Origin of the sequence: Streptomyces sp. NPDC002463, from assembly GCF_042889835.1 — a bacterium.
Lineage (GTDB): Bacteria > Actinomycetota > Actinomycetes > Streptomycetales > Streptomycetaceae > Streptomyces > Streptomyces nymphaeiformis.
Window position 1 is genome coordinate 1 of the sequence record NZ_JBIARL010000005.1, and the last position, 228,595, is coordinate 228,595.

Annotated in this window: 195 protein-coding genes, 6 tRNA genes and 1 pseudogene (1 of these 202 cut by a window edge); 129 read left to right on the top strand and 73 right to left on the bottom strand. The window is 72.3% G+C overall.

Annotated elements, in window-relative coordinates; genetic code table 11:
* The 8 genes from ACFYX3_RS12190 to ACFYX3_RS12225 all read right to left on the bottom strand — a co-directional run.
* On the bottom strand, positions 1 to 599 hold a 599-nt coding region (locus tag ACFYX3_RS12190), incomplete at its 3' end, for a chorismate synthase (protein WP_389011592.1).
* Positions 596 to 1,801: an FAD-dependent monooxygenase gene (locus ACFYX3_RS12195; protein ID WP_389011595.1), complete on the bottom strand. Its 1,206-nt coding sequence runs from the start codon at positions 1,799 to 1,801 to the stop codon at positions 596 to 598. The genes ACFYX3_RS12190 and ACFYX3_RS12195, both read right to left, overlap by 4 nt.
* Before the next feature lie 20 nt (positions 1,802 to 1,821).
* On the bottom strand, positions 1,822 to 3,105 hold the full coding sequence (aroA, locus tag ACFYX3_RS12200) for a 3-phosphoshikimate 1-carboxyvinyltransferase (RefSeq protein ID WP_389011598.1): 1,284 nt from the start codon (positions 3,103 to 3,105) through the stop codon (positions 1,822 to 1,824).
* Positions 3,102 to 5,207, bottom strand: coding sequence for a transketolase (gene tkt, locus ACFYX3_RS12205; protein ID WP_389011601.1), 2,106 nt, complete (start codon positions 5,205 to 5,207; stop codon positions 3,102 to 3,104). Before tkt ends, aroA begins: the two co-directional genes overlap by 4 nt.
* Positions 5,208 to 5,333: 126 nt before the next feature.
* Positions 5,334 to 5,846, bottom strand: coding sequence for a shikimate kinase (locus tag ACFYX3_RS12210; RefSeq protein WP_389011604.1), 513 nt, complete (start codon positions 5,844 to 5,846; stop codon positions 5,334 to 5,336).
* Positions 5,825 to 7,732, bottom strand: a complete 1,908-nt coding sequence (locus ACFYX3_RS12215) for an anthranilate synthase family protein (RefSeq protein ID WP_389011607.1) — start codon at positions 7,730 to 7,732, stop codon at positions 5,825 to 5,827. Before ACFYX3_RS12215 ends, ACFYX3_RS12210 begins: the two co-directional genes overlap by 22 nt.
* The gene (locus ACFYX3_RS12220) at positions 7,729 to 8,388 is read right to left on the bottom strand and encodes an isochorismatase family protein (protein ID WP_389011610.1); all 660 of its coding nucleotides are present in this window, start codon (positions 8,386 to 8,388) and stop codon (positions 7,729 to 7,731) included. The genes ACFYX3_RS12215 and ACFYX3_RS12220 overlap by 4 nt, the downstream gene beginning before the upstream one ends.
* 53 nt (positions 8,389 to 8,441) lie before the next feature.
* Entirely contained in the window at positions 8,442 to 9,614 is a 1,173-nt protein-coding gene (locus ACFYX3_RS12225) for a 3-deoxy-7-phosphoheptulonate synthase (protein ID WP_389011613.1), read from the bottom strand.
* A 257-nt stretch (positions 9,615 to 9,871) separates the two neighbouring features.
* Between ACFYX3_RS12225 and ACFYX3_RS12230 the strand changes: the two genes are divergently transcribed.
* The 7 genes from ACFYX3_RS12230 to ACFYX3_RS12260 all read left to right on the top strand — a co-directional run bounded on the left by ACFYX3_RS12230 (position 9,872) and on the right by ACFYX3_RS12260 (position 15,387).
* Positions 9,872 to 10,360 (top strand): PhzA/PhzB family protein, encoded by a 489-nt coding sequence (locus ACFYX3_RS12230; RefSeq protein WP_389011616.1) that lies wholly within the window; start codon positions 9,872 to 9,874, stop codon positions 10,358 to 10,360.
* A 31-nt stretch (positions 10,361 to 10,391) separates the two neighbouring features.
* Positions 10,392 to 10,727: a hypothetical protein gene (locus tag ACFYX3_RS12235; RefSeq protein ID WP_376590382.1), complete on the top strand. Its 336-nt coding sequence runs from the start codon at positions 10,392 to 10,394 to the stop codon at positions 10,725 to 10,727.
* A gap of 66 nt (positions 10,728 to 10,793) precedes the next feature.
* On the top strand, positions 10,794 to 11,627 hold the full coding sequence (locus ACFYX3_RS12240; protein WP_389011620.1) for a PhzF family phenazine biosynthesis protein: 834 nt from the start codon (positions 10,794 to 10,796) through the stop codon (positions 11,625 to 11,627).
* A gap of 15 nt (positions 11,628 to 11,642) precedes the next feature.
* Positions 11,643 to 12,311, top strand: coding sequence for a phenazine biosynthesis FMN-dependent oxidase PhzG (gene phzG / locus ACFYX3_RS12245; RefSeq protein WP_382658543.1), 669 nt, complete (start codon positions 11,643 to 11,645; stop codon positions 12,309 to 12,311).
* A gap of 14 nt (positions 12,312 to 12,325) precedes the next feature.
* The gene (locus tag ACFYX3_RS12250; protein WP_389011624.1) at positions 12,326 to 13,594 is read left to right on the top strand and encodes a flavin-dependent oxidoreductase; all 1,269 of its coding nucleotides are present in this window, start codon (positions 12,326 to 12,328) and stop codon (positions 13,592 to 13,594) included.
* Positions 13,591 to 13,935 carry a nuclear transport factor 2 family protein gene (locus ACFYX3_RS12255; RefSeq protein ID WP_389011627.1) on the top strand — a complete coding sequence of 115 codons (345 nt, stop codon included), beginning with the start codon at positions 13,591 to 13,593 and terminating at the stop codon, positions 13,933 to 13,935. The genes ACFYX3_RS12250 and ACFYX3_RS12255 overlap by 4 nt, the downstream gene beginning before the upstream one ends.
* 285 nt (positions 13,936 to 14,220) lie before the next feature.
* Positions 14,221 to 15,387: an IS701 family transposase gene (locus ACFYX3_RS12260; RefSeq protein ID WP_389011630.1), complete on the top strand. Its 1,167-nt coding sequence runs from the start codon at positions 14,221 to 14,223 to the stop codon at positions 15,385 to 15,387.
* Here ACFYX3_RS12260 and ACFYX3_RS12265 read toward each other — a convergent pair.
* Positions 15,363 to 17,315: a helix-turn-helix domain-containing protein gene (locus tag ACFYX3_RS12265; RefSeq protein ID WP_376620926.1), complete on the bottom strand. Its 1,953-nt coding sequence runs from the start codon at positions 17,313 to 17,315 to the stop codon at positions 15,363 to 15,365. The two genes, ACFYX3_RS12260 and ACFYX3_RS12265, sit on opposite strands and share 25 nt — an antisense overlap.
* Before the next feature lie 313 nt (positions 17,316 to 17,628).
* Between ACFYX3_RS12265 and ACFYX3_RS12270 the strand changes: the two genes are divergently transcribed.
* Complete coding sequence (locus ACFYX3_RS12270; protein ID WP_389011633.1) at positions 17,629 to 18,294, top strand: 50S ribosomal protein L11 methyltransferase; 666 nt, start codon at positions 17,629 to 17,631, stop codon at positions 18,292 to 18,294.
* Positions 18,295 to 18,358: 64 nt separating this feature from the next.
* Positions 18,359 to 20,455 (top strand): aminodeoxychorismate synthase component I, encoded by a 2,097-nt coding sequence (gene pabB / locus ACFYX3_RS12275; RefSeq protein ID WP_389011635.1) that lies wholly within the window; start codon positions 18,359 to 18,361, stop codon positions 20,453 to 20,455.
* An 11-nt stretch (positions 20,456 to 20,466) separates the two neighbouring features.
* Here pabB and ACFYX3_RS12280 read toward each other — a convergent pair whose 3' ends face one another.
* Complete coding sequence (locus tag ACFYX3_RS12280; protein WP_389011638.1) at positions 20,467 to 21,417, bottom strand: helix-turn-helix transcriptional regulator; 951 nt, start codon at positions 21,415 to 21,417, stop codon at positions 20,467 to 20,469.
* 103 nt (positions 21,418 to 21,520) lie between these two features.
* On the opposite strand from ACFYX3_RS12280, the gene ACFYX3_RS12285 reads away from it, so the two are divergent.
* Both ACFYX3_RS12285 and aroB read left to right on the top strand, forming a co-directional pair.
* The gene (locus ACFYX3_RS12285) at positions 21,521 to 22,987 is read left to right on the top strand and encodes an MFS transporter (RefSeq protein WP_389011641.1); all 1,467 of its coding nucleotides are present in this window, start codon (positions 21,521 to 21,523) and stop codon (positions 22,985 to 22,987) included.
* A 35-nt stretch (positions 22,988 to 23,022) separates the two neighbouring features.
* Complete coding sequence (aroB, locus tag ACFYX3_RS12290) at positions 23,023 to 24,123, top strand: 3-dehydroquinate synthase (protein ID WP_389011644.1); 1,101 nt, start codon at positions 23,023 to 23,025, stop codon at positions 24,121 to 24,123.
* 159 nt (positions 24,124 to 24,282) lie between these two features.
* Here the strand turns inward: aroB and ACFYX3_RS12295 are convergent, their stop codons facing one another.
* The 3 genes from ACFYX3_RS12295 to ACFYX3_RS12305 form a co-directional block, all read right to left on the bottom strand.
* On the bottom strand, positions 24,283 to 24,810 hold the full coding sequence (locus ACFYX3_RS12295; protein ID WP_389011646.1) for a DUF5994 family protein: 528 nt from the start codon (positions 24,808 to 24,810) through the stop codon (positions 24,283 to 24,285).
* A gap of 189 nt (positions 24,811 to 24,999) precedes the next feature.
* Positions 25,000 to 26,205 (bottom strand): PP2C family protein-serine/threonine phosphatase, encoded by a 1,206-nt coding sequence (locus tag ACFYX3_RS12300; RefSeq protein WP_389011648.1) that lies wholly within the window; start codon positions 26,203 to 26,205, stop codon positions 25,000 to 25,002.
* A 163-nt stretch (positions 26,206 to 26,368) separates the two neighbouring features.
* The gene (locus ACFYX3_RS12305) at positions 26,369 to 26,635 is read right to left on the bottom strand and encodes a hypothetical protein (protein ID WP_389011651.1); all 267 of its coding nucleotides are present in this window, start codon (positions 26,633 to 26,635) and stop codon (positions 26,369 to 26,371) included.
* Positions 26,636 to 26,899: 264 nt separating this feature from the next.
* Here ACFYX3_RS12305 and ACFYX3_RS12310 point away from each other — a divergent pair, with 264 nt between their 5' ends.
* Positions 26,900 to 27,730 carry a hypothetical protein gene (locus ACFYX3_RS12310; RefSeq protein ID WP_389011654.1) on the top strand — a complete coding sequence of 277 codons (831 nt, stop codon included), beginning with the start codon at positions 26,900 to 26,902 and terminating at the stop codon, positions 27,728 to 27,730.
* A 171-nt stretch (positions 27,731 to 27,901) separates the two neighbouring features.
* Here the strand turns inward: ACFYX3_RS12310 and ACFYX3_RS12315 are convergent, their stop codons facing one another.
* The 3 genes from ACFYX3_RS12315 to ACFYX3_RS12325 form a co-directional block, all read right to left on the bottom strand.
* Positions 27,902 to 28,174 carry a hypothetical protein gene (locus ACFYX3_RS12315; RefSeq protein WP_389011657.1) on the bottom strand — a complete coding sequence of 91 codons (273 nt, stop codon included), beginning with the start codon at positions 28,172 to 28,174 and terminating at the stop codon, positions 27,902 to 27,904.
* Between the two features lie 94 nt (positions 28,175 to 28,268).
* A complete protein-coding gene (locus ACFYX3_RS12320; RefSeq protein WP_389011660.1) occupies positions 28,269 to 28,478 on the bottom strand; it encodes a hypothetical protein in 210 nt (69 codons plus the stop codon).
* 4 nt (positions 28,479 to 28,482) lie between these two features.
* Complete coding sequence (locus tag ACFYX3_RS12325; protein ID WP_389011663.1) at positions 28,483 to 29,037, bottom strand: DUF5994 family protein; 555 nt, start codon at positions 29,035 to 29,037, stop codon at positions 28,483 to 28,485.
* Positions 29,038 to 29,319: 282 nt separating this feature from the next.
* Here ACFYX3_RS12325 and ACFYX3_RS12330 point away from each other — a divergent pair, with 282 nt between their 5' ends.
* Genes ACFYX3_RS12330 through ACFYX3_RS12340 form a run of 3 tightly spaced genes read left to right on the top strand, consistent with a single transcriptional unit; the run spans position 29,320 to position 30,365 of the window.
* Positions 29,320 to 29,814, top strand: coding sequence for a DUF5994 family protein (locus ACFYX3_RS12330; protein WP_389011666.1), 495 nt, complete (start codon positions 29,320 to 29,322; stop codon positions 29,812 to 29,814).
* Positions 29,811 to 30,167: a PRC-barrel domain-containing protein gene (locus ACFYX3_RS12335; RefSeq protein WP_389011669.1), complete on the top strand. Its 357-nt coding sequence runs from the start codon at positions 29,811 to 29,813 to the stop codon at positions 30,165 to 30,167. Before ACFYX3_RS12330 ends, ACFYX3_RS12335 begins: the two co-directional genes overlap by 4 nt.
* 27 nt (positions 30,168 to 30,194) lie before the next feature.
* Complete coding sequence (locus tag ACFYX3_RS12340; protein ID WP_389011672.1) at positions 30,195 to 30,365, top strand: hypothetical protein; 171 nt, start codon at positions 30,195 to 30,197, stop codon at positions 30,363 to 30,365.
* Between the two features lie 20 nt (positions 30,366 to 30,385).
* Here ACFYX3_RS12340 and ACFYX3_RS12345 read toward each other — a convergent pair whose 3' ends face one another.
* From ACFYX3_RS12345 to ACFYX3_RS12375, 7 genes are all read right to left on the bottom strand, one after another.
* Positions 30,386 to 30,724 carry a MerR family transcriptional regulator gene (locus ACFYX3_RS12345; RefSeq protein ID WP_389011675.1) on the bottom strand — a complete coding sequence of 113 codons (339 nt, stop codon included), beginning with the start codon at positions 30,722 to 30,724 and terminating at the stop codon, positions 30,386 to 30,388.
* A 358-nt stretch (positions 30,725 to 31,082) separates the two neighbouring features.
* Positions 31,083 to 31,379, bottom strand: coding sequence for an SCO5918 family protein (locus ACFYX3_RS12350; RefSeq protein WP_389011678.1), 297 nt, complete (start codon positions 31,377 to 31,379; stop codon positions 31,083 to 31,085).
* A gap of 82 nt (positions 31,380 to 31,461) precedes the next feature.
* Positions 31,462 to 31,752, bottom strand: a complete 291-nt coding sequence (locus ACFYX3_RS12355; protein WP_389011681.1) for a CBS domain-containing protein — start codon at positions 31,750 to 31,752, stop codon at positions 31,462 to 31,464.
* A 515-nt stretch (positions 31,753 to 32,267) separates the two neighbouring features.
* Complete coding sequence (locus ACFYX3_RS12360; RefSeq protein WP_389011684.1) at positions 32,268 to 32,471, bottom strand: cold-shock protein; 204 nt, start codon at positions 32,469 to 32,471, stop codon at positions 32,268 to 32,270.
* 430 nt (positions 32,472 to 32,901) lie between these two features.
* Positions 32,902 to 33,753: an aldo/keto reductase gene (locus ACFYX3_RS12365; protein ID WP_389011687.1), complete on the bottom strand. Its 852-nt coding sequence runs from the start codon at positions 33,751 to 33,753 to the stop codon at positions 32,902 to 32,904.
* 38 nt (positions 33,754 to 33,791) lie between these two features.
* Positions 33,792 to 34,820: an alcohol dehydrogenase catalytic domain-containing protein gene (locus tag ACFYX3_RS12370; RefSeq protein WP_389011690.1), complete on the bottom strand. Its 1,029-nt coding sequence runs from the start codon at positions 34,818 to 34,820 to the stop codon at positions 33,792 to 33,794.
* 42 nt (positions 34,821 to 34,862) lie between these two features.
* A complete protein-coding gene (locus tag ACFYX3_RS12375) occupies positions 34,863 to 35,840 on the bottom strand; it encodes an aldo/keto reductase (RefSeq protein ID WP_389011692.1) in 978 nt (325 codons plus the stop codon).
* 216 nt (positions 35,841 to 36,056) lie between these two features.
* On the opposite strand from ACFYX3_RS12375, the gene ACFYX3_RS12380 reads away from it, so the two are divergent.
* Positions 36,057 to 36,965 carry a helix-turn-helix transcriptional regulator gene (locus ACFYX3_RS12380; RefSeq protein ID WP_389011694.1) on the top strand — a complete coding sequence of 303 codons (909 nt, stop codon included), beginning with the start codon at positions 36,057 to 36,059 and terminating at the stop codon, positions 36,963 to 36,965.
* A gap of 518 nt (positions 36,966 to 37,483) precedes the next feature.
* On the opposite strand, the gene ACFYX3_RS12385 is transcribed toward ACFYX3_RS12380, so the two are convergent.
* Positions 37,484 to 37,556: transfer RNA gene (locus ACFYX3_RS12385), tRNA-Arg, on the bottom strand.
* Between the two features lie 301 nt (positions 37,557 to 37,857).
* Here ACFYX3_RS12385 and ACFYX3_RS12390 point away from each other — a divergent pair.
* The 9 genes from ACFYX3_RS12390 (at position 37,858) to ACFYX3_RS12430 (ending at position 48,064) form a co-directional block, all read left to right on the top strand.
* Positions 37,858 to 39,483: a dynamin family protein gene (locus tag ACFYX3_RS12390; RefSeq protein ID WP_389011697.1), complete on the top strand. Its 1,626-nt coding sequence runs from the start codon at positions 37,858 to 37,860 to the stop codon at positions 39,481 to 39,483.
* 1 nt (position 39,484) lies between these two features.
* Complete coding sequence (locus ACFYX3_RS12395) at positions 39,485 to 41,299, top strand: GTPase (RefSeq protein WP_389011700.1); 1,815 nt, start codon at positions 39,485 to 39,487, stop codon at positions 41,297 to 41,299.
* Between the two features lie 151 nt (positions 41,300 to 41,450).
* On the top strand, positions 41,451 to 41,942 hold the full coding sequence (locus ACFYX3_RS12400) for a single-stranded DNA-binding protein (protein ID WP_382658458.1): 492 nt from the start codon (positions 41,451 to 41,453) through the stop codon (positions 41,940 to 41,942).
* Positions 41,943 to 42,218: 276 nt separating this feature from the next.
* Positions 42,219 to 43,598 (top strand): LAETG motif-containing sortase-dependent surface protein, encoded by a 1,380-nt coding sequence (locus ACFYX3_RS12405; RefSeq protein ID WP_389011704.1) that lies wholly within the window; start codon positions 42,219 to 42,221, stop codon positions 43,596 to 43,598.
* 382 nt (positions 43,599 to 43,980) lie between these two features.
* Positions 43,981 to 44,559, top strand: a complete 579-nt coding sequence (locus tag ACFYX3_RS12410; protein WP_389011707.1) for a hypothetical protein — start codon at positions 43,981 to 43,983, stop codon at positions 44,557 to 44,559.
* 365 nt (positions 44,560 to 44,924) lie between these two features.
* Positions 44,925 to 46,589, top strand: a complete 1,665-nt coding sequence (gene ettA / locus ACFYX3_RS12415; protein ID WP_382658447.1) for an energy-dependent translational throttle protein EttA — start codon at positions 44,925 to 44,927, stop codon at positions 46,587 to 46,589.
* Positions 46,590 to 46,596: 7 nt separating this feature from the next.
* Entirely contained in the window at positions 46,597 to 47,022 is a 426-nt protein-coding gene (locus ACFYX3_RS12420; RefSeq protein ID WP_093876056.1) for a thioesterase family protein, read from the top strand.
* The gene (locus tag ACFYX3_RS12425; protein WP_389011712.1) at positions 47,019 to 47,678 is read left to right on the top strand and encodes a hypothetical protein; all 660 of its coding nucleotides are present in this window, start codon (positions 47,019 to 47,021) and stop codon (positions 47,676 to 47,678) included. Before ACFYX3_RS12420 ends, ACFYX3_RS12425 begins: the two co-directional genes overlap by 4 nt.
* Positions 47,675 to 48,064, top strand: coding sequence for a GNAT family N-acetyltransferase (locus ACFYX3_RS12430; RefSeq protein WP_389011715.1), 390 nt, complete (start codon positions 47,675 to 47,677; stop codon positions 48,062 to 48,064). Before ACFYX3_RS12425 ends, ACFYX3_RS12430 begins: the two co-directional genes overlap by 4 nt.
* Before the next feature lie 55 nt (positions 48,065 to 48,119).
* Here ACFYX3_RS12430 and ACFYX3_RS12435 read toward each other — a convergent pair whose 3' ends face one another.
* The 4 genes from ACFYX3_RS12435 to ACFYX3_RS12450 all read right to left on the bottom strand — a co-directional run bounded on the left by ACFYX3_RS12435 (position 48,120) and on the right by ACFYX3_RS12450 (position 55,905).
* Positions 48,120 to 49,079: an ABC transporter ATP-binding protein gene (locus ACFYX3_RS12435; protein ID WP_376590341.1), complete on the bottom strand. Its 960-nt coding sequence runs from the start codon at positions 49,077 to 49,079 to the stop codon at positions 48,120 to 48,122.
* A complete protein-coding gene (locus tag ACFYX3_RS12440) occupies positions 49,076 to 51,859 on the bottom strand; it encodes an FtsX-like permease family protein (protein WP_389012369.1) in 2,784 nt (927 codons plus the stop codon). The genes ACFYX3_RS12435 and ACFYX3_RS12440 overlap by 4 nt, the downstream gene beginning before the upstream one ends.
* A gap of 110 nt (positions 51,860 to 51,969) precedes the next feature.
* Positions 51,970 to 55,332, bottom strand: coding sequence for an FtsX-like permease family protein (locus ACFYX3_RS12445; protein ID WP_389011719.1), 3,363 nt, complete (start codon positions 55,330 to 55,332; stop codon positions 51,970 to 51,972).
* A gap of 168 nt (positions 55,333 to 55,500) precedes the next feature.
* Positions 55,501 to 55,905, bottom strand: coding sequence for a globin (locus tag ACFYX3_RS12450; protein ID WP_352026174.1), 405 nt, complete (start codon positions 55,903 to 55,905; stop codon positions 55,501 to 55,503).
* Positions 55,906 to 56,002: 97 nt separating this feature from the next.
* Here ACFYX3_RS12450 and ACFYX3_RS12455 point away from each other — a divergent pair, with 97 nt between their 5' ends.
* Entirely contained in the window at positions 56,003 to 56,953 is a 951-nt protein-coding gene (locus ACFYX3_RS12455) for a methyltransferase domain-containing protein (protein WP_389011722.1), read from the top strand.
* A 20-nt stretch (positions 56,954 to 56,973) separates the two neighbouring features.
* On the opposite strand, the gene ACFYX3_RS12460 is transcribed toward ACFYX3_RS12455, so the two are convergent.
* The 14 genes from ACFYX3_RS12460 to ACFYX3_RS12525 form a co-directional block, all read right to left on the bottom strand.
* The gene (locus ACFYX3_RS12460) at positions 56,974 to 58,356 is read right to left on the bottom strand and encodes an FHA domain-containing protein (protein WP_389011725.1); all 1,383 of its coding nucleotides are present in this window, start codon (positions 58,354 to 58,356) and stop codon (positions 56,974 to 56,976) included.
* 41 nt (positions 58,357 to 58,397) lie between these two features.
* Complete coding sequence (locus ACFYX3_RS12465; RefSeq protein WP_389011728.1) at positions 58,398 to 59,717, bottom strand: VWA domain-containing protein; 1,320 nt, start codon at positions 59,715 to 59,717, stop codon at positions 58,398 to 58,400.
* Between the two features lie 64 nt (positions 59,718 to 59,781).
* Positions 59,782 to 61,179 carry a PP2C family serine/threonine-protein phosphatase gene (locus tag ACFYX3_RS12470; protein ID WP_389011731.1) on the bottom strand — a complete coding sequence of 466 codons (1,398 nt, stop codon included), beginning with the start codon at positions 61,177 to 61,179 and terminating at the stop codon, positions 59,782 to 59,784.
* Between the two features lie 2 nt (positions 61,180 to 61,181).
* Positions 61,182 to 63,680, bottom strand: coding sequence for a tetratricopeptide repeat protein (locus ACFYX3_RS12475; protein WP_389012372.1), 2,499 nt, complete (start codon positions 63,678 to 63,680; stop codon positions 61,182 to 61,184).
* Positions 63,681 to 63,739: 59 nt separating this feature from the next.
* Positions 63,740 to 65,032 (bottom strand): hypothetical protein, encoded by a 1,293-nt coding sequence (locus ACFYX3_RS12480; RefSeq protein ID WP_382658426.1) that lies wholly within the window; start codon positions 65,030 to 65,032, stop codon positions 63,740 to 63,742.
* A gap of 56 nt (positions 65,033 to 65,088) precedes the next feature.
* Complete coding sequence (locus tag ACFYX3_RS12485; RefSeq protein ID WP_389012375.1) at positions 65,089 to 66,054, bottom strand: glutamate ABC transporter substrate-binding protein; 966 nt, start codon at positions 66,052 to 66,054, stop codon at positions 65,089 to 65,091.
* A gap of 185 nt (positions 66,055 to 66,239) precedes the next feature.
* Positions 66,240 to 67,676 (bottom strand): hypothetical protein, encoded by a 1,437-nt coding sequence (locus ACFYX3_RS12490; protein ID WP_389011735.1) that lies wholly within the window; start codon positions 67,674 to 67,676, stop codon positions 66,240 to 66,242.
* 291 nt (positions 67,677 to 67,967) lie between these two features.
* On the bottom strand, positions 67,968 to 68,963 hold the full coding sequence (locus ACFYX3_RS12495; RefSeq protein ID WP_389011738.1) for an N-acetylglucosamine kinase: 996 nt from the start codon (positions 68,961 to 68,963) through the stop codon (positions 67,968 to 67,970).
* A complete protein-coding gene (locus ACFYX3_RS12500) occupies positions 68,954 to 70,219 on the bottom strand; it encodes a 6-phospho-beta-glucosidase (protein ID WP_376590321.1) in 1,266 nt (421 codons plus the stop codon). The genes ACFYX3_RS12495 and ACFYX3_RS12500 overlap by 10 nt, the downstream gene beginning before the upstream one ends.
* 8 nt (positions 70,220 to 70,227) lie before the next feature.
* Entirely contained in the window at positions 70,228 to 71,121 is an 894-nt protein-coding gene (locus ACFYX3_RS12505; RefSeq protein WP_389011742.1) for a carbohydrate ABC transporter permease, read from the bottom strand.
* A 3-nt stretch (positions 71,122 to 71,124) separates the two neighbouring features.
* Positions 71,125 to 72,066: a carbohydrate ABC transporter permease gene (locus ACFYX3_RS12510; RefSeq protein ID WP_389011745.1), complete on the bottom strand. Its 942-nt coding sequence runs from the start codon at positions 72,064 to 72,066 to the stop codon at positions 71,125 to 71,127.
* 6 nt (positions 72,067 to 72,072) lie between these two features.
* A complete protein-coding gene (locus ACFYX3_RS12515) occupies positions 72,073 to 73,416 on the bottom strand; it encodes an ABC transporter substrate-binding protein (protein ID WP_389011748.1) in 1,344 nt (447 codons plus the stop codon).
* Positions 73,417 to 73,468: 52 nt separating this feature from the next.
* A complete protein-coding gene (locus ACFYX3_RS12520; RefSeq protein ID WP_389011751.1) occupies positions 73,469 to 74,683 on the bottom strand; it encodes an ROK family protein in 1,215 nt (404 codons plus the stop codon).
* Positions 74,684 to 74,859: 176 nt separating this feature from the next.
* A complete protein-coding gene (locus ACFYX3_RS12525; protein WP_116160973.1) occupies positions 74,860 to 75,921 on the bottom strand; it encodes a mechanosensitive ion channel family protein in 1,062 nt (353 codons plus the stop codon).
* Positions 75,922 to 76,177: 256 nt separating this feature from the next.
* On the opposite strand from ACFYX3_RS12525, the gene ACFYX3_RS12530 reads away from it, so the two are divergent.
* Complete coding sequence (locus ACFYX3_RS12530; RefSeq protein WP_116160974.1) at positions 76,178 to 76,741, top strand: HNH endonuclease; 564 nt, start codon at positions 76,178 to 76,180, stop codon at positions 76,739 to 76,741.
* 49 nt (positions 76,742 to 76,790) lie between these two features.
* Here the strand turns inward: ACFYX3_RS12530 and ACFYX3_RS12535 are convergent, their stop codons facing one another.
* Positions 76,791 to 79,928 carry a beta-N-acetylglucosaminidase domain-containing protein gene (locus ACFYX3_RS12535; protein ID WP_389011756.1) on the bottom strand — a complete coding sequence of 1,046 codons (3,138 nt, stop codon included), beginning with the start codon at positions 79,926 to 79,928 and terminating at the stop codon, positions 76,791 to 76,793.
* 278 nt (positions 79,929 to 80,206) lie between these two features.
* Between ACFYX3_RS12535 and ACFYX3_RS12540 the strand changes: the two genes are divergently transcribed.
* Genes ACFYX3_RS12540 through ACFYX3_RS12550 form a run of 3 tightly spaced genes read left to right on the top strand, consistent with a single transcriptional unit; the run spans position 80,207 to position 82,756 of the window.
* Positions 80,207 to 80,407, top strand: coding sequence for a hypothetical protein (locus tag ACFYX3_RS12540; protein ID WP_177181742.1), 201 nt, complete (start codon positions 80,207 to 80,209; stop codon positions 80,405 to 80,407).
* A gap of 1 nt (position 80,408) precedes the next feature.
* A complete protein-coding gene (gene malQ, locus ACFYX3_RS12545) occupies positions 80,409 to 82,505 on the top strand; it encodes a 4-alpha-glucanotransferase (protein WP_389011760.1) in 2,097 nt (698 codons plus the stop codon).
* Between the two features lie 20 nt (positions 82,506 to 82,525).
* Positions 82,526 to 82,756: a hypothetical protein gene (locus ACFYX3_RS12550; protein ID WP_382658395.1), complete on the top strand. Its 231-nt coding sequence runs from the start codon at positions 82,526 to 82,528 to the stop codon at positions 82,754 to 82,756.
* A gap of 127 nt (positions 82,757 to 82,883) precedes the next feature.
* Here the strand turns inward: ACFYX3_RS12550 and ACFYX3_RS12555 are convergent, their stop codons facing one another.
* On the bottom strand, positions 82,884 to 83,390 hold the full coding sequence (locus tag ACFYX3_RS12555; RefSeq protein ID WP_382658392.1) for a MarR family winged helix-turn-helix transcriptional regulator: 507 nt from the start codon (positions 83,388 to 83,390) through the stop codon (positions 82,884 to 82,886).
* Positions 83,391 to 83,539: 149 nt separating this feature from the next.
* Between ACFYX3_RS12555 and ACFYX3_RS12560 the strand changes: the two genes are divergently transcribed.
* The 4 genes from ACFYX3_RS12560 (at position 83,540) to alc (ending at position 87,694) form a co-directional block, all read left to right on the top strand.
* Positions 83,540 to 84,490 carry an EamA family transporter gene (locus ACFYX3_RS12560; RefSeq protein WP_389011765.1) on the top strand — a complete coding sequence of 317 codons (951 nt, stop codon included), beginning with the start codon at positions 83,540 to 83,542 and terminating at the stop codon, positions 84,488 to 84,490.
* 5 nt (positions 84,491 to 84,495) lie between these two features.
* A complete protein-coding gene (locus ACFYX3_RS12565; protein ID WP_389011768.1) occupies positions 84,496 to 85,443 on the top strand; it encodes a DMT family transporter in 948 nt (315 codons plus the stop codon).
* A gap of 78 nt (positions 85,444 to 85,521) precedes the next feature.
* The gene (locus tag ACFYX3_RS12570; RefSeq protein WP_389011771.1) at positions 85,522 to 86,448 is read left to right on the top strand and encodes a LysR family transcriptional regulator; all 927 of its coding nucleotides are present in this window, start codon (positions 85,522 to 85,524) and stop codon (positions 86,446 to 86,448) included.
* A 109-nt stretch (positions 86,449 to 86,557) separates the two neighbouring features.
* Positions 86,558 to 87,694 (top strand): allantoicase, encoded by a 1,137-nt coding sequence (gene alc, locus ACFYX3_RS12575; protein ID WP_389011774.1) that lies wholly within the window; start codon positions 86,558 to 86,560, stop codon positions 87,692 to 87,694.
* 154 nt (positions 87,695 to 87,848) lie between these two features.
* Here the strand turns inward: alc and pepN (ACFYX3_RS12580) are convergent, their stop codons facing one another.
* The 5 genes from pepN (ACFYX3_RS12580) to ACFYX3_RS12600 all read right to left on the bottom strand — a co-directional run bounded on the left by pepN (ACFYX3_RS12580) (position 87,849) and on the right by ACFYX3_RS12600 (position 96,994).
* Positions 87,849 to 90,425 (bottom strand): aminopeptidase N, encoded by a 2,577-nt coding sequence (gene pepN / locus ACFYX3_RS12580; RefSeq protein WP_389011777.1) that lies wholly within the window; start codon positions 90,423 to 90,425, stop codon positions 87,849 to 87,851.
* Positions 90,426 to 90,477: 52 nt separating this feature from the next.
* Positions 90,478 to 91,662, bottom strand: coding sequence for a TerD family protein (locus ACFYX3_RS12585; protein WP_389011780.1), 1,185 nt, complete (start codon positions 91,660 to 91,662; stop codon positions 90,478 to 90,480).
* A gap of 81 nt (positions 91,663 to 91,743) precedes the next feature.
* Positions 91,744 to 92,760: an aspartate-semialdehyde dehydrogenase gene (locus ACFYX3_RS12590; RefSeq protein WP_376590291.1), complete on the bottom strand. Its 1,017-nt coding sequence runs from the start codon at positions 92,758 to 92,760 to the stop codon at positions 91,744 to 91,746.
* A 176-nt stretch (positions 92,761 to 92,936) separates the two neighbouring features.
* Positions 92,937 to 96,257 (bottom strand): S8 family serine peptidase, encoded by a 3,321-nt coding sequence (locus ACFYX3_RS12595; protein WP_389011784.1) that lies wholly within the window; start codon positions 96,255 to 96,257, stop codon positions 92,937 to 92,939.
* Between the two features lie 194 nt (positions 96,258 to 96,451).
* Positions 96,452 to 96,994: a CGNR zinc finger domain-containing protein gene (locus ACFYX3_RS12600; protein WP_382658367.1), complete on the bottom strand. Its 543-nt coding sequence runs from the start codon at positions 96,992 to 96,994 to the stop codon at positions 96,452 to 96,454.
* Between the two features lie 131 nt (positions 96,995 to 97,125).
* On the opposite strand from ACFYX3_RS12600, the gene ACFYX3_RS12605 reads away from it, so the two are divergent.
* The 5 genes from ACFYX3_RS12605 to ACFYX3_RS12625 all read left to right on the top strand — a co-directional run bounded on the left by ACFYX3_RS12605 (position 97,126) and on the right by ACFYX3_RS12625 (position 100,730).
* Complete coding sequence (locus ACFYX3_RS12605) at positions 97,126 to 97,581, top strand: VOC family protein (protein WP_385662280.1); 456 nt, start codon at positions 97,126 to 97,128, stop codon at positions 97,579 to 97,581.
* A gap of 32 nt (positions 97,582 to 97,613) precedes the next feature.
* A complete protein-coding gene (locus tag ACFYX3_RS12610; protein ID WP_389011789.1) occupies positions 97,614 to 98,477 on the top strand; it encodes a pyridoxamine 5'-phosphate oxidase family protein in 864 nt (287 codons plus the stop codon).
* 24 nt (positions 98,478 to 98,501) lie between these two features.
* A complete protein-coding gene (locus ACFYX3_RS12615) occupies positions 98,502 to 98,996 on the top strand; it encodes an HPP family protein (RefSeq protein ID WP_389011792.1) in 495 nt (164 codons plus the stop codon).
* A 9-nt stretch (positions 98,997 to 99,005) separates the two neighbouring features.
* Positions 99,006 to 99,473 (top strand): NUDIX hydrolase, encoded by a 468-nt coding sequence (locus ACFYX3_RS12620; RefSeq protein ID WP_389011795.1) that lies wholly within the window; start codon positions 99,006 to 99,008, stop codon positions 99,471 to 99,473.
* Between the two features lie 111 nt (positions 99,474 to 99,584).
* Positions 99,585 to 100,730, top strand: coding sequence for a serine hydrolase domain-containing protein (locus tag ACFYX3_RS12625; protein WP_389011798.1), 1,146 nt, complete (start codon positions 99,585 to 99,587; stop codon positions 100,728 to 100,730).
* 3 nt (positions 100,731 to 100,733) lie between these two features.
* On the opposite strand, the gene ACFYX3_RS12630 is transcribed toward ACFYX3_RS12625, so the two are convergent.
* The gene (locus tag ACFYX3_RS12630) at positions 100,734 to 101,738 is read right to left on the bottom strand and encodes a hypothetical protein (RefSeq protein WP_389011801.1); all 1,005 of its coding nucleotides are present in this window, start codon (positions 101,736 to 101,738) and stop codon (positions 100,734 to 100,736) included.
* A gap of 135 nt (positions 101,739 to 101,873) precedes the next feature.
* Positions 101,874 to 104,420 carry an aminopeptidase N gene (gene pepN / locus ACFYX3_RS12635; protein ID WP_389011804.1) on the bottom strand — a complete coding sequence of 849 codons (2,547 nt, stop codon included), beginning with the start codon at positions 104,418 to 104,420 and terminating at the stop codon, positions 101,874 to 101,876.
* Positions 104,421 to 104,579: 159 nt separating this feature from the next.
* On the opposite strand from pepN (ACFYX3_RS12635), the gene ACFYX3_RS12640 reads away from it, so the two are divergent.
* Positions 104,580 to 105,215, top strand: a complete 636-nt coding sequence (locus tag ACFYX3_RS12640; protein ID WP_359509991.1) for a DsbA family protein — start codon at positions 104,580 to 104,582, stop codon at positions 105,213 to 105,215.
* Positions 105,216 to 105,329: 114 nt separating this feature from the next.
* Here ACFYX3_RS12640 and ACFYX3_RS12645 read toward each other — a convergent pair whose 3' ends face one another.
* From ACFYX3_RS12645 to ACFYX3_RS12655, 3 genes are all read right to left on the bottom strand, one after another.
* A complete protein-coding gene (locus ACFYX3_RS12645) occupies positions 105,330 to 105,977 on the bottom strand; it encodes a superoxide dismutase (protein ID WP_376590272.1) in 648 nt (215 codons plus the stop codon).
* 163 nt (positions 105,978 to 106,140) lie between these two features.
* Positions 106,141 to 107,553 carry an amino acid permease gene (locus tag ACFYX3_RS12650; protein ID WP_389011809.1) on the bottom strand — a complete coding sequence of 471 codons (1,413 nt, stop codon included), beginning with the start codon at positions 107,551 to 107,553 and terminating at the stop codon, positions 106,141 to 106,143.
* Positions 107,554 to 107,670: 117 nt separating this feature from the next.
* The gene (locus tag ACFYX3_RS12655; RefSeq protein ID WP_389011812.1) at positions 107,671 to 109,080 is read right to left on the bottom strand and encodes an amino acid permease; all 1,410 of its coding nucleotides are present in this window, start codon (positions 109,078 to 109,080) and stop codon (positions 107,671 to 107,673) included.
* Between the two features lie 254 nt (positions 109,081 to 109,334).
* On the opposite strand from ACFYX3_RS12655, the gene ACFYX3_RS12660 reads away from it, so the two are divergent.
* Entirely contained in the window at positions 109,335 to 109,928 is a 594-nt protein-coding gene (locus tag ACFYX3_RS12660) for a biotin transporter BioY (RefSeq protein WP_352026139.1), read from the top strand.
* A 70-nt stretch (positions 109,929 to 109,998) separates the two neighbouring features.
* On the opposite strand, the gene ACFYX3_RS12665 is transcribed toward ACFYX3_RS12660, so the two are convergent.
* Complete coding sequence (locus tag ACFYX3_RS12665) at positions 109,999 to 111,453, bottom strand: amino acid permease (protein ID WP_389011815.1); 1,455 nt, start codon at positions 111,451 to 111,453, stop codon at positions 109,999 to 110,001.
* Between the two features lie 195 nt (positions 111,454 to 111,648).
* Here ACFYX3_RS12665 and ACFYX3_RS12670 point away from each other — a divergent pair, with 195 nt between their 5' ends.
* Positions 111,649 to 112,143, top strand: a complete 495-nt coding sequence (locus ACFYX3_RS12670) for a ribose-5-phosphate isomerase (protein WP_116161001.1) — start codon at positions 111,649 to 111,651, stop codon at positions 112,141 to 112,143.
* Entirely contained in the window at positions 112,143 to 112,952 is an 810-nt protein-coding gene (locus ACFYX3_RS12675; RefSeq protein ID WP_389011818.1) for an Fpg/Nei family DNA glycosylase, read from the top strand. Before ACFYX3_RS12670 ends, ACFYX3_RS12675 begins: the two co-directional genes overlap by 1 nt.
* Before the next feature lie 18 nt (positions 112,953 to 112,970).
* On the opposite strand, the gene ACFYX3_RS12680 is transcribed toward ACFYX3_RS12675, so the two are convergent.
* Positions 112,971 to 114,200, bottom strand: a complete 1,230-nt coding sequence (locus ACFYX3_RS12680; protein ID WP_389011821.1) for a GNAT family N-acetyltransferase — start codon at positions 114,198 to 114,200, stop codon at positions 112,971 to 112,973.
* Positions 114,201 to 114,306: 106 nt separating this feature from the next.
* On the opposite strand from ACFYX3_RS12680, the gene ACFYX3_RS12685 reads away from it, so the two are divergent.
* Both ACFYX3_RS12685 and ACFYX3_RS12690 read left to right on the top strand, forming a co-directional pair.
* Positions 114,307 to 115,452, top strand: coding sequence for a PP2C family protein-serine/threonine phosphatase (locus ACFYX3_RS12685; RefSeq protein ID WP_376594042.1), 1,146 nt, complete (start codon positions 114,307 to 114,309; stop codon positions 115,450 to 115,452).
* Between the two features lie 152 nt (positions 115,453 to 115,604).
* Positions 115,605 to 115,799: a hypothetical protein gene (locus ACFYX3_RS12690; protein ID WP_116165539.1), complete on the top strand. Its 195-nt coding sequence runs from the start codon at positions 115,605 to 115,607 to the stop codon at positions 115,797 to 115,799.
* Positions 115,800 to 115,872: 73 nt separating this feature from the next.
* Here the strand turns inward: ACFYX3_RS12690 and ACFYX3_RS12695 are convergent, their stop codons facing one another.
* Both ACFYX3_RS12695 and ACFYX3_RS12700 read right to left on the bottom strand, forming a co-directional pair.
* Positions 115,873 to 117,438, bottom strand: a complete 1,566-nt coding sequence (locus ACFYX3_RS12695; RefSeq protein ID WP_389011826.1) for a hypothetical protein — start codon at positions 117,436 to 117,438, stop codon at positions 115,873 to 115,875.
* Positions 117,439 to 117,597: 159 nt separating this feature from the next.
* A tRNA-Gly gene (locus tag ACFYX3_RS12700) sits at positions 117,598 to 117,671 on the bottom strand.
* Between the two features lie 132 nt (positions 117,672 to 117,803).
* On the opposite strand from ACFYX3_RS12700, the gene ACFYX3_RS12705 reads away from it, so the two are divergent.
* The 5 genes from ACFYX3_RS12705 to clpX all read left to right on the top strand — a co-directional run bounded on the left by ACFYX3_RS12705 (position 117,804) and on the right by clpX (position 122,463).
* Positions 117,804 to 117,880: transfer RNA gene (locus ACFYX3_RS12705), tRNA-Pro, on the top strand.
* Positions 117,881 to 118,051: 171 nt separating this feature from the next.
* The gene (tig, locus tag ACFYX3_RS12710) at positions 118,052 to 119,437 is read left to right on the top strand and encodes a trigger factor (RefSeq protein WP_116161005.1); all 1,386 of its coding nucleotides are present in this window, start codon (positions 118,052 to 118,054) and stop codon (positions 119,435 to 119,437) included.
* A gap of 240 nt (positions 119,438 to 119,677) precedes the next feature.
* Positions 119,678 to 120,295: an ATP-dependent Clp protease proteolytic subunit gene (locus ACFYX3_RS12715; protein ID WP_116161006.1), complete on the top strand. Its 618-nt coding sequence runs from the start codon at positions 119,678 to 119,680 to the stop codon at positions 120,293 to 120,295.
* 65 nt (positions 120,296 to 120,360) lie between these two features.
* A complete protein-coding gene (locus ACFYX3_RS12720; protein ID WP_376594046.1) occupies positions 120,361 to 121,023 on the top strand; it encodes an ATP-dependent Clp protease proteolytic subunit in 663 nt (220 codons plus the stop codon).
* A gap of 156 nt (positions 121,024 to 121,179) precedes the next feature.
* Positions 121,180 to 122,463, top strand: a complete 1,284-nt coding sequence (clpX, locus tag ACFYX3_RS12725) for an ATP-dependent Clp protease ATP-binding subunit ClpX (protein WP_015033605.1) — start codon at positions 121,180 to 121,182, stop codon at positions 122,461 to 122,463.
* A gap of 69 nt (positions 122,464 to 122,532) precedes the next feature.
* Here the strand turns inward: clpX and ACFYX3_RS12730 are convergent, their stop codons facing one another.
* Positions 122,533 to 123,471, bottom strand: coding sequence for a hypothetical protein (locus ACFYX3_RS12730; protein WP_389011831.1), 939 nt, complete (start codon positions 123,469 to 123,471; stop codon positions 122,533 to 122,535).
* Positions 123,472 to 123,609: 138 nt separating this feature from the next.
* Here ACFYX3_RS12730 and ACFYX3_RS12735 point away from each other — a divergent pair, with 138 nt between their 5' ends.
* The 22 genes from ACFYX3_RS12735 to galE all read left to right on the top strand — a co-directional run bounded on the left by ACFYX3_RS12735 (position 123,610) and on the right by galE (position 155,200).
* The gene (locus ACFYX3_RS12735; protein ID WP_389011834.1) at positions 123,610 to 126,231 is read left to right on the top strand and encodes a valine--tRNA ligase; all 2,622 of its coding nucleotides are present in this window, start codon (positions 123,610 to 123,612) and stop codon (positions 126,229 to 126,231) included.
* Between the two features lie 148 nt (positions 126,232 to 126,379).
* A complete protein-coding gene (locus ACFYX3_RS12740) occupies positions 126,380 to 127,519 on the top strand; it encodes a sensor histidine kinase (RefSeq protein WP_389011837.1) in 1,140 nt (379 codons plus the stop codon).
* 118 nt (positions 127,520 to 127,637) lie between these two features.
* Complete coding sequence (locus tag ACFYX3_RS12745) at positions 127,638 to 129,137, top strand: bifunctional folylpolyglutamate synthase/dihydrofolate synthase (protein ID WP_382661360.1); 1,500 nt, start codon at positions 127,638 to 127,640, stop codon at positions 129,135 to 129,137.
* 5 nt (positions 129,138 to 129,142) lie between these two features.
* Positions 129,143 to 129,499 (top strand): DUF4233 domain-containing protein, encoded by a 357-nt coding sequence (locus ACFYX3_RS12750; RefSeq protein ID WP_376594035.1) that lies wholly within the window; start codon positions 129,143 to 129,145, stop codon positions 129,497 to 129,499.
* A 66-nt stretch (positions 129,500 to 129,565) separates the two neighbouring features.
* Positions 129,566 to 129,979: a nucleoside-diphosphate kinase gene (gene ndk, locus ACFYX3_RS12755; RefSeq protein WP_116161012.1), complete on the top strand. Its 414-nt coding sequence runs from the start codon at positions 129,566 to 129,568 to the stop codon at positions 129,977 to 129,979.
* A gap of 215 nt (positions 129,980 to 130,194) precedes the next feature.
* Complete coding sequence (locus tag ACFYX3_RS12760) at positions 130,195 to 131,214, top strand: rod shape-determining protein (RefSeq protein WP_017239313.1); 1,020 nt, start codon at positions 130,195 to 130,197, stop codon at positions 131,212 to 131,214.
* Between the two features lie 105 nt (positions 131,215 to 131,319).
* A complete protein-coding gene (gene mreC / locus ACFYX3_RS12765) occupies positions 131,320 to 132,297 on the top strand; it encodes a rod shape-determining protein MreC (protein WP_389011843.1) in 978 nt (325 codons plus the stop codon).
* The gene (gene mreD, locus ACFYX3_RS12770) at positions 132,294 to 132,962 is read left to right on the top strand and encodes a rod shape-determining protein MreD (protein WP_376594033.1); all 669 of its coding nucleotides are present in this window, start codon (positions 132,294 to 132,296) and stop codon (positions 132,960 to 132,962) included. Before mreC ends, mreD begins: the two co-directional genes overlap by 4 nt.
* Positions 132,963 to 132,981: 19 nt before the next feature.
* Positions 132,982 to 135,219, top strand: a complete 2,238-nt coding sequence (mrdA, locus tag ACFYX3_RS12775) for a penicillin-binding protein 2 (protein ID WP_389011847.1) — start codon at positions 132,982 to 132,984, stop codon at positions 135,217 to 135,219.
* Between the two features lie 4 nt (positions 135,220 to 135,223).
* The gene (gene rodA, locus ACFYX3_RS12780; protein ID WP_352026126.1) at positions 135,224 to 136,423 is read left to right on the top strand and encodes a rod shape-determining protein RodA; all 1,200 of its coding nucleotides are present in this window, start codon (positions 135,224 to 135,226) and stop codon (positions 136,421 to 136,423) included.
* 19 nt (positions 136,424 to 136,442) lie between these two features.
* A complete protein-coding gene (locus ACFYX3_RS12785; RefSeq protein WP_389011850.1) occupies positions 136,443 to 137,960 on the top strand; it encodes a CHAD domain-containing protein in 1,518 nt (505 codons plus the stop codon).
* Positions 137,961 to 138,012: 52 nt separating this feature from the next.
* The gene (locus tag ACFYX3_RS12790) at positions 138,013 to 139,944 is read left to right on the top strand and encodes a TIGR03960 family B12-binding radical SAM protein (RefSeq protein ID WP_389011853.1); all 1,932 of its coding nucleotides are present in this window, start codon (positions 138,013 to 138,015) and stop codon (positions 139,942 to 139,944) included.
* A gap of 61 nt (positions 139,945 to 140,005) precedes the next feature.
* A complete protein-coding gene (locus ACFYX3_RS12795) occupies positions 140,006 to 140,668 on the top strand; it encodes a hypothetical protein (RefSeq protein ID WP_389011856.1) in 663 nt (220 codons plus the stop codon).
* Positions 140,669 to 140,894: 226 nt separating this feature from the next.
* Positions 140,895 to 141,662 carry a TIGR03936 family radical SAM-associated protein gene (locus tag ACFYX3_RS12800; protein ID WP_389011859.1) on the top strand — a complete coding sequence of 256 codons (768 nt, stop codon included), beginning with the start codon at positions 140,895 to 140,897 and terminating at the stop codon, positions 141,660 to 141,662.
* Positions 141,663 to 141,896: 234 nt separating this feature from the next.
* Positions 141,897 to 145,688, top strand: coding sequence for an Rne/Rng family ribonuclease (locus ACFYX3_RS12805; RefSeq protein ID WP_389011862.1), 3,792 nt, complete (start codon positions 141,897 to 141,899; stop codon positions 145,686 to 145,688).
* A 249-nt stretch (positions 145,689 to 145,937) separates the two neighbouring features.
* Complete coding sequence (gene rplU / locus ACFYX3_RS12810; RefSeq protein WP_015033583.1) at positions 145,938 to 146,258, top strand: 50S ribosomal protein L21; 321 nt, start codon at positions 145,938 to 145,940, stop codon at positions 146,256 to 146,258.
* A gap of 13 nt (positions 146,259 to 146,271) precedes the next feature.
* Entirely contained in the window at positions 146,272 to 146,526 is a 255-nt protein-coding gene (gene rpmA, locus ACFYX3_RS12815; RefSeq protein ID WP_010041940.1) for a 50S ribosomal protein L27, read from the top strand.
* Between the two features lie 112 nt (positions 146,527 to 146,638).
* Positions 146,639 to 148,078 carry a GTPase ObgE gene (gene obgE / locus ACFYX3_RS12820; RefSeq protein WP_389011867.1) on the top strand — a complete coding sequence of 480 codons (1,440 nt, stop codon included), beginning with the start codon at positions 146,639 to 146,641 and terminating at the stop codon, positions 148,076 to 148,078.
* Between the two features lie 166 nt (positions 148,079 to 148,244).
* Positions 148,245 to 149,882 carry a glycosyltransferase gene (locus tag ACFYX3_RS12825; protein ID WP_389011870.1) on the top strand — a complete coding sequence of 546 codons (1,638 nt, stop codon included), beginning with the start codon at positions 148,245 to 148,247 and terminating at the stop codon, positions 149,880 to 149,882.
* A 302-nt stretch (positions 149,883 to 150,184) separates the two neighbouring features.
* Positions 150,185 to 152,947 carry a CDP-glycerol glycerophosphotransferase family protein gene (locus tag ACFYX3_RS12830; RefSeq protein ID WP_389011873.1) on the top strand — a complete coding sequence of 921 codons (2,763 nt, stop codon included), beginning with the start codon at positions 150,185 to 150,187 and terminating at the stop codon, positions 152,945 to 152,947.
* On the top strand, positions 152,940 to 154,094 hold the full coding sequence (locus tag ACFYX3_RS12835; protein WP_382661349.1) for a glycosyltransferase: 1,155 nt from the start codon (positions 152,940 to 152,942) through the stop codon (positions 154,092 to 154,094). Before ACFYX3_RS12830 ends, ACFYX3_RS12835 begins: the two co-directional genes overlap by 8 nt.
* 113 nt (positions 154,095 to 154,207) lie before the next feature.
* Positions 154,208 to 155,200 (top strand): UDP-glucose 4-epimerase GalE, encoded by a 993-nt coding sequence (galE, locus tag ACFYX3_RS12840; RefSeq protein WP_376590530.1) that lies wholly within the window; start codon positions 154,208 to 154,210, stop codon positions 155,198 to 155,200.
* 102 nt (positions 155,201 to 155,302) lie between these two features.
* Here galE and ACFYX3_RS12845 read toward each other — a convergent pair whose 3' ends face one another.
* The gene (locus tag ACFYX3_RS12845) at positions 155,303 to 156,880 is read right to left on the bottom strand and encodes a hypothetical protein (protein ID WP_389011878.1); all 1,578 of its coding nucleotides are present in this window, start codon (positions 156,878 to 156,880) and stop codon (positions 155,303 to 155,305) included.
* A 260-nt stretch (positions 156,881 to 157,140) separates the two neighbouring features.
* Between ACFYX3_RS12845 and ACFYX3_RS12850 the strand changes: the two genes are divergently transcribed.
* The 7 genes from ACFYX3_RS12850 (at position 157,141) to ACFYX3_RS12880 (ending at position 163,886) form a co-directional block, all read left to right on the top strand.
* Complete coding sequence (locus tag ACFYX3_RS12850) at positions 157,141 to 158,136, top strand: glycosyltransferase family 2 protein (protein ID WP_359510050.1); 996 nt, start codon at positions 157,141 to 157,143, stop codon at positions 158,134 to 158,136.
* Between the two features lie 209 nt (positions 158,137 to 158,345).
* Positions 158,346 to 158,774: a GtrA family protein gene (locus ACFYX3_RS12855; RefSeq protein ID WP_389012379.1), complete on the top strand. Its 429-nt coding sequence runs from the start codon at positions 158,346 to 158,348 to the stop codon at positions 158,772 to 158,774.
* 87 nt (positions 158,775 to 158,861) lie between these two features.
* Entirely contained in the window at positions 158,862 to 159,998 is a 1,137-nt protein-coding gene (gene proB, locus ACFYX3_RS12860) for a glutamate 5-kinase (RefSeq protein WP_389011882.1), read from the top strand.
* Between the two features lie 151 nt (positions 159,999 to 160,149).
* Positions 160,150 to 160,659 carry a hypothetical protein gene (locus ACFYX3_RS12865; RefSeq protein ID WP_389011885.1) on the top strand — a complete coding sequence of 170 codons (510 nt, stop codon included), beginning with the start codon at positions 160,150 to 160,152 and terminating at the stop codon, positions 160,657 to 160,659.
* 103 nt (positions 160,660 to 160,762) lie between these two features.
* Positions 160,763 to 162,046: a glutamate-5-semialdehyde dehydrogenase gene (locus ACFYX3_RS12870; protein ID WP_389011888.1), complete on the top strand. Its 1,284-nt coding sequence runs from the start codon at positions 160,763 to 160,765 to the stop codon at positions 162,044 to 162,046.
* Between the two features lie 86 nt (positions 162,047 to 162,132).
* Positions 162,133 to 162,705, top strand: a complete 573-nt coding sequence (locus ACFYX3_RS12875) for a hypothetical protein (RefSeq protein ID WP_389011891.1) — start codon at positions 162,133 to 162,135, stop codon at positions 162,703 to 162,705.
* A 95-nt stretch (positions 162,706 to 162,800) separates the two neighbouring features.
* On the top strand, positions 162,801 to 163,886 hold the full coding sequence (locus ACFYX3_RS12880; protein ID WP_389011893.1) for a hypothetical protein: 1,086 nt from the start codon (positions 162,801 to 162,803) through the stop codon (positions 163,884 to 163,886).
* A 69-nt stretch (positions 163,887 to 163,955) separates the two neighbouring features.
* Here the strand turns inward: ACFYX3_RS12880 and ACFYX3_RS12885 are convergent, their stop codons facing one another.
* The gene (locus tag ACFYX3_RS12885) at positions 163,956 to 165,074 is read right to left on the bottom strand and encodes a M48 family metallopeptidase (protein WP_389011896.1); all 1,119 of its coding nucleotides are present in this window, start codon (positions 165,072 to 165,074) and stop codon (positions 163,956 to 163,958) included.
* Positions 165,075 to 165,204: 130 nt separating this feature from the next.
* Between ACFYX3_RS12885 and ACFYX3_RS12890 the strand changes: the two genes are divergently transcribed.
* The 7 genes from ACFYX3_RS12890 to ACFYX3_RS12920 all read left to right on the top strand — a co-directional run bounded on the left by ACFYX3_RS12890 (position 165,205) and on the right by ACFYX3_RS12920 (position 169,428).
* Positions 165,205 to 165,402, top strand: coding sequence for a hypothetical protein (locus tag ACFYX3_RS12890; protein ID WP_389011899.1), 198 nt, complete (start codon positions 165,205 to 165,207; stop codon positions 165,400 to 165,402).
* Between the two features lie 83 nt (positions 165,403 to 165,485).
* Complete coding sequence (locus tag ACFYX3_RS12895) at positions 165,486 to 165,647, top strand: hypothetical protein (protein ID WP_376590514.1); 162 nt, start codon at positions 165,486 to 165,488, stop codon at positions 165,645 to 165,647.
* 52 nt (positions 165,648 to 165,699) lie between these two features.
* The gene (gene nadD / locus ACFYX3_RS12900; protein WP_376590512.1) at positions 165,700 to 166,320 is read left to right on the top strand and encodes a nicotinate-nucleotide adenylyltransferase; all 621 of its coding nucleotides are present in this window, start codon (positions 165,700 to 165,702) and stop codon (positions 166,318 to 166,320) included.
* Between the two features lie 19 nt (positions 166,321 to 166,339).
* Positions 166,340 to 168,052 (top strand): LCP family protein, encoded by a 1,713-nt coding sequence (locus ACFYX3_RS12905; protein ID WP_389011904.1) that lies wholly within the window; start codon positions 166,340 to 166,342, stop codon positions 168,050 to 168,052.
* 84 nt (positions 168,053 to 168,136) lie between these two features.
* A complete protein-coding gene (rsfS, locus tag ACFYX3_RS12910) occupies positions 168,137 to 168,601 on the top strand; it encodes a ribosome silencing factor (protein WP_376590508.1) in 465 nt (154 codons plus the stop codon).
* The gene (locus ACFYX3_RS12915) at positions 168,598 to 169,251 is read left to right on the top strand and encodes a histidine phosphatase family protein (protein WP_389012382.1); all 654 of its coding nucleotides are present in this window, start codon (positions 168,598 to 168,600) and stop codon (positions 169,249 to 169,251) included. The genes rsfS and ACFYX3_RS12915 overlap by 4 nt, the downstream gene beginning before the upstream one ends.
* Positions 169,252 to 169,355: 104 nt before the next feature.
* A tRNA-Ala gene (locus ACFYX3_RS12920) sits at positions 169,356 to 169,428 on the top strand.
* A gap of 61 nt (positions 169,429 to 169,489) precedes the next feature.
* Here ACFYX3_RS12920 and ACFYX3_RS12925 read toward each other — a convergent pair.
* The gene (locus ACFYX3_RS12925; RefSeq protein WP_389011908.1) at positions 169,490 to 170,353 is read right to left on the bottom strand and encodes a helix-turn-helix transcriptional regulator; all 864 of its coding nucleotides are present in this window, start codon (positions 170,351 to 170,353) and stop codon (positions 169,490 to 169,492) included.
* 101 nt (positions 170,354 to 170,454) lie between these two features.
* On the opposite strand from ACFYX3_RS12925, the gene ACFYX3_RS12930 reads away from it, so the two are divergent.
* Both ACFYX3_RS12930 and ACFYX3_RS12935 read left to right on the top strand, forming a co-directional pair.
* A complete protein-coding gene (locus ACFYX3_RS12930; protein WP_389011911.1) occupies positions 170,455 to 171,888 on the top strand; it encodes an MFS transporter in 1,434 nt (477 codons plus the stop codon).
* A 137-nt stretch (positions 171,889 to 172,025) separates the two neighbouring features.
* Positions 172,026 to 172,259 carry a hypothetical protein gene (locus ACFYX3_RS12935; protein WP_015033559.1) on the top strand — a complete coding sequence of 78 codons (234 nt, stop codon included), beginning with the start codon at positions 172,026 to 172,028 and terminating at the stop codon, positions 172,257 to 172,259.
* On the opposite strand, the gene ACFYX3_RS12940 is transcribed toward ACFYX3_RS12935, so the two are convergent.
* A complete protein-coding gene (locus tag ACFYX3_RS12940; protein ID WP_389011914.1) occupies positions 172,238 to 173,458 on the bottom strand; it encodes a glycosyltransferase 87 family protein in 1,221 nt (406 codons plus the stop codon). The two genes, ACFYX3_RS12935 and ACFYX3_RS12940, sit on opposite strands and share 22 nt — an antisense overlap.
* A gap of 122 nt (positions 173,459 to 173,580) precedes the next feature.
* Here ACFYX3_RS12940 and ACFYX3_RS12945 point away from each other — a divergent pair.
* The 11 genes from ACFYX3_RS12945 (at position 173,581) to ACFYX3_RS12995 (ending at position 186,305) form a co-directional block, all read left to right on the top strand.
* Positions 173,581 to 173,653: transfer RNA gene (locus ACFYX3_RS12945), tRNA-Ala, on the top strand.
* A 73-nt stretch (positions 173,654 to 173,726) separates the two neighbouring features.
* A tRNA-Ala gene (locus ACFYX3_RS12950) sits at positions 173,727 to 173,799 on the top strand.
* Positions 173,800 to 174,069: 270 nt separating this feature from the next.
* The gene (leuS, locus tag ACFYX3_RS12955) at positions 174,070 to 176,943 is read left to right on the top strand and encodes a leucine--tRNA ligase (RefSeq protein ID WP_389011917.1); all 2,874 of its coding nucleotides are present in this window, start codon (positions 174,070 to 174,072) and stop codon (positions 176,941 to 176,943) included.
* 122 nt (positions 176,944 to 177,065) lie between these two features.
* The gene (locus tag ACFYX3_RS12960) at positions 177,066 to 177,821 is read left to right on the top strand and encodes a hypothetical protein (protein WP_389011920.1); all 756 of its coding nucleotides are present in this window, start codon (positions 177,066 to 177,068) and stop codon (positions 177,819 to 177,821) included.
* A 184-nt stretch (positions 177,822 to 178,005) separates the two neighbouring features.
* The gene (locus ACFYX3_RS12965; RefSeq protein WP_382661337.1) at positions 178,006 to 178,851 is read left to right on the top strand and encodes a DegV family protein; all 846 of its coding nucleotides are present in this window, start codon (positions 178,006 to 178,008) and stop codon (positions 178,849 to 178,851) included.
* 424 nt (positions 178,852 to 179,275) lie between these two features.
* Positions 179,276 to 179,956, top strand: a complete 681-nt coding sequence (locus ACFYX3_RS12970) for a helix-hairpin-helix domain-containing protein (RefSeq protein WP_389011923.1) — start codon at positions 179,276 to 179,278, stop codon at positions 179,954 to 179,956.
* Complete coding sequence (locus ACFYX3_RS12975) at positions 179,953 to 182,439, top strand: ComEC/Rec2 family competence protein (protein ID WP_389011926.1); 2,487 nt, start codon at positions 179,953 to 179,955, stop codon at positions 182,437 to 182,439. The genes ACFYX3_RS12970 and ACFYX3_RS12975 overlap by 4 nt, the downstream gene beginning before the upstream one ends.
* Positions 182,440 to 182,568: 129 nt before the next feature.
* Positions 182,569 to 183,189, top strand: coding sequence for a winged helix-turn-helix domain-containing protein (locus tag ACFYX3_RS12980; protein WP_389011929.1), 621 nt, complete (start codon positions 182,569 to 182,571; stop codon positions 183,187 to 183,189).
* A 5-nt stretch (positions 183,190 to 183,194) separates the two neighbouring features.
* On the top strand, positions 183,195 to 184,457 hold the full coding sequence (locus ACFYX3_RS12985; protein WP_389011931.1) for an MFS transporter: 1,263 nt from the start codon (positions 183,195 to 183,197) through the stop codon (positions 184,455 to 184,457).
* A 45-nt stretch (positions 184,458 to 184,502) separates the two neighbouring features.
* Positions 184,503 to 185,312, top strand: coding sequence for an arylamine N-acetyltransferase (locus ACFYX3_RS12990; RefSeq protein WP_389011934.1), 810 nt, complete (start codon positions 184,503 to 184,505; stop codon positions 185,310 to 185,312).
* A gap of 108 nt (positions 185,313 to 185,420) precedes the next feature.
* A complete protein-coding gene (locus tag ACFYX3_RS12995; RefSeq protein ID WP_376590488.1) occupies positions 185,421 to 186,305 on the top strand; it encodes a YceI family protein in 885 nt (294 codons plus the stop codon).
* 23 nt (positions 186,306 to 186,328) lie between these two features.
* On the opposite strand, the gene ACFYX3_RS13000 is transcribed toward ACFYX3_RS12995, so the two are convergent.
* Positions 186,329 to 186,571, bottom strand: coding sequence for a hypothetical protein (locus ACFYX3_RS13000; RefSeq protein ID WP_116161049.1), 243 nt, complete (start codon positions 186,569 to 186,571; stop codon positions 186,329 to 186,331).
* Between the two features lie 62 nt (positions 186,572 to 186,633).
* On the opposite strand from ACFYX3_RS13000, the gene holA reads away from it, so the two are divergent.
* A complete protein-coding gene (gene holA, locus ACFYX3_RS13005; RefSeq protein ID WP_389011939.1) occupies positions 186,634 to 187,623 on the top strand; it encodes a DNA polymerase III subunit delta in 990 nt (329 codons plus the stop codon).
* Positions 187,624 to 188,084: 461 nt separating this feature from the next.
* Here holA and rpsT read toward each other — a convergent pair whose 3' ends face one another.
* Positions 188,085 to 188,351: a 30S ribosomal protein S20 gene (gene rpsT, locus ACFYX3_RS13010; protein ID WP_188270270.1), complete on the bottom strand. Its 267-nt coding sequence runs from the start codon at positions 188,349 to 188,351 to the stop codon at positions 188,085 to 188,087.
* Between the two features lie 186 nt (positions 188,352 to 188,537).
* On the opposite strand from rpsT, the gene lepA reads away from it, so the two are divergent.
* From lepA to hemW, 3 genes are all read left to right on the top strand, one after another.
* A complete protein-coding gene (gene lepA, locus ACFYX3_RS13015; protein WP_389011942.1) occupies positions 188,538 to 190,406 on the top strand; it encodes a translation elongation factor 4 in 1,869 nt (622 codons plus the stop codon).
* Positions 190,407 to 190,574: 168 nt separating this feature from the next.
* Entirely contained in the window at positions 190,575 to 192,452 is a 1,878-nt protein-coding gene (locus ACFYX3_RS13020) for an AMP-dependent synthetase/ligase (protein ID WP_389011945.1), read from the top strand.
* 48 nt (positions 192,453 to 192,500) lie between these two features.
* Positions 192,501 to 193,733 (top strand): radical SAM family heme chaperone HemW, encoded by a 1,233-nt coding sequence (gene hemW / locus ACFYX3_RS13025; protein ID WP_389011948.1) that lies wholly within the window; start codon positions 192,501 to 192,503, stop codon positions 193,731 to 193,733.
* Positions 193,734 to 193,770: 37 nt separating this feature from the next.
* Here the strand turns inward: hemW and ACFYX3_RS13030 are convergent, their stop codons facing one another.
* The 3 genes from ACFYX3_RS13030 to ACFYX3_RS13040 all read right to left on the bottom strand — a co-directional run bounded on the left by ACFYX3_RS13030 (position 193,771) and on the right by ACFYX3_RS13040 (position 195,977).
* A complete protein-coding gene (locus ACFYX3_RS13030; protein WP_389011951.1) occupies positions 193,771 to 194,145 on the bottom strand; it encodes a peptidoglycan-binding protein in 375 nt (124 codons plus the stop codon).
* Between the two features lie 128 nt (positions 194,146 to 194,273).
* On the bottom strand, positions 194,274 to 195,077 hold the full coding sequence (locus tag ACFYX3_RS13035; protein WP_376590478.1) for a DUF3097 domain-containing protein: 804 nt from the start codon (positions 195,075 to 195,077) through the stop codon (positions 194,274 to 194,276).
* 171 nt (positions 195,078 to 195,248) lie between these two features.
* Positions 195,249 to 195,977 carry an MBL fold metallo-hydrolase gene (locus tag ACFYX3_RS13040; RefSeq protein WP_389011954.1) on the bottom strand — a complete coding sequence of 243 codons (729 nt, stop codon included), beginning with the start codon at positions 195,975 to 195,977 and terminating at the stop codon, positions 195,249 to 195,251.
* Between the two features lie 148 nt (positions 195,978 to 196,125).
* On the opposite strand from ACFYX3_RS13040, the gene hrcA reads away from it, so the two are divergent.
* From hrcA to ACFYX3_RS13060, 4 genes are all read left to right on the top strand, one after another.
* The gene (hrcA, locus tag ACFYX3_RS13045; protein ID WP_116161056.1) at positions 196,126 to 197,145 is read left to right on the top strand and encodes a heat-inducible transcriptional repressor HrcA; all 1,020 of its coding nucleotides are present in this window, start codon (positions 196,126 to 196,128) and stop codon (positions 197,143 to 197,145) included.
* On the top strand, positions 197,146 to 198,285 hold the full coding sequence (gene dnaJ / locus ACFYX3_RS13050) for a molecular chaperone DnaJ (RefSeq protein WP_093876158.1): 1,140 nt from the start codon (positions 197,146 to 197,148) through the stop codon (positions 198,283 to 198,285).
* Positions 198,286 to 198,460: 175 nt separating this feature from the next.
* Positions 198,461 to 199,543: a nitronate monooxygenase gene (locus tag ACFYX3_RS13055; protein ID WP_376590473.1), complete on the top strand. Its 1,083-nt coding sequence runs from the start codon at positions 198,461 to 198,463 to the stop codon at positions 199,541 to 199,543.
* Positions 199,540 to 200,283, top strand: coding sequence for a 16S rRNA (uracil(1498)-N(3))-methyltransferase (locus ACFYX3_RS13060; RefSeq protein WP_389011959.1), 744 nt, complete (start codon positions 199,540 to 199,542; stop codon positions 200,281 to 200,283). The genes ACFYX3_RS13055 and ACFYX3_RS13060 overlap by 4 nt, the downstream gene beginning before the upstream one ends.
* On the opposite strand, the gene ACFYX3_RS13065 is transcribed toward ACFYX3_RS13060, so the two are convergent.
* Entirely contained in the window at positions 200,280 to 200,690 is a 411-nt protein-coding gene (locus ACFYX3_RS13065) for a hypothetical protein (RefSeq protein WP_389011962.1), read from the bottom strand. The genes ACFYX3_RS13060 and ACFYX3_RS13065 overlap by 4 nt on opposite strands.
* A 74-nt stretch (positions 200,691 to 200,764) precedes the next feature.
* Between ACFYX3_RS13065 and ACFYX3_RS13070 the strand changes: the two genes are divergently transcribed.
* The 10 genes from ACFYX3_RS13070 to ACFYX3_RS13115 all read left to right on the top strand — a co-directional run bounded on the left by ACFYX3_RS13070 (position 200,765) and on the right by ACFYX3_RS13115 (position 210,043).
* The gene (locus tag ACFYX3_RS13070) at positions 200,765 to 202,030 is read left to right on the top strand and encodes an ATP-binding protein (protein ID WP_389011965.1); all 1,266 of its coding nucleotides are present in this window, start codon (positions 200,765 to 200,767) and stop codon (positions 202,028 to 202,030) included.
* On the top strand, positions 202,027 to 203,121 hold the full coding sequence (locus ACFYX3_RS13075; protein WP_389011967.1) for a tetratricopeptide repeat protein: 1,095 nt from the start codon (positions 202,027 to 202,029) through the stop codon (positions 203,119 to 203,121). Before ACFYX3_RS13070 ends, ACFYX3_RS13075 begins: the two co-directional genes overlap by 4 nt.
* Positions 203,122 to 203,230: 109 nt before the next feature.
* On the top strand, positions 203,231 to 203,590 hold the full coding sequence (locus ACFYX3_RS13080) for a histidine triad nucleotide-binding protein (protein ID WP_086821945.1): 360 nt from the start codon (positions 203,231 to 203,233) through the stop codon (positions 203,588 to 203,590).
* Between the two features lie 3 nt (positions 203,591 to 203,593).
* Positions 203,594 to 204,499 (top strand): ribonuclease Z, encoded by a 906-nt coding sequence (locus ACFYX3_RS13085; RefSeq protein WP_376590466.1) that lies wholly within the window; start codon positions 203,594 to 203,596, stop codon positions 204,497 to 204,499.
* A 2-nt stretch (positions 204,500 to 204,501) separates the two neighbouring features.
* Entirely contained in the window at positions 204,502 to 205,500 is a 999-nt protein-coding gene (locus tag ACFYX3_RS13090) for an adenosine deaminase (RefSeq protein WP_389011972.1), read from the top strand.
* A 119-nt stretch (positions 205,501 to 205,619) separates the two neighbouring features.
* Positions 205,620 to 206,738: a carbohydrate kinase family protein gene (locus ACFYX3_RS13095; protein WP_389011975.1), complete on the top strand. Its 1,119-nt coding sequence runs from the start codon at positions 205,620 to 205,622 to the stop codon at positions 206,736 to 206,738.
* Between the two features lie 106 nt (positions 206,739 to 206,844).
* The gene (locus ACFYX3_RS13100; RefSeq protein ID WP_389011978.1) at positions 206,845 to 207,882 is read left to right on the top strand and encodes a PhoH family protein; all 1,038 of its coding nucleotides are present in this window, start codon (positions 206,845 to 206,847) and stop codon (positions 207,880 to 207,882) included.
* A 12-nt stretch (positions 207,883 to 207,894) separates the two neighbouring features.
* Positions 207,895 to 208,392, top strand: coding sequence for an rRNA maturation RNase YbeY (ybeY, locus tag ACFYX3_RS13105; protein WP_389011980.1), 498 nt, complete (start codon positions 207,895 to 207,897; stop codon positions 208,390 to 208,392).
* A gap of 5 nt (positions 208,393 to 208,397) precedes the next feature.
* A complete protein-coding gene (locus ACFYX3_RS13110; protein ID WP_376590459.1) occupies positions 208,398 to 209,693 on the top strand; it encodes a hemolysin family protein in 1,296 nt (431 codons plus the stop codon).
* Positions 209,690 to 210,043, top strand: a complete 354-nt coding sequence (locus ACFYX3_RS13115; protein ID WP_389011982.1) for an MmcQ/YjbR family DNA-binding protein — start codon at positions 209,690 to 209,692, stop codon at positions 210,041 to 210,043. Before ACFYX3_RS13110 ends, ACFYX3_RS13115 begins: the two co-directional genes overlap by 4 nt.
* A gap of 28 nt (positions 210,044 to 210,071) precedes the next feature.
* Here the strand turns inward: ACFYX3_RS13115 and ACFYX3_RS13120 are convergent, their stop codons facing one another.
* Positions 210,072 to 211,478, bottom strand: a complete 1,407-nt coding sequence (locus ACFYX3_RS13120) for an MFS transporter (protein WP_389011985.1) — start codon at positions 211,476 to 211,478, stop codon at positions 210,072 to 210,074.
* 167 nt (positions 211,479 to 211,645) lie between these two features.
* Between ACFYX3_RS13120 and ACFYX3_RS13125 the strand changes: the two genes are divergently transcribed.
* From ACFYX3_RS13125 to ACFYX3_RS13155, 7 genes are all read left to right on the top strand, one after another.
* Positions 211,646 to 212,467, top strand: coding sequence for a helix-turn-helix transcriptional regulator (locus ACFYX3_RS13125; RefSeq protein ID WP_376590538.1), 822 nt, complete (start codon positions 211,646 to 211,648; stop codon positions 212,465 to 212,467).
* Between the two features lie 170 nt (positions 212,468 to 212,637).
* The gene (locus ACFYX3_RS13130) at positions 212,638 to 213,000 is read left to right on the top strand and encodes a cytidine deaminase (protein WP_116161070.1); all 363 of its coding nucleotides are present in this window, start codon (positions 212,638 to 212,640) and stop codon (positions 212,998 to 213,000) included.
* Between the two features lie 206 nt (positions 213,001 to 213,206).
* Entirely contained in the window at positions 213,207 to 213,686 is a 480-nt protein-coding gene (locus tag ACFYX3_RS13135; RefSeq protein ID WP_389011988.1) for a hypothetical protein, read from the top strand.
* 203 nt (positions 213,687 to 213,889) lie between these two features.
* Positions 213,890 to 215,224: a beta-xylosidase gene (locus ACFYX3_RS13140; RefSeq protein WP_382661316.1), complete on the top strand. Its 1,335-nt coding sequence runs from the start codon at positions 213,890 to 213,892 to the stop codon at positions 215,222 to 215,224.
* Between the two features lie 205 nt (positions 215,225 to 215,429).
* Positions 215,430 to 216,377 carry a WxL protein peptidoglycan domain-containing protein gene (locus ACFYX3_RS13145; protein ID WP_389011992.1) on the top strand — a complete coding sequence of 316 codons (948 nt, stop codon included), beginning with the start codon at positions 215,430 to 215,432 and terminating at the stop codon, positions 216,375 to 216,377.
* A 21-nt stretch (positions 216,378 to 216,398) separates the two neighbouring features.
* Positions 216,399 to 217,349 carry a GTPase Era gene (era, locus tag ACFYX3_RS13150; RefSeq protein ID WP_123452163.1) on the top strand — a complete coding sequence of 317 codons (951 nt, stop codon included), beginning with the start codon at positions 216,399 to 216,401 and terminating at the stop codon, positions 217,347 to 217,349.
* Positions 217,350 to 217,396: 47 nt separating this feature from the next.
* Positions 217,397 to 218,716, top strand: coding sequence for a TerD family protein (locus ACFYX3_RS13155; RefSeq protein WP_389011996.1), 1,320 nt, complete (start codon positions 217,397 to 217,399; stop codon positions 218,714 to 218,716).
* Between the two features lie 3 nt (positions 218,717 to 218,719).
* Here ACFYX3_RS13155 and ACFYX3_RS13160 read toward each other — a convergent pair whose 3' ends face one another.
* Both ACFYX3_RS13160 and ACFYX3_RS13165 read right to left on the bottom strand, forming a co-directional pair.
* On the bottom strand, positions 218,720 to 218,971 hold the full coding sequence (locus ACFYX3_RS13160; RefSeq protein ID WP_389011999.1) for a protealysin inhibitor emfourin: 252 nt from the start codon (positions 218,969 to 218,971) through the stop codon (positions 218,720 to 218,722).
* 21 nt (positions 218,972 to 218,992) lie between these two features.
* On the bottom strand, positions 218,993 to 220,039 hold the full coding sequence (locus ACFYX3_RS13165) for a M4 family metallopeptidase (RefSeq protein ID WP_389012003.1): 1,047 nt from the start codon (positions 220,037 to 220,039) through the stop codon (positions 218,993 to 218,995).
* Between the two features lie 294 nt (positions 220,040 to 220,333).
* Between ACFYX3_RS13165 and leuA the strand changes: the two genes are divergently transcribed.
* The 3 genes from leuA (at position 220,334) to ACFYX3_RS13180 (ending at position 224,463) form a co-directional block, all read left to right on the top strand.
* Entirely contained in the window at positions 220,334 to 222,097 is a 1,764-nt protein-coding gene (gene leuA, locus ACFYX3_RS13170) for a 2-isopropylmalate synthase (RefSeq protein WP_389012006.1), read from the top strand.
* 221 nt (positions 222,098 to 222,318) lie between these two features.
* Positions 222,319 to 223,638, top strand: coding sequence for a choice-of-anchor A family protein (locus ACFYX3_RS13175; RefSeq protein WP_389012009.1), 1,320 nt, complete (start codon positions 222,319 to 222,321; stop codon positions 223,636 to 223,638).
* A gap of 132 nt (positions 223,639 to 223,770) precedes the next feature.
* A complete protein-coding gene (locus ACFYX3_RS13180; protein ID WP_389012013.1) occupies positions 223,771 to 224,463 on the top strand; it encodes a TerB family tellurite resistance protein in 693 nt (230 codons plus the stop codon).
* A 13-nt stretch (positions 224,464 to 224,476) separates the two neighbouring features.
* Here ACFYX3_RS13180 and ACFYX3_RS13185 read toward each other — a convergent pair whose 3' ends face one another.
* Entirely contained in the window at positions 224,477 to 225,946 is a 1,470-nt protein-coding gene (locus ACFYX3_RS13185) for a LuxR family transcriptional regulator (protein WP_389012016.1), read from the bottom strand.
* A gap of 294 nt (positions 225,947 to 226,240) precedes the next feature.
* On the opposite strand from ACFYX3_RS13185, the gene ACFYX3_RS13190 reads away from it, so the two are divergent.
* Together ACFYX3_RS13190 and ACFYX3_RS13195 are read left to right on the top strand one after the other, a co-directional pair.
* Positions 226,241 to 228,292 carry an MMPL family transporter gene (locus tag ACFYX3_RS13190; RefSeq protein ID WP_389012019.1) on the top strand — a complete coding sequence of 684 codons (2,052 nt, stop codon included), beginning with the start codon at positions 226,241 to 226,243 and terminating at the stop codon, positions 228,290 to 228,292.
* A gap of 8 nt (positions 228,293 to 228,300) precedes the next feature.
* Positions 228,301 to 228,595: pseudogene (locus ACFYX3_RS13195) on the top strand (response regulator transcription factor); its annotated part runs 50 nt beyond the window's last position; the annotation flags it as partial.

Consider the following 228,595-nt stretch of genomic DNA (forward strand, 5'->3'; position numbering starts at 1 on the left):
TCCAGACAGCGCACCGGGTCCGCGTCGAGCCTCTCGACATCACCCGGAGCCGGGTAGAGCCCGTAAGGCGCCTTCGCCGCGGCCAGCTCCACCACGTGGGACACGATCTCGATGCCCGCCGCCTCCTTGACGAAGGACCGCGCGACGGCGCCGAGCGCGACCCGGGCCGCGGTCTCCCGCGCGGACGCGCGCTCCAGGATCGGCCGGGCCTCGTCGAAGCCGTACTTCTGCATCCCGGCCAGATCGGCGTGACCGGGCCGGGGCCGGGTCAGGGGCGCGTTGCGGCCCGTCTCCTTCAGCTCCGAAGGGTCGACCGGATCGGCCGACATCACCTTCTCCCACTTCGGCCACTCGGTGTTGCCCACCATCACGGCGACCGGCGAGCCGAGAGACAGCCCGTGCCGGACACCGCCGAGGAAGGTGACCTCGTCCTGCTCGAACTTCATGCGGGCGCCACGCCCATAGCCGAGGCGTCGCCGCGCGAGGTGGTCCGCCACCAGCTCGGTGGTGACCGGGACACCGGCGGGAAGACCCTCCAGCGTCGCGACCAGCGCGGGTCCGTGGGATTCCCCAGCGGTCAGCCAACGCAACCTGCTCAACGTCCCTCTCCTCCGGTGAAGTCGTGGGCCCCGTGCAGCCAGGACACCTTGTCGTAGAGCTCGTCCACGGTGAGCGAGGAGAGCATCGTGTTGCGGGCCGTGGCCTCCGGGCCCGCCGGGTGGTAGAGCCGGTCGCCCAGCTCGCGTGCCACGAGCTGGGTCCGCGCCGTACGGTCGCGGCGCAGGGCGTTGTACGTCCTCAGCCGAGCGGCCACGTCCCGCGCGTCGCCGTCGAGGACCGCGCCGAGCACGGCGGCGTCCTCAAGGGTCATGGACAGGCCCTGGACCGCGTACGGCAGCATCGGATGCGCGGCGGTGCCGAGGAGGGCCGCCCGGCCGTCGGTCCAGTCGCCGACCGGGTCCCGGTCGGTCAGGACCCAGGTCTTCCACTCCTCCCCGCGGGCGAGGAGGCGTCGCGCCGCGTCGGTCAACTCGGGGAACTGGCCCAGCACGTGGGACTTCTCCAGCGGGAGTCCGACGACGGCCTCGGGTGTGCCGTGGTCGCGGGTTCCGGCCAGGTTCAGGAACGCGGCGCCGCCGGCCCGGTGCACGAAGTGGACGACGTGCCAGCCCGGTCCCGCCCAGACCGTCGCACCGTCCGGGTGGAGCTCCTCCGGGACGTCCGCCAGGGGGAGGACCGAATGGAAGATCGTGTGGCCGGAGACCTGCGGCTCGCCGTCGCCGACGAGCCGGCGGCGGACGGCGGACCGGATGCCGTCGGCGCCGATCAGGGCGTCCCCGGTGAACCGCCGCTCGGAAGCAGTGACGGCGGTGATCTCGTCGTCGGTCTGCTCGTACCAGGCGACGGACTGGCCGGTGATCAGTTCGATGCCGTCGGCCGCGCGGCAGGCGTCGAGGAGCACCTGGTGGAGGGCGCGGCGGTCGAGGACCGCGTAGGGGTTGCCGAACCGCTCCCGGTAGCCGCCGGTCAGGGGCATCCCGGCGATCCGCTCGCCGGTCGTCGCGTCCATGAACCGCAACTCCTCGATGAACGAGGATCGTTCACGTACCGCCGAACCCACTCCGAGCCGGTCGAGCGCGTGGAACGCGTTCGGTGACAGCTGGGTGCCGACGCCCGGTTCGACGATCTCCTCCCTGCGTTCGAGCACGGTCACCCGGTGGCCCCGGGCCGCGATGCCGAGCGCCGAGGCCAGTCCGCCGACACCCGCGCCGACGACCAGGACCCGCATCGATGTGGTCATCTCGTCCTCCTTCTCGTCCTTCATTCCGGGAACAGCCGCCGCAGTTCGGCGTGGAACCCGGGGAAGGTCTTGCCCACGCAGGACGGGTCGTCGAAACCGAGCCCCGGGGCGCGCAGCCCGAGGACGGAGAAGGCCATCGCGATGCGGTGGTCCCGGTGGCAGGCGATCAGCGCGGGCCGGACCGGGCCGGGACGCACGGTCATCCAGTCCGGGCCGGTCTCGGTCTCCACCCCGCAGGCGGCGAGGTTTCCGGCGACGGCGGCGATCCGGTCCGACTCCTTGAGCCGGGCGTGCCCGATGCCGCGGACGGTGATCGGCGCGTCGGCGAGCGGGGCGATCGCGGCGAGCGTCATGAAGGTGTCCGAGATGGCGCCCATGTCGACGTCGAAGCCGCCCCGCAGCCCGCCCGTGCCGGTGACCGTCACCGCGTCCTCGCCGACGTCCACCCGGGCGCCCGCGGTGCGGAGCACCTCGACGAAGCCGAGGTCCCCCTGGAGGCTGTCGCGGCCGAGGCCCGGCACCGTGACCGTGCGCCCGGTGACGGCGGCCGCCGCGAGGAAGTACGAGGCCGTGGACGCGTCCGGCTCGACGGCCAGGTCGACGGCGGTGTAGCCGCCGGTGCCGATCCGGAAGACGCCCGGGGTCTCCTCGGTCACCTCGGCGCCGAAGCGGCGCATCAGCGCGACCGTCATGTCGATGTACGGCCGGCTGACCAGGTCCCGCACGGTCACCGTCAGCGGAGTGCGCAGCAGCGGTCCCGCCATGAGCAGCCCGCTCAGGAACTGGCTGCTGAGCCCGCCGTCGACCTGGAGCTCGCCGCCCCGCAGCCCGTCGGCGTCCACCCGCAGCGGGAGCCCCGCGTCGCCCTCGGCGCGTACGGTCGCGCCGAGCCGTTCCAGCGCGTCGGCCAGCGGCCGCAGGGGGCGGGCCCGGAGCTGTTCGGAGCCGTCGAAGACGTACGTGCCCCGGCCGGTCGCGGTGAACGGCGGCAGGAAGCGGGCCGCGGTGCCGGCGTCGGCGCACCACACGCCCCCGCCGCCCACGGGGCCCCGACCGGTCCCGGTCACGTCCCAGAACGCGTCGTCCGGCCCCGCCTCCACGCGTACCCCCAGAGCCGTCAGCGCGCCCCGGAAGGCCAGGGTGTCGTCGCTGACCAGCGGGGCCCGGAGGCGGCTGGTGCCCTTGGCGGCCGCGGCGAGGAGCAGGGCCCGGTTGGTGATGCTCTTGGAGCCCGGGACGCGGGCGGTGAGCGGGGCGTCGGCGGTGGCGAGCGACGCGTCTGCGGTCGTGTGCGGGGCGCTCACCGGGACACCCCCCGCTCCGCCCTGGCCACACTCGCGCGTACGGCCGCCGCCACCCGCTCCGCGGTGATGCCGTGCCGCTCGTACAGCGCCTGGTAGGGGGCGGAGGCGCCGAACTCGTCGATGCCGACGGCCTCTCCGGCGTCGCCGGTCAGGGCGTGCCAGCCGAGGGTCGAGCCGGCCTCCACCGAGACCCTGGCGCGGACCTCCGGCGGCAGCACGGCGTCGCGGTACCGGGGGCTCTGCTCGGCGAACCACTCCAGGCACGGCAGCGACACGACCCGCGTGGGCAGACCGTCCCGCTCGAGCAGGCGGCGGGCCTCCAGGGCGATGTGGACCTCGCTGCCGGTGGCCAGCACGATCGCCTCCGGGACGCCGCCCGCCGCCTCGGCGAGCACGTAGCCGCCGCGGGCGACCGCGTCGGGGCCCGGGTCGGGCAGGACCGGGACGTTCTGCCGGGTCAGGCAGAGCCCCGCGGGCCGGTCGGCGCGCTCCAGGATCGCCCGCCAGGCGGCGGCGGTCTCGTGGGCGTCTGCGGGGCGGACCACGTCCAGGCCGGGGATGCCGCGCAGCGACCACAGATGCTCCACCGGCTGGTGCGTCGGTCCGTCCTCGCCGAGGCCGATCGAGTCGTGCGTCCAGACGAAGGTGACGGGCAGCCTCATCATCGCGGCCAGGCGCACGGCCGGCCGCATGTAGTCGGAGAAGACCAGGAACGTGCCGCCGTAGGGACGGGTGCCGCCGTGCAGGGCGATGCCGTTGAGCACGGCGCCCATGCCGTGCTCGCGGATGCCGAAGTGGAGCGTGCGGCCGTGGCGGTGGCCGGGGAACGCGGCCGTCGCGAACTCCTCCGGGACGAAGGACGGTTCGCCCTTCATCGTGGTGTTGTTGCTCTCCGCGAGGTCCGCCGAGCCGCCCCACAGTTCGGGCAGCACGCCGGCGAGGGCGGACAGCACCTCGCCCGAGGCCTTGCGGGTGGCCATCTCGCCGCCCGCCGGGAAGTCCGGTACCGCGTCCGCCCACCCGTCGGGCAGCCGCCGGGCGTCCATCCGGTCGAACAGCGCCGCCTGTTCCGGCAGTTCGGTGCGCCAGTCCTCGTACCGCTTGTCCCACTCCCGGCGGGCGGCCCGGCCCCGCTCGGCGACGCGGCGGGCGTGCGCGAGGACCTCGTCGGGCACCTGGAAGGAGGCCTCCGGGTCGAGCCCCATCGCCGCCTTCGCGGCCGCCGCCTCGGTCGCGCCGAGCGCCGAGCCGTGGATCTTGCCGGTGTTCTGCTTGGTGGGGGAGGGCCAGCCGATGACCGTGCGCAGCGCCACGATCGACGGGCGGCCGGTCTCCTCGCGGGCGGCGGCCAGCGCGGCGTACAGCGCCGGCACGTCCTCCAGGTACGCGCCGGTCGCGGTCCAGTCGACCCGCTGGACGTGCCAGCCGTACGCCGCGTACCGGGCGAGGACGTTCTCGGAGACCGCGATGGAGGTGTCGTCCTCGATGGAGATCCGGTTGTCGTCGTACAGCACGACGAGGTTCCCGAGCCGCTGGTGCCCGGCGAGCGAGCTGACCTCGTGGCTGATGCCCTCCTCCAGGTCGCCGTCGGACGCGAACACCCAGACGGTGTGGTCGAAGACGGAGTCGCCGGGGGCCGTGTCCGGGTCGAAGAGACCGCGCTCGCGGCGGGCGGCCATCGCCATGCCGACGGCGTTGCCGAGGCCCTGTCCGAGCGGTCCCGTGGTGGTCTCCACGCCGGGGGTGTGCCCGTGCTCGGGGTGGGCCGGGGTGAGCGAGCCCTCGGTGCGCAGCGCCTTGAGGTCGTCGAGCCCGAGGCCGTAACCGGAGAGGTAGAGCTGGGTGTAGAGGGTCAGGCTGGAGTGGCCGCAGGACAGCACGAAGCGGTCGCGCCCGGCCCAGGTGGGGTCCGCCGGGTCGTGCCGGAGGAGACGCTGGAAGAGGAGGTACGCCGCCGGGGCCAGGCTCATGGCCGTGCCGGGGTGACCGTGTCCGGCGCGCTCCACCGCGTCGACGGCGAGCGCACGCGCCACGTCCACGGCCCGCCGGTCGAGCGCGGTCCACTCGAGGGGAGGGGTGCTGGTGCTCGGCTGGGTGTTCACCGGAAGGTCAGTGCTCCTTGATGGGGGGAGTGGGGAGGGAGGGCGGGGCACGCCGGCCACACGGCCGGCGCGGCCGCGGCACCCGGGTCACGCCGCCCACGCGGCCTGAGCGTCGGCGGCACCCGGTCACGCCGGCAGCGCGGCCAGCGCGTCGGCCAGCCGTTCCGCCGTCACGTCCGCCGAGTCCGTGTCGGCGGGTACGGTCAGCCGGGCGAGCCGGCGGTAGACAGGGCCGCGCACCCGGAACAGTTCCCTGAGCCGGGTCTCCGGGTCCCCGGTGAGCAGCGGTCTGTCGTCGGCGCCGCCGATCCTGGCCAGCGCCGTCTCCAGGCCGACCTGGAGGTGGACGACCCGGTGGCCGGCCAGGAGCCGCTGGGTCGCGGGGTCCAGGACGGCGCCGCCGCCGAGGGCGAGCACCCCGTCGTGCCCGTCGAGCGCGGCCCGCACCGCCTCCCGCTCCAGCGTCCTGAAGTGCGCCTCGCCGTGCCGCCGTACGAGATCGGGCACGGGCGTGCCGCAGGCCGCCTCGACGTCGTGGTCGGTGTCCCGGAAGCCCACCCCGAGGCGCGCGGCGAGCAGCGTCCCGACGGTGGTCTTGCCGGAGCCGGGGGCGCCGATCAGGACGGCTGCGGCTCGCACGAGCGCACCACCCCGGTCAGCAGGTCGCCGACGATCCGTACGCCGTCCTCGGTGAGCACCGACTCGGCGTGGAACTGGATCGACGCGAAGCCGCGGCCGCGCAGCGCGTGCACCTCGCCGGTCTCCGTGTCCCGGCTGACCTCGATGACGCCGAGCTCCGGATGCGTGGCCTTGTCCTCGTCGCTGCGGGCGGCGAACGTGTTGTAGAAGCCGACCCGCCGGCGCTCGCCGAACAGCTCGATCTCCTTCGCCACCCCCTGGTTGGGCACGTCCCGGCGGGCCAGGTCGAGGCCGAGCAGGGTCGAGAGGACCTGGTGGCTGAGGCAGACCGCGAGGAACGGACGCCGCTCGTCGAGGAGTTGGGAGACGGCCGCCCGCAGGTGCGCGATCTTGGCGTTGCCGGTCTCGCGCGGGTCGCCGGGGCCCGGGCCCATGACGACCAGGTCGTAGTCGTCGAAGTCGTACGGCTCGTCGAACCGCCGTACGGTCACCTCGGGCCCCATCGAGGAGAGGAGCTGGCCGATCATCGACGTGAAGGTGTCCTCGGCGTCGACGATCAGGACCCTGCGCCCGGCGAGCTCGGCCACCGGGTGGGACCGCTCGCAGGTCTCCCGCAGCCAGAAGCCGGCGATGTCGTCGTTGCGCCGCTCCAGGGCCGCGCGCACCTGGGCGTGCCCGGCGAAGCGGCCGGTGCCGCCGGCGCCGAGCGCGGCGAGCAGCCCGGCGGCCTTGGCCCGGGTCTCGGCGACCTCGCTCATCGGGTCGGAGTGGCGGACCAGGGTCGCGCCGACGCCGAGGCGCACCCGGCCTTCGGCGCTGATGTCCGTGGTGCGGATGAGGATGGCGGAGTCCATGGTGCGGCCGCCGTCCTCGTCCCGGCCGATGAGGGCCATGACGCCGCTGTAATAGCCGCGGCCCTCCGGCTCGTACCGGGTGATCACCTTGCAGGCGCTCTCCAGCGGGCTGCCGGTGACGGTCGGCGCGAACATCGTCTCGCGGAGGATGTCCCGCACGTCGCGGTCGGTCCGCCCCTCGATGAAGTACTCGGTGTGCGCGAGCCGGGCCATCTCCTTGAGGTACGGGCCGACGACCCGTCCGCCGCCCTCGCAGATCCGGGCCATCATCTTGAGCTCTTCGTCCACGACCATGTACAGCTCGTCGGCCTCCTTGCGGTCGGCCAGGAAGGCCATCACGCCGGGCAGGTCGGGGCCGGCGGCCGGGTACCGGTAGGTGCCGCTGATCGGGTTCATCACGGCGGTGCCGCCGTGCAGGCTGACGTGCCGCTCGGGGCTCGCGCCGACGAACGTGCGGCCCCCGGTGTGGACGAGGAACGTCCAGTACGCGCCCGTCTCCTGCTCCAGGAGGCGGCGGAAGAACGACAGGGCGCTGCGCGGCGAGTAGTCGGTGATGTCCGCGACGAACTCGCGCTTGATGACGAAGTTCGCGCCCTCGCCCCGGCCGATCTCCCGGTCGATGACGTCCCGCACGATCGCGGCGTAGCTCTCGTCGTCCACGTCGAAGTGGCCGCCGGACAGGGTGGTCGGCTCGTCCGGCAGCCGGTGCAGCGCCTCGGCGAGCGGCAGCGTGCCCTGCTCGGCGACGGTCATGGTGAGCAGCGGTTCGCCGTCGTCGGTGGACACGAAGCCGCGCTCGGAGACCTGCCGGTACGGGACGACGGCGAGGACCTCGTGACGGGCGCCGCCGCCGGGGGCGTCGGGGAGGGCGATCCCGGCGAGCGAGTCCACCGCGGACACCTCCCCGATCAGGACGTCGAGGACGTCCGGACCGGTCGTCTCGGGGCGGTACAGCAGGGCGTACGCCGACGAGGGCGATGCGAGCACCCGGCCCAGCAGGTCCTGCGCCACGGGGTCTCCCTTCGGGGTCATCGGCCGGCTCCGCCGGCCGTGGTCAGCTCGGTGAGCAGCGACTTGGTGGTGGTGACCACCGCGCAGCGTTCCGCCGCGTAGTCGAGGGCGAGCCGGTGGTACTTCTCCGAGAAGTCGGCGACGGCGTCGGCGACCAGGAACGGCCGGATGTCGTTGGTGAAGGCCTCGACGGCCGACATCAGCACCCCGACGTGCGCGTACACACCGCAGACGATCAGCTGGTCGCGGCCGTGGAAACGCATCCGCTCCAGCAGGTCCGACTTGAAGAAGGCGCTGTAGCGCCACTTGGTGAACGTCCAGTCGCCCGGGGCGGGGGCGAGCTCGTCGACCACCTGGCGGTCCTCCGGGGACACCTTCATGCCCGGGCCCCAGAAGTCCTTGAGCAGGCCGCGTTCCTGGTCGGTCATGCCGCCGGGCTGCGCGGTGTACGCCACGGGGACGCCGAGCGCGGCGCACCGCTCGCGCAGCAGCGCGGCGTTGCGCACCAGCTCGCTGCCGGGCGAGCGGTCCGCGGGGAACGGCCGCAGGAAGTAGCGCTGCATGTCGTGGACGAGCAGCACCGCCCGGTCGGGGTCGACCGTCCACTCCGCGGTGTTGGCGGGAAGATCGCCCTCGGAAGGCATCGGATACGGGTCGATGGGCGGGATTCCCCCCATGGCTGTCCTTTCGCTGTACGGCGGGTGAGGTCCGGGTCTCGCGGAGGCGGGCGTCAGCCGAGCCAGGCCGAGGCCACCGAGATGGCCTGCCGCGGGTTCAGGCGCGGGTCGCAGAAGCTCGTGTACTTCTCGCCGACCTCGTGCATCCGGTCGTGGTCGGCGACGCACTCGGTGACCTCGTCGGGCGTGGTCTCCAGATGGATGCCGCCGGCGACGCCGCCCGCCGCGGTGACCGCGCGGTGGAACTCCACGACCTCCCGCACGACCGTCTTCACCAGCCGGGTCTTGAGCCCCTCGGGGCCGGTGACGGTGTTGCCGTGCATCGGGTCGGTCAGCCAGATCACCGGGTGCCCGGCGGCGCGCACCGCGGAGACGAGCGCGGGGAGCCGCTCGCCGACGGTGTCCGCGCCCATGCGGGCGATCAGGGTGAGGCGTCCGGGCGTCCGCTCCGGGTCGAGCCTCTCGCACAGCGCGAGCAGCGTGTCGGCCGTCATGGCCGGACCGACCTTGCAGGCCACCGGGTTGGCGACGGCGGCGAGCAGTGCCACGTGCGCGCCGTCCACCTGGCGGGTCCGCTCGCCGATCCACGGCCAGTGCGTGGAGGTGAGCAGCAGACGGCCGTCGGGCTGGGTGCGCAGCATCGGCAGCTCGTAGTCGAGGAGCAGCGCCTCGTGGCTGGTCCACACCGGGGTCTCGGGCCGCGCGCGCCGGTTGCCGTCGCCCCAGCCGAGGAACTCCATGACACCGCGCGAGGAGCGGTAGCCGGTCAGCATGCGGGCGGGGTCGGGCCGGCGGAGCTCCGGGTCGGGCTCGGGGGCATTGACCATGTGGCCCCGGTAGACGGGGAGTTCCACGCCGCCGACCGTCTCCGTGGGGTTGGAGCGCGGCTTTCCGTACTGGCCGGCCAGCCTGCCGACCCGCAGGACCGGCTTGTGCGAGGTCATCTTCATGATGCCGGCGAGGACTTCGAGGAGTCCCGCCTTGCGGGCGACATCGCCCTGGTTGCACTCGGCCCAGTCCTCGGCGCAGTCGCCGGACTGGATGATCTGGACCCGGCCGGCGGCGGCCTCGGCGAGCCGCGCGCGCAGCGCGTCGGTCTCGGCGGCGTCGACGAGTGGGGGCGCGGAGGCGAGTTCCTCCCTCACCCGGGCGATTTCCGGGTGGTCCTCCCAGGACGGCTGCTGAACCGCGGGCAACGAGCGGAGGAATGCGTGGACATTGTTCACCTGATACCTCCCAGGGTGAATTGATGCCGCCGCGTTCGAGGTGGGGGCGGGCAGCGGCTGCGTGCCGACTCTCGCCGACCCCGGGAAGGGCCAAGAAGCCGCACGGGCGGACTCCGTCACGTACTGCCGACTTCTTGGCCCGACTTAACGGAGTCCCTCCCGGGGAATTGCGGAAGGCCCTGGTCCGGCAGAGAGTCCAGCAGTGCCGCTCCCGGGCGGCACAGTGGATCCAGTCCCCAGACGTGTGGAGGTCAGTGATGTCCGAGACTGCGCGCCCGCAGGCGTTCCAGGACGATGTGGAGCTCCGGCGGAACAACCGGGCGATCGTCGAGCAGTACATGAACACCCGTGGTGAGGACCGTCTCAAGCGTCATCTGCTGTTCACCGAGGACGGCAGCGGCGGCCTGTGGACCACGGACACCGGCGAGCCGATCGTCACCCACGGCCGGGACCGGCTCGGCGAGCACGCGGTGTGGTCGCTGAAGTGCTTCCCGGACTGGGTCTGGACGAACATAGAGATCTACGAGACGCAGGACCCGAACCGTTTCTGGGTGGAGTGCGACGGCGAGGGGAAGATTGTCTTCCCCGGTTATCCCGAGGGGCACTACAAGAACCACTTCATCCATTCCTTCGAGTTCGAGAACGGAAAGATCAAGCAGGAGCGGGAGTTCATGAACCCCAACCAGCAGCTCCGCGCCCTCGGAATTCCCGTACCCGCCGTGAAGCGCGAGGGAATTCCGACCTGAGCGCCGGCCGCGACACGGGAACGAGCGCCACATGAGGGTCGACATCGCCTGGTGGGATCTGGGCGACTCGCCCCAGACCATCGAATCGCTCCGTGACCACCTGCGGGACGGTGCCGTGAGCCCCTGGGCCGACGTGCCCGGTCTCCGCCTCAAGTTCTGGATGGCCGACCGGGAGGGCAACCGCTGGGGCGCGGTCATGGTGTGGGAGGCCGACCGTCCCGCCGACCGGCCGCTGCCGCCCAACCGCGCGGCGGACCTGATCGGTTATCCGCCCACGCACCGGACGCGGTTCGACATCGAGGCCACCGTCGAGGGCATCCACTCGCTCCCGGCCCTCGGCGGCCTCGGCCCGGCCCTCGCGCCCTAGGGCCCTAGGGCCCCGTCCGATCTCAGCACCCCCGCCGCACGACTCCTCCAGGAGAACCGAGAACCCATGCACGAGTACATGGTTGTGGACGCCTTCGCCCGCAGGCCGCTCGAGGGAAACCCCGTGGCCGTCTTCTTCGACACCGCCGACCTCACGGGCGAGCGGATGCAGCAGATCGCCCGCGAGATGAACCTCTCCGAGTGCACCTTCGTGCTCCCGCCCGAGCAGGACGGCGACGCGCGCATCCGGATCTTCACGCCCGTCAACGAGCTGGCGTTCGCCGGGCATCCGATGCTGGGCACGGCGGTCGCGCTCGGGCTGACGATGAAGAAGGACCGGCTGCGGGTGGAGACCGCCATGGGCATCATCCCCATCGAGCTCGACCACGAGGACGACGCCACGGCCGTACGGATGCGGCAGCCGGTGCCCACCTGGGAGCCGTACCGGGAGAGCACGGAGCTGCTCGCGGCGCTCGGCGTCGACGCGTCCGTGACCCCGGTCGAGGTCTACCACAACGGCCCGCGCCACGTGTTCGTCGGCCTGGAGAGCGTCGAGGCGCTCTCCGCCCTGCGCCCCGACCACCGCGCCCTGTCCGCCTTCCCGGACATGGCCGCCAACTGCTTCGCCGGCTCCGGCACGCACTGGCGCACCCGGATGTTCTCGCCGGCGTACGGCGTGGTCGAGGACGCGGCGACCGGCTCGGCGGCCGGCCCCCTCGCGATCCATCTCGCCCGGCACGGCCTCGCCGCGTACGGCCAGGACCTGGAGATCCTCCAGGGGGTCGAGATGGGCCGCCCCTCGCCGATGCGGTCGCACGCCGAGGGCGAGGGCGACCACGTCCGCACGGTGCACGTCGGCGGCCACGGCACCGTCGTCGCCCGCGGCGTCATCCACGTCTAGAGAGGCCCCAGTCCAGTGAGCACGACCACCACAGGCAACAGCAGCAGGTTCGAATCCCTCAGCGGCGAGACGGACCTCGACTTCCCCGAGTACGACGCGTACGACACCGCCGCGCCCGAGCCGATGGCGCTGCTGCGGACCTGGCTCGACCGGGCCCGGGAGCACGGCGTGCGCGAGCCGCAGGCCCTCGCGCTCGCCACCGCCGACGCCCGCGGCCGCGCCTCCACCCGCATCATCGCGATCAGTCGCGTCACCGACCGCGGTCTCGTCTTCATGAGCCACACCAGCAGCCAGAAGGGCCGCGAGATCGCCGCGACCGGCTGGGCCTCCGGACTGCTCTACTGGCGCGAGACCGCCCAGCAGATCAGCATCTCCGGCGAGGTGGAGCAGCTCGGCGACGCCGAGTCCGACGCCCTCTGGTACGGACGCCCCGTCCCGATGCACGCGATGTCGACGGCCGCCCACCAGAGCGAGACCCTGGACGACGTGGCGGCGCTGCGCGCCGAGGCCACCCGCCTCGAGGAGATCGGCGAGCCGCTGCCGCGCCCCGAGCGGTTCGTCGGTTACGTGCTCGTGCCCTCCGCCGTGGAGTTCTGGTCGGCCGCCTCCGACCGGCTGCACCGCAGGCTCCGCTACGACCGGCTCGACGACCAGAGCTGGCGCACGAGCCGGCTGCAGCCGTGAGGGGCGCCGAGCGCATGGCCGACCCCGCCGACCTGGACGTCGTCGTCGTCGGGGCCGGGATCGGCGGACTGACCACCGCCCTCAGCCTCCACGCGGCCGGCATACGGACGACCGTCCTGGAGCGGACCCGCCGGATCCGCCCCCTCGGCGTCGGCATCAACATCCAGCCGCACGCCGTCCGGGAGCTGACGGAGCTCGGACTCGGCGACGACCTCGCCGCCCTCGGCGTCCCGACCGCCGAGATGGTCTGGGTCGACCAGGCGGGCGGACCCCAGCACCGCCAGGACCGGGGGACCGACGCGGGCTACCACTGGCCGCAGTACTCGATCCACCGGGGCGAACTCCAGATGCTGCTGCTCGCCGCGGTGCGCGAGCGGCTCGGCCCCGACGCCGTACGGACCGGGACGGCCTTCGAGGACGTACGCCAGGACGAGCACGGGGTACGGGCCCGGGTGCGGGACCGGGAGACCGGAGCGGAGACGGAGATCGCCGCGGACCTGCTCGTCGGCGCCGACGGTCTGCACTCGGCCGTACGGGCCGGGCTCCACGCGGACGAGGGCCCGCTGCACTGGTCCGGGACCATGATGTGGCGCGGTGTCACGGAGACCGACGCGTTCCTCACCGGTCGCACCATGATCCACGCCGACGCCGGCCGCGGCGCCCGCCTGATCGCGTACCCGATAAGGCCGGGAGCGGCGGACCGGGGCCGCTCGCTGACCAACTGGGTCTGCATGGTGTCGGTCGCCGAACCCCAGCCGCTCGACGGCTCCGCCGGCTGGAACCGCGCGGGCCGCGTCGAGGACGTCCTGCCGCACTTCGCCGACTGGGACCTCGGCTGGCTCGACGTGCCGGCGATGCTGACCGGCGCCGAAAGCATCCTCGAGTACCCGATGGTCGACCGGGACCCGCTGGCGGTCTGGGGCGACGGCCGGGTGACGCTGCTCGGCGACGCCGCCCACCCGATGTACCCCGTCGGGGCGAACGGCGCCTCGCAGGCGATCGTCGACGCCCGCGTCCTCGCGTACGAACTCGCCACGACGGACGACCCGGTCGCCGCCCTGCGCGTGTACGAGGACCGGCGCCGGGCCGCCACCACCGGCGTCGTGCTCGCCAACCGGAAGATGGACCGGTCGAAGCCGAAGAACACGGCCGGCCGGGCCGCGCCCGAGGGGATCTACGCCAGGATCGCCACCACGTACCGGAACACCACCGGTGACGACGCGGCCGAACTCAACGCGCGTGCCTCGCTGCACCCGCCGATCAGGAAGGGAACACCGGCATGACAGCCGAGCCCGTGGACGTGACCGCCGCCTACTACGCGGCCTGGAAGGTCAAGGACTTCGACACCCTGCGCTCCCTGCTCGCCGAGGACGTGGACTTCATCGGCCCGTACGGCAGCGCGACCAGCGCCGACGAGTTCCGGGCGAAGATCGAGGTGGCCTCGGAGATCAACACGGACATCGTCGTCAGGAAGGTCTTCAGCGACGGCCCCGACGTGCTGACCTGGTTCGAGATGCACACCACCGTCGCCGAGCCGGTCCAGGTGGCCACCTGGAGCCACGTCGTGGACGGCAGGATCGTCCGGCAGCGGGTGGCCTTCGACCCGCGCCCGATCACCGGCTAGAGGTCGCACGGGCGGCCGGACCCGCCCCCGATCACCGGCCGGCCCCCGGCCCGGTGTGGTCCGGCCCCCAGGGCCACCGACCGCACCCGGTGCCGGGGCCCCGCCCGCCGCAGGCCCGGCGGAGCCCGTTGTGCCGCGACGACAACCCGGCGGCCCAAGCGGGTGGCCCCTGTACCTCGCCCCCGGCACCCCTCGGCGGCCAGCCTTGTGGAGGCGGTTCAAGAGGGCCGTCACGGCAGGCAGTGCATGAAGGGGGTTTCTGTGAGCGTCCCCGCTGACAGGATCATGTCTGTACGGAACGTACGGGACCTGCGGGTTCGTCGCGGCATTCCGGAGCAGCGCGCCGCGGCGGAGAGCAGGTCCGAACGCGAACTCGTCATCCAGGACCTGAGCGCGGCCCTGTTCGCCTCGCTCCCGCGCCGGGACCAGCGGCGCAAGGGCGAGCAGTACCTGCGCGGCCTGCTCGCCGCGCAGGGGCGCAGGTCGATCCGGAACGTCGCGGCCTGCCTCGGCGACCCGACCCTGGAGCAGAGCCTGCACCACTTCATCTGCAACTCCACCTGGGACTGGATGCCGGTGCGCGAGGCGCTCGCCGACTGGCTCGGCCGGGTGATCGGGCCGCAGGCCTGGGTGGTCCGGCAGATGTCCATACCGAAGTCCGGCCGGCACTCCGTGGGCGTCGGCCGGGGCTTCGACCTCCACCGGGACCGCACCTTCCACGGCCAGCAGGCGTTCGGCGTGTGGTCCGTCTCCGAACAGGCCAGCTCACCGGTGACCTGGCGGCTGCTCCTGGGCGAGACGCAGGACGAGTGCGCGGGCACCGCGGCCCTCGACTTCGCCCGCCTCTTCGACGCCGACCGGCGCCCCGTCGTGCTCGACACGCCCGCGAGGGACCCGGAGGCGGTGATCCGCCGCTTCGACGAGGCCGGCGTGCCCGTCCTCGTACGCATCGGAGGCGACGCCCGGTTCACGGTCCGCGAGCCGGCCCTGCACGGACTCGACCGGGGCGCGCTCCCGGCCCGGCGGATCCTCGACGCGGCCAAGGGGCTGCGCAGGCCCACCGGCCAGGCCGACCCGGCGGCGCCCTCGGGCGTACGGCACGTGCCCGCCGCCAAGGTGCGCGTGGGGCTGCCGGGCCGCGTGCAGCACATCGAGCGGGGGCTCGTGCTCCTAGGGGAGTGGGACGACCCACGGCGGCCCGCCGCCCAGCTGTGGGTCACCAACATGGCCAAGGCGCCCGCGTCGGTGCTGCTGCGGCTGACGCGGCTGACCGACCGGGTGGCGCAGGACCTGTCGGGCTTCGGCGACCGGGCAGGACTGCGGGACTTCGAGGGGCGGTCCCTGCGCGGCTGGCACTGCCACATCACCCTGGCCTCGGCGGCGCACGCCGTCGAGGTGCTGACGGCGGGCAGCCGGGGAGCCGAGCGCTACTTCCACGAGGCCTCGGCCTGACCTCCGGGTCCGGGCGCGCGCCGCCGCCGCAGGACGTCCCGGGCGCGCGAAAGGCGCAGCGCGAGCTGGACGTCGACGGAGCGTCCGGGCTTCTGCCAGCCGGCCCCGAGGAGTTCGGTGATCCGTTCGAGGCGGCGGACGACCGTGTTGGGATGGACGTGGAGGGCGGCGGCCGCGCGGGTCGGGCTGTTGCCGGAGGTGAAGTAGGCCTCGATGGTCGGGACGAGCCCGGCCGACCGCTCCGCGTCGTGGTCGAGGACCGGGCCGATGACCGAGGCCACGAACCCCTCGACGTCGTGGTCCTCGGAGAGCAGCACCCCGAGGAAGCCGAGCTCGTCCATCGAGGCCGTGCTGCCCGCGCCGTCCAGGGCGATCATGGCGTCCAGGCAGCGCTGCGCCTCCTGGTAGACGGCGGAGACGGACCCGAGCCCGTCCGCGGGACCCGCGGCGCCGACCGTGACGGGCCGGCCGAGCAGCGGCGACAGCTCGTCGGACACGGCCTGCGCGGCGGCCGAGGCGTCCGAGCCCGGCAGCAGCAGCACGATGGAGCACGAGTTCACGGTCTTGAGCCCGGAATGCCGGTAGGCGTACGAGGACGCCCAGACGACCGCCTTGCCGTGCTCACTGCCCTCCGGGCGGGCGAGCACCACCACGTACGGGCCGTCGGGATCCAGGCCCAACTGCCGTGCCCTGGTGGCGAGCTGCTGGGGCGCCCGGGCCGGCCCCGCGAGCAGACCCTCCAGGAACTCGTCGCGGATCGGCCCCGCCGCCACCGCCGTACTGCGCTGCACCACGAGCAGCAGCGCCACGGCCTGCGCGACGAAGCGGAAGAACCGCTGCGCCTCGGGACCCGGCGGCTGCGCGACCCGGAGCAGTACGACACCGAGATGCTCCATCCCGGCGCTGACGGGCGTCGCCCACAGGGTCTCCGACAGGGCGACGGGCCCGCGCGCGGCATGCGTCTCCAGGGCGGCCCGGTGCGTCAGCGCCTCGTCGAAGCCGGAGCCCTCCTCGGTGGCCGCCAGGATCCGCCCGTGCGCGTCGACCACCGCGAGCGTGGCGCCCAGCGCCTCGGCCGCCGTCGTCGCGACGTCGCGCAGATCGCTGCCGTCGAGGACCTGGGCGATCAGCCGGGACCGGACGTCGTTCAGGTACGCCATCCGCGCGATGGTGCCGCGCGCCTTGAGGCCCGACGCCTCCAGCTCGGCGATCTCCGTCTGCGTACGGTCGAGGAGATGGGCCCGCTCCAGGGCGACCGAGGCGAAGTCCGCCAGGGAGCGCATCACGCTTATCTCGTTGGGCGTGAAGTGGCGCACCACGCGGTCCGCGCCGTACAGCGCGCCGATGGGGTGGCTGCCCTGGAAGATCGGCACGGCCATGATCGCGTGCAGGCCCTCCGCGCGCACCACCTCGTCGACCCCCTTCCCGTGCGGGATCCGGTCGTCGTTGAGGTAGTCCGCGGTCCAGAACGGAGCGCCCTTGTCCTGCGCCATCTCGCCGAGGCCGCGGCTCTCCTCCACCACGAGGCCGACGTTGAGCGCGGTCGTGTCGCCGTCCGAACTGTGGATGTACGAGCCGCCGTCGGGCTTGCGCAGGCTGATGTAGGCCATGTCGAAGCCGATGAGCCGGCGGGCCCGGCTGGTGATGACCTTGAGCAGCCCGTCGGGGTCGTACGGGGTGGTCATGTCGTGGACCGTGTCCACCAGGGCGGCCATGACCGCCTCGCGCTGCCGGCGCTGGTTCGCCGAGGAGTGGATGTCCAGGGCGAGCCGCGTCGCCCGCTCCAGCTCGGCGAGCTGTTCCGGCGGCAGGGGCTGCCGCCTGCCCCGGTGCAGGAGCTCCTCGAAGGCGCTGGGCGGCGACTCCTGTGCGAGCAGTTCCAGAACGGCCAGCGCCGGGGCGTCGTCCGACGCCTCGTCCTTCCCCATGATGCTTTCCCCCGTGGTGTCGATCGGTTTGCCGGTCTTCGTCGAACCTATGATTCCCCGTAAAGTCGATCATGAAGCTGACCTGCGATGTGACGTTTTCGGTGGTGCCTCGGCACAATCCCGGGGCGGCGCGTTGTCGTGCGGCCACCTTCCGGGCTCCGACCGGCTCGGAAAGGATTCAGGAGGGCGTCGTGACGAGTGGCGCTCGTCACGGGGAAAAGGGGGCGGGATGACCCAAGTCGACCAGTACGTGAGGTCGCTGGAGCGGAGCCGGGCATCACTTCTGCGAACGGACCGGCCGAGGACCTTCGCCATGGCGGACCGCGAGTGGGACCTGCTCGACGGCGTGTTCGCCCCGCCCTTCTCGCCGTCGACCGGTGTGGCCATGGAGCTGCTCGGCCTCACCGGGCCGGACCGGGAGTCCTGGCGGGGCTCGTTCCTGGAGGTCGGGTGCGGCACCGGCATCATCGCCGTCTCCGCCGCCCTGGCGGGCTGCGACCGGGTGACGGCCCTCGACATCAGCGAACAGGCCGTGCGGAACACCGGAATGAACGCGGCGCGTCACGGGGTCGCGGACCGTGTGAAGGTCCTGCACAGCGACCTGTTCGAGGGGCTCGCGGGCGGTGACGGCGCGGACGGGCCCGCGGACGGGCTCGCGGGCGGTGAGCGCTTCGACATCGTCTACTGGCACTCGAACTTCGTCCTCGCCCCGTCCGCCTACCGCTACGAGACCGTGCACGAGCGCGCGTACGTGGACCCCGGCTACCGGGCCCACCGCCGCTTCCTCGCCGAAGCCCCCTCGTACCTGGCCGAGGGCGGACGGGTCCTGCTGCACTTCAGCGACCGCGGAGACCTCGCCTCACTGCACGCGATCGCCGAGGAATGCGGCCGGGAACTGCGGGTGCTGCGCGGCCGGTCGGACCGTGAGGGCGAGGACACCGTCGAGCACACCCTCTTCGAGATCGCCTCGGCCGGCTGACCCCGGCGGGTCCCCCCACTGTCCACGAAGACCCGTGCAAACACACAGAGTTGCGAAAGAACCCGTGCGAACTCTCCTCATAGACAATTACGACTCCTTCACGTTCAACCTCCACCACTACCTCGCCGAGGTGAGTGGAGTCGAGCCCGTGGTCATCCGCAACGACGACCCCGCATGGGACAGCTCACGGCTCGCCGAATTCGACAATGTCGTGCTCTCTCCCGGCCCCGGAAACCCCTCCAGAGCGGCCGACTTCGGAATCTGCAAGGAGATTGTCGAAAGCGCGGACATTCCGCTGCTCGGTGTCTGTCTCGGCCATCAGGGCGTGGCACTGCTCCACGGCGGAACCGTCGCCCGCGCCCCGGAACCGCGCCACGGCCGCACCTCGCCGGTGCTCCACGACGGCACCGGCCTGTTCCGGGGCATCCCCTCGCCGTTCGAGGTGGTGCGCTACCACTCGCTGACCGTGACGGACCTGCCGGAGGAACTGGAGGCCGTCGCGTGGACGGCGGACGGTGTCCTCATGGGGCTCCGGCACCGCGACCGGCCGATCTGGGGGCTGCAGTTCCACCCCGAGTCGATACTCACCCGGCACGGCCACGAACTCCTCGCCAACTTCACCGAGCTGACCCGTGAGTGGCACGCCGCCCGGGGCAGGACCGTGGCCGTGGGCGCGCCGTCGCCCGCCGTCGCCCGCCCGGAGGCGCCGGTGGAGGAGCCGCGGCGCCTGCGGGTGCTGAGGGAACAGCTGCCCACCGACTGGGCCGACGAGGCCGCGTACCACCGCCTCTACGGCGGCAGCGAGCACGCCTTCTGGCTGGACAGCAGCCGGCCCGACGCCGACGCGGGCCGCTTCTCCGTCATGGGCGACGCCTCGGGCCCGCTCGCCCGGGTGGCCAAGGCCGACGTGTGGAGCCGCACCGTCACCGTGCGCTCGGCCGCCGGCTCGGAGATCATCACGGGCGGCTTCCTCGACTGGCTCGACCGCGACCTCCGCTCCCTCCGCACCGAACTCCCCGACGTCCCCTTCGGCTTCACCCTCGGCTGGGTCGGCTACCTCGGATACGAGCTGAAGGCCCAGTGCGGCGCCGACGCGGCCCACCAGGCCGAGGACGCCGACGCCGTCATGGTCTTCGCCGACCGCGCCCTCGTCCTCGACCACGCCACGGGCACCACTCACCTCCTGGCCCTGGCCGAGGACGGCGACGAGACCCAGGCCCGCGCCTGGCTGCGTACCGCACGACGGGCACTGGAGTCGATCGCGGGCCTGCCCGCCGTCGACCCTCCCGCGCCCTCCTCCGTCTCCGGGATCCGGCTGCGGCACGACCGCGACGCCTACCTGCGGCTGATCGACTCCTGCCACGAGGAGATCGCCGCGGGGGAGACGTACGAGGTCTGCCTCACGAACCAGGCCGAGGCCGACCTGGACCTCGACCCCTGGGACGCGTACCGCGCGCTGCGCCGCTTCAGCCCCGCCCCGTACGCCGCCCTGCTGCGCTTCGGCCGGCTGTCGGTGCTCAGCACCTCGCCCGAGCGGTTCCTGCGGGTGGACGCGGACGGCGTCGCCGAGTCCAAGCCGATCAAGGGGACCCGGCCGCGCGGCGCGACACCGGAGGCGGACGCGGCGATCGTCGCGGGCCTGCGGTCCGACGAGAAGGACCGCGCGGAGAACCTGATGATCGTCGACCTGGTCCGCAACGACCTCGGGCGGCACGCCGAGCTCGGCTCGGTCGAGGTCAGGAACCTCTTCGACGTCGAGTCGTACGCGACCGTGCACCAGCTCGTGAGCACGGTACGGGCCCGGCTGCGCCCGGACCGCAGCGCGGTGGACTGCGTACGGGCCGCCTTCCCCGCCGGTTCGATGACGGGCGCTCCGAAGATCCGCACCATGCAGATCATCGACCGCCTGGAGGCCGGCCCGCGCGGGGTCTACTCCGGCGCCATCGGCTACTTCTCGCTCTCCGGCGCGGCGGACCTGAGCGTCGCCATCCGCACGGCGGTGCTCACGCCGGGGCGCGTGCGCTACGGGGTCGGCGGGGCGATCGTCGCCCTGTCGGACGCGGAGGCGGAGTTCGAGGAGACGGCGGTCAAGTCGGCCCCGCTGCTGATGCTGACGGGTGCGGAGTTCCCCGGCCGGCGGGAGAAGTCGGTACGGGGCTGAAGGGCCCCGCCTCAGTGCGCGGACCGGCGGCCGCGACCGGTCCGCGCGCCCTGCTCCAACAGCCCGGCCGGGCCCGACTCCCGGTACCGGTCGACGAGTTCGCCGAGCAGGCGCTCGGTCTCCTCGCCGTCGGGCGTGTAGATCCACATCTTGGTGTCGGGGGCGGACGTCATGACGCACCCGGTCGCGATCACGCTGAGCTGGTCGCCGTCGACGGTCCAGAAGGACTTGCGCCGGGTGACCGACGAGGCGACCTCGTGGCGGGCCCACGTCTCGGCGAAGCGCGTACTGCGCTCGGAGAGCTGCCGGATGAACTCGGTCCAGTGCGGGTCGCCCAGGTGGCGGCCCGACTCGGCCCGCAGCTGGGCGACCATGAAGGAGACCTCGCGCTCCCACTCGACGAGCGGCTGCAGGTGCTCGTCGGAGGTGAACAGGTGCCGGAGCACGTTGCGGTCCGGCGGCGGCAGCAGCGCGAGGCCCGGATCGAGGGCCGCGTACGCGTCGTTGAAGGCGAGCACGTCGTAGCGCGCGGTCACGATGCTCGCCGGAAGCGGGGTGAGGGCGTCCAGGATGGTCTGGTGCTCCGGCGGCTGCGGCGCCCGCGCCGACACGTCCAGCGGCACGCCGGGGACGTCCGCCAGGCGGTAGAGGTGGTCGCGCTCGGTCCGGTCGAGGCGCAGCGTCCGGGCGATCGCGTCGAGCACCTGGACGCTGGGGTTGATCCGTCGGCCCTGTTCGAGCCAGGTGTACCAGGCGACCCCGATGCCGGAGAGCTGCGCGACCTCCTCGCGGCGCAGGCCGGGCGTCCGGCGGCGGGTGCCCCGGGAGAGGCCGACGTCCTCCGGGTCGATGCGCTCGCGGCGGAGCCGGAGGAACGCGCCCAGCTCGGAGCGCCGCCGGGCGGCCTCGCCGCCTGGGGAACCGGAGTCGGAGGCGGGGTCGGTGGGCGAGGCGGGCGTCACCACCCCAGTGTGCCGGACGGCTTCGTTCCGTAGCCAGATACCCCCAGTACCGGGATAACTGGATATCTGGTACCCGAATATCAGTACCAGGATCATCGGCCTCATGAGTGAGTCGACACAGAGCCGGCCCGTCGAGGCCCGCCTCGCAGCCACCCCACAGCCCGCCCCGGACGACGCCGAGCGGAACCGTCAGAACAACCGCATGCTGGTCGTGATGCTGGGCGCGGTCTTCATGGCCCTGCTCGACTCGACCATCGTGAACGTCGCCACGCCGACCATCCGCACCGACCTCGGCACCACCGGCTCGGCGCTCCAGCTGATCGTCTCCAGCTACACGATCGCGTACGCCACGCTCCTGGTCACCGGTGCCCGCCTCGGCGCCCGCAACGGCTTCCGGGCGATGTTCCTCTTCGGCCTCGTCACCTTCACGGCGGCCTCGCTCGCCTGCGGCCTCGCGCCGAACGCGGCGACGCTGATCGGCGCGCGCGTCGTGCAGGGCGTCGGCGCGGCGATGATGATGCCGCAGATCTACAGCATGATCCAGCTGCGGTTCGAAGGCGCCGCCCGAGGCAGGGCGCTGAGCCTGTACGCGGCCGTCATCGGGCTCGGCGTCGTGGTCGGCCAGGTCGCCGGCGGCTTCCTCGTCAGCGCGGACCTGTTCGGCGCCGGCTGGCGGCCGGTGTTCCTGATCAACGTGCCGGTGGGCGTGGTCCTGGTGATCGCCGGACTGCGACTGCTCCCGCAGGGCAAGCCCCCGAAGCCCAAGGGCCTCGACCTCCCGGGCCTCGTCACGCTGACCGCCGCGCTCCTGCTGCTCGTCGTGCCGCTGGTGATGGGCCACGAGCAGGACTGGCCGCTGTGGATGAAGATCTCCCTCGTCGCCTCGGTCCCCGCGTTCGTCCTCTTCGCCCTCGTCGAGCGCGCGGTCGCGCGCCGCGGCGGAGCGCCGCTGGTGCCGGCGCGGGTCCTCAAGACGCCCGGTCTGGTGTCCGGCGCGTCCGCGAACTTCTTCGCGATGGCGGGGTACGCGGGCTTCCTGTTCGCCTTCTCGCAGTACATGCAGTCGGGGCTCGGCGAGTCCGCGACCCGCACCGGCCTGACGTTCGCGCCGCTCGCGATCGGCGTCGCCACCGGCAGCCTCACCTGGCAGAAGGTGCCCGAGCGCTTCCACCGGCCGATGATCGCCACCGCGTGCGTGGTCGCCGCCCTCGGGTACCTCGGCATCGGCTTCGACATGCGCTCGGGCGGGCACGGCGGCATCGCGCTCCCGGCCCTCCAGCTGGTGGTCGGCATCGGCATGGGCTACATCACGAGCCCGCTGCTCACGGTGGCGCTGGCCCAGGTGAAGCCCGCCGACGCGGCGGACGCCAGCGGCGTGATGACCACGACCGCGCAGGTCGCGCAGGTGCTCGGCGTGGCGACGTACGGCAGCGTGTACCTGAGCTCGGCCGACGGCGGGGCGGCCGACTCCTCCGCGCACGCCATCTTCGTGACCGCCGTCCTCGTCACGGTCGGGGCGCTGGTCAGCGCACTGGCGGCCCTGAAGCTGCCGCGCAGGCAGCACAACTGACTCCTGTCCCCCAACTCCCGCAGAACGGAGCCCCCATGGCAGTCGCCGGTCTCGTGACGGCACGCATCCGGGTCGGCGGGTCGCCCGGCACCGATCCGTACGAGGTGCTGATGGGCCGCCAACTGCTCAGCGAGGTACCGGGGCTGATCGGGCAGGAGGCCAGGCGGGTGGCCGTGCTGCACCCGGAGGCGCTGGCCGCCACGGCCGAGGCGCTCCGGGCCGATCTGACCGCCCAGGGGTACGAGGTGCTCACGATCCGGCTGCCGGACGCGGAGGACGCGAAGACCGCCGAGGTCGCCGCGTCCTGCTGGAAGGCACTGGGCCGGGCCCGCTTCACCCGCACGGACGTGATCGTGGGCGTGGGCGGCGGCGCCACCACGGATCTCGCGGGCTTCGTGGCCGCGACGTGGTTGCGCGGGGTGCGCTGGATCGCGGTGCCGACGACCACGCTGGCCATGGTGGACGCCGCGGTCGGCGGCAAGACCGGCATCAACACGGCCGAGGGCAAGAACCTCGTCGGCGCCTTCCACCCGCCCGCCGGCGTCCTGTGCGACCTCGCCGTCCTGGAGTCGCTGCCGGCGCACGAGTACGCGGGCGGGCTCGCCGAGATCATCAAGGCGGGGTTCATCGCGGACCCGGTCATCCTCGACCTGATCGAGGCGGACCCGGCCGCGGCCCGCACCCCCGCCGGCCCGCACACCGCCGAACTGATCGAGCGGTCCATCCGGGTCAAGGCCGGCGTCGTCTCCTCCGACCTCAAGGAGAAGGGCCGCCGGGAGATCCTCAACTACGGCCACACCCTCGCCCACGCCATCGAGAAGAACGAGCACTATCGCTGGCGGCACGGCGCGGCCGTCTCCGTCGGCATGGTCTTCGCCGCCGAACTGTCCCACCTCACGGGCCACCTCGACGCCGCGACGACCGCCCGCCACCGCGCCCTCCTGGAGTCGGTGGGCCTTCCCCTCGCCTACCGGGGCGCCCCGTGGCCGAAGCTCCTGGACACGATGCGACTGGACAAGAAGTCCCGGGGCGACACCCTCCGCTTCATCATCCTCACGGCCCCCGCCGCCCCCACGGTCCTGGAGGCCCCGGACCCGTCGGCCCTCCTCGCCGCGTACGAGAAGATCGCCACCTGACCGGGCCGGCGTCCTGAACGGCCTCCGTCACGTCGCAGATCCGCACCCTGATCGGGTCCCTGGGGGGGCGATGGAGGAGGCACAGATCGTCGAGCCTTCGGTCGCACCCGGAAGACGAACCCGCGCCATGAGCTTGGGAGTCACCGCCGCCCAGCCTCATCATCTGATGCCTGACCTGTGGAAACGGGCCCGGGGGTGGTGGTTCTCGTCGGCTCGGCGATATCCGTGTCGACCGCTGTTCACCGCCCCGAAGGGCACGGCTGGGGCACGGCTCTCGCGGGACATGACCGTCTCGGTGGTGTGGAGGTTGCCGGGGGTCGATGCGGCCGCCATCAGGCGTGTGGCAGCGGCGGGTTCGGTCTCGGGCGGGACCACCAGCAGGTCGCAGCGGCCGAGGCTGTACGAGAGCAGGATCATCTTGTCGCGGTCCTGTTCGGTGAACCAGCCGGCGTGCACGGTGTGCCCGCCGGCGGAGACCTTGTGCGAGGTGACGGGCCAGGGCGCGGGGTTGACCGTGATCCGGGTGATGCGCCCCCAGCGTCCCTCCAGTGCCTCCACCAGCGGCGGCAGCTCGGTGGCGAGATCGCGTGAGTACGGCCACCAGGCGCCGTCCAGCAGGCCGGCCATGGAAGTCTTCGGCGTCAGCGCCAGGCGCGTCGGGCGGGTGAGAGCGGTGGTGCTGGTCATGAGGTCGACCTGTCCCAGGGGCGCCTGTGAGCGGCCCAGCGTTTTGATCGCCGGAAACGACGTCCGCATGGGGCGGGTGTGCGAGTTACTCCCGGTATCTCCACCGTACTCCGCCCCCGAGCCGGACGAGGGCGCACGCCGGGTCGGTTCTCCCGACAGGGCCGCGCCGCCGGACACGAAGTCCTTCCGTCATCCACGCCATTCGACGAGGACGAGCGTGGCGTCGTCGGTGGTGGTCTCGCCGCGGGCCCGTCTGAGCGTGTGGGACAGGTCGCGCGCCACGGCCCGTACTCCTCGGTCGGCCCGGTCCAGTTGATGGACCCAGTCGATCAACTGGTCCTCGCCGAACTGTTCCTGCCCGCTCTGGTGTTCCTCGACCAGGCCGTCGGTGAAACAGAGGATGCGGTCCCCGGGGTCGAGCGTCACTTCGCTGACCTGCGGTTGCGCTCCGCCGAAGCCGACAGGAAGGGTGGTGGGGCTGTTCAGGCGGCGCAGGACGCGGTGTTCGCGGATCAGCATGGGGGCGGGGTGTCCGGCGTTGACCCACTGGAGGCGGCCGGTGTCCGTGTCCAGCCGCAGCATCTGTGCGGTGACGAAGTGGTCGGGGGCGAACTGCTCGGCCACCGCCCGGTCCATGAAGAGATAGATCTCGGACAACTCGACGCTGATCCGGCGGGCATGCCGGTACGCGCCGATGGTGACGGTCGCCATCGTGGCCGCGTCCAGGCCGTGGCCCATGGCGTCGATCATGGCGAGGTGGAGGGTGTCCCCGTTCAGGGCGTAGTCGAAGCTGTCGCCGGCCACGTCGTAGGCGGGCTCCATGACTCCGGCGACCGCGACGCGCGGCATCGTCATGGCCAGCGGCGGCAGGAGCGACCACTGGATCTCCGCGGCCACGCTCATCGGTTCTCTGCGGCGGGTGCGGAAGAACAGGTCGGTGTAGCCGTTCTTGGTCTGCATGATGTCCGCCATCAGGCCCGTGATCCTGCGCAGGATCCGGCGGTCGTCGTCATCGACCGTGTCCAGGGTGACGGCCAGGACGCCGGCCTGGTCGCCGCCGTCCAGCAGCGGCACGTGGAGCCGTACCCCGTCGGCCAGTGTCACCTCGACCGGGCGGGAGGTGAGGAAGCACCGGCCGGCCGCCGAACCGTCGATGGGCAGGGGCTCGCCGGCCTTCAGCCCTTCGCCGGGGAGCGGGACCAGTGTCTGCTGCCCGTAGTCCTGGAGCAGAACCTGCACGTCCCGGCCCCCGATCCGGGCCAGGACATCGGCGACGACCTGCCCGACCTGTTCGGGCGGCAGCTCGTGCACACGGTCCAGGAGCTCACCCAGCAGCGTCTCCCCGAAGCTCTCCGAGCGGTCGTTGTCCCGGTCCTCGTGCCGTCCGACGGTCATCCGGAGCCTCCAAGCGGGCGGCGGCCCGACGACCTGGTCCGATGCCGACGCATCGATCCGGCGGCATCGGCGGTGCGACTTCCAGGATGCTCCACGGCGGCTGGGGCCGCCACGCATGCCCGCCCGGGCCCGGCGGCCCCGCCGTACCGGCCTCGCCGCCTTGTCAGGGCTCCTCGGGGTGGGGGCCGGTGCCGCTCGGGGGCCTGCTGGAGGCCAGCCAGGAGCGGGCGGGGCCGGCGGTGTGCGCGGTGTCGACGGTGAGGTGGAGGCGGGTGCCTCCGCCCGGGGTGGGGTAGCTGCGCTGCTCGCTCCCGGCGAAGCAGTGGCGGAGGATGTCGGCCACCACGCGAGCGGCGTCCGGGGTGGCGGCGACGATGCGGACTTCGGCGTACCCCGGTGGCGGCAGAGCCTGCGGGTCGTTGCGGGCCAAGGCGGAACCGTCCTTTCACAGGGACGTGCCTCCGGGCGATTCGAGCGGGTCGACACACTCCCTGACAGGTCCACTAGGACCACCGTACGTCCGGCGGCGCCGGTGCCGACCGCTCCTGACCCGAAGCCTGCCGCCCGCCTGCGACGACACCGTCCTGATCACCCGCGGCGACGACACCCGGGCACGCGCTCGCCGCCTTGCCGATGCGGGCGCCCGGTCGGGTCATCCCCGGTGCCGGCGGTTTCCACGGCTAGCCTCCGCAGCATGCTGCGCATCGTCGACACCCGTACCGGCCACCTCGTGGAGATTCCCCCCGTACGCCGCCATCTGCTGAGCATCTGCGTCCACCTGTCGGCCGACGAGGCCGGGATCGGCCTGGGGGACCTGCGGGCGCTCCTGGTCGGTGACGTACTGGCGCGCACGGCGGAGCTGCACGGCCTGCAGTCCCGCACGTTCCTCACCACACCTGACCTGCCGCACGAGCAGGCCCGGGCGCTTGAGCGCGCGATGTCCGCCCTCGGCGCCCACCCGCCCGCCACCGTCGGTGTCCACCATCCGAACGGAACGCTCGGCGCCGCTGCCGACGTACACGTCCACGCGTACGGGACCGCCGCGCAGGCCGGGGACGGCGGGGTCCGCATCGACGTGGGCCGGGTCGGCCCGGCATCCCGGGAGGGGGACGTCCCTGACCGTGCCCACCTCCTGGCCCCGGGGCTCCTGGACGCCGCCGTCCCGGAGGGCACCGATCCGCTGGCGGTGAGGATGCTGATGCTCGGCCACGCCTACCGCGCGCCGATCACGGTCACCGGTACTGCGCTCGAAGAGGCCCGGCGGACGCTCGGGGACTGGCGGCAGCTGGTGGCCGACTGGGCACAGGAGCCGTCCAGGCCGATCCCCGCCGATGTGCTGCGACACGCCCATGCCGTGCTGGCCGACGATCTCGACGTCCCCGCCGTCCTGGACGCGCTGGTCACCGTGGCGACGCGCGCCGACGTACCGGCCGGTGCCAAGTTCGAGACGTTCGCGTTCCTCGACCGCGTCCTCGGACTGGATCTCGCGCGCGAGGTGGGGCACCAGCACCGGGCGGCGACATGACGTCGGCTGCGCCGGCCACCTGACGGCGGTCGTCACAACGGCCCCGGCGCATTCACTCCGTCGGGGCCGCCCTTCCGGATCGTCACACGTGAGAGTGCTCGATCCGTCTTCCATCGTACGACTGCGGGCCGGACGGGCCCAGAGGCGGAGCGGGCCGTCGGGCAGCCCGACTCAGCCGCGTTCTTCCTCTTCGGCCTCCATGCGGCGGATTCCCTGGTGGGTGAGGGAGACCATCGCGGGTGTGTTGCCCGGTTCCCAGTCGACGCTGATCAGGCCCTCGCCGGCGAGGTAGGTGCAGGCGGCGGCCAGGTCCTCCTCCGGGATGCGCAGGTCGTTCCGCAGTTTCCGCCCCGGGACTCCGAGGAGACGGTTGCCTTCGGTGGCTTCGTAGAGGGCGTTCAGGACCCGCTCGCGGTAGACCTGTCGCTCGCGGAGTGTCGCCATGACTGAGTCCCTTGCGAGAGGCCGGCGGGTGGGTTGTCCCGGGTGTCGGGTGCCCCACCCGCCGCCTTCGGTCGGAGGAATGGTCTGAGGGTGGTCACGGCCAGGTGCCCGTGAGCCGACGGCGGGGGGCTTGCCCTGTCGGCGTGGGGTGGCCGTGGCCCGGCGGCCGGCGGATGGCCGGGAAGGGGGCGCCGAAGTGGTGGGCGGCGATGCGTGCGTCGTGCTGGGCGTTGAGCCGGTGGATCAGGCGGGTGCCGAGCGCGATCAGCAGGGCGATCGCGGCGATCGTGATCAGGGTTTCCACGGGGTCACCTCCGCGGGTTCCCGGGCATGGCGATCATCCGCGCGCCGACGACCGGGTGCCGGAGCGGCGGCAGGGCGGATCCGCCGTCGGTCTCCCAGGCGTCCTCGCTGCTTCGGGCGTCGCGCATACGGCGGCCGGCCGCGGCCTCGTCGGACATCAGGACACCGGCGGACAGGACGCTGCCGGGGACGGCGGCGGCAGCCATCAGCCGGGCGGCTGCGGCGGGTTCGGTCTCGGGCGGGATCACCAGCAGGTCGCAGCGGCCGACGGTGTAGGAGAGCAGGATCATCTTGTCGGGGTCCTGTTCGGTGAACCAGCCGACGTGCACGGTGTGCCCGGTGACGGCGACCTTGTGCGGGACGACGGGCCAGCGGGTGGGGTTCACCGTGACGCGTGTGATGCGTCCGTAGCGCCCCTCCAGTGCGTCGACCAGGGGCGGAAGTTCGGCGGTGAGGTCACGCGAGCGAGGCCACCAGGCGCCGTCCAGGAGGCCGGCGAGGGTGGTCTTCGGTGTCAGCGACAGGCGCGCCGTAAGCGTGGGTGCCAGGGTGGTGGTCATGATCGCGGACCCGTCTCCGGGCCGCCCTGCAGGGCGGCCCAGTGTCTTGATCGCCGGAAACGACGTCCGCGTGGGAGCGGGTGTTCGAGTTACTCCCGGTACTTTCAGCGTACTCCGGCCAGCGGTCGGACGAGCCGTTCCGACCAGGTGACTTCCCACCGGGAGCACCGCCCGGCCGTTGGCCACGGGCATCACCCCGGGCACGCGGAGTACCGTGAGACCACGGCGGTATCTCGCCGGCCATGAGGTGTCGGCGGCCCCGCGCAGGCAGGCGGATGCACCATGGCCGAATCTGACACTCCCATCCCTCCCAAGCTCCTTCCGGACGAGATCCACCGGGCGGTGTATCCCGGCACGGCCCTTCTTCGGCTGGAGACGACGCACTCCCGGCAGGGTGTCCTCGACGGGGCGTGGTGGCCGCGAAGCCGCGACGTGACGCGGGAGGTTCCCGCACTGGTCTCCGCCTTGGCCGAGCACCTCGGACCCGTCACGCGCGTCGGCCTGGACGCCACCGCGTGGGACGCCATTCCGACCCGACTGGTCGTGGACGACCGGGTCGTCCACCTGGACTCGTTCCCCGTCGGAGACGACACCGCCCTGATCACCCGTGGCGACAAGGACCACTTCGCGCTGATGGTGGTGCCGCCGGACACCGAGCCCGAAGCCGCGCGTGCGGCCATGGCCCGCGCGGTCCACGCCGACAACGTCACGCAGGCCGCCGAGATCCTCGTGGCCGAGCCGCCCACACCGACGACCGAACCGGAGGAGCCGGCGTGATCGGGATGGCGGACATCCGCGAGTGGCGCTGCCAGGACGTGGTGGACCCACGCGGCAAGAGGATCGGGGAGCTGGAGGCCGTCTACGTCGACACCAGCACCGACGAACCGGCCATGGCCACGGTAAGGGTCGGCCTGCCCACCCGGCGCCGCCTCGTGTTCGTCCCCCTGGAGGGCGCGACGCTGGGGCCCGGGTACGTGCGGGTCGCCCACGACAGGGCGCTGGTGAAACGCAGCCCCTCGATCGGCATCGACGACGTCCTGCCCTTCGAGGAGGAGGAAGCGGTCTTCCGCCACTACGGCCTCGGCTACGAGCCGGGGGCGAACGGCGAACGACAACTGGCCCGGCGCTGAGCCCACCACCGCAGAGGAGGCGGCCCCATGACACTCTTCCTCGCCCTGATCATCGTCGCGATCGTCCTTGGTCTCATCGGCGTCGTCGCCGATGGACTCCTCTTCCTGCTCTTCATCGGCATCGCGGTGCTCGTCGCGGACCTCGTCTACATCGCCGTGCGCACGCGCCGGTCGGCCCGCCGCCGCCCGCTCCGCTGACGCACGCGGCCCGTCGCCGCTCAGTCCGCGGCCGGAGGCTCTCCCCCGGCCGCCGCGCGGCGGTATTCGGCGTTGATGCGCTGGGCTTCTTCGAGCTGGTCCTCGAGGATGATGATGCGGCAGGCGGCCTCGATGGGAGTGCCCTGGTCGACGAGTTCCCGGGCGCGGGCGGCGATGCGCAGCTGGTAGCGGGAGTAGCGCCGGTGGCCGCCCTCGGAACGCAGCGGCGTGATCAGGCGGGCTTCCCCGAGAGCGCGGAGGAACCCCGGGGTCGTGCCGATCATGTCGGCGGCCCGGCCCATGGTGTAGGCGGGGTAGTCGTCATCGTCGAGACGGCCGAGCGCATCGTCTGCTGTCATTCTCACCTCTCTGGGGAGGGGGCGAGGAGACCTGTGCTCGGGCGCCCTCGGCCACCAGAGGTGCGAGGAGGCACCGTGGTCCGGTGGTGGTCCGCACGCGGAGCCACACGCCTGCACGCTCCTCGCGGTGCCGTGTCCGCTCGGGCACGGATGCTCTCCGCCCAACCTTCCGGTGTGCGTCGGGGTTCGACGCCTTCACCGAGGGTAATGCTCCCATCCGCACCACCGGTACCTCGGAGCCGTGCCGTGATCCGGGGCGTGCCCGCACCACGGCTGACGTCCGCCGGTCCTCCGCCGCGCGACTCCGTCGGGCGGGCGTCTCCCGCATCTCGCACGGGATGCGTGCCCGCCCGTAGGGTCAGACCGTCGTGGACGTGCCGAGCAGGGCGGACGCCTGCTGGACCGGGCCGTCCGTGGCCGCGGGGCGGGTACGGCAGGTGAAACCGAGCCGGGTCATGGCCCGGACGACCTCGTGGGCGCTGAAGTCGCGGCGGTCCTGGCGGGTGATGACGGCGCCGACCTGCATGGCGGGGTACTCACGGCGTCCGATGATCACGAAGTCGCCGGTGACGGGTTCGGGCCTGACGCCCTTCATCGTCTCCAGGACACCGTTCTTCGTCAGCTCGAACGGGAAGCGGGCGATGACGCAGCGCATGGGACCTCGCAGAAGAAGAGGGGACGGGATCGGCCGGTACGGCGGTGGGGCGGGTGGGTGTGCTCGGTCTCGGCCCGCGTCGTCAAGGACAGGACGGAGAGCTCGCGGGGCGCAGGTCACGCAGCTGTACCCGGTCGGTGTAGGCGGAGGTGGCGCGGAAGCCGTTGAGCTGGGCCCGGGTGACGAGGCCGGTGGGCCGGCCGTCGTCGTCCCGGACGACGAGGCGCCCGGTGCGTGCGCCGCTCATGACCGCCAGAGCCACCTCGACGGTCATGTCGGCCCAGACATGCGGCTCTGCCTCGCCGGTCCGGGGCGCGGGCGGGCTGCCGGCGGCGGTGCGCGCGGGGTGGAGCTGTGCCTGAATCGATGTCACATGCGGCTCCTGGGTGGGAGAGAGGAGTGTCGGTCCCGGGGACGAGGGTTCCGGCCGCCGAGGCCGGGACCCGGAGTGCGTGACGGGGTCGGACCCACCGAACCGTTCCCGACGCTCCGGCAAGACGCCGGCCTTCGGGGCCCGTACGGCGGGGTCCCGGGCCGCCCCCCGCCTTCGGCGGCGAGCGCGGCGGGCAATCGTCTCGGCGGGTCGAGATCGGCGAAAGCCGTCACGGCGGGAAGCGTGGGGGTGGTCGACGGGGCAGCGCGAATTCAGCCGGCCCCGGTCCGTCATTGCCGTCGCGGATGTCCGGGAGCGATACGCCGTGCCCGTGCTGTTCATGCGGGACCCCCTCGGCGCGGTGCGCATCCATGAATTCCCCGACGATCGAATGGTGTGGAGAATTTCGATACGGCTTCGCGTCGGTCATGAAAACCGAGTCGGCGGAGAGAAGAATGCGGCTGGGGCCCGCACCCCGAGGGATGCGGGCCCCAGCCACGTCGTGCGCGTCTGCGTCAGGCGGGAACGATGTTCTCGGCCGTCGGGCCCTTCGGGCCCTGCGCGATGTCGAAGGTGACCTTCTGGCCTTCCTGCAGCTCGCGGAAGCCCTGGGCGGCGATGTTCGAGTAGTGGGCGAACACGTCGGGGCCGCCATCGTCCTGCGCGATGAAGCCGAAGCCCTTTTCTGCGTTGAACCACTTCACGGTGCCACTGCTCATGTCATGTCTCTTTCTGGGGGCTCATCGGCATCCGCACTGCGCGGATGCTGTGTCGCCGTGATGATTACCCCGCCGGAGAGGCCGGAGACGAAAAAGCACTCCCAGTGGCCTGTGGGCTCGACTGGGGCACTTGAAGTTTCGGGAACCACAACTGCAACTGAAATCGACAATAGCATGCACGCTCGGTCGTTTCCGGTTCAATGGTGCCGCTATTTCTGCGCGCCAAAAAGCCTGGCCGGACTGCCCCTCACATTCTCATCCCGCCGGCATAGATAATCGTTCGCAGCGTGGAGAGGTCTGGAAAACGAGAGGGCCCAGGTCGTTGACCTGAGGCTCCGTCGTGGCGCGGATGACGGGAATCGAACCCGCGCCATGAGCTTGGGAATCACTCGCCGACGCGGTGTGCCGCTCGCCCCAGGACATGAGCGAGTCAGGAGTCGAGGCGGCGTCCCGCGAGCCAGGTGACCATCTCGGGGTCGTGGTGGTCGAAGAAGAGGGTGTTGCCGGTGTCGAGGGTGGCGATGGCGGCCATCTGCTCGTCGGTGAGCTCGAAGTCGAAGACGTCGATGTTCTCGGCCATGCGCTCGGCGCGGACCGACTTGGGGATGGCGATGACACCGCGCTGGGTGAGCCACCGCAGGACGACCTGGGCGACGGACTTGTCGTGTGCCTTGCCGATCTCGGCCAGGAGCGGGTTGGTGAAGAGGTCGTTCCTGCCTTCGGTGAAGCCGCCCCAGGACTGGATCTGCACGCCGTGCTCGTGCATGAGGTCCTGGTAGTCGGCGCGCTGGAAGAAGGGGTGGGTCTCGATCTGGTTGACGGCCGGGGTGATCTCGTTGTTGATGATCAGGTCGACCAGCCGGTCGGGGTAGAAGTTGGCGACGCCGATCGCCTTCGTCAGGCCCTCGCTGTCGAGGGCCTCCATGGCGCGCCACTGGCCGTAGACGTCTCCGAAGGGCTGGTGCATCAGGTACAGGTCGAGGTGGTCCAGGCCCAGCTTGGTCAGGGACGTCTCGAACGCGCGGCGGGTGTTGTCCTGGGCGGGGGCGTCCTGGACCCACAGCTTGGTGGTGACGAACAGGTCCTCGCGCGGGATGCCGCTGGACTTGATGGCGCGGCCGACGGCCTCCTCGTTGCCGTAGGCGGCGGCGGTGTCCAGCAGGCGGTAGCCGGCTGCCAGGGCTTCGGAGACGGCGCGCTCGGTGTCCTCGGCGGGGATCTGGTAGACGCCGAAGCCGAGGAGCGGCATCTCGACGCCGTTGTTGAGGGTGACGGTCTGCATGAGCGGGATGTCCTTCGTCGTGCGGGAGGAACGGGTGGTCAGGGGCGGAGGAAGGCCTTGAGGACCTGGCGGTCGGCCATGGCCCGGTAGGCGTCCGGTGCCTGGTCGAGGGGGAAGGTCCCGTCGAAGACGCGGCCGGGGGCGATGGTGCCGTCCAGGACGTCGGCGAGTAGTTCGGGGATGTAGGCGCGGGCGGGGCCGGCGCCGCCGGTCCGGGTGACGTTGCGCATGAACTCGGCAGGGCCGATCGGTCCCTGCTCGTACTGGGGGACGCCCAGGCGGCTGATGGTGCCGCCGTCCAGGACCGCGCCCAGCGCGGTGTCGAGGGCCTGGCGGGTGCCGACGGCCTCGATGACCTTGTCCACGCCGCCGGTCAGCTCGCGGATGCGGGCGACGCCCTCCTCGCCGCGCTCGGCGACCACGTCGGTGGCGCCGAACTCGCTGCCCAGGCCGGTGCGGGCTTCGTGGCGGCCGGCGAGCACGATCCGCTCGGCACCGAGCCGCTTCGCGGCGATCACCACGCACAGGCCGACCGCGCCGTCCCCGACGACGAGCACCGTGTCCCCGTGGGCGACGCCGGCGGTGACGGCGCCGTGGTGGCCGGTGGTCATCACGTCGGAGAGTGCCAGCAGCGACGGCAGCAGCGCGGAGTCGGCGGCCACCGGCAGCTTCACCAGGGTGCCGTCCGCGTACGGGACGCGGACGGCTTCGCCCTGGCCGCCGTCCACGTTGTCGAAGCCGTACCGGCCGCCGTTGCGGCACGAGATGTGCAGGCCCTTGGCGCAGTAGTCGCAGGTGTTGTCGCTGTAGGTGAACGGGGCGACGACCAGGTCACCGGACTTCAGGCCGGTCACGTCCGAACCGGTCTCCTCGATGACACCGAGGAACTCGTGGCCCATGGGGCGGCCGGTGTCGGTGGCGGGCATCGAGGCGTAGGGCCACAGGTCGCTGCCGCACACGCAGGAGGCGACGACGCGAACCACGGCGTCGGTGGGCTGGACGATCTTCGGGTCGGGCCGGTCCTCGACGCGGACGTCGCCGGCTCCGTACATCACTGCTGCACGCATGACAGGTGTTACTCCGAACAGGGGTCGCGCGGGGCGGGCGAATCAGCGTTCGAGCATCCGGGCTTGGGCCTCGGTGTGAGTGGCGCCGGCGGCGGGCGGCAGGCTGCTCAGCCTGTTCAGCTGCTCGGCGGTGAGCGTGACCGTGTCGGCGGCGGTGTTCTCCTCGACCCGGGCCACACGCTTGGTGCCGGGAATGGGGGCGATGTCATCGCCCTGGGCGAGCAGCCAAGCCAGTGCGACCTGCGCCGGGGTGGCACCGACCTCGGTGGCCAGGGCCTTGACCTCATCTGCGAGCGCCAGGTTGCGCTGGAAGTTCTCGCCCGTGAAGCGCGGGTTGTCGCGGCGGAAGTCGCCTTCGTCGAACTGATCGGTGGAGCGGATGGCACCGGTCAGGAAGCCGCGGCCCAGCGGGGAGAACGGCACCAGGCCGATGTTCAGCTCCCGCAGGACGGGCAGGACGCGCTCCTCGATACCGCAAGTGAACAGGGAGTACTCGGACTGGACCGCGGTGACCGGTTGCACGGCGTGGGCCCGGCGGATCGTTTCGGGCCCTGCCTCCGAGAGCCCGAAGGCGCGGACCTTGCCTTCGGCGATCAGCTCGCCCACGGCGCCGGCGGTCTCCTCGATCGGCGTCTTCGGGTCGACACGGTGCTGGTAGTACAGGTCGATGTGGTCGGTGCCCAGCCGCTTCAGCGAGCCCTCGACCGCGGTGCGGATGTTGGCCGGGCCGGAATCCAGGTTCCACGCGCCGTCGCCGCCGTGCGAGAGCAGGCCGAACTTGGTGGCCAGTACCACCTTGTCCCGGCAGCCCTTCAGCGCCCGCCCGAGCAGCTCCTCGTTGGTGTAGGGGCCGTAGATCTCGGCGGTATCGATGAGCGTGACGCCCAGCTCAAGGGCCCGGTGCACGGTCCTGATCGACTCCGTGTCGTCGGTGCCGGAGCCGGTGTAGCCGTGGGACATGCCCATCGCACCCAGCCCGATCCGGGAAACCTCCAGGTCACGCAGCTTGATGTACCGCATCTCGCCTTCTCGGGTCGGTGGCGTTACCCGCCCTCTCACTCTCACCCGGCCCGGCAGGTCGTGCCGGGCGGAGCTTGGGCGACATCAAGGGGGCGGCGTCTTCCTCATCAACCTTCGCCCGGATCGCTCCGGTGTGGCAGGGCGGACTCTTCAGGGGTAATGGCAGGGCCCCCCTTCCGTCTGCGGCGCGGCTGCCTGCCGGGTGAGACTGGAGTCATGGCATCCCAGAGCGCGCATGGCGAGGGCGCCGAGCTGGGCCGCTTCCTGCGCGCCCGCCGCACCCAGACCAGCCCCGAGCACGTCGGTCTCACCGTCGGCGCCGGTATCCGCCGCACCCCCGGCCTGCGCCGCGAGGAGCTGGCCACCCTCGCCGGCATCAGCATCGACTACTACGTGCGCCTGGAACGCGGCAAGGAGACCCGCCCCAGCCCCGCCGTCCTCGACTCCCTCGCCCGCGCCCTGCACATGGACGACCAGGAACACCAGCACCTGCGCGAGCTCGCCGCCCGCGCCGCCCGTTACGCCCCCGAACCGCCCCCGGCCCCGAGCCGCACCGTGCGCCCCCACCTGAAACTGCTGCTGGAGTCACTGCGCCCGAACCCCGCCTACGTCATCAGCCGCAGCATGGACATGTTGGCCTGGAACCCCGGCGGCCTCGCCCTGTACGCGGGCCTGGAGGACTGGCCCGCCAAGCACCGCAACCTGGCCCGCTACCTCTTCCTCCACCCGGCCGCGCGGAACCTGTTCACCGACTGGGACCGCCAGATCACCGCCTGCGTCGCCCGGCTGCGCGCCACCGCCGGCACTGCCCCCGACGCCCCCGACCTCACCAACCTCGTCGGTGAACTCCTCCTCAAGAGCCCCGACTTCGCGGGCCTGTGGGAACGCTACGAAGTGACCGGCCGCAAACCCGCCCACAAGACGTTCCAGCACCCACAGGTCGGCACGCTCACCCTCACCTCACAGTCACTCCACATCGAAGGCACCCCTGGCCAGCGCATCGGCGTCTACACCGCCGAACCCGGCACCCCCGACCACGACGCCATGCTCCTGCTCGACATGACCGCGCCCCGGCCTGTCGAACGTCCTGCCCCCGAACCGAAAGCCACCGGTCAGCAGCCGTAAGCAGCTCGCATCCCGACGTGCTTCCTCGTGCGGCTGGTTTCGTTGTCGAGCGCCTCAGTTGCGATGATTCCTCGATTCCTCCCACCCGGACCCGGTGTACCGGGTCACCCCTCGCCACCTGGCGGGCGACGACGAGGCCCTCGCCGACCAGGTGGGCGCGGCCCTCTCGCCCTCGATGCCCGCACGGAACCGGTGTTCTCCTTCGACGGTCCCGAGATCGTCGTTGCGGCGGTCTGTGCCCAGGGGTGGGCTCGCGACATCGACCGTCCGCATGCCGCCGCCCTTGCTCCCGGACTCTTGGCCGTCAGAGAAGAGCGCGTGGGCCGGAGTGAGGCGGGCAGTGAGTGGCCCGAAACTTCGGGCCGTTTTCGGGCCGAACGGCCGCCGGGGGCCGTCTCTGGCCGGTTCCAGCCGGACAGATCAAGCCATCCGGGGCCCTCTCGCCGGCCGCCCTGTCCATGGCTGAAAGCTGCCCCTGACCAGCAAAAAGACCCTCCCGAAGGAGGGTCCTCTGCTTGCGCCCCCGGCAGGACTCGAACCTGCGGCCAAGTGCTTAGAAGGCACCTGCTCTATCCACTGAGCTACGGGGGCCGGGTGGTGGCCGTGTGGCCAGGAGCCCCTGGTGGGTGGGGTGTGCCTGCCGGGACAAGGATAGGGCTCCGATCGCCTTGGCCCGGTTGCTTCACCTGCGTGGCACGATGTGGAGGTTCGGTGAAGCGAACCGATAATCGCAGGCAGGTGCGATTCGCGCAGCGCTTTTCGCGCCGCTCGGGGCGGGTGTTGTGCACTCGTTATGCCCGACCTTCCGGTCACCGCCCTTCTCTTCGGCGCGCAGGGTCGCAATACGCTTCAAAAACACTCATAAATTGGGCATTCTTCGCATGTGGTGACCTTGGACGAACGGCCTCAGCTGATCGACGCACTCTCCGCCCTGCGCGACCGAGTCGCCGCCGTGCGTCTCCCACTGCCCCTCCCCGACGCGCCCCGCGCCCGCCAGACCCGGGCCGAGTTGCTCGCCCAGCTCGACGACTACCTGGTGCCCCGTCTGAAAGATCCCGACGCCCCGCTCCTCGCCGTCGTCGGCGGGTCCACCGGCGCCGGGAAGTCCACCCTCGTCAACTCCCTTGTGGGGCGCCGCGTCAGCGAGGCGGGCGTGCTCAGGCCCACGACCCGGACGCCCGTGCTCGTCTGCCACCCCGAGGACCACCACTGGTTCGCCGGGATGCGGGTCCTCCCGCAGTTGACCCGCGTCTGGCTGCCCCAGGCCGACGAGGACCACCCCGTCGACGAACCCGCCCCCGAGGAGAACGCGCTGCGCGTCGAGACCGCCGCCTCGCTGCCCCGCGGGCTCGCCCTCCTCGACGCCCCCGACATCGACTCCCTCGTCGTCGAGAACCGGCTCCTGGCCGCCGAGTTGATCTGCGCCGCCGACATCTGGGTCATGGTCACCACCGCCTCGCGGTACGCCGACGCCGTGCCCTGGCACCTGCTCCGTACCGCGAAGGAGTACGACGCCACCCTCGTCACCGTCCTCGACCGCGTCCCCCACCAGGTCATCGGCGAGGTCTCCCGGCAGTACGGGGCCCTGCTCGACAAGGCCGGCCTCGGGCACGTACCCCGGTTCACCATCCCCGAGCTGCCCGAGTCCGCCGGCGGCGGCAGCGGTCTGCTTCCCGACAGCGCCGTCGCCGCGCTCCGCGCCTGGCTCGCCCACCACGCCCAGGACCCGGCCGCCCGCCAGCAGGCCGCCGACCGCACCGCCTCCGGGGTCATCGACTCCCTCGACACCCGGCTGCCCGAGCTGGCCGGCGCGGTCGCCGCCCAGTACGCCGCCGCCGTCCGCCTCGGCGGCGTCGTCGAGGCCGCGTACGGCGAGCAGGGCCGCCGCGTGCGCAAGGAGCTCGGCCGCGGCACCGTCCTCGCCGGCGACGCCCGCACCCGCTGGCGCGGCTACCCCCGCGACAGCACCGCCGAGGAGCTCCTCGACGCCCTCGCCGAGTCCCTCGCCGCCCTCCTCCACTGCGCGGTCTCCGCCGCCGAGGAGCGCGTCCGGGACACCTGGCGCCGCGAACCCGCCTCCGAGGTACTCGGCCCGCCGCGGACCGGCGGCGACCGGGAGACGGCCGAGCGGACCGGCGTGGAGGTACGCCGCTGGCGCCGCGTCCTCGAGGAGCTGGCCGAGGAGGAGGTACGGGGTGTCGACCGCCCCTCCGGATCCCGAGCCACCGGGTCCCGTGGCGCCGTCCCCGAGCCCGACACCGTCGCCGCGCTCCTCGCCGCCTCCCTCCTCGGCGGCCGCCGCGCCCGCGCCGCCGGCGAACGCCTCGCCGAACTCCTCGGCGCCCAGTCCGCCCTGCGGCTGCGCGACAAGGGCGGCGAACTCGTCCTCTCGTACGTCGACCGCGTCCTGCACGCCGAGCGCGACCGCCGCCTCGCCCCCCTCGACGCGCTCGCCGTGACCCCCGAGCCGCAGGCGGAGCTGATCGCCGCGCTCTCCGTACTGCAGAAGGAGAAGTGACGTGGTGGACGACGAGCGGGAGCGCGGCCGCGAGCGCTGGGACGACGGGCTGATCGCGCGACGCGCCGCTGACAAAGCGGCTGACCGGCCAGTGGAGGAGGCGGCGGCCGAGACCCCCGACGAGGACTTCTCCCCGCCCGCCCTCGGCGGCAGCTACGGCGGGCCCCTCCGTACCCGCCTCGACGCCCTCCACGAGCTCGTCGGGCTCTCCCGCACCCGGGTCGAGAGCGAGGCCCTCGCCGAGGCCGGGCGGGTCCTCGACGAGGCCGCCGCCCGTCAGCGGCTCTCCTCCCGGCACACCGTGATCGCCCTCGCCGGAGCCACCGGAAGCGGGAAGTCCACGCTCTTCAACGCCCTCGCCGGCGTCCCCGTCTCCGAGACCGGGCTGCGCCGCCCCACCACCTCCGCGCCCATCGCGCTCAGCTGGTCCGAGGGCGCCGCCGGACTCCTCGACCGGCTCGCCGTCCCGAGCAGGCTGCGCCGCCGCCCCCTCGCGGGCGGCGCCGCCGACACCGAACTCCAGGGCCTCGTCCTCGTCGACCTGCCCGACCACGACTCGGCCGTCACCGCCCACCGCGACCAGGTCGACCGGGTCCTCGGCCTCGTCGACGCCGTGATCTGGGTCGTCGACCCCGAGAAGTACGCCGACGCCGCCCTCCACGAGCGCTACCTGCGGCCCCTCGCCGGGCACGCCGAGGTCACCTTCGTCGTCCTCAACCAGATCGACCGGCTCGGCACCGAGGCCGCCGACCTCGTCCTCGACGACCTGCGCCGCCTCCTCGACGAGGACGGCGTCGCCCTCGGCGAGCACGGCGAGCCGGGGGCCACCGTCCTCGCGCTCTCCGCGCTGACCGGCGAGGGCGTCCCCGAACTGCGCGAGCTCGTCGCCCGGTTCGTCCAGGAACGCACCGCCCCCGAACGCCGCCTCGCCGCCGACGTCGACTCCGCGGCCGCCCGGCTGCGCCAGGCGTACGTCGCCGACGGGCGGCCCGGCCTCGACGAACGGGCCCGCGACGCCTTCACGGACCGGCTCGCCGTCGCCGTCGGCGCCCAGGCCGCGGGCGAGGCCGCCGAGCGGGTCTGGCGCCGCGGCGCCATCCGCGCCTGCGGCACCCCCTGGCTGCGGCTCTACCGCTGGTACGAGCGGATGCGCGCGCACGGCTCCACCGACCCGCACCTCGCCGCCCCCGTCGAGGACGAGCTGACGGCCCGCCAGCGCGTCGAGCAGGCCGTACGGATCGTCGCCGACGACGCCTCGCGCGGGCTCCCGGCCCCCTGGGCGCAGGCGGTGCGCGAGGCCGCCGCGCGCGGGGCCGACGGGCTGCCGGAGGCCCTCGACGAGCTGACGGTCTCCCTCGGGGACCCGGCGGCCCGGCCGCCCCGGCCCGCCTGGTGGCCCGCGGCCGTCCTCGCCCAGGCGGCGATGACGCTCCTGCAGATCTTCGGCGCGCTCTGGCTGGTGGCGCAGATCGTCGGCGTCGTCCAGCCGGGCCTGCTGCCGCCGGTCCTCGTGATGCTCGGCGGGATCATCGGCGGCCCGCTCGTCGAATGGGCCTGCGAGAGCGCCGTGAAGGGCCCGGCCCGGCGGTACGGGCAGGAGGCCGAGCGCCGCCTGCGGGAGGCGGCCGCCGCCTGCGGCCGGGCCCGCGTCCTCGACCCGGTGGCGGCGGAGCTGATGCGCTACCGGGAGGTCCGCGAGCAGTACGCGACGGTGGTGGGCTCGCGCCCGTCGGCGACCGCCGCCCGGGTCGTGGGCGGCCGCCGCGCCGGTACGAGCCGGCTGGGCGCGACGCGGGCGGGGGCTCGGGGAAGGTAGAGCGGAGAGGGCGCCATCCCCCTTCCGCGTGGGGGAGTTGTCCACAGGTACGTGGCGGTCCACAGGCCCGAGCGGGAGGCGGCCGGCCGCCCCAGCATGGTTCCCACGGGGTGTCCACGCAGCAGGACACCGGGAGAGTGGGGGCGGAACCATGAACGACACGACCGTGACGCTCGTCGGGAACGTGGCGACGGCGGTGGAGTACCGGGACACGGTGACGGGCGGGGTGGCCCGCTTCCGGTTCGCGGTGACCGCACGCCGCTGGGACCGGGAGCGGGGACTCTGGACCGACGGGAACACCGGCTTCTACACGGTGTCGGCCTGGCGCTCGCTCGGCGCCAACCTCGCGGCCTCGGTCTCCGTCGGCGAACCGCTCGTGGTGCACGGTCGCCTGAAGGTCCGCGAGGAGGAGCGCGACGGACAGCGCAAGACCTTCGTGGACGTGGACGCGGTGGCCGTGGGGCACGACCTGAGCCGGGGGACGGCGGCCTTCCGGCGCGCCCCGCGGGCGGAGCCCAGGCTCCGGCCCGAGCCGCAGGCCGAGCCCGGGTCCGAGCCCGGGACGCGGCCGGAGCAGGACCCGTGGGCGGTGGCGGCGGAGGAGGCGACGGAGGTGAAACCCCAGCTGGTAACCGCGTCCTGACCTTGCGTGGTGGAGATTTGTCGACCAACTCGCCTGGGTGGTAACGATTCCGAGTCGGAATGGTTATCTGACCGTACGGCAGGGCACAGGGAGCTTTCGCGTCCCTAGGATTCCCGAATACTCGTGCGGCACGTGAGCCCATCGAGTCTGTGAGTTCTGCTGGCGTGCGCTCCCCCCACGCGAATCGACCAAGTTCGCGGAGCGACGCGCCCGGAGGGGAATCCAATGTTTTCAGTTCGTGGGCGTGGCATTGCCCGCCTGGCAGCCACGGTCCTGGTGTCCGGCCTCGTCGCGACCGGTGCGATAGCGACCGCCGGTCCGGCCCTGGCCGATGAAGGTGCCCCGGGTGCCGGCGGTGTCACGGCGAAGTTCGGCGGTTTCACGGAGGACAAGGGCTCCATCGAGATCACCGAGAAGGACGGCACCAACGAGCAGGACGGCACCAAGTGGTCCGTCTACGGCGGTCTGTTCAAGATGGAGGTCGACGGCGGGGGCACTCTCTTCACCTACTGCATCGACCTCCGCACCGAGGCGAAGCACGACTTCGACTACAAGGAAGTCGGCTGGGACGAGTCCTCCCTGCACAACAACGCCAACGCGGGCAAGATCCTCTGGATCCTGGAGCACTCCTACCCGAAGCTGTCCGCCGAGACCCTCGGCGGCACCCTGGGCGTCGACCTCTCCAAGCAGGAGGCCGCGGCCGGCACCCAGGCCGCGATCTGGACCCTCTCCGACGACGTCGTCGCGACGCCGAAGGACGAGGACGCCGAGAAGCTGAAGAAGTACCTGCTGGAGAAGGCGGTCGAGCTCGACGAGCCGACGGCCTCCCTCAGCCTCTCCCCGGCCACCGTGGCGGGCAAGGCCGGCGAGAAGCTCGGCCCGATCACCGTCACCACCAACGCCACCGCCAAGCTCACGGCCGCCCCGGGCGCCCCCGCCGGCGTCCAGGTCGTCGACAAGGCCGGCAAGCCGGTCACCGAGGCCAAGAACGGCGACCAGGTCTACTTCGACGTCCCGGCCGGCACCGCCGACGGCACCGCCGAGCTGACCGCCGAGGCCACCACCAAGGTCTCCCTCGGCCGCGCCTTCGTCTCCATCGACGGCCCCTCGCAGACCCTGATCCTGGCCGGCTCCAGCGACTCCACCGTCACCGCCAAGGCCTCCGCCACGTGGGCCAAGAAGGGTGCCGTCCCGTCCGTCTCGGTCGCCAAGGACTGCGCCAAGGGCGGCCTGGAGGTCATCGCCTCCAACAAGGGCGACGAGGCCTGGACCTTCGACCTGAAGGGCACCTCGTACACGGTCGCCGCCGGTGAGACGAAGAACATCGCCGTCCCGCTCGCCGAGGACGAGGCGTACAAGTTCACGATCACCGGCCCGAACGGCTTCGAGGAGACCTTCGAGGGCGTCCTGGACTGCAAGACGGCCACCCCCGGCCCGAAGCCGTCGGAGACCCCCTCCACCACCCCCTCGGCCACGCCTTCCACCCCGTCGACCACCGCCGGCACCACGGGCGGCACCACGACCGGTGGCGGCGACCTCGCCGAGACCGGCGGCTCCAGCGCCACCCCGATGATCGCCGGCATCGCCGCCGCGCTCGTCGTGGTCGGTGGCGGCGCGGTCTTCTTCCTCCGCAAGAAGAAGACGGCCGGCCAGTGATCCCGGGGGCCGGTGACCCAGGTCCCTCGCCCGACCCGGCGTGACCCCGCACGACCCCGGCCGCACCCGCGCCCGGGGTCGTCGCACGTCCGCGGCGGGGAGACGACGAGGAGACGGCGGACCACGTCGTGCCCGCGCCGCTGCGCGAGACCGCCTGCGAGGTCCCCGGCGGCCGAGGAAGGCGAGAGGGGGGCCGATGCCGGCACCGGGCCGACCGCCAGGACGAACCGCTGGAGCGCTGCCCTTTCCCTGACCTGTTCCGCTGACCCTCACGGGGGCGAGCGCCGTCGGGCGCGCCCGCTCGCCGCCCTGCCCTGATCCGGGAGGCAGGTCCCCGAAATCACGTGGCCCTCCCCGGAAGCGGGGCGCAGAATCCGTCGGTATGGGAACCGACATACGTGGCTTCGTGGAGTGCCGTTCCACGTACCGCACGCTCGACGTCGAGGACGTGAGCGGCTGGCACGGCGCCATCGATCTGGACCTGCTGTACGGCGGGCGTGACTACGACGCCTTCGGTTGCCTGTTCGGTGTGCGGAACCACGCGGGCTTCCGCCCCCTCGCCGCGGAGCGGGGGCTGCCCGGGGATGTCTCGGACGAGGCCCGGCGGGGGTACGAGGCCTGGGGGCGGGACGCGCACCACGCGACGTGGATCGGGTGGGAAGAGCTGTCCCGGGTGGACTGGGACGAGCGGGCGGAGCGGGTGGACGATCGCGTCCACAAGTTCACGCGCGAGCCTTCCGGGGACTGGGTGCTGACCGGGAAGGGTTTCTGGGACCCCGCCGACAGGCGGGAGGGGGACGAGTGGATCCAGGACGGCCGGCTCTTCCGGCGCGTGCGCATGAGCCGGCGGGATGCCGTGCCGGAGGGCGGCGAATGGGCTCCCGTGTGGGTGACGATGCGTGCCCTGGCCGACGTCCACGGCGACGAGCACGTCCGGCTCGTCGTCTGGTTCGACGGCTAGACGACGCCGCGCTTCAGGGCTCGCACGAGGGGCTCGCCGGTGCGGCGCGAACGCTGAACCGGCGTGGAGCATCACCCGCGCACAGCGCGGACAGCGCCGTTCACGACCGCAACCTCGGCAGGTCCTCGGGTGGGCTGCTCTCCGAGGGTCGGCTTCAGGGCCGCGCGGGCGTCCCCGGGCCGTCCGTGGGCCGTGCGAGGGGGCTCAGGGGTGACCGGCGGCGACCGAAGGTGACAGGTCGGCTACGAGGGTGAGACGGGAACCCGCAGGTCAGGGGGTCCCTCACCTACTGGTTCGCACCCGGGGGTGGCGGTCAGGCAAGATGGGGTGTATCTGCCCACTCACTCTTTGCCGGACGGTTTCTCTTGGCTGAGTACATCTACACGATGCGCAAGGCGCGCAAGGCGCACGGCGACAAGGTCATCCTGGATGACGTGACGCTGAGCTTCCTGCCGGGCGCGAAGATCGGTGTGGTCGGCCCGAACGGTGCCGGTAAGTCCACCGTTCTGAAGATCATGGCGGGCCTGGAGCAGCCGTCCAACGGCGACGCGTTCCTGTCGCCCGGCTTCACCGTCGGCATGCTCCTGCAGGAGCCGCCGCTCGACGAGTCGAAGACCGTCCTGGAGAACGTCCAGATGGGCGCCGCCGAGGTCATGGGGAAGCTGAAGCGCTTCAACGAGGTCGCGGAGCTCATGGCGACCGACTACTCGGACGCGCTGATGGACGAGATGGGCAAGCTCCAGGAGGACCTGGACCACGCCAACGCCTGGGACCTCGACACGCAGCTGGAGCAGGCCATGGACGCCCTGGGCTGCCCGCCCGGCGACTGGCCCGTCACCAACCTCTCCGGTGGTGAGAAGCGCCGCGTCGCGCTCTGCAAGCTGCTCCTCGAGGCGCCCGACCTGCTGCTCCTCGACGAGCCCACCAACCACCTCGACGCCGAGTCGGTGAACTGGCTGGAGCAGCACCTCGCCAAGTACTCCGGCACCGTCGTCGCCGTCACCCACGACCGGTACTTCCTCGACAACGTCGCCGAGTGGATCCTCGAGCTCGACCGCGGTCGCGCCCACCCGTACGAGGGCAACTACTCCACCTACCTCGACACCAAGGCCACCCGCCTCAAGGTCGAGGGCCAGAAGGACGCCAAGCGCGCCAAGCGGCTCAAGGAAGAGCTCGAGTGGGTGCGGTCGAACGCCAAGGGCCGTCAGGCCAAGTCCAAGGCCCGTCTCGCGCGTTACGAGGAGATGGCGGCCGAGGCCGACAAGATGCGGAAGCTGGACTTCGAGGAGATCCAGATCCCGCCGGGCCCGCGTCTGGGCTCCATCGTCGTCGAGGTCGAGAACCTCTCGAAGGCCTTCGGCGACAAGGTCCTCATCGACGACCTGTCCTTCACCCTGCCCCGTAACGGCATCGTCGGCGTCATCGGCCCGAACGGCGCCGGCAAGACCACGCTCTTCAAGATGCTCCAGGGTCTGGAGACCCCGGACTCCGGCTCCGTCAAGGTCGGCGAGACCGTCAAGATCTCGTACGTCGACCAGAGCCGCGCCAACATCGACCCGAAGAAGACGCTGTGGGCCGTCGTCTCCGACGAGCTGGACTACATCAACGTCGGCCACGTCGAGATGCCCTCCCGGGCGTACGTCTCCGCGTTCGGCTTCAAGGGCCCGGACCAGCAGAAGCCGGCCGGTGTGCTCTCCGGTGGTGAGCGCAACCGCCTGAACCTGGCGCTCACCCTCAAGCAGGGCGGCAACCTGCTGCTCCTCGACGAGCCGACCAACGACCTCGACGTCGAGACCCTGTCCTCCCTGGAGAACGCGCTCCTCGAGTTCCCCGGTGCGGCCGTGGTCATCTCCCACGACCGCTGGTTCCTCGACCGAGTCGCGACGCACATCCTCGCGTACGAGGGCGACTCGAAGTGGTTCTGGTTCGAGGGCAACTTCGAGTCGTACGAGAAGAACAAGATCGAGCGCCTCGGCCCGGACGCGGCCCGTCCGCACCGCGCCACGTACAAGAAGCTGACCCGAGGCTGATCACCCCATGGCTCGGCACATCTACAGCTGTCCCCTGCGCTGGTCGGACATGGACGCCTTCGGGCACGTCAACAACGTCGTCTTCCTGCGGTACCTGGAAGAGGCGCGGATCGACTTCATGTTCCGGCTGGCGCCGGGGGACGGTTCCCCCTCGTTCTCCGGCGGGTCCGTCGTGGCCCGGCACGAGATCGACTACGTGCGGCCGCTGGTCCACCGGCACGAGCCGGTGACCATCGAGTCGTGGGTCACGAAGATAGGCGCCGCGTCCCTGACGATCGCCTACGAGATCAAGGACCCGGACGTCACGTACGTACGGGCCTCGACGGTCGTCGTGCCCTTCGACCTGGAGGCGCAGCGCCCCCGGCGGATCTCCGCCGAGGAACGCAGCTTCCTGGAGGAGTACGTCGACGACGGGATGTCGTCCGCCGCATGACCGTGCTCGCTCCGCTGCACTTCGCCGACGCCAGGGAGGCGGCGGCCCTCGCCGCCTTCCTCACCCGGCTCGTCCACTACGACCGGGCCGCCGCCGTCCGCCTCCAGGCGGGCGGCGGGGCGCTGGCCGTCTTCGGGCGGCCGCCGTCGTTCGATGTGCTCGCGATCCGCACCGCCCGGCTCGTCGACGCCGTGGACCTCGACGTCACCGTCTCCGCCGGTGAACTCCTCGACGGCATCGAGGAGTCGGCCGGCAAGGCGGTCGTCCCGGACTCGGTGACCGGCCCGCCGTGGACCGGGGTGCTCCCGCCGCGCGGCGGCTGGGAGCCGGTCCCAGGCCTGCCCGACGTCGCCGGGATGCGGGGCGCCGTCGCGGCCGCCGTCCGCGAGTTCCGCACGCGGGACGAGGCGCTGCCGGAGGAGCGGCGCACCCGCGCCGAGCGCGACGCCCTGGGCCGTGAGATCTGGTCCCGCACCCTCGGCACCACCGGTCTTCCGCTGCGCGCCGTGCACGCGGCCCAGTCGCTGGGCTTCCTGCCGACGGGGGAGGCGCCCGTGGCCCTCTTCGCCTCCGGGCCGTGGCTGCGGCTGCGTACGCCGTACGGCTCGATCGCGCTGCGCACCGTGCCGATCGCGATGGGCCTCACCCCGCGGTGACCACCGTCGAGGTCGACGGGCCGCTCACCGGGGACGAACTCAACGCACTCTTCCGCGCCGCCTGGCCCGGGCATCAGGACACCGACTTCGGTCCCGTCCTCGCCCGCAGCCTGCTGCGGGTCACCGCCCGCCGTGCCGGACGGCTCGTCGGATACGTGAACGTCGTCGGCGACGGCGGCGTCCACGCCTTCCTCCTCGACACCACCGTCCACCCCGACGCCCGCCGCGGGGGCCTCGGCGTCACCCTCGTACGCACCGCGGCCGACGCCGCCCGCGAGCGCGGCGCACACTGGCTGCACGTGGACTACGAGCCGCACCTCGCCGGCTTCCACGAGCGGTGCGGCTTCCGCCCCACGGCGGCCGGGCTCATCGACCTGACCGGCTGAGCTCCCGCGCCGCCGGGCTCGTCGACCCGACAGGCTGAGCCCCCGGCACCCGTCCTCAGCCCTCCACGTCGTCCGGCCACACCCCGATGTGGTCCTGCTCCAGCTCCAGGGCCACCCGGTGCTCCATGCCGAGGGCCTGGGTGTACTCCGCCGGCAGCTGGAGGCGGCCCGCGCGGTCGAGCATCGCGTACTCCCTGGCCACCAGCGACTCCTGGCCCTGCTCGTCGACCTCCGTGCGGCGCAGCACCTCCGAGGAGGTGCGGCCGTCGCGGATGGCGACCGTGCGGCGGACCTCGGAGGCGACCGCCTGGTCGTGGGTGACGATCACGATCGTCGTGCCGAGCTCCTCGTTGGCGCGGCGGAAGGCCGCGAAGACCTGCTCGCCGGTGGCCGAGTCCAGCTCGCCCGTCGGCTCGTCGGCGAGGAGCACGGCCGGGTTGTTGGCGAGCGCGACCGCGATGGCGACCCGCTGCTGCTGGCCGCCGGAGAGCTGGTGCGGCCGCCGGTCGCGGATCTCCGCGATGCCCAGCATCGAGAGCAGCTCCTCGGCCCGCTCCGCCTTCTGCTTCGACCGCCCGCGCAACTGCATGGGCAGCGCCACGTTCTGAGCAGCTGTCAGGTAGGGGAGGAGGTTGCGGGCGGTCTGCTGCCAGACGAAGCCGACGACCTCGCGGCGGTAGCGCAGCCGCGCCCTGCCGTCCATCCCGAGCAGGTCGCAGCCCGCGACCCGGGCCGCGCCCGCGGTCGGCACGTCCAGGCCCGCGAGGATGTTCATCAGCGTCGACTTGCCGGAACCGGAGGCGCCGACCAGGGCCATCAACTCGCCCTCCTTCACCAGGAGATCGAGCCCCTGGAGCGCCTGCACCTCCACCCCGTCGGTGGTGAAGATGCGGACCAGGCGGTCGCAGGCGATGAGCGCGTCATGACCGTACGAGGGCCGGTCGCGGTGGGCGGTGGCGCGCCGCTCCAGCTCTTCCAGGGTCGTGTCGGAAAGGGCCGTGTCGGTCTTCGTCATCGTGCGTCTCCTGCCCTGAGTTCCTTGATCGAGCTCCTGCGTCCCGCCCACCACGCCTGCCCGAGCGCCGCGAGCCCCGTCAGGACGACGACGGCGAGCGCGGGCAGGACGAGCGACCAGGGGTCCGCCCGCAGCGGGGCGCTGTCCAGCGGGGCGAAGCCGGGTGCCGTGGCGAGCGCGAGGCGGATCAGGTCGATGCCCGGGGCGAGCAGCGGCACCGTCGCCCAGCCGACGAGGATGCCGCCGAGGGCCGCGAGGACGGCCTGCGGCAGCGCCTCCAGGCCGAGCAGCCGCCGCGCCTGCTTGCGGGTGAGGCCCATCGTCCGCAGCCGTGCGAGGAGAGTGTTCCGCTCCGGCGCGCTCTGCAGCAGCGAGAGCAGCACGGCGACCACGGCGAAGGCGGCGCCCGCGCCGATCGCGCCCAGGTAGATCCGCTCGGCGCCGGACTGGAGCGGGGAGTCCACGTACGTGGCCCGTGCCTCGCTGCGCATCGCGACGCCGAGGGAGCCCGCCTTCGCCTTCACGGCGGCGCGCAGCGCGGCCCCGTCCACCGGCCCGGTGACGAGGAGTTCGGTGTCCGCCCGGTAGGTGAGGTCGGCGCCGTTGACGAGGAGGAAGTCGGCGTCGTCCAGGGCCGGGGTGGTGGACCGGACGGCGACCACCTTCACCCGGAAGACGCCGGCGGCCGTGACGATCCCCATCGGTTCCCTGCCGAGCCGCTCGGCGACCGTCGGCGAGGCGATCGCGGGCAGCACCCGCTCGGTGTCCGCGGCGACGCCCTTGCCGCCCTTGCCCGTCGTGGCGAGCAGCTCGGCGGGGAAGGGTCCGAAACCGGTCCGGTTCGCGAGCCGGGTGTACGAGGCGGGCTCGACGCCCACGATCGGCGCGCTCATCGGCGGCGCGGCGGTGCCCTGGTAGGACGGCACCTCGACCCCGTACTCGATCTGCACGGGCGTCACGTCCCGTACCCCCTTCAGACCGCGCACCGTCTCGGTGAGCCCGGCGGGCAGCGGGGTCCACTGGACCGAGCTGCCGATCCGGGCGTCCGCGCCGGTCGCCAGGAGCGCCGCCCGGTCGCGGGCGTCGGCGACGCCCGCGAGGACGGAGCCGCCGAAGGCAGCCGTGGACAGCGCGAGGACGAGGGCGAGCAGCGGGAGGGTGCCCGAGGACGAGGCGCGTCCGGCCCTGGCCAGGGCCAGCGGTCCGACGGCCCCGCGCAGCCGGCGGGCCGGGCGGGCCAGCCACCGCAGCGGCAGCGGATAGATCCGTACGAGGACGATGGCGGCGATCAGGCCGACGAGCACCGGGGCGGCGCTCACCAGGTGGTCGCCGGAGTCGGCGGTGCCGCGCAGCCGCAGCGAGGCGACGGCGCCGACGGTGAGGACGAGCAGGGTGAGTTCGAGGACGGTGCGGCGCCGGGAGGGGCGGGCGGTGAGCAGGTCGTCGCGGCCGCCGTGCAGGCGCGGGCGCCGGTGCAGGACGACCGCCCGCACGGGCAGGACGAGCATCGCGATCAGGGCGACGAGCGCGGCGCCGAGGACGGACGGGCCGAGGGGGATGCCGGTGGACCCGTCGCCGGGCGGCCGGACGGTCAGGACCGCGAGCCCGAGGGCGAGCGCGGCGGCCGGTACGGCAACGGCCGAGGTCTCGCCGAGCAGCCGCAGGCCGATGCCGGTGAGGGAGGCGCCGCGGGAGCGGAGCAGCGAGAGCTCGCTGTCGCGCCGGGCGACGAAGAGGCCGCCGGTCATCGCGAGGACGACCGCGGCGACCGTGCCGATCCCGAAGACGGCGACGGCCACGACCGGGTTGATGGCCTCGCGCATCGAGCGGTTCGAGTCGACGATCACGTCGAGCTGGGTGGTGAGGGTGGCGTTGCCCTTGACGGCCTTGCGCATCTTGACCAGGTCGGGGCCGCCGGCCGCCGAGTCGAGCGCGGCCCGGAGCCGGTCGGTGTCCCGCCCGGTGAGGTGTCCGGCCTTCGGCATGAACCGGAAGAAGACCTCCACGTCGTTCGTGGCGGAGAGCGCGGCGGGCGCGGAGGTGGGGGAGAGGAGCAGTGCCCCCTGCCAGTAGTACTTCACCTCTCTGCCGACGATCGGGGCGAGCGCGGGGGTGCGCAGCAGCGGCTCGACCGACCAGTACGGGGACCGGGGGGCGCGGGGTTCGACGATCCCGGTGATCGTGACGGCGACGTTCTCCGGGCCGAGCCTGCTCGGCATGTGCACGATGGAGCCGGGCTTCAGGTGCAGGGACTCGGCGGTCTTCGCGGTGACGACGGCCTCGGGGGCGTCGGCGGTGCCCGCGGGCAGCCGGCCCTTCCGCAACGTCGCGTGATCGGTGAGGCCGGAGGGGGAGGAGAGCACGAACTTGGGGGGAAGCCCGTCGGGCTTCGGCAGCCACGGGTCGACGCCCGTGACCCGCTCGACCGTGCGGACGCCGTGGACGGCCTGCTCCGGGTCGGTGAGGATCGGCGCCGGGAACAGGTCCCGCACCTCGTCGCTCTGCCCCTGGAGGAGGCCGGGGGCGAGGCCGGGGCCGCCGCCCACGGGGACCGGGGAGGTCAGTTCGAGGACGGAGTTACGGGGAGCGGCGGTTTCCACGTCATGCCGGAGGCCCTCCGTCTCGTACCGGTCGACGGCACGCGGCAGCGCGGCGGCGAGGTACGCGGTGACCAGGACGAGCAGGGCGAGGGCGGCGGCGGCCCAGGGCGCGGTCCGCAGCCGGGTCCGCACCCAGGGCGCCACCGCGCGGGCGGGCTTGTCGGACCGTGACCGGGGCATGTCGGGGGCCTTCCTGCGTACGGCGGGCACGTCGGAGCTGTTGTCGGGGGCCTGGCCCGTGCCGGGCATGCCGGTGCGGTCGTTGTCCCCCTCGGGGGCCGTGGGCGCCATCAGTTCTCCCCCTGGTGGCGCAGGGTCACGACCGGGTCCGTGCGGCGCAGGGCGATCGCGGCGACGATGGCGAGCGGCAGCGTGGCGACGCCGGCGAGCAGCAGCGCCACCTGGCCGAGGGGCAGTTCGACGAGTACCGGCGGGACGGGCCGGGCCGCCTGGCCGGTGAGGACGACGAGCGGGACGACGGCCCGGGCCAGGACGGTGCCGAGCCCGATGCCGACGAGCAGTCCGATGCCGATGAGCAGCCCCTGTTCGGCGGCGATCAGCCGGGCCAGCTTGCGCTGCGGCGCGCCGAGCGCCCGCAGCACGCCGAACTCGGCGGACCGTTCCCGCATCGCGCCGGCCGAGCCGACGCCGAAGCCGACGGCGGCGAGCGCGGCGGCGGCCGCGGCGACCGCCATCAGGGCGGCGTTGGGGCCCGCGCCGAGCGGGTCGCCGAGGAGTTCGGCGGCGACCTCGTCGCGTACGAGGACCTGGCCGGGGTCCGCCTCGGACCGGGCGCGCAGGGTCTTCGCGACCTCGTCCAGGTGGCCGGGGGCGACGGTCAGCCACCACTCGCCGGGCGGCAGGGTCGAGAGTCCGTCGGAGGCGGACGCGAGGTACTGGTTGACCGCGGCCAGGTCGAGGAGGATCGCGCCGCCGTCCTCGGGGGCGGTGACGGCACCGGCGGCGGAGGCGGTGCGGGCGCCGGGCCCGGTGGTCGGCAGCTGCTCGACCACCCGGTCGACGGTGACGTCGATCTGCTCGCCGCCGAGGTCGACCTCGATCAGGTCGCCGCGCTTGGCTCCGGCCGCCGCCATGAAGGTCTCGGTGGCCACGGCCGACAGCCGTGTCGGGGCCTTCGGGGCGGGGGCGTTCATCTGCAGGGTGAAGTCCGAGGGCCCCCGGTAGGACTTGCCGACGGGCGAGCCGGTGACGGCGAACGAGACGGAGTACGGGGCCGGGCGGCCGCCGGGTCCCGCGCTGTCGGCACGTCCGATCGCGTGGCCGCTGGTCGTTCCGTCGTTGCCGCTGGCCAGCTCGAAGGCGGAGGCCCAGGGGGTGAGGACCTGCGCGGGGTCGTGCGTCTTCGTGGCGCCGTCGGCCCCGGTCGTGGTGAAGCGCTCGATGCGGAGGGTCTGGGTGTGGTCCGCGCCGTCGGCGACCGCGCCGGTGAACTCCAGACCGACGAGGGCGAGGAGGCCGCCGGAGCCCCGGGCCCCGTCGGAGCCGGGCACGGCGGTCATGGCGCCGAGGTCGAGGCTCAGCCGGTGCGTGCGGTTGTCGGAGGGCAGCGTTCCCACGACGTGCCGGTACGGGATGCCGGTCGGGTCCTGGAGGACGGCACCGACCTGCGTCTCGGGCGTGCCGGCGGGCGCGGTGGTCCGCAGGTCGACGGTGAGGGTGCGGGTCCCGGCGGGCAGCGGGAGACCGGTCCCGGTGCCGGACTTGGGGGTCAGCGGGGCGAGCAGCGACGGGGCGGGGACGCCCGAGAGGTCGGGGCGCAGCAGCAGTCCGCCGGCGTTGCGGGTGTCGACGGCGAGGACGGCGGCGTTCTTCCCGGACACGTCCATGGAGGCCCGGTGCACCGGCGCCACGGCCCGGACGCCCGGGATGGCGGCGAGCCGCTCGGTCTGCGTCGGCTCGCCGGGCCCGGCGCTCAGCACCCGGATGTCCGTACCGACGCGGAAGTCGGCCTGGTCGCGCTGCGAGCGCTCCCAGGAACCGCTCTGCCCGATGGCCAGCATGCCCATCGCCACGGCGAGGACGAGGAGGAGGACGGGGCCCGCGCCGCGCAGGGGACGGCGGCTGAACTGCCAGCCCGCGAGGGCGGCGGAGAGTCCGCGCCCGCCGGCCGCGCGCCGCTCGGCCAGCTTGGCGGCGGGCGGCAGCAGACGCAGCGTCAGGACGGTGCCGGCGAGCAGCGCGAGGGCGGGCGCGGCGACGAGCACCGGGTCGACGGAGCCGCCGCCGGCCTCGTCCGCGCCGAGGGTGCCGCCCGTGGAGGAGGGGCGCTGGAGCTGCCAGTACGCGACGGCGGCGATGGCCAGGAGGCCGAGGTCGGCGCCGGCGCGCACCGGGCCGGGCAGCGATGCCGAGCGGCCCTTGCGCAGCGAGACGACGGAGCCGTCTCCGGCGGCGAGCGCGGGGGCGACGACGGCCGCCGCGCAGCACAGGGCGACCACGGCGGCGACCAGCCACACCGTGAGCGAGGGCGAGGTGTCGAGGTGCACGCCGAGCGAGGAGAGCGCCGACCGGTCGGCGAAGAGCCGGGTCAGCGGGCCGGAGAGGAGCGGGGCGACGACCGCGGCGGGCAGCGCGAGCAGCAGTGCCTCGGCGGCGGCGAGCCCGGCGATCCGGCGCCGCGAACCGCCGCGGGCCCGCAGCAGGGCCGTCTCGCCGGAGCGCTCGGTGCTGAGCAGCCGGGCGACGAGCAGCAACGCGTACGCGGCGAGCAGCACCAGCTGCACGGCGACGATCAGGAGGGTGGAGCGGGAGACGAGCAGCGCCCGCCGGGTCTGGTCCAGGACGGTCGGCAGCGCGGTCGCCACGGAGATCGTCGTCCCGAACGCGTCGGTCGCGCCGGCCAGCGCCTTCGGGGCCTCGGTCGCCGCGGTCCGCAGGGCGTCCATCCGGTCCGTGGTGAAGCCGGTGAAGTCGGCGGAGCCGAGCCAGTAGGTGTCGCCGCGGCTCAGTGCCCCGGAGCCGAGGACGGCCGGGTCGACGAACAGCGGCCCGTACGTCGTGAACGCGATGGTCCGCACGCCCCGGCCGCCCGCCGGATCCAGCTGCCAGTACAGGTCGGCGGTGTCGACGGGCCGGTAGACGCCGGTGATCCGGGCCTTCACCTTCCGGTCGGTGAGCCGGTCGGTGAGGTCGAGCACGGTTCCGGGGGAGACCTTGAGGCGCCGGGCGGCCTCCTCGGGCAGCGCCGTCTCGACCACGCCCCCGGCCCGGGCGGGCGAGGGCCAGGCGCCCTTGACGAGCGAGAGCCGCGAGCGGTCGAGGGCGGCGAAGTGCGTCAGGTCGGGGTCGCCCTTGCGGGCGGCGGCCGGCTGGAGCGAGCGGGGCAGCGCGTACGGCCCGGAGCGTTCGAGCCGGCTGACGGTCACCGGAAGCCCGTCGAAGGTCTTCCGCACCCCTTCCTGGACGGCGGCCTCGGCACTGGCCCGCTTCGCGGCCGGCACCTGCCCGCTGACGAGCAGCGAGGCGGCGGCCGCGGACCGGCCGCGCAGCCCGGCCTGGAGCGCGGCGTCCCCGATCGCGCCGGAGAAGGCGGCGAGGGTGGCGAGCACCGAGGTCGTCAGGAGCACGGCGAGCAGCGCCGCCGCGAGCAGCAGCCGGTGTGCCCTGACGCGCAGAAATACGAACCCCGTCACCCGTCCCCCTGGACCCGCTGAAGTTTCCTCGGATGCTTTCAGAGGGCACACGTCGCTGGTAACCGCTTGCACGCGGACCTTGATGGGATCGTGACCGTTAATCGGCGTTCCGTGTCCGGAACGTTTCAGTCCGTGCAACCGGCCCGTGGCCTGCCGGTTCGCGCCGTTCTAGTGCGCGGTGTTCACCATCGAGGCCGCCGCGTACGTCAGGTACCGCCACAGCTCGCTCTCGTGCTCCGGCGCGAGGCCGAGGGAGTCGAGGGCGTCGCGCATGTGGCGCAGCCAGGCGTCGTGCGCGGCCTGGTCCACGGTGAACGGCGCGTGGCGCATGCGGAGGCGGGGATGGCCCCGGTGGTCGCTGTAGGTGCGGGGGCCGCCCCAGTACTGCATCAGGAAGAGGGCGAGGCGCTCCTCGGCCGGGCCGAGGTCCTCCTCGGGGTACATCGGGCGCAGCAGCGGGTCGGCCGCGACGCCCTCGTAGAAGCGGTGGACCAGGCGGCGGAACGTCTCCTCGCCGCCGACCTGCTCGTAGAAGGTCTGCTCCTGCACTGTTTCCCCGGGAATCTCGTTCACCGTTCCATCGTCTCAGATGCCCCGGCCGAGGACCGGAGGCTTAGGACCGCCCGTACGGCCGCTCGCCCGGGACCCCGGAGGGCGGGAGAGTGGAGGCATGGACGAGTTCGCCGAGGCCGGCGCGCGGGAGCGGCGCGCGCTCGTGCGGGAGATCGAAGCGGACGGCCTGCTCGCCGACCCCGCCTGGCGGGCGGCCTTCGCCGAGGTGCCGCGCCATCTCTTCGTCCCGTACTACTACGTCTCCGCGGCCGGCGGCTACGAGCGGCTCTGGTCCGGCGCCCCCGAGCCGGAGCGGCGGGACCGCTGGCTGCGCGGGGCGTACGCGGACACGGCGATCGCCACCCGGATACGGGACGGGGCACTGGTCTCCTCCGCCAGCCAGCCCTCCCTGATGGCCCTGATGCTCGACGCCCTGGACGTGCGCGACGGGCACGACGTCCTGGAGATCGGCGCGGGCAGCGGCTACCACGCGGCCCTGCTCTGCCACCGCCTCGGCGAGGAGCACGTCACCACCGTCGACCTGGACGAGGAGATCGCCGAGTCCGCCCGGACCCATCTCGCCGCCGCCGGGTACCGGCCCGCGGTGCTCGCCGCCGACGGTGCCCGCGGCTGCCCCGAGCACGCCCCGTACGACCGGATCGTCGCGACCTGCGCGGTGCCCTCCGTGCCGTACTCCTGGCTCGCCCAGTGCCGGCCCGGCGCGCTCGTGCTCGCCCCGCTCTCCACCGGGCTGATCCTGCTGCGGGTGCGCGACGCCGAGCACGCGGAGGGACGCTTCCTCGCGACCTCCGCGTACTTCGTGGCGCTCCGCGGCGTCGCCGCCCAGACCCCGGAGCGGGACAACCCGTACCCGGGCCCTTCCGGGCACGAGCGTTTCCTCTTCCTGTGGGGCCTGGTCGGCGGGGCCCTCGACCGACGCGAAGCGCTCTCGCTCTGGCTGCGCGAGCGGCGGCCGGGGCGGGAGCGCTTCGGGGTGACGGTCAGCGGCGGGCGGCAGTGGGCCTGGCTGGACGACCCGGGAGGGCCGTACGCCTGGCCCCTGGGCTGAGGCCGGCGCCCGGCTGTCGCCTAGCCGAGCCGGATCGTGATCGTGGTCCAGGCGCCGACGTGCACCCGGTCGCCGTCCTGGAGCTGGACGGGGACGTAGGGCTGGATCGGCTCCTCGCCGCCGTTGACCGTGGTGCCGTTGGTGGAGTTCTGGTCCACCACCGCCCACGAGCCGTCCGGCTGCTGCACCAGCACGGCGTGCTGGTGCGAGACGCCCGGGTCCTCCGGCGGCACCGACAGGTCGATGTCGGGGGACTCGCCGGTGGAGTGCCGACGGCGCCCGATGGAGACCTGGTTGCCCTGGAGCGGCACGTGCTTGTCCGGCGAGTACGCGGGCAGGTTCAGGCCCGTCGCCTCCGGGCCGCTGCGCTGCATCATCGCCATGAAGTACTCACGGTCGGGACCGATGACCGCGGTCCAGGTCAGCGGCTGCTGCGGCCTCGGCGGCTGGAACTGCTGAGGAGGCTGCTGCCCCTGGTGCGGCGGGGGCCCCTGGTGCGGCTGCTGCCCCTGGTACGGCGGAGGCTGCGGGGGCTGGTGCTGCTGCGGAGGCGGCGGTGCCTGGTGCGGCGGCGCCTGGTGCGGCGGTGCCTGCGGGGCATGGTGCTGCGGCGGGGCGGGCGGAGCCTGGGGCGGCTGGTGCTGCGACGGCGGCGACAGGACCCAGTCGTCGTCCGCGCGCGGCTGCGGCGGCGCGGGCGGAGCGGGGGCCTGGGCCGGGGCCTGGACGTACGCGGGCGGGGCCGGCTGCTGCTGCTGCGCCGCCGGGCGCTGCGGCGGGGCCTGGTGGTGCGTGGGCTCGGCGCCCAGCGGCTCGGCCGGCCGGTTCACCTGCGAGGGCCGCGAGCCCTGATAGCCGAACGGGTCCGGCTGCTGCGGGGGCTGCTGCTGCGGCGGCCCGGGCGGCGGGGACTGGAAGCCCGGCGGCAGGTTCAGGCCGGGCGGCGGCCCGGGCTGCTGCGGCGGGGCGTTGTGCGGGGCCAGCGGCGTGTACGAGGTGGCCGTGTTCGTGAGGAAGTTCCAGCGGCACTCCTCGCAGAACGGCGCCATGGGCTCGCGCGGCGTACGGCACTGCGGGCACAGCTCCGCCTGGGCGGTGGCGTTCGGGTCGCCACCGGGGCCGAAACCACCGGGAGCGGCGGGGGCGCCGGGAGCACCCGGGCCTCCGGGGCCGAAGCCGCCCGGAGCGCCCGGCGGCGGGCCCATCGGGGGCTGGCCGGGGCCGGGCTGGCCGGGACCGGGCTGGCCGGGACCGGCGGGGCCCGGGTATCCGTACGCGGGGGGCGGCGGCGGGGGAGGCGGCGGTACGGCACCCGTCGGCGCACCCGCCCCGGCCATGCGATGGCCGCAGACCTCGCACCAGTCGTCGGAGACCGACTGGTGTCCGTTCGGGCAGGTCGGCATGTCGGTGCTTCCCCCTCTCGTCGTCCGGCCCGGTGGCCGGGCTACCTCTTGACGCGAACGGTCTTGGTGGAGCGGGTCTCGAGTGTCATCTCGTCCGCTTCCGCGACCTTCGCCTTCAAACGCACAGTACCGGTCGCCGCATCGACGACGTCGACCACCTTCGAAAGCAGTTTCGCGGTATCCGCGTTGCCGGAGGCCGCCGCGAGCTGCACGGCACGGCCCAGTTTGGCCGTCGCGCCGTCGCGATCGCCCGATTTGCGGGCATCCAGACCCTGCTGGATGACGTCCGCCAGCTCGGCCTGGCCCGTGTAGTGCGCGACCTGCGGGTTGATCGACGTCGACATCGCGAGGTCGTCCGTCCACACCGCCCGTACCAGTCCTTGGGACAGCGGGCGGGGATCGCCGCCCGCCGGGTCCGGGGCGAGCAGGGAGACCCGGGCGGCCAGCATCTCCTGGCCGACCGCGGCCTGCGGGACCCGCACGCTCACGTGGTAGTCGCGGGACTCGTCGCCCCACGAGCCCGTCGGGTAGTCCCCGGCGCGCGGCCCGGCCTCGGTGCGCCGCCCGGTCAGGTCCTCGACGGCCGGCGCCACCTGCTTCACGAACATGATCTCGACGCCCACCGGGGTCCACAGGCGCAGCGAGACGTCCGCCACGCCCTTGCCCATCGCGTGCTCCATCATCGCCGTGAAGTCGGCGGCGAGCCCGGCCGGGTCGGCGACGATGTCGGCGGTGCCGAGGAGCGCCGAGGCGATCCCGGTGACCTCCTTGACCTCCCAGTCGGTGCCGACCCCGCGCGCGTCGCAGGTGAACCGGCCCGCGCAGGCGTCGAGCGCGGCCCGCAGCTCCTCCGGCGACTCGTGCTCGTTGCGGCCGTCGGTGAGCAGGATGCCGTGCCGGATGGTGAGCGCGGCGGTGGAGAGCAGCCGGTCCGCGAGGCGCAGCCAGGTGCCGATCGCCGTGCCGCCGCCCGCGGAGAGCCGGCGCAGCGCCTCCTTGGCCTCGGCGCGGGTCCGGGCGTCGGCGACGGCGAGGCCGCCGTTCCCCGGGTAGACCTCCTTCGCGACGTGCGTCCCGGCGACGACGGCGAAGTACGTGCCGTCGCGCAGGGTGTCGACGGCGGCGGCGGTCGCCTCCCGGGCGCCGCGCATCTTGGTCGCGGGGTAGTCCATCGAGCCGGAGCAGTCGACCATGATCACGACACCGGCCGGCCCGCCGCCCGCGAACCCGCCGGTGGTGCCGCCCCCGGTCGAGGTGACCGTGACGATCGCGCTGACGTCCCGGCCGCCCTCCGGCAGGAACTCGTTCTGGTAGACGTCCACCGAGAACTGGGGCACGGTCGACTTGGAGAAGTTCGCCATCTGTTTTCGGCTCCTACGCGACAGACGCAACAACGGTGAAGGGGACGGGGATCGGCGACCGTTCTCAGGCGGATCCTGCCCCAAGGGGCTGTCCGGTGAACGGGACGAGCGCGACCGTGATGTTGTCGTGGCCTCCGCCGTCCAGGGCGTGGCCGACCAGGACCTGGGCGCCGTGCAGCAGCCGGTCCGCCGCGTCCGCCGGGACGACCCGGGCCATGTCCTCCGCGGCCTCCGCGTAGTTCCACAGGCCGTCCGTGCAGACCACCACCACACCGGAACGGTCCGGCTTGAACGCGGCCGTGTGCGGGTCCAGTTCGTACGAGTCGGCGCCGAGCCAGCCGGTGATCGCGTGGGCGCGCTCGTCCGCGTACGCCTCGGCCTCGTTCATCAGGCCCGCCGCGACCATCTGCGCCGCCCACGAGTCGTCCTCGGTGAGCCGGGCCGGCGGGGCGCTGCGGTCGTCCGGCACCCAGTAGGCGCGGCTGTCGCCGACCCAGCCCACGACGAGCAGGCCCGAGGTGACGACGGAGCCGACGATGGTGCAGGCCGGAGCGTTGCGGTGGCGGTGCGGGTCGTGCTCCGCGCCGTCCTGACCGGGCTCCTCCGCAAGGGAGTTGACGGCCTCGGCGGCGGCCACGATCGCCTCGTGCATCGCCTGCTGCGGGTGCGTGCCCCGGGGCAGCGCGGCGAGCAGCGAGGCGCCGGCGGCCTCGGCGGCGGCGGCGGAGGCCTCGTCGGGGCGGGTCGCCGAGGAGACGCCGTCGCAGACGATCGCGAGGGTGGCGGGAGAGCCGTCGGGCAGGGTGGTCGACGCGACGGCGAACGCGTCCTCGTTGCGGTGGTGGCGCAGCCCGCGGTCGCTGACGGCGGCGACGCCGGAGAGCTCCCGCTCCGTGTGGTCGCGCTCGCGCGGCTGGGCGTGCCCGCAGTTCTCGCAGTACCCGTCGGTGTCCACCCGCCCGGCCCGGCAGGCCACGCAGAGCGCGGCGGCGGGAGCGGTGGCGGGGGCCGTGGGCGTCGCGGCGGCCGGTGCCGGTGCCGGGTCGGCCCGTACGGCCGTACGGGGATCGGGCGCGGCCAGCTCGAAGTCGCCGTCGGGCGTGGGGGATCCGACGGGCGCGGCGGTACCGGGTGCGGGGGTGCCGGGTGCGGGGGAGCCCGGCACCGGGCCGTCCGTGCGGACCTCCATCGTCGGCAGGTCGCGGCCGCCGGAGTCGGTGCCCGGAAGGTCGCCCGGGTGCTGGGTCATGGTCGAGAGCGAACCGGGATCGCGGGGCGGGGCGTCCGGCCAGGCCACGGGGGTCACGATCGCCACGGTCGGTCGGTCGGCACCGCCCTCGGCGGCGGGCACGGCCGACAGGTCGTAGCCGCACGCCCCGCAGAACCGGTCACCCGACTCCAGAGGCTCCGCGCAGCCCGGGCAGGCGGCGAGTCCGTGCGACGGCTTCGGCTTCTGGGACATCCTCACACCCACGTCCGGGGGCGGAAGCGGTTGGCCCGCTCCACCAGTTCGATCCTCTCCTCGCCCCGCTGGGCGAGCCGGGCCAGCACCCGGTACGAGCGTTCGAGGCCGAAGCGCAGTCCGCGCTCGTCCAGTTCACTGCCGAGCAGCAGCGCGCCGCCGCCCGGTGCCGCACCGGGACTCCCGGAGAGTACCCAGTCGAGGGCCGTCCCGAGCACCTCCGTCGACAACCGCTCCCGGCGCACCGCGTCGAGACCGAAGCCCTGGAGCGCGGAGACCTGCGCCGCGGCTGCCGTCAGATCGGCGCCGAGCTGCTCGTGCGCCGGACGCCGCCGCAGCCGCGCCCGCACGGCCGCGACCCGCGCCGCCGTGTAGTGGATCGACGCCTCCGGTACGGACTCCAGGGCCTGTACGGCTCCACCGCGGTCGCCCGCCGCGAGCCGCACCCGGGCGAGTCCGAAGGCCGCGCTGACGAAGCTGGGGTCCGTGGCCCACACCAGGCGGTAGTACTCGGCGGCGTTGTCCAGCTGGCCTAGGACCTCGGCGCAGATCCCGAGGGCCAGCTTCGGCGCCGGCTCGCCGGGGAAGGCGTCGTAGACCGCGTCGAAGGCGAGGGCCGCGTGCTCGTGGTCCCCGGTCACCAGGGAGGCGACGCCCCGGTACCAGACGATCCGCCAGTCGTCCGGGTCCCGCTCCTCCAGGCCGGCGAGGGTCCGCGCGGCGGCGGGCAGGTCGCCCAGCTCCAGCTGGGCCCGCAGGGTGCGCAGCCGCAGCTCGGCGGAGGGGGCGGGCGCGCCCTGGAGCGCCCCGAGCAGTTCTCCGGGGGCGGCGGCCGCGAGACCGGCGAGGAAACCGGCGTTGGGGTCGCTCGTGTCGACGCGCGGCACGGGCAGCGCGAGCGCGGTGGCGGGCGCGTCGAGCGGCGCGAGCAGCGAGCCGAGCCCGGGCCCGGCGAGCGAGGACACCCCGGCGGGCAGCGCCTGACCCGGAACCGCCCCCGGCGGCAGCGCCCCGGTGGCAGCCGCCTCCCGCCGCTTCCTGCCGCCCCGGCGGGCGCCGAGCAGCGACACGTCCTCCGTGAGCTCGGCGAACAGTGCCGTGTCCGTGACCCGGACCTCCGTGCCGAACAGCGTCGACAGCGCCGGCCGGGGCCGCCCCGACTGGAGCGCCACGACCTCGCGCAGCACGCCCGTCAGCTGCTCCGCCATCTCCTGCGCGGAGGCGAACCGGCGGGCCGGGTCCGGGTCGGTGGCGCGGACGAGGAAGCGGTAGTACGACTCGTACGTCCGGAAGACCTCGATGTGCTCCGGGTCGGGCAGCGAGTCCACGAAGACGTTCGTGTAGCCCTGGAAGTCGAAGGTCATCACGGCGAGCGTGCGGGCCACCGTGTACAGGTCGCTCGCCACCGACGGGCCGACCTCGGCCACCTCCGGCGCCTGGTAGCCGACCGTGCCGTAGATCGCGGACTCGTCGTCGTCCATCCTGCGGACCGCGCCCATGTCGATGAGCTTCAGCTGGTCCTCGGTCTGTATGGCGTTGTCGACCTTGAAGTCGCAGTACAGCAGATTCCTGCTGTGCAGGTGACCGAGCGCCTCCAGGGCCTCGATCCCGTACGCGCAGGCCTGTTCGACCGGCAGCGGGTCGCGGCGGCCGTCGGGCGTGCGCCGGTCGTTGGCGATCTCCTTGAGCGACTTGCCGCCGACGTACTCCATGACGATGTAGCCGTCCATGGAGCCGGTGCGCTGGTCGAGGTGCTCGACGAAGTTGTAGATGCGGACGATGTTGGAGTGCTCGATCTCGGCGAGGAAGCGGCGCTCGGAGATCGCCGCGGCCATGGCGTCCTGGTCGCCGGTGTCGAGCAGGCCCTTGAGGACCACCCACCGGTCGGAGACGGCCCGGTCGACGGCGAGGTAGATCCAGCCGAGCCCGCCGTGCGCGAGGCAGCCCGCGACCTCGTACTGGCCGTGGACGATGTCCCCGGCGCGCAGCTTCGGCACGAAGGAGTACGGGTGCCCGCACGTGGTGCAGAAGCCCTCCGTGCGGCCCGGCCGGTCGCCCCGCGAGCGGCCCACCGGGGCCCCGCAGTCCGAGCGGGAGCAGAAACGCTTCCGCTCGGGAACCTCGGCGTTCTCCATCACCGCGGCCCGCGGGTCCGGGCGCGGCACCTCGGGGATCGTCACCAGCCCTGCGCCCAGCCGGTTCCGGGCGGACTGCCCGCTCGACGAGCCCGAGCTGCGCACCGACACCGAGCGGCCCGTGGAGGCGCCGGAGAGCGAGCGCGAGAGCCGGCCGGAGACCGAACGGCGCGAGGTCGAGGAGCGCGACGAGGCCCGCGAGGAGGCGCGGGAGCTGCTCCGCGAGGAGCCGGAGTCCGACCCGCCGACGCCGCTCGTCCCCTTGCCGGGCACGGCCATCCCGGTCGGCGTCGAGCTCAGCATCCCCCCGGGCGCGACGACCGGGGCGAGCCCGCAGGTGTCGCAGTACAGCTCGCCGCCTCCCATGTCCTCGTACGAGCCCTCGCACGAAGGACGCTGACAGCTCACCACGCCCGTCTCCCCGCTCACCACTGTCCTCCCGTGTCTCCCGCGTCCCTCGTGTCCCGCGGCCCGGACAGCACGTCCGCGACCGCCTGCTGGTAGCGCAGCACCGCCTGCTCGGCGACCCGCAGATCGCAGGGCGCGCTCCACAGCATCCGGCGCGCCGCGTCGTACCGCTCGACGAGCAGCGGGTCCTCCGCCGCGCCGAGCCGCGCCGCCTTCGCCTTGTACGCGTCGAGCCGGCCGCGCAGCTCGGCCCGGACCGCGAGCGGCGCGGTCACCGCCGTCAACGACTCGCGGGCCCGGAGGAGTTCGTCCTCCGCCTCCCGCTCCAGGGACTCCAGGAGCGGGGAGAGCCGGTGCCACTGGGCGTGCCTGCGGTACTCGGCGGCGGCCGCGAGCCGCTCCTGGAGCACGATCGGCGGCCCGCTGACGGCCGGCACCTCGGAGGCGGCGATCTTCGCGAGGACCTCGCCGCGCGCCGACCGCGCCTCGGCGAGCGTCCGGTCCGCCCGCGAGAGCACGTCCCGCAGCCGCAGCAGCCGGTCCTCGGAGTCCTGCCGGACCGCGAGGACCGCCTCGATCTCCCGCCGGACGTCCTCCAGGGCCAGGGCGGCCCGGTCGTACCGCTCGGTGTCGGGGCGGCCGCCGCCGGGCGCCGAACTCCCCGCCGCAGGGCGCCAGAACGCCAGCGGGTCCGTCACGACCTGGGAACGCAGCGCGGTCAGCTCGGCCGTGATCGCCTCCAGCTCGTCCCCGGCCGGGTGCTCCCCGGGCCGCACGCCGACCGAGTGCGCAAGGGAACGCGTCCGGCCGAGCTCGGCCGCGAGCAGGTCTATCCGGGCGGGCAGTGCCGACCAGACGGCGTCGGCGGTGACGACCAGGTCGAGCGAGGAGGCGTACAGCTCGTTCATCCGCCGGACGAGACCCTCCAGGCTGAACCGCTCGGTGAGCAGCGCGCCCTCGGCGGCCCCGCCCGGGACGAGCACGGTGTCGCCGCGCAGCCGGTCGGTCAGCTCCACGAGCTCCTCCCGGCCGGGCCAACGGCGTCGCGCCCGCAGCTCACGGGCGTCCCGCAGGGCGCCGGTGTACACGTCGAAGCAGGTCCAGAGCAGGGTGATGGTCCGCTCGGCGGCCGCCCACCGGTCCCGGGTCGTGCCGGTCAGCTCGGCCCCTTCGAGCAGCCTGCGGCCCGCGTGGTCCTGGAGCGCGAGGAGCGAGTCCTCGACCGCCTTGTGCTCGGCGCCGAGGCGCGCCAGCGCACGGTCCACCTCGTCCCGGTCCATCACCGGCCCGGGGGGTCCCGTGACGCCCATCGGTCACCTCTTCCGCTTCGTGTACTGGGTTGCCCGTGGGGGCGGGTACGGGGCTGCTACTTGTACAGCGGGGCCGGCGGCCCGGTTATCCCGGGCAGGTCCTTCTCCAGCCACTCCTTGTACGCCTTCTGCCAGGGGCCCTGCCGGTAGCCCACCAGGACCTGGTTGACCCGGCGCACCAGGTCGTCGTTGCCCAGCTTGGCCGCCACCCCGTAGTACTCCTGGGTGAACGGCTTGCCCTTCAGCTCGACCGCCGGGTCCTGTGCGGCCTGGCCGGCCGCGAGGGCGTTGTCGGTGACGACGGCGTCGACCTCGCCCATCTGGAGCCGGACCAGGCAGTCCAGCTGGTTGGGCACGGTCAGCACGTCCGGGTCGCCCTTGGTGCCGTCGCCCTCGTCCTTGATGATCGCGCCGAAGGAGTTCTCCGCCAGCGCGTCGTAGGCCGTGGAACCCTCGGCGGTGCAGACCCGCTTGCCCCGCAGCGAGGAGTCGTAGCCGGTGATGCCCTTGTCGAGCTTGGGCGCCAGGACCTGCTGCCCGGCCTGGAAGTAGGCGGTGGAGAAGGCGACCTGCTCGATCCGCTTGCAGTTGATCGTCATGGTGCGCACGACGAGGTCGACCTTGCCGCTGTTCAGCGCGGTGATCCGCTGGTTGGTCGGGATCGTGCGGAAGATGATCGCCGCCGGGTCGCCGAGTATGTCCTTGGCGATGGCCCGGGCCAGGTCGATGTCGAAGCCCTCCAGGACGCCCTTCTCCGGGTTCCGGTAGCCCCAGCGGTAGCTGGACTGGTCGACGCCGACGATCAGCTTCCCGCGGTTCTTGATCGCCTGGATCGAGGGGCCGTCCGCCGAGGAGGGCGTGAGGGAGGCCTCGGGGTGCTCGCAGGTGTCGGCCTTGATCTGGACGCCCGTGCCCACGCCGGGGCCGGCCGTCCGGGGCACGGCCGCCGCGCCGTCCCCTCCGTGCGACGCGAGGGGCAGCAGGGTGACGAGGGACGCGGTGAGCGCGCAGGCCACGGCCATCGCGGCCACCCCGCCCCACCCCCGCAACCGCCGCGCGGCCCGCCGCACGCGCGTGCCCGCGCCGCCGTCCGGCACACGCCGCACCAGGGGGCCAGCGCCGTCCGGCGTGCGCCGGGCCAGGGGGCCCGTGCCGCTCGCCGCCGTCCGCACCAGCGGGTCCGTGCCGTTCGGCATCCCGCCCCCTCTCACCGGTACTCCGACAGTCTGCGGTTGATGCCGAGCACGGCTCCCGCCGCGCCCAGGATCCCGAGGGCCGCCGCGCCGAGCGGAAGCGCGGTCAGCGCGTCCCTGGCCTTCCCGGCGGAGCGGGTGAACTCGTTCTGCTCGTGCGCCAGGGCCCGCTCCAGGGCCGCGTCGACCTGGTCGAAGGACTGCCCGGTGGAGTCCTCGGCGCCCACGACCCGGAGCAGGGCGCCCTCGTAGTCGCCGGCCTCGTCCTTCGCGCGGGCGTCCTTGTGGCGCTCGCGCCAGTCCGCCGCGCGCGCCGCGGAGTCGTCGACGGGACCGCGCCCGGCGTCGTCGTCGGCGAGCTCGCGGGCCTGGCCGAGCGCCGTCGTCAGGGCGCTCATGCTCGCCGTGTAGTCCGCCTCGTACTTGTCGCTCTTGCCGTCCTCGGTGAGGACGGCGCCCCGGGCGACGAGGGTCAGGTTCTCGTTGGCGCGGGCGGTGAGCGAGCTGATCCGGGCCGTGTTGAGGACCTGGAGGGACTCCTGCCCGTGCGCCCGCGCGGTGTTCAGCTCGGTCCGCGTCACGGTGTGCGCGGCGGCGAGCCAGAGCAGGACGACCGCGGTGGCGGCGGTGGCGGCGAGCAGCCCCTGGTTGAAGACCCGGTTGGTCCTGGCGTAGTTGCGGCGCTGGGCCCAGACGAGGGCGCCGAGCGCGACCAGACCGAGCGCCAGCGACAGGTAGGGCCAGGCGCGGGCCGAGTCGTCGTCGCGGTGCAGCCGCGCCGCCTCCGCCGCGTACAGCCGTTCGGCGGCCGGAAGCAGCGCGCTGGTCATCTGCTGGTTGGCGTACCGCAGATAGGCGCCGCCGAGCGGCAGGCCCTGCCGGTTGGCGGCCCGGGCACGCTCTATGAGGCCCGTGTAGCGGGGGAGCTGTTCGTTGAGGGTGGCGATCTCGCGGGCCGACGCCGACGAACCGTCCGTGTTCGCCGCGGCCTTGACGAGGAGCCGGGAGGCGGTGGTGATGTCCCGGGTGTAGCGCGTGCGGGACTCGGCGGGCTCCAGGGTGCCCGCCAGGAAGCCGGCGGCGGCGGTGGTGTCGGCGTCGGCGAGGGAGCGGTAGATCGCGGCCGCGTCGGCGCTCAGCGGCTGGCTGCGGCTGACGACGTCGTCGGCGGCGGAGGACCTGTCGGTGACCTCCAGGGCGGTGACCGCGCCGAACGCGACGACGAGCAGCGCCAGTACAGCCCCGAGGATCTGCAGCCGGCCGGGCTCGGTCGTCGCGGCCTCCCGCAGCCGCTCGCGCCCCACGGCCCAGGCGCCGCGCCCGGCGGGCGGGGGCCCGGGGACGGCGCCCGTCGACTGCTGTGCCGGCACCCCGCCCGGGCGTACGGGCGCGGGCGCAGTTCCCGGCGCGGCCGAGGCGGACGGCGCGCTCGGCGGATGCGGATGTGTCACGTGACCTCCCCCTCGGTCTCGACGTCGATCGCTCGCCTGGCGAGCAGTATGGCCGCAGGGCCCCACCTGCACACCGGAAATGGCGCGATCTTGTTCTTATCCTGCCGCATGCCCACGGGACTTCCGCGGGCGAACCCCCTACGAAAGGAATACGTCGCCCGGCCGCGATCGGTTCCGTATCGGCCATCGCTCGAACAGGTGAACATGCGTGCGGGGCGCCCCGCCGCGAACGACGAGACGCCCCGTACCGACCGTCCTCGGGAGCCCACGGCCCCCGGGGCGTCACCGCTCTCAGCCCTCGTACCGCTCCCGCAGCCGAGCCTTGGCCTCCGGGCCCGCCGCCACCGCGTCCAGGGCGAGCAGCCCGGCGCCGAGGACCGGCGGCGCCGTCACGAAACCGATCACGGCCTTCGGCGCCCGCTCCGCGAGGAGTTCACGGATCCGCTCCTCCAGCTGCGGATGGCGGGCGGCGAGCACGCTGCCGCCCAGCATCACCGGCGCCTGCTCGCGGTGCAGCCCGAGCCGGCGCAGCGCGACCGCCGACATGGCGACGACCTCCTCGGCCAGCCGGTGCACCAGCGAGAGCGCCACCGGATCGCCCCCGGCCGCGACCGCGAACAGCACCGGCGTCAGCTCGTGCCGCTGCGCCGTCGTGACCCGGCCCAGGTGCAGCGCCTCGATCAGCGCGTACATCGACTCCAGGCCGAAGTGCGCGGGCAGCGCGTCGGCGAGGGCGGTGGGCAGGCCCCGCCCGTCCTCGGCGCGCGCCGCGAACCACAGGGCCTCGTCGGCGAGTCCGCCGCCCCCGCCCCAGTCCCCGGAGATCTTCCCGATCGCCGGGAAGCGCGCGGTCCGCCCGTCCGGCGTCATCCCGACGCAGTTGATCCCCGCCCCGCACACCACGGCCACGCCCCGCGGCTCGTCGAGCCCGGCCCGCAGGATCGCGAAGGTGTCGTTGTGCACCCGCACGTCACGGCTCAACGCCCGGCCGAGCAGCTCGGTCTGGAGCGCGACCTCCTCGACGGGCAGGTCGGCATTGGCGAGACAGGCCGTGACATGCGCGAACGTCGGGGGGAGTCCGGCACCGCCGGCCTCTTCCCACGCCCTCCCGACGATCTCCACGAGCCCGTCGACCGCCGTCCCCACCCCCACCACGGGCGGCTGGAAACCGCCGCCGCGCGCCGCCCCCAGGACCGTCCCGCCCCGCGAGACCACCGCGACGTCCGTCTTGCTGTTCCCCGCGTCGATCGCGAGGAGCACCCCGTTCAACCCCCCGTTCACACCCACGCGAGGTGCTCCCGGTTGTGCGCGATCAGCCGGTCGGTGAGCCCGTCGGCGTACGCGTACTGCCCGACCAGCGGGTGCGCGAGCAGTGCCTTGAAGACCCGGTCCCGGCCGCCGCGCAGCGCCGCCTCCAGGGCCAGCTCCTCGTACGCGGTGACGTTCGCGACCAGACCGGCGTACAGCGGGTCCACCGGCGCGACCGGCAGCGGCGTGGCGCCGTGCGCGCCGACCACCGCCTGCGTCTCGATGACGGCGTCGTCCGGCAGGAACGGCAGCGTGCCGTTGTTGTACGTGTTCACCACCTGGTACGGCGATCCACCCCCGCCGAGCAGGGAAGCCGCCAGGTCAACGGCCGCCTCCGAGTAGAAGGCGCCGCCGCGCTTGGCGAGCAGGGCCGGCTTCTCGTCGAGCGCCGGGTCCCCGTACATCTCCAGGAGCTCCCGCTCCATCGCGGCGACCTCGGCGGCCCGCGAGGGCTTCGTGCCGAGCTCCCGCACCACCTCGTCGTGCGCGTAGAAGTACCGCAGGTAGTACGAGGGGACGACGCCGAGCCGGTCCAGGACCGGGCGCGGCAGTCGGAGGTCGTCGGCGATCGCGTCGCCGTGCTCGGCGAGCAGCCGGGGCAGCACGTTCTCGCCCTCGGGCCCCCCGAGGCGTACCGAGCGCTCCCAGGTCAGGTGGTTGAGCCCGACGTGGTCGAGGTGGACCTCGGACGGGGCCACGCCGAGGAGCTTGGCGAACTTCCGCTGGAAGCCGATGGCCACGTTGCACAGGCCGACGGCCTTGTGCCCGGCCTGGAGCAGCGCGCGCGTCACGATGCCGACGGGGTTGGTGAAGTCGATGATCCAGGCGTCCGGGTTGGTGCGGCGGACCCGCTCGGCGATGTCGAGCACCACCGGTACCGTGCGCAGCGCCTTCGCGAGACCGCCGGCACCCGTCGTCTCCTGGCCGACGCAGCCGCACTCCAGAGGCCAGGTCTCGTCCTGCTCGCGGGCGGCCTGTCCGCCGACCCGCAGCTGGAGCAGGACGGCGTCGGCGCCCTCGACCCCGGCGTCGAGGTCGCTCGTGGTGACGACCTTCCCGTCGTGGCCCTGCTTGGCGAAGATCCGCCGGGCCAGGCCGCCGACGAGCTCCAGGCGCTCGGCGGCCGGGTCGACGAGGACGAGTTCGGTGATGGGCAGGGTGTCGCGCAGCCGCGCGAATCCGTCGATCAGTTCGGGGGTGTAGGTGGACCCGCCCCCCACGACAGCGAGCTTCATGTGATGACTCAGCCCTTCACTCCGGTCAGTGTGACTCCCTCGACGAACGCCTTCTGCGCGAAGAAGAACACGAGGATCACGGGGGCCATGACCAGGACGGTCGCGGCCATGGTCAGATTCCAGTCGGTGTGGTGCGCGCCCTTGAAGGACTCCAGGCCGTAACTGAGCGTCCAGGCGGCCGCGTTCTCGGAGGCGTAGATCTGCGGCCCGAAGTAGTCGTTCCAGCAGTAGAAGAACTGGAAGAGGGCGACGGCGGCGATGCCGGGCTTCGCCATCGGGAGCACGACCCGTACCAGGGTGCGGAATTCGCCGCACCCGTCGATCCGCGCCGCCTCGACGTACTCGTTCGGGATCGTCAGGAGGAACTGGCGCAGCAGGAAGATGGCGAAGGCGTCGCCGAAGGCCATCGGGATGATCAGCGGCCACAGCGTGCCGGAGAGGTCCATCTGCTTCGCCCAGAACAGGTACATGGGGATGATCACGACCTGCGGCGGAAGCATCATCATCGCGATGACCAGCAGCAGCGACAGATGGCGGCCGCGGAAGCGGAACTTCGCGAGCGCGTACGCCACGGGGATCGAGGACACCACCACGAGGACGGTGCCGAGCCCCGCGTACAGCAGGGAGTTCTTCCACCAGGTCAGGAAGCCCTCCGTCTGGAAGACCCGGACGTAGTTGTCCCAGTGCCAGGAGTTCGGCGTCAGGTCCCGGGTGAGCGCCTGATCGTCGCTCATCAGGGAGGTCAGGAAGACGAAGACGAACGGGAGGACGAAGAACAGGGCGGCGGCGATGCCGAGCGCGTGCACGGCGATCCAGTGCAGCAGGGCCTTGCGGCGGGCCTGCTTCTCGGCGGGGCTCGCCTCGGCCCTCACGGGGGAGGCGGCGGCGGTTGCGGTCGTCATGGTTCAGTCACCCGAGCCGATCAGGCCGCCGCGCCGTCGCATGAGGAGCGCGGTGAAGGCCATGGAGAAGGCGAAGAGCACGAGCGCCACCACGCAGGCCGCGCCGTAGTTGAACTGGTTGAAGCCGAGGCTGTAGATCAGCTGCGGGAGCGTCAGCGTGGAGTCGTCCGGATAGCCGGGCTGGAAGGGGGCGCCGGAGCCGCCCATCACCCCCGAGGCGACCTTGGAGGCCACGATCGGCTGGGTGTAGTACTGCATCGCGCCGATGATCCCGGTCACGACCGCGAAGAGCACGATCGGCGAGATGTTCGGCAGGGTGATGTACCGGAAGCGCTGCCAGCGGGACGCGCCGTCCAGCTCGGCGGCCTCGTACTGCTCCTTCGGTACGTCGAGCAGCGCGGCCATGAAGATGACCATGAGGTCGCCGACGCCCCACACGGCGAGGACCGTGAGGGCCGGCTTGGCCCAGTCCGCGTCGTTGAACCAGGAGGGGGCGGGGATGCCGAGCCCCTCCAGGAACGAGTTGACCGGTCCGGTGCCGGGGTTGAGCAGGAAGACGAAGGCGAGCGTGGCGGCCACCGGCGGGGCCAGGTACGGCAGGTAGAACAGGGTGCGGTAGATCCCGGCACCCCTCTTGATCTTGGTGATCAGCATGCCGACGCCGAGGCCGAAGACGACCCGGCAGGTCACCATGACGACCGCCAGCCAGAGCGTGTTCTGCATCGCCGGCCAGAACTTCGGCATGTCGGAGAAGACGTACGTCCAGTTCTCCAGGCCCCGCCACGTCGGCGCGTTGAGGCCGTCGTAGCGCATGAACGAGAAGTACAGCGTGGAGACCAGCGGATAGGCGAAGAAGAAGCCGAAGCCGATCAGCCAGGGCGACATGAACAGCGCGGTGCGCAGCGCGTTGCGCCGGTGCTTCGAACGGAGCGTGTACGTGGTCATGGCGGACTACTTCGCCGCGGCGATGTCGCGGTCGATCTGGGCCGCGGCGTCGGCGAGGCCCTTCTTGAGGTCGGTGACCTTGCCGCTCTCGTACTTGTGGGCGAGGTCGGACAGGGTCTCCTGGTAGGCGGGGCCGTTCACGGCGCCGTCCATGGTGGTGGACTGCGGGTGCCGGGCGATGTCCAGGAAGGTCTTGAAGCGGGCGTCGAACTTCAGGTTCGGGGACTTCAGCGCCTCGAAGGTGGAGGGCACGTTCCCGATGGCGTTGGCGAAGCCCACCACGGCGTCCGTGTCCGTGGTCATGTACTTGACCAGCTCCCAGGCGGCGTTCTGCTTCCTGCTCTGCGGCGCGATGCCCATGATCGTGCCGGAGAGGTAGCCCTTGCCGTACTCGGCGATCTCGTCGTCCGCGACCGGCAGCGGCGCGACGCCGACGTCGAAGCGGACCCCGGCCTGCTTGATGAAGTTCAGCCGCCACTCGCCGTCCAGCTGCATGGCGACCTGTCCGGTCTGGAAGGGGTGCTTGGTGCCCCACTCGTCACCGAAGGTCGTGCGGTACTTGTCGAGCTTCTGGAAGCCGCCGAGGGAGTCCACGAGGGACTTCTGGTACGTCATCATCTCGGCGAAGGCCGGGTCCTTGGCGACGTTCGACTTGCCGTCCTTGTCGAAGTAGGTGTGGTCCCACTGCGACATGTAGTGCTCGACGACGGTCTCGTAGCCGAGGTAGTTCGGCATGAAGCCGAGCTGCTCGTACGAGTCGCCCTTGGGCTTCGTCAGCGCCTTGGCGACCATGGCGAACTCGGACCAGGTCTTCGGCGGGGCCTCGGGGTCGAGGCCGGCCTTCCTGAAGGCGTCCTTGTTGTAGTAGAGCCCGTACGCGTCGGAGAGCAGCGGCAGGGAGCAGCGCCTGCCCTCGAACCGGGTGTACTCCTGGAGGACCTTCGGGAAGGTCTTGTCCAGGTCGAGCTTCGACTTCTCTATGAAGGGCTGGAGGTCGGCGAGCGCGCCCGAGGAGCAGAACTTGCCGACGTTCGAGGTGGTGAACGAGGAGACGACGTCCGGCCCGTTCGAGCCGCCCGCGCGCAGTGCCTGGCCGAGCTTCTCGTCGTTGATGTCGCCGACGACCTTCACCTTGATGTTCGGGTGGGCCTTCTCGAAGCGGGCGACGTTGTCCTCGATCGCCTTGACCTCGGCGGGCGCCGACCAGCCGTGCCAGAAGGTGATGGTGGTCTCGGCCTTCGGGTCGTCGGTGGCCGCGTTGTTCGCGGAGCCGGTACAGGCGGAGGCGAAGAGGGCGATCGAGGCGGTTGCGGCGAGCGCGGCGGCGGTGCGGCGGGGACGTACGGGCATGACGGAGTCTCCCTGTGGGGGCGGGTTTTCGGGCCTGACGGGGCTTGGACGGTCAGCGCGAGGTGTCGAAGACCTCGTCGCGGGTGGTGGCGAGGGCGCTTTCGAGGGCCCCGCGCAGCACGGGGCTCCGGCGCACGGCGGACAGGACGAGCCGGGGCCGGGACGGGGCGAGGTCGGCGAGTTCGGACTGCACGCGCGCGCGGAGGGGCTCGCCGCCGGTGACGAGGGCGTCTCCGGACAGCACGATCAGCTCGGGGTCGAGGACGGTGACGAGGGCGGCGAGGCCGGTGGCGAGGCGCTCGGCGTAGCGGTCGAGCAGCTCCGCGTACCGGGGGTCGTCCTCATGGGTCTCGGCGGCGCGGGAGAGGAGACCGCTCACCACCGGCACGTAGGGGTGGTCGGGGGTGTCGATCCCGGCCTCGCGGGCGATCCGGGGCACGGCCTGGATGCCCGCGAGCTCCTGGAAGCCGCCGGAGTTGGCCTTGGTGACCTGTCGGACGAGGGGGGTGCCGGGCACGGGCAGGAAGCCGAGCTCGCCGGCGCCGCCGGTGAAGCCGCGGTGCAGCCGGCCGCCGAGGACGAGGGCGCCGCCGAGGCCGCCCTCGTTCCACAGCAGGACGAAGTCGTCGTGGCCCCGGGCCGCGCCCAGGCGCCGCTCGGCGAGGGCGACGAGGTTGACGTCGTTCTCGTACTCGAACGGCATGGGCAGGGCGGCGGCCAGCTCCTCCAGGAGGGTGGGGGAGTGCCAGCCGGGCAGGTGGGAGGCGTACCGCAGCCGCCCGGTGGCCGGGTCGAAGGCGCCGGGGGTGCCGATGACGAGGCGCCGCACGTCCTCGCGGGTGATCCCGGCCGCCGCGACGGCCCCGTCGAGGGCCTCGGTGACCTGGCGGACGACACCGGAGGCGGAGCGGCCGGGGGTGCGGAGCTCGTACTCGCCGGCGATCTCGCCCGTGATGTCGGCGACGGCGGCGTGGATGCGGTGCTGGTCGACGTCGAGCCCGGCGGCGTACGCGGCCCGCGCGTTCACCGCGTACAGCTGCGCGTTCGGCCCGGGCCGGCCCTCGGTGGTCCCGGTGGCGACGACGAGCCCGGCCGCTTCGAGCCGGGCGAGCAGCTGCGAGGCGGTCGGCTTGGACAGCCCGGTGAGCTTCCCGATCCGGGTCCGCGAGAGGGGCCCGTGCTCAAGCAGCAGGTCGAGCGCGGCACGATCGTTCATGGCCCGCAGAACACGCGGCGTGCCGGGGGTTCCCGGGGTTGCACCGGCCATGGAACTCGCACCTGCCCTCGTACGATGGAACACACTGTTAGGAAAGTTTCCTATCTGGTTGGGAGGAAGGTAAGGCGGCCGTCACGGAGGCGTCAATACCCGGGAACGCGACACGCCCCCGAAGGCGACGAAAGCGTTACCTGCGGGGGCGTGCGGCCCCGGAAGGGGCTGGAGGGCTACTTCGAGAGGTCCGGCTTGGGGAGCGGGGTCGCCGCTGCCGACTGGGGGGAGGTCGACGAGGCGAAGACCGACGGGGCCGCCATGCCGGCCGTCGGGTCGGCCGGCTTCTCCTCGGCCTGGGGCGGGATCCCGCCCACGATCCGGATGCCGGCCTCGTCCAGGCCCCGCTTGATGCGCCAGCGCAGCTCGCGCTCCACGCCCAGCTTCTTGCCCGGCATCGTCTTCGCCGAGACCCGGATCGTCATCGAGTCGAGCAGCACCTCGCTCAGACCCAGCACCTCCACCGGACCCCACAGGCGCTCGTCCCAGGGCTCCTCCTTCGCCATGGAGTCCGCCGCCGCGGTGATCACGGCCTTCACCTCGTCCAGGTCCTCCGTCGGCCGGACGGTCACGTCCACGCCCGCCGTCGCCCAGCCCTGGCTGAGGTTCCCTATCCGCTTGATCTCGCCGTTGCGCACGTACCAGATCTCGCCGTCCACCCCGCGCAGCTTCGTCACCCGCAGGCCCACCTCGACGACCTCGCCGGAGGCCACGCCCGCGTCGATCGAGTCCCCGACGCCGTACTGGTCCTCCAGGATCATGAAGACACCGGACAGGAAGTCCGTCACCAGGTTCCGCGCGCCGAAACCGATCGCGACACCCGCCACACCGGCCGAGGCGAGCAGCGGCGCCAGGTCGATCTTGAACGCGCCGAGGATCATCAGCGCGGCCGTGCCCAGGATCAGGAACGACGCCACCGAGCGGAGCACCGACCCGATCGCCTCCGAGCGCTGCCGCCGCCGCTCGGTGTTGACGAGGAGACCGCCGAGCGTCGTCCCCTCCACCGCCTGCGCCGAGCGGTTCATCCGCTCGATCAGCTTCGTCAGCGCTCGCCGCACGGCCATCCGGAGCAGCAGCGCGACCACCAGGATCAGCACGATCCGCAGGCCCGTGTTCAGCCAGGTGGACCAGTTCTCCTCCACCCAGCTCGCCGCGCTCGTGGCCCTCTCCGCGGCCTCGTCCAGGGTCACCGGCATGGGTTCGGGTTCGGTGGCAGCCGCCAGGGCGGACCAGGACACGGGACAACCTCCAGGCATCGCGTACGCAGGCCATCCACAGTAACGGGGCGTCGGATGTGCTCCCGTAGCCCTGTTCGAGGGAGAGACGGACCTCACCTGGGCACATACCGGGGAGAGATGCCGATGTGGTCGAGAACACCCCGGTGCCGCCACCCCGATCCCGGTACGTGGTGGCGCCGCGACCAGGCATGAGGAGAGACTGAGAGCAGTTCGTCCCGGCGCGAGCCACGCGCCGCCGGCGTCATAGGAGGCATCCGTGCCGCATGTCCTGGTCCTCAACGCGTCGTACGAGCCGCTCGGCGTCGTACCGCTCCGCCGCGCACTCGTCCTCGTACTGGAGAACAAGGCCCTCTGTCTCGAGGAGTCCGGCGCCTTCCTGCACAGCGAGACCCAAGTCCTCCCCGCCCCCAGTGTGGTGCGACTGAAGCGCTTCGTGCGGGTCCCCTACCGGGGGCCCGTTCCCTTGACCCGCAGAGCGCTCTTCGCGCGCGACGGCGGGCGCTGCGCGTACTGCGGGGCCGTCGCGACCAGCGTCGACCACGTCATCCCGCGCAGCCGCGGGGGCACGCACGCCTGGGAGAACGTGGTGGCGGCCTGCCGCCGCTGCAACCACGTCAAGGCCGACAAGCACCTGCGGGAGATCGGCTGGCGGCTGCGCCACCAACCCGCCCCGCCGACCGGCCTGGCCTGGCGGATCATCGGGACCGGACACCGGGACCCCCGCTGGCTGCCGTACCTGGAACCGTACGGCGCCGTGGACGTGATGGCCCGGATCGACTCCGTCGCAGAGACCCCCGTGAGGGCACTGACGACGGGTTGAGCCGGGCCTTTCGCGTACGCGGGGGCCGCGGCGGGGAGCGGGACGCCTCTCAGGGGGCGTCCCGCTCCTCCGGCATGTCCTCCTGCTTCCCTTCCGGAGGGGCCACCGCGTACGTCTCCACCGACCAGAGCGAGTAACCGAAGCGCGTCGCCCGCGTCTCCCCCTGGACCCGCAGGAAGCGGGTGTCCGCCGCGTCCATCCGGACCGACTCCCGGCCGCCCCTGCCGTCCGCGACCGTCGCCGCCGTCCGCCACACCCTTCCGTCGGCCGAGACCTGGACCCGGTAGCGCGAGGCGTACGCGTCCTGCCAGTGCAGCACCACCTGCCCTATCCGGGCCGGCTCGGGCAGCTCGAGCTGCCACCAGGCGCCGTCCTCCGCGGGCGAGGACCAGCGGGTCGCCGGGTCGCCGTCCACCGCCGACGAGGCCGGGAAGTCCGGGGTCTCGTCGCCCGAGGAGGAGGCCGTCGCCGCCCGCGCGAGGTCCGGGCCCGCCGTCCGGGGGAAGGCCCGGACCGTCAGGACCCGTTCCTCGCCCGCGAACGACACCGGCACCCGGTACGAGCCCGCCGGCACGCCCGCGGCCACCGACACCTCCAGGGGGACGGTCGTCCGCGCGCCGCGCTCCACCGCCGCCTGCTCCGGCAGCCGCACCGCGATCCCCTTCGGGGCCTTCGCCGTCAGCGCCCCGCGCACCTCGCCCGCGCGCCGGCCCGTCAGCTCCACGTCCACCCGCTGCGCCGGGCCGCCGATCTCCGCGTCCGTCTCGGTGCGGGCGAGCGCGAGACCGGCCCGCGGCCCGTCCGCGAACCACGGGACCAGCGAACGCACCTCGGGCGCGGGCCCGTCGCCGCTCCACACGACCCGCAGCGCGTCCGCCCGCAGCCCCTTCAGCTCCGTCTGCGTCCACCCGGACGCCGACAGCGGGCCGAGCGGCCGCCAGCCCTCACCGGGGACGTAGGCCTCCACGCGCGCGTCGCCGGCCCCGTCCGGCTCGGTCATCACCGTCAGCGCCTCCACGGGCCGCGCCCGGTCGAGCCGCACGGTGTACGAACCGGGGGCGCGGTCGGCCCGCGCCGGCGGGGTGCGGTCGGCGCCGGTCCAGGCCGCCGACTCGGCCACCGCGCGCGTGAGGAACGGATCGAGGACCCCCGAGCCGACCGTCACACGGGCCGCCTTCAGTTCCTTCCGCTGCCCCTCCAGGTCCAGCTGCGCCCGCCAGGCCGCCGCGCCGTCGCGCCGCGCCTGGGCGAGGAGCATGTCGACGGCCGTCTCGCCCGCCCGGCCGTACCGGGAGAGCTGCTCCAGCCAGGGTCCCGTCTCGTCGTCGAGGGTGCCGCCGGCCGTGGCCGTGAGCCGCTCGGGTGCCCGGCGCATCACCGTGAACGCCGCCCGCAGTTCGCGCGCCGCCTCGTCCCGAGCGGCCGTGCCGGCCGGTCCGGTGCCCGTGCGGGACGCCCAGAACGCCGCCAGGAGCGGCTTCAGATAGGCCGATTCGCCCGCCGGGTCGAGGATCGACGAGGAGCCGTTCCCGGCGAGTGCGCGCAGCGCCTCGCGGGCGGCCGGGTCCGGGCCGGCGAGGTCGTCGACGGCCGCCCGCCAGGACTCCCGGGGCTGGTAGCCCCTGGGGTTCCAGGCGTAGTCGGCGGTGGTGAAGAGCGGGACGCGGGAGGCGGCGGGCTGCTCCATGGCGTGCGCGAGGAAGGCGGCGGAACCGGCGGCCACGGCCGGCTCCCGGCCCGTGGCGGGGCCGAGGAACAGCCGGTCCTGCGCGTAGTCGTTGACGGGGTAGTTGTCCATGGTGACCAACGGATGGCCGCCCAGGGCCCGGCGTGCGCCCGAGAGTTCGCCGCCGGTGATCGTGCGCGGGACGACGCCGACACCCGTCCACGCCACCCGCACCTCCGGGTCGAGCTCCGCGGCGAGCTTCGAGCGGTACGCGGTCGCGCCGTCCTGGTAGTACTCCGTCGGCATCACCGTCAGCGGCTCGGCGTCCGGATGCTCCTCGGCCAGTCGGCGGGCGACGGCGTTCGCCACGCGCGCGTGGGCGCCGGCAGCGGCCTCGGGACCGCTCCCGAACGTGTCCGCGTCCTTGTCGCAGTGCCACTCGTCGTAGGAGGCGTCCTGGAACTGGAGCTGGAAGGAGCGCACCCCGAGCTCCCACATCGCGTCCAGCTTCCGCGTCAGCGCCGCCACGTCGCCGGACGAGGCCAGGCACATGGACTGGGCGGGCGCCACGGCCCAGCCGAGCGTCACGTGGTTCGCGCGGGCCCGCTCGGCGAGCGCCCGGAACTCCTGCTGCTGCGCGGCCGGGTAGGGCTCGCGCCACTGCGCCTGGCGGTACGGGTCGTCCCCGGGCGCGTACAGATAGCGGTTCTGCTTGGTCCGGCCCAGGAAGTCCAGCTGGGCGAGCCGCTGTTCCGGGGTCCAGGGGCGGCCGTAGAAGCCCTCGGTGATGCCGCGCTCGGCAGTGCCGGGCCAGTCGCGGACGACGACGCCGGGGACCTCCCCGCCCGCGCCGAGGAGCTGACGCAGCGTCTGGACCGCGTGGAACAGACCGTCCTCGCCGACCCCGTCCAGGACGACGGTGTCCCGCCCCTGGAAGCGGCCCGTCGCGAGCCGGTAGCCGCCGCGCGGCAGATCGAGCCGCTCGGGGACGCGCAGGGCGGCGAGGGCCTGCTCGGCGGCCTCGCCGGAGGGACCGGCGGCCCGCAGGACCGGGCCCCGGCCCGGCAGGGCGGTGTGGACGGTCCGTACCCCGGCGGCCCGGAGGAGCTCGCGCAGGGCGGCGAGGGCGTACGGATCGGCGTCGGCGTCCGCGAGCAGCGTCACCTCGCCCCCGAGGCGTACGGAGGACCCGGCGGCCGTCAGGGACTGCGGCCGGGGCCAGACGGCGGGCACGCGCGCGGTGGAGGCGTCCGCACGGGAGGCGGCCGGGGTCGCGGGAGTCGCCGGAGCAGTGGGGCCGGCCGGGGTCGCGGGGCCGGCCGGGGTCGCGGGGCCGGCCGGGGTCGCGGGGCCGGCCGGGGTCGCGGGGCCGGCGGGAGCGCTCGGTGCCGCGGGTGTTCTCGGGGCCACGGGCGCCTTCGGGAACGCCTGTGCCGAGCCCGGGGCCGCGCCGCCGAGGAGGCCGCCGATGACGGCGGCGGCGACGGCCGTCGCGGTGCGCTTCCTGCGCCCGAGGTGCACGGGGCGTCTCCCTTCGGCAGGTCCCGGCGGCTCTGCCGGATGGTCACGACTGGGTCACGAGCCCACCACCCGTCGCACGGAGGTGTCAACGTGCGTGGCCGATGTGTCGCCTTTGCCCGGCGAGCCGTCGGCGAGGTGACGTCACTTCGCCGCGTTCCGCCGGTAAAACGAGGTGCGCTGGGTAGGGCTCTGTCGTTACTCAGACCGAACCAGTCGAGTCGAACCGGTCGAATCAGACCTGTCGAGTCGAACCAGTCGAGACGAATCGGGAGACCCCCGTGACCACGACCGCCCATCACCTCGGACGGATACGCGTTCCCCAGCAGTCGGCGCCGGCCGGCGAGCCGCTGACCAGCGAGCCGCCCCTGCCCGACGCGTCACCCCTCACCAGCGAGCCGCCGCTGGCCGTGGCGGCCCCCCTGACCAGCGAACCCACCGCCCCCGGCAGCGCGGGCGGCCCGGAGTCCCCCGGAGTGTGAAGTGACCCTGGCCCGTCTCGCCGCCCGTCACGGCGTCGCCACCGTCCACAGCCCGTCAGAAGGCGTCACGGTGCCCGTGCCGGACGCCACCGTGGTGGCCGTCCTCGCCGCCCTGGGCGTCGACGCGGCCACCCCCGAGGCGGTCGCCGCCGCCCTCGACGCGGCCGAACGGGCCGACCGGGAGCGCCTGCTGCCGCCGACCCTGGTCCTGCGGCACGGCGAGGAGCTCCGCCCGCCGGAGGACCTGCCGCCCGGCACCCGGCTGCGGGTCACCACCGAGGACGGCGGCGTCGTCACCGGCCCGGACTGGTCCGGGCTGCCGCTCGGCGTCCACGCGGTCGAGGCGCAGGCCCCCGACGGGCGCACGGCCACCGGCACCCTGATCGTGAGCCCCGCGCGCGTGCCCGGCCCAGGGCGGCGTTCGTACGGACTCCTCGTCCAGCTGTACTCGCTGCTCTCCACCCGCTCCTGGGGCATGGGCGACCTCGGCGACCTGCGGGAACTCGTCGGCTGGGCGGGCCGGACGCACGGCGCCGGGTTCGTCCAGGTCAACCCGCTCCACGCGGGCGTGCCCGGGGCGCCGAGCGACCCCTCCCCCTACCGGCCGTCCTCCCGTCGCTTCCCGGACCCCGTCCACCTGCGGATCGAGGAGATCCCCGAGTACGCCCTGGTGGGGCCCGAGCGCCGCGAGGAGCTCGACCGGATCCTCGCCGAGGCGGCCGAACTGCGCGAACGGGTCCTCGGCAAGGGCGCCCTGATCGACCGGGACGCCGTCTGGGAGCTCAAGCGGCGGGCCCTGGAGCTCGTGCTCGCCGCCGTGGAGCCCGGTCCCGGCCGCCGCGCCGACTTCCACGACTTCCTCGCCGAACGCGGCCGCGCCCTGGAGGACCACGCCACCTACCAGGCCCTCGCCGAGCGGCACGGCCCGCACTGGCGGACCTGGCCGGAGGAGCTCCGCACGCCGCGCGCCGCCGAGACCGCCGTGCGTGCCGACCCCGCCCTGGCCGCCCGGGTCGACTTCCACTGCCGGCTCGCCTGGCTGACGGACCGGCAGCTCGCCGACGCCGCCGCGGCCGCCCGCGAGGCCGGCATGGAGGTCGGGATCGTCCACGACCTGGCGGTGGGCGTCCACCCCGAGGGCTCGGACGCCTGGGCCCAGCAGGAGGCCTTCGCGGCCGGCATGTCGGTCGGCGCCCCGCCCGACGCCTTCAACGCCCGGGGTCAGGACTGGGGCCTGCCGCCCTGGCGGCCCGACGCCCTCGCCGCCGCCGGGTACGCCCCGTACCGCGGACTCCTGCGCGAACTCCTGCGCCACGCGGGCGCGCTGCGCATCGACCACGTGATGGGCCTGTTCCGGCTGTGGTGGGTGCCCGAGGGGCGCGAGCCCACCGAGGGCACGTACGTCCGGTACGACGCCGAGGCGATGCTCGCGGTCCTCGTCCTGGAGGCGCACCGCGCCGGCGCCCTCGTCATCGGCGAGGACCTCGGGACGGTCGAGCCGGGCGTACGGGAGGAGCTGGCCCGGCGCGGGGTGTTCGGGACCTCCGTGCTCTGGTTCGAACGGGACTGGGAGGGCACCGGCCGGCCGCTGCCGGCGGGGGAGTGGCGCGCGGAGTGCGTCGCCACCGCCACCACCCACGACCTGCCGTCCACCGCCGCCCGGCTCTCCGGCGAGCACGTCACCCTGCGGCACCGGCTCGGGCTGCTCGGCGGCGACCTGGAGCGCGAGCGGGCGGCGGACGCGGCGGAGACCGCCGAGTGGCTGGACGTGTTCGAGCGGAAGGGGCTGCTCCCGGAGGGTCCGGGGAACGAGGAGGCCGAGATCAGGGCCGTCCACCGGTTCCTGCTCGCGACCCCGGCCCGGATGGTCGGCGCCTGGCTGCCGGACACGGTGGGGGACCGCAGACCGCAGAACCTGCCGGGCACCTGGGACCAGTACCCCAACTGGCGGCTGCCGCTCGCGGGTCCGGACGGCCAGCCGCTCACCCTGGAGGACCTCGCCGCCTCGCCCCGGGCACACGCCCTGCTGACCGGGCTGAAGGCGGTTGCGGAAGCCTCCGACGCCCATACGGCACCCCCGGGCGCGCGGCCCGTTTAGGTGTTCGCTACTTTTGGCCCGTGGACAAGAAGAACGCTCTGCGCGCCGGCTCGCTCGCGGCCGGTACGACGCTGATGATGCTGCTCATGTCGTCCCCCGCGCTCGCGCTCACCCGCGACGACGGCGACGACCCGGCCCCCAAGCTGAGTGTCGTCGAGACCCTCGGCCTGTACGTGGCGCTGCCCATCGTGCTGTTCCTGGTGATCGCCGGTCTGGTGATGGTGCTCGACAAGTCCAAGAAGAAGGCGTAACCGCCTCACAGGCGTCACCGCCGCACAGGCGTCACAGCCTCATGGGCTCGACCGCCTCATAGGTCTCCGCCGAGGGCGCCGCACGGTACGAGGTACCGCGCGGCGCCCTCGCATGCGTCGAGGCACTTCACACGGTCGTCGCGAGCAGCTTGCGCAGCAGCCCCGTCAGCTGGTCCGCCTCCTCCGGGGTGAGCGCGGACTCCAGGGCCGCCCGCTGCTCCCCGAGGCCGGCGCCGACGGCCTGGTCCACCAGTTCCCTGCCGCGCTCGCTGAGGGTGACCCGCAGCCCGCGCCGGTCGTTCGGGTCGGGGCTGCGGGTGAGCAGCCCGGCCTTCTCCAGCTTGTCCAGACGGCCCGTCATGCCACCGGTGGTGATCATCAGGGTGGCGGTCAGCTCGCGCGGCGAGAGCGTGTACGGCTCCCCGGACCTGCGCAGCGTCGCGAGCACGTCGAACTCCCCGAGCGCCATGCCGTAGGGCGCGTACGCCTTGTCCACCTTGCCGCGCATGGCGTTGGCCAGGCGGTAGATCCGTCCGAAGACCGCCATGGGGACGGTGTCCAGGTCGGGGCGGACGGCCGCCCACTGGTCGGTGATGGCGTCGACGGCGTCGTGGCCGGGGGTCTGCGTCTTCATGTCCTCAGTGTTCCCTTCTCCGCTCCTCGATCGCAAGAAAGTCACTTACGAGAAAGCCTCTTGCGAGAAAGTAGCTTAGTGGTAAGTTACTCACCACGAAGCCAGTCCGGTGCTCGCCGGTCCGGCACTCCACAGCAGGGGGAACCGTCATGTCCCGCAAGGCCGCAACCGTCGCACTCACCGCGATCGCCCCGATCTCCTGGGGCTCCACCTACTACGTCACCACCGAGTTCCTGCCGCCCGACCGGCCGCTGCTCACCGGCCTCCTGCGCGCCCTGCCCGCCGGCCTCGCGCTCCTCGCCCTCACCCGCAAGCTCCCGCAGGGCGCCTGGTGGTGGAAGTCCGCGGTCCTCGGGGCACTCAACATCGGCGCCTTCTTCCCGCTGCTCTTCCTCGCCGCCTACCGGCTGCCCGGCGGAGTCGCCGCGGTCGTCGGCTCCGTCGGCCCGCTCTTCGTCGTCGGCCTCGCGGCCCTCTTTCTCGGCGAGAAGCCCACGGTGAAGTCCCTGCTCACCGCCGTCACCGCCGCCTTCGGCGTCAGCCTCGTGGTCCTCAAGGCCGGAGCCGCCTTCGACCTGGTCGGCGTGGGCGCCGGACTGCTCTCCTCGCTCTCGATGTCCGCCGGCATCGTCTTCACCAAGCGCTGGGGCCGCCCCGAGGGCGTCGGCGCCCTCGCGCTCACCGGCTGGCAGCTCACCGCGGGCGGCCTGGTCATCCTGCCCATCGCCTTCCTGATCGAGGGCGCCCCGCCGGCCCTGACCGGCACCAACCTGGCCGGCTACGCCTACCTCGCCTTCGGCAACACCGCGATCTCGTACTTCCTCTGGTTCCGCGGCATCGAGCGGCTCAGCGCTTCCTCGGCCACCCTGCTCGGCCCGCTCTCCCCGATCACCGCGGCCGTCATCGGCTGGGCGGCCCTCGGCCAGGCCCTCGGCCCGGTGCAGGTCCTCGGCATGCTGATCGCCTTCGGCGCCACCCTGGCCGGCCAGCTGAGCCCCCGTACCCCCGCCAAGCCCTCCGAGGTCGAATCGTTCAGCCCTGCTGAAAAGAACGGTCAGGAAGTTTCGATGGACCTGGAGGTTTCGGCGGTGCGACGGTAAGGGGCATGAGCCTGGACACCGCACGCAACCCGACCGCCACCGCCACCGACAGCACCGCCACCGCAGTCACCGAGAGGCCGGCACCCGCCAAGGGCGCCGGCCTCGGCGTGCTCCTCGCCCTCCTCGCCACCGTCGTCTGGTCCGGCAGCTTCGTCGTCGCCCGCGCCCTCCACGACACCGTCCCCCCGGTCCAGGCCGCCTTCTGGCGCTGGATCGTCGCCCTCGCCGCCGTCGCCCCGCTCGCCGCCCGCGAGACCTGGCGGCAGCGGCACCTGATCCGCCGCCACCTCCGCTTCCTCACCCTCGCCTCGCTGCTCGGCATCACCGTCTACAACACCCTGGTCAACCAGGCCGGGACCGCCACCTCCGCCGGCAACATGGGCATGATCATGGCCGCCTCCCCGGTCCTCATGGCCCTCTTCGCGCGCCTCGGCGGCAACCGCCTCGGCCCGCGCCGCACCACCGGCATGCTCATCGCCTGCGCCGGCGTCCTGCTCCTCGTCAGCAAGGGCTCGCTCGCCCCCGACTTCGCCACCGGCGACCTCTGGGTCATGGCCGCGGCCGTCTGCTTCGCCTCCTACAGCGCCCTCCTCAAGCGCCGCCCCGCCGAACTCGGCGGCCTCGCCTTCCTCTTCACCACCTTCGCGCTCGGCGCGCTCATGCTCCTCCCGGCGTACGGGATCAGCCTCGCCGTCCAGGGCGGCTTCGAGCCCACCACCGGCACCGTCGGACCCCTCGTCTACGTCGGCGTGCTCTCCTCCGCCGTCGCCTTCTTCGCCTGGAACAAGGCCGTCACCCTGATCGGCGCCGCCCGCGCCGGGATCGTCTACTACCTCCAGCCCGTCTGCGTCGCCCTCCTCTCGTACGCCCTCCTCGGCGAACGACTCGGCCTCCTCGGCGGCGCCAGCATGGTCCTCATCCTCGGCGGGGTCGCCATGAGCTCCGCCCCCTAGCTCTCGGCTTCGCTCGGGCAGGGGGGGACCCCCGGCCAGGCGAGGCCCGGTGGAACGAGGCCCGATATGTTGCGCCCCATGACCGAGTGGGACATCAAGAAGCTCCAGATCCTCCGCACCCTCCGCGACCGCGGCACCGTCACCGCGACCGCGGAGGCGCTGCTCATGACCCCCTCGGCCGTCTCCCAGCAGCTCACCAACCTCGCCAGACAGCTCGGGGTGCGGCTCCTGGAGGCCCAGGGCCGCCGGGTCCGCCTCACCGACGCCGCCCATCTGGTGCTGCGCCACGCCGAATTCGTCTTCGCCCAGCTGGAGCGCGCCGACGCCGAACTCGACGGCTACCTGCGGGGCGAGGCCGGCCAGGTGCGGGTCGCGGCCTTCTCGACGTCCGTGCCCGCGCTCCTCGTCCCCGCCGTACGCCAGCTCCGCACCGCCCACCCCGGGCTCGACGTCCGCATCCGGGAGGCCGAGGCGGCGGAGGCGTACGAGCTGCTCACCGCCGGCGAGGTCGACCTCGCGCTCTCGCTCGCCGCGCACGCGCCGTCCGCGCGCGACCCCAAGTACAGCCGGCTGCCGCTGCTCGCCGACCCCCTCGACGTCGCCCTGCCCGCCGGGCACCCGCTCGCCGACGCGCCCGGCCTGCGGCTCGCCGACCTCGCCGCCGAGCCGTGGATCTTCGGCGGCTCGGGACCCTGGTCCGAGATCACCACCGCCGCCTGCGAGGCCGCCGGCTTCGTGCCCGAGCAGGCCCACAGCGCCTCCGGCTGGACTGCGATCCTCGCCATGGTCGAGGCCGGTCTCGGGATCGCGCTCGTGCCCCGGATGGCCTCCGCGGACCGCCGGGGCGGGACCGGGGTCGTCATGCGCGTCCTCTCCGCCGACCAGCCGCGCCGCCATGTCGTCGCGGCGGTACGCAGCGGGGCGGAGGAGGGCCCGGCGGTGGCGCGGGTCCTCACCGCGCTCCGGCAGGCGGCGGCGGCCCGCGAGACCGTCCAGCAGAACTGACCCCGCGATCGTCCAGCAGGGCCGCCCCTGCAATCTTTCAGCAGAACTGAACAGCATCGTCGAAAACATTCGATGGACCGGTCGGGTCCCCGAGGCGCACAGTCGAGGCATGACCTTCGAGACGAGCCAGGACCAGGACCCGCACGCCAACGACGCCGCCCCCTACTCCGGCGGGGACCCGTACGCCGACTACCGCGCCGGTGACTTCCCCTTCACCGAGCTCGTCGACCTCGCCGACCGCCGCCTCGGCGCCGGCGTCGTGGCCGCCAACGACGAGTTCTTCGCCGAGCGGGAGAACCTCCTCGTCCGCGAGCGCGCCGTCTTCGACCCGGAGCACTTCGGTCACAAGGGCAAGATCATGGACGGCTGGGAGACCCGCCGCCGCCGCGGCGCCGACGCCGAGAACGTCTTCCCCGCCCCCGAGGACCACGACTGGGCGATCGTCCGCCTCGGCGCCCCCGGCGTGATCCGCGGCATCGTCGTCGACACCGCCCACTTCCGCGGCAACTACCCGCAGAAGGTCAGCATCCAGGCCACCGCCGTCGAGGGTTCGCCCAGCCCCGCCGAGCTGCTCGACGCGAAGTGGGAGGAGCTCGTCCCGCCGACCCCCGTCCGCGGCCACGCCGCCAACGGCTTCGAGATCACCGCCGAGCGCCGCTTCACCCACGTACGCCTCTGCCAGCACCCCGACGGCGGCGTCGCCCGGCTCCGCGTCCACGGCGAGGTCGTGCCCGACCCCGAGTGGCTGGAGCTCCTCGGCACCCTCGACCTGATCGCCGTGCTCAACGGCGGCTCGTACGAGGACGCCTCGGACAAGTTCTACTCCTCGCCGACGCAGATCATCCTGCCCGGCACCTCCCGCAAGATGGACGACGGCTGGGAGAACCGCCGCCGCCGGGTCCGTGACACCAACGACTGGGTGCGCTTCAAGCTCGTCGCCCAGGGCGTCGTCCGCGCCGTCGAGATCGACACCGCCTACCTCAAGGGCAACTCCGCCGGCTGGATCGCGCTCCAGGGTCGCAACGGCGGGCCCGAAGAAAGCGCAGAGTGGTTCGAGATCATCCCGCGCACCCGCCTCCAGCCCGACACCCTGCACCGCTTCAAGCTGCCCGCGCAGGCCGTCGTCACCCACGTCCGGCTCGACGCCTTCCCCGACGGCGGCGTCGCCCGCATGCGGCTCCACGGCGCGCTGACGGAGCAGGGCGCGGCCGACCTCCGCGCCCGGTACGCGGCGCTCGGCGGATAGGGGAAACGCTTCCGCCCGGCGGCGCGGCCGCGCGCCGACGCCCGCCCGCCGGGCGGACTCCAAGCACCGCCTCCGGGCGGACTCCAAGCACGGCGAAGGGGCGCCCCCGTGGGGGAGGGCGCCCCTTCTCCGTTCAACCGGTCACCACCGGGTACTACTTGGCGGCGGCCGCGTCCGCCGCCTGCGCCTTCAGGGCGCGCTCGACGCCCGCGCGGGACTCCGTCACCAGACGCCGCAGCGCCGGGACCGGGTCGTTCTCGGCGATCCACGCGTCCGTCGCGTCCAGCGTCTCCTGCGAGACCTGGAGCGTCGGGTAGAGGCCGACCACGATCTGCTGGATCATCTCGTGGCTGCGGGTCTCCGAGACCTGCTTGATCGACGCGAAGTACTTCGCGGTGTACGGGGCGAGCAGCTCGCGCTGGTCGGCCTGGACGAAGCCGCCGATCACGGCCTCCTGCACGGCGTTCGCCAGCTTGTCGTCCTCGACGACCGAGGCCCAGGCCTCCGCCTTCGCCGCCTCCGTCGGACGGGCCGCGCGCGCGGTCGCCGCGTGCCGCTCGCCCGCCGCCGTACGGTCGCGCTCCAGCTCGGCGGCGATCTCCGCCTCGTCGAAGCGGCCGGTGGCCGCGAGGCGCTGCACGAACGCCCAGCGCAGCTCGGTGTCGACGGCGAGGCCCTCGACGACCACGGAGCCGTCGAGCAGCCCCGCGAGCACGTCGAGCTCCGCGTCCTCGCGGGCGGTCGCCGCGAAGGCCCGCGCCCACGCCAGCTGGTGGTCGCTGCCGCCCTCGGCGGCGCGCAGCTGCTCCTGGGCGAAGGCGCCCCAGCGCGCGAGGCCCGTCGCGCGCCACTCCGGCGCCGCGTACAGGTCGAGCGCGGCCTTCACCTGACCCTGGAGGGACTGCACCACGCCGATGTCGGACTCCTTGGCGATGCCCGAGAGCACCAGGTCCAGGTAGTCGCGGGTGGCCAGCTCGCCGTCGCGGGTCATGTCCCAGGCCGAGGCCCAGCACAGGGCGCGCGGCAGGGACTCGGCGAAGTCGCCGAGGTGCGCGGTGACGTTCGCCAGGGACACCGCGTCGAGGCGGACCTTGGCGTACGACAGGTCGTCGTCGTTGAGGAGGACGACCGCCGGGCGGGCCTTGCCGACGAGCTGCGGGACGGCCGTCAGCTCGGCGGCCTCGATGTCCAGCTCCAGGCGGTCGGTGCGGACCAGCTTGCCGGCCTCGTCGAGGTCGTAGAAGCCGATCGCGATGCGGTGCGGGCGCAGCACGGCCTCGCCCTTGGCGCCGGCGGGCAGCGCCGGGGCCTCCTGGCGGACGGCGAAGGCGGTGATGGAGCCGTTCTCGTCGGTCTCGATCTCCGGGCGGAGGATGTTGATGCCGGCCGTCTCCAGCCACGCCTTCGACCAGGTCTTCAGGTCACGCCCGGAGGTCTCCTCCAGCGCGCCGAGGAGGTCGGACAGGCGGGTGTTCCCGAAGGCGTGCGCCTGGAAGTAGGCCTGGACGCCCTTGAAGAACTCGTCCTCGCCGACGTACGCCACGAGCTGCTTCAGGACCGAGGCGCCCTTGGCGTACGTGATGCCGTCGAAGTTGACGAGCACGTCCTCCAGGTCGTTGATGTCGGCCATGATCGGGTGCGTCGACGGCAGCTGGTCCTGGCGGTAGGCCCAGGTCTTCTCCGCGTTCGCGAAGGTGGTCCAGGCGTTCGGCCAGCGGGTGCCCGGCACCGAGGCCTGGCAGGCGACCGACGTGAACGTGGCGAACGACTCGTTCAGCCACAGGTCGTTCCACCACTCCATGGTGACGAGGTCGCCGAACCACATGTGGGCGAGCTCGTGCAGGATGGTCTCGGCGCGCCGCTCGTACGCCGCGTCCGTCACCTTCGAGCGGAAGACGTACTGGTCGCGGATGGTGACCGCGCCCGCGTTCTCCATCGCGCCCGCGTTGAACTCTGGTACGAACAGCTGGTCGTACTTGGCGAACGGGTAGTCGTACGCGAACTTCTCCTGGAACCAGTCGAAGCCCTGGCGGGTCACGTCGAAGATGTGGTCCGCGTCGAGGAACTCGGCGAGCGACGGACGGCAGTAGATGCCCAGCGGGACGACCTGCCCGTCCTTCTCGTACGTCGAGTGCACCGAGTGGTACGGGCCGACGATGAGGGCCGTGATGTACGTGGAGATGCGCGGGGTCGGCTCGAAGACCCACACGTCGTTCTCGGGCTTCGGCGTCGGCGAGTTCGAGATCACGGACCAGCCGCTCGGCGCCTTCACCGTGAACTGGAAGGTCGCCTTGAGGTCGGGCTGCTCGAAGGAGGCGAACACGCGGCGCGCGTCCGGCACCTCGAACTGGGTGTAGAGGTAGGCCTGGTCGTCGACCGGGTCGACGAAGCGGTGCAGGCCCTCACCGGTGTTGGTGTACGCGCAGTCGGCGACGACCTTCAGATCGTTGCGGCCAAGGGCGAGGCCGTCGAGCGCGATCCGCGAGTCGCGGAAGGCGGCGGCGACGTCGAGCGCGCGGCCGTTGAGCACGACCTCGTGGACGGCGGGGGCGACGAGGTCGATGAAGGTCTCGGCGCCGTCCTCGGCGGAATCGAAGCGGACGGTGGTGACGGACCGGTAGGTGCCGCCCTCCTGCGCACCGGTGAGGTCGAGTTCGACCTCGTACGCGTCCACGGTCAGCAGCGCCGCCCGCTGCTGAGCCTCTTCACGGGTCAGGTTTGTGCCAGGCACCCGGTCAACTCCTCGGTTTCGTGACGTTTGGGCCATCCTTCCACGGCCCGCCTCAGCGGCGCACGGAACATCTCCACGGCCCGTCACCACTGATCCGCAGCAGCCCGGGACCCGGCACCGGGGCGCTCGCCCGGACCTCGCCGATCTCGTTGACCAGCAGGTCCTGCTCCTCGTCGTCGTAGAGCGGGTCGACCGGCGGGGTGTGCTGGTGGACGGTGAAGTTGGACTCGCCGTGGTGCGCGAAGTCGAGCACCCCGGCCGGCCCCTCGTAGATCACCAGATCGTGGGCGAGGCCCTCGACGTGGTTGTCGAAACGGCGCGCGTGGGACAGCGGCAGCACCCGCAGCGTCCAGGGCGTGTCGGCCTCCACCCGCAGGGACAGCGGGCGGGCGCGCGGGACGAGCGCGACGGTACGCGCGCGTACGTCGTCCTCGTACGCCGTGAGCAGGAAGTCCTCGGCCCGCCCGTACGCGTCGCAGGACTCGATCGTGGTGGACAGCGAGTGGTACGACTCGATCTCCAGGAGCACCCAGTGCCCCGCCGGAAGCCCCGGGTCGCAGTGCACGGTCTCCTTGCCGCGCCCCTGGTACACGCGGGGCCGGAACTCCCCGCCGTACGGATCGGCCACCGGCACGGGCGGGGCGGCGGGAGCCGGGGGCGGGGGCGGCGGGACGTAGCCGGGGCCCGGGATCGGCGGCGGCGGGTACTCCACCACGATGCCGAAGTCCGTCGCGAGCCCGGCGAGCCCCGAGGCGTATCCCCGGCCGACCGCGAGGAACCGCCAGCCGCCGCCCTGCCGGTAGAACTCGCCGAAGACGAAGGCGGTCTCCGTCGTCGCGTCCCCGATCGCGCAGTACGCCACGGGGGCGCCGTCCCCGTCCGTGACCCGCACGTCGAGCCCCGGCACCTGCCCGAAGGCGCCCCCGTCGGCGGAGGCGGCGATCACGAGGCGCCTCACATCGGGCTCCACGCGCGCGAGGTCCAGCCACAGCCAGTCCGCGGCCGGGCTGCCGGGCGCGCCCGGGGCCGACCTCCCCAGGTGCCGGACGGCCCCCGAGGGATGCTCGGCGTGGTTGTAGAAGACCAGATCGGCGTCGCCCCGCACCCGGTCCCCGGTCCCGAGGAGCAGCGCGGAGACGTCCACGTCGGGCACCCCGGGGCCGGTGCGCCAGCTGACCGCGAGATGGAGAGCCTGCGGGGGCACCGGGACGTCGGCCCCTCTGGATATCTGGGTCATGGGGGAACTCTGGCACGCGCGGACACGCCGGAGGGGCGGCTCCCCGCAAAGGGAAGCCGCCCCTCCGAGGGGTCGTGCGGGTCAGCCCTTGAGCTCGGCCGCGACGAGCTCCGCGATCTGCACGGCGTTCAGCGCCGCGCCCTTGCGCAGGTTGTCGTTGGAGAGGAACAGCGCGAGGCCGTTCTCGACGGTCTCGTCCACGCGGATGCGGCCCACGTACGAGGCGTCCTTGCCGGCCGCCTGGAGCGGGGTCGGGATCTCGGAGAGCTCGACGCCCTCGGCGTCCTTGAGCAGCTCGTAGGCGCGCTCGACGCTGATCGGACGCTCGAAGCGGGCGTTGACCTGGAGCGAGTGGCCGGAGAAGACCGGGACGCGCACACAGGTGCCGGAGACCTTGAGCTCCGGGATCTCCAGGATCTTGCGGGACTCGTTGCGGAGCTTCTGCTCCTCGTCGGTCTCGTGCGTGCCGTCGTCGACGAGGTTGCCGGCCAGCGGGATCACGTTGAAGGCGATGTTGCGGCGGTAGACGCCGGGCTCCGGGAAGGCCACGGCCTCGCCGTCGTGGGCCAGCTCGGTGGCGCGGTCGGCGACGGCCTTGACCTGGCCGTCCAGCTCCGCGACACCGGCCACGCCCGAGCCGGAGACGGCCTGGTAGGTGGTGGCGATCAGCGCGGTGAGGCCGGCCTCCTGGTGGAGCGGCTTGAGGACCGGCATGGCGGCCATCGTGGTGCAGTTCGGGTTGGCGATGATGCCCTTGGGGCGGTCCTTGACCGCGTGCGGGTTGACCTCGGAGACCACCAGCGGGACCTCGGGGTCGCGGCGCCAGGCGGAGGAGTTGTCGATCACGACGGCGCCCTGCGAGGCGACCTTCTCGGCGAGGGCCTTGGAGGTGGCGCCACCGGCGGAGAAGAGCACGATGTCGAGGCCGGTGTAGTCGGCGGTGGAGGCGTCCTCGATGGTCACGCCGTCGACGACCTTGCCGGCGGAGCGGGCGGACGCGAAGAGCCGCAGCTCGTCGACCGGGAAGTTCCGCTCGGCGAGGATCTTCCGCATGACTGTGCCGACCTGACCGGTGGCTCCGACGATTCCGACCTTCACGGGGACTCCTCCGTACGCGTGTGCAGGGTGCTGCCGGTCCATGATGCGTATGTCCCCGCCCGCCTTGTCCAATCCATTGTCCAAGGGGCGGACGAGTCGCGGACGGCGATCTTCCAGACTTCCGGACGCGAAAGGGGCGGGCACCGGTTTCGGCGCCCGCCCCTCACTGCCTGCGGTTACGGGGTGACCGCGCCGATCAGGACGCTGCCGGTGCCCGCGACGGTGCCGCGCGCGTTGAGCAGCTGGACCTCGCCGAAGAACTGGCGTCCCTCGGGGGCCGCGCCGGCGACCAGGACCTCGGCCGTCACCGGGGCGGTGGCGCCGTTGGCCAGGGTGACCGGCTTCGACTCGTCGACCTTCACGGTGCCGAGCGCGGACGAGTAGTACACGTCCTTGTAGTCGTACGTCGTGCCGCCCGCGGCCTGGACCGAGTAGCCGTCGATGACGACGGTGTACGTGCCCGCGGCCGGCTTCACCAGGGAGACGGACTCCTCCGAGTCGCCGTCGGCGGACTGGGCGACCTGCTCACCGTTCAGCAGGACCGTGAGGTCGAGGTCGGCGGCCTTGTCGGACGTGTTGCCGATGCCGATGTCGAGCCGCTCGACGCCCTCGCCGATGGTGACGGTCTTCGTCTGCTGCTCGTGGTGCTGGATGGTCGGCGTCTCGCTCTTCTGCGAGCCGAGCGAGCCGCCCTTGAGGGTGCCCGCGATGCCCGCGAAGCGGTTGGTGACCTGCCACTGGACGGCGGCCGGGGTGCCGATCTTCGCCTCCGCGACCGTCTGCACGGCCGGGTCGAAGTCGGCGCCGAGGGCGGTGACGCCCAGGGTGTACGGGTTGTCCAGGTCCGGCGACGTGCGGCGGGACTCGACCTCGATCTCCCAGACGCCGGGCGTCGGGTTCGCGTAGGACCGCAGGTCCGGGCGGCAGGTGTTGGCCGGGTTGTAGTGCGGGTAGCACTGCGTGGTGGCGCTGTCCTCGATACCCACGCCGTACGGGTGGATCGAGATGAAGCGGGTCTGGCTCTTCTCCTTCAGACCGCCGAGCGCGACCTCCAGCGTCTTGGTGCCCTGCGGCACGGTGACGAAGTAGGACTTGCTGCTGTTGCGCTGCACCGAGCCGGAGGCGGAGAAGCCGTAGCCCGGGGCGACCAGGTCGTCCGCGACGACCGAGGTGGCGAGGATCTGCTTGTCGACGCCCTCGGTGCGCTCGTCGTCGGCCTCCAGGATGACGCTGTGCACACCGGAGGTGGCGGCGCGGGCCTGGAGCTTGACGGTGACCGGCTTGTTCAGCGGCAGGTCGATCTCGTCGTCGCCGAGGATGCGGAAGGTGCCGTCGTTGTACTTGAGGTCCAGCTCGTGCTCGATCGGCCGGTTCGGGCCGCTCGTGCGCGTGATGGTGACGTCGTAGACCTTCTTCTGGCCGACCTTGAGGCCGCCCTCGCGGTCGTACACACCGGTGCCGGTGTGCGGGGCCGGGAAGATCACGGTGTCGACGGGGGCCTCGACCTTGTAGTCGTGGGCGGTGGCACCGTCCTTGATCGACTCCCAGGCCTCCTCGATGTCCATGAGGCCCGAGCCCTGCTCGTGCGCGGCGACACCGGGGATGCGCTTCGCGGTCGAGGTCAGCGCGGTCCGCAGGGTGAGCGGGGAGAGCGCGATGCCCTTCTGCTTCGCGGCCGAGATCAGCAGCGCGCTCGCGCCCGTCGCCTGCGGCGAGGACATCGAGGTGCCGTTGAGCATGCCGTAGCCGGCGGGCAGGGCGTAGCCGGCCTCGGCGACGCCGGCGCCCGGCAGCCAGGTCGGGATGGAGTTCACGGCCGAGCCGGGGGCGGTGATGGTCGGGGTGAAGCCGCCGTCCTCACGCGGGCCGCGCGAGGAGAAGGGGAACATGGCGTACTTCTTCTCGACGGCCGAGCCGTAGTTGGCGGCCCAGGTCTCCTTGGAGACGGCGGCGCCGACCGAGATGACCTTGTCGGCCAGGCCGGGGTCGCCGATCGTGTTGATGCCGGGGCCCTCGTTGCCGGCCGAGATGACCAGCTGGACGCCGTAGGTGTCGATCAGGCGGGTGTAGAGGCGCGAGCGGACGTTGTCGCCGTCGTTCTGTTGCGGCAGGCCGCCGATCGACATGTTGACGATGTCGACGCCGCGGTTGACGACGAGGTCCGTCATGCCCTCGGTGAGGGCGGTGTTGGTGCAGCCGCCGGACCAGGTGCACGCGCGCGCGGAGACGATCTTCGCGCCGGGGGCGGCGCCGCTCATCCTCCCGCCGAACAGGCCGTTGGCGGCGGTGATGCCGGCGACGTGCGTGCCGTGCGCGGACTCGACGAGACCGATGCTGACGAAGTCGGCCTTCTTGCCGACGTAGTCGTCGCCCCACGGGTCGAGCTTGACGTCCTTGCGGATCTCGACGACGAACGGGGTGCGCTCGACGACGTCGGTGGCCGGGTTGTCGGTACCGAAGTAGCCGACCTGGTAGCCGTCCTTGTACGGCTTCATCGGCGCGTCGTCCGTGAAGTCGTTGTTCTGGTTCGTGTCCACACGGACGGTTCCGGCGGCCGGGTCGTACAGCATGCCGAAGATGTCGGTGGTGTCGCCGTCCCGGTTGATGTCGCCCTTCGGGTCGCCACCGGCGGTGAAGCGCTCCTGGAAGCGGCTGAACTGGTACGAGCCGGCCGGGGCCTTCCAGCTCTGCGAGGAGGCGGTGAAGACCGGGCCCGAGACCGGGGTGATCTGGGCGCGCCAGGTGTTGTCGCCCTCGGTCACCGGGTCGGTGGCGGTGACCCAGTCGACGATCTTGCGCTCGCCGGTGGTGGTCTTCTGCAGGGCCGGGTGGCCGAGGTCGACACCCGAGTCCAGGATGCCGATGGTCACGCCGCGGCCGTCGGCCTTCGGGTGCTCCTTGACGAAGTCGACCGCGCCCGTCTCGTACGAGGGGTTGTACGGGTTCTTCGCCGGGGTGTCCTTGCCCGGGGCCGGGTACGTCGTCGTGACGGTGGTGCCGGAGACGGCACCCGTCGTGGCGCCCGCGTCCGGCGTCGGGTCGTCCAGCGCGATCTCCGCCTGGAGGTCGACGGACTGGACGGAGGAGAGCCGGGTGGCGGCCTTGATGGCGGCCGCGGCCTTGGCGGTCGGCAGGGTGGCCCGGACGTAGCCGAGCGCGTCCTGCTGCTTGCCGACCGAGGCGCCGGCGACGGCGTCGAGCTGGGCGGCGACCTGCTCGGTGGCACCGGGGGCGGTGGCGACGAGGACGGTGACGTTCTTCTCGCCGCTCGCCTGGGCCTCGGTGAGCCGCTGGGCGTCGATGGCGCCGAGCTTGTCGGCGGGGTCCGAGGACTTGACCGGGGGAGTGGTGGCCGGGGCCTCGGTGGCGAGCACGGGCGCGGCGCCGGCCGCGACGAGCGCGGCGACGAGTCCGGCCGCGGCCGCGATGCGGGCCGCGCGTCTGGGCCCGTGCGTCGAGCTTCCGGGTATGGAGCTCTGGGTTTCGGGGGTGGTCATCTACATCCCTGCTTGTGAAAGGAGGACGTCCGGATTCCGATACCGGATGACCGCTCAGCCTTTCGCAAGAGACAGGGTTTTGTGGAGAGTCGCCCGAGGCCGTATTGCCGCCGCGGCACAAACCCGCCAGTGCGGCGAACGCGCCACGGGGAACGAACTCGCCCCTACCGGGGCGAGTTGCCCTTGCGTGCGGCTCAACTCTCCTTCGTGCGGGCGTAATGGCGGGAGGCCTTGGCGCGGTTGCCGCAGACCGCCATCGAGCACCAGCGGCGGGTGCCGTTCCGCGAGGTGTCGAAGAAGTGCAGGATGCAGGCCTCGTGGGCGCAGGCCCGGATCCGGTCGGGCGCGGCGCGCAGCAGGTCGAGGTAGTCGCGGGCGGCGGTCCAGCCGGGACCCCAGGTCTGATCCGCGAACTCGGCCTCCTCGCCGGGGCCCTCGGCGGTGAGCGTGGCCCGGATGCGGCCGTGACCGAGGACGGCGTCGACGCGCGCGGTGGCGGCGGGGTCGCCGGGGTGGTCGACGAGCGCGGCGAGCGCGTCCCGGGCGGCGAGGGTGTGCCGCAGGGTGGTCGCGTCGGCGCCGAACCGCTCGGCGAGGCCGTTGGCGGCGAGCCAGACGGCGAGGCCCTCGACGCCCGTGAGCAGGTCCTGGCGGACGCCCTCCTCGTTCCAGCGGGTGTTGAGCAGGTCCAGGGAGACGGGCTCGCCGGTGAGCGGCCGGGGGTCGATGACGGTCATGGGCGGCACCCTCCTCGGTGAACTAACCCTTCAAGGTTACGTGACCGGTTGACTCCCTCGATATCTAACCCCTAAAGTCGAAGTAAGAGGTTAGCCCGAAGAGGGGCGGCCGCACCAGAGAGGGAACCCTCATGTCCGCGATCGGCACGCTCGCCACCCACCACGTCGGCCTCAACGTCACCGACCTGGACCGCTCACTCGCCTTCTACGGCGACGTCCTCGGCTTCGAGGTCCTCGGCGAGGGCGCGGAGAAGGACAGCCGCTACGCCTTCCTCGGCCAGGACGGCCGCCTGGTCCTCACCCTCTGGCAGCAGGCCGAGGGCACCTACGACTCCGCCCGGCCCGGCCTCCACCACCTCGCCTTCGAGGCCGAGTCCCTCGAACACGTCCGCGCCGCCGAACTCGCGCTCACCGCCCGCGGCACCTCCTTCGCGTACGAGGGCGTCGTGGCCCACCGCGAGGGCGCGGCCTCCGGCGGCATCTTCTTCCACGACCCGGACGGCACCCGCCTGGAAATCTCGATCCCGAAGGGCGCGGAGGGCGCTGAAGCCCCGAGCGAAACGGCCCCGACATGCGGCTTCTTCTAGTCGAGCCGCCCCGCGCACCACTGGAGGCCCTCATGAGCACCGCCTACAACCCCGGCTCCCTCGCCGTACAGGCCAGGGCCGGCGTAAGGGACCGGGCCGACCACATCGCCCCCTCCATCACCCACGGCATCCGCCCCGTCGCCGCCGCCTTCCTCGAAGCCCAGCCGATGCTGATGATCGGTGCGGCGGACCACGAGGGCCGCGTCTGGTCGAGCCTGCTGACCGGCGCGCCCGGCTTTGTCCGGGCCACGGGCCCGCACACCATCTCGGTGGCCGCCGCCCTCCCCGAGGGCACGCCGGACGACGCCCCCGTCGGCACCCTGGCCCTGGACCCCCGCACCCGCCGCCGCATGCGCCTCAACGGCACGGCCACGCGCAGCGGCCGTGGCTTCAGGGTCGAGGCCGAGCAGGTCTTCTCCAACTGCCCGAAGTACCTGCAGAAGAGGGAGTGGTACGGCTCCGAACCCGACCGCGCCGGGGCGGGCACCGCCCGGCACGGCGAGGCGCTGACCTCCGGACAGGCGAGCCGTATCCACACGGCGGACACCTTCTTCATCGCCACCACCGCGCCCGACGGCGTGGACACGAGCCACCGCGGGGGCAACCCCGGCTTCGTCCGGGTCGACGGACCGCAGGAGCTCAGCTGGCGCGACTACCCGGGCAACGCGATGTTCCTGACCCTGGGCAACCTGGAGTCGGACGGCCGCGCGGGCCTGCTCTTCCTGGACTGGGAGACGGGCCTGACCCTCCAGCTCAGCGGCCACGCCCACACGGAGTACACCCCCGAGGGCCGCGTCACCCGCTTCCACGTGGACCGCACGACCGAGACCCCGGCAGCCAGCCCCTTGCGCTGGTCACCCCCGGAGTACTCCCCGTCGAACCCGACGACACCCTGACACCCGCACCCCCTCGGAGGCCCAGTGACCACCGCCCCGCCCCGCCCCGCACCACCCGCGCGCCCCCACCCGAGAACCGCCCTCACCTCGGCCGGCGCCAGCGTCACCGCCCTCCTGCTCCTGGTAGCCATCGGCACCGCCCTCCACCAGCCCCTCCTCATCCCACCCCTCGCCGCCAGCATGGCCCTCGTCGCCGGCGCCCCCGACCTCCCCCTCTCCCAGCCCCGCTCCGTCGTCGGCGGGCAGCTGCTCTCCGCGTTCACCGGCTTCGCGGTGCTCGCCCTGGCCGGGCCGGGCCCGTGGAGCGCCGCCGTGGCGGGCGGACTCGCGCTCGGCGTGATGATGCTCGTCCGAACCCCGCACTCGCCCGCCGCGGCCACGGCCGTCATCGTCGCGCTCCAGGCCCCGCCCTTCTGGTCGTTTCTCGGCCTTCTCGCCCTCGCCTCCCTCCTCCTCGTCGCCGTCGGGCTCGGGGCGGGCCGGGTCATGGGGCGGACGTATCCCGCGTACTGGTTCTAACCTCTTCCCATGCAGCAGGAGTTGAGGGTGGCGGCCTACGCCGTGTGTGTCCGGGGCGACGAGATACTCCTGGCCCGCTGGGTCGCGAAGGACGGGGTGAAGCGGTGGACCCTGCCGGGCGGCGGCATGGACCACGGCGAGGAACCCGTCCACACCGTCGTCCGCGAGGTCGAGGAGGAGACCGGCTATCTGACCGAGCCGACCGTGCTCCTCGGCGTCGACTCCATCCGGCGCTCCTGGATCAGCCGGCTCGGCGGCCCGGGCGACTGGCAGGGGCTGCGGATCCTCTACGAGGCCCGGATCACGGGCGGATCCCTGCGGAACGAGGAGGGCGGCTCCACCGACCTCGCCGCCTGGCATCCGCTCGACTCCGTGCCCTCCCTCGCCCGTGTGGAACTCGTCGACATCGGCCTCCAGCTGTGGCGGGACCGGCCGCCGCTCGGGCGCTCGCACCTCACCCGGCACGACAATCGCTGACCTCTGCCGGAAGGCTGAAAACGGCTCAACCGTCACGTAGGCGATCAACCCCCGCCCACCCTCCCGCAGTCCCCTCCCCCGACCGCAGTACAACGATCAGGGGAGCCCCGCATGTCAGCCGCCCGCACCGTACGCACCGTCCTCGCCGCCACCCTCGTGGCAGGTCTCGCCGCCACCACCCTCGCCGCGCCCGCCCTCGCGGCGTCGGCTCCCGCGAAGCCGGACCACGCGGCCACCCAGCAGGCCCTCGACGCGGCCGTCGCCGACGGCGTGCCCGGCGCCGTCGCCCAGGCCCGTGACGGACGCGACCAGTGGACCGGCACCGCCGGCGAGCGCAAGGGCAACGACCGCTACCGGGTCGGCTCCATCACGAAGAGCTTCACCGCCACCGTCCTCCTCCAGCTCCAGGCGGAGGGCCGCATCGACCTCGACGACCCGGTCGAGAAGTGGCTGCCCGGAGTCGTCCGGGGCAACGGCCACGACGGCCGCGAGATCACCGTCCGCCAGCTGCTCAACCACACCAGCGGCATCTACAGCTACACCTCGGACCCCGGCTTCCAGGAGAAGGTCTTCGGCCCCGGCTTCCTGGAGCACCGCTACGACACCTGGACCCCGCAGCAGCTGGTCTCCGTCGCGATGGCCCACAAGCCGGACTTCGCCCCCGGTGCCGCCTGGAACTACTCCAACACCAACTTCGTCCTCGCCGGCATGGTGATCGAGAAGGTCACCGGCCGTCCGTACGGCCAGGCCGTCGAGAACCGGATCATCAAGCCGCTCAAGCTCCGCGCCACCTCCGTCCCGGGGACCCGCTCGGCCATGCCGCAGCCCAGCAGCCCGGCGTACTCCAAGCTCTCCCGGGACGTGAACGCTCCCGTGCACGACGTCTCCGCCCTCAACCCGAGCATCGCGGGCTCGGCGGGCGAGATGATCTCCGACTCCCGTGACCTGCAGACCTTCTACCGGGCCCTGCTCCAGGGCCGGCTCCTCACGAAGGAGGGCCTGAAGGAGATGACGACCACGGTCCGGATGTCCGCGGACGACCCGAACACGGGTTACGGCCTCGGGCTCATGTGGCAGAAGCTCAGCTGCGGGAAGGAGGTCTGGGGCCACGGCGGCGGCATCCACGGCTCCTCCTCCCTGGCCCTGGCGACCCGCGATGGCGGGCACTCCCTCGCCGGCAACTTCAACGCCGACTGGACGGGCGACACCGGGAAGGTCGTCGAGGCCGAGTTCTGCGGGACCCCGTCCGCGAAGTAGCGCTCACCGCGGCAGGACGACGACGTACGCGGCGGGCTGCCGGTCCGACGCGGCCATCAGGGCCGTACGGACCACGGTGGCCTGCTGGTCCATCGCCTCGCGCAGCTTGCGCGGGGTGAGGTGGACGACCGTGATGCCGAGCCGCTCCAGGTGCTCCCGCTTGCGGGTGTACTCGGTCCACAGCTCGTCGTCGTCCTGCCGCGGCGCCCGGGTGTCCAGCTCCACGGCGACCGCCTGGTCCGGCCAGTAGGCGTCCACCCCGCCCAGGTGCGGGCCGCCCGGCAGCCGCAGGTCCACGTTCCACAGCGGGTCCGGCAGCGCGAACTTCCGCACCATCTCGTACAGCCGCTGCTCGGAGCGCGCGCGCCCCTCGGCGAGCAGCGAGTCCACCGCGTCCACCACGTGCGGCCGGGAGAGCAGCCGGGCACGGCTCAACTCCCGTACGACCACGCCGGGTTCGCAGTGGCCGCCGCGCACGGCCTCGGCGAGCAGCCCGCGTACCGTCTCCGGGTCCGAGAGGCCCGACACCGCGTCGGCGACGGCGCGGGCCACGGGGGCGACGGGGAGGCCCGTGAGCTCCACCGGATCGGGCGACTCGGGGGCGCGGACCACCCGGACCCAGCCGGTCGAGCGCAGCCGGCGGGTGCGCGGCACGAGGACGTCGATCCGGTCCAGGGCGGTGAGCGGGGGAGCGGAGGAGAAGCGGTGCAGGGTGAGCGCGGCGAGCCCGGTGATCATCGCGTCGGGCCCCTGCGGGGGCACGGCGCCGGTCCTGCGGGCGTAGAGCAGCGCGGCCTTGAGCCGGTCCTCGCTGGTGGGCTGCCCGGGCTGGAGCAGGAAGACGCCGGGCAGCAGCTGCTGCCAGCCGCCGGGCCGGCAGCGCGCGGCGACCTCGGCGGCAGGGACGCCCTGGTCCCTCAACTGGTCGGCGGACGCGAGGCGTTGCACGCGACCGGTGCGGGAGGAGAGGGGGAGGGGGCGGGGGGTGATGGGGGTGTTGTGGTTCATGCCGGGGGTCTTCCGCTTCCGAAGGCTCCCCTAACCCCTGTTACACGCTCGTCGACATTCCGGGACAACCTCGCCCTAAAGTACGCACGTTCGACTGCCGATGGGGCCGCGGCCCGCGGCCCCATCGGCGGGACCTCACGAGGCCAGGGCGTCGCACTCCTGCGCCCGCAGCGCCCGTGCCAGGTCGTCACGGGCCTCCAGGACGAGGCGGCGCAGGGCCGGGGCCGCCCCGGCGTGCTCCGACAGCCAGGCGTCCGTCGCGGCCAGCGTCTCCGGACGGTCCTGGAGCCCCGGGAACAGGCCCCGGACCACGTGGATGCCGATCTGGATCGACCGCTCGTCCCACACCCGCTCGATCGCCGCGAAGTACTTCTCCGCGTACGGCGCGATCAGCTCGCGCTGCGAGGGCTGGACGAAGCCCTCGATGGTCGCCTCGACCAGCGCGTTCGACAGGGCGTCCGACTCGACGACCTGCGCCCAGGCCTGCGCCTTGACCGCCGCCGAGGGCCGCGAGGCGAGCAGACGGGTCTGGTGGCGCTTGCCGGTGGCCGTGTCGTCCCGGGCCAGCTCCTCGTCGATCCGGGCCTCGTCCGCGCGGCCGTGCGCGGCCAGCGGGGAGAGCAGCGCCCAGCGCAGCTCCTGGTCGACGTCGAGGCCGTCGATCTTCGCCGCGCCGTCGAGCAGCCCCTCCAGGAGCTGGAAGTCGGCGTCGGCGGAGGCGGTCGCCGCGAAGAACCGCGCCCAGGTCAGCTGGTGCTCGCTGCCCGGCTCGGCCACCCGCAGCTCGCGCAGCCCGCCCTCGGCGAGCAGTCGCCCGCCCTCCTCGCGCCACGCGGGCGCCGCGTAGAGGGTGACGGCCGACTTCGTCCAGCCGTGCACCATCTGGAGGACGCCGATGTCGGTCTCGCGGCCCGCGAAGGCGAGCGCGACGGAGACGAAGTCCCGGGCCGGCATGAGCCCGTCGCGGGTCAGGTTCCACAGCGCCGACCAGCACAGCGCGCGGGCCAGCGGGTCGGTGATGTCGCCGAGGTGCGCGCGGAGCGTCGCGAGCGAGCCCTCGTCGAAGCGGATCTTGCAGTAGGTCAGGTCGTCGTCGTTGACGAGCACCAGGTCGGGCTTCTCCTCGCCCGCGAGCCCGTCGACGACCGTCCGGGTGCCGGTGATGTCGGCCTCGGCCCGCGCGTACCGCACGAGCTCCCCGCCGGAGAGCCGGTAGAGGCCGACGGCGGCGCGGTGCGGACGCAGCTCGTCGCCCTCCTGGAGGACGGCGAGCTCGGTGATCCGGCCCTCCGCGTCGTAGGTGACGGCGGGGGTCAGGCTGTTGACGCCGGAGGTCTGCAGCCAGGACTTCGCCCAGGCCTTCATGTCGCGCCCGGAGGTCTCCTCAAGGATCGCGAGGAGGTCGGCCAGGCGCGTGTTCCCGTAGGCGTGGCGCTTGAAGTAGCGGCGCGCGCCCTCCAGGAACGCGTCCCGCCCGGCGTACGCGACGAGCTGCTTGAGGACCGAGGCGCCCTTGGCGTACGTGATGCCGTCGAAGTTGAGCTTGGCGTCCTCCAGGTCACGGATGTCGGCCGTGATCGGGTGCGTGGACGGCAGCTGGTCGGCGCGGTAGGCCCAGGCCTTGCGGTTGTTGGCGAAGGTCACCCAGCTGTTGGTGAAGCGGGTGGCCTCGGCGTTCGCGAAGGAGCCCATGAAGTCCGCGAAGGACTCCTTCAGCCACAGGTCGTCCCACCACACCATGGTGACCAGGTCGCCGAACCACATGTGCGCCATCTCGTGCAGGATGACGTTGGCCCGGCTCTCGTACGCGGCCTGGGTGACCTTGCCCCGGTAGATGTACTCCTCGCGGAAGGTCACCATGCCCGGGTTCTCCATCGCGCCGAGGTTGTACTCGGGGACGAAGGCCTGGTCGTACTTCCCGAAGGGGTACGGGTAGTCGAAGTTGTCGTGGAAGAAGTCGAAGCCCTGCTTGGTGATCAGGAAGACGTCGTCGGCGTCGAAGTGCTTCGCGAGCGACTTGCGGCACATCGCGCCGAGCGGGATCTCCAGGTCGCCGCGCGTGTAGCTGTCGGTGACGTAGTGGTACGGGCCGGCCACGACGCACGTGATGTACGTGGAGATCGGCGCCGTCTCGGCGAACCGCCACACGCCCTCGGCGTCCTGCTCGCCCGCTCCGTTCGACCACACCGTCCAGCCCTCGGGCGCGGTCACCGCGAAGCGGTACGGGGCCTTGAGATCGGGCTGCTCGAAGTTGGCGTACACCCGGCGGGCGTCGGCCGGCTCGTACTGCGTGTAGAGGTAGACCTCGCCGTCCTCCGGGTCGACGAAGCGGTGCATGCCCTCGCCGGTCCGGCTGTAGGCGCACTGCGCGTCCACCACGAGCGTGTTCTCGTCGGCCAGCTCGTCGAGCGCGATCCGCGCGCCGTCGAAGACCACCGCCGGGTCGAGCGAGCGGCCGTTGAGCGTGACCGCGTTCACCGAAGGGGCGATCAGGTCGACGAACGTGCTCGTGCCCTCGCCGGTCCGGCGGAACCGGATCGTCGTCACCGAGCGGAAGGTGCGCACCGGCTCGTCGGAGTCGCCGACCGCCGACCGCAGGTCGAGGACGACCTCGTACCCGTCGACGGACAGCAGCGCGGCCCGCTCGTGGGCCTCGTCGCGGGACAGATTCTCACCGGGCACGGTCACTCCTTCGTGGCGCGTTCGAAACAGCACCGATCCTCCCATGCGCTGCTGTCACGCGGCACACGGCGATGCCGACGCGCGGGAATGCGGCCGGCCCCCGGAACGTTCCCCCTTTTCGGCGCAACCCCTTCATTCACGGCCTTACCGAGGAGCGACATGTCCGAGAGCAGGACCACCGCCGACTTCTACTTCGACCCGCTGTGCCCGTGGGCCTGGATGACCTCCCGCTGGATGCTGGAGGTGGAGCAGGTGCGCCCGGTCGACGTGCGCTGGAAGGTCATGAGCCTGGCCGTGCTCAACGAGAACCGGCTCGACGAGGTCCCCGCCGAGTACCGCGAGATGCTGGAGACCCAGGCCTGGGGCCCGGTCCGCGTGGTGATCGCCGCCCAGCAGCTGCACGGCGACGAGGTCGTCGGCAAGCTCTACACGGCGCTCGGCACCCGCTTCCACAACAACGGCGAGGGCCCGACCCGCGAGGCGATCGCCGGCGCCCTGAAGGACGTCGGCCTGCCCGAGGACCTGGCGGACTTCGCCGACAAGGACACGTACGACGCCGAGCTGCGCGCCTCCCACACGGAGGGCATAGAGAAGGTCGGCCAGGACGTCGGCACCCCGGTCATCGCGGTCCCGGGCCCGACGGGCGACGAGGTCGCCTTCTTCGGCCCCGTCGTCACCCCGACCCCGCGCGGCGAGGCGGCGGCCCGCCTGTGGGACGGCACGCTGCTGGTGGCGTCGACGCCCGGCTTCTACGAGATCAAGCGCACCCGCACGGCGGCGCCGAGCTTCGAGTAGGCCGTCACGCAGACGGCCCCCGCGATTCACGTCATCGCGGGGGCCGTCCTCTTTTCCACCTGCCCGGTGAAGGCTGAGAAGACGATCACGAGCAGGAGCCGGGGGCCTTCGGGGTCAGAACGAGATCAGCGGCACCGAGGCCTTGGCCGCCAGGTAGCGCCGGTTCACGTCCTGCCAGTTGACGACCTGCCACATGGCCTCGATGAAGTCGACCTTCTGGTTCTTGTACTGGAGGTAGAAGGCGTGCTCCCAGGCGTCGAAGACCAGGACCGGGACCGAGCCCTGGCCGACGTTGCCCTGGTGGTCGTAGACCTGCTCGACGATGAGCCGGCCGCTGACCGGCTCGTACGCGAGGACGCCCCAGCCGGAGCCCTGGGTGGTCGCGGAGGCCTTGGTCAGCTGGGCCTTGAACTTGGCGAAGGAGCCGAAGGAGGCGGTGATCGCGTCCGCGAGCTCACCGACGCCGTCGGCGGCCAGCGGCTCGCCGCCGCCCTCGCCGGCCTTCGGGCTCGCCATGTTGTTCCAGTAGATGGAGTGCAGGATGTGGCCGGAGAGGTGGAACGCGAGGTTCTTCTCCAGGCCGTTGACCGCACCCCACTGGTCCTTGTCGCGCGCCTCTTCCAGCTGCTCCAGGGTGTCGTTCGCGCCCTTGACGTAAGCGGCGTGGTGCTTGTCGTGGTGCAGTTCGATGATCTCCGGATTGATCACCGGCTCCAGCGCCGCGTAGTCGTACGGCAGCTCGGGAAGTGTGTAGATCGCCATGGGCCGTCCCCTCCGAAGGCTTATTGCAACCAATGTGCAAGTGCAGGCTAGCAGTAGGTGCGGCAGAAGTTGATCAGCTCTTCGTCCTAGGTCCCGGACATGGCGAGACCCCCGGACCGAGCGGTGGTCCGGGGGTCTCGCCGTGCGGGGGAGCGGGGAGGGGTCAGGAGGTCCGGCCCGCCCCGGTCTTCTGGCGGACGAGGCCGATCGCGGCCAGCACCAGGGTCATCGCCCCCGTCGCGTACAGCTGCACGCGGGTGCCCTCGTCACGGGCCATCAGGAAGAAGATCGCCGCCATGCCGGCCAGCGCCACCCAGGTCAGGTACGGGAAGCCCCACATCCGCACCACCAGCTTCTCGGGCGCCTCGTGCTCCAGGCGACGGCGCAGCGCCAGCTGCGAGACCGCGATGAAGATCCAGACGACCAGGATCACGCCGCCGATCATGTTGAGCAGCCACGGGAAGATCGTGTCGGGGGACCAGTAGTTCAGGCCCACGCAGACGAAGCCGAAGAAGCAGGAGGCGAGCACGGCCAGGCGCGGCACACCGCCGGAGACCTTGCCGAGCGCCTTCGGGCCGAGGCCGCGGTGGACGAGCGAGAAGGCGATGCGCGAGGAGCCGTAGATGTTGGCGTTCATCGCGGACAGCAGGGCGATGAGCACGACCACGTTCATGATCTGGCCGGCGCCCGGGATGCCCAGGTGGTCGAGGGCGGCGACGTACGGGCCCTTCTCGGTGACGGCCTTGTCGTCCCACGGCAGGAGCGTGACGATGACGGCCATCGAGCCGATGTAGAAGAGCGCGATCCGCCACATCGCGGTGCGCACGGCGCTCGCGACGCCCTTGACGGGGTTCTCGGATTCGGCGGCGGCGATGGTGACGGTCTCCATGCCTCCGTACGAGAACACCGAGGCCAGCAGGCCGACGATCAGGCCCTCGCTGCCGTTGGGCAGGAAGCCGCCCTGGCCGAGGAGGTTGCCGGTGCCGGGCGAGTCGGTGCCGGGCAGGACGCCCAGGATCGCGAGCACGCCGAGGCCCAGGAAGAGCGTGATGGCGCCGACCTTGAGCGCGGCGAACCAGAACTCGAACTCGCCGAAGTTCTTCACGGCCGCCAGGTTGGTGCCGCAGAACACCAGCATGAACAGCGCGACCCAGGCCCATTCGGGGGTGCCGGGCAGCCAGCCGGTGACGATCTTCGCGGCGCCGATGCCCTCCAGGCCGACGGCGACGCTGAGCAGCACCCAGAACGCCCAGCCGGAGGTGAAGCCGGCCCAGGAGCCGAACGCCCGCTCGGCGTGCGAGGAGAACGAGCCGGAGGAGGGGTGCGCGGCCGACATCTCGCCCAGCATCCGCATCACGAGCATGACGAGCAGGCCCGAGATGGCGTACGCGAGGACGATGCCGGGTCCGGCGGCGGCGATGCCGGCGCCGGAGCCGACGAACAGGCCGGCGCCGATGACGCCGCCGAGGGCGATCATCGACAGATGGCGCTGCTTCAGGCCATGGGTCAGGCCCCCGGTGGGGGTCGTCGCGCCGTCCTTGCGGTCGGCCGGCGCGGGCGCGGTGGTCCGAGACATGGGCGAACTCTGTTCACTAGGTGAGACGGGGAGGGTGGCCCACAGTCTGTGGGGCACCCCCGCTCAGAGGGAACAGCTGTCCGCTATCCGGTCACAGGGTTCACACAAGGTGAAGATTCAGGTGCGCCCGGTGCGCAGCTCCCGCACCCACGCCACCACCAGGACGGCCCCGGTCGCCCCCGCCGACCACAGCACCTGCGGCCGCGCCCCCTCGTCGAACAGCATCAGGACGAGCACCGCTCCCATCGCGGCGAGCGCCACCCAGGTCAGCCACGGGAAGCCCCACATCCGCAGGCTCAGCGTCTCGGGCGCCTCCCGCTCGATCCGGCGCCGCAGCCGCAGCTGCGAGACCGCGATCAGCGCCCAGACGAAGAGCAGCACCGCGCCGACCGCGTTGAGCATGTAGAGGAAGACGGAATCCGGCCACTTCAGATTGAGCAGGACGGAGACGAAGCCGAAGGCCACCGAGGCGAGCACCGCCCGGCGCGGCACGCCTCCGCTCTTCGTGCCGTCTCCCGAGACCTTGAGCAGCCCCTTGGGCGCCTCCCCGCGCTCCGCCAGCGAGAACACCATCCGGGAGGACCCGTACAGGTTCGCGTTGAGCGCCGAGAGCAGCGCCACGAACACCACCACGTTCATGATCTGACCCGCCGCCGGCACCCCGATCGCGTCCAGGACCGCCACGTACGGCGACTCGCCCGGCTTCATCGAGGTCCACGGCAGCAGCGTCACGATGACCAGCATCGAGCCCACGTAGAAGAGGAGGATCCGCCAGACCGCGCTGCGCACCGCCCGCGCCACGTTCCGCGCGGGGTCGTCGGACTCGGCCGCCGCGATGGTGACGACCTCGAGACCGCCGAAGGCGAAGATGACCGCCAGGACCCCGGACACCACCCCCGACCAGCCGTTCGGCAGGAACCCGCCCTGCCCGGTCAGGTTCGTGAGCCCCACCGGATCGGTGTCGGGCAGCCGGCCCGCGATCGCGAGCAGGCCGAGGATCAGGAAGAGGACGATCGCGCCGACCTTGAGCGCGGCGAACCAGAACTCGAACTCGCCGAAGTTCTTCACCGCCGCCAGGTTGGCCAGGGTGAACACGATCATGAAGACCAGCACCCAGCCCCACTGCGGCACGTCCGGCACCCAGCCGTGCGCGATCTTCGCCGCGCCCGTCGCCTCCACGGCGAGGACCACGACCAGCAGGAACCAGTACAGCCAGCCCACCGAGAACCCCGCCCAGCGGCCGAGCGCGCGCTCCGCGTGCACCGAGAAGGCGCCCGAGGCGGGCATCGCCGCCGACATCTCGCCGAGCATCCGCATGACCAGCATCGCGAGCGCCCCGGCGAGCAGATACGAGACGACGATGCCGGGTCCGGCGACGGCGATGCCGGCACCCGAGCCGACGAAGAGCCCGGCACCGATCACGCCGCCGAGCCCCAGCATCGTCAGATGACGCTGCTTCAGGCCGTGGGCGAGGGGCTCCGGTTCGGGAGCGAGCGGCTCCGTCTCGGGGGCGAGGGGGTCGTGCATGTGGAGGCTCGTACTCTCTGCAGGTTTATGGAGACTCCACAGTCTCTCCAGCGAACGCCCCCTGGCGCAAAAAGGACCTCTGGGCGTGAGATCCCAGTGACAAGCGTCACGTGGCGCGAGGTGTGATCGACGGGCTTTGTTCGATCTCCACGAAACGCTCGACCGCCGCTTTGTCGGCGGCTGACGGTGATCGAGCGCTCACTCCTGGCATAGCGTCAACCTGTCCCTCCCACCCTCACCCCCGCGGAGTACCGATGAGCACCGCCACCGCCCCCGTCCGCACCCTCCGGGCGGGCACCGTCCTCGCCGACCTCATCCCCGCGAGCCGCGCCCGCGACATCGCCCTGGTCGTCGGCGGTGCCGCCCTCACCGGCCTCGCCGCACAGCTCTCGGTCCCGGTCCCCGGCTCCCCGGTCCCGGTCTCCGGCCAGACCTTCGCCGCCCTGCTCGTCGGCACCGCGCTCGGCGCCCGCCGCGGCTTCCTCGCCCTCGCCCTGTACGCCGTCGCGGGCATGGCGGGCGTCCCGTGGTTCGCGCAGGCCACCTCGGGCTACGGCATGCCGTCCTTCGGCTACATCCTCGGCATGCTCCTCGCCTCCACCGTCGTCGGCGCCCTCGCCCGCCGCGGCGCCGACCGCTCGGTGCTCCGCACGGCCGGCGCGATGGTGCTCGGCTCCGCGCTCATCTACGCGGTCGGCGTGCCGTACCTGGCCCTCGCCACCGGCATGACCCTCGGCCAGGCCGTCGCGGCCGGCCTCACCCCGTTCCTCATCGGCGACGCCCTCAAGGCCGCGCTCGCCATGGGCGCCCTGCCGGCCGCCTGGAAGCTCGTCGGCCGCAAGGGCTGAGCCCCGCCCCGTACACATGCGAGAGGGCCCGCCGTTCCCCGGGGAACGGCGGGCCCTCTCGCATGCGTGGTCAGCGGCTCTCGGTGAGCTCCGCGGGCCGGTCGGCCTTGCCGACGCGCTGGCGGACGACCGCGATCGCCATCACGAGCGCGGCCACGAGCAGGGACAGCACGACCTGCTCGCGGTTGCTGCCGCCGTCGACGACCATGTAGCCGAGGACGGCGACGATCATGGCGATGGTCGCCCAGGTCAGGTACGGGAAGAGCCACATCTTCACGACCAGCTTCTCCGGCGACTCGCGCAGGATGATGCCGCGCATCCGCAGCTGGGTCACGCAGATGACCAGCCAGACGAAGAGGGCGACGGCACCGGAGGAGTTCAGCAGGAAGGCGAAGACGGTGTCCGGCCACTTGTAGTTGAAGAAGACCGCGACGAAGCCGAAGACGACCGAGCCGAGGATCGCGGCCGTCGGCACGCCCCGCTTGTTGGTCTTCGCGAAGGCCTTGGGCGCGTCACCGCGCTGACCGAGCGAGAAGGCCATGCGGGAGGCCGTGTAGAGGCCCGAGTTCAGGCAGGACAGGACGGCCGTCAGGACGATCACGTTCATGATCTGGCCGGCGTGCGGGATGCCGATGGAGTCGAGGGCGGCGACGTACGAGCCCTTGTCGACGATCGACTTGTCGTTCCACGGCAGCAGGGTCAGGACGACGAAGATCGAGCCCAGGTAGAAGACGCCGATCCGCCAGATCACGCTGTTGGTGGCCTTGGTGACCGCCTTCTGCGGGTCCTCGGACTCGCCGGCGGCCAGGGTGACGATCTCGCTGCCCATGAAGGAGAACACGACCATCAGGACACCCGTGAGGACCGCGCCCGCGCCCATCGGGAAGAAGCCCCCGGAGTCGGTGAGGTGCGCGAATCCGGCGCCCGGGTTGTCCGAGCCGGGGAGCACGCCGAAGACGGCGAGCAGGCCGATGACGACGAAGGCGCCGATGGCGACGACCTTGATGCCGGCGAACCAGAACTCGAACTCGCCGTACGAGGCGACCGAGCCCAGGTTGGTCGCGGTCAGCACCACCATCACGATGAGCGCCCAGCCCCACTGCGGCACGGCCGGGACCCAGCTCTCCAGGATCTTGGCGCCCGCGGTCGCCTCGACGGCGAGGACGACGACCCAGAAGAACCAGTACAGCCAGCCGATGGTGAAACCGGCCCAGCGGCCGAGTGCCTGGTCGGCGTAGGCCGAGAAGGAACCCGAGGACGGCCGGGCGGCGGCCATCTCGCCGAGCATCCGCATCACGAAGACGACCATGGCGCCGACGAGTGCGTACGAGAGGAGGATCGCGGGACCGGCCGCGGCGATGCCGGAGCCGGAGCCGACGAAGAGACCGGCGCCGATGACGCCGCCGATCGCGATCATCGACAGGTGGCGGTTCTTGAGCCCGGCCTTGAGGCCGTCGGAGGACTGCGAGTCGCCGGTGGTGCCGGTCTCCTGGCCGTCCTTCGTCAGGGTCGGTTGCGTGTTCATCGACGCTTCCTCGTGTGTGGGGGGTGCTCGGGTCGCGAGCCCATGCATTGAACCCCGTGAACAGGGATGATCGGAAGACCTCATTCCGGATCGTTGTACGGGCGACCTCGCGAAGTCGAAGGTCCGTACCAGGTCGGGTGAAGCTCCCGACCCCGCTGCCTGCTACCCGGGCCCTGACGTGCCACACTCGGCATCATGCGCGTCTATATCGGTTCCGACCACGCCGGCTTTGAACTAAAGAACCACCTCGTCGAGTGGCTCAAGGCCCACGGCCACGAGCCCGTCGACTGCGGCCCCCACATCTACGACGCCCTCGACGACTACCCGCCGTTCTGCCTGCGCGCCGCCGAGAAGACGGCCGCGGACCCGGACGGCCTGGGCATCGTCATCGGCGGCTCCGGCAACGGCGAGCAGATCGCCGCGAACAAGGTGAAGGGGGTGCGCGCCGCCCTCGCCTGGAGCGAGCAGACCGCCGCCCTCGGCCGCGAGCACAACAACGCCAACGTGATCTCCGTCGGCGGCCGGATGCACACCCAGGAAGAGGCGACCAAGTTCGTCGAGATCTTCCTGAACACCCCGTACTCCGGTGACGAGCGCCACACCCGCCGGATCGACATGCTCACCGCGTACGAGACCACCGGCGAGCTCCCCCCGATCCCGGCGCACCACCCGCAGGAGCCGACCGCCTGATGCCCGAAGGGCACACCATCCACCGGCTGGCCGCCGACCACCGCGAGCGGTTCGGCGGCCGGCCCGTGCGCGTCTCCAGCCCCCAGGGCAAGTTCGCCGACTCGGCGGCCCTGCTCGACGGCACGACCCTGGAGACGACGGAAGCCCACGGGAAGCACCTCTTCCTGGGCTTCCCCGGCGACGAATGGATCCACATCCACCTGGGCCTCTTCGGCAAGGTGAACTTCGGCGACGCCCCGGCGCCGCCGCCCACGGACACGGTCCGGCTGCGGCTCGCGAACCCCGAGGGATACGTCGACCTGCGCGGCCCCACCACGTGCGCGCTGATCACGGACGCCGAGAAGCAGGCGATACACGACCGCCTCGGCCCGGACCCGCTCCGCGAGGCCGACGACCCGGCGAAGGCCTGGCGCCGCGTCTCCAGGTCCCGGACGACGATCGCGGCCCTCCTCATGGACCAGAAGATCATCGCGGGCGTCGGCAACGTCTACCGCGCCGAGGTCCTCTTCCGGCACGGCATCGACCCGTACCGCGCGGGCAAGGACCTCGTCGCGGGGGAGTGGACCGCGATCTGGGAGGACCTGGCGGCCCTCATGCGCGAGGGCGTCCGCCTGAACCGCATCGACACGGTCCGCCCCGAACACACCCCCGAGGCCATGGGCCGCCCACCCCGCGTGGACGACCACGGCGGCGAGGTCTACGTCTACCGCCGTGCGAACATGCCGTGCCACATCTGCGGCGCCGAGATCCGCACGGCGAACCTGGCCAACCGCAACCTCTTCTGGTGCCCCGGCTGCCAGCGGCGCTGACCCGTTGCCGCTCAGCCCCTAGAACCCGTGCGGGAGCCAGGGGGCCACCGGGGACCCGAAGGCCATGGACGCCTCCACCAGCGCGCCCTCCCGCAGCTCCCGCACCCGCCCGGCCGAGGCCAGCGACACCAACGAGGTCCCGCCCAGGTAGGCGGCGCCCAACTCCCGCACGGACAGCGCGAGATCGGGTGCGTCCCCGGTCCGCACGCAGGTCGCCCCCTTCGCGTCCCCCGTCAACCGCCACCGCCCCTCGTTCCAGGGACAGAACGCGTCCGCGACCTCGAACACCACGTCCACCGGCGCCTGATACGTCCGCGCCTCGAGCGCCGCACCCACCTCCACGAGCCGCACGAACAGCACCTCCCGCAGCGTCGGCTCGCAACGGCGGACGTCCGACACCAGGTGCTGCCACGCGTCGTCCACCGGCCGGCTGTGGACCTTCACCTTCGCGGTCAGGTCCACCGAGCACAGGAAGCGCCACAGCGCCGCCTCCGCCACCGCGTCGAGGCCGGCAAGCTGGTGCACCGAGACGGAACCGTCGGGCCCCGCGAAGGACCAGTCCGGCTTGATCGCGTAGTGCGCGTACCCGACGACCTCACCGCCCCGCTCGGCGAGCACGCACTTCCGGGGCGAGGCGCCCTCCCGGTCGCCCGGCGGGTCGAGCAGCGCCTGCCGCTCCCAGCCGGGCCGTCGCGCCAGCATCCCGGGCCGGCCGGGGACCAGCTTCGCGTACACCGCCTCGGCCGCATCGAGCCCCTCCTCCGGTGAGGTCACCCGCAGGTTCACCCCGTCCGTGCCCTCCGGCACGGTCAGCCGCACCCGGCTCCTGTCGATGGTCGCGTGCGTCGCGTACGTCGCCGCGCCGTAGCCGAAGCGGCCGTAGATCTCCGGCTCGGAGGCCGTCAGGACCGCCAGCGGCTCGCCCCAGCTCCGTACGTCGTCCAGCTGCCGCCGCATCATCGAGGTGAGGATCCCGCGCCGCCGGTGCGTTCCGGCCACGCTCACCATCGTCACCCCGGCCGCCGGGACCGACGCCCCGCCCGGCACCGTCAGCCGGAACGTGAACGCCCCCGCCGTACCGACGCACAGATCGCCGTCCCAGACGCCGATGAAACGGTCGAACTCGGTCAGACTCCGCCACAGGTCCAGCTCCTCGGGCGGCGTCGGCACACCCCCGAACGCGAGCTCCAGCACCCCGAACCAGCGATCCCACTCCGACGGGTCGAGAACCCGCAGTTCAGTCGTCATATGCCATCGATATCAGCGGCGCGCGTCCGGGGCGACCCGATTTCACGCACATTGTCACCGGGGTACCCCTGCACGATGTCCGACAGGATGGATAGGGTCCAGGCCAATGGGACAGCGAGCCGGAGTGAACACGTACGCGGCCCGGACACGCAGGCGCGTGCGCCGGGCCCGCGTCGCGCTGCGCAGGTCCGCCGTCGACTACTTCCGCGGCGACGGCGCCGACTGGCTCGCCTTCGCGGGACTCCTCGTGATGATCCCCGCCATCGCGTGCGGGACGCTCCTGAACCCCGTCTGGTGCGCGCCCGCCGCGCTCGTCCTGCCGATCGTGGCCGGCGGGCTGCTGCTGCGCCCCGCCAGCCTGCTCGCCCTGTACGCGGCGGCCGCGGGCGCCCTCATCGTCGAGTCCGTCGTCCTCGGCCCGTACACCCAGGGCCCGGCCAGGGTCACCCCCGGCACCGTCCTGGTCGTCGCCGCCTGCGGACTCTTCGGGCTGCTCATCGCCCAGTTCCGCGCCCGCGTCGGCGTGCCCTGGCGGCGCGGCGGCACCATGCTCTTCGACCTGCGCGAACGCATCCGCGTCCAGAGCGCCCTGCCCCGGCTCCCGCAGGGCTGGCACCGAGAGATGGCGCTGCGCCCGGCCGGCGGCCAGTCCTTCTCGGGCGACTTCGTCGTCGCCGCCCGCACCCACGGCGGGCGCACCCTGGAGGTCGTCCTCACCGACGTCTCCGGCAAGGGCATGGACGCGGCCTCCCGCTCCCTGCTGCTCTCCGGCGCCTTCGGCGGGCTCCTCGGGTCGCTGCCGCCGCACGGCTTCCTGCCCGCGGCCAACGGCTACCTCCTCCGCCAGAACTGGGACGAGGGCTTCGCCACCTCCATCCACCTCGTCCTCGACCTGGAGTCCGGAGACTACGAACTCTTCTCCGCCGGCCACCTGCCCGCCCTCCAGCTCCACGCGGGCAGCGGCCGCTGGGAGGAGAAGGCCGCCGACGGGCCCCTCCTCGGCGTCTACGACGGGGCCGAGTTCCACCCGGTCAAGGGCTCCCTGCGGCCCGGCGACGTCCTCATGCTCTTCACCGACGGCCTGGTCGAGGCCGCCGACCGGGACATCGCCGAGGGCATCGACCGCCTCACCGGCGAGGCCGACCGCTGCGTCGCCGAGGGCTTCGAGGGCGTCGCCTGGCACCTGATCGAGGCCGTCGCCAAGGACGTCAACGACGACCGCGCCCTGCTGCTCCTCTCGCGTCCGGCCTGAACCGCTTTCGCATGACGTGATCTTCTGCACGACGATTCGTCACCCGGCAGCCAGGGCAGGGGGGTTGATGGCACGATGGAGACAACGGGGGGTGTTCCGAGACAGGGGCTCCCTGGTGGGCAAGGCGGGACCGACCGAGGGTGTGATCAGTTGTGGCCATTTCACTGTCTGTGGTGTTGCTGTTGGCAATCATCCTGGTGGTGCTGATCCGAGGGGGAAACCTCAAGGGCGGCCCGGCCGTGGTCGCGGTCCTCTTCGGCTTCTTCCTCGCCTCCACCGGCATGGCCGACGACATCCAGCGCTTCCTGGACTCGATAACGCAGACGATAGCCTCCATCAAGTTCTGAACGGGCGTGCCGCGCGTACGACGAAGGGCCCCCGCCGAGACCGGCAGGGGCCCTTCGCATGAGACCGGTCGGCTCAGAACAGCCGCGTCCCGGCCGGCACCGCGCCCTGGACGGCCTGGGCGGCGCCCGGAGCCCCGTCCTCGCCCACCGGACGCAGCGCGAGCGCGCCCTGCCGGTCACCGGTGACCAGGTCGATCCGCTCGTCCGCGGTCAGGTCCCCGACCGCGACCAGCGAGGGCACCTGCCGGGCACTGAAGCCCGAGGCGGCGACCGTCACCGGTGCGACCAACTGCTGCGGAGCGTCCGTGCCGTAGTCGACGCCGAAGTACTCCAGCGCGCCGCTGCGGGTGTCACGCGCCCAGAACGCACCCAGGAGGGCGTTCGGGGTGGTGTCCGAGGCGACGAGCTCCTTCGTTCCCCAGCCGCTCGCGGCGAGGACCGTCGGCTCGGCGACGTGGATGCCCTGCCAGCTGGAGTACACGGTGAAGTAGAGCAACCGGCCGTTCTGCACGGCGACCAGGCCCGGAGAACCGTAGTCCTGGCGGCTGATCGCGAACCGGGTGACACCGGACCAGTCGAACCCGGTGATCTCCACCGGCTCCCCGAAACCGCCCTCGCCGTCGCCCGGGTACGCGAACAGCTTCCCGTCCCGCAGCGCCACGAGGTCGTTGCGGACGTCGTTCGCCTGCTGCGGCCCGTACCGGTTGAGCAGCCAACCGGCCCGCGCCACGGTGGTGTTCGTCCAGTCCCGGGTGTCGGCCACGGCCGGCGCCGCGAAACCGCCGCCCTCCCGGCCCGCGAGCAGCGTCAGGCGGCCCGCCGCGTCGACGCCGAGCAGATCGGGGCGACCGTCACTGTCGTAGTCGCCGAACGGCTCGATGAACGGGTAGGTGACCCAGTAGTCGGCGCTCGCGGTGTCGGAGAGGTTGCCCGCCCGGTCGAAGGCCCGCACCCAGACGCTCGCCGGCCCGGTGCGCTCCGGAGTGACGAAGGTCGTGGTGGCGGCGCCGTCCGTGCCGACCGGGATGCGGCGGTCGGCTGCGCAGTCGTAGGTGCCCGTGTCGGCGAGCGGATCGAGGCAGAAGTACGAGGCCTCTGTCCCGGCCGGCAGGCTGATGCGCACCGTCCGCACGGTGCCGGAAGGCGCCCCGTTCGGGTAGGACGCGGCGTCCAGGAACTCGACCGTGGGCGTGCCGGGCCGGGTCTGGTCCGTGCCGAACCCGCAGGGCGCGGTCCACGCCGAGGCGCCGGCGGCGCTCTCGATGCGCGCCTGCCACCAGTAGGGGCCCTCCGCCGGGATCTTGCCCTTGGGAATCACCACCGTGGCCACGGATCCCGGCGACGAGGGAACGATGCCGTCGAGGATCGGCGTCTCCTCGGCCCCCGCCTTCCACACCCGGAAGCGGGCGTCCACGAGGCCCCCGGTGGGGCTCTCGCCCGCTGCCCGCACGGACAGGCTGACGTCCGTGTTCCCCACCCACGGCAGCTCGCCGCCGGTCACGCAGCCGCCCGGCCACGCCGTGGGCTCGGTCGGCGTGTACGGGTAATCGGCGGCCTGGGCGGTGCCGCCGCCGAGCAGCCCGGCCGCACAGGCCAGCGCCAGCGCGGCCACCACGGCAGGTCTTCTCTTCTTCTCCATGTGTTCCCTCCCCGGATCCGTTGATCAACGGCGGGAACGTATCCGCAGGCAGGGCGTGTGCGCGCGGAAATAACGGCGGAACGGAGGGGTCCGCGCCAGACATGGCCGGGAAACGACCACGGCCCGGTCCGCGAGAAGCGGACCGGGCCGTGGGCCTGTTGGAGCGGGTGACGGGAATCGAACCCGCGTAGCTAGTTTGGAAGACTAGTGCTCTACCATTGAGCTACACCCGCACAGCATCGCGCCGCAGGTCACGAGGACCGCGGCACGAGGAGCATGGTAGCCGGTCGTGGGGTGTTCGCGCACACCCGGAAAACAGGGGGCGCCGCACAGTCCCCGTCCATGTACCCTACGTGTCGCACCGACGGGGTGTGGCGCAGCTTGGTAGCGCGTCCGCTTTGGGAGCGGAAGGCCGTGGGTTCAAATCCCGCCACCCCGACCATGACGATCACGCGCTCACCTCGCGCGTTCTTGATCACGTTGTGGGCGTCATCCCGCTTGCGGTTACTATGCAAGCTGCGTGCCCGTGTGTCTTTCTGACCGGGCCGACCCGCCGGAACCGCCACACGCGGCCCCGACGGATTCCAGGAATCAGCCACAAGGAGACCGAACCGTGAAGAGCGCCGTGGAGACCCTGAACCCGACCCGGGTTCGGCTCACTGTCGAGGTGCCCTTCGAGGAGCTCAAGGACAGCCTCGACGCGGCGTACAAGAAGATCAACCAGCAGGTCACGGTCAAGGGCTTCCGTAAGGGCAAGATCCCGGCTCGCGTGATCGACCAGCGGTTCGGCCGCGGCGCCGTGCTGGAGGAGGCCGTCAACGACGCGCTCCCGAAGTTCTACACCGAGGCCGTCAACGAGGCCGAGGTCAACCCGCTCGGCCAGCCCGAGGTCGACATCACCGAGCTGAAGGACGGCGAGCTGCTGGCCTTCACCGCCGAGGTCGACGTCCGCCCGACGATCGAGATCCCGGACTACTCCGGCATCGAGGTCACCGTCGACGCGGTCGAGGTCACCGACGAGGACGTCGAGAAGTCCGTGGAGCAGCTCCGCGAGCGCTTCGCCTCGACGAAGACCGTCGAGCGCGCCGCCGCCGAGGGCGACGTCGTCACCATCGACCTCGAGGCCAAGGTCGACGGCGAGGTCCTGCCCGACGGTGTCGCCAGCGACGTCTCGTACACCATCGGCTCCGGCGAGCTCCTCGACGGCATCGACGAGGCCGTCAAGGGCCTCGAGGCCGGCGGCGAGGCCACCTTCACCTCGCAGCTGAAGGGCGGCTCCGCCGAGGGCAAGGACGCCGAGGTCACCGTCAAGGTCACCGCCGTCGCCGCCCGTGAGCTCCCCGAGCTCGACGACGAGTTCGCGCAGATGGCGTCCGAGTTCGACACCCTCGACGAGCTCAAGGCCGACAGCCGCAAGCGCCTCGAGAACATGAAGCAGTTCGACCAGGCCACCCAGGCCCAGGAGCGCGTCCTCGACGAGCTCCTCAAGCTGGTCGAGGTCCCGATGCCCGAGAAGCTTCTCGAGGACGAGATCAACACCCGCAAGCACAACCTGGAGCACCACCAGCTCGGCCAGATGGGCCTCGACCTCGCGAAGTACCTGGAGATCCAGGGCAAGACCGAGGAAGAGTTCCTGGCCGAGACCAAGGAGCAGGCCGAGAAGGGCATCAAGACGCAGTTCATCCTCGATGAGCTCGTCAACAAGGAGAAGCTCGACGTCTCCCGCGAGGAGCTCACCGAGCACCTGTTCCGCCGTGCCGCCTCCTCCGGCATGAGCCCCGACCAGTTCGCCCAGGCCGTGGCCCAGCAGGGCCAGGTGCCGATGCTCGTCGGCGAGGTCGCCCGCGGCAAGGCCCTCGCGGTCGTCGTCGAGGCCGCCAAGGTCGTCGACACCAAGGGCGAGGTCGTCGACCTCTCCGACGACGAGGACGAGGTCGAGACCGCCGCCGAGGCCGTCGAGGCCGTCACCGGCGAGGCCGAGGTCTCCGAGGACAAGTAAGGGCACCCGCCCCCGGCGGACCCTGCTCCACGGGCCCGTACGCACAGCTGTGCGTACGGGCCCGTGGACGTAACCGGACCCGCTTACACGCCCCCAACTACCTTGCGCTCCCAGCGAACAGTTCGGGAACCGGGATGGCGTTGTCCGACCTGCGCGTTAGGGTCCATGAATACGAGGGCACTGCCCTCAGAACAAGACGCTGAGACGGCCCGGGGCCGTCGGAGACGAGCAGGTGGATACGTGACGAATCTGAAGCCTTACGCCGCGGGTGAGCCGTCCATCGGTGGCGGCCTCGGCGACCATGTCTACAACCGGCTGCTCGGCGAGCGCATCATCTTCCTCGGCCAGCAGGTCGACGACGAGATCGCCAACAAGATCACCGCCCAGATGCTCCTCCTGGCCGCCGAGCCGGAGAAGGACATCTTCCTGTACATCAACAGCCCCGGCGGCTCGGTGACGGCCGGCATGGCGGTCTACGACACCATGCAGTTCATCCCGAACGACGTCGTCACCATCGGCATGGGCATGGCGGCCTCCATGGGCCAGTTCCTGCTCACCGCCGGCACCCCCGGCAAGCGCTTCGCGCTGCCGAACACCGACATCCTGATGCACCAGGGCTCCGCCGGCATCGGCGGCACCGCCTCCGACATCAAGATCCAGGCCCAGTACCTGCTGCGCACCAAGCAGCGCATGGCCGAGATCACCGCGCACCACTCCGGCCAGACCGTCGAGGCGATCATCCGCGACGGCGACCGCGACCGCTGGTTCACCGCGGACGAGGCCAAGGAGTACGGCCTCATCGACGACATCATCACGCACGCCGCGGGTGTTCCGGGCGGCGGCGGCACGGGCGCCTGAGCGCCGGCAGCCCGCCGAAGAGCCCCCAGCCCCCTCTGAACGCCACCAGGACGGTGAACACCCAGATGCAGAACCACCTCTCCCCGAGCGGCCTCTACACCGGCGCGCCGATGGACAACCGCTACGTCGTGCCGCGCTTCGTCGAGCGCACCTCGCAGGGCGTGCGCGAGTACGACCCGTACGCGAAGCTCTTCGAGGAGCGCGTGATCTTCCTCGGCGTGCAGATCGACGACGCCTCCGCCAACGACGTCATGGCGCAGCTGCTGTGCCTGGAGTCGATGGACCCGGACCGCGACATCTCGATCTACATCAACAGCCCGGGCGGCTCCTTCACCGCCCTCACGGCGATCTACGACACGATGCAGTTCGTGAAGCCGGACATCCAGACGGTCTGCATGGGTCAGGCGGCCTCCGCCGCGGCCGTGCTGCTCGCCGCCGGCACCCCCGGCAAGCGGATGGCCCTGCCGAACGCCCGCGTGCTGATCCACCAGCCCTCCGGCGGCACCGGCCGTGAGCAGCTCTCCGACCTGGAGATCGCGGCCAACGAGATCCTGCGCATGCGCAGCCAGCTGGAGGAGATGCTGGCCAAGCACTCCTCGACGCCGATCGAGAAGATCCGCGACGACATCGAGCGCGACAAGATCCTGACGGCCGAGGACGCCCTGGCGTACGGCCTGATCGACCAGATCGTCTCGACCCGCAAGAGCACGGCCTCCGCCGAGCGCTGACGCCCGACCTTCCCTCGCCGTGGTTGGCGTGGCCGAATTGCGACCATGCCAACCACGCCAAGGGGGGCCCGAACGGGGGGCCCGGCAAGGTACCGTCGAATATGAGGCACCAGGAGTCGCTGAACCAAGCGCTCCCAGGCGAAGGGGAAGCACCTCGTGGCACGCATCGGTGATGGCGGCGATCTGCTCAAGTGCTCGTTCTGCGGAAAGAGCCAGAAGCAGGTGAAGAAGCTCATCGCGGGACCCGGTGTGTACATCTGCGACGAGTGCATCGACCTCTGCAACGAGATCATCGAGGAAGAACTCGCGGAGACGAGCGAGGTGCGGTGGGAGGAACTCCCCAAGCCCCGCGAGATCTACGAGTTCCTCGAGGGGTACGTCGTCGGCCAGGAGCCGGCGAAGAAGGCCCTCTCGGTCGCGGTGTACAACCACTACAAGCGCGTCCAGGCCGGCGAGAACGGCGGCGCGCAGGGCCGTGACGACGCCATCGAGCTGGCGAAGTCCAACATTCTGCTGCTCGGTCCCACGGGCTCGGGCAAGACGCTCCTGGCCCAGACCCTGGCCCGCATGCTCAACGTCCCGTTCGCCATCGCCGACGCGACGGCGCTGACGGAGGCCGGCTATGTCGGCGAGGACGTCGAGAACATCCTGCTCAAGCTGATCCAGGCGGCCGACTACGACGTCAAGAAGGCCGAGACCGGGATCATCTACATCGACGAGATCGACAAGGTCGCCCGTAAGAGCGAAAACCCGTCGATCACGCGTGACGTCTCCGGCGAGGGCGTGCAGCAGGCCCTCCTGAAGATCCTGGAGGGCACGACGGCCTCCGTCCCGCCGCAGGGCGGCCGGAAGCACCCGCACCAGGAGTTCATCCAGATCGACACGACGAACGTGCTCTTCATCGTGGGCGGCGCCTTCGCCGGCCTGGAGAAGATCATCGAGTCGCGGGCGGGCGCCAAGGGCATCGGCTTCGGGGCGACCATCCGCTCCAAGCGCGAGATCGAGGCGAGCGACCAGTTCCAGGAGGTCATGCCGGAGGACCTGGTGAAGTTCGGGATGATCCCCGAGTTCATCGGCCGTCTCCCCGTCCTCACCTCCGTCCACAACCTGGACCGCGAGGCGCTCCTCCAGATCCTGGTCGAGCCGCGCAACGCGCTGGTGAAGCAGTACCAGCGCCTCTTCGAACTCGACGGCGTGGAGCTGGACTTCGACCGCCCGGCCCTGGAGGCCATCGCCGACCAGGCGATCCTCCGCGGCACCGGCGCGCGCGGCCTGCGCGCCATCATGGAGGAGGTCCTCCAGTCGGTCATGTACGAGGTCCCGTCCCGCAAGGACGTGGCCCGCGTGGTCATCACGGCCGACGTCGTCCGCAACAACGTCAACCCGACGCTGGTCCCGCGGATCGTGAAGAACGACGGCAGGCACGAGAAGTCGGCCTGAGCCGTACGGACATGGAAGGGGCGCCCCGCCGGCCGGCGGAGCGCCCCTTCGTCGTACGGCTGCCGCGGATCAGAGCTTGACGCGGACTTCCTTGCGGAGCTTGGCGGTGAGGGCGGCGGCGTCCTCGGGGGATTCGGCCTTGCCCGCCATCATCGAGGCCATGTCGGCCGGGACCACGAAGCCCACCGTGCTGTGGTCGGCCCACACGCACATGTTGATGGTGAACGAAGGCACGTTGTTGGCCGCGTCGGCCTTCGTCTTGGCCTGCTGGCACTTCAGGACCGCGCCGTCGAGGTCGGCCGGCTTGTACTCCTGGGGGCTGCCCTCCAGCTGCGGCTCGCCGTCCTTGCCGGCGTCCTTCTCGGACTCGGCCTTGGCGGTGGCGAAGATGCCGTCGACGACCTTCTCGGGGTCGTCGATCTCGCCGTAGAGACCGTTGAAGGAGATCATCTTGCTGCCGAGCGGGTTGGCCTTGTTCTCCACCTGGTAGCCGGCCTTGACCTGCTTGGCGTTCTTGACGCCGTTCTGCTCGGCCTCCTTGAGGGAGTCCTCGCCGCTCGACTTCCCCTTGTCGGGGGACTTCTTGTACTCGCCCAGCACCGTCTCCGGCGTGATCAGCTTGTGCGGCCCGTCGTCCGCGACCGCGCCACCGCCCCCGCCCAGCACGAAGTACGCGCCCACGCCCAGCGCCGCGACCACCGCGACCGCCGCGATGACCCAGCCCGCCTTGGACTTCTTCGGGGCCGGCGGGTGCGGCATGTAGCCGCCGGGGCCCTGCGGGGCGCCGTACTGGGGCTGCTGGCCGTAGGGGCCGGGCTGCTGCTGCGGGTAGCCGTAGGGGGGCTGCTGCGGCGGGACGCCCTGCGGGGCCTGCTGGGGGTATCCGTAGCCGGGCTGCGGCTGTGCGCCGTACGGGCCCGGCTGCGGCGGCTGCTGGCCGTAAGGGCCCGGCTGGCCGTAAGGACCGGGCTGCTGGCCGCCGTACGGGCCCGGCTGGTTGTAGCTCATCGACAGGTTCCCCTCACAGGATGTTTATGCCTGGCGAACATCCTGTCGGAACCACGGAGCCGCAGGTGCGGCGGGGGCCACACCGTTACCGAACCAAAGCGTTTCAGGACATGACCGGGACACCCCTAAACTGGCCCCGTGACCGAGAACACTCAGCAGCAGACAGCGCCCACCACCGAACTGCCGACCACCTACGCGCCGGCCGAGGTAGAGGGGCCGCTGTACCAGCGCTGGGTAGAGCGCGGGTACTTCGAGGCGGACGCGAAGAGCGAGAAGCCGCCGTACACGATCGTCATCCCGCCGCCGAACGTCACGGGCGCCCTCCACCTGGGCCACGCCTTCCAGGTCACGCTCATGGACGCGCTGACCCGCCGCAAGCGCATGCAGGGCTTCGAGACGCTCTGGCTGCCGGGCATGGACCACGCCGGCATCGCGACCCAGAACAAGGTCGAGCAGCAGCTCGCCGAGGAGGGCAAGTCCCGCCACGACCTGGGCCGTGACCAGTTCGTCGAGCGCGTCTGGCAGTGGAAGGACGAGTACGGCGGCCGGATCCTCGGCCAGCTGCGCCGCCTCGGTGCCGGCCTCGACTGGTCGCGCGAGCGCTTCACCATGGACGAGGGCCTCTCCAAGGCCGTCCAGAAGATCTTCAAGGACCTCTACGAGGACGGTCTGATCTACCGCGCCGAGCGCATCATCAACTGGTGCCCGCGCTGTCTGACCGCCATCTCCGACATCGAGGTCGAGTACCAGGACGACGCAGGCGAGCTCGTCTCCATCCGGTACGGCGAGGGCGAGGACTCCCTGGTCGTCGCCACCACCCGCGCCGAGACGATGCTCGGTGACACGGCCGTCGCCGTGCACCCCGACGACGAGCGCTACAAGCACCTGGTCGGCAAGCGGATCAAGCTGCCGCTGACGGACCGTACGATCCCGGTCGTCGCCGACACCCACGTCGACCCCGAGTTCGGCACCGGCGCCGTCAAGGTGACCCCGGCGCACGACCCGAACGACTTCGAGATCGGCCGCCGCCACGACCTGCCCTCGCTCACCGTCATGGACGAGCACGGCGTCATCACCGTCCACGGCCCCTTCCTCGGCCTGGACCGCTTCGAGGCCCGCTCGACGATCGTCGGTGCGCTCAAGGAGCAGGGCCGGATCGTCGCCGAGAAGCGTCCGTACATGCACTCGGTGGGTCACTGCTCGCGCTGCAAGACGACCGTCGAGCCGCGCCTGTCGATGCAGTGGTGGGTCAAGGTCGGCCCGCTGGCGCAGGCCGCCGGCGACGCCGTCCGCGACGGCTCGGTCGAGATCCACCCGAAGGAGCTCTCCAAGCGCTACTTCGACTGGGTCGACAACATGCACGACTGGTGCATCTCGCGCCAGCTGTGGTGGGGCCACCGCATCCCGATCTGGTACGGCCCCGAGGGCCAGGTCGTCTGCGTCGGACCCGACGACGAGATCCCGACGGGCGAGGGCTGGACCCAGGACCCCGACGTCCTGGACACCTGGTTCTCCTCCGGCCTGTGGCCGTTCTCCACGCTCGGCTGGCCGGAGAAGACCCCGGACCTGGCGAAGTTCTACTCGACCGACGTCCTGCTCACCGGTCACGACATCATCTTCTTCTGGGTCGCCCGGATGATGATGTTCGGCCTGTACGCGATGGACGGCGAAGTCCCGTTCAAGACCGTCGCCCTGACCGGTCTCGTCCGTGACGAGTTCGGCAAGAAGATGTCGAAGTCCAACCCGAACGCGGTCGACCCGCTGGACTGGATGGACGCGTACGGCTCCGACGCCGTCCGCTTCACCCTGGCCAAGGGCGCCAACCCCGGCGCCGACGTCCCGATCGGCGAGGACTGGGTCCAGGCGTCCCGGAACTTCGCCAACAAGATCTGGAACGCGACCCGGTTCGCGATGATGAACGGCGCCAACATCGAGGGTCCGCTGCCGGACGCCTCCGAGATGTCGGCGACCGACCGCTGGATCCTGTCCCGGCTCAACGAGACGGTCGCCCAGGTCGACGCGTACTACGAGGACTTCCAGTTCGCCAAGCTGAGCGAGTCGCTCTACCACTTCGCGTGGGACGAGGTCTTCGCCTGGTACGTCGAGCTGTCGAAGACCACGTTCTTCGCGGGCGGCGAGGGCGCCAAGGTCTCCGGCCGCGTCCTCGGCGAGGTCCTGGACGTCATGCTGCGCCTGCTGCACCCGATCGTCCCCTTCGTCACCGACACCCTGTGGACCACCCTCACGGGCGGCGAGTCCCTCGTGATCGCCGACTGGCCGAAGGACTCGGGCTTCCGCGACGAGGCCGCCGAGAAGGAGATCGAGCTCGTCCAGCGGGTCGTCACCGAGGTCCGCCGCTTCCGCAAGGAGCAGGGCCTCCAGGACGCCCAGAAGGTGCCCGCCCGTCTCACGCTCGACGGCACCCCGCTCGTCGCGCACGAGGCGGCCATCCGCCAGATCCTGCGCCTCCAGCCGGAGGGCGAGGGCTTCTCCGCCACCGCCTCCCTGCCGGTCGCCGGTGCCACCGTCGCGCTCGACCTGTCGGGCACGATCGACGTCGCCGCCGAGCGCAAGCGCCTCGCGAAGGACCTCGCGGCGGCCGAGAAGGAGAAGGCCCAGGCCGAGGCCAAGCTCGGCAACGAGGCCTTCCTGGCCAAGGCCCCCGACAACGTCGTGGACAAGATCAAGGGCCGCCTCGCCAAGGCGGACGAGGACATCGCCCGCATCCAGACCCAGCTGGCGGCCCTGCCGCAGGCCTAGTAGGCGAAGGAAGGGCCCGGGACCGTTTCCGACGGTTCCGGGCCCTTTCCGTATGTGTACTCTCAATTCGGGCGAAGTGCCCTAAGTCACATCAGGCGGGACTTCAGGTCCACGGCGCCGGGACGAAAGACCCTGGATGATGGAGGGCATGCCCCGCCTCCCCGCCGTCCCCGCGCTCCGCCGTCGCGTGGACCGGTGGGCGGTCTCGCCCCGCGCCCTCGACGTCGTCGCCGCGCTCTTCGCCTTCGGCCTGATGGTCCTGGACGTGCCGGGGCTCGCCCGCGCCGACAACTCCCTCACCGGCGTCACCGCGACCCTCGTCCTCGCCTGCGGGGCGGCCACGCTGGTGCTCCGGCGGCGGCTGCCCTGGGTCCCGTACGTCGTCGCGCTCGGCCTGATGGGCTGGCTGCACGAACTCACCATGATCCAGTTCGCGCTGTACTCGATCGGCCGCTACCGGGGACGGCGCTCCGCGATCACCGCGACCCTGCTGTACGTCGCCGTGGCGTACGGCTACTTCCTCACGCCCGGGTGGCCCGCCGAGCACGGCGAGACCGTCAGCGACTTCCTCAGCCTGGTCGTCCCGATCGGCGTCCTCGCGGCCGGCGTCGGCATCGCCGCCTACCGCACGGACCTCGTCCGCGCCCTGGAGGCCCAGCGCCGCGAGGCCGCCGCCCGGCAGGCCGTCCAGGAGGAGCGGATCTCCGTCGGCCGGGACGTCCACGACCTGGTCGGCCGCGAGCTCACCGTCCTCGCGGTGCGGGCCGAGGTCCTCGCCGTACGGGCCAGGGGAGAGGCCCATCAGAAGGACTTCGAGGAGCTCGCGGACACCGCGCGGCGCGCCCACCTCATGCTCAACGAGACGATCGTGCGCCGCGCCGACCGGGACGCCGCGACGCCCGGCCTCGAAGGGCTCCCCGAACTCGCCTCGGAGAGCGAGCGCATGGGCAGCCCCGTCGAGCTGACGGTCGCGGAGGAGGCCAAGGCGCTGTCCCCGCTCCGGCAGGCCGCCGTCCACCGCGTCGTCCAGGAGTGCCTGACGAACGCCGCCAAGCACGCGCCGGGGCTTCCGGTGACCGTCGCGATCACGGTCGAGGGGCCCGACCTGCGGATCGAGGTGCGCAACCCCCTCCCGAAGAGTCCGCCGGACCCTTCCCCCGTCTCGACCGGCACCGGCCTGTTCTCCATGGAGGAGCGGGTCACCAGCATGGGCGGCACGCTGAAGGCCCGCAGGGAGGACGGCGCGTACGCCGTGACGGCGCTGCTCCCGACGGGCCTGGACCGGTAGCGCACACGGGGCGCGGGTCCAGGCGCGGAATGCGGGGGTGATCACTCCGGCGGTGGACCGAAAGTCCCGAATGGGGTGGGTCCGATGTCCTGTCGGTGCCGCTCCGTAGACTGGCCCCGTGAGCGAGCCGAGCGACCCGAATGACCAGTTCGACGACATCGTCGACGAAGAGACGAACCGCGACCCCGACCTGGCGGTGATCGAGGCCGGCAGCCGCACCCTGCGCACGCAGGGCGGACCGCCGCAGGGCGACCCCGTGCCCAGCCGCCCCGAGGACCCCGAGGTGGAGAAGGCGCTGCGGGAGGTCGAGACCGAGCTGTCCACCCGCTGGGGCGAGACCAAGCTGGAGCCCTCCGTCACCCGGATCGCGGCCCTGATGGACGTCCTCGGCGAGCCGCAGCGCGCGTACCCCTCGATCCACATCACCGGCACCAACGGCAAGACGTCGACGGCCCGCATGATCGAGGCCCTGCTCGGCGCCTTCGAGCTGCGCACCGGGCGCTACACCTCGCCGCACGTGCAGAGCATCACCGAGCGGATCAGCCTGGACGGCGCCCCGATCTCCGCCGAGCGGTTCATCGAGACGTACCAGGACGTCAAGCCGTACGTGGAGCTGGTCGACGCCCGCGAGGAGTACCGGCTCTCCTTCTTCGAGGTCATCACCGGCATGGCGTACGCCGCGTTCGCGGACGCCCCGGTCGACGTGGCCGTCGTCGAGGTCGGCATGGGCGGCACCTGGGACGCGACGAACGTCATCGACGCCTCCGTCGCCGTCGTCACCCCCATCGACCTCGACCACACCGACCGGCTCGGCTCGACGACCGCCGAGATCGCGACCGAGAAGTCCGGGATCATCAAGCAGGGCTCGACGGTCATCCTGGCCCAGCAGCCGGTCGACGCGGCTCAGGTGCTGCTGAAGAAGGCCGTCGAGGCGGACGCGACCGTGGCCCGCGAGGGCATGGAGTTCGGCGTCGTCTCCCGCGAGGTCGCGGTCGGCGGCCAGCTCCTCACCCTGCGCGGCCTCGGCGGCGAGTACGACAACGTCTACCTGCCGCTGCACGGCGCCTACCAGGCGCACAACGCCGCGGTGGCGCTCGCGGCGGTCGAGGCCTTCTTCGGGATCGGCGCCGAGCACGCCAGGACCCTGGACATCGACACCGTCCGCCGGGCCTTCGCCCAGGTGGCCTCGCCGGGCCGTCTGGAGATCGTCCGCTCCTCGCCGACCGTCATCCTGGACGCCGCGCACAACCCGCACGGCGCGCGGGCGACGGCGGAGGGCGTCAGCGAGGCCTTCGGCTTCTCCCGGCTCATCGGCGTGGTCTCCACGAGCGGCGACAAGGACGCGAAGGGTCTCCTGGAGGCCTTCGAGCCGATCTTCGCGGAGGTCGTGATCACCGCGAACTCCAACCCGCGGGCCACCGACGTGGACGCGCTCGCCGCGACCGCGGTCGAGGTCTTCGGTGAGGACCGGGTCGTCGTCGAGCCGCGGCTGCCCGACGCGATCGAGGCGGCCATCACCCTCGCGGAGGAAGAGGGCGAGTACGGCGGCGCGGGTGTCCTCGTGACCGGTTCGATCTTCACGGTCGGCGACGCCCGGCTGCTGCTGCGAAGGGGCTGAACCCGATGCGTGTGCTCTGTTCCTCGACGCTGATCGGCGAGTTCTTCGTGATCGGCTTCGCCGGTCTCGTCGCCATGAAGGACGACAGCCTCGCGACGTCCACCGTCTGGTGGGTCTGCGGCGTGGCCATGGTCCTCTCCGTGCTGCTGTGCGGGATGATCACCCGGCCCGGCGGGGTGCAGCTGGGCTGGGCCCTGCAGATCGGGCTGATCCTCAGCGGTTTCTTCGTCCCCACGATGTTCTTCCTCGGCGCGCTCTTCGCCGGCCTGTGGTGGGCCTCGGTGCACTACGGGCGGCGGATCGACGAGGTGAAGGCGAGCTGGGCCGCGGCACAGGCCTCGGCAGGGCCTGACGCTGCGTAATCGTGGGCCGTCCGGGCCCTGTAGCCTCGGAGGTCCCGCACACCGCTTTTCCGAAGGAGTTCCCCCGTGAGCCAGCGATCGCTCGTCCTGCTCAAGCCCGACGCCGTCCGCCGTGGCCTGATCGGCGAGATCATCGGCCGCATCGAGCGCAAGGCAGGCTGGGCCATCACGGCCCTGGAGCTGCGCACGCTGGACCAGGACACGCTGGAGCAGCACTACGGCGAGCACAAGGGCAAGCCCTTCTACGAGCCGCTGATGGGGTTCATGCAGTCCGGCCCGGTCGTCGCGCTCGTCGTCGAGGGCGAGCGGGTCATCGAGGGCCTGCGCACGCTGGCCGGCCCGACCGACCCGATCGCGGCCGCGCCGGGCTCGATCCGCGGTGACTTCGGCACCATCGTCCGGGAGAACCTGATCCACGCCTCGGACTCGGAGGAGTCGGCGGCCCGCGAGCTGAAGATCTTCTTCCCGGGCCTCGTCTGATCTGACCAGGAGTCAGCCGAACGAAGCACCCTGTGGGGCGACCGAAGGAATTCGGTCGCCCCCAGGCATATGAACGCCAATCCCGGGAACGGATCGCCGCGTCCTGCCGTCACCAGTACTGAGGTGGACCAACGCGCGCCATTCGCACGGGCGGCACTACGATGGAAAACTCCACGCCGCACCACTCTCAGCCATGGGAAATCAAGGGGAACTTCATGTCGTTCATCGGCCGTGACATGGCTGTCGACCTCGGGACCGCCAACACGCTGGTGTACGTCAGGGGTCGAGGCATCGTTCTGAACGAGCCGTCAGTCGTCGCCATCAACACCAACACCGGGGGCATCCTCGCGGTCGGCGCCGAGGCGAAGAAGATGATCGGCCGGACCCCCGGCAACATCGTCGCCGTGCGCCCGCTCAAGGACGGTGTGATCGCCGACTTCGAGATCACCGAGCGGATGCTCCGCTACTTCATCCTGAAGATCCACAAGCGCCGCTACCTGGCCCGCCCCCGCGTCGTCGTCTGCGTGCCCTCCGGCATCACCGGAGTGGAGCGCCGCGCCGTCATCGAGGCCTCGACCCAGGCCGGCGCCCGCCAGGTCCACATCATCGAGGAGCCCATGGCGGCGGCCATCGGATCGGGTCTCCCCGTCCACGAGGCCACCGGCAACATGGTCGTCGACATCGGCGGCGGCACCACCGAGGTCGCCGTCATCTCCCTCGGCGGAATCGTCACGGCACAGTCGATCCGGGTGGCCGGCGACGAGCTGGACAACGCGATCATCCAGCACATCAAGAAGGAGTACTCGCTCCTCCTCGGTGAGCGCACCGCCGAGCAGATCAAGATCACCATCGGCTCCGCGTACGACCTCGACAAGGACGAGCACACCGAGATCCGCGGCCGCGACCTCGTCTCCGGTCTGCCGAAGACCGTGGTCATCTCCGCTGCCGAGGTCCGCAAGGCCATCGAGGAGCCGGTCAACGCGATCGTCGACGCCGTGAAGACCACCCTCGACAAGTGCCCGCCGGAGCTCTCCGGTGACGTCATGGACCGCGGCATCGTTCTCACGGGTGGCGGCGCCCTGCTCCGCGGCCTCGACGAGCGCCTCCGCCGCGAGACCGGCATGCCGATCCACATCGCCGAGGACCCGCTGGACTCGGTGGCCCTCGGCTCCGGCAAGTGCGTGGAGGAGTTCGAGGCCCTGCAGCAGGTCCTGGACGCCCAGCCGCGCCGCTAGGCGACACCGCTTCACCCGTACGGCCTCACCCGTACAGCTCCACCCGTACAGCTTCACTCGTACAGCCGAACAACCGAACCACGAGGAAAGGCACGGCCGCCGCACGTGAGGGACACACGAGAGAGCCGGCTGCTCCTGGTGCTGCTGATCGCCATCGCGTTCGCACTGATCACGGTGGACATCCGCGGCGGTCAGGAGTCACCCGTCGACGGTGCCCGGCAGGCCGCAGCGGCGGCCTTCGGGCCGGTCGAGAAGGGTGTGGCGGCCGCCGTCGATCCCGTCGGCAACGCCATAGGCGCGGTGCGGGACTCCGGCGAGCGGCACACCCGCATCGCCGCCCTGGAGAAGGAGAACGCCGAACTCAAGGCGAAGCTCGGCAGCGACGACCGCAACCGCAACCGGCTGCGCGAGCTCGACGCCATGCTCAAGACCGCCGGCGCCGGGCAGTACGGCATCAAGGGCGCCCAGGTCATCGCCATAGGAGCGGCCCAGGGCTTCTCCTGGACCGTGACCATCGACGTCGGCGCCCGCGACGGCATCACCCGGGACATGACCGTGCTCAACGGCTCCGGGCTCGTCGGCCGGGTCACCACCGTCGGCCCCTCCACCTCCACCGTCCTCCTCGCCAGCGACCCCGACTTCACCGTCGGCACCCGCATGGAGAAGAGCGACGAGCTCGGCTTCGCCACGGGCCAGGGGGACAGCCCCCTCCTCGTCCAGCTCCTCAACGGCAAGGCCAAGGTCAAGCCCGGCGACCGGCTCGTCACCTTCGGCTCGCGCGCCGACAAGCCCTTCGTGCCCGGCGTCCCCGTCGGCGAGGTCGTCCGCGTCGACCCGGCGGCCGGCGGCCTGACCCGCAACATCTACGTCCGCCCGTACGTCGGCTTCACCAAGCTCGACATCGTCGGCGTCGTCGTCCAGGCCCCGAAGTCCGACCCCCGCGACACGGTTCTGCCGCAGAAGCCCAAGCCGGCACCGACCGTCACCGTCACGGTCACACCGACAGCGACACCACCGGACGGACAGCAGACCGATCAGCAGAACCAGCAGACACCGCAGGACCAGGGGGGCGTGACACCGTGAAGTTCAACCGCATCCTCCTCTCCGCCACCCTGATCGTGGTGGCCCTGGTCGTCCAGGTCTCCGTCCTCGCCCGCCTCCAACTGCCCGGAGCCGTCCCCGACCTCGTCCTCCTCACCGTCGTCGGCCTCGCCCTCGTCTACGGACCCGTCAGCGGCTCCCTCATCGGCTTCACCGCCGGCCTCCTCTCCGACCTCGCCCCGCCCGCCGACCACGCCGCCGGCCGCTACGCCCTCGTGCTCTGCGTCATCGGCTACCTCGTCGGCCTCGCGAAGCCGGAGAACGGCCGGCTGACCTCCGCGGCCGGCCCCATGGCCACCGTCGTCGCCGCGGCCGTCGGCTCCACGCTCCTCTACGCGGGCGTGGGCGCCCTCGTCGGCGACACCGCCGCCCGCCATGTCGGCCTCGGGTTCCTGCTGTTCACCGCGGTCGTGTACGACCTGCTCCTCGCGCCCTTCACGGTGCCGCTCATCATGGCGATCGCCCGCCGCGCCGAGAACGACCCGCTCGCCGACGCCGGCGGCGGCAACGGCGCCGACGTCGCCTCCGGCTGGCTCTCCTCCGGCACGGGCCTGCGGATCGGCACCCAGCGCGGCGGCCTGCGCGTGAAGGCCGCGCGGAGCCGCGCCTCACGCGCCGGACGCATCAAGGGAGTCAAGCGACTGTGACCGAGGGGGCCCCGGCGGCATGACCAACATCCCCGAGACCGGACGGACCCCCCGGGTCCAGATCCGGCTCGTCGTCATCCAGATCCTCGTCTTCTCCCTGCTGCTCACCCTGGGTGGCCGGCTCTGGTACCTCCAGATCCGCAACGGCAAGGAGTACACGGACGAGGCGAAGAACAACCACGTCCAGCAGGTCGTCCAGCCCGCCGTCCGCGGCTCGCTCCTCGACGCCCGCGGCGTCCCGCTCGCCGACAACGAGACCCGGCTCGTGGTCTCCGCGTCCCGCACCGAGCTCATGAAGATGAAGGACCGCGGCAAGGCCGTCCTGACCCGGCTCGCCGACGTCCTCGACATGAAGCCCGACGAGGTCATCAACAAGATCCGGCTCTGCGACTCCAAGACGCCCAAGCCCTGCTGGAACGGTTCGCCCTACCAGCCGATCCCCGTCACCGACGAGGCCACCACCCAGCAGGCCCTCCAGATCCGCGAGCGCGCCGAGGACTTCCCCGGCATCACCGCCGAGCCCACCGCCGTCCGCCGCTACCCGGCCCCCGGCAAGTCCCGCACCTCGCAGGTCCTCGGCTACCTCTCGCCCGTCACCGACGCCGAGATCGAGAAGGCCAAGGACACCGACTCGCCGTTCCTCCGCTCCGACCAGGTCGGCCGCTCCGGCCTCGAGCGGACGTACGACAAGGAACTGCGCGGCAAGGCCGGCGTCACCCGCTACGAGGTCGACAACCTCGGCCGCGTCATCGGCCAGGCCAAGAGCGACCCCGCCGTCCCCGGCTCCAACGTCGTCACCTCCATCGACGCCCGCGTCCAGGCGGTCGCCGAATGGGAGCTGCACAACGCGATGGTGGAGGCCCGCAAGACCTTCGACAAGAACACCAACGAGAACTACAAGGCCGACGCCGGCGCCGTCGTCGTCATGGAGGCCAAGACCGGCCGCATCGTCGCCATGGCCTCGCAGCCCGACTACGACCCCAACGCCTGGGTCGGCGGCATCTCCGCCAAGGACTACGCCGCCCTCACCGGCAAGGACTCCAACTTCCCGCTCCTCAACCGGGCCATCCAGGGCCAGGCCGCCCCCGGCTCGATCTTCAAGGTCATCTCGACCACCGCCGCCGTCAACGCGGGCTACGACTTCGACGGCCGCTACCCGTGCACCAGTTCGTACTCCATCGGCAACCAGGTCTTCAAGAACTTCGAATCGCAGAACCACGGCCCGATCTCGCTCGGCCGCGCCCTCGAAGTCTCCTGCGACACCGTCTTCTACGCCCTCGCCCACCAGCAGTGGATCAAGGACGGCGGGATGAAGCCGAAGAAGAACCCGGGCGACTGGTTCTACAAGACCGCCCACCAGTTCGGCCTCGGCGCCGAGACCGGCATCGACCTCCCCAACGAGGTCTCCGGCCGCGTCCCCGACCGCCAGTGGAAGCAGAAGTTCTGGGAGGACAACAAGGACTGGTGGTGCAAGTACGGGAAGAAGGGCGGCACCTACGTCCAGCAGCTCTCGTACGAGAACTGCCTCGAAGGCAACCTGATGCGCGCCGGTGACTCCGTCAACTACTCCATCGGACAGGGCGACACCCTCGTCACCCCCATCCAGATGGCCACCATCTACTCCGCCATCTCCAACGGCGGCACCCTGTACAACCCCACTGTCGGCAAGGCCGTCATCAGCCCCGACGGCAAGAAGGTGCACGAGATCGCGCCCAAGTCGCACGGCAAGCTGCCCTTCGACGTCAACACCCGCAACTTGATAGACGAAGCCCTCGCGGGTGTCGCCACCCGCGGTACGGCCGCCTGGCGATTCGGCGGCTGGCCGCAGGACAAGATCCCGATGCACGCCAAGACGGGTACGGCCGAGGTCTACGGCAAGCAGACGACCTCCTGGTTCGCCACGTACACCAAGGACTACGCGATCGTCATGACGATCTCCCAGGGTGGTACGGGCTCCGGCGCCTCAGGCCCCGCCGTGCGCAACATCTACGACGCGCTCTACGGACTCGACGACGCCGGCAACCAGGATCTCAAGCGGGCCCTGCTGCCGCAGCCGCAGAAGGCGCTGCCGAAGATCGAGGCCGACGGCTCCATCGACGCGCCGAAGATCACGCCGTACGACCCCGAGTCCCAGAAGGTCGACGAGACGAAGCCGAAGTCCGACGGCACCCAGCCGCCGGCCGACCCCGCGACGCCCACCAGGAAGCCGGACGACAACCAGCTGGCGGGCCCGCCCGCCCACCGCGGGAGGCTCTGAACCGATGACCGCACCCCACGGCTTCTCCGTCTCCCGGTACGCACCCGAGCGCGGCACCCTCGCCAAGCTGGCCGCCCGCGACTCGGTGCTCCGCCGGCTCGACTGGCCCATCCTGCTGTCGGCGCTCGCCCTCTCCGGCATCGGCTCGCTGCTCGTCTGGTCCGCCACCCGCGGCCGCACCGAGCTCAACCAGGGCGACCCGTACTACTTCCTGTTCCGGCACCTGCTCAACACCGGCATCGGCCTCGCCCTGATGATCGGCACGATCTGGCTCGGCCACCGCACCCTGCGCGGCGCGGTGCCGATCCTCTACGGCCTCTCGATCGTGCTGATCCTCGCCGTCCTCACCCCGCTCGGCGCCACCATCAACGGCGCCCACGCGTGGATCGTCGTCGGCGGCGGCTTCTCCCTCCAGCCCAGCGAGTTCGTGAAGATCACGATCATCCTGGTCATGGCGATGCTGCTCGCCGCCAAGGTCGACGCCGGCGACCAGCTCCACCCCGACCACCGCACCGTCGCCAAGGCCCTCGGCCTGGCCGCGCTCCCCATGGGCATCGTCATGCTGATGCCCGACCTCGGGTCCGTGATGGTCATGGCGGTCATCGTCCTCGGCGTGCTGCTCGCCTCGGGCGCCTCCAACCGCTGGGTCCTCGGCCTCATCGGCGCCGGCGTCCTCGGCGCGGTCCTCGTCACCGCGCTCGGCATGCTCGACGAGTACCAGATCAACCGCTTCGCGGCCTTCGCCAACCCCGACCTCGACCCCGCCGGCGTCGGCTACAACACCAACCAGGCCCGCATCGCCATCGGCTCCGGCGGCCTCCTCGGCGCGGGCCTCTTCAAGGGCTCGCAGACCACCGGCCAGTTCGTCCCCGAACAGCAGACCGACTTCGTCTTCACGGTCGCCGGCGAGGAACTCGGCTTCGTCGGCGCCGGCCTGATCCTCGTCCTGCTCGGCGTCATCCTCTGGCGCTCCTGCCGGATCGCCCGCGAGACCACCGAGCTCTACGGCACGATCGTCGCGGCCGGCATCATCGCCTGGTTCGCCTTCCAGTCCTTCGAGAACATCGGCATGACCCTCGGCATCATGCCGGTCGCCGGCCTGCCGCTGCCGTTCGTCTCGTACGGCGGCTCGTCGATGTTCGCCGTATGGGTGGCGATCGGACTTCTCCAGTCGATTCGCGTACAACGCCCGATGACGGCCTGACCGCGACTAGATTCGAGGTATGGCCGAGACGAAACGCGAGATCGAGCGGAAGTACGAAGCCACGGGGGAGACTCCGCTGCCGGACCTCACCCGGGTCGCCGGGGTGGCGGAGGTCGTCGACGAAGGCGTCATGGAACTCGACGCCGTCTACCACGACACCCCCGACCTCCGGCTCGCGGCGGACGCGGTCACCCTCCGCCGCCGCACCGGCGGGAGCGACGCCGGCTGGCACGTGAAGTTCCCCGTCGCCGCCGGAGTCCGCGACGAGATCAGAGCCCCGCTGAGCGACACCCTGCCGGGTGAGCTCGCGGGGCTCCTGCGTTCCCGCGTCCGGCACGCCGAGATCGTCCCGGTCGTCCGGCTCCGCTCCGCGCGCGACGTCCGCCACCTGCTCGCCGCCGACGGCACCCTCCTCGCCGAACTCTCCGTCGACACGGTCCACGCCGAACGCCTGCCCTCGGGTGCGGTGGCCACCTGGACCGAGATCGAGGTGGAACTCGCCGACGACGTCGACGACCCCGCCCTCCTGGACGCCGTCGAGAAACGCCTCCACAAGGCCGGCATCCGCCCGTCCGAGTCCCCGTCGAAGCTCGCCCGCGCCCTGGCGGAGACGGGGCCGGCGCCCGAGACGGCTCCCACCGCCGGGAAGCCCGGCTCCGCCGGTGCCGCCGTGCTCGTCTACGTACGGGAGCAGGCCGACGCGATCGTCGCGCTCGACCCCGCCGTCAGGCGTGACCTGCCCGACGCCGTCCACCAGCTGCGGGTCGCCTGCCGGCGGATGCGCAGCGCCTTCAAGACCTACCGCCGGGTCCTCGACCGGACCGTCACCGACCCCGTCGGCGACGAGCTGAAATGGCTCGCGGGGGAGCTCGGCGTCGCCCGCGACCAGGAGGTCCTCGACGCCCGCCTGCACGCCCGCCTCGCCGGCCTGCCCCCCACCCTCACCCTCGGCCCCGTCGAGGCCCGGCTGCGCCGCCGCGACGCCGCCCTCGCCGAGGACGCCCGGCGCCGGGCCCTCGTAGCGCTCGACTCCGACCGCCACCTCGCCCTCCTCGACACCCTCCACGCGCTCCTCGCCGACCCGCCGTTGCGCAAGGCCGCCCGCCGCGACGCCCGCACGGTCCTCGCCAAGGCCGTCCGCAAGGACCACGACCGCCTCGGCGGCCGGATCGAGCACGCGCTCGTCCTCGACCCCGGCCACGAACGCGACCTCGCCCTCCACGAGGCCCGCAAGGCCGCCAAGCGTGCCCGCTACGCCGCCGAGGCGGCCCGCCCCACCCTCGGCAAGCCCGCCAAGAAGCTCGGCAAACGCGTCAAGGCCGTCCAGTCCCTCCTCGGCGAACACCAGGACTCCGTCGTGGCCCGCGCCGCCCTCCGGGAGTTCGCGATCCAGTCCCACGGTGCCGGAGAATCGGCCTTCACCTGGGGACTTCTCTACGGCCGCGAGGAGGCGGCCGCCGCCGCGACCGAGCGGGAGCTGCCCGAGGTCTGGGCCCGTGCCGCGGGCCCGGAACTCACGGCGGCGCTGACCCGCTGAGCACCGGGGTACGCTTGAGAGTCGCCCCCCTGCCAGCTCACGAAGGTTCGAGATGTCTGCTGCCGAGTCTGTCTTCCCGCAGCTCGAAGCTCTGCTCCCGCACGTGCAGAAGCCGATTCAGTACGTCGGTGGAGAGCTGAACTCCACGGTCAAGCCGTGGGAGTCCGCCGACGTCCGCTGGGCGCTGATGTACCCGGACGCGTACGAGGTCGGTCTGCCCAACCAGGGCGTCATGATCCTCTACGAGGTACTGAACGAGCGCGAGGGCGTCCTCGCCGAGCGCACCTACAGCGTGTGGCCGGACCTCGAAGAGCTGATGCGCGAGCACAAGGTGCCGCAGTTCACGGTCGACAGCCACCGCCCCGTCGGCGCGTTCGACGTCTTCGGCCTGAGCTTCTCCACGGAGCTCGGCTACACGAACATGCTCACGGCCCTCGACCTGGCGGGCATCCCGCTGGAGTCGAAGGACCGGACGATCGACCACCCGATCGTGCTCGCCGGCGGCCACGCCGCCTTCAACCCCGAGCCGATCGCGGACTTCATCGACGCGGCGATCATCGGCGACGGCGAGCAGGCCGTCCTCGACATGACCGAGATCATCCGCGCCTGGAAGGCCGAGGGCAGGCCGGGCGGCCGTGAGGAGGTCCTCCTCCGCCTCGCGAAGACCGGCGCCGTCTACATCCCGGCGTTCTACGACGTCGAGTACCTTCCGGACGGCCGCATCGGCCGCGTCGTCCCGAACCGCTCCGGCGTGCCGTGGCGCGTCTCGAAGCACACCGTCATGGACCTCGACGAGTGGCCGTACCCCAAGCAGCCGCTCGTCCCGCTCGCGGAGACCGTCCACGAGCGCATGTCCGTCGAGATCTTCCGCGGCTGCACCCGCGGCTGCCGCTTCTGCCAGGCCGGCATGATCACGCGCCCCGTGCGGGAGCGAAGCATCACCGGCATCGGCGAGATGGTCGAGAAGGGCCTCAAGGCGACGGGCTTCGAGGAGGTCGGCCTCCTCTCCCTGTCCTCCGCGGACCACACCGAGATCGCCGACATCGCGAAGGGCCTGGCGGACCGGTACGAGGAAGACAAGATCGGCCTGTCCCTCCCCTCGACCCGCGTCGACGCGTTCAACGTCGACCTGGCGAACGAGCTCACGAGGAACGGCCGCCGTTCCGGCCTGACCTTCGCCCCCGAGGGCGGCTCCGAGCGCATGCGCAAGGTCATCAACAAGATGGTCTCGGAAGAGGACCTCATCCGTACCGTCGCCACCGCGTACGGCAACGGCTGGCGTCAGGTGAAGCTGTACTTCATGTGCGGCCTGCCGACGGAGACCGACGAGGACGTCCTCCAGATCGCCGACATGGCGATCAACGTCATCGCCAAGGGCCGCGAGGTCTCCGGCCAGAACGACATCCGCTGCACCGTCTCCATCGGCGGTTTCGTCCCCAAGCCGCACACCCCCTTCCAGTGGGCCCCGCAGCTGTCGGCCGAGGAGACGGACGAGCGCCTGCGCAAGCTCCGTGACAAGATCCGCGGCGACAAGAAGTACGGCCGCTCGATCGGCTTCCGTTACCACGACGGCAAGCCCGGCATCGTCGAGGGCCTCCTCTCCCGCGGCGACCGCCGCCTCGGCGCGGTCATCCGCGCGGTGTACGAGGACGGCGGCCGCTTCGACGGCTGGCGCGAGCACTTCTCGTACGACCGCTGGATGGCCTGCGCCGAGAAGACGCTGCCCGAGGTCGGCGTGGACGTCGCCTGGTACACCACCCGCGAGCGCACCTACGAGGAGGTCCTGCCCTGGGACCACCTGGACTCGGGCCTCGACAAGGACTGGCTCTGGGAGGACTGGCAGGACGCCCTCGACGAGACCGAGGTCGAGGACTGCCGCTGGACCCCGTGCTTCGACTGCGGCGTCTGCCCGGCGATGCAGACCGAGATCCAGGTCGGCCCGACCGGCAAGAAGCTGCTGCCGCTGACGGTCGTCAATCAGTAACGCTTGAGTGACGGCCCGGCGAAGGGGAAACCCTTCGCCGGGCCGTCGCGTCATTTCCGGCATGAACACGGAGAAGTCCAGGTCGCAGCCCCAGAACGAGCCCGCGGGGTGTCTCACGGGGGTGGCGCGGGCCATCGCCCTGGTGGTCGTTCTGCCGGTGCGGCTGGTCTGGGACGCGCTCGGCTGGTGCCTGAAGCAGCTGTGGCGCTGGGTCCTCGCCCCGGTGGGGCGGGCCCTCGGCTGGCTGATCCACCACCTGGTCGTCGTTCCGCTGCGGTTCCTGTGGGAGTGGGTGCTCGCGCCGGTCGGGCGGGCCCTCTGGTGGGTGATCGACCTGCTGGTCGTCACGCCCCTGAAGTGGCTCGGGCGCTGGGTGCTGCTCCCCGTCGCCAAGGCCGTCTGGTGGGTCGTCGACCTGCTGCTCGTCACCCCGCTGACCTGGCTCTGGCGGTACGTGCTCGCGCCCGTCGGCCGGGCGGTCGGCGTCGCGGTCGCCTGGGCCTGGGGAGTGGCCGGCCGGATCTCGCGGGCCCTCGGGCGCGCCGTCGGGTGGGTGCTGTGGAACCTGGTCGGGCGGCCCCTCGCCTGGGTGTACCGGGTGGTCCTCACGCCCGTCGGTCACTGGCTGCGCACCTGGGTGTGGGCGCCCGTCTCCGCCGCCGCCCGGGCCGTCCGCGCCGCCGCCCGCGAGGTGCGCCTCGCCCTCTTCGGAGGACCGCGCTGACCGAGCCCGGGGAACCGGAGGCGGCCCGGGCGCGTACTCTGGGTAGTACAACGAACGTCCCCGGCGTGGCGCCCGCCCCCGAGATCTCCCCGCGGAAGCGGGGGTGAACCGGGCGGGACCCCCAGGGCCCGTACATCTCGTGGACGGCGCCAGCCGCGCCGCCCCGCATCGAGGAGAAGAACCACTGGGCAAGCGACAGCCCGAAGGCCCGCCGCCCGCACCGGCGGTGCAGCGCATCCGACTGCGCTACACCAAGCGCGGCCGCCTCCGGTTCACCAGCCACCGTGACTTCCAGCGCGCCTTCGAGCGTGCGCTGCGCCGTGCCGAGGTGCCCATGGCGTATTCGGCGGGCTTCACCCCGCACCCGAAGGTGTCGTACGCCAACGCCGCCCCGACGGGCACGGGCTCCGAGGCCGAGTACCTGGAGATCGCGCTCACCGAGGCGCGTGACCCGGAGACCCTGCGGGTCCTGCTCGACGAGTCCCTCCCGGCCGGCCTCGACATCACCGACGCCGTCGAGGCCCGCACCTCGGGTCTCGCCGACCGGCTCACCGCCTCCGTGTGGGAGCTGCGGCTCGAAGGCGTCACGGTCGAGGACGCGGAGAAGGCCGTCGAGGCGTTTCTCGCGGCCGAGACGGTGGAAGTACAGCGCAAGACCAAGAACGGAGTCCGCACCTTCGACGCCCGTTCCGCCGTCACCGAGCTGACGGCCGCCCGTCCCCAGGGCGATCCCCAGGGTGATAGGCCGCTCGACAGCGCCTGTGCGATACTGCGGCTGGTTGTTCGGCACGTGACACCTGCCGTGCGACCCGACGACGTCCTGTCCGGTCTCCGAGCTGTGGCCGACCTGGCGCCGCCGGTCCCCGCTGCGGTGACCAGGCTGGCGCAGGGGCTCTTCGACGAGGAGTCCGGCACGGTGACCGACCCGCTCGCGCCCGACCGCGAGGCAGCTGCAGCCGCCTCAGCGACGGCGCCGGGTGCCGGTACCGCGTAGGGAGCGGTCGTCGTAGCGCCGCCCTGGTACTCGGGAGCCACCTGGGTCGGGCAGCGCACTGACCAGGAGACTTTCGCCAGGCCGTCCGCACAGGGCGTACGGAACCGGCGAGCCAGACATAGAGCTCCCGTGCGGCGCCCGCGCCCCGGACGGCGGCACCGCGCCACAGGCGCGACCGTGCCGCCGGACCGGAACCAGGCGCGGCGCCCGGGAGCGTGACGGGAGAAACCCCGCATGCTCGAGTCCAACGAAGACACCAACGCCCCCGGTGACAAGCTGCCGCCGCGCCGCAGGCGCCGCGCCGCTTCCCGCCCGGCCGGTCCGCCGGTGACGGGCGCGACCGCCGAACCCACCGAGAGCGCAGCTGCGGCCGAGGCTCCGGCCGTCGAGGCCCCCGCCGTGGAGGCCGCCCCGGTCGAGGCCGAGGCCGCTCCCGCGCCGCGCACCCGCCGCCGGGCCACCCGCAAGGCCACCGCGGCTGAGGCCGTGGCCGAGCCGGTCGTGGAGGCCGTCGCCGCCGAGGCCGTCGAGGAGGCCCCCGAGGCCGCCCCCGCCCGCCCGCGCCGTCGTGCCACCCGTAAGGCCACCTCGCCGGTGACCTCCCCGGCCGCCGCCGAGCCGGTCGCCGAGGCCGTGGAAGCGGTCGAGGTCGTGGAGGAGGCCGCGCCGCCGGCCCGTACCCGCCGCCGTGCCACCCGCAAGGCCACCGCTCCCGCCGGAGCGCCCGCCGCCGCCGAGGAGACCGTGGTCGTGGCCCCGGCCGCCGAGCCGGTCGCCGTCGAGGCCCCGGTCGCCGAGGTCGTGGAGGAGGCCGCGCCGCCGGCCCGTACCCGCCGCCGTGCCACCCGCAAGGCCACCTCGCCCGAGCAGGCCGTCGAGACGGCCGCCACCGGCGAGTCGCTGCCCCAGGCCGCCGTCGAGCAGATCGCCGCCGACGAGGCCGAGGTCGCCGCCGCCGAGACCGCCGCCACCCGTGGCCGCGGCCGCCGCCGCGCCACCTCGCCGCAGTTCACCTCCGAGCCGGCCCCGGTCCGCGAGACGCGCCGCGCCGCGCGCCCCGCCGTCGCCGTCTTCCAGGCCCCGGTCTTCACCGAGCCGATGTTCCAGACCCCGGAGACCGCCGCCATGGCCGCCGCCGCCGTGGTCGAGGAGCCGGAGGAGGAAGAGACCGTCGAGACGGTCGAGGCCGTCGAGGCCGTCGAGGCCGTCGAGACCGCCGAGACCGAGACCGTCGAGCGCGCCGAGTCCGGTTCCCGCCGTCGCCGTCGCCGCCGTGGCGAGCCCGTCGCCGTCGAGCCCGTCCCGGCCACCGTCGCCGACGAGCCCGAGGTCGAGGCCGTCGCCGACGAGGTCGAGGAGGCCGAGGAGGCCGAGGAGACGGACGAGTACGAGGACCGTCCGTCCCGCCGTCGCCGCCGTGGCGGCCGTCGCCGCCGTCGCGGCGAGCTCACCGAGGTCGAGGAGGCCGAGGAGGGCGAGGAGCCGCACGCCGAGGACGAGACCGAGGAGACCGAGGAGGGCGAGGAGGAGCCGGAGGAGGCCGAGGCCTACACCGGCGGCTCCAGCAGCTCCCGTCGCCGTCGCCGTCGTCGCCGTCGCAGCGGGGACGCCTCCGCCGACGTCGAGGCGGGCGACGAGGACGGCGTCCGTACGGTCGTCAAGGTCCGCGAGCCGCGCCCGGCCCGCGAGAAGGCCGAGCCGTCCGACGAGGTCCAGTCCATCAAGGGCTCGACCCGCCTGGAGGCCAAGAAGCAGCGCCGCCGCGAAGGCCGCGAGCAGGGCCGCCGCCGCGTCCCGATCATCACCGAGGCCGAGTTCCTCGCCCGCCGCGAGGCCGTCGAGCGCGTCATGGTCGTCCGCCAGAACGGCGAGCGCACCCAGATCGGCGTCCTCGAGGACAACGTGCTCGTCGAGCACTACGTCAACAAGGAGCAGGCCACCTCGTACGTCGGCAACGTCTACCTGGGCAAGGTCCAGAACGTGCTGCCGTCCATGGAGGCCGCCTTCGTCGACATCGGCAAGGGCCGCAACGCCGTCCTGTACGCCGGTGAGGTCAACTTCGAGGCGCTCGGCATGGCCAACGGGCCGCGCCGCATCGAGTCCGCCCTCAAGTCCGGCCAGTCGGTCCTCGTGCAGGTCACGAAGGACCCGATCGGCCACAAGGGCGCGCGTCTGACCAGCCAGGTCTCCCTTCCGGGCCGCTACCTCGTGTACGTCCCCGAGGGCTCGATGACCGGCATCAGCCGCAAGCTCCCGGACACCGAGCGCGCCCGCCTGAAGACCATCCTCAAGAAGATCGTCCCCGAGGACGCGGGCGTCATCGTGCGCACCGCCGCCGAGGGCGCGAGCGAGGACGAGCTGCGCCGCGATGTCGAGCGCCTGCAGGCGCAGTGGGCCGACATCCAGAAGAAGGCCGCCCAGATCTCGACGTCCGCGCCGAGCCTGCTCTACGGCGAGCCGGACATGACCGTCCGCGTCGTCCGCGACATCTTCAACGAGGACTTCTCGAAGGTCATCGTCAGCGGCGACGACGCGTGGGAGACCATCCACGGGTACGTCTCGCACGTCGCGCCCGACCTGGCCGACCGCCTGTCCAAGTGGACCAGCGAGGTCGACGTCTTCGCGACGTACCGGATCGACGAGCAGCTGATGAAGGCGCTCGACCGCAAGGTCTGGCTGCCGTCCGGCGGCTCGCTGGTGATCGACAAGACCGAGGCGATGGTCGTCGTCGACGTCAACACCGGCAAGTTCACCGGTCAGGGCGGCAACCTCGAAGAGACCGTGACGAGGAACAACCTCGAAGCGGCCGAGGAGATCGTCCGCCAGCTGCGCCTGCGCGACCTGGGCGGCATCGTCGTCATCGACTTCATCGACATGGTCCTGGAGTCCAACCGCGACCTGGTGCTGCGCCGCCTCCTGGAGTGCCTGGGCCGGGACCGGACCAAGCACCAGGTGGCCGAGGTCACCTCGCTGGGCCTGGTCCAGATGACCCGCAAGCGGGTCGGCCAGGGCCTCCTGGAGTCCTTCTCCGAGACCTGCGTCCACTGCAACGGCCGCGGTGTCATCGTCCACATGGAGCAGCCGGCCACCGCCGGCGGCGGTGGCGGCGGCAAGCGCTCGAAGAAGCGCGGCCGCGGCGGCGAGCACGTCCACGAGCACGAGCACGCCGAGGCCGTGGAGCCGGAGACGGAGACCGCCGAGGTCGAGACCGAGGCCGAGGTCGCCGCCGAGCTGGCCGCCCCGGTGGCCGTGCCGGTGCCGATCGCCCCGGACGAGGAGCTGTACGGCTCCGCCGCCGAGGCGGAGGCCGCCGCCACGCGCGGTCGCGGCCGCCGTCGCGCCACCCGTCGGGTGTCCGCGCCGGTCGCGTCGACGCCCGTCGTCCCGGCGGTCGTGGAGACCGAGGCCGTCGACTTCGAGCCGGCGCCCGTCGTGAAGCCCGCTGCCGAGCCGGTCGTCGAGGCGCAGCCCGTCGTGGAGCCCGAGCCGGTGGTCGAGGAGACCGCCGCCCCGGCGCCGCGCGGCCGTCGCCGTGCCACCCGTCGGGTGACGTCCCCGGTCGTCTCGACCACGGACGCGGTCGCCGAGGTAGTCGCCGAGCCGGTCGCCGTCGAGACCGCCCCGGAGCCGGAGCCCGTCGTGGCGCCGGAGCCGGTGGCCGAGGCCGTCGTCGAGCCGGTCGTCGAGGAGGCCCCCGTGGCCGCCCCGCCGCGTGCCCGTCGCCGGGTGGTCCGCAAGGCCACCGCTCCCGCCGGTTCGCCCTCGGGCGCCGAGGAGGCGGCCGTCGTCGTGGTGACCACGGCTCCGGCCGAGAGCACCGAGGCGCCGGCCGAGGCCGCCGAGGCCGAGCCCGCCCCCGTCAAGAAGACGGCGGCGCGCAAGACCGCGGCGAAGAAGACCACGGCCAAGAAGGCCGCCACCAAGAAGACGGCGGCGACCAAGAAGACGGCGGCGAAGAAGACCACCGCCAAGAAGGCCACGGCCAAGAAGGCCGCGGAGAAGACCGCCGCCCCGGCCCAGGACTGACCGGCCGGTGCGGGCCGCCACCCCTCGTTCGGGGGTGGCGGCCGGCACCACACGGGCGAATTTGACCCTCTGCGGCAGCCGCCCGTAACCTAGACCGTCGGCGTGTCTATCGATGCGCCGCGCCTCTGAGCACCTTCCTCCCGCTCGTCGGGAGAGGCCGCTCGTCCGATTCCGGATCGCCACAGGCCCCCGGGCCCGTGTGAGTGGCTGGCTTCAGAGGTTTCGATCCCGAGTGAGAGAGAGATCCGCGTGTACGCCATCGTGCGCAGCGGTGGTCGCCAGCACAAGGTTGCTGTCGGCGACATCGTTGAGGTTGACAAGATTTCCACTGCCAAGGTTGGCGACACGGTCGAGCTCTCGACCCTGCTCGTTGTCGACGGCGACGCCGTGACCAGCGACCCGTGGGTCCTGGCCGGCATCAAGGTCACGGCCGAGGTCGTGGACCACCACAAGGGCGCCAAGATCGACATCCTGCGCTACAAGAACAAGACCGGCTACCGCCGTCGCCAGGGTCACCGTCAGCAGTACACGGCGATCAAGGTCACCGGTATCCCCGCGGCTGCGAAGTAAGAGGGACTGAGACATGGCACACAAGAAGGGCGCATCGTCCACCCGGAACGGGCGCGACTCGAATGCCCAGCGGCTCGGCGTGAAGCGCTTCGGCGGTCAGGTCGTCAACGCGGGTGAGATCCTGGTCCGCCAGCGCGGCACGCACTTCCACCCGGGCGCGGGCGTCGGCCGTGGCGGCGACGACACGCTGTTCGCCCTGCAGGCCGGTTCGGTGCAGTTCGGCACCCACCGTGGCCGCAAGGTCGTGAACATCGTTCCGGTCGCCTGATCGGAACACTTTGCGGAGGCGGACCTCACTTCCCGGACCGGGAAGCGGGTCCGCCTTTCGCGTGTTACTAGATAGACATTCCGCACGTAAGTAATTCTCTGGAGGCACAACCATGACCACCTTCGTGGACCGCGTCGAGCTGCACGTCGCCGCGGGTAACGGAGGCCACGGCTGCGCCTCCGTCCACCGGGAGAAGTTCAAGCCGCTCGGCGGCCCCGACGGCGGCAACGGCGGGCGCGGCGGCGACGTGATCCTGGTCGTCGACCAGTCGGTCACCACTCTCCTCGAGTACCACCACTCCCCGCACCGCAAGGCGACCAACGGTCAGCCCGGCGCCGGCGACAACCGCTCCGGCAAGGACGGCCAGGACCTGGTCCTGACCGTGCCCGACGGCACCGTCGTCCTCGACAAGCGGGGCAACGTGCTCGCCGACCTGGTCGGCCAGGGCACCACCTTCATCGCCGGCCAGGGCGGCCGCGGCGGCCTCGGCAACGCCGCGCTGGCCTCGGCCCGCCGCAAGGCCCCCGGCTTCGCGCTCCTCGGCGAGCCCGGCGAGGCGCGGGACATCGTCCTGGAGCTCAAGACCGTCGCCGACGTGGCGCTCGTCGGCTACCCGAGCGCCGGCAAGTCCTCGCTGATCTCCGTGCTCTCGGCCGCCAAGCCGAAGATCGCGGACTACCCGTTCACCACGCTCGTCCCGAACCTCGGCGTGGTCACGGCCGGTTCGACCGTCTACACGATCGCCGACGTGCCGGGCCTGATCCCGGGCGCCAGCCAGGGCCGCGGCCTGGGCCTCGAGTTCCTCCGCCACGTGGAGCGCTGCTCAGTCCTCGTCCACGTCCTCGACACGGCGACGCTGGAGTCCGAGCGCGACCCGGTCACCGACCTCGATGTCATCGAGGAGGAGCTCAAGCAGTACGGCGGCCTGGAGGACCGGCCCCGGATCGTCGTCCTCAACAAGATCGACATCCCGGACGGCCAGGACCTCGCGGACATGATCCGCCCGGACCTGGAGGAGCGCGGCTACCAGGTGTTCGAGGTCTCCGCCGTGGCCCGTACGGGTCTCAAGGAGCTCTCCTTCGCCCTCGCCGGCATCGTCGCCGAGGCGCGCGCGGCCAAGCCGGTGGAGGAGGCGACCCGCATCGTCATCCGTCCGAAGGCCGTCGACGACGCGGGCTTCACGGTCACGTACGACGAGCACGAAGAGGTCTACCGGGTGCGCGGCGAGAAGCCGGAGCGCTGGGTCCGCCAGACCGACTTCAACAACGACGAGGCCGTGGGCTACCTGGCCGACCGCCTCAACCGCCTCGGTGTCGAGGACCAGCTGATGAAGGCCGGTGCCCGCGCGGGCGACGGCGTCGCGATCGGCTCCGAGGACAACGCGGTCGTCTTCGACTGGGAGCCCACCATGATGGCCGGCGCCGAGATGCTCGGCCGCCGTGGTGAGGACCACCGTCTGGAGGCCCCGCGTCCGGCGGCCCAGCGCCGCCGCGACCGCGAGGCGGAGCGCGACGACGCGCAGCGCGAGTACGACGAGTTCGACCCGTTCTAGGACCTGCCCGGTCCGACCCGCCACGGCACCGGCCGGGCACCCCAGAGGTGCCCGGCCGGTGCCGTTCGGGTTCGGGTTCCGGGCCTGGGGGAGCAGGCCGGCCTGGACGTTCCGGTTCCGGTTCGGGTCGCCCTGGGGCCGTTCGGGGGACACGTAGGATTCACGGGTGAGTGAGAGTCCCCGGCCGCAGGCCGCCGCGCGTGTCAGTGTCGTCGTCATCGCGTACAACGACGCGGCCCACGTCGGCGACGCCGTCCGTTCCGCGCTCGCGCAGGGCGACGCGGTCGGCGAGGTCCTCGTCGTCGACGACGCCTCCGGGGACGACACGCCCGGGGTCCTCGCGGGGTTCGCCGACGAGCCGCGCGTACGCCCGCTGATCCGGCGGGAGAACAGCGGCGGCTGCGGCACCCCCCGCAACGACGGCGTCGACGCCGCCGTCCACCCGTACGTCCTCTTCCTCGACAGCGACGACCTGCTGCTGCCCGGTGCCGTCGACGGGCTGCTCGCCGTCGCCGACGAGCAGGACGCCGACGTCGTCGCGGGGATCTGCGTGCGGCGCGAGCTCCCCGAGGGCCGCGAGACCGTCTGGGCGCCCTCGCTGTACGACGCGTCCCAGGGCGCCACGCTCCCCGGCACCGTCCTCGACGGCATCGAGAAGCACCCGGAGTTCGTCCTCGACACCCTCTCCGTCAACAAGCTCTACCGGCGGGACTTCCTCTACCGGCACGCCATCCGCTTCCCCGACGGCGCCTTCCACTACGAGGACTTCGTCTTCAGTGCCCGGGTGCAGGCCGCCGCCCCCCGGCTCGCCGTCACCGACGTGCCCGTGTACGTGTGGCACGTGCGGCGGCAGGCGGCGACCCTGTCGATCTCGCTGCGCCGCGCCTCCCTGGCCAACTGGGAGCACCGGATCGCCGCGCACGCCGCCGTCGTCGACGTGTTCCGCACGGCGGGCCGGCCCGCGCTGGCCCGCGCCGCGCAGACGAAGTTCCTCGACTACGACCTCCCCATGTACCTGCGGGAGCTGCCGCAGCGGACCGCCGCCTACCGGGCCGACTGGTGGACGGCGACCCGCGCGCACCTGGCCGGCTTCGAGCCCGCCGCGGTCGCCGACGCGCAGGCCCCGGGCCGCTGGCTGCACGCCGGACTCGCGGCCCTCCCCGCCGTGCCCGAGGGGCGGGAGCTGACCCGGTTCGTCGAGCTGGCCGCACCCCTGCCCCGGCTTGTGCCGCCGTACCCGCGCGGCGAGGACGGCGCGCCGGTCCTGGCGGCCGCGCCCGCCGACGTACCCCTGGAGGGTCTCGCGGAGCTCGCGCCCGCGGAGCTGCCCCTGGCCGTGGACGGGGCCGTGACCGTCGGCGCGTCGACCCGGCTGACCCTGACCGTCCATGAGCTGTACGGGCGTGTCGCCGCGCTGCGCCCCACCGCCGTCCGCGTGTCGTTCACGGAGCGGGTCTCGGCGGACGAGCTGTCGGCCGACGCGCCGCTGCTCCCCGTGGACGAGGGCTGGACGGCGACCGTGTCGCTGCCGACCGCGAAGCTGCTCCGGGCGGGCCGGCTCGCCACCTGGTCGGTCCGCGCCGAGCTGCGGTACGCGGACGGCTCGACCGGAGAGGCCGAGGTCAGGGCCCCGCAGGGCTTCGTCGGCCGGCGCGGGATGGTCCTCGGGCGACTGGGCCGGGTGCTGCTCGTCCAGGTCGTGGCCTCGGCGCGTCGCGGGCTCGTCCTCCGCTTCGCGGGCGGCGCCGTCGGCGCACGTCAGGTGATGTCCGGCCGGTTCAAGAGGCTGTTCGCCGCCCGGTGATCGAGCGGTGGCCGATGCCGCGACCCGGGCCGTGATCGAACGCTGATCACGGGGTGAACGATGCGGTGAACATCACCGAAGGTCCGGGAGAGCAGGTATGAAACAATTCCTCCTGCCGGGTAGTCTTTCCGGTCGCCGGGTGGCGCTCGTCGAACATGAGGGGGCGGCACCCTTCACCACCGAAGGCAGTAGCGCGCCATTGACCATGGCGCAGGCAGTGCTGCGCCTGGCCGGAACGCGTGCCATGTGTCGCCGCCCGCACTTGTGAGAGGACTTGGATGCCGACTAGCGACGTCCCTGATGTGAGCGTCGTCATCATCGTGTACAACGATGAGGAACGGCTCCCGCGAGCGGTCCGGTCCGTGCTCGACCAGACCCTCAACAACCTCGAAGTGATCATCGCCGACGACTGTTCGACCGATGGCACCGAGCGTGTCGCGCGTTCTCTGGAGGCCTCCGACCCGCGGGTGCGCTACGTGCGCCTGGAGCAGAACAGTGGTGGCTGCAGCGCGCCCCGCAACCGCGGCATCGCGGTCGCCCGCGCCCCGCACATCATGTTCCTGGACAGCGACGACGAGCTGCCCCGCCATGCCTGCAAGAGCCTGCTCCTCGTCGCCGAGGAGACCGGGGTCGACTTCGTCACCGGTGAGGTGACCCGCCTCTTCGAGGAGTCGAACACCACCGGCCTCTGGTACCCGCACCTCTTCACCGAGAAGCGCGTCGTCGACGGCATCGCCGAGGCCCCGGAGTACTTCTTCGACCACCTCTCGACGAACAAGCTCTACCGGACCGCCTTCATCCGGGACAACGCCCTCACCTTCCCCGAGGGCATCCACTACGAGGACCAGCTGTTCTCCGCGCAGGCCTTCTCGCTCGCGGAGTCCTTCGCCGTCGTCCCGTGGTCGGTCTACACCTGGCGCCTCGCGCCGGAGAGCGTCTCCATCTCCTCCAGCCGGCACAAGATCCAGAACGTCGCGGACCGCATCGGCGTGGCCCGGCTCATCGACGCCTGGTTCGAGGAGAACGGCCGCGGCGGGCTGCGCGCGGAGAAGGACTACAAGTTCCTCCGCCACGACTTCCGCCTGTACCTGGGCGACCTGCCGTTCCGCGACCTCGACTGGATCGCCGAGTTCGCCGACGTGGTGAACCCGTACCTGGACGAGATCTCCGACGAGACCTACGCCCGGCTCTCCCGCGAGGAGCGCATCTGCATCCACCTGCTGCGCACCGGCCGCCTGGAGGACCTCCAGGTCGCCTGTCGCCAGCTGGGCCGGCCGCAGCTCGCCCCGCGCTTCATGACGGAGGAGGGCGAGGCCACCTACTGGGGTGCCGTCGCCCCCGCCGACGACGCGAGCCGCGACGCGCTGGACATCAGCGAGTGGTACATGCGCGAGCAGGTGCTCGCCACCGGCCGCGTCCGCCACGAGCTGACCTCCGTGTCGATGCGGGGCCCGGTCCTGCACCTGGAGATCCACACGTACGACCCGGCCGGCCTGATCACCGAGGACACCAAGGCCTCGGTCAAGCTCGCCGCGCACAAGACGCCGCTCACGGTGCCGCTGACGCTGCGCCCGCAGGGCGAGGGACAGTACGTCTCCAAGGCCGAGGTCGACTTCCGCAAGGTGCCCGTCGGCAAGGTCGGCGTGGCGACCCGCCGCCACCCGGTGGTCGCCCTGGAGCGCGACGGCGCCCAGCGCACGGACATCCTGCTGGCCAAGCACGACCAGCCGGACTTCCGCGCCACCGTCACGTACCACCGGTTCGGCATCCACCACCTCCGCATCAAGGCGGAGCAGAAGGGGGCCGGACGCCTCGAGGTGACCTGGCAGCGGTCCGGCGTCCTGAAGTCGCTCGAGCCGCTCGGCCCCGTCGCCCGCAAGGCCAAGGGCAAGGTCGGCAAGGTCAGGAAGATCCTCGTCGGCAACGAGGGCAAGGCCAGCGCCTACGACGCCGTGTCCAAGCTCCCGCGCCGCAAGCGCCAGCTCGCCGTGTTCGAGGCCCTCGAGGGCCGCGGCTACGCGGACAGCCCGCGCTACATCTACGAGGAGCTCAAGCGCCGCAACCTCCCGATCGACGTGGTCTGGTCGTACTCCGGCGACCGCTCGTCCTTCCCGGAGGACGTCACCCTCGTCAAGCGCGGCAGCTTCGCGTACGGACGCGCGCTGGCCCGTGCCAGCTTCTGGGTCGACTCGCACAACCTGCCGTACCTGTACCCGAAGCCGAAGGGCACCCGGTACCTGCAGACCTGGCACGGCCAGACCTTCAAGGCGATGGGCTTCGACGTGCCCTCGCTGCGGGGCGCCTCGGAGATCGAGAAGGGTCGCTTCCGCGCCGCCGTCGGCCGCTGGGACGCCCTCGTCTGCCCGAGCGCCGAGTTCGAGCGGACCTTCGTCCCGGCCTTCGAGGTCTCGGCCGACCTGATCCGCTCCGGCTACCCGCGCAACGACGTGCTGGTGCGCTGGGCCGAGCCCGAGCAGCAGGCCAGAGCCGCCGCCGTCCGCGAGGCCCTGAACATCCCGGCCGACAAGAAGGTCCTGCTGTACGCCCCGACGTTCCGTGACGCGGCCCGCCGCACCGGGCAGTCGGTGCGCGTGGACCTGGAGGCGCTGGCCCCGCACCTCTCCGACCAGTGGATCGTCGTCGTCCGGACCCACCCGTACGACCGGTTCAAGATCGCTCCGGAGCTGGGCCACTTCCTGCGCGACGGCTCCTCCTACGCCGACATCAACGACGTGATGCTGGCCTCGGACGCGGTCCTCACGGACTACTCGTCGCTGATGTTCGACTACGCCAACACCGGCCGCCCGATCATCCTCTACACGGACGACTACGAGGCGTACAAGGGCGGCGACCGCGGCACGTACTACGACCTCGAAGAGATCGCGCCCGGCCCGATGGTGACGACCACCGAGGACCTCGCCGCCGCCGTGCGGGACCTGGAGGGCACCCAGGAGCGCCACGCCCAGCGGTACGCGCGCTTCCAGGAAATGTTCTGCTCGTACGAGACCGGCCACGCCAGCAAGATGGTGGTCGATGCTTTTTTCGAAGGCGGCACCCATGACTGAGGCCTCCCCTGTCCGCAACGTGTTCTTCGTCGGTATCGACGTCGACTCGATGGGTGGATCCCAGCGGGTGCTGCACACCCTCGCCCAGGGCATGGGGGAGCGCGGTCACCGCGTCGAGCTGATCGGCATCCGGCCGAGCCCGGAGCCGTTCCCGTACAACGCCACCCGCTCGTACGGACACACGACGCTCTACCCGGCCCCCTCCGAGCCCAAGCCGCCGGTCCGCACGGTCGGCGACCGGATCAGCCTGGCGCGGCGCGCCGACGCCCGCCGCGCCCGGGCCGACCGCGACAGCGCGCGGGCCGAGTTCGAGCGGAAGCTGGCCGAGGTCAAGGACGGCTACATCGTCTTCGGCTCGCCGTGGGCGGTCGACTGGGTCATGCCGCTGAAGTGGCGTCACCTCAAGGGCATCGGGCAGTACCACGAGTCCTTCGCGCAGGCGAAGCGGAGCGCCAACCTGGGCCTGATCCGCCGTCACTACCCGGAGCTCGAGCAGACCCTGGTGCTCTCCGAGGGCGACGCGGTCGAGTTCGTCAACCAGCGCGTGCCGAACGTGCGCGTCATGCCGAACCCGCTGCCGTTCTTCCCGGACGAGCTGGCCCCGCTCGACACCCGCAAGATCGGTGCCGTCGGCCGGCTCGACCCGATCAAGCGGTACGACCGCATGATCGAGGCCTTCGCGCAGGCCCACCAGGGCCGCGAGGGCTGGGAGCTGCACCTCTTCGGCGAGGGCCCGCTGGAGGCCGAGCTGCGGATGCGCGCCGAGGACCTCGGCGTCGCCGACCAGGTCGTCTTCCGCGGCACGGCGCAGGACATGGCCGCCGCCTACCGCGAGCTGTCCGTCGTCGCGATCAGCAGTGAGCGCGAGGGCCGGCCGATGGCGCTGGCCGAGGCCGCCGCCTGCGGCGTGCCGTGCGTGAGCTTCGACGTCTCCGGTGGTGTCCGGGAGCTCGTCGCGGACGGCGTCTCCGGCACCCTGGTGCCGCCGGCCGACGTGCCGGGGCTCGCCGCCGCGCTCGGCGAGCTGATGGACGACGACGCGATGCGCCACCGGTACGGCAAGGCCGGCCGCGAGCACGTCGCGCACCTGGCGCTGCCGCACGTCCTCGACCAGTGGGAGGCGGCGTTCGAGGAGATCGAGCGCTAGGGCCCGCCGGCTTCGAAGCCCCGCCCGACCCCGTGTCAGGGCGGGGCTTCGGCGTGTCCGGGGCCACTTCCGGAGCCTCCGGAGGGCCCTGGGCCTGTGGCTACACTGTCGGAATGACCTGGCTCATCACCGGCGGCGCCGGTTACATCGGTTCCCACGTCGTCAAAGCAATGACCGAGGGCGGCGAGCGCGTCGTCGTGCTGGACGACCTCAGCACCGGCAACCCGGCGCGCGTCCCCGAGGGCATCGTCCTGGAGCAGGGCACGGTCCTGGACCGCGCGTTCCTCGACCGGGTGCTGCGCGAGCACCAGATCACGGGCATCGTCCACCTGGCCGGCAAGAAGCAGGTCGGCGAGTCGGTCGAGAAGCCGCTGTTCTACTACCACGAGAACGTGACGGGTCTGCAGACGATCCTCGACGCGGCGGCCTCGGCCGGCGTGAAGAGCTTCCTCTTCTCCTCCTCCGCCTCCGTCTACGGCATGCCCGACGTTGACCTCGTCACCGAGGACACCGAGTGCCTGCCGCTCAGCCCGTACGGCGAGACGAAGCTCGTCGGCGAGTGGATGGCCCGCGCCGTCGGCCAGGCCCACGGCCTGTCCACGGCCTGCCTGCGGTACTTCAACGTGGCGGGCGCGGCGGCCCCCGAGCTCGCCGACACCGGCGTGTTCAACCTGGTGCCGATGGTCTTCGAGCGCCTCGACGCCGGCGAGTCCCCGCGCATCTTCGGCGACGACTACCCGACGCCGGACGGCACCTGCATCCGCGACTACATCCACGTCGCCGACATCGCGAGCGCCCACCTCGCCGCGGCCCGCTCGCTCGCCGCGGCGGCCGAGCGCGGCGAGACGGCCACGCTGACCCTGAACATCGGGCGCGGCGAGGGCGTGTCGGTGCGCGAGATGGTGAACCTCATCAACGAGGTCACCGGTCACAGCGTCGAGCCCCTCGTGACCCCGCGCCGTCCGGGCGACCCGGCCCGCGTGGTGGCCTCGGCCGAGCGCATCGCGGCGGAGCTGAACTGGAAGGCGGAGCACGACGTCCGCTCCATGATCAGCTCGGCCTGGGAGGGCTGGGGCGTCAACCGCGCGGCCCGCGCGGCCGTCTGACACGCACGTTCCGCGTTCTGCGGAGGCGGGGTGCCCCCTCAGGGGGTACCCCGCTTCGGCGTGCCCGGGTTTCGCGGGCCGGCTCCGGGCCGGCGGGTTTCCTCAGGGCCGGTGGATGCGGCCCACGCGGTAGTACGTGGCCGTGCACTGCGCCGCCCAGTCCCGCTCGTACGAGGACGCGAAGAGGGGTTCGGTGAGGCCGCCGATGAGGAGCGGCTTGTACGCGACGTCACGGGCGCCCGCCGCCACCTCGCCCCGGATGCGGGCGTTCTGACGGTCCCACGTCACGGAGCGCACCACCGTGCTCGTGGTCAGCGCGTGCACCGGCTGCACCAGGGCGGCCGCGCTGCCCACGGCGACCGTGCCGACCGCCACCAGGACCGCGACGCGTCCGGCGGGACGCGCGCCCCCCGAGAGCCGCCGCCCCACGGCGTACCCGCCCCACACCCCGTACGCGCAGAGGGCGAGCAGCAGCGGGAGCAGGAAGCTGGTCCAGGTGCGGGCGTAGGTCCAGCCGACGTCCCCGTACCCGCTGCGCAGCCCGAAGACGACGGCCAGTCCGGCGAGGCCGATCAGCGGCAGCGGCAGCAGCACCGCCACGAGGAAGAGCCCGCGTCGGGGGAGCCCGGGGGGTCTCTCCTCCCGGGGCCCGGCGGCGAGCGCCAGGCCGAGCAGCGCACCGACGGCGGCGGCCCCCAGGTACGCCCACTGGCCGCCGATCGTCTGCCAGAGGCGCCACCAGTCGTGGAAGGTCTCCCCGACGCTCGCGGCCGACAGCGGCTCCGCCGGGTGCTGGGCCCGCCGCCAGCGCGCTCCGGGGGAGGTGTAGAGCAGGGCGAGGCCGGTGACGAGCCCGAGGCAGGCCGCCGCGCACCAGGTCGACACGTACCGGTCCCTGGTCCAGCCGAACCGGGGCAGACAGAGGACCCCCACGGTCGCCGAGAACACTCCGGCCACCAGGGAGAACGGTTCGCTCAGCATGCCGAGCGCCACCCCGATCAGGAGCACCGCCCCCACCGCCGCGGCCCTGGCCCACCGCACTCCGCCGCGCGCCGCGCGGACCGCGCCGAGCACGGTCCAGACGCCGATCACGGCCGGCAGGGTGTGGGAGATCGTCGCCGGAGCCCAGAGCAGCACCTGGTACGAGCGGGTGCCGGCGAAGAACAGCAGCGCGGAGACGAGCGCCGCGGCGGCCACGAGCAGCACGGCGGGCGGCGCGGCCCGGTGCAGCGAGCGCAGCACGGTGCGTCCGAGGAGGAACAGGCCCACGCCCAGCGCGAGGATCAGGAAGGCGGGCAGCAGCTTCGGGCCCCGCATGCCGTCGGAGTAGAGGACACCGGTGAGGAAGGCGTTGGTGACACGTCCGTTCTGCGTGCGGTAGAAGTCCGAGGCGATCCCCAGGACCCCCATGTCCCGGGTCTTCCACAGCGCACACCAGTCGTCCGACGTGGGGCGTACGTAGAGGCCGAGGAAGGCGCCGACCGAGAGCAGCGCCCCCGAGGCGGTGGCGACGACGAGCGCGATCCAGGGCGGCACCCGCCGCAGACCGTCCCGGCGGCCGTCCGCGCCGTCCGCCTCCTCGGTACCACCGGTGTCCTGTCCGGCGTTTCCGTCGTTCCCGTTCTGCCCGCCCTTCGGCATCCGTGTGTCACCGTGCTCCGAGATGGTCGTCCTGCTCACCGGTCATCGCTCCAGCTGGCCAAGGTCCGTGGCATGTCACCCCTATGGGTGAGAAATGGGTAAAAATGCCACGTATACCAATATCTTCCCCACATGCTTTGCCCCATGGACGACATGCCGACCAAGGGCGGTCACTCGGGCGACGCCGAGCGGTCACCGCCCCGCCGTACCGTGGCCGCGCTGCTCGAAGGAGAGTCCGGTGGCGGTCCTTCCAGTCCTTCAGGACGTCCTCTCGCCCATCCCTCTGGAGTGACCGTTCCATGACCAGGCTTTCCGTCGTCGTCCCCTGCTACAACGAGGAGGACGTCGTCGAGCGATTCGACACGCGGATGCGACAGGTGCTCGATGCACTCCCGGTCGGGTACGAGATCTGCTACGTCGACGACGGAAGCTCCGACGGAACGCTCGGCAAACTGCGCGAGATCGCCGCCCGGCACCCGCAGCACACCCAGTACGCCTCCTTCAGCCGCAACTTCGGCAAGGAGGCCGCCATGCTCGCCGGCCTGCGCAAATCCACCGGAGACGCCGTCGTCATCATGGACGCCGACCTCCAGCACCCGCCCGAGCTGCTCGCGCGCATGCTCGACCTCTACCACCAGGGCCACGACCAGGTGATGGCGCGGCGCACCCGTGAGGGCGACAAGAAGGTCCGTACGGCGCTCAGTCGTGTGTACTACCGGGCCGTCAACCGCTGGGTCGACGTCGAACTCACCGACGGCGTCGGCGACTTCCGCCTGCTCTCCCGGCCCGCCGTCGACGCCCTGCTGTCGCTGCCCGAGTACAACCGCTTCTCCAAGGGCCTCTTCTCCTGGATCGGCTTCGACGCCGTCACCTTCGACTACCAGAACGCCGCGCGCGAGGGCGGCGAGACGAAGTGGAAGTTCAGCTCCCTGCTCAACTACGGCATGGACGGGCTGATCTCCTTCAACAACCGTCCGCTGCGCATCGCCCTCTGGCTCGGCATGATGCTCACCGGCCTCGCCGCCCTGTACGCCGTCTGGGTGACCGTCGCCGCGATCACCCAGGGCGTCACCGCACCCGGCTACGTCACCCTGGTCGCGATCATCGTGGGGCTCGGGGGCGTGCAGATGGTGATGCTCGGACTGATCGGCGAGTACATCGGCCGCATCTACTACGAGACCAAGCGCCGCCCGCACTTCCTCGTGAAGGAGACCCACCGCTCCTTCGACCGCGCGGCCGCCGAGCGCGCGGCCGCCGCACGGATCCGCGTCGTGACCGCCGAGCGGGAGCGCTGATGGGACACGGCCGGGAGGCTGACGACTCCGGAGCGCGGAGGGCTTCCGGGGCGCAGAGCGCTTCTGGGGCCCAGAGTGTTTCCGGGGACCCTAGTGCTTCCGGTGTCCAGGGCGTTTCCGGTGGCCCGAGTGCTTCCGGCGACCCGAGCGATTCCGGCGCCCCGAGTGCTTCCGGCGCCCCGAGTGCTTCCGGCGCGCGGCGGGCGCGGCTGGCCGAGATCTTCCGCTTCGCGCTGGTCGGCGGCGTCAACACCGCGACGTTCTTCGGCTGTTACCTGCTCCTGCACCCCTGGATGCCGTACTTCGCCGCATACTCCCTCGCCTTCCTCCTCAGCATGATCGGCTCCTTCTTCCTCAACACCTACTTCACCTACCGCACCCGGCCGACCTGGAAGAAGTTCGCCCTCTTCCCGCTCACCAACGTCACCAACTACCTGGTGCAGAGCATCGGTCTGTACGCCCTCGTCACCTGGGCCGGAATGGACGACAGGATCGCGCCACTCGTCGCGGCCGTCGTCGCGATCCCGTTCACCTACCTGATCTCCCAGCGGATCCTGGTGCCCCGCGGCACCGGCGGCACCGCCACGCCCGGTCCAGGGAGCGAAACGGACGAGCGGCAGCCCTCCCGGCTCGCGTAGATTGCCTGGCAGCCGCGGCGGGGAGCGCGCGGCGCGTGGGACAGCCGAGTGAGGACGACGCAGGTGGCGACGCAGGTGACGGGACACGTGACGGGACAGACGGACGTGGCGAGGCAGTACGTGACGGAGGCCCGCAGGATCGTCGTCAAGGTCGGCTCCTCCTCGCTCACCACCGCCTCCGGAGGCCTCGACGCCGACCGCGTCGACGCCCTCGTCGACGTACTCGCCAAGGTCCGCAGCGGTGGCGAGCGGGAGATCGTCCTCGTCTCCTCCGGCGCCATCGCCGCAGGCCTCGCACCGCTCGGCCTCACCCGCCGACCCAAGGACCTCGCCCGCCAGCAGGCCGCCGCCAGCGTCGGCCAGGGCCTCCTGGTCGCCCGCTACACCGCCTCCTTCGCCCGCTACGGCGTCCGCGTCGGCCAGGTCCTGCTCACCACCGACGACACCAGCCGGCGCGCCCACTACCGCAACGCGTACCGGACCCTGGACCAGCTCCTCGCCATGGGCGCGCTGCCCGTCGTCAACGAGAACGACACCGTCGCCACGGACGAGATCCGCTTCGGCGACAACGACCGGCTCGCCGCCCTCGTCGCCCACCTCGTCCGCGCCGACATGCTCGTGCTGCTCTCCGACGTCGACGGGCTCTACGACGGAGACCCGTCCAAGCCCGGCACCTCGCGGATCGCGCAGGTCGCAGGACCCGCGGACATCGCCCACGTCGAGATCGGCTCCGCCGGCAAGGCGGGCGTCGGCACCGGCGGCATGGTCACCAAGGTCGAGGCCGCCCGGATCGCCGCCGCCGCCGGCATCCCCGTCGTCCTCACCTCCGCGAGCCGCGCCGCCGACGCCCTCGCCGGCCGGGACACCGGCACGTACTTCCACCGCACCGGCCGCCGCTCCGCCGACCGGCTGCTCTGGCTCGCCCACGCCTCCACCCCGCAAGGCCACCTGAGCCTCGACGACGGAGCCGTACGGGCCGTCGTCGAAGGCAAGAAGTCCCTGCTCGCGGCCGGTGTCGCGGCCGTCGAGGGCGACTTCGTGGCCGGCGACCCCGTCGAGCTCCGCGACGCCTCGGGCCGGGCCGTCGCCCGCGGCCTCGTCAACTTCGACGCCAAGGAACTGCCCCGGATGCTCGGCCGCTCCACGCACGAACTCGCCAAGGACCTCGGACCCGAGTACGAGCGCGAGGTCGTCCACCGCGACGACCTGGTCGTCATCCGCTGACGGGCCCGACGCCGAAACGGCTGAAAGTCTGGCCATCCGGAAGGGACGTTTACCAAAACCGCCCCAAGTGCCGCCTCGGGCTGGTCAACTTTGTCTCGGGGGTAAGACAAGGCGGGGTACAGCACCACACGCATCACACAGGAGGCCGCCGGTGAGACGAGCGCGCCCAGGGGCACCGCCCCGCGGGACTGCCGAACGCGCCCTGACCAGTGTCGAGGCCGGAGCCGACTTCGACGAGGCACGGGACAGGTCGGACAGGTCGGACCTGCCCACGGGCAGGAAGACCGAGACCACCACCGAGACACGTGAGGAACGGCCGGTGTCCAAGCTCTGGCACATCACTCTGAGTGTGTCGGGCGTGGAGTCACCGCTGAAGGAGGTGCGACGCGGGCTCGAACAGCTGGCCCACGACCACCCCTTCCTGCTGACCAGCCGCTACGCCAACGACCACGCCGAGATCCGGTACTGGGAGGAGGCCCGCGACCTGCACGACGCCGCGGCCGTCGCCCTGCGCCTGTGGGGCGAGCATCGGCAGACCGCCAAGCTGCCGCCCTGGGAGATCGTGGGGCTCGAGGTCATCGACCGCGAGACCTACCACCAGCGCGTCGCGGAGGGCTACGGCCCGCCCCCGGCCGCCCCGGTCGGCGTCCACCCCTACTGACGGGCACGCGTCTCCGGCCAGGGGCGCGCTCCCGCGGCGGTGGTACGTCTCGGAGTGCGGGATACGTGAGGGATGTCCGCAGGGGTGCCAGTACCCTGCGGACATGACCTCGCTCACGCCCCTCGACAACCTCTCCCCGGTCACCCGGGCCGCCTACCGGGCCCGTGGCGCCGCCGCCGAAATCGCGCCACTCCCGCGCGCGGCCAAGGACGACGCGCTCCTCGCGATCGCGGACGCCCTCGAAGTCCGCACCGCGGAGATCGTCGAAGCCAACGCCGTGGACATCGCGAAGGCCCGTGAAGCCGGGACCAGCGAGGCCATCATCGACCGGCTCACCCTCACCCCCGAGCGCGTCCGGGCCATCGCGGCCGACGTCCGCGACGTCGCCGCGCTGCCCGACCCCGTCGGCGAGGTCGTCCGCGGCTCGACCCTCCCCAACGGCATCGACCTGCGCCAGATCCGCGTCCCGCTCGGCGTCGTCGGCATCATCTACGAGGCCCGCCCCAACGTCACCGTCGACGCCGCCGCCCTCTGCCTCAAGTCCGGCAACGCCGTCCTGCTCCGCGGCTCCTCCTCCGCGTACGCCTCCAACACCGCCCTGGTGACCGTCCTGCGCGACGCCGTCGGCGGCGCCGGACTGCCCGCCGACGCGATCCAGCTCGTCCCCGGCGAGTCCCGCGACTCGGTCCGCGAGCTGATGCGCGCCCGCGGCCTCGTCGACGTCCTCATCCCGCGCGGCGGCGCCTCCCTCATCCGCACCGTCGTCGAGGAGTCCACCGTCCCGGTCATCGAGACCGGCACCGGAAACTGCCACGTCTACGTCGACGCCCAGACCGACCTCGACATGGCCGTCGACATCCTGATCAACTCCAAGGCCTCCCGGGTCAGCGTCTGCAACGCCGCCGAGACCCTCCTCGTCCACCAGGACGTCGCCGAGGCCTTCGTGCCCAAGGCGCTCGCCGCGCTCGCCGAGGCCGGCGTCACCGTCCACGCCGACGAGCGGGTCCTCGCCCTCTCCGAGGGCTCCAAGGCCACCGTCGTCCCGGCCGTGCCCGAGGACTGGGAGACCGAGTACCTCTCGTACGACATCGCCGCCGCCGTCGTCGCCTCCCTCGACAAGGCCGTCGAGCACATCCGGATGTGGTCCTCCGGCCACACCGAGGCGATCGTCACCACCTCGCAGGCCGCGGCCCGCCGTTTCACCCAGCTGGTCGACTCCACCACGGTCGCCGTGAACGCCTCCACCCGGTTCACGGACGGCGGCCAGTTCGGCTTCGGCGCCGAGATCGGCATCTCCACCCAGAAGCTGCACGCCCGGGGCCCCATGGGCCTTCCCGAGCTGACCTCGACCAAGTACATCGTCACCGGTGACGGTCACGTGCGGTAACACCTCCTTTCGGTACGGGGGTGGACGGGCGGGGAGACTTCGCACTCTCCCTGCCCAAAAGCACCTTGCGGGTCTACTCTGAATCCGTGCCGGACGACGTGGGGGGCAAGCCGTTCCAGGACGGCGGGGACCCCGAGGACGCAGTCGACCGCGGAGGCGCCGACGAGGTCTGGGCCGACGTGGTCTTCGACGAGGACTTCGTCAGGGCCGCCGCCTTCCACGAGCCCACCGCGGTCGAGCGGCTCCTCGAAGCCGCGCAGGCCCGTGCCGAGGCCGAGGCGGCCCGCGCCCGCGCCGGCGGCGGATCCGTCGAGGACGACCCCTACGAGGACGGCCCGGACGCCGTGGGGCTGACCTACGAGCCCGACGACATCGGCGACGACGCCAGCCCCTACGGCCGCCACGGCGGGGCCCTGCGCCCCTACCGGGGCCGCGCCCGCTGGCTCCGGCCAGTCGCCTGGGTCCTCGCCCTCGTCATGGGCGTCGGCATGGTCGCCCTCGCCTTCAGCGCCGTCTACCGGGGCGCGGCCGCCAACCACGAGGACCAGGTCCCGCCGCCGGCCACCACGGGCGTCGACACACCGAACCCGAACCCCGCCCCGCCGGCCGCCCAGGCCCCCGCGCCCGCCCCCGTGGCCCGGTCGGCGTCACCCCGTTAGGCGCCCGGCGCCCCTCCGTCACACTCCGACGGCGGAATTCTTCCGAACTTGTCTCCGGGCGTTTACCGAAGCCCGTGCGGACCTACCCTGAAGGTATGGCAGGGCGTGGCGACCCGCCTGAGGGGACACCCGAGGGGTTCCCCGGCGGTGGTGAGGACGAGTACCGATCCGTCGTCTTCGACGAGGCGTTCATCCGCGCTGCCCATCTTCAGGAGTTCTCGGCCCGTGAGCGGATGGGCGAGCACGCCCAGGCCGTCCGCAGCCGCTCCTCCTGGGAGACCCGGAGCGGCTCCCGCCAGGCGGTCCTGCTGGTGCTGCTGATCCTCCTCGCCTTCGGCACCGCCATCTACCTGGGCGTCCGCAACCCGTACCAGCCCCCCGTCGACCAGCGGGCCGAGCCCCTGCGGACCACGGTCGTCCCGCTCGCCCCCCAGGGCGCCGTCCCGGGCGGCACGCCCGACCGCCTCTTCGCCCACAGCCCGGCCGCCGAGTTCCGCACCGGGGCCGCCGGCATCAACCTGCCCGTCGCCGGGCGCACCTCCCACTTCGCCGAGAGCCAGGTCGTCACCGGCCTGAGCATCGCCAAGGAGTACCTGGTGGCCTCCGGCCTGGAGCCGGACGTCCTGTCCGGGGCGACCGTCCGGCCCGCGCGCCTGCTGCTCGACCCGGACCAGCTGGAACAGTTCGACCGGAGCGTCGAGTCCCCCGCCGACGACGGCCGACACGCCCTCGCGGCCTGGCTCGTCCGCTTCGACCCCCGTCAGGTGGCCCTCGCGGAGCCCGCCGCCCGTGTGCAGGGCACCCTCCACTTCGAGGAGACCGGCCCCGACACGCTGGACGTCACCGCGGACCACACGTACACCTACGCCCTCCGCCCGGTCGCCAAGGGCGCGGGCCCGGTCGCCGCGGCCTCCCTCTTCACGGTCCACCGCGTGGTGCACTTCCGCTTCGACCGAGAAGACCTCCGCATGCACCGGGCCGAGCTGCTGACCAGCACGGTGGAGGCCGGCCCGCAGGCGTGCGGCGCCGACACCACCGGCTCCCTGAAGCCGCTCCTGGCGGGAGCGCGGGCCTCCGACGTGAGCGACGGCCCGGCGGTCACCGACCCGTACGCCACCGCCCGACCCGCCGCCCCCGCCCTGTGCGGAGCCCTGGCCCCGAGCGCTTTGCCCTCACTCTGAGCGTCCCGGGTCCTCTGAGCGTCCCGGGTCCCGCCCGCGGATCAGCCCCAGCCCGGGACCGCCCCCGGCTCAGCCCTCGCTCTTGGCCTCCCCGGACCCGCCGCCCGTGTCCCGGCCCCCGTTCTCGCCCCCGGCTTCCTTGCCGCCGGAGGCCTGGCCGCCGCCGAAGCGGTTGCGCAGCCGGCCGCCCAGGTCGCCCGCCAGGTCACCGGCGCCGCCGGCTATGTCCCCGACCAGCTTCAGCAGGGGATCCTTGCTGGTCCGCACCGTGTCGGCGTAGTGCCCGGCCGACTCGCGGAAGGAGTCCGTGACCGAGGTGTCCTTGTCCTCGGAGCGCTTCGGGTAGTGCCCGTCCATGATCCGCTGGAAGTCGCGGCTCTCCGACCACTTCTTCAGCTCCGCCGCCCGGACGGTGGTGAAGGGGTGCGAGCGCGGCAGCACGTTGAGGATCTTCAGGACCGAGTCCCGCAGGTCCCCGGCCTTCTCGTACTCGTCGGCCTGGGCGAGGAACGCGTCCACGTTCATCTCGTGCAGATGGTTGCCGCCGGCGATCTTCATCAGGCCGCGCATGGAGGCCAGCACGTCCTGGCCGACGAGGAGGCCGGCGCGGTCGGCGGAGAGCTCGGACTTGCGGAACCACTCGCGCAGCCCCGTCACGATGGCCGTGATCGCGACCGTCCCCAGCGGGATCCAGGCGATCTTGAGCGCGAGGTTGGTGAGGAACAACAGGATCGTGCGGTACACGGAGTGCCCGGAGAGCGCGTGCCCGACCTCGTGGCCGACGACCGCCCGCATCTCCTCCTCGTCGAGGAGCTCCACCAGACCGGTGGTGACCACGATGATCGGCTCGTCGAGGCCGATGCACATCGCGTTGGGCTTGGGGTCCTGGACGACGTACATCGGCGGGACCTTCTCCAGGTCCAGGATGTAACAGGCGTCCCTCAGCATGTCGTTGAGGTGGATGAACTGCGCGTCGCTCACCCGGACGGAGTCCGAGAGGTAGAGGAGTCGCAGGCTGCGCTCAGGCAGCAGGCCGCTGAGCGCCTTGAAGGCCGTGTCGAAGCCGCTGAGCTTCCGCAGCGCCACCAGGGCGGAGCGGTCGGCCGGATGCTCGTAGGCCCGCGAGGAGATGCCGGGGAACCGCTTGCGCTGCCTGCTCGGCACGTTCCCCTGGTCGTTCCCGGTCATGGATGCCCCCTGTTCGTACGAGTCGGTGCTCGTCCCCCTGACTGACCCCAGCGTAGGCGCTGGCGCTACCGTGTGCCGGGGGCCCTGTGGATAACTTGGGCACCGAGGACGACCGAAGGGCACGACCGACATGCCGGACACCGTCGACACCGCAGCCACGCTGCTCGCGGCCGCCGCACAGCAGGGGCCGGGAGACACGCTCCGCATCCTGCTGCTCGTCTCGATCGTGGGCGGAGCCCTGCTCGCCTGGTTCCTGCTGCGGGGCTATCGCAGCGACGGCACGGACGACGCCGACGGCGGCGGCACGGACCGCGACGCCAACGCCTGAGTCGGCGTGAGCGCTCGGCGACCGCCCGCATACGATGTGCGCGAAGTCTCCGCTCCCATCCCCGATCGATAGGTCTGCCGACGATGAGTCTCCACAGCACCGCCGCCCACCTGGTCACCCTCGCCGAGGGTGCCGAGCACGGCGGCAACCACGACAGCCTCAGCCCCTACCTCACCGGCTTCGGTGCCTTCGGCACCCTGCTTCTGCTGCTGTGGATCACCACCCGCTTCAACCGCGACCGCTGAACCGGAGACCGCTGATCCGGCGTCCGCCGCCGTGCCAGTAGGCTCTGCACGCATGGGAGAGCAGGAAATGCCTACTGGCGGGCGCGCGAAGCGCCGACTCGGCGTGATGGGCGGAACCTTCGACCCGATCCATCACGGACACCTGGTGGCGGCCAGCGAGGTCGCCGCCCTGTTCCACCTCGACGAGGTGGTGTTCGTGCCGACCGGAGAGCCGTGGCAGAAGACCCACAAGGTCGTCTCGGCGGCCGAGGACCGTTATCTGATGACGGTCATCGCCACGGCGTCCAACCCGCAGTTCTCCGTGAGCCGGATCGACATCGACCGCGGCGGCGCGACGTACACCATCGACACCCTGCGGGACCTGCGGTCTCTCAACAGCGACTCGGACCTGTTCTTCATCACCGGGGCCGACGCGCTGTCGCAGATCCTCACCTGGCGCGACGCCGAGGAGCTCTTCTCGCTCGCCCACTTCATCGGCGTCACCCGGCCGGGCCACGACCTCACCGACGACGGACTGCCCAAGGGCGGGGTCTCGCTCGTCGAGATCCCCGCGCTCGCCATCTCCTCCACCGACTGCAGGGCGAGGGTCGCGCAGGGCGATCCCGTCTGGTACCTGGTCCCGGACGGCGTGGTGCGCTACATCGACAAGCGCCAGCTGTACCGCGGCGAGTGACCTTCGGGGAGGGGCACCGGTGACCGATCAGCAGCACCCGTACGACCCGTACTATCCGCAGCCGCAGATCATCGGCTACGACCAGTACGGGCAGCCGGTGTACCAGCAGCCGCAGGCACAGCAGCAGGCGCCCGCACAGCACTACGACCCGTACGGCGGGCAGCAGCAGCCGCAGCAGGGCTACGGCTACGACCCGTACGCCCAGCAGCCCTCCGCCCCGGAACCCGTCCAGCCCCCGCAGTACGACCCCTACGGGCAGCAGGGCTACGCCTACCCGGCCTACGACACCGGCCAGCAGTGGGCCGCCCAGGCCGAGCCCGCCCCCGCCGCGCCCGCGCAGACCCCCGTCCAGGCCGCGCCGGCGGCCCCCGCGGCGCCGCCCGCCCCGGTCGCGGCGCCCGCCGGAGTCCCCGGCCAGCGCCCCGCGTCCGAGCGGTCCGCCCCGCCGCGGCGGGACGAGGACGACCGCGCGTACCGCACGGAGCAGTTCTCGTTCATCGAGGAGCCCGACGAGGACTCCGAGGACGTCATCGACTGGCTCAAGTTCACCGAGAGCCGCTCCGAGCGGCGCGAGGAGGCCAGGCGGCGCGGCCGCAACCGGGTCGTCGCGCTCGTCGTCGTCCTCGTGCTCGCCGTCGCCGGCGGCGTCGGCTACCTCTGGTCCGCGGGCCTGTTCCCCGGCTCGTCCGACCCGGAGCAGAAGGCGGGGAACGCCGCGACCGGCCCGCAGCAGCGCGACACGATCGTCGTCCACCTCCACGACCTCAAGCGCGGCACCACCTCCACCGCCCTGCTCGTGGACAACACCACCACCCGCCAGGGCACCACGGTCCTCGTGCCCAACTCCGTCGTCGTCGCCGACGAGGAGGGCGCCGCGACCACCCTCGGGAAGTCCGTCGAGGAGGACGGCTCCAGCGGCACCAGGGAGGCGATCGGCAACCTGCTCGGGGCGAAGATCGCCGGAACCTGGCGGCTCGACACCCCGTACCTGGAGAACCTCGTCGAGTCCGTCAGCGGCATCGAGATCGACACCGACACGGACGTCCCCGACACCAAGAAGGGCGCCGAACCGCTCGTCCGGAAGGGCGAGAGGCAGACGCTGAACGGCCGCGCCGCCGTCGCCTACGCCACCTACCGGGCGCCCGGCGAGGCCGAGGCCAAGCAGCTCCAGCGCTTCGGCGCGGTCATGTACGGGGTGCTGCGCAAGTTCTCCAGCGACCCCGAGGCGGCCACGGTCACCATCGAGACCCTCCAGCAGATCCTCGACCCCTCGCTCCCGGAGAAGGACCTCGCCGCTTCCCTGGCCAAGCTCGCCGAGCACGCCAAGATCGGCGACTACAAGACGGCCCTGCTCCCGGTGGGGCAGGACGGCGCGCTGACCGAGGGCGCGAGCGACAGCGTGGTGAAGGACATCCTGGGCGGCAAGGTCACCGCCCCCGAGGCGGGCGACGTGCCCCGGGTCTCGCTGCGGGACGGTTCCGGCAAGAAGGCCGCGGAGGCGGCCCGGATCGCCCTGATCAACGGCGGCTTCACCTTCGTGGGCGGCGCCGACGCGGAGACCCGGTCGGAATCGCAGGTCCTCTACGGCGACGACGCCCAGAAGGAGACGGCGGTCGAGGTGTCCAAGACCCTGGGGCTGCCCGCCTCCTCGGTCGCCAAGGGCAAGCCCTCGGGAACGATCGCGGTCACCGTGGTCCTGGGCCAGGACTACAAGGTCCCGGCGGCCCGGTAAGGGGCGCCCCGGAAAACGCCGACGGGGTCGTCGGCGGTCCGTGAGACCCTGGAGGGGTACTGGACCGCCGACGAAAGCCTGCTTGTGACCGCCACGGACCGTTCCATCGAGCTCGTCAAGACCGCCGCCCAGGCGGCCGCCGACCGGCTCGCGCACGACATCATCGCGTACGACGTCAGCGACGTGCTGTCGATCACCGACGCCTTCCTGCTCGCCTCCGCGCCCAACGACCGCCAGGTCAAGTCGATCGTCGACGAGATCGAGGAGCGGCTGCTCAAGGAGCTCGGCGCCAAGCCGGTCCGCCGTGAGGGCGACCGCGACGCGCGCTGGATCCTCCTGGACTACGTCGACATCGTCGTCCACGTCCAGCACAGCGAGGAGCGGGTCTTCTACGCCCTGGAGCGGCTGTGGAAGGACTGCCCCGAGCTCGACCTGCCCGAGGACGCCCTGAACACCCGAGGCAAGGCCGCCGAGCACGCCGCCCTGACCGGCGCCGACATCGAGGCCGGCTCGGGCCTTCCCGAGGGACCGGACGGTGAGCTGAGCTGAGCGCCGCCAAGGGCGGCAGAGGCCGCCGCATCGTCCTCTGGCGTCACGGCCAGACCGCCTGGAACCTGGAGCGCCGCTTCCAGGGCTCGACCGACATCGAGCTGACGGAGACCGGCGTCGCCCAGGCGCGCCGGGCCGCCCGGCTGCTCGCCGCGCTCAAGCCGGACGCCATCGTGGCCTCCGACCTGAAGCGGGCGGCGGCCACCGCTGCCGAGCTCTCGGCGATCACCGGCCACGACGTCGCCCACGACTCCGCCCTGCGCGAGACGTACGCGGGGGAGTGGCAGGGGCTGACCCACGACGAGATCGTCGCGCGGTACGGCGAGCAGTACGCCGCCTGGAAGCGCGGCGAGCCCGTGCGCCGGGGCGGCGGCGAGCTCGAGACCGAGGTGGCCGACCGGGCCGCCCCGGTGGTCCTGGAGCACGCCGACAAGCTCCCCGAGGACGGCACGCTCGTCGTGGTCAGCCACGGCGGCACCATCCGCACCACCATCGGCCGGCTCCTGGGCCTGGAGGCCCGGCACTGGGAGAGCCTGGGCGGGCTCTCCAACTGCTGCTGGTCGGTGCTCGGCGAGGGCGCACGAGGCTGGCGCCTGCTCGAGCACAACGCCGGCACGCTGCCCGAGCCGGTCCTCGGCGACGACGACTGAGCCCCGCGACCGGCCTGCCGGACCTGGATTTCACTTTCCGGCAGGTCACAGGCTAGAGTTCTTCTTGTTCGGAGCGCGCAGCGCGAGGAACACGAAGAACACAAGGGGCTATAGCTCAGTTGGTAGAGCGCCTGCATGGCATGCAGGAGGTCAGGAGTTCAATTCTCCTTAGCTCCACAGTCACCGGATCCCGTCCCCCGTCAGGGGGGCGGGATCCGTCGTTCCGTCAGCTGTCCGGTCACATGGACCGCAGGAACTCGATCCCCTGACGGCTCTCCTCGTCGCACGGTGTGTACGTCACGATCCGGCACTCCGGCATCCCGTTGACCGAGAGGGAGACCGAGGTCAGCCGGACCTCGCCGAGAAGCCCGTGCCGGAACGTCTTCACCCGCGTCCCCGGGGGGACCACGTCACCGCTGCTCCACAGCCGGGCGAACTCCGGGCTGACCTCCGCGAGACGTCGTACGAACTCCTCCCAGTCGGGCTCGCCCACATGCCGGCCGTACGCGCCCCGCAGCTGGGCCACCATCAGCGGCAGCTCCCGCTTCCGGTCGACCACCGGGCACTGGGGCGCCGGGACGCTGAACAGCGCCCAGAGCACGTTGCGTATGCCGAACGGGCCGGTGTCCAGGCCCTGTCCGCCCTGCATCAGGAGCCGCTCGTACAGGATGTTGGTCGCCAGTACGTCGTACCGCGCGTTGTAGAGCACCGCCGGGAGCGGGTCCAGGGCGTCGAGGATCCCCTGGAGCTCCGGGCTGACCTCCGGTATGTCCGGGGCCGATCTGTCGGGGGCGTACGGCACTTCGGCGAGGTGGTAGAGGTGCTCGCGCTCCGGCCGGTCGAGCCGGAGGGTGCGGGCCACCGCGTCGAGGACCTGCGCGGAGGCGTTGATCGGCCGGCCCTGCTCCAGCCACGTGTACCAGGTGACGCCGACGCCGGAGAGCTGGGCGACCTCCTCGCGGCGCAGCCCCGGCGTGCGCCGGCGGAGGCCCGGCGGCATCCCCACGTCCTCCGGGGACACCCTGGCCCGGCGGCTGCGCAGGAACGCGGCCAGTTCCGGTCGTCGCCGTCGCTGCGTCGGTAGCGCTGCCACAATCGTCACACCCCCATGGTCGAGTCCCCGTGCCGCCGTTGCCAGGTGGTGTCAGTACCAGCATCGGCGGGCTCTCGTTACCCGTATCCGATCGCGGTCACGCTCGACGCATGACCTCGACCACGACACGTCCCGCACCCAGTAAAGACCCTGCCACCGACACCCGCCCCGGACTGCTCCTCGGAGTGGTGCTCGCCGCCCAGTTCATGGCGCTCCTCGACGTCTTCATCGTCAACGTGGCCGCCCCCACGATCCGGTCCGAGCTCTCCGCGTCCGGAGGGGCGCTCCAACTGGTCATCGCCGGATACACGATCACCTACGCGGTGCTGCTGATCACCGGGGCCCGGCTCGGCGACCTGATCGGCCACCGCCGGGCCTACCTCGGCGGCCTGGCCGTGTTCACCGCGGCCTCGCTCGCCTGCGGACTCGCCGCGGACGCCGGCCAGTTGATCGCCTTCCGGCTGGTGCAGGGCGCGGGATCCGCCCTGATGATCCCTCAGGTGCTGAGCCTCATCCAGCGCAATTTCACCGGCGAGCGCCGGGTCCGGGCCCTCAGCGCCTACTCCGCGGTCCTGGCCACCGGAGCGGCCGCCGGGCAGGTCGTCGGCGGCGTCCTGGTGAGCGCCGACCTCTTCGGCACCGGCTGGCGGCCCGTCTTCCTCGTCAACGTCCCCATCGGGATCGCGCTGCTCGCCCTCGGCGCCCGGGTGCTGCCCCGGGACGCCCGCGCCGGGTCCACGCGTGCGCGTGCCCTCGACCTGCCCGGTCTGCTCCTGCTCGCCGCCGCCGTGTCCCTGCTGACCGTTCCCCTCGTCCTCGGTCAGGAGCAGGACTGGCCGCTGTGGACCTGGCTCTCCCTCGGCGGCTCCCTGGTGCTCGCCGCGGTCTTCGGCGTCTACGAGTCCCGGCTCGCCCGGCGCGGCGGCGCCCCGCTGATCGCCCCGCGCGTGCTGCGCATCCCGGGCATCGGGCGGGCCGCCCTCTGGATCACCGTGGCGATGGGCGTCAACGCCGGCTTCCTGTTCACCTTCACCCTGCACCTGCAGGGCGGGCTCGGCCACAGCGCCCTGCGCGCCGGACTCACCTTCGGCCCCGCCGCCGCCGTCTTCGGCACCGTCGGACTGACCTGGCGGCGCTGGCCCGCCCGACTGCACCGCGCGCTGGTCCCGGCCGGATTCGTGCTCGCGGCCGCGGCGCTCCTCGCCGTCGGCGGGCTGCTCCGGGACGGCGGCACCGGGGGCTGGGGGCTCTACCCGGCCCTGGGCGCGGTCGGCGCCGGGATCTCGCTGGCCTTCAGCCCGGCCCTGACCGGGGCGCTGGCCACCGTACGTCCCGAGGACGCGGCCGACGCCAGCGGACTGCTCGCCACTGTCACCCAGCTCGGGCAGCTCGTCGGCGTCGCCACGTTCGGCACCCTCTTCCTCGGCCGTTATGCGGGTTCCGGAGCTCAGCGGTCCGCCGACGCGCTGTGGGCGACCGCCCTCGCCCTGGCCGCCGCGTCCGCGGTGGGCGCCGTGGCGGGACTGCCGCGACGATCACGCTGACCCGCTTGCGTGGCCATGGCAGAATCGGACGGCCGGAGGGGGACGAGGATCCGGACGGGAGGGTGACCCAAGTGCTCGGCGACAACGGCAGGGTGTCCTATGGGTGCACGGCCTGCGGCCACAGCTGGAGCTGATTGATGGGTGCACACAGGCGGAAGTGCGACTGGTGCGGCAGTGGTACGCCCATCGTGCGCGACATGGATCCCGTCAATCCGGGGTTCCAGTACTGGTGCGAGGAGTGCGCGCGGGCGCTGATCATAAAAGGCGACCCCATCGAGACGTACCGCGAGCTCGAGGGGGAGCCGATCTACGGCCGGCTCCTCGACGAGCACTGCACCCTCAAGCGGTTCTACTCCTTCGCCACGGCCTGACGCCGCAGCGTCCACGCGTATCCCACGAACAGCGCCGTCGCCGTCAGCGGGTAGATCGCCGACAGCAGCATCTGCCCCGCGTTCTGGTCCAGTTCGGGGCGGCCCGGGTCGTGCGGGACCCACCACAGCGCGAACGAGGCGAAGGCCAGCGCCACCGCCCCCGTCACCGGCCACGCGCGCGTGGCGCGGTCCGCGAGCAGGATCAGCAGGGGCACGCACCAGACCCAGTGGTGGGACCACGAGATCGGGCTGATCATCAGCGCCGTGAACGCGCAGACGACCACGGCCACCGCCTTGTCGCCGCGCACCGCCGCCCGTACCGCGAGCACCATCGCCGCGCCGCCCAGGACGGCCGCGGTCATCGCCCACCACATGCCCGGGTCGTCCGTGTGCATCAGCCGGGCCAGGACCCCGCGGATCGACTGGTTGGCGGTCTCCTCGGCGAAGCCGACCCGGCCGGTCTCGAACAGGGTCTGCGTCCAGAACCGCTTGGAGTCCGCGGGCAGGGCGACGGCCACGGCCAGCGTCGTCCCGAGGAACACCCCGGTCGCCGTCAGCGCCGTGCGCAGCCACTGGTTCATGCCCCGGTCCCGGCGCCACAGCAGCAGGCCCGCGGCGAGCAGCAGGACCACGAAGAGTCCCGGTGTGAGTTTCACCGCGGTCGCCAGGCCGATGCCCAGGCCGGCCCAGCGGCTGCCCTCGCGGCGCGTGAGGTCCCAGAGCACGGCCACGGCTATGAGCAGGTTGATCTGGCCGTACCGCAGGGTCGTCCACACCGGCTCGCACCAGACCACGACGGCGGCGACCCACAGCGTCGTGCGCCACAGGTCCGTACGGGACAGCGAGGGGCGGATCAGCTGGAGCGACAGCTGCACGAGGGCGACCACCAGGAGCAGGTTCCCCGCCGTCGTCAGCGTCCGCATCAGCGGAACGCCCACCAGCGTCAGCGGGACGAACAGCAGCGCCGCGAACGGCGGGTAGGTCATGCCGAGGTTCGCCGAGGTCGCGCGCATCGCGTACAGGTCGCCGCCGGCCCGGACCGTCTCGCCCTCCGCCCGGTAGACCATGACGTCGAGCATGTTCACGTGGGCGAGGCGTTGCGCCACCCAGAAGGCCGTGAACGAGAGCAGGCAGACCGCCGCGGCGGTGGCCAGGGGCCACGGCCGGGCGCGGGTTCGGGAGAGCACGGAGACGGACACAGTCGGCGACCCTACCCGGGGCCCCGGACGGGTCGGAGAAACCGATTTGGCGATCTGCCGGGCGGCCCGTTACTGTTCTGTCCGTCGCCGCGAGCGAGATCGAAGCCGGGACGACGAATCAAGGGGCTATAGCTCAGTTGGTAGAGCGCCTGCATGGCATGCAGGAGGTCAGGAGTTCAATTCTCCTTAGCTCCACAGATCGGAACCGAGCCATCCGGACCGGATGGCTCGTGCCGATTCTGCGGTGATAACGAACATTCCCGTACGCGGGGCTATAGCTCAGTTGGTAGAGCGCCTGCATGGCATGCAGGAGGTCAGGAGTTCAATTCTCCTTAGCTCCACAGAAGAGAAGCGGGTCACCCCGATCAGGGTGACCCGCTTCTTCGTGTTCTCCCGCTCCGTGGAACGCCGGTGCGGCCCGCTCGGGCCCTGCGGTACCCTGGCGCCATGCGTGCCGTACGCCTCCTGCTTACCGAGCCGCGCTGACCAGTGCCGACGGGTGACAGAGCATCCCGTCGGAGTCGGCGCGGCATCCCCTCCTGTGCGAGGGGATTTTTCATTTCGGGCATTCGTGGCAGTGGGCAGAGACGATCGATGGAGCATCAAGGACCATGACCGAGATCACGACGGCCGCCGAGACGGCGGCCCCTCATCGCTACACGGCGGCCATGGCCGCCGACATCGAGGCACGCTGGCAGGACTTCTGGGACGCCGAGGGCACCTACGAGGCGCCGAACCCCACCGGTGACCTGGCGGGCGACCCCGCGGTCGCCGCCCTGCCCAAGAAGTTCATCATGGACATGTTCCCGTACCCCTCGGGTGCGGGCCTGCACGTCGGCCACCCGCTGGGCTACATCGCCACGGACGTCTTCGCCCGCCACGCGCGCATGACCGGCCACAACGTGCTGCACACCCTGGGCTTCGACGCCTTCGGCCTGCCGGCCGAGCAGTACGCCGTGCAGACGGGCACGCACCCGCGTGTGTCCACCGAGGCCAACATGGAGAACATGAAGGTCCAGCTGCGCCGGCTGGGCCTGGGCCACGACAAGCGCCGGTCGTTCGCCACGATCGACCCGGAGTACTACAAGTGGACCCAGTGGATCTTCCTGCAGATCTTCAACTCCTGGTACGACGACGAGGCCAAGAAGGCCCGGCCGATCGCCGAGCTGATCGAGCAGTTCGAGAACGGCACCCGTGAGGTCCCCGGCACGCGCGCGTGGAGCGAGCTGACCGCCGTCGAGCGCTCCGAGGTCCTGGGCGAGTACCGCCTGGCGTACGCCTCCGACGCGCCGGTCAACTGGTGCCCCGGCCTGGGCACCGTCCTGGCCAACGAGGAGGTCACCGCCGACGGCCGCTCCGAGCGCGGCAACTTCCCGGTCTTCAAGGCCAAGCTGCGCCAGTGGAACATGCGGATCACCGCCTACGCGGACCGCCTGCTGGACGACCTGGACGCGCTGGACTGGCCCGAGGCCATCAAGCTGCAGCAGCGGAACTGGATCGGCCGCTCCGAGGGCGCCCGCGTCGACTTCCAGGTCGGCGACACCGGTGCCATCACGGTCTTCACCACCCGCCAGGACACCCTGTTCGGCGCCACTTACATGGTCCTGGCGCCCGAGCACGACCTGGTCGAGAAGATCGTCCCGGCCGCCTGGCCCGAGGGCACCCACGAGGTGTGGACCGGCGGCCACGCCACCCCCTCCGAGGCCGTCGACGCCTACCGCAAGCAGGCCGCCTCGAAGTCCGACGTCGAGCGCCAGGCCGAGGCCAAGGACAAGACCGGCGTCTTCACCGGCGCGTACGCGACCAACCCGGTCAGCGGCGCCAAGGTCCCGGTCTTCATCGCCGACTACGTCCTGATGGGCTACGGCACCGGCGCGATCATGGCCGTCCCGGCGCACGACAGCCGCGACTTCGCCTTCGCGCGCGCCTTCGAGCTGCCGATGCGCTGCGTCGTGGAGCCGAGCGACGACCGCGGCACCGACCCGTCGACCTGGGACGACGCCTTCTCCTCGTACGAGGCGAAGCTGGTGAACTCGGCCAACGACGAGATCTCCCTGGACGGCCTGGGCGTCGTCGACGCCAAGGCGAAGATCACCACCTGGCTGTCCGACCGCGGCATCGGCGAGGGCACCGTCAACTTCCGTCTGCGCGACTGGCTGTTCAGCCGCCAGCGGTACTGGGGCGAGCCCTTCCCGATCGTCTACGACGAGGACGGCGTCGCCCACTCGCTGCCCGAGTCGATGCTGCCCCTGGAGCTGCCGGAGGTCGAGGACTACTCGCCGCGCACCTTCGACCCCGACGACGCGGACACCCAGCCGGAGACCCCGCTGTCCCGCAACGAGGACTGGGTCAACGTCACCCTGGACCTGGGCGACGGCCGCGGTCCGCGCCGCTACCGGCGCGAGACCAACACCATGCCCAACTGGGCCGGCTCCTGCTGGTACGAGCTGCGCTACCTGGACCCGCACAACGCCGAGAAGCTGGTCGACCCCGCCGTCGAGCAGTACTGGATGGGCCCCCGCGAGGGCATGCCGACCGGTGGCGTCGACCTGTACGTCGGCGGCGCCGAGCACGCCGTGCTGCACCTGCTGTACGCGCGCTTCTGGTCGAAGATGCTGTTCGACCTGGGCCACATCTCCTCGGCCGAGCCGTTCCACAAGCTGTACAACCAGGGCATGATCCAGGCCTTCGTCTACCGGGACGCGCGCGGGATCGCCGTGCCGGCCGCCGAGGTCGAGGAGCGGGACGGCGCGTTCTACTACCAGGGCGAGAAGGTCAGCCGCGTCCTGGGCAAGATGGGCAAGTCCCTGAAGAACGCGGTCACGCCGGACGAGATCTGCTCCGAGTACGGCGCCGACACCCTGCGCCTGTACGAGATGGCGATGGGCCCCCTGGACGTGTCGCGCCCCTGGGACACGCGCGCGGTGGTCGGCCAGTACCGGCTGCTGCAGCGGCTGTGGCGCAACATCGTCGACGAGGCGACCGGCGAGGTCACCGTCGTCGACACCGCGCCCGACGAGGACACGCTGCGTGCCCTGCACAAGGCGATCGACGGCGTCGCCCCGGACATGGCCGCGATGCGCTTCAACACCGCCATCGCCAAGATCACCGAGCTGAACAACCACCTGACCAAGTCGGGTGGCGCGATCTCCCGGCCGGTCGCCGAGCAGCTGGTGCTGCTGGTCGCCCCGCTGGCCCCGCACATCGCCGAGGAGCTGTGGCGCAAGCTGGGCCACACCGCCTCGGTCGTCCACCAGGACTTCCCGGTCGCCGACCCGGCGTACGTCGTCGACGAGACCGTGACCTGCGTCGTGCAGATCAAGGGCAAGGTCAAGGCCCGCCTGGAGGTCTCCCCGTCGATCACCGACGCGGAGCTGGAGACGCTGGCGCTGGCCGACCCGCACGTGGTCGCGGCGCTGGGCGGCGCGGAGATCCGCAAGGTGATCGTGCGCGCGCCGAAGCTGGTGAACATCGTCGCCGGCTAGCGGCACATAGGGGTTTCCCCTACGGGCAGGTTGGGGGTTCCGAAGGAACCCGCGGCCTGCCCGTTCCGTTTAACGTGGAAGAACCACAGCCGTGGGAATTCGACGGAGCCGGAGGGGCGCACATGGAAGCCACGATTATCACGATCATGGCGCTGCTCTTCTTGTCCTTCGTGGCGCTCGGGGTGTTCGTCACCGTGAAGGTCGCGAAGGCCGCCAAGCGCGGGGTCGACCGCACCATCGACCAGGCCCGGCGCACGGTCGAGGACACCACGCTGCGCGCCAAGAGCCTCGGCCAGGCCGGGACCGCGAGCGAGCTGGCCCGACTGCGGCTGTCGCTGCGCACCTCGATGCGCGCCACCCAGGAGGCGCTGCAGGCGGGCGTAGGCGAGGACGCCTCCCTGAAGGAGTCGCTCGACCTGTTCCACCGGCTCAGCGCCCACGGACTCGAACTGGACGCGGACCTCAAGCGCATGGAGCGCGAGCCCGACCGGGCCTGGGTGGCCGGCCAGCTGCCCGAGCTCGCCGCGCGGACCGAGCGGATCACGGGCTCGGCCGACGCGCTGCGTCGCGCCGCCCGGGACCGGGCGGTGAAGTTCGCCGAGGACGACCTGTCGACGCTCAGTGCCCAGATCGACGTCGAGGCCGGTGCCCTGCGCCACTGGACGCGTACGGAGGCCACGCAGGGAACGACCAGGGCGGCCGGACCCGGGACCGGGGCGGCGGACGCGGCGACGGCCGACGGCTGGGGACAGCCCGCCGGCCCCGGCCGCGAGACGGCCCCCGGGGCCGGTGGAGAGCGGTCCGCGATCACGGGACCCGATCCCCGGCGCACCGCCTACCCGTGGGAGAAGTCGGCCCGCCCGGAGACCACGACCTGACGGCCGCAGGCGAAGCCGGGGCGGGGCGCGGGTGGGCGTCCCGGGGAGAGGCCGTGCCCGAGGGACGGACAAGCGCCTGGTGAGGGGCCCGGAGTCCCCGGGCCGGTCCTGCGGGGTGCGAGCGGGTGTTCGGTGAGGGGGGCCGGGCTGCCGTGCGGTGGCCCCGGCGGGTAACCTCCCGCTCATGTCCCGGCATGTCGCGATCGTCACCGATTCCACGGCCTACCTGCCACGCCAGACGAGGGAGCGGCACGCCATCACCACGGTCCCGCTGACCGTCGTCATCGGCGACCGTGCCCTCGAGGAGGGCACCGAGATCTCGGCGAAGGCCCTTGCCGAGGCCTTGCAGAAGCGCCGGCCCGTCACCACCTCGCGGCCGAGCCCCGAGGTCTTCGCCGAGGCCTACCGCGAGGCCGCCGAGGCGGGCGCGAAGGGCATCGTCTCGCTCCATCTGTCCGCGGAGGTCTCCGGGACCTACGACGCCGCCGTGCTCGCGGCCAAGGACGCCCCCGTGCCCGTACGGGTGGTGGACACCCGCATGATGGGCATGGCCCTGGGCTTCTGCGCGCTCGCCGCGGCGGAGGTCGCGGAGGCCGGCGGTTCCCTCGACGAGGCGGTCGCGGCGGCCGAGAAGCGTGCCGCGGGGACCTCCGCCTACTTCTACGTCGACACCCTGGACTACCTGCGCAGGGGCGGGCGCATCGGGACCGCGCAGGCGCTGCTCGGTTCGGCGCTCGCGGTGAAGCCGCTCCTCGAACTCGACGCCGGGCGGATCGAACTCCGGGAGAAGGTACGGACGGCCTCGAAGGCCATCGCGCGCCTGGAGGAGATCGCCGTGGACCGGGCCGGCTCCGGCTCCGTCGACATCGCCGTGCACCACCTCTCCGCACCGGAGCGAGCCGCCGCGCTCGCGGACCGGCTCAGGGAGCGCGTCCCGGGAATCGAGGAACTCCAGGTCAGCGAGGTGGGGGCGGTCATCGGCGCCCACACGGGACCGGGTCTCCTCGCGGTCGTCGTCTCGCCGCGCTGAGACAGCCAGGTCCCTTCCGTCCCCCACACGGGTGACGGGGTTTTCCACAGCGGAGCGTCTGTCCACGGAAGACGACTGCGCTCCGCACGGGCCGTCCGTGATCTCTACCGTCACGGACATGACTCTTCGTACACGTATCGCAGCGACCACCTCCACGACCTCGGGCAGGGCGGGTGCCCCGACGAGCGGGCCCGGACGGGCGCTCGGGTCGGACGGGCGCGCCAGGACACGGGCCCGGGTCGGGCGGGCTTCCGCGGTGCCCGGGGGTGCCGTGCGCCGGCGGGGGGACGCACTGTTCCCGGGGGTGACACCACCGGTGCGGGTGCCGGTGCCATTGCCTTCGCCGGAGATTCAGGAGGCGCCGGATGTCCGTGAAGTGCCGGAGGCGCCGGAGCGGGGTTCCCCGCCGGGGGTACGGGCGAGGGTGGCCGCGCTGCTCCGCGACCGGGCCCCGGTGTGGGTGCAGACCAGGTGCGGGCTCGAACCGAGGGCGCTGGCCGCGCTGACGGTGGTGCTGCTCCTGGCGGCGGGCCTCGCGGGCGGGTACTTCTGGACCGGGCGGCCGGAGCCGGTGCGCGCTCCCGAACTCGTCCGGGCCGCTGCCCCCATGCCCGCCGCGCCCGCGACGAAGCCCGAGCCGGGAAAGGCACCGGTGCCAGGGGCCGGGGCTTCCGGGGCGCGGGTCGTCGTCGACATCGGCGGCAAGGTGCGCAGGCCCGGGGTGCTGACCCTGCCGGCCGGCTCGCGAGTGGCGGATGCCCTGCGGGCGGCGGGTGGCGCGGAGCCCGGCGCGGACCTCACGGGGGTGAACCGGGCCCGCGTCCTGTTCGACGGCGAGCAGGTCCTGGTCGGCGTGCCGGGGATGCCGGCGGGCGGGGCGGGTCCCGGCGGCGCCGGGACCGGTGGCACGGGGGTGCCGTTGAGCCTCAACACGGCCACGGCGGAACAGCTCGACGGCCTGCCCGGTGTGGGCCCCGTGCTCGCACAGCACATCGTCGACCACCGGACGGAGCACGGCGGTTTCCGGTCGGTAGGGGAGCTGCGGGAGGTAAACGGCATCGGCGAGCGTCGGTTCGCCGATCTCGAACCGCTGGTCCGGCCATGAAGGACGACGAGGGGCCGGCCGACCTCCGGCTCGTTCCCCTCGCGGCGGCGGTCTGGGCGGCGGCGGCCTGTGCCGTGGGCGTCACCGGGTGGTGGACGGTCGCAGGCGTCACGGTGTGCCTGGTGGGGGCCGTGCTTCTGCTGGTGTGGGCGTCGGTCCGGCGGCGGCGCGGCCTGGACGGCGGTTCCGGAGCCGCCGCACCAGGGGCCACACCCGGGTGGCGATTACGGGCGACGGCCTGGGCCGGGGTCCTGCTCTGTGCGGCGGCCGGAGCCGCCTCGGCGGGGCTGCACGCGGCGGATCTGCGGCGGGGGCCCGTGCCGGAGCTTGCGCGGGAGTACGCGCGGGCGCGGCTTGAAGTGGCCGTGACCTCCGACCCCCGGCTCACCCGGCCCAAGGTCCGGGGCAACGCGATGGCGCCGGTGTCGATCGTCCTGGACGGCGAGGTGACCCGCGTCGAGCGGTCGGACGGTTCGGTGCACCGGACCCGGACGCCGGTCCTGCTGATCGTGCCGTCGGGAAAGGGGCGGGAGGAGTGGTTGCGGCTCCTCCCCACCACCCGGCTGCAGGTCGGCGCCCGGCTCGCGCCGCCGCTGCGACCGGGGGAGCCCTTCGCGGCGGTGGCGAAGGTCGACGGAGCGGGGCCACCACGGATCGTCGGCCCGCCGAGCACCCTGCAACGGACGGCGGGGGATCTGCGCGCCGGGCTGCGCAGGGCGACCGACAAGCTCGATCCGGACGCGCGGGCTCTGCTGCCGGGACTGGTCGTCGGGGACACCTCCCGGGTCGGCCCCGAGCTGCGGGACGCGTTCGAGGCGACCGATCTCACCCACCTCCTGGCAGTGTCCGGCAGCAATCTGACGTTGGTCCTGCTTCTGCTCATCGGGAGGCCCGGGCGGGCGCACCAGGTGGAGAGGGGCGGGCTCGCGCCGCGGATCGGGTTGTCGCTGCGGGTCACGGCGCTGGCCGGAGGAGGACTGACGCTCGCGTTCGTGATCGTCTGCCGGCCGGACCCGAGCGTGCTGCGTGCCGCGGCCTGCGGTCTGGTCGCGCTGCTCGCGATCGGTACGGGACGCAGGAGATCGCTGATCCCCGCGCTGGCCGCCGCCGTGCTCGTCCTCGTGCTCTACGACCCCTGGCTCGCGCGCAGTTACGGCTTCCTGCTCTCGGTCCTGGCGACCGGGGCGCTGCTGACGATCGCTCCGCGCTGGAGCGAGGCGCTGCGGCGGCGCCGGGTGCCCGGCGGGCCGGCGGAGGCGCTGGGCGCGGCCCTGGCGGCGCAGGCGGTGTGCGCGCCGGTCGTGGTGGTGTTCGCCGCCCGGGTGAGTCTGGTCGCCGTCCCGGCGAACCTCTTCGCCGAACTCGCGGTGGCGCCGGCGACGGTGTGCGGGTTCGCCACGCTGGCCCTGGCAGCGGTGTGGATGCCGGCCGCGGAGGGCCTTGCGTGGGTGGCGGGATGGCCGGCCGGGTGGCTCGCGCGGGTGGCCCGTACGGGCGCGGCACTGCCGGGGGCCGAGCTGACCTGGCCCGGCGGCTGGTGGGGTGGGCTCGCCTTGGCGCTGCTCACGGTTCTGTTGGTCCTCGGCGTGCGGAGGCTGCCGTACCGGGGTGCGGTCGGTGTGATCGTCGCGGGGGTGCTCCTGCTCGTGGTGGTGCGGCCGGCGCCGCTCGCCAGGTGGACGACGGGGTGGCCGCCGCCGGGCTGGGTGTTCGCGATGTGCCAGGTGGGGCAGGGGGACGCGACGGTGCTCGCGGCGGGCGAGGACTCCGCCGTCGTGGTGGACGCGGGACCCGACCCGGTGCCGGTGGACCGCTGTCTGCGTGAACTCGGGGTGCGGAGGGTGCCGTTGCTGGTGCTCACCCATTTCCACGCGGACCATGTGGCCGGGCTTCCCGGGGTGCTGAAGGGGAGGTCGGTGGGTGCGATCCAGACCACGGGGCTCGAAGAGCCGCCTGCCCAGGCCGCGTTCGTGCGGCGGACCGCGGCCGCCGCCGGGGTGCCGCTGGTCCGTGCGGGGCCGGGGGAGCGGCGGAGGATCGGGGGCCTGGAGTGGCGGGTTCTCTGGCCGTGGGCCGGTGTCGGAGGGGCCGCGGTCCCGGAGGCGTCCGACGGCGGGCCGAACGACGCCAGTGTCACGTTGCTCGTCCGTACCGCCGGAGGGCTGAGGCTGCTGCTCCTGGGGGACCTCGAACCGCCGGCCCAGCGGGCGCTGGCGCGGTTGCATCCCGGGCTTGGGCCGGTGGACGTGCTGAAGGTCGCCCATCACGGTTCCGCGCACCAGGACCCGGGCCTGATGGAGGCGGTGCGACCGAGGCTCGCGCTGGTGTCGGCGGGCCGCGACAACCCGTACGGGCATCCCTCGCCCCGGACGCTGGAAGCGCTGCGGGCGGGCGGCGCGCGGGTGCTGCGGACCGATCAGGACGGGGCCGTCGCGGTGGTGGGGGCGGGGGCCGGGCTCGTGGCCGTGCCGGGAGGAGGGTGAGGCGGCCCCGAAAGCGCCGGGAGAAGGAGGAGGCGGCCCCGAAAGTGCCCGGAGGAGGAGGGTGAGGTTGCCGGAGGCGCTTGTAAAGAAATCCTTGTAAAGAAGTCTTTCTAAAGATACCTTTTCTTCATGCCGGAGATCAGCGAACCGCAGTCCGGGGGAGAGCAGCCCCGCAGCATCCGACTCACCGACCCGCGCGCCCTGCGGGCCTACGCCCATCCGCTGCGGATGTCCCTGGTCGGGCTCCTGCGCACCAGTGGGCCCTTCACGGCCACAAGGGCCGCCGAACTGACCGGCGAATCCGTGGCCAGCTGCTCGTACCACCTGCGGATACTCGCCAAGTACGGACTGGTGGAGGAGGCGCCCGGCGGGCGGGGGCGGGAGAAGCCCTGGCGGGCGACGGCCCGGTACACCGAGTGGCCGGAGCACAGCGAGGACGCGACGGTCGCCGAGGCGGCCGACGCGCTGAGCGCCGCCGTCGTCGAGCGGTACTTCGAGCGCGTCACCCGTGCCATGGAGAAGCGGCACCGGCTGCCGGCGGAGTGGCGGGAAGCCGAGCAGTTCGGCGACTCCGTGCTCCACCTCACCGCCGAGGAACTGGCCGGCCTCGGCGAGCGGATCGACGAACTGCTCCGGCCCTACGAGGCGCGGGCGACCGACCCGTCCCTCAGGCCCGAGGACGCCCGGCCCGTCAGCATCCTGCGGATCGCCTACCTGGACCAGGACATCCCCGACAGCGAAGAGGAGTGACCGAGATGGCCCTCGTGGAACGGATGCCGGCGCTGCTGCGCGAGCGGACCTTCCGCCGCTACTGGACCGGGCAGACCATCTCCCTCGCCGGGGACCAGATCTCGCTCATCGCGATCCCGCTCGCGGCCGTCCTGGTCCTCGGCGCCGACGCCACGGAGATGGGCCTGCTCAAGACCGCCGAACTCCTGCCGGCCCTCCTGCTCAACCTGCCGCTCGGCGCCTGGGCCGACCGGCAGAGCAGCCGCAGGCGCGCCATGATCGCGGCCGACCTGGGGCGGGTGGCGCTGGTGCTCTCCCTCCCCGTCGCCTACGCGCTGGACGCGCTGACGCTCGGTCAGCTGTACGCGGTGGCCTTCGGGATCGGCGCGCTCACCGTGCTCTTCGAGGTCTGCAACGTCACGCTGTTCGTCGCGCTCGTCCCCGGGGAGCGGTACGTCCAGGCGAACTCGCTGGTCAACGGCAGCCGTTCGATGGCCTGGCTCGCCGGGCCCGGGATCGGGGGAGTGCTCGTGCAGCTCCTCACCGCGCCCTTCGCGCTCGTCGCGGACGCCCTCACCTATCTGGTGTCGGCCGGGTACCTGGCCCGGATCAAGCCGGTCGAACCCGCGCCGGCGCCCGTGGCCAAGGGGCACTTCACCGAGGGGCTGCGCTGGGTGATCAGGGACCGTTCGATGCGCGCCCTCTTCGCCGCCTCCGGCACGGTCCAGTTCTTCAACTTCATGTTCAGCACCCTCTTCGTGCTCTACGCCACCACCGGACTCGGCATCGACGCGGGCCTGCTCGGCCTCGTGCTCGCGGCGGGAGCCGTCGGCGGCCTCCTCGGCGCGCTGGGAAGTGGAGCGGTCGTGCGGCGCATGGGGATCGGGGGCTCGCTCGTCGTCGGCTTCCTCGGGTTCACGACGCCGCTGCTCCTGGTGCCCCTGGCGGGCGGGCCGCTTCCGCTGGTGGTGGGCGTGCTCTTCGTCGCGGAGTTCCTCTCCTGCGCCGGGGTGATGATCGTGGACGTCGCCGCGGGATCGTTCCAGATGGCGGCGATACCCGACGCCGTGCGAGCGAGGGTCATGGGTGCCTTCCGCACGCTCAACCACGGCTTCCGGCCGCTCGGCGCGTTCACCGGTGGTCTGCTCGGCACCGCGATCGGGCTGCGGCCCACGCTGTGGATCGCCACCGCCGGGGCCGTCCTCGCCGTGCTCTGGCTGTTGCCCTCGCCACTGCCCCGGATGCGGGAACTGCCCGTGGAGGACGGGGAGTCCGTGCCCGTCGCCTAGCGAATTCGGGATGAGATGTGGATCAGAGAGGAGCAGACTGCCGGTATGACCACACATGAGCCTGCGGCCATCGACGCCTATCTCCGCCGCATCGGCGCGGAGCGGCCGGCGCGCGCGGACGGCGCCGCGCTGCGCGAGCTGCATCTGCTGCACCTGCGGACCGTGCCCTTCGAGAACCTCTCCATCCACCTCGGCGAGCCCGTCGTCCTGGACGAGAAGGCGCTCCTCGACAAGGTGGTCGGGGCCCGGAGGGGCGGGTTCTGCTACGAGGTCAACACGGCGTTCGCGGTGCTGCTTCGGGGCCTCGGGTACGAGGTCGCACTGCTCCAGGCGCGGGTGATCGGGCCGGACGGGACGCCGGGCATCCCGTACGACCACATGGCGCTGCTCGTGGAGGACGCGGAGGGGAAGCGGTGGCTGGCCGACGTCGGCTTCGGCGACCACATCCACCACCCGCTGGTCTTCGGCGCGCGAGACGACCAGACGGACCCGGGCGGGGTCTTCCGGATCGTGGAGACCGCGGAGGGGGATCTGGACGTGCTGCGGGACGGGAAGCCGCAGTACCGGCTGGAGCCGCGGCCGCGGGAGCTCGCCGACTTCACGGCGGGCGCCTGGTACCACCAGACCTCGCCGGACTCGCACTTCCCGAAGTCCCTGATCTGCTCTCTGCTCACCGAGGACGGCCGGATCACCCTCAGCGCGCCGAAGCTGATCACCCGCGTCGGAGGCGAGCGTGACGAGCGGATCCTCGGCGGTGAGGACGAGGTGAGGAACGCGTACCGCGAGCTGTTCGGCATCGAGCTCGACGTGCTGCCGGCCGTGCGAAGCGGAATGACCGATTCGAACCCTCGGTAACGCTTGGCGGGACTTGGCTCTGCTCACCCCGTTTGCCTCGAACGCCCCAACGGTGATCGAATGCGACTTCGTTGCATAGTGAACGAGTCGCACGGGGGTGCGTGAAGAATGTTCGATCGTCTCTTCGGGAAGCGCGCGACGGGAGCCGCGCGCGGCGGTCCGCTCGCCGGTCTCGCGGTCCCCTCCTCCGCCGGTGTGCTCAGCTGCCGGGTGCTCGACCCCGTGCACGAACCCGTCCGGCAGGCCGAGTTCGTCGTCAGCGACACGGCGGGCCGCAAGATCCTGGCCGGCGAGACCGATCCGTACGGAACCGTCCTCGCGACCGTGCCGGCCGGCGAGTACCGCGTCGCCGTCACCTCGGAGGGCTACACGCCCTACCATGGCGGCGCCGTCGTCGCCGAGGGCGAGCACCAGGGCCTCGGCGACGTCCTGCTCCAGGTCGCGCCCCAGCCCCAGCTCCCCGAGCCGGGTGACTGGGAGATCGACCCCGCGCACTCGCAGATCGGCTTCACGGCACGCCACATCGGCCTCGCCCGGATCCACGGACGGTTCAACGGCTTCGCGGGCGCGGTGCGGATCGCCGAGCGCATGGAGCAGTCCGCGATGCACGTCGTCATCGACGCCGCGTCCATCGACACCGGGGTGCAGATGCGCGACGACCATCTGCGCTCCGGCGACTTCCTCGACGTCGGCGCCTACCCGACGCTGGAGTTCTACAGCGAGCGCTTCGTCCACCGGGGCGGCAGCCGCTGGGCGGTCACCGGCGCGCTCACCCTCCACGGGGTGAGCCGCACGGTGACCCTGGACACCCAGTACCTGGGCCTCGGGAACGGCCTGGAGGGTGAGACCCGGGGCGCCTGCCGGGCCACCACCGAGCTGCACCGGGAGGACTTCACCCTCACCTGGCAGACGCTGCTCGCGCGGGGGATCGCGGCCGTCGGGTCGAGCATCAGCATCGACCTCGACATCCAGATCGTCCCCAAGAAGGGCTGACGGGCGGGGCCACGCCCTTTGTTCTACGGGGCTTCCAGCCAGCCCTCGTACTCGGCGGCCAGCGCGTCCAGTGCCGCCGGGTCGAGGCGGGCGTCCGGGTCCTCGACGACCACCAGCCACTGGGCGTCCTCGGCGTCGTCCTCCCCGGCCAGGGCGTCCCGTACGAGCTGCGGTTCCTCGGCCAGGCCGAAACGGTCGGGGAGCTCCTCGGCGACCTCCTCGGCGGCGTCGCGGTCGGGGAGTACCAGTACGTGTCGTTCACTCACCCCGCCATTCTCGACCCCTTGCAGGGCGGCGGTGTCAGTGGCCCGTGGGATGCTGGATCGCGATGGCCACCAGAAAGACTTCCCCCGACGACCTCCTCGGCCCCGTGACGCTCGCCGTGGGGCAGGAGGACCTGCTCCTCGACCGCGCCGTCCAGGAGGTGGTGGCGGCCGCGCGGGCCGCCGACGCCGACACGGACGTGCGCGACCTCACCCCCGATCAGCTCCAGCCCGGGGCGCTGGCCGAGCTCACCAGCCCCTCGCTCTTCGCCGAGCGCAAGGTGCTGGTCGTGCGGAACGCGCAGGACCTCTCCGCCGACACGATCAAGGACGTCAAGGCGTACCTGGACGATCCGATCGAGGACATCTCGCTCGTCCTGCTCCACGCCGGCGGCGCCAAGGGCAAGGGGCTGCTCGACGCGGCGCGCAAGGCGGGGGCGCGGGAGGTCGCCTGCCCGAAGACGACGAAGCCTGCGGAGCGGCTGACGTTCGTCCGGCAGGAGTTCCGGAGGCTGGGGCGGTCCGCCACGCCCGAGGCCTGCCAGGCGCTCGTCGACGCGATCGGCAGCGATCTGAGGGAGCTCGCGTCCGCGGTCTCGCAGCTCACGTCCGACGTCGACGGGACGATCGACGAGGCCGTCGTCGGGCGGTACTACACGGGCCGCGCCGAGGCCTCCTCCTTCAACGTCGCGGACCGCGCCGTCGAGGGGCGGGCGGCGGAGGCCCTGGAGGCCCTGCGCTGGTCGCTCTCGACCGGGGTCGCGCCCGTGCTCATCACCAGTGCGCTGGCCCAGGGGGTACGGGCGATCGGCAAGCTCTCCTCGGCCCGGGGCGGACGGCCCGCCGACCTGGCGCGGGAGCTGGGCATGCCGCCCTGGAAGATCGACCGCGTGCGTCAGCAGATGCGCGGCTGGACCCCGGACGGGGTGTCGCTGGCCCTGCGGGCGATCGCGGAGGCGGACGCGGGGGTGAAGGGCGGGGGCGACGATCCGGAGTACGCCCTGGAGAAGGCGGTCGTCGCGGTGGCGCGGGCGGCGCGGCTGCGGCGGGGGTGAGCCGGGCGGTTCCCGGGCGCGGGGCGGCTCGTGGCCGGCGCCCGACCGAATCCCCCACCCCACCCCTTCCCGAAACCCTGCCGGGGGCTGGTGGGGGCTGAGGCCGAATTTCTTCCCCGGAGCCCCCCGGGCCCCAGTAGCCGTGCGGCCGCTTCGCGCCGCCGGCCCCTGCAGCCGTGCGGCTGCCTCAGGCCGCCGGCCCCGTTACCCGGCGGCGGTGCCTTCGCGTTCCCGTACCCCCGCAGCCGCCCCCTGCGCGCCCTTCCCGGGCCCTCCTCTACCCCCCGGCAGGTACGGCGAAGGCCCCGCCGCTCCCTGGGGAAGGGAGTTGCGGGGCCTTCGGCGTTGTCGCTGGTGGGCTCGCGCCCGCGTGGCGAACGCGTCCGTGCGCGAGTCCGGGTGGCCGGGCGGGAGCGGGGTAGAGGGCCCGCTGGATCCCGTACGGCCGGTCACATCAGAGCTCAGCCCTGGAGGGAGGCAACCTTGGTGGCCAGCGCCGACTTCTTGTTGGCGGCGGCGTTCTTGTGGATGACACCCTTCGAGACAGCCTTGTCGAGCTGACGCGAGGCGGCACGAGTGGCAACGGTGGCCTTCTCGAGGTCGCCGGCGGCGACAGCCTCACGGGCCTTGCGGATCGCGGTCTTGAGCGAGGACTTGACGGCCTTGTTGCGCAGGCGCGCCTTCTCGTTCGTCTTGTTCCGCTTGATCTGGGACTTGATGTTCGCCACGAAAAGAGCCTTTACAGGTTCGATGTTCCTTCTGGATGCGCCTCGCAGCTGAGAGGGCATACGAGACACAGCTGTCCACACTATCAGCCACCCTCGGAGCCGCCCAAACCGGGCGCCGGGCGGCGGGCATGGGACCATGGTGTCTACGTATCCGTTCTGAAACATCGCCCGAGACGAGATCCCTGCGTGCCCGCGACTCCTACCAACGTGCCCGAGCCGAGCCGTACCGACCCGGCTCTGATCCGCAACTTCTGCATCATCGCGCACATCGACCACGGCAAGTCCACGCTTGCCGACCGGATGCTCCAGCTGACCGGTGTGGTCGACCAGCGGCAGATGCGCGCCCAGTATCTCGACCGGATGGACATCGAGCGGGAGCGCGGCATCACGATCAAGTCCCAGGCGGTCCGGCTGCCCTGGGCGCCCACCGACGGGCAGGGTGAGGGCAGGACGCACATCCTGAACATGATCGACACGCCCGGGCACGTCGACTTCACCTACGAGGTGTCCCGGTCGCTCGCCGCCTGTGAGGGCACGATCCTCCTGGTCGATGCGGCGCAGGGCATCGAGGCGCAGACGCTCGCCAACCTCTACCTGGCGATGGAGAACGACCTCACGATCGTTCCGGTCCTCAACAAGATCGACCTGCCGGCCGCCCAGCCGGAGAAGTTCTCCGAGGAACTGGCCAACCTCATCGGATGCCAGCCGGAGGACGTCCTCAAGGTCTCCGCGAAGACCGGCATGGGCGTCGAGGCGCTGCTCGACCGCGTCGTGCGGGACGTCCCGGCCCCGGTCGGCGTAGCCGACGCCCCCGCCCGCGCGATGATCTTCGACTCCGTGTACGACTCGTACCGGGGCGTCGTGACGTACGTCCGTGTCGTCGACGGTCAGCTCAACAAGCGCGAGCGCATCAAGATGATGTCGACCGGCGCGACCCACGAGCTGCTGGAGATCGGTGTCTCGTCGCCGGAGATGACGTCGTCCGACGGTCTCGGCGTCGGCGAGGTCGGTTACCTGATCACCGGTGTGAAGGACGTCCGCCAGTCCAAGGTCGGTGACACGATCACCTCCCTGCACCAGGGCGCCACCGAGCCGCTGGGCGGCTACAAGGACCCGAAGCCGATGGTCTTCTCGGGCCTCTACCCGCTGGACGGCTCGGAGTACCCGGACCTCCGCGAGGCCCTCGACAAGCTCCAGCTCAACGACGCCGCGCTGGTCTACGAGCCGGAGACCTCCGCCGCGCTCGGCTTCGGCTTCCGCGTCGGCTTCCTCGGTCTCCTCCACCTCGACGTGATCCGCGAGCGGCTGGAGCGCGAGTTCGGGCTCGACCTGATCGCCACCGCCCCCAACGTGGTCTACCGCGTGGTCATGGAGGACGGCAGCGAGCACACGGTCACGAACCCGAGCGAGTTCCCCGAAGGCAAGATCAACGACGTCTTCGAGCCCGTCGTGCGCGCCACGATCCTCGCCCCGAGCGAGTTCATCGGCGCGATCATGGAGCTCTGCCAGACCCGTCGCGGCACGCTGATCGGCATGGACTACCTCTCCGAGGACCGGGTCGAGATCCGCTACACCCTGCCCCTCGCCGAGATCGTCTTCGACTTCTTCGACCAGCTGAAGTCCAAGACGCGCGGTTACGCCTCCCTCGACTACGAGCCCACCGGCGAGCAGGCCTCCAGCCTGGTCAAGGTCGACATCCTGCTGCACGGCGACAAGGTGGACGCCTTCTCGGCCGTCACCCACAAGGACGCCGCGTACGCCTACGGTGTCCGGCTCGTCGCCAAGCTGCGCGAGCTCATCCCGCGGCAGGCCTTCGAGGTGCCCATCCAGGCCGCCATCGGCTCCCGGGTCATCGCCCGCGAGACCATCCGCGCCATCCGGAAGGACGTCCTCGCCAAGTGCTACGGCGGTGACATCTCCCGTAAGCGGAAGCTGCTGGAGAAGCAGAAGGAAGGCAAGAAGCGCATGAAGATGGTCGGCTCGGTGGAGGTGCCGCAGGAGGCCTTCATCGCCGTCCTGTCGAGCGACGAGTCCTCGGGCAAGGGCAAGAAGTAGCTGAGTTATGCACCGAATGGGCCCACGTGCGTCGCGCACGTGGGCCTGTTCGTTATCCACAGGCCCTTACGTGGCAGCATTCCGGCCTCTACTCTGATCCCGGCTCGAAGGTTACTCGCCAGTTAGTTACGAACCACCAGAAGGCACCGCCGCCGCCCGGAGGACGTCGTGAGCGACACACAGACCCAGATCGAGAACCGGCCGCCCTCCGTGGCGTCCCTCTTCCTTGAGCGCGTCGAGCGGACCCCGGACGCGGAGGCCTACCGCTACCCGGTCCCCGCCGCCTCCGGCACCGGCCCGGACGACTGGAAGTCGCTCAGCTGGGGACAGGCCGCCGAGCGGGTCTACGCGATCGCCGCCGGCCTCGTCGACCTCGGCGTCCAGGCCGAGGAGCGCGTCGCCCTCGCCTCCTCCACCCGTGTCGAGTGGATCCTCTCCGACCTCGGCGTGATGTGTGCGGGCGCCGCGACCACCACGGTCTACCCGCAGACCAACGCCGAGGAGTCGGCGTTCATCCTCTCCGACTCCGAGTCGAAGGTCCTCATCGCCGAGAACGCGGCCCAGCTGGCCAAGGCCGTCGAGCGCCGCGCCGAGCTGCCGAACCTCCGCCACGTCGTCGTCATCGACGCCGCGGACGTGGAGAGCGACGGGGACTTCGTCCTCTCCCTCGCCGAGCTGGAGAAGCGCGGCAAGGCCTACCTGGAGGAGCACCCCGAGGCGGTCAAGGAGCGGGTCGCCGCGATCACCTCCACGCAGCTCGCCACCCTCATCTACACCTCCGGCACCACCGGCCGCCCCAAGGGCGTCCGCCTCCCGCACGACAACTGGTCGTACATGGCGAAGGCCATCGCCGCCACCGGCCTCGTCACCCAGGACGACGTCCAGTACCTGTGGCTGCCGCTCGCCCACGTCTTCGGCAAGGTCCTCACCTCCGGCCAGATCGAGGTCGGTCACGTCACCGCCGTCGACGGCCGCGTCGACAAGATCATCGAGAACCTGCCGGTCGTCCAGCCGACCTACATGGCGGCCGTGCCCCGCATCTTCGAGAAGGTCTACAACGGGGTCGCCGCCAAGGCCCGCGCGGGCGGCGGAGCCAAGTACAAGATCTTCCAGTGGGCGGCCGGCATCGCCCGCGAGTACGCCAAGGCCACCCAGGACAACTTCCGCCGCACCGGCACCGCCTCCGCGCCCTTCGGCCTCTCCGCGAAGCACAAGGTCGCCGACGCCCTCGTCTACGGCAAGATCCGCGAGGCCTTCGGCGGCAACCTGCGCGCCTGCATCTCCGGCTCCGCCGCCCTCGCCCCCGAGATCGGCTACTTCTTCGCCGGCGCCGGCATCCACATCCTGGAGGGGTACGGCCTCACCGAGTCCTCCGCCGCCTCCTTCGTCAACCCGGGCGAGGCCTACCGCACCGGCACCGTCGGCAAGCCGCTGCCCGGCACCGAGGTCCGGATCGCCGACGACGGCGAGATCCTGCTGCGCGGCCCCGGCATCATGGAGGGCTACCACGGCCTCCCGGAGAAGACGGCCGAGGTCCTGGAGTCCGACGGCTGGTTCCACACCGGCGACATCGGCGAGCTGTCCGCCGACGGCTACCTCCGGATCACCGACCGGAAGAAGGACCTGATCAAGACGTCCGGCGGCAAGTACATCGCGCCGGCCGAGGTCGAGGGCCAGTTCAAGGCCGTCTGCCCCTTCGTCTCGAACATCCTCGTCCACGGCGCCGACCGGAACTTCTGCACCGCCCTCATCGCCCTCGACGAGCCCGCCCTCCTCGGCTGGGCCGCCGAGCACGGCCTCGGCGGCAAGCCGTACGCGGAGGTCGTCGCCGACCCGCGGACCGAGAAGCTCATCCAGGGCTACGTCGACCGCCTCAACGAGGGCCTCCAGCGCTGGCAGACGGTCAAGAAGTTCCGCCTGCTCCCGCGCGACCTCGACATCGAGCACGGCGAGCTCACCCCGTCCCTGAAGCTGAAGCGGCCGGTCGTCGAGCGCGAGTACAAGGAGCTCATCGAGGAGATGTACGCGGGCTCGCGCGAGGCGTGACCTGCGGGGCCGGGCCGCTACCTCGGGCAGTACGGGACAATGGGGCTCATGCCTTCCGTACTGCCCGATGGTGAGTCCGTTCCCGACGACGGGGCGCTGCCCCCGCACGCCCTCGAAGGGGCCGGGGAGCGGCCGCTCGGGTTCTACCTGCACGTGCCGTACTGCGCGACGCGCTGCGGCTACTGCGACTTCAACACGTACACGGCGAGCGAGCTGCGCGGTACGGGCGGTGTGCTCGCCTCCCGCGACAACTACGCCGACCAGGTCGTCGAGGAGATCCGGATCGCCCGGAAGGTCCTCGGGGACGACCCGCGGCCCGTCCGGACCGTCTTCGTCGGCGGCGGCACGCCCACGCTGCTCGCCGCCGGGGACCTCGTGCGGATGCTGGGGGCCATCCGGGACGAGTTCGGGCTCGCCGACGACGCCGAGGTGACGACCGAGGCCAATCCGGACTCCGTCGACCCGGCCTACCTCGCCGAGCTGCGCGCCGGCGGCTACAACCGGATCTCCTTCGGGATGCAGAGCGCCCGCCGGCACGTCCTGAAGATCCTCGACCGGACCCACACCCCCGGGCGGCCCGAGGCGTGCGTGGGGGAGGCGCGGGCGGCCGGGTTCGAGCACGTCAACCTCGACCTCATCTACGGCACGCCCGGCGAGTCCGACGACGACTGGCGGGCCTCGCTGGAGGCGGCGATCGGCGCCGGGCCCGACCACGTCAGCGCCTACGCCCTGATCGTCGAGGAGGGCACGCAGCTCGCCCGGCGCATCCGGCGCGGTGAGGTGCCCATGACCGACGACGACGTGCACGCCGACCGCTACCTGATCGCCGACGCGGCCTTCGAGGAGGCGGGCTTCTCCTGGTACGAGGTGTCCAACTGGGCCACCTCCGAGGCCGGGCGCTGCCTCCACAACGAGCTGTACTGGCGCGGGGCCGACTGGTGGGGCGCGGGGCCGGGCGCGCACAGCCACGTGGGCGGGGTCCGGTGGTGGAACGTGAAGCATCCCGGCGCGTACGCGGCGGCGCTGGCGGAGGGCCGGTCGCCCGGTGCCGGGCGGGAGATCCTCGCGGAGGAGGACCGGCGCGTCGAGCGGATCCTCCTGGAGCTGCGGCTGCGGGAGGGCGTCGAGCTGGCGATCCTCAAGCCCGCGGGCCTCGCGGCGTCGCGCAAGGCGCTGGGGGACGGGCTGCTCGACCCCGAGTCGTACGAGGCGGGGCGTGCGGTCCTGACGCTGCGCGGGCGGCTGCTGGCCGACGCGGTGGTGCGGGACCTGGTGGACTAGGAGGAGGGCCCTGGTCCACCAGGCGGACCAGGGGGCCTCAGTAGTGGGTCGGCAGGACGTCGTAGCAGAAGTCCGCCATCGCCGGGTTCTGGCTCAGGATCGCCATCATCTTGTCGCCCGTGTCGGGTCCGACGATGCCGTCCGCCTGGGAGTCGCCCAGCTTCCAGCGCTGGAAGCCCACCACGCCCCACTGCGTCCGCTCGCCCCAGATGCCGTCGATCTCCAGCGGCACCGAGACGGCGTGGGCCCAGTTCACGGCCGCCTGCACGCACTTCACGCCGTCGCCCCGGCTTCCGTACGAGAGGTACGGGGCGGAGGTGCCGGCGTCGGCGGTGCCCGCGAGGCTCACCATGGCGACGGCGACGGACGACGTCAGCAGGGCGGCTCGCCTGAACACGGGGCGGCTGAACACGGATTCCTCCAGGGGTGGGGTGATGCGGTGCCGCCACGCTGGCACGGCCTCGCTCGTCCCGGCACCGGTCCCGTGTCCCGGGACGCCCGGCCAGGGACGCTCCGGGACACCCCGGCCCGCCACCCCGCCTACGGCGCCGTCACGAAGTCGATCAGTTCCTCGACGCGGCCCAGGAGCTCCGGTTCCAGGTCCTTGTAGGACGTCACGCGCTTCAGGATCGCCTGCCAGACCGCGCCCGTGTTGTCCGAGGGCCAGCCGAGGGCGCGGCAGACGCCCGTCTTCCAGTCCTGGCCGCGGGGGACCGCCGGCCAGGCGGGGATGCCCAGGGAGGACGGCTTCACGGCCTCCCAGACGTCGATGTACGGGTGGCCGACGACCAGGACGTGCGGGGACGTCACCTGGGCGGCGATCCTCGACTCCTTCGAGCCCGGGACCAGGTGGTCGACGAGTACGCCGAGCCGGGCGTCCGGTCCCGGGGCGAACTCCGCGACGATCGACGGCAGGTCGTCGACGCCCTCCAGGTACTCCACGACCACGCCCTCGATGCGCAGGTCGTCGCCCCAGACCCGTTCGACGAGCTCGGCGTCGTGGCGGCCCTCCACGTAGATCCGGCCCGCCCGTGCCACGCGCGCGCGTGCGCCGGGGACCGCGATCGAGCCGGACGCCGTACGGGTGGGGCGGGACGGGCCCGACGCCGGGCGGACCAGGGTCACCACCCTGCCCTCCAGGAGGAAGCCGCGCGGTTCCAGCGGGAAGACCCGGTGCTTGCCGAACCGGTCCTCCAGCGTCACCGTGCCCGCCTCGCAGCGGATCACCGCCCCGCAGAAGCCCGTGGTGACCTCCTCGACGACCAGGTCGGGGTCGGCCGGGATCTCCGGGACGGGAGCGGACTTCTTCCAGGGCGGGGTCAGGTCCGGGTTGTAGCTGCGCATGGGCTCCGTTCCGTCCGGGGCGTGGTGGCGGGGGTTCTGCTGGGGGTCCGGGGGTCATCCCCCGGGCAGGCACGGTCAGGGCGGGGTCAGATCCGGGTTGTAGCTGCGCATGAGCTCTGTTTCGTCCGAGGCGGCGTCAGGTCCGTGTCGTAGCCGCGCATTCGGGCGACGCTACGACACCCCGAAGCGGCGTGCCAGTTCACCGCGCTGCGCCCGGACGAACGTGGCGTCCACCACAGCCCCGTGGCCCGGCACGTACGCCGCCTCCTCGCCGCCCAGGGCGAGCAGCCGGTCCAGGGCGTCCGGCCAGCGGGACGGGATCGCGTCCGGGCCCGCCTGCGGCTCGCCCGACTCCTCCAGCAGGTCGCCGCAGAAGACGACCTCGCGCTCACCCGGGACGCAGAGCGCCAGGTCGTGGCCCGTGTGGCCGGGTCCCACGTTCGCCAGGAGGACCTGGCGGTCGCCGAGGTCGAGCGTCCACTCGCCCGTGACCAGGTGCCGGGGGGCCACCAGGACGTCCGTCGCCTCCGCCGCCACCTGCGGATCGACCCCTTGCCGTACCGCGTCCCCGTACAGCTCCTCCCGGGCCCTCGTCCCGCTCAGGAGGTCGTCCGATCCCACCGCGCCGAAGACCTCCGCCCCGGCGAACGCCGCCGTGCCGAGCACATGGTCGAAGTGCGGGTGGCTGAGTGCGATGTGTGTCACCTTGCGGCCGCCTGTGAGTCCCCTCACCTGTGCGCGCAGTTCGGCGCCCTCCGCGAGCGAGGACCCCGTGTCGTACAGCAGGACCGCCCGTGTCCCCAGGACCAGCCCGACCGTGGCGTCCCAGCCGGGCAGCCGTCGCCGGCCCACCCCGTCCGCGAGACGCTCCCATCCGTACGCTTCCCAATCCACGTCCATGGGGCGACGCTAGCCGGTGCGGGCGCCGCCTCCTTGCCAGGAGCGATGTCCGCCGCCGTACACTGGCCGGGGGATCGCTGGCACTCGGACAGGGCGAGTGCCAAAAGCGGAGCAACCGGAACGACGACGACAGCTGGAGGTGCGCACGATGCTCAGCGAACGCAGACTCGAGGTCCTGCGCGCCATCGTCCAGGACTACGTCGGGACGGAGGAGCCCGTCGGCTCCAAGGCGCTCACCGAGCGCCACAAGCTCGGCGTGTCGCCCGCCACCGTCCGCAACGACATGGCCGTGCTGGAGGAGGAGGGGTACATCGCCCAGCCTCACACCAGCGCCGGGCGCATCCCCACCGACAAGGGCTACCGGCTCTTCGTCGACCGGCTCGCCGGCGTCAAGCCGCTGTCGACGCCGGAGCGGCGGGCCATCCACAACTTCCTCGACGGAGCCGTCGACCTCGACGACGTCGTCGGGCGCACGGTACGACTGCTCGCCCAGCTCACCCGCCAGGTCGCCGTCGTCCAGTACCCCTCGCTGACCCGCTCGACCGTCCGGCACGTGGAGCTGCTCTCGCTGGCCCCCGCCCGCCTGATGCTCGTCCTCATCACGGACACCGGCCGGGTCGAGCAGCGGGTCGTCGACTGCCCCGCGCCCTTCGGCGAGACCTCGCTCGCCGACCTGAGGGCCCGGCTCAACAGCCGGGTCGTCGGCCGCCGGTTCGCCGACGTGCCGCAGCTGGTGCAGGACCTCCCCGAGTCCTTCGAGGAGGTCGAGGACCGCGCCACGGTCTCGACCGTGCTCGCGACCCTCCTCGAAACCCTGGTCGAGGAGCACGAGGAGCGGCTGATGATCGGCGGCACCGCCAATCTCACCCGCTTCGGACACGACTTCCCCCTGATGATCAGGCCTGTCCTGGAAGCCCTGGAGGAGCAGGTCGTGCTCCTCAAGCTGCTCGGCGAGGCCAAGGAATCGGGCATGACCGTACGCATCGGGCACGAGAACGCCCACGAGGGGCTGAGCTCCACGTCCGTCGTCTCGGTCGGCTACGGTTCGGGCGGCGAGGCAGTCGCCAAACTCGGCGTGGTCGGACCGACCCGCATGGACTACCCCGGAACGATGGGAGCGGTACGCGCAGTGGCACGTTACGTCGGACAGATCCTGGCGGAGTCGTAAGTGGCCACGGACTACTACGCCGTACTCGGCGTGCGCCGCGACGCGTCCCAGGACGAGATCAAGAAGGCGTTCCGGAGGCTCGCACGCGAGCTGCACCCGGACGTCAATCCCGATCCCAAGACGCAGGAACGCTTCAAGGAGATCAACGCCGCCTACGAGGTCCTCTCGGACCCGCAGAAGAAGCAGGTCTACGACCTCGGCGGCGACCCGCTCTCGGCCTCCGGCGGCGGTGGCGCGGGCGGCGGCTTCGGAGCCGGCGGCTTCGGCAACTTCTCCGACATCATGGACGCCTTCTTCGGCACGGCCTCGCAGCGCGGCCCGCGCTCGCGCACCCGCCGCGGCCAGGACGCCATGATCCGCCTGGAGATCGACCTCAACGAGGCGGCCTTCGGCACCACCAAGGACATCCAGGTGGACACGGCGGTCGTCTGCACCACCTGTTCGGGTGAGGGTGCCGCGCCCGGCACCTCGGCGCAGACCTGTGACATGTGCCGCGGCCGCGGTGAGGTCTCCCAGGTCACCCGGTCCTTCCTCGGCCAGGTCATGACCTCGCGGCCCTGCCCGCAGTGCCAGGGCTTCGGCACCGTCGTCCCGACGCCGTGCCCCGAGTGCGCCGGCGACGGCCGCGTGCGGTCCCGCCGCACCCTCACGGTCAAGATCCCGGCCGGTGTCGACAACGGCACCCGCATCCAGCTCGCGGGCGAGGGCGAGGTCGGCCCCGGCGGCGGCCCCGCCGGCGACCTGTACGTCGAGATCCACGAGACCCCGCACGAGGTCTTCCAGCGGCGCGGCGACGACCTGCACTGCACGGTCACCATCCCGATGACGGCGGGCGCGCTAGGCACCAAGGTGCCGCTGCAGACCCTCGACGGCGTCGAGGAGATCGACATCCGTCCGGGCACGCAGTCCGGTCAGTCGATCCCGCTGCACGGGCGCGGCGTCACGCACCTGCGCGGCAACGGCCGGGGCGACCTGATCGTGCACGTCGAGGTGACGACCCCGAGCAAGCTCGACGCGGAGCAGGAGCGGCTCCTGCGCGAGCTGGCCAAGCTCCGCGGCGAGGAACGGCCCACGGGGCAGTTCCAGCCGGGGCAGCAGGGTCTGTTCTCACGCCTGAAGGACGCCTTCAACGGGCGGTAGGCGCTCGGCTGGGGGTCCGGGGGTCGTCCCCCGGGTCAGCACAGTCAGCCGGGGCAGCAGGGCTTGTTCTCGCGCCTGAAGGACGCCTTCAACGGGCGGTAGGCATGAGGAAGGGGCGGCACTCCGGTGCCGCCCCTTTTCCTGTCCCCCCGTAGGGGCATGACACGATGCCCATATGTCCCCCACCGCACTGAACGATCTCTCTCGGTTTCCGATCGTGCAGGCCCCCATGGCCGGTGGCGCCTCCTCTCCCGAGCTCGTCGGGGCCGTCTGCGGGGCCGGGGCCCTCGGTTTCCTCGCCGGCGGGTACAAGACGGCCGGAGGCCTGTACCAGGAGATCAAGCGGGTCCGCACCCTCACCGCGCGCCCGTTCGGTGTCAACCTCTTCATGCCGCAGGACGGCCGGCCCGCCGACCCCGCCGCCGTCGAGGTCTACCGGCACCAGCTCGCGGGCGAGGCCACCTGGTACGAGACCCCGCTCGGCGAGGCCGACGACTCCCGCGACGACGCCTACGACGCCAAGCTGGCCATCCTCCTGGAGGACCCGGTCCCCGTCGTCTCCTTCACCTTCGGCTGCCCCGCGAAGGAGACGTTCCACGCCTTCGACCGCGTCGGTACGTACACGATCGTCACCGTCACCTCCGCCGACGAGGCCCTCGCCGCGGAGCGGGCAGGCGCCGACGCCGTCTGCGTCCAGGGCGTCGAGGCCGGCGGCCACCAGGGCACGTACCGCGACGACCCGGCCGACGAGGGCGCCCCCGGCACCGGGCTCCTCACCCTCGTCACCCAGGTCCGCGAGGCCGTCGCGCTGCCGATCGTCGCCGCCGGAGGGATCATGCGCGGCGCGCAGATCGCCGCCGTCCTCGCCGCCGGTGCCGACGCGGCCCAGCTCGGCACCGCCTTCCTCCCCTGCCCCGAGTCGGGCGCCCACCCGCTGCACAAGCGGGCCCTGACCGACCCGCTGTTCACCCGGACCGCCCTCACCCGGGCCTTCTCCGGGCGTCCGGCGCGCGGCCTCGTCAACCGCTTCATGCGCGAGCACGGGCCGTACGCCCCCGCCGCCTACCCCGAGATCCACCACCTCACCGCCCCGCTCCGCAAGGCCGCCGCCACCTCCGGCGACGCCCAGGGCATGGCCCTGTGGGCCGGCCAGGGCCACCGCCTCGCCCGCGAACTCCCCGCCGGACAGCTGGTCGAGGTGCTGGCCGCCGAACTCGACACCGCCCTCTCCGGCCTGGCACACAGGAGTGCTTCATGACCGCGCCCGTCTTCGTCGTCGACACCGTCCCCGGTGCCGGGAGTTTCCTCCTGGACGGGCCCGAGGGCCGGCACGCCGTCTCCGTGAAGAGGCTGCGCGCGGGCGAGGAGCTGGTCCTCGCCGACGGGCGGGGCCGCTGGGCCGAGTGCGTGGTGGTCTCCGCCGAGGGCAAGGACGAGCTCACCGTGCGGGTCGACGAGGTCCACGAGGACCCCGAGGAGGAGCCGCGCATCACGGTCGTCCAGGCCCTCCCCAAGGGCGACCGGGGCGAACTCGCGGTCGAGACCATGACGGAGACCGGCGTGGACGCGATCGTGCCCTGGGCCGCCTCCCGCTGCATCACCCAGTGGAAGGGCGACCGGGGCCTCAAGGCACTCGCCAAGTGGCGGTCCACCGCGCGCGAGGCCGGCAAGCAGTCGCGCCGCACCCGCTTCCCCGAGGTCACCGACCTCATGACGACCAAGCAGCTCGCCGCCCTCCTCGCGGACGCCGACTTCGCCGCCGTCCTGCACGAGGACCGCGAGCACCCCAGCGGCACGCTGGCCACCGCCGAACTCCCGGCGAAGGGCTCGATCGTGCTGATCGTCGGCCCCGAGGGCGGGGTCTCCCCGGACGAGCTCGCCGCCTTCGAGGCCGTCGGCGCGAAGCCGTACCGCCTGGGCCGCAGCGTCCTGCGCACGTCGACGGCCGGCACGGCGGCGACGGCCCTCGTCCTGGGGCGCACCGGCCGCTGGAGCTAGGGCCTGTCCGGCGGACCATGGCCGGGGCGGCGGCCTGAGCCGCCGGACAGGCCCTGGGCCGTGCCGGTCAGCGCGTCGTAGAGCGGCCAGGCGTCCTCCTCGCGGACGCCGTGGACGGTGGGGAGGAGGCCCCGGGCCGCGGCCTCCTCCAGGAAGCGGCGTACGACACCGGGCATGTTCAGGTTCAGGATGTCGCCGTCGGCCGAGGCCACGTCGCCCAGGCCGAAGGGGTACCCGGCCACGATGCGGCCCGGTCCTTCCCGGAAGACGAGGCGGAGCTGCGCGTGGGGGTGCTCCGCGCGGCGCAGCGAGAGGACGGTCCGGCAGTCCGGGTGCCGGTGCCGGACGTTCCACAGCCACAGGGCGCCGTCCACGGTCAGTCTGCGCGGCGCGCCTTCCCGTCTCATGCCGCGCACCCTACGCCCGTGCCCCGCCGCCCCCGGTGGACAGGGGCCCCCGGATGCTCCTTAGGCTGACCCGCATGGCCGACGAGTCCCCCCTCATCCGCAGTCTGCGCGCCGCCGTGGCCGCCGCCCCCGGTGATGTGCCCCTGCGCCTCCACTTCGCCGAACTCCTCCTCTCCGAGGGGCGGAACGACGAGGCCGTCGCGGAGGCGGCCGCCGCCCTCCAGCACGCGCCCGGCGACGCGGACGCGCGTGCGCTGATGGTGCGGGCGATGGGGATGCCTCCGGTGGAGCCCCGGAAGCCCGAGCCCTCACCCGTGCCCGAGAAGCCCGTCGAGCCCGCCCCCTCCTTCGACTGGGACGCCGCCGAGCAGCAGGTGCGGGACCTCGTCGGGCCCCGGTTCCTCGACGACCCGCAGGCCGAGGGGGCCGACGGGACCGCCGGGGACGCCGCAGCCTGGGACGTCGACGCCCCCGGAGCCGTACGCCTCGCCGACGTCGGCGGCATGGAGGAGGTCAAGGAGCGCCTGGAGGCCGCCTTCCTCGCGCCCATGCGCAACCCCGAACTGCGCAGGCTGTACGGCAAGTCGCTCCGCGGCGGCCTGCTCCTGTACGGCCCTCCCGGCTGCGGCAAGACGTTCATCGCGCGGGCCGTCGCGGGCGAGCTCGGCGCCAACTTCCTCACCGTCTCGCTCTCCGACGTCCTCGACATGTGGATCGGGGCCTCCGAGAAGAACGTCCACGACATCTTCGAGACCGCCCGCCGCCAGGCGCCCTGCGTGGTCTTCCTCGACGAGCTGGACGCCCTCGGCGCCAAGCGCTCGCGCACCCACCACAGCGGCCTGCGCAACGTCGTCAACCAGCTCCTCACCGAGCTCGACGGCATCGCGAGCGGCGCCGGCAACGAGGGCGTGTTCGTGCTCGCCGCGACCAACGTGCCCTGGGACGTGGACATCGCGCTGCGCCGCCCCGGCCGCCTCGACCGCACGCTGCTCGTGCTGCCGCCGGACGCGGCCGCCCGCGAGGCGATCCTCCGCTACCACCTGCGGGAGCGGCCCATCGAGGCCGTCGACCTCGGCAAGCTCGTCAAGGCCACCGAGGACTTCTCCGGCGCGGACCTCGCCCACGTCTGCGAGTCGGCCGCCGAGGCCGCGCTCCTCGACTCCGCCCGCACCGGCTCCGTACGCCTGATCACCACCAAGGACCTGCTCGGCGCGGCCAGACAGATCAAGCCGTCGACGGAGCCGTGGTTCGCGGCCGCCCGGAACGTCGCCATGTTCGCGAACGAGGGCGGCCTGTACGACGACCTCCTCGCCCACCTCAAGCGGAAGCGCAAGCTGTGACCGCGTCCACCGTGCTCGCGCGCGCCGAGGCGCTCTACGAGACCGGGCGGTACGCGCAGGCCGGTGAGCTCGTCGCCCGGCACCTGGCGACCGAACCGGAGGACGCCGAGGCGCTCGTCCTGCTCGCCCGCTGCCACCACCGGGCCGGCGACCAGGCCGCCGCCCTCGCCGCCGTCGACCAGGCGCTCGGGGCCCATCCCGATCTGCTCGGGGCCTGGCTGATGCGGGTCCAGATCCTCCTCGCCGACCGACGGTTCCCGGAGGCCGAGGCCGCCGCGCGGTACTCCGTGGAACTCGCACCGAACTTCTGGGGCGCCCACTACGCGCTCGGCACGGCCCTCGCCGAGCACGCCGAGTACGCGCGCACGCCCGCGCGTACCGTCGAGGCGTACGAGATCGCGCGGACCGCCGTCAGCCTCGCCCCCGAGGAGGACGCCGCCCACTTCCTGGTCGGCCTCACGGCCCAGCGGCGCGGCGACCACGCCACCGCCCAGCGCGCGTACGAGACGACCCTGCGCCTCAACCCGCACAGCAGCGAGGCCCACAACAACCTCTCGCTGCTGCGGCTGCGGCGGCGCTGGTTCCGGCGCGGTGCCTGGACGCAGGCCGCCGAGGGCTTCGTCGCCTCCGCCGCGCTCGACCTCCAGGACCGCAAGGCCCGCTACAACCTGGAGGCCATGGCCTGGAACACCGCCGCCGGGGCCCGCTGGGTCGCCCTCCTCGGCTTCGTGGCCTCCGCCGTCGCCCGCGCCGCGGTCCCCGACGGCGCGACCTGGGTCGTCGCGGCCGTGCCGCTCCTGGTCGGCGCGGCCGTGGTCCTCGGCGCCTGGACCGGGTGGGGGGTGTGGATGGCCCGCCGGGTGCCGCCCAGGCTGCGCCGGCCCCTGCTCCTCGTGGCCCGCAACTGCCGGCCGGTGCTGTTCATGGCCGGGGCGGTCGGGCTCCTCGGCCTCTACTCGCTCGCCTCGCCGGCCCTGTGGTCCTTCGACTCGGGCACGGTGAGCGGCTTCGGCACGCCCCTGTTCTGGGGTGTGATCATCACGTACTGGGTGAGCCGCTCGGCGCTGAACCGTCGTATTCCGAAGGACTGATCCTGCCGTTCGCCGTCGGAGGCGGCGGATAGCATGGCCGGGTAGTTGATCGTCAAGGCACGGCCAGTACATGGTCAGTGATCGGCATCAGACCGAGGAGGTCCGGGACATGGCCGGAGAGCCGCAGAGCGACTGCCTGTTCTGCAAGATCGCGGAGGGGGAGGTGCCGGCGACGATCGTGCGCGAGACGGAGACCACCGTCGCGTTCCGCGACATCAACCCGCAGGCGCCCACGCACGTCCTCGTCATCCCGCGCGTCCACTACCCCGACGCCGCGTCGCTGGCCGCCGCCGCGCCGACCGTCGCCGCCGACATACTGCGCGAGGCGGGCGAGGTCGCCGAGCAGGAGAAGATCGAGGGCAGCGGCTTCCGGATCGTCTTCAACACCGGCGCCGGAGCCGGCCAGACCGTCTTCCACGCGCACGCGCACGTCCTCGGCGGCCGCGGCCTCAACTGGCCCCCCGGATAAGACGTGTCCGTACGCGAACTGGTCGTCCTCGGGACCGCCAGCCAGGTCCCGACCCGGCACCGCAACCACAACGGCTACGTGCTGCGCTGGGACGGCCGGGGCATCCTCTTCGACCCCGGCGAGGGCACCCAGCGCCAGATGCTGCGGGCCGGGGTCGCCGCCCACGACCTCGACCGGATCTGCGTCACGCACTTCCACGGCGACCACTCGCTCGGCCTGGCCGGGGTGATCCAGCGGATCAACCTCGACCAGGTCCCGCACCCGGTCACCGCCCACTACCCGGCGAGCGGGCAGCACTTCTTCGAGCGGCTGCGGTACGCCACGGCCTATCGCGAGACCGTGCAGCTCACGGAGGCCCCGGTGGCCGCCGACGGGCCGCTCGCCGTCACCGAGTCCTTCACCCTGGACGCCCGCCGGCTCTCCCACCCCGTCGAGTCCTACGGCTACCGGATCACCGAGCCCGACGGGCGCCGCCTCCTGCCCGAGAAGCTCGCCGCGCACGGCATCAAGGGCCCCGACGTCGGCCGGATCCAGCGCGACGGCAGCCTGAACGGTGTCCCGCTCGACGAGGTCAGCGAGGTCCGGCGCGGGCAGCGCTTCGCCTTCGTCATGGACACCCGGCTCTGCGACGGGGTGCACGCCCTCGCCGAAGGCGCCGACATGCTCGTCATCGAGTCGACCTTCCTCGACGAGGACGTCCGGCTCGCCACCGACCACGGCCATCTGACCGCCGGGCAGGCCGCCGCCGTCGCACGCGACGCGGGCGTCCGGCACCTCGTCCTGACCCACTTCTCGCAGCGCTACTCCGACCCCGCCGCCTTCGAACGGCAGGCGCGGGAGGCCGGGTTCGACGGCGAGCTGAGCATTGCCCAGGACCTCATGAGGGTCCCCGTACCGAAACGAACGTGAACATGCCCGTACCCAAGGCAGAACTGCACCTCCACATCGAGGGCACCCTCGAACCCGAGCTCGCCTTCGCGCTCGCGGCCCGCAACGGCATCACCCTGCCGTACGCGGACACCGCCGCCCTCCGCGAGGCCTACCGCTTCAGCGACCTCCAGTCGTTCCTGGACCTCTACTACGGCCTGATGGCCGTCCTGCGCACCGCCGAGGACTTCACCGAACTCGCCGACGCGTACCTGGAGCGGGCCGCGGCCCAGGGCGTCCGGCACGCCGAGATCTTCTTCGACCCGCAGGCACACACCGCCCGCGGCGTCCCGATCGGCACCGTCATCGAGGGCCTCGGGGCCTCCCTCGACCGCGCCGAGGAGCGGTACGGAATCTCCACCCGGCTCATCCTGTGCTTCCTGCGCGACGAGTCGGCCGAGTCGGCACTCGCGACCCTGGAGGCCGCGAAGCCGTACCTGCACCGGATCACCGGCGTCGGCCTGGACTCGGCGGAGGTCGGCCACCCGCCGGCCAAGTTCCGCGAGGTGTACGAGGAGGCCGCCCGGCTCGGCCTGCGCCGCGTCGCCCACGCGGGCGAGGAGGGCCCCGCCGCTTACGTCCGCGAGGCGCTCGACGTACTCGGAGTGGAGCGCATCGACCACGGCCTGCGCTGCATGGAGGACCCGGAGCTCGTCGACCGGCTGGCCCGCGAGCGGATCCCGCTGACGGTGTGCCCCTTCTCGAACGTCCGGCTCCGCGTCGTCGACACCCTCGCCGACCATCCGCTCCGCGCGATGATGACGGCGGGGCTGCTCGTGACCGTGAACTCCGACGACCCGGCGTACTTCGGCGGGTACGTGGGGGACAACTTCGACGGGGTGCGGAACGCGCTGGACCTGGATCCGGAGCAGCTCCGCGAGCTGGCGCAAAACTCGTTCCTGGCGTCGTTCCTGGAGGACGACGAGCCGCGCAGGGCGCGGTACCTCTCCGAGGTGGAGGCCTACACGTTCGGTGAGGGGTAGCCGGCCGCGGGCCGGTGCGTGTGCGGGGGTGGGGGAGACGTCTTTCTGTGCGTCCCACCCGTCACCCCACCCCCATCGGGCACACTGATCTGATCCGCACCGCGACCGGGGAGTCTGCCGTGACCACAGCAAGGGGAGAGCAGCCGCAACACGACGCCGGGGTCGACCCGTTGGTGTGCCTGCGCGAGCCCACCGACCCGGACTGCGACGTCTTCCTGACCGGCACCGTCTTCCTCGACATCATCTTCACCGGCCTCGATTCCGCCCCCGTGCGCGGCACCGAGTCCTGGGCCCGCGGGATGGGGTCGAGCCCCGGCGGCGTCGCCAACATGGCCACCGCCCTCGCCCGGCTCGGGCTCCGGACCTCGCTCGCCGCCGCGTTCGGCGACGACCACTACGGCGAGTACTGCTGGGACGCCCTGGAGCAGGGCGAGGGGATCGATCTCTCGCTGTCGCGGACCGTGCCCGGCTGGCACTCGCCCGTCACCGTCTCCATGGCGTACGAGGGCGAGCGCACGATGGTCTCCCACGGCCACGAGGCCCCGCCGCTCGACGGCGCCCTGCCCGCCTATCCGCCGCACGCGCGCGCGGCCGTCGCCTCCCTCGTGCCGGGCCGCTCCGAGGAGTGGGTCGCCCAGGCCGCGCGCGGCGGCGCCAAGGTCTTCGCCGACGTCGGATGGGACGACACCGGCCGCTGGGACCTGGCCGGGCTCACCGACCTCCAGCACTGCGAGGCGTTCCTGCCCAACGCCGCCGAGGCGATGCGCTACACCCGCACCGACTGCCCCCGGGCCGCCGCCCGCGCCCTCGCCGACAAGGTCCGCTACGCCGTCGTCACCCTCGGTTCCGAGGGCGCCTACGCCGTGGACGGCGGCACCGGCGAGACCGCCGAGGTGCCCGCGATCCAGGTCTCCGCGCTCGATCCGACCGGCGCCGGGGACGTCTTCGTCGCCGGGTTCGTCACCGGCACCCTCGCCGACTGGCCGCTCGCCGACCGGCTCGCCTTCGCCGGTCTGACCGCCGCCCTGTCGGTGCAGGAGTTCGGGGGGTCGCTGTCCGCCCCCACCTGGCACGAGATCGCCGCCTGGTGGCAGCACGTCCAGGGTCACGCCCGGCAGGACCCCGAGGCGCTGCGCGGCCGCTACGCCTTCCTGGAGCGGCTCCTGCCCGCACCCGCCCGCCCGTGGCCGCTGCGCCGGGCGGTGCCGACGATCGGGTTCCGGGCCGCTCATCCGTAAACCCCTACGGTCTTGTCGGCGGCTGGTCGTAGGCTTGGTAGCCGAGAGGTTGTCGAGCAGCGAGAACCCTGCAACGGGAGGTATGTGCAGGCCACAGTGCCGGCCCATGACGCAGACACCCACAGCCCACAACGGTGCGCCCAGTGACGAGGCGCCCGGACAGGCCCGCGCCCACTTCACCGTCCCCGCGAAGCACCCCATGGTGACCATTCTCGGTTCCGGTGACTCCCTGCTCCGTGTGATCGAGCGGTCGTTCCCGCAGGCCGACATCCACGTGCGGGGCAACCAGGTCAGCGCGGTCGGCGACGCCGTGGAAGTCGCCCTGATCCAGCGCCTGTTCGACGAGATGATGCTGGTGCTCCGCACCGGTCAGCCGATGACGGAGGACGCAGTGGAACGCTCGATCGCCATGCTCAGGGCGAGCGAGAACGGATCGGCGGAGGGCGGCGAGGAGACTCCCGCCGAGGTGCTCACGCAGAACATCCTCTCCAGCCGGGGACGCACGATCCGTCCCAAGACGCTCAACCAGAAGCGGTACGTCGACGCGATCGACAAGCACACGATCGTCTTCGGCATCGGCCCCGCCGGCACCGGCAAGACCTATCTCGCCATGGCGAAGGCGGTCCAGGCCCTGCAGTCCAAGCAGGTCAACCGGATCATCCTGACCCGGCCCGCCGTCGAGGCGGGCGAGCGGCTCGGCTTCCTGCCCGGCACGCTCTACGAGAAGATCGACCCGTACCTGCGGCCGCTGTACGACGCGCTGCACGACATGCTCGACCCCGACTCGATCCCCAAGCTCATGGCGAGCGGGACGATCGAGGTCGCGCCCCTGGCGTACATGCGCGGACGCACGCTGAACGACGCGTTCATCATCCTCGACGAGGCGCAGAACACGAACCCCGAGCAGATGAAGATGTTCCTCACCCGCCTCGGCTTCGACTCGAAGATCGTCATCACCGGTGACGTCACCCAGGTCGACCTGCCGAACGGGACGAAGAGCGGTCTGCGGCAGGTCCGCGACATCCTCGACGGCGTCCCGGATGTGCACTTCTCGACCCTCACGTCGCAGGATGTCGTCCGGCACAAGCTCGTCGGCCGTATCGTCGACGCGTACGAGCAGTACGACAGCCGCAACGGGAAGTAGCAGAAACAGCACATGTCGATCGACGTCAACAACGAGTCCGGCACCGAGGTCGACGAGCAGTCGATCCTCGACATCGCCCGCTACGCGCTCGCGCGCATGCGCATCCACCCGCTCTCCGAGCTCTCGGTGATCGTCGTGGACGCGGAGGCGATGGAGCAGCTCCACATCCAGTGGATGGACCTGCCCGGACCCACGGACGTCATGTCCTTCCCGATGGACGAGCTGCGCCCGCCGTCGAAGGAAGACGAGGAGCCCCCGCAGGGCCTCCTCGGCGACATCGTGCTCTGCCCCGAGGTCGCCACCCAGCAGGGCAAGGACGCCCCGACGCAGCACTCCATGGACGAGGAGCTCCAGCTCCTCACCGTCCACGGGGTGCTGCACCTGCTCGGGTACGACCACGAGGAGCCGGACGAGAAGGCCGAGATGTTCGGCCTCCAAGCGGCGATCGTCGACGGCTGGCGCGCGGAGAAGGGCCTCACCGGCCCGTCCCCGGCGCCGACCGTGTCCTGACCCCGATGAACGCTTCGCTCATCCTCGGCGCGGTCGCGCTGGTCATCGTCGCCTGGCTCGCCGCCTGCGCCGAGGCCGGTCTCGCCCGCGTCTCCAGCTTCCGCGCCGCCGAGGCCGTCAGGTCCGGGCGGCGCGGGGCCGAGAAGCTCGCCCAGGTCGCCGCCGACCCGACCCGCTACCTCAACGTGGCGCTGCTCGTCCGCGTCGCCTGCGAGATGGCGGCCGGCGTCCTCGTCACGTACGCCTGCCTGGAGGCCTTCCCGGAGACCTGGGAGGCGCTGCTCGTCGCGATCGTCGTGATGGTCCTCGTCTCGTACGTGGCCGTCGGCGTCTCGCCGCGCACCATCGGCCGCCAGCACCCGCTGAACACGGCGACCGCCGCCGCGTACGTGCTGCTTCCGCTGGCCCGGATCATGGGCCCGATCCCGCAGCTGCTCATCCTCATCGGCAACGCGCTGACCCCGGGCAAGGGCTTCCGCAAGGGCCCCTTCGCCTCCGAGGCCGAGCTGCGGGCCATGGTCGACCTCGCCGAGGCGGAGTCGCTGATCGAGGACGAGGAGCGCCGCATGGTGCACTCGGTCTTCGAGCTGGGCGACACCCTCGTCCGCGAGGTGATGGTGCCCCGGACCGACCTGATCTGCATCGAGCGGTACAAGACCATCCGGCAGGCCCTCACCCTCGCGCTGCGCTCCGGTTTCTCCCGGATCCCGGTCACCGGGGAGAACGAGGACGACATCGTCGGCATCGTCTACCTGAAGGACCTGGTCCGCAGGACCCACATCAACCGGGACTCCGAGTCCGACCTGGTGTCCACCGCGATGCGGCCCGCCGCCTTCGTGCCCGACACCAAGAACGCCGGTGACCTGCTGCGCGAGATGCAGCAGGAGCGCAACCACGTCGCCGTCGTCATCGACGAGTACGGCGGCACGGCCGGCATCGTCACCATCGAGGACATCCTGGAGGAGATCGTCGGCGAGATCACCGACGAGTACGACCGGGAGCTGCCGCCCGTCGAGGAGCTCGGCGACGACCGCTACCGGGTCACCGCCCGCCTCGACATCGGCGACCTCGGCGAGCTGTACGGCTTCGGCCCCGACGAGTACGACGACGAGGACGTGGAGACCGTCGGCGGTCTGCTCGCCAAGGCGCTCGGCCGGGTCCCGATCTCGGGCGCCAAGGCGGTCGTGGAGCTTCCGGACGGACGCTCGCTGCGGCTGACGGCCGAGTCGCCGGCCGGCCGCCGGAACAAGATCGTCACCGTGCTCGTGGAACCGCTGGAACCGGAGGAGAAACCGGAATGACCCCCGACGAGCTGCGCGCCTTCTGCCTGGACTTCAACGACGCGGCGGAGGAGTTCCCGTTCGGCCCGGACGTCTCCGTCTTCAAGGTCGCCGGGAAGATGTTCGCGCTCTCGTGGCTCGACGCCGAGCCGCTGCGGGTCAATCTCAAGTGCGAGCCGGACGAGGCCGTACGGCTCCGGGAGGAGCACCCGGCGATCGCCCCCGGCTACCACATGAACAAGCGGCACTGGAACACCGTGACCGTGGGAGAGCTCCCGGACCGCATGGTCCGGGAGCTCGTCGAGGACTCGTACGACCTCGTCGTCGCGGGTCTTCCGAGGGCGGTACGGCTCCGCCTCGACCGGCCGTAGCCCAGGGCCGGCGCCGCACACCCGGCCTTCAGGACCGGCGCCGCAGGCCGAGGGCGACCAGGACCGCCGCGGCCACCACGATCGCCGCGTCCAGGGCGATGACCGTGCGGACCCCCGAGAACAGGTCCTCGCCGGTGGTCGCGAGCACCCCGAGCAGCGGGATGCCGACGGTGAGACCGACCTGCTGGGTGGTGGTGACCAGACCGGTCGCCAGCCCCTGCTCCTCGTCGCGGACGCCGGAGGTGACGGTCACGCCGTACGAGATGATCGCGCCGAGGTGCAGCATCGACGCCAGGGAGACGGCGACGGTCGCCAGGACCGCGCCCGACTCCCGGCCGATGCCGAGGATCGCGGCGGTCAGCAGGCCCTGTCCGGCGAGCGAGACCACCAGGGTGCGGTGGGCGCCGAAGCGGCCGATCACCTTCGGGGTGATCATGCCGGCGAGCACCGAGAACGCGCCCTGGACGCCGAAGACGATGCCGGAGGCGAAGGCCGAGAGGCCGAGGGTCTCCTGCAGGTACAGCGTCAGGACGAAGACGATCGTCGACATCATCGAGAAGGTGACCAGACCGCCCAGGTTGCCGAAGGCGACGGTACGGCGGCGCAGCACCGGCAGCGAGACCAGCGGGGCCGGGTGCCGGGACTCGATCACGCCGAAGGCCACGAGGAGCAGCACGCCGAGGGCGAGCGCCACGGGGACGTCCACGCCGCCGAAGCCGCGCTCGGCCGCCGTCGTCAGGGCGTAGATCAGGGAGAGCAGACCGCCGGTGACGGTCATCGCGCCGGGCACGTCGAGGCGGGGCCGCTCCGGGGTGCGGGACTCGGGCAGCAGGCCCGGGGCGAGCGGCAGCACGATCAGGGTGAAGACGGCCAGCAGCGCCATCGTGGAGCGCCAGCCGAGGGTGTCGGTCATGACACCGCCGAGCACCATGCCGATGGTGAAGCCGAGGGACATCAGGGTGCCGGAGATGCCGAGCGCCCTGGCCCGCAGCGGGCCCTCGGGGAAGACGGTGGTGAGCAGCGCCATGCCGGTCGGCACGATCGCCGCCGCGCCGAGGCCCTGGAGGGCGCGGCCGGCGAGGAAGACGCCGGGGCTCCAGGCGAGGGTGGCGAGCAGGGAGGCCGCGCCGAAGAGCACCAGGCCGGAGAGGAAGAGCTTCTTGCGGCCGAAGAGGTCGCCGATCCGGCCGAACAGGAGCAGGAAGCCGCCGGAGGGCAGCGCGAAGGCGGTGACCGCCCACTGGAGGGCCGACGCGTCGAAGCGCAGGTCGGCGCCGAGGACGGGCAGAGCGACGTTCAGGACGGAGAAGTCGAGCGCCACCATGAACTGGGCGGCGCACAGGACGAAGAGGACCAGCCGGTCGCGGCGGCTGAGGGCCGGGGGAGCGGCCGGGGCGGTGGGGGACTCGGGCGGGGTGGTGGTCGTCGTTGCCATGCGTCCACCTTCGGCGTGCGGGTACAACGCCGGGGAGCGGGAACTTATCCTGTTGGTCGCACCACCAGGCACCGCATTGCGTCCAGGGGGAGGAAGCACACGTGGCCGTCGCTCTCGAGAGCACCAGCGCGAAGCAGCACCGACTCGGGGAACTGCGCGAGTTCCTGATGAGCCGTCGGGCCCGGGTCAGCCCGGCCGAGGCGGGACTGCCGGACGGCGGCGCCCGCCGCCGCACCCCGGGCCTGCGCCGGGAGGAGGTCGCGGTCCTCGCGGGCGTCGGCGTCTCCTGGTACCAGTGGCTGGAGCAGGGCCGGGACATCACGGTCTCCCCGCAGGTCCTCGACTCGGTCGCGCGGGTGCTGCGGCTGAGCCCCGCCGAGCGGCGCCATCTGTACGTCCTGGCGGCGCTGAACCCGCCGGCCCTGGAGGCGGCCCCGGAGGACCGGGACATGTGCCACGGGCTGCGGCGGCTCATCGACGCGTGGATGCCGTTCCCGGCGCACATCATGGACCAGTACTGGAACACCGTGATGTGGAACGACGCGGCGGCGATCGTGCTCGGGATGCGCCAGGAGATCGTCCAGAACTGCCTGATCGCGTTCTTCACGGACCCGCTGTACCGCGCGCGGTCGACGCGCTGGGAGGAGCTGGCGCCGAAGATCGTCGCGCAGTTCCGCTCGGCGTGCTCCGAGTGCCCGGACGACGAGGGCTTCCGGGCGGTGGTCGAGGAGGCCAAGGAGGTCAGCCCGGAGTTCGCGGAGCTGTGGGAGCGGCGGGACATCCTGCCCGGCGGCCAGAACCGCAAGGAGATGGAGCACCCGCTGGTCGGCACGCTGGTCGTCGAGGCCACCCAGCTGAGGGTCCCGGCCCGCCCGGACCTGGTCATCGTGATGCACACCCCGCTCCCGGAGGCGGACACGGCCGAGAAGCTGGAGTGGCTGGTGTCGCCGGAGGGGCGGCGCGGGGCGATGTACCCGGTGGCGGGCTGAGGCCGGAGGCGAGGTGCGCGGTGGGGGCCGGGACCTGAGGTCATGCTCTTGGTCACGGGCTGAGACCTGAGCCGGTCGAGCCGGTGCACCTGGTCGCGGGCTGAGACCGGGATCGATCACGGGCTGAGACCCGCACCGGCCCGGCCCCGGCCTCGACCTATGCTCGGCTCATGACACTCAGCAGCGAGCACGGCGACCTCGGCGCCGAGGACCTCAAGATCATCACCCTTGCGCGGAGCGCCCGCGCCCGCAACGGCGTGCCCGAGGGCGCGGCCGTACGCGACGAGACGGGCCGCACCTATGTGGCCGGCACCGTGGAGCTGGAGTCGCTCAAGCTGAGCGCGCTGCAGACCGCGGTCGCGATGGCCGTGGCCAGCGGTGCCCAGTCCCTGGAGGCGGCGGCCGTGGTGTCGAACGCCGAGGCCGCCTCCGCCGACGACCGCGCGGCGGTACGGGACCTCGGCGGCCCGGAGACCCCGGTGCTGCTCGCCGGTCCGGACGGGCAGCTGCGCGTGGCCGTCACCGCGGGCTGAGCGACGGGATCAGGACAGCGGGGGTCCGGCGGCACGCCGGGCCCCCGCCGCTTTGTGTGTTTGTGAAGGATCACCGCACCTTCTCTTGCCTTCCCCGGCGGTCTGCGCGTCAATGACAGCGGTTCGTCCGACGGACCGTCAGATCTCCATCATCCACGCAGTGTCCGCACCCCTGCGTTCGGTATCGGAAGGGGTTCGAACTCGCCATGAGAAGCAGAAGCACCTTAGGAGCCGTCGCGGTACTCACGGGGGCGCTCGCCGCCGCCGGACTCGCCTTCGCCCCGACGGCCGGCGCCGTGTCGCCGGGCTCGGCGACGGCGACGTACGACTGCGGTACGTGGGGCAGCGGCACCGCCAACCTCGCGGCCACGCAGAGCGGCACCGCCGCGACCATCACGCTCACGTCGGCCATCACGACGCCGGTCGCGGTCGGCGCCGACACGATCAGCTCCACCCTGACGATGGCCAAGGGGGGCGGTGGCACCCGGGTCTTCACCGGGAAGAAGAACCCGGCGCTGGCCGCCGGGCAGTCCGTCAAGATCGGCCCGCTGAGCGGGACCGTGGCCTCGGGCGACAGCCTCAACTCGTACTTCGCGGGGGTCGCCCTCAAGATGGTGATCTTCGGGGTCACGGTGAACTGTGACGCGGTGACCTCGCAGTCGCCGGGTCCGTTCGTCTTCAGCTGAGCCCGCATCACCCGGACCGGTGTCGCCCTGGGCGGCACCGGTCTTCGTCGTGGCCCAGGGGGCGCGACCTGGGGGAATGCCCCTCATGTGCCGATCTTGACAGTATCTGATGGGTCATCAGTCGATGTGTTTCGATTCCATTGACTTCTCTCCGCCCGCGGCCGTCAATGGCGCCCACTCATCCCTCAGGAGGGGGCATACCCATGGCACTCACCCGATCCCGGGCGGCGTCCCGAAGACGGCGCTGGACCGCCGTCCTCGGCGTCGCCGCCCTCGCGGTCGCCGGCGGAGGCGCGCTCGCGGCTCCGGCCGGCGCGGCGACCACCTCGCAGGCGGTGGACTTCCAGACCCGCTGCGTCCCGCCGCCGATCGCCCAGATCCCGCCGATCGAGGGCGCGACCACCGCCCAGATCACGGTCGACAAGCCGAGCCCCAAGGTCGGCGAGACCGTCACCGTGACCTACACGATCACCAAGCCCGCCGCGTCCAACCCCGTCGACCTCGCGCTTCCGGCCGACATCATGACGCCCACCGGCAAGGTGGTCCTCGGCGGCGCCCAGAGCGGCACGGTCACCGTCACCGGCCCCAAGAAGAACCCGCCGGTCCCCGGCAAGGGCTCCTTCCCGGCCTTCTCCATGACGGGCACCTTCACCGCCACCGAGGCCGGCTCGATCACCCTCTCGCCCGGTGACTACAACATCCACACCAGCTACCTCATGGAGCTGGACACCCCCTGTACGGTGCTCAACCCGCCCGCCCCGGTCTCCGAGACGGTCGTCGCGAGCCCCGTGACCAGCCCCAACCTCCGCGCGCTCCAGCTCGACAACGCCTCCGGGGACCCCGGTGTCCGGGTGACCGTCACCGGCTCCAAGTTCACCCCGCTCACCGAGGTGACCGTCGTCGGCCGCGCGGGAGCGGCGGAGACCGCCGACCGGATGACCGTCACGACCGACAGCGAGGGCGGCTTCGCGGCGCGCCTGAAGGTCAACGACCCGGCGACCACCGGGATCGTGGCGTACGAGGGCACGGCCTGGGACGCCGAGAAGGGGGCGGGTCCCGCCGCGTACAAGGTCATCGTCCCGGCGCCGCCGAACAGTCAGACGATCACCGCGGCCGTCAACGCGGGTGAGCTGTCGATGACCCAGGCCGGCGACGCCGTCCAGCTGTCCTCCGTCGACTTCGGCGCGGGCGGCGCGGCCACCGGCGCCCTGCAGACGGTGACCGTCAAGGACTTCCGCGGCGGCCCCGCCGGCTGGTCCCTGACGGGCAAGGTCACCGACTTCACCGGCCCCGGCGGCTCCATCGGCGCCGGGAACCTCAGCTGGACCCCCGCCTGCACCGCCAAGGCCGGCAGCCCCAGCGCCTGTGCGGCCGGCTCGGCGGGACCCGTCGGCAGCGGCGGCGCGACCCTCGCCTCCACGCCGAACGGCACCCTCACGGGCGGTGAGTTCACCGTCGACGCGGGCCTCTCCCTCGACGTCCCGGCGTTCACCGCGCCCGGCTCGTACGCGGGCGTGCTCACGCTGACCCTGTCCTGACCGTCCCGCGGGCCGGGCGCGCACCCGGCCGGCCCGCTCCGATCGGCATCCGAGCCCGATCCGAGCCCGAGCCCGATCCGAGCCCGAGCCCGATCCGAGCCCGAGCCCGATCCGAGCCCGAGCCCGATCCGAGCCCGGGTCCGATCCGTCACCCGTCACCAACCCGCACCCGTCTCCGATCCGCACCCCGGGGGGTTCCGCACCCGTGCGCACGAAGCCGTACGTCCTCCTCCTGAGCACGCTCCTCGTGCTGCTCGGCCTCGCGCCGGGCGCCCAGGCCGCCGAGAACGGCGAGTGGGCCGTCTACCCGGCCGCCTCCCGGCTCGGCGGCCGCCCGTACTTCTACCTCTCCGCCGACCCCAACACGACGCTCACCGACCGCGTCACCGTCGCCAACAAGACCGCCGCCCCGCTCACCTTCCGGCTGTACGGCGCCGACGCCTACAACACCGACCGGGACGGCGGCTTCGCCGTCCGCACCCAGCGGGAGAAGCAGACCGGGGCCGGCGCCTGGATCAAGCCCGAGCGGACCCGGATCACCGTCCCCGCCCGCTCCGCCGTCACCGTCCCCTTCACCCTGACCGTCCCCGCCGATGCCGACCCCGGCGACCACCCCGGGGCGCTCGTCGCCCTCGACGAGCGGATCGCCCCGGGCGGCAAGGGCTCCGTCGCCGTCGGCGTCCAGCGCGCGGTCGGCGCCCGCGTCTACCTCCGGGTCAACGGGCCCACCGTCCCCGCCCTCGCCGTCGAGGACGTCGCCCTCGACCAGGACCGGCCGCTCGTCCCCGGCACCCGCACGAGCAGCGCCCTCGTCTCGTACACCCTGCACAACCGGGGCAACGTCACCCTCAACCCCAAGGTCGTCCTGAAGGCCCAGGGCCTCTTCGGCCGCACCCTCCTCGACCGCGACCTGGCCAGGGTCCCCGCCGAGCTGCTGCCCCGGCAGAAGATCCGGCTCACCGAGCGCTGGAGCGGCTCCCCGCAGTTCGACTGGGGTGACATCACCCTCACCGCCACCGCGAAGGACGTGAAGGAGACCGGCACCGTGTCCTTCCTGGCCCTGCCCTGGCTCGTCGCCTCGGTCCTCGTCGTGGGCGGCGCGGCCGGGCTCTTCGGCCTGCGGATACGGCGCCGCCGGGCACTGAGTGCGTGACGCGGGCGCTCATCGGGGACAATGGCCCCCATGAGCGCTCGCAACCAAGAAACCGAAGCCGTCCACCGGGCCGGCTTCGCCTGCTTCGTCGGCCGCCCCAACGCGGGCAAGTCCACCCTCACGAACGCTCTGGTCGGCCAGAAGGTGGCCATCACCTCGAACCGGCCGCAGACCACCCGGCACACCGTCCGCGGCATCGTGCACCGCCCGGACGCGCAGCTGATCCTGGTCGACACCCCAGGCCTCCACAAGCCGCGCACCCTCCTCGGCGAGCGGCTCAACGACGTCGTGCGCACCACCTGGGCCGAGGTCGACGTCATCGGCTTCTGCCTGCCCGCCGACCAGAAGCTCGGCCCCGGCGACCGGTTCATCGCCAAGGAGCTCGCCGAGATCAAGAAGACCCCCAAGGTCGCGATCGTCACCAAGACCGACCTGGTGGACTCCAAGACCCTCGCCGAGCAGCTCATCGCCATCGACCAGCTCGGTCGTGAGCTGGGCATCGAGTGGGCGCAGATCGTCCCCGTCTCGGCCGTCGGCGACAAGCAGGTCCAGCTCGTCGCCGACCTGCTCATCCCGCTCCTGCCGGAGTCCCCGCCGCTCTACCCGGAGGGCGACCTCACGGACGAGCCGGAGCAGGTCATGGTCGCGGAGCTGATCCGCGAGGCCGCGCTCGAAGGCGTACGGGACGAGCTGCCGCACTCGATCGCGGTGGTCGTCGAGGAGATGATCCCGCGGGAGAACCGCCCGGCGGACCGGCCGCTGCTCGACATCCACGCGAACGTGTACATCGAGCGCCCCAGCCAGAAGGGCATCATCATCGGCCCCAAGGGCAGCCGCCTCAAGGAGGTCGGCATGAAGTCCCGCAAGCACATCGAGGCGCTCCTCGGCACCCCGGTCTTCCTCGACCTCCACGTGAAGGTCGCGAAGGACTGGCAGCGGGACCCGAAGCAGCTCCGCAAGCTCGGCTTCTAGTCCCGGTGTTCTAGGCAGGTCCCTCGGGTGCGTGTCAGCATGGCGCCGTGACAGAGATCGTCAAGGGGGGAAACCTGCCGGTCCCCGGGCAGGTGTGGCGGGTCGCGGTCGTCCGGCGGGCCGCCGGCGACGGGGTGCCGGAGGCCGACGCCTCGGCGCTGCTGCTCGACGCCTCGGGCCGGGTCCGGGGCGACGGCGACCTGGTCTTCTACAACCAGCCCGCGCACGCGTCCGGCGCGGTGCGCCTGCTCGGGCAGGTGCGGGACGAGGAGCAGCGGGTCGCCGACTGGCTGGAGATCGACACCGAGCGCGTGGAGCCCGCGGTCCAGCGCATCGTGATCACCGCGTCCAGCGACGACGGGACGTTCGGCCAGGTGCCGGGGCTCCACATACGGACGATCAGCGCCGCCACGGGCGAGCAGCTGGCGCTGTACGAGGTCGACGACGCGAGCACCGAGACGGCGTTCGTCCTCGGCGAGTTCTACCGGCGCGACGGGGCGTGGAAGTTCCGCGCGGTGGGCCAGGGGTACGACTCCGGGCTGGTCGGCCTCGCCGAGGACTTCGGCATCGTGGGCAAGGACCCGGAGCCCGTCCCCGAGGACGAGCACGTCCCGGCCGACGAGCCCACCCCCGCCGACGCCCTGCCGGAGGCCATCCCCGAGGAGCTCCTGGCCAAGGTCCGGGAGGCCGAGGCCGCCGCTCCGGCGCGGGCTCCGGTACGGATCCCCGCACAGGGCCCCGGCCGGGTCGGCCCGCGGTCGGACATCGAGCTCTTCGGCGAGGACTTCCCGGAGTTCGTCCGCAGCGGCAAGGGCACCACGACCATCACCGTCGACGTGCCGATCCCGGCCGGCTACGTCCTGGTCGACTCCACCCGGAAGGGCGACGGCTACTTCGGAGTGGACAGCCTCGACGAGAAGGACGAATGCGCCGTCCTGCTCGCGAACACGACCCTGGAGGACCACGAGGGCCGTGGGCTGCTGCGGCACGACGGCCGGAACCCGCTGCGCCTGCGCGTGAACGCCTACGGCAGCGAGTGGACGATCGCCGTCCGTCCGGTGAGCACCGTGGAGGAGCTCGGCCGCGACGCCCGGGGACGGGGTGCCGACGTGCTGCTGTACACGGGCCCTGCCGCCCAGCTCTCCTCCCGGCTCCGCACCGGGTTCGGCCACGCGTACTTCCACGTGCAGGGCGATGAGCCGGACGGCCGCGATCACCTCCTCGCCAACGTGGCGAGCAGGATCCCCAGGGACGCCCGGCCGCTGCCCGAGGGGCCCCTGCTCGTACAGGTCAGGAGCGCCGAGGGCGACTGGTCCCTGGAGGTCCGGCCGCCGAAGCAGAGCAGGTTCTGGCGCCGCGTCCGCTAGGGCCTACGCGCCTTCCTCGAGGACCCTCGTGACGAGGGTCCTCTGGGCGTCCGTGAGGTGGGGGTCGCCGCAGCGGAGCGTGCGGCCGTCGACGGTGATCTCGTACGAGAAGCCGTCCGGCACGCCCTTGACGTCGCCGTCGCCCTCCGCGAGGACGGTGGCGGCCAGGGACTCCCACTCGGGGTCCGAGACCACCACCTCCGCCGACCGCTCGATGCCCGCGAAACCACCCGTGCGCCGCACTCGAATCCGCATGGGCCCCTGTCTACCAGCCGGTCACTCGGCGGGCACCCCCACCGCCGTCCACGCCTTGAGGACGGCCTGGATCTCCTCCCCGTCGCCGTACCGCGCCTTCGCCGCCGCGACGGTGGCCCGTGCGAACTCGGAGAAGCGGGCCTCCTCGGTCAGCGTGCCGCCGGTCATCACGTCGTACCAGATCTGCCCCGCCCGCTCCCAGGCGTTCCCGCCGAGCTCGGTGGCAAGCAGGTAGAAGGCGTGGTTGGGGATGCCGGAGTTGATGTGCACACCGCCGTTGTCGGAGCTGGTGCGCACGTAGTCGTCCATGGTCGCCGGCTGCGGGTCCTTGCCGAGGACGTCGTCGTCGTAGGCCGTGCCGGGCTCCTTCATGGAGCGCAGCGCGACCCCGTTGTCGATGGCGGGACCGAGGAGACCGGCGCCGATCAGCCAGTCGGCCTGAGCGGCCGACTGGCCCAGCGCGTACTGCTTCACGAGCGAGCCGAAGACGTCGGACACCGACTCGTTGAGCGCCCCGGACTGGCCGAAGTAGGCGAGGTTCGCGGAGTGCTGGGTGAAGCCGTGCGCGAGCTCGTGGCCGATGACGTCGACGGGGATCGTGAAGTCGAGGAACAGCTCGCCGTCGCCGTCGCCGAACACCATCTGCTCGCCGTTCCAGAACGCGTTGTCGTACTTCTCGTCGAAGTGGACGCTCGCGAGGAGCGGCATGCCGGCGCCGTCGATCGAGCGGTGGCCGTAGGCCTTCGCGAAGAGGTCGAAGGTCGCGCCGAGCCCGGCGTGGGCGCGGTTGACGGTGGCGTCCTTCACCGCCGCGTCCCCCTCCTTGCGCACCAGGACGCCCGGCAGCTCGGTGCCGTGCCCGGCGTCGTAGATGGTGCGCCTCGGCGTGTCGGAGGGCTCGGCGTCCGCGGGGGCGGCGGGCCCCTGCGTACGTGCCGCGCGCTGCGCCGTGTCCACCAGGAGGGTGCGCCGGGCGGCCTCGGCGATCGCCGGGTCGTCGGACGCGGAGAGCCGCTCCAGGATGTGCGGCGGGACGATCGTGCAGAAGGCAGACGAGTGCTGATTCATCCCTCGAATGTGGCACTGCGTGATGAAACTGTCACGGGTTGGGGCGAGGATTGGCGAAATGGAGTGATGGGTCACCTTTCGACCTTGACGCGGCGGCCGTCCCGCATACTGAAACAGGACGTCCGCCTTCCGCGGACCTGGGCTATGGTGACGCACATCATGCGTTTCGGGCTGCTTCTCCTTAGCTGCCGCGGCGAGGGCCTGTAGTCGTAGGCCGACCCCCTCCCCGCGGGTTTTGGTGTTGCGTTCGACAGTCGGCCGTCCCTCCCGCAGGACCCGAGGAGCCCTACGCACATGTCTCAGTCGCCTTTCGTCAGCCGCCCGACGCCCATCACCAACGCGACCCACACGCAGCAGCCGTCCGGGATGCCGATCCACAAGTACGGCCAGTACGAGGCCGTGGTCATCCCCGACCGGACCTGGCCCGAGAAGCGCATCACCAAGGCGCCCCGCTGGCTGTCCACCGACCTGCGCGACGGCAACCAGGCCCTGATCGACCCGATGTCCCCGGCCCGCAAGCGCGAGATGTTCGACCTGCTCGTACGCATGGGCTACAAGGAGATCGAGGTCGGCTTCCCGTCCTCCGGCGAGACCGACTTCGCGTTCGTGCGCTCCATCATCGAAGAGGGCGCGATCCCGGACGACGTCACCATCTCCGTCCTGACCCAGGCCCGCGAGGACCTGATCGAGCGGACCGTGGAGTCCCTGAAGGGCGCCAAGCGCGCCACCGTCCACCTGTACAACGCCACCGCGCCCACCTTCCGCCGGGTCGTCTTCCGCGGCTCGAAGGAGCAGATCAAGCAGATCGCCGTGGACGGCACGCGCCTGGTGATGGAGTACGCGGAGAAGCTGCTGGGCCCGGAGACGGTCTTCGGCTACCAGTACAGCCCCGAGATCTTCACCGACACCGAGCTGGACTTCGCCCTGGAGGTCTGCGAGGCGGTCTGCGACGTCTGGCAGCCGGGCCCGGGCCGCGAGATCATCCTCAACCTGCCCGCCACCGTGGAGCGTTCGACGCCGTCCACGCACGCGGACCGCTTCGAGTGGATGTCCCGGAACCTGACCCGCCGCGAGCACATCTGCGTCTCCGTCCACCCGCACAACGACCGCGGCACCGCCGTGGCGGCCGCCGAGCTGGCGATCATGGCCGGCGCCGACCGCATCGAGGGCTGCCTGTTCGGCCAGGGCGAGCGGACCGGCAACGTCGACCTGGTGACGCTGGGCATGAACCTGTTCTCGCAGGGCGTCGACCCGCAGATCGACTTCTCCCAGATCGACGAGATCCGCCGTACCTCCGAGTACTGCAACCAGATGGAGGTCCACCCGCGCCACCCCTACGCGGGCGACCTGGTCTACACCGCCTTCTCCGGCTCCCACCAGGACGCCATCAAGAAGGGCTTCGACGCCATGGAGGCCGACGCGGCCGCCCAGGGCAAGACCGTCGACGAGATCGAGTGGGCCGTCCCGTACCTGCCGATCGACCCGAAGGACGTCGGCCGCTCCTACGAGGCCGTCATCCGGGTCAACTCGCAGTCCGGAAAGGGCGGCATCGCGTACGTCCTGAAGAACGACCACAAGCTGGACCTGCCGCGCCGGATGCAGATCGAGTTCTCGAAGATCATCCAGCAGAAGACCGACACCGAGGGCGGCGAGGTCACGCCGGCCGCGATCTGGGCCGTCTTCCAGGACGAGTACCTGCCCAACCCGGACAACGCCTGGGGGCGCATCCAGCTGCGCTCCGGCCAGTCGACCTCCGACACCGACGGCACGGACACGCTGACCGTCGAGGCGGTCGTCGACGGCGTCGACACCGTCCTGACGGGCTCCGGCAACGGTCCGATCTCCGCGTTCTTCGCCGCGCTGCAGGCCATCGGCGTCGACGCCCGCCTGCTGGACTACCAGGAGCACACCATGAGCGAGGGCGCCTCCGCGCAGGCCGCCTCGTACATCGAGTGCGCCATCGACGGCAAGGTCCTGTGGGGCATCGGCATCGACGCCAACACGACCCGCGCCTCCCTGAAGGCGGTCATCTCGGCGGTCAACCGCTCCGCGCGCTGACCCCCGGTCCCGGTCCACGAGCCGCCCCGCACCCCGAGAAGGGGTGCGGGGCGGCTCGCTTTTGTGACCTGTGTCACGGTTTCAGGTTCGCTTAAGGAAGATTGCTCAGGCATGCCGGAATCGGCGGCATATGGGGTGAGTTGACGCCACATCAGCGTCTGGCGGAAGGTCGGCTCGTCCACTCGGACACTCCCTCCCCGCACTCCCGACCTGGAGCTCGCATGCGCACGTCCGCCGCCGTGGCCGCCGTTCTCGCGGTGACCGGTGCCGCCCTCGGCTGGGCCCCCACCGCCTCCGCCACCACCACGGAGTGCGCGTCGCAGCCGCTCGGCACGGCCGGTCTGTACGCCGAGTTCGTCGAGAAGGACTCCGTCCGCCACTCGGACTCCGAAGGCGCGGTCGCGGTCGGCGGCGACGCGACGTTCGGCGACCCGAAGCAGCCCTCCGGCTTCTCCGTCGGCCACAAGCTCACCGGCGCCGACCTCGCGAAGCTGCCCGGCGGCCACAGCCTCGTCGTCGGCGGCACGCTGTACGCGAACCAGGTCGTCCTCGACAACGGCACCGGCGTCGCGGGCAAGGTCGTCGACCGCTCCACGCCCGGTCAGGGCTTCGGCGTCGACGGGAACAAGGTCGCGGAAGGCACGTCCCCGGTCGACTTCGCGAAGGAGTTCGCGCGGCTGCGGACCCTTTCCACCGGCTGGGCCGCGACGCAGCCCAACGGCACGGTCGCCGCCGCCGGCGACGGCCTCTTCCTCACCGGCGCCGACAAGAAGCTCAACGTCTTCGCCGTGAACGCCGCCGACCTGGAGAAGGTCCGCGCGATCACCCTGGACGTCCCGGTCGGCTCCTCGACCCTCGTGAACGTGCTCGGCACCTCGTACGACATGAGCACCTCGGCCACGTACGGCGTCTACTACGAGAACCTCGACGGCGGCGCCCCCGTCATCGACGACTACGCCGTCCCGCGCGACGAGTACCGCCAGATCCGCTCCCGGCTGCTGTGGAACTTCCCGCAGGCCGAGAGCGTGAAGAAGAACTACACCTCCTGGCCGGGCACGATCCTCGCCCCGAACGCCAAGGTCGAGATGGGCGGCAAGGGCATAGGCCCCGGCCACGTCAACGGCTCCGTGATCGCCGAATCCATGACGACCGTCCCCGGTGCCGAGACCCACCAGATGAACTTCACCGGCTGCCTCCCCGGAGGGACGACGCCCGGCCCGGTCGTCACCCCCGGGACGCCCGAGCCGACCGACACCCCCGTCCCCACCGCGCCGGCCACCCCCGAGCCCACCCCGAGCCAGGGCGGCGCGACGCCTGGCGCCCCGGAGACCCCTTCGACCCCTTCGACCTCGGCGTCCCCGTCCGCCCCGGGCGAGACCACCCCCGGTGCGGTGACCCCGACTCCCTCCGCCACCCCGGAGGGTGATCTCGCGACGACCGGTTCGGCCATCGGTCCCGGAGCGATCGGCGCCGCCGTGGCGGCCGTCGCCGTCGGCGGAGGCTTCCTGGCCTTCGCGAAGCGCCGCCGCCGCGCTTCCTGAGGCCTTCCGGCACGGTGACGTGTCTCGGCCATCTCCGGGGCGAAGTCCTGACGGGGTGCTGACGCCACATCGAGGATGTGGCTAACATCACGCCAACGCCGGCAGTGCAGCCGGGCCGTTGAGGAGGTGCGTGTGCGGTCTGCCCGGAATTCACGTGGTGGGAAAGTGGGCATCTGCGGAATCCGCACCTCCTGGAACACCGTCGGAGACGGCGAGTTCTTCTGCGAGGAGTGCGGGGGCGACCGGAACTACCGGCGCCGCACCGGCCGCCGCAGGTTCGCCGTCCTGGGCGTCCCCGTCCTGCCCCGGGGCTGTACCGGCCCCGTCGTCGAGTGCGCGGCCTGTCACACGCACTTCGGTACGGAGGTGCTCGACCACCCGACGACGAGCCGCTTCTCCGCGATGCTGCGCGACGCCGTGCACACCGTCGCCCTGGCCGTCCTCGCCGCCGGCGGCACCGACTCCCGCGAGGTCCTGGACCGGGCCGTCACCGCTGTCCGGTCCGCCGGCTTCGCCGAGTGCACGGCCGTCCAGCTCGTCGACCTCGTCGAGGCACTGGAGGCCGACACCGGGCGCTTCATGCCCGAGGTGAACCCCGAGGGGACGCTCCTCTCGATCGAACTCCACGAGGCCCTGGAGCCGCTCACCCCGCACCTGTCGCCCGCCGGGCGGGAGTCGATCCTCCTCCAGGCCGCCCGCATCGCCCTCGCGGACGGCGCGTACACCCCGTCCGAGACGGAGGTCCTGGGCACGGTCGGCAACGCCCTCGCCCTGGCCCCGGAGGACACGGTCAGGCTCCTGGCCTCGGCACGGACGGTCTCGTAGGTCCGTAAGTCCCCTAGCGCCCGAGGAGAGCCGCCGTACGCCGGGCGTCCGGCACCGCCCCGAGCCGCTCGAAGACCATCCGCGCCATCCCCAGCTCCCGACGGGCCGACGTCCGGTCGGCCGACGCGAGAAGCACCCGTACCCGCGCCGCCTCATACGGCACCCCCAGCCCCAGCCACCCCCCGAGCGCCCGGCGCAGCAGACGCCGTGCGGGCTCCGGGCGGGACTCGGCCAGGGCCACCGCGCCCCGCGCCGTGTCCGCCATCGCCCGCAGCAGCGGTACGTCCCCGGCCAGTACCTCCAGCTCCGCCGCCGCACCCGCCGCCCCCGGCACGTCACGGACCGCGAGGGCCACCTCGGTAAGGGCGGCGAGCAGCCGGGCCCGGCCGAGGAGGTCGTGGCCGGGGTCGCAGGCGAGCGCCAGACCGACGCCCGCCACCGCCGCCTCGGCCCGCCCCTGCGCCAGGCGCAGCAGCGCGAGCCCCGGCTGCGGGATCCGGCCCAGTTCGTGCGCGTGCGCGTACGAGGCGGCGGCCTCCTCCAGACGGCCCTGGCGCCGCTGGACGTCCCCGGCCGTGTAGTACGCGGCGGCCGCCGACTCCAGGCAGTCCACCGGCACCTCCCGGCACGCCTGCCGCGCCTCCGCCTCCGCGAGCGCCCACGCCCCGAGGAGGTCGAGGACCGCGACCCGGTGGGCCCGGCAGACACCCCGGAAGGGGTTCTCTCCGGAGGGCGTGACGCCCAGCGGCGGCGTCTCGGCGGGCCGGCGGCCCGTCCAGGGCGGGGAGCACCATTCCATCGCCGCGTTCGTCCACTCCACCGCGCGGCCGAGGTCCGCGGACCGCATGCACAGGTCGATGGCCAGGCAGTACAGCAGGCCGGTGAACATGCCGCTCAGCTCGCCCGCCGTCACCGCCCGCACCGCCTCGTCGAGCTGTGCGAACCCCTCGGCACGGCGGCCCTGGGCCAGCAGGACCGAGGCCTCGGCCCGGCGGCTGAGCGCGAGGACGTCCGGGCTGCCGGAGCGGACGGCCGGCCCGGTCATGCGGCGGATCGCCGCGAGCGCGGACGTGCGGTCACCGCGTGCGGTGGCCTCCTCGGCGTCCGTCCATGCGACGAAGCACTGCTCCGGGCAGGGCGGCAGGTCGTCCAGATGGTGGTGCGCCCGGTGCAGCCAGCCGGCGGCCGCCGCGGGCCGGCCGAGACCCCCGTACTCGTGGTGCAGCCACCAGGAGGCGAGCCCCGCACCCCGGTGGTCGCCACCCGCCACGTACGCCGCGTGGGCCCGCAGCCGCGCGGCCACGGACTCGTCCACGTGGCCCGACCACCAGGCCGCGTCGGCGAGCGTCATCAGGTCGTCGGCGGTCAGCGCCCGTGAGGGGTGCGCGTCATGGGCGCGCAGCAGCTCGTACGCCTCGGACCAGGCCTCCCGGGCCGCCGCGTCCCGGGCCTGCCCGAGCCGGTCGATCGCGGGTGCGGACACGGCCCTCACCTCCTCCGGGTCCTTCCAGGTTATGAGCGCGCGCGACCCCGGGCCCGTCGGAAGCCGAGGGTGGGAGGCCGCCGTCGTACCCCACCCGCACGCGCGCGTACCCGCTCCCGTGGCTCCCCACCCGTCACCCCTCCCGTACGCGCGCGCGTACTCCCCGGGGAGTAATCACCCCCGCTCACCGCCCCCGGGAGTACCCGCCACCTCCCTCGTCAGCGCGACGAATTCGCCTTCGGGCGACGGGAGTCTGGGAGCGAACCCAAGAGGACCGATGGAGGGAGGCCCGTGATGGAGGGCCGTAAGAGGATCGTCGGCCGGGGGGTGCTGGCCCTGTGGGTGATCGTGATCGCCCTCGCCGCGCCCCTCGCCGGAAAGCTCGGCGACGTCCAGCGCAACCGCGCCGTCGACTACCTGCCGGCGAGCGCCGACTCGACGCAGGTCGCGAAGATCACCGAGCAGCTGCCCGGCGGGGACTCCACCGACCTCGTGCTCGTCTACCACCGCGAGGGCGGACTGACCGCCGCCGACAAGGCCACCGCCGCCCGGGAGGTGCGGGAGGTCGCCGCCGCGCACCCGCTCCTCTCGACCCCGCGGCCCGTCCCCTCCGAGGACGGCAGCACCCTCCCGTACGCCGTGTCGAGCACCGAGCCCGGTTCGGACGAGACGGCCAGGGACGCCTTCGTCCACGACGTCCGCGAGACCGTGAGCGGCGAGGTCGGCGGCCCCGGCGCCCTCGCCACCGACGCGAGCGAGGTCTACAACTCCCTCGACGGCCCGCTGCTCTACACGACCGTCGCCGTCGTCGCGATCCTCCTGATCGTCATCTACCGCAGCCCGTTCCTCTGGTTGGTGCCGCTGGTCGTCGCCGGCGTCGCCGACTTCCTCTCGATGGCCGTCACCTACGCCCTCCACCAGGGCTTCGACATCAGCGTCTCCGGCCAGAGCACGAGCGTCATGACGATCCTCGTCTTCGGCGCGGGCACCGACTACGCCCTGCTCCTCGTCTCCCGCTACCGCGAGGAGCTGCGTCGGACCCCCCGTCCGTACGACGCGATGGCCGCGGCCCTGCGCGGCTGCGGGCCCGCCGTCCTCGCCTCCTCCGGGACCGTCGCCCTCGGCATGTTCTGCCTGCTCGCCGCCGACATGAACAGCAGCCGGGGCATGGGGCCCACGGCCGCCGTCGGCGTCCTGTGCGCGCTCGTCGCGATGACGACGCTGCTGCCCGCCCTGCTCGTCGTCCTCGGCCGACGGGTGTTCTGGCCGCTGATCCCGGCGTACGGAAGCGAGCCGAAGGCCGCGCGCCGTTCGCTCTTCGCCGCGATGGGCTCCTCGGCCGGCCGGCGCCCGCTCGCCGTCCTCGTCACGGGATCCGCCGCCCCGGCCGCCCTCGCCCTCGGCGCGCTGAACATGCCCGGAGACATCAAGCAGGAGGACTCCTTCAGCTCCACCCCGGAAGCGGTCGCCGCGATGAAGACGCTGGCCGCCGCGTACCCGGAGACGAGCACCCAGCCCCTCACCGTCGTGGCGCCGACCGCCGCCGCCACGCGCGCGCTGGACACCGCGCGGGCGACCGGGGGAGTCGTGCGGGCCGAGCGCGGCCGCAGCGGTGGCGGCTGGACGGAGATCTCCGTCGTCGCCGCGCACCCGCCGCAGTCCGCCGGCGAGACCGCGACCATCCGGGAGCTGCGCTCCGCGCTCGGCGAAGGGGTGTACGTCGGCGGGCCCAGCGCCGAACAGCTCGACATGACCGACACCGAGGCCCGCGACCGGAGGATCGTCGTCCCGCTCGTCCTCCTCGTCGTGACGATCGTGCTGGTCGCGCTGCTGCGCAGCCTCGTCGCGCCGCTGATCCTGATCGCCGCGGTCGTCGCCGTCTGGGGCGCGGCCCTCGGCATCGGTGCCCTCGTCTTCGAACCCCTCTTCGGCTACGCGGGCAGCGACCCGGGCCTGCCCCTGCTCTCCTTCGTCTTCCTCGTCGCCCTCGGCGTCGACTACGGCATCTTCCTGATGCACCGGATGCGCGAGGAGTGCCTGAACGGGAGCGCCCCGGCCGCCGCGGCCCTGACCGCCCTGCGCACGACCGGCGGCGTGATCGCCTCGGCGGGGCTCGTCCTGGCCGCCACGTTCGCGGTCCTCGTCAACATGCCGATGGTGCCGCTGGCGGAGCTCGGCTTCGTGATCGCGGTCGGCGTCCTGCTCGACACCTTCCTGGTCCGCACCTACCTCGTCACCAGTGCGAGCGTCCTGCTCGGGCGGAAGGCGTGGTGGCCGGGTCCGCTGGCCGCGAAGCCCGCGTCAACATCGGGCTCAGGGGCGGAGCCGGAGCCGGTACGGGTCTGACCGGGGGCGGGGAGTCCCTGCTCTCCCCGGGCCCGACGTCCCGCCTGATAGCCAGGGTCCTCGCGAGCCCGCGAACTCCGGTGACGGGCGGCCCGGAAGGCCTCTCGGACCGCGAACGCCAGGTCCTGACCCTGGTGGCCCGAGGCCTCAACAACACGGAGATAGCGGAAACCCTGGGCCTCTCCCCCCTGACGGCGAAGACCCACGTGAGCCGCATCATGGGAAAGGTGGGTGCAAGGGACCGCGCCCAACTGGTGATCGTCGCGTACGGGTCGGGCCTGGTGGCGCCGGACTTCCGTGTGG

Excerpts from the sequence above, each read along its gene's own strand:
- ACFYX3_RS12195 (WP_389011595.1), bottom strand. The coding sequence starts at position 1,801 with ATGACCACATCGATGCGGGTCCTGGTCGTCGGCGCGGGTGTCGGCGGA.
- ACFYX3_RS12215 (WP_389011607.1), bottom strand. The coding sequence starts at position 7,732 with ATGACCCCGAAGGGAGACCCCGTGGCGCAGGACCTGCTGGGCCGGGTG.
- ACFYX3_RS12220 (WP_389011610.1), bottom strand. The coding sequence starts at position 8,388 with ATGGGGGGAATCCCGCCCATCGACCCGTATCCGATGCCTTCCGAGGGC.
- ACFYX3_RS12230 (WP_389011616.1), top strand. The coding sequence starts at position 9,872 with ATGTCCGAGACTGCGCGCCCGCAGGCGTTCCAGGACGATGTGGAGCTC.
- ACFYX3_RS12235 (WP_376590382.1), top strand. The coding sequence starts at position 10,392 with ATGAGGGTCGACATCGCCTGGTGGGATCTGGGCGACTCGCCCCAGACC.
- ACFYX3_RS12240 (WP_389011620.1), top strand. The coding sequence starts at position 10,794 with ATGCACGAGTACATGGTTGTGGACGCCTTCGCCCGCAGGCCGCTCGAG.
- ACFYX3_RS12250 (WP_389011624.1), top strand. The coding sequence starts at position 12,326 with ATGGCCGACCCCGCCGACCTGGACGTCGTCGTCGTCGGGGCCGGGATC.
- ACFYX3_RS12255 (WP_389011627.1), top strand. The coding sequence starts at position 13,591 with ATGACAGCCGAGCCCGTGGACGTGACCGCCGCCTACTACGCGGCCTGG.
- ACFYX3_RS12260 (WP_389011630.1), top strand. The coding sequence starts at position 14,221 with ATGTCTGTACGGAACGTACGGGACCTGCGGGTTCGTCGCGGCATTCCG.
- ACFYX3_RS12265 (WP_376620926.1), bottom strand. The coding sequence starts at position 17,315 with ATGGGGAAGGACGAGGCGTCGGACGACGCCCCGGCGCTGGCCGTTCTG.
- ACFYX3_RS12270 (WP_389011633.1), top strand. The coding sequence starts at position 17,629 with ATGGCGGACCGCGAGTGGGACCTGCTCGACGGCGTGTTCGCCCCGCCC.
- ACFYX3_RS12285 (WP_389011641.1), top strand. The coding sequence starts at position 21,521 with ATGAGTGAGTCGACACAGAGCCGGCCCGTCGAGGCCCGCCTCGCAGCC.
- aroB (WP_389011644.1), top strand. The coding sequence starts at position 23,023 with ATGGCAGTCGCCGGTCTCGTGACGGCACGCATCCGGGTCGGCGGGTCG.
- ACFYX3_RS12295 (WP_389011646.1), bottom strand. The coding sequence starts at position 24,810 with ATGACCAGCACCACCGCTCTCACCCGCCCGACGCGCCTGGCGCTGACG.
- ACFYX3_RS12300 (WP_389011648.1), bottom strand. The coding sequence starts at position 26,205 with ATGACCGTCGGACGGCACGAGGACCGGGACAACGACCGCTCGGAGAGC.
- ACFYX3_RS12310 (WP_389011654.1), top strand. The coding sequence starts at position 26,900 with ATGCTGCGCATCGTCGACACCCGTACCGGCCACCTCGTGGAGATTCCC.
- ACFYX3_RS12315 (WP_389011657.1), bottom strand. The coding sequence starts at position 28,174 with ATGGCGACACTCCGCGAGCGACAGGTCTACCGCGAGCGGGTCCTGAAC.
- ACFYX3_RS12325 (WP_389011663.1), bottom strand. The coding sequence starts at position 29,037 with ATGACCACCACCCTGGCACCCACGCTTACGGCGCGCCTGTCGCTGACA.
- ACFYX3_RS12330 (WP_389011666.1), top strand. The coding sequence starts at position 29,320 with ATGGCCGAATCTGACACTCCCATCCCTCCCAAGCTCCTTCCGGACGAG.
- ACFYX3_RS12340 (WP_389011672.1), top strand. The coding sequence starts at position 30,195 with ATGACACTCTTCCTCGCCCTGATCATCGTCGCGATCGTCCTTGGTCTC.
- ACFYX3_RS12345 (WP_389011675.1), bottom strand. The coding sequence starts at position 30,724 with ATGACAGCAGACGATGCGCTCGGCCGTCTCGACGATGACGACTACCCC.
- ACFYX3_RS12350 (WP_389011678.1), bottom strand. The coding sequence starts at position 31,379 with ATGCGCTGCGTCATCGCCCGCTTCCCGTTCGAGCTGACGAAGAACGGT.
- ACFYX3_RS12360 (WP_389011684.1), bottom strand. The coding sequence starts at position 32,471 with ATGAGCAGTGGCACCGTGAAGTGGTTCAACGCAGAAAAGGGCTTCGGC.
- ACFYX3_RS12365 (WP_389011687.1), bottom strand. The coding sequence starts at position 33,753 with ATGCAGACCGTCACCCTCAACAACGGCGTCGAGATGCCGCTCCTCGGC.
- ACFYX3_RS12370 (WP_389011690.1), bottom strand. The coding sequence starts at position 34,820 with ATGCGTGCAGCAGTGATGTACGGAGCCGGCGACGTCCGCGTCGAGGAC.
- ACFYX3_RS12375 (WP_389011692.1), bottom strand. The coding sequence starts at position 35,840 with ATGCGGTACATCAAGCTGCGTGACCTGGAGGTTTCCCGGATCGGGCTG.
- ACFYX3_RS12380 (WP_389011694.1), top strand. The coding sequence starts at position 36,057 with ATGGCATCCCAGAGCGCGCATGGCGAGGGCGCCGAGCTGGGCCGCTTC.
- ACFYX3_RS12400 (WP_382658458.1), top strand. The coding sequence starts at position 41,451 with ATGAACGACACGACCGTGACGCTCGTCGGGAACGTGGCGACGGCGGTG.
- ACFYX3_RS12410 (WP_389011707.1), top strand. The coding sequence starts at position 43,981 with ATGGGAACCGACATACGTGGCTTCGTGGAGTGCCGTTCCACGTACCGC.
- ACFYX3_RS12420 (WP_093876056.1), top strand. The coding sequence starts at position 46,597 with ATGGCTCGGCACATCTACAGCTGTCCCCTGCGCTGGTCGGACATGGAC.
- ACFYX3_RS12425 (WP_389011712.1), top strand. The coding sequence starts at position 47,019 with ATGACCGTGCTCGCTCCGCTGCACTTCGCCGACGCCAGGGAGGCGGCG.
- ACFYX3_RS12435 (WP_376590341.1), bottom strand. The coding sequence starts at position 49,079 with ATGACGAAGACCGACACGGCCCTTTCCGACACGACCCTGGAAGAGCTG.
- ACFYX3_RS12440 (WP_389012369.1), bottom strand. The coding sequence starts at position 51,859 with ATGCCCCGGTCACGGTCCGACAAGCCCGCCCGCGCGGTGGCGCCCTGG.
- ACFYX3_RS12455 (WP_389011722.1), top strand. The coding sequence starts at position 56,003 with ATGGACGAGTTCGCCGAGGCCGGCGCGCGGGAGCGGCGCGCGCTCGTG.
- ACFYX3_RS12460 (WP_389011725.1), bottom strand. The coding sequence starts at position 58,356 with ATGCCGACCTGCCCGAACGGACACCAGTCGGTCTCCGACGACTGGTGC.
- ACFYX3_RS12465 (WP_389011728.1), bottom strand. The coding sequence starts at position 59,717 with ATGGCGAACTTCTCCAAGTCGACCGTGCCCCAGTTCTCGGTGGACGTC.
- ACFYX3_RS12470 (WP_389011731.1), bottom strand. The coding sequence starts at position 61,179 with ATGTCCCAGAAGCCGAAGCCGTCGCACGGACTCGCCGCCTGCCCGGGC.
- ACFYX3_RS12475 (WP_389012372.1), bottom strand. The coding sequence starts at position 63,680 with ATGGGAGGCGGCGAGCTGTACTGCGACACCTGCGGGCTCGCCCCGGTC.
- ACFYX3_RS12480 (WP_382658426.1), bottom strand. The coding sequence starts at position 65,032 with ATGGGCGTCACGGGACCCCCCGGGCCGGTGATGGACCGGGACGAGGTG.
- ACFYX3_RS12485 (WP_389012375.1), bottom strand. The coding sequence starts at position 66,054 with ATGGCCGTGGCCTGCGCGCTCACCGCGTCCCTCGTCACCCTGCTGCCC.
- ACFYX3_RS12500 (WP_376590321.1), bottom strand. The coding sequence starts at position 70,219 with ATGAAGCTCGCTGTCGTGGGGGGCGGGTCCACCTACACCCCCGAACTG.
- ACFYX3_RS12505 (WP_389011742.1), bottom strand. The coding sequence starts at position 71,121 with ATGACGACCGCAACCGCCGCCGCCTCCCCCGTGAGGGCCGAGGCGAGC.
- ACFYX3_RS12510 (WP_389011745.1), bottom strand. The coding sequence starts at position 72,066 with ATGACCACGTACACGCTCCGTTCGAAGCACCGGCGCAACGCGCTGCGC.
- ACFYX3_RS12515 (WP_389011748.1), bottom strand. The coding sequence starts at position 73,416 with ATGCCCGTACGTCCCCGCCGCACCGCCGCCGCGCTCGCCGCAACCGCC.
- ACFYX3_RS12520 (WP_389011751.1), bottom strand. The coding sequence starts at position 74,683 with ATGGCCGGTGCAACCCCGGGAACCCCCGGCACGCCGCGTGTTCTGCGG.
- ACFYX3_RS12555 (WP_382658392.1), bottom strand. The coding sequence starts at position 83,390 with ATGAAGACGCAGACCCCCGGCCACGACGCCGTCGACGCCATCACCGAC.
- ACFYX3_RS12560 (WP_389011765.1), top strand. The coding sequence starts at position 83,540 with ATGTCCCGCAAGGCCGCAACCGTCGCACTCACCGCGATCGCCCCGATC.
- ACFYX3_RS12565 (WP_389011768.1), top strand. The coding sequence starts at position 84,496 with ATGAGCCTGGACACCGCACGCAACCCGACCGCCACCGCCACCGACAGC.
- ACFYX3_RS12570 (WP_389011771.1), top strand. The coding sequence starts at position 85,522 with ATGACCGAGTGGGACATCAAGAAGCTCCAGATCCTCCGCACCCTCCGC.
- alc (WP_389011774.1), top strand. The coding sequence starts at position 86,558 with ATGACCTTCGAGACGAGCCAGGACCAGGACCCGCACGCCAACGACGCC.
- ACFYX3_RS12585 (WP_389011780.1), bottom strand. The coding sequence starts at position 91,662 with ATGACCCAGATATCCAGAGGGGCCGACGTCCCGGTGCCCCCGCAGGCT.
- ACFYX3_RS12595 (WP_389011784.1), bottom strand. The coding sequence starts at position 96,257 with ATGACCACCCCCGAAACCCAGAGCTCCATACCCGGAAGCTCGACGCAC.
- ACFYX3_RS12600 (WP_382658367.1), bottom strand. The coding sequence starts at position 96,994 with ATGACCGTCATCGACCCCCGGCCGCTCACCGGCGAGCCCGTCTCCCTG.
- ACFYX3_RS12605 (WP_385662280.1), top strand. The coding sequence starts at position 97,126 with ATGTCCGCGATCGGCACGCTCGCCACCCACCACGTCGGCCTCAACGTC.
- ACFYX3_RS12610 (WP_389011789.1), top strand. The coding sequence starts at position 97,614 with ATGAGCACCGCCTACAACCCCGGCTCCCTCGCCGTACAGGCCAGGGCC.
- ACFYX3_RS12620 (WP_389011795.1), top strand. The coding sequence starts at position 99,006 with ATGCAGCAGGAGTTGAGGGTGGCGGCCTACGCCGTGTGTGTCCGGGGC.
- ACFYX3_RS12625 (WP_389011798.1), top strand. The coding sequence starts at position 99,585 with ATGTCAGCCGCCCGCACCGTACGCACCGTCCTCGCCGCCACCCTCGTG.
- ACFYX3_RS12630 (WP_389011801.1), bottom strand. The coding sequence starts at position 101,738 with ATGAACCACAACACCCCCATCACCCCCCGCCCCCTCCCCCTCTCCTCC.
- ACFYX3_RS12640 (WP_359509991.1), top strand. The coding sequence starts at position 104,580 with ATGTCCGAGAGCAGGACCACCGCCGACTTCTACTTCGACCCGCTGTGC.
- ACFYX3_RS12645 (WP_376590272.1), bottom strand. The coding sequence starts at position 105,977 with ATGGCGATCTACACACTTCCCGAGCTGCCGTACGACTACGCGGCGCTG.
- ACFYX3_RS12650 (WP_389011809.1), bottom strand. The coding sequence starts at position 107,553 with ATGTCTCGGACCACCGCGCCCGCGCCGGCCGACCGCAAGGACGGCGCG.
- ACFYX3_RS12655 (WP_389011812.1), bottom strand. The coding sequence starts at position 109,080 with ATGCACGACCCCCTCGCCCCCGAGACGGAGCCGCTCGCTCCCGAACCG.
- ACFYX3_RS12660 (WP_352026139.1), top strand. The coding sequence starts at position 109,335 with ATGAGCACCGCCACCGCCCCCGTCCGCACCCTCCGGGCGGGCACCGTC.
- ACFYX3_RS12665 (WP_389011815.1), bottom strand. The coding sequence starts at position 111,453 with ATGAACACGCAACCGACCCTGACGAAGGACGGCCAGGAGACCGGCACC.
- ACFYX3_RS12670 (WP_116161001.1), top strand. The coding sequence starts at position 111,649 with ATGCGCGTCTATATCGGTTCCGACCACGCCGGCTTTGAACTAAAGAAC.
- ACFYX3_RS12675 (WP_389011818.1), top strand. The coding sequence starts at position 112,143 with ATGCCCGAAGGGCACACCATCCACCGGCTGGCCGCCGACCACCGCGAG.
- ACFYX3_RS12680 (WP_389011821.1), bottom strand. The coding sequence starts at position 114,200 with ATGACGACTGAACTGCGGGTTCTCGACCCGTCGGAGTGGGATCGCTGG.
- ACFYX3_RS12685 (WP_376594042.1), top strand. The coding sequence starts at position 114,307 with ATGGGACAGCGAGCCGGAGTGAACACGTACGCGGCCCGGACACGCAGG.
- ACFYX3_RS12695 (WP_389011826.1), bottom strand. The coding sequence starts at position 117,438 with ATGGAGAAGAAGAGAAGACCTGCCGTGGTGGCCGCGCTGGCGCTGGCC.
- ACFYX3_RS12720 (WP_376594046.1), top strand. The coding sequence starts at position 120,361 with ATGCAGAACCACCTCTCCCCGAGCGGCCTCTACACCGGCGCGCCGATG.
- ACFYX3_RS12730 (WP_389011831.1), bottom strand. The coding sequence starts at position 123,471 with ATGAGCTACAACCAGCCGGGCCCGTACGGCGGCCAGCAGCCCGGTCCT.
- ACFYX3_RS12740 (WP_389011837.1), top strand. The coding sequence starts at position 126,380 with ATGCCCCGCCTCCCCGCCGTCCCCGCGCTCCGCCGTCGCGTGGACCGG.
- ACFYX3_RS12750 (WP_376594035.1), top strand. The coding sequence starts at position 129,143 with ATGCGTGTGCTCTGTTCCTCGACGCTGATCGGCGAGTTCTTCGTGATC.
- ACFYX3_RS12760 (WP_017239313.1), top strand. The coding sequence starts at position 130,195 with ATGTCGTTCATCGGCCGTGACATGGCTGTCGACCTCGGGACCGCCAAC.
- mrdA (WP_389011847.1), top strand. The coding sequence starts at position 132,982 with ATGACCAACATCCCCGAGACCGGACGGACCCCCCGGGTCCAGATCCGG.
- rodA (WP_352026126.1), top strand. The coding sequence starts at position 135,224 with ATGACCGCACCCCACGGCTTCTCCGTCTCCCGGTACGCACCCGAGCGC.
- ACFYX3_RS12785 (WP_389011850.1), top strand. The coding sequence starts at position 136,443 with ATGGCCGAGACGAAACGCGAGATCGAGCGGAAGTACGAAGCCACGGGG.
- ACFYX3_RS12790 (WP_389011853.1), top strand. The coding sequence starts at position 138,013 with ATGTCTGCTGCCGAGTCTGTCTTCCCGCAGCTCGAAGCTCTGCTCCCG.
- ACFYX3_RS12795 (WP_389011856.1), top strand. The coding sequence starts at position 140,006 with ATGAACACGGAGAAGTCCAGGTCGCAGCCCCAGAACGAGCCCGCGGGG.
- ACFYX3_RS12805 (WP_389011862.1), top strand. The coding sequence starts at position 141,897 with ATGCTCGAGTCCAACGAAGACACCAACGCCCCCGGTGACAAGCTGCCG.
- rpmA (WP_010041940.1), top strand. The coding sequence starts at position 146,272 with ATGGCACACAAGAAGGGCGCATCGTCCACCCGGAACGGGCGCGACTCG.
- obgE (WP_389011867.1), top strand. The coding sequence starts at position 146,639 with ATGACCACCTTCGTGGACCGCGTCGAGCTGCACGTCGCCGCGGGTAAC.
- ACFYX3_RS12835 (WP_382661349.1), top strand. The coding sequence starts at position 152,940 with ATGACTGAGGCCTCCCCTGTCCGCAACGTGTTCTTCGTCGGTATCGAC.
- galE (WP_376590530.1), top strand. The coding sequence starts at position 154,208 with ATGACCTGGCTCATCACCGGCGGCGCCGGTTACATCGGTTCCCACGTC.
- ACFYX3_RS12850 (WP_359510050.1), top strand. The coding sequence starts at position 157,141 with ATGACCAGGCTTTCCGTCGTCGTCCCCTGCTACAACGAGGAGGACGTC.
- ACFYX3_RS12870 (WP_389011888.1), top strand. The coding sequence starts at position 160,763 with ATGACCTCGCTCACGCCCCTCGACAACCTCTCCCCGGTCACCCGGGCC.
- ACFYX3_RS12880 (WP_389011893.1), top strand. The coding sequence starts at position 162,801 with ATGGCAGGGCGTGGCGACCCGCCTGAGGGGACACCCGAGGGGTTCCCC.
- ACFYX3_RS12885 (WP_389011896.1), bottom strand. The coding sequence starts at position 165,074 with ATGACCGGGAACGACCAGGGGAACGTGCCGAGCAGGCAGCGCAAGCGG.
- ACFYX3_RS12890 (WP_389011899.1), top strand. The coding sequence starts at position 165,205 with ATGCCGGACACCGTCGACACCGCAGCCACGCTGCTCGCGGCCGCCGCA.
- ACFYX3_RS12895 (WP_376590514.1), top strand. The coding sequence starts at position 165,486 with ATGAGTCTCCACAGCACCGCCGCCCACCTGGTCACCCTCGCCGAGGGT.
- nadD (WP_376590512.1), top strand. The coding sequence starts at position 165,700 with ATGGGAGAGCAGGAAATGCCTACTGGCGGGCGCGCGAAGCGCCGACTC.
- ACFYX3_RS12930 (WP_389011911.1), top strand. The coding sequence starts at position 170,455 with ATGACCTCGACCACGACACGTCCCGCACCCAGTAAAGACCCTGCCACC.
- ACFYX3_RS12935 (WP_015033559.1), top strand. The coding sequence starts at position 172,026 with ATGGGTGCACACAGGCGGAAGTGCGACTGGTGCGGCAGTGGTACGCCC.
- leuS (WP_389011917.1), top strand. The coding sequence starts at position 174,070 with ATGACCGAGATCACGACGGCCGCCGAGACGGCGGCCCCTCATCGCTAC.
- ACFYX3_RS12960 (WP_389011920.1), top strand. The coding sequence starts at position 177,066 with ATGGAAGCCACGATTATCACGATCATGGCGCTGCTCTTCTTGTCCTTC.
- ACFYX3_RS12965 (WP_382661337.1), top strand. The coding sequence starts at position 178,006 with ATGTCCCGGCATGTCGCGATCGTCACCGATTCCACGGCCTACCTGCCA.
- ACFYX3_RS12975 (WP_389011926.1), top strand. The coding sequence starts at position 179,953 with ATGAAGGACGACGAGGGGCCGGCCGACCTCCGGCTCGTTCCCCTCGCG.
- ACFYX3_RS12980 (WP_389011929.1), top strand. The coding sequence starts at position 182,569 with ATGCCGGAGATCAGCGAACCGCAGTCCGGGGGAGAGCAGCCCCGCAGC.
- ACFYX3_RS12985 (WP_389011931.1), top strand. The coding sequence starts at position 183,195 with ATGGCCCTCGTGGAACGGATGCCGGCGCTGCTGCGCGAGCGGACCTTC.
- ACFYX3_RS12990 (WP_389011934.1), top strand. The coding sequence starts at position 184,503 with ATGACCACACATGAGCCTGCGGCCATCGACGCCTATCTCCGCCGCATC.
- ACFYX3_RS12995 (WP_376590488.1), top strand. The coding sequence starts at position 185,421 with ATGTTCGATCGTCTCTTCGGGAAGCGCGCGACGGGAGCCGCGCGCGGC.
- holA (WP_389011939.1), top strand. The coding sequence starts at position 186,634 with ATGGCCACCAGAAAGACTTCCCCCGACGACCTCCTCGGCCCCGTGACG.
- hemW (WP_389011948.1), top strand. The coding sequence starts at position 192,501 with ATGCCTTCCGTACTGCCCGATGGTGAGTCCGTTCCCGACGACGGGGCG.
- ACFYX3_RS13035 (WP_376590478.1), bottom strand. The coding sequence starts at position 195,077 with ATGCGCAGCTACAACCCGGACCTGACCCCGCCCTGGAAGAAGTCCGCT.
- ACFYX3_RS13040 (WP_389011954.1), bottom strand. The coding sequence starts at position 195,977 with ATGGACGTGGATTGGGAAGCGTACGGATGGGAGCGTCTCGCGGACGGG.
- hrcA (WP_116161056.1), top strand. The coding sequence starts at position 196,126 with ATGCTCAGCGAACGCAGACTCGAGGTCCTGCGCGCCATCGTCCAGGAC.
- ACFYX3_RS13055 (WP_376590473.1), top strand. The coding sequence starts at position 198,461 with ATGTCCCCCACCGCACTGAACGATCTCTCTCGGTTTCCGATCGTGCAG.
- ACFYX3_RS13060 (WP_389011959.1), top strand. The coding sequence starts at position 199,540 with ATGACCGCGCCCGTCTTCGTCGTCGACACCGTCCCCGGTGCCGGGAGT.
- ACFYX3_RS13065 (WP_389011962.1), bottom strand. The coding sequence starts at position 200,690 with ATGAGACGGGAAGGCGCGCCGCGCAGACTGACCGTGGACGGCGCCCTG.
- ACFYX3_RS13070 (WP_389011965.1), top strand. The coding sequence starts at position 200,765 with ATGGCCGACGAGTCCCCCCTCATCCGCAGTCTGCGCGCCGCCGTGGCC.
- ACFYX3_RS13080 (WP_086821945.1), top strand. The coding sequence starts at position 203,231 with ATGGCCGGAGAGCCGCAGAGCGACTGCCTGTTCTGCAAGATCGCGGAG.
- ACFYX3_RS13090 (WP_389011972.1), top strand. The coding sequence starts at position 204,502 with ATGCCCGTACCCAAGGCAGAACTGCACCTCCACATCGAGGGCACCCTC.
- ACFYX3_RS13100 (WP_389011978.1), top strand. The coding sequence starts at position 206,845 with ATGACGCAGACACCCACAGCCCACAACGGTGCGCCCAGTGACGAGGCG.
- ybeY (WP_389011980.1), top strand. The coding sequence starts at position 207,895 with ATGTCGATCGACGTCAACAACGAGTCCGGCACCGAGGTCGACGAGCAG.
- ACFYX3_RS13110 (WP_376590459.1), top strand. The coding sequence starts at position 208,398 with ATGAACGCTTCGCTCATCCTCGGCGCGGTCGCGCTGGTCATCGTCGCC.
- ACFYX3_RS13115 (WP_389011982.1), top strand. The coding sequence starts at position 209,690 with ATGACCCCCGACGAGCTGCGCGCCTTCTGCCTGGACTTCAACGACGCG.
- ACFYX3_RS13120 (WP_389011985.1), bottom strand. The coding sequence starts at position 211,478 with ATGGCAACGACGACCACCACCCCGCCCGAGTCCCCCACCGCCCCGGCC.
- ACFYX3_RS13125 (WP_376590538.1), top strand. The coding sequence starts at position 211,646 with ATGAGCCGTCGGGCCCGGGTCAGCCCGGCCGAGGCGGGACTGCCGGAC.
- ACFYX3_RS13130 (WP_116161070.1), top strand. The coding sequence starts at position 212,638 with ATGACACTCAGCAGCGAGCACGGCGACCTCGGCGCCGAGGACCTCAAG.
- ACFYX3_RS13135 (WP_389011988.1), top strand. The coding sequence starts at position 213,207 with ATGAGAAGCAGAAGCACCTTAGGAGCCGTCGCGGTACTCACGGGGGCG.
- ACFYX3_RS13140 (WP_382661316.1), top strand. The coding sequence starts at position 213,890 with ATGGCACTCACCCGATCCCGGGCGGCGTCCCGAAGACGGCGCTGGACC.
- era (WP_123452163.1), top strand. The coding sequence starts at position 216,399 with ATGGCCCCCATGAGCGCTCGCAACCAAGAAACCGAAGCCGTCCACCGG.
- ACFYX3_RS13160 (WP_389011999.1), bottom strand. The coding sequence starts at position 218,971 with ATGCGGATTCGAGTGCGGCGCACGGGTGGTTTCGCGGGCATCGAGCGG.
- ACFYX3_RS13165 (WP_389012003.1), bottom strand. The coding sequence starts at position 220,039 with ATGAATCAGCACTCGTCTGCCTTCTGCACGATCGTCCCGCCGCACATC.
- leuA (WP_389012006.1), top strand. The coding sequence starts at position 220,334 with ATGTCTCAGTCGCCTTTCGTCAGCCGCCCGACGCCCATCACCAACGCG.
- ACFYX3_RS13175 (WP_389012009.1), top strand. The coding sequence starts at position 222,319 with ATGCGCACGTCCGCCGCCGTGGCCGCCGTTCTCGCGGTGACCGGTGCC.
- ACFYX3_RS13190 (WP_389012019.1), top strand. The coding sequence starts at position 226,241 with ATGGAGGGCCGTAAGAGGATCGTCGGCCGGGGGGTGCTGGCCCTGTGG.